The 195,989-nt window shown below is 44.3% G+C and carries 187 protein-coding genes, 1 tRNA gene and 1 riboswitch; of the genes, 70 read left to right on the top strand and 118 right to left on the bottom strand.

The window, feature by feature from the left end; translation table 11 throughout:
• Positions 1-149: 149 nt before the first annotated feature.
• The 6 genes from R7Q48_RS17510 to zapE all read right to left on the bottom strand — a co-directional run bounded on the left by R7Q48_RS17510 (position 150) and on the right by zapE (position 5,624).
• Positions 150-887 carry a cytochrome c1 gene (locus R7Q48_RS17510; protein WP_213877066.1) on the bottom strand — a complete coding sequence of 246 codons (738 nt, stop codon included), beginning with the start codon at positions 885-887 and terminating at the stop codon, positions 150-152.
• Entirely contained in the window at positions 884-2,149 is a 1,266-nt protein-coding gene (locus R7Q48_RS17505) for a cytochrome b (protein ID WP_005372880.1), read from the bottom strand. Before R7Q48_RS17505 ends, R7Q48_RS17510 begins: the two co-directional genes overlap by 4 nt.
• On the bottom strand, positions 2,149-2,739 hold the full coding sequence (petA, locus tag R7Q48_RS17500) for a ubiquinol-cytochrome c reductase iron-sulfur subunit (protein ID WP_005372877.1): 591 nt from the start codon (positions 2,737-2,739) through the stop codon (positions 2,149-2,151). The genes R7Q48_RS17505 and petA overlap by 1 nt, the downstream gene beginning before the upstream one ends.
• Before the next feature lie 693 nt (positions 2,740-3,432).
• A complete protein-coding gene (gene rpsI / locus R7Q48_RS17495) occupies positions 3,433-3,825 on the bottom strand; it encodes a 30S ribosomal protein S9 (RefSeq protein WP_005372876.1) in 393 nt (130 codons plus the stop codon).
• A gap of 15 nt (positions 3,826-3,840) precedes the next feature.
• Positions 3,841-4,269 (bottom strand): 50S ribosomal protein L13, encoded by a 429-nt coding sequence (gene rplM, locus R7Q48_RS17490; protein ID WP_005372872.1) that lies wholly within the window; start codon positions 4,267-4,269, stop codon positions 3,841-3,843.
• 251 nt (positions 4,270-4,520) lie between these two features.
• The gene (zapE, locus tag R7Q48_RS17485; RefSeq protein WP_151514440.1) at positions 4,521-5,624 is read right to left on the bottom strand and encodes a cell division protein ZapE; all 1,104 of its coding nucleotides are present in this window, start codon (positions 5,622-5,624) and stop codon (positions 4,521-4,523) included.
• 195 nt (positions 5,625-5,819) lie between these two features.
• Between zapE and zapG the strand changes: the two genes are divergently transcribed.
• The 3 genes from zapG (at position 5,820) to degS (ending at position 9,086) form a co-directional block, all read left to right on the top strand.
• Positions 5,820-6,263, top strand: coding sequence for a Z-ring associated protein ZapG (zapG, locus tag R7Q48_RS17480; protein ID WP_005379861.1), 444 nt, complete (start codon positions 5,820-5,822; stop codon positions 6,261-6,263).
• A 200-nt stretch (positions 6,264-6,463) separates the two neighbouring features.
• Positions 6,464-7,831, top strand: a complete 1,368-nt coding sequence (locus R7Q48_RS17475) for a Do family serine endopeptidase (RefSeq protein WP_025768400.1) — start codon at positions 6,464-6,466, stop codon at positions 7,829-7,831.
• A 190-nt stretch (positions 7,832-8,021) separates the two neighbouring features.
• Positions 8,022-9,086 carry an outer membrane-stress sensor serine endopeptidase DegS gene (gene degS, locus R7Q48_RS17470; RefSeq protein WP_017633606.1) on the top strand — a complete coding sequence of 355 codons (1,065 nt, stop codon included), beginning with the start codon at positions 8,022-8,024 and terminating at the stop codon, positions 9,084-9,086.
• A gap of 37 nt (positions 9,087-9,123) precedes the next feature.
• Here the strand turns inward: degS and parC are convergent, their stop codons facing one another.
• From parC to nudF, 6 genes are all read right to left on the bottom strand, one after another.
• A complete protein-coding gene (parC, locus tag R7Q48_RS17465; protein WP_017633605.1) occupies positions 9,124-11,409 on the bottom strand; it encodes a DNA topoisomerase IV subunit A in 2,286 nt (761 codons plus the stop codon).
• Between the two features lie 3 nt (positions 11,410-11,412).
• A complete protein-coding gene (gene parE, locus R7Q48_RS17460; RefSeq protein WP_005387417.1) occupies positions 11,413-13,293 on the bottom strand; it encodes a DNA topoisomerase IV subunit B in 1,881 nt (626 codons plus the stop codon).
• 249 nt (positions 13,294-13,542) lie between these two features.
• Complete coding sequence (gene yqiA / locus R7Q48_RS17455) at positions 13,543-14,127, bottom strand: esterase YqiA (RefSeq protein WP_005379875.1); 585 nt, start codon at positions 14,125-14,127, stop codon at positions 13,543-13,545.
• A 47-nt stretch (positions 14,128-14,174) separates the two neighbouring features.
• Positions 14,175-14,981 carry a 3',5'-cyclic-AMP phosphodiesterase gene (cpdA, locus tag R7Q48_RS17450; protein WP_005387419.1) on the bottom strand — a complete coding sequence of 269 codons (807 nt, stop codon included), beginning with the start codon at positions 14,979-14,981 and terminating at the stop codon, positions 14,175-14,177.
• Positions 14,982-15,042: 61 nt separating this feature from the next.
• A complete protein-coding gene (locus R7Q48_RS17445; protein ID WP_005379879.1) occupies positions 15,043-15,486 on the bottom strand; it encodes a DUF1249 family protein in 444 nt (147 codons plus the stop codon).
• Entirely contained in the window at positions 15,486-16,136 is a 651-nt protein-coding gene (gene nudF / locus R7Q48_RS17440) for an ADP-ribose diphosphatase (RefSeq protein WP_005379881.1), read from the bottom strand. Before nudF ends, R7Q48_RS17445 begins: the two co-directional genes overlap by 1 nt.
• Before the next feature lie 229 nt (positions 16,137-16,365).
• Here nudF and tolC point away from each other — a divergent pair, with 229 nt between their 5' ends.
• Complete coding sequence (tolC, locus tag R7Q48_RS17435) at positions 16,366-17,694, top strand: outer membrane channel protein TolC (RefSeq protein WP_005379884.1); 1,329 nt, start codon at positions 16,366-16,368, stop codon at positions 17,692-17,694.
• A 178-nt stretch (positions 17,695-17,872) separates the two neighbouring features.
• Here tolC and hldE read toward each other — a convergent pair whose 3' ends face one another.
• The 3 genes from hldE to R7Q48_RS17420 all read right to left on the bottom strand — a co-directional run bounded on the left by hldE (position 17,873) and on the right by R7Q48_RS17420 (position 23,584).
• On the bottom strand, positions 17,873-19,303 hold the full coding sequence (hldE, locus tag R7Q48_RS17430; protein WP_017633601.1) for a bifunctional D-glycero-beta-D-manno-heptose-7-phosphate kinase/D-glycero-beta-D-manno-heptose 1-phosphate adenylyltransferase HldE: 1,431 nt from the start codon (positions 19,301-19,303) through the stop codon (positions 17,873-17,875).
• 67 nt (positions 19,304-19,370) lie between these two features.
• The gene (glnE, locus tag R7Q48_RS17425; protein WP_213962860.1) at positions 19,371-22,214 is read right to left on the bottom strand and encodes a bifunctional [glutamate--ammonia ligase]-adenylyl-L-tyrosine phosphorylase/[glutamate--ammonia-ligase] adenylyltransferase; all 2,844 of its coding nucleotides are present in this window, start codon (positions 22,212-22,214) and stop codon (positions 19,371-19,373) included.
• 113 nt (positions 22,215-22,327) lie between these two features.
• Positions 22,328-23,584: a methyl-accepting chemotaxis protein gene (locus R7Q48_RS17420; RefSeq protein WP_005379890.1), complete on the bottom strand. Its 1,257-nt coding sequence runs from the start codon at positions 23,582-23,584 to the stop codon at positions 22,328-22,330.
• A 105-nt stretch (positions 23,585-23,689) separates the two neighbouring features.
• Here R7Q48_RS17420 and R7Q48_RS17415 point away from each other — a divergent pair, with 105 nt between their 5' ends.
• Entirely contained in the window at positions 23,690-24,463 is a 774-nt protein-coding gene (locus R7Q48_RS17415; protein WP_005387432.1) for a potassium channel family protein, read from the top strand.
• Between the two features lie 41 nt (positions 24,464-24,504).
• Here R7Q48_RS17415 and R7Q48_RS17410 read toward each other — a convergent pair whose 3' ends face one another.
• Entirely contained in the window at positions 24,505-26,037 is a 1,533-nt protein-coding gene (locus R7Q48_RS17410; protein ID WP_005379894.1) for an inorganic triphosphatase, read from the bottom strand.
• 212 nt (positions 26,038-26,249) lie between these two features.
• Between R7Q48_RS17410 and R7Q48_RS17405 the strand changes: the two genes are divergently transcribed.
• From R7Q48_RS17405 to R7Q48_RS17395, 3 genes are all read left to right on the top strand, one after another.
• Positions 26,250-26,930, top strand: coding sequence for a TIGR00153 family protein (locus R7Q48_RS17405; RefSeq protein ID WP_005379896.1), 681 nt, complete (start codon positions 26,250-26,252; stop codon positions 26,928-26,930).
• Between the two features lie 131 nt (positions 26,931-27,061).
• Positions 27,062-28,321: an inorganic phosphate transporter gene (locus tag R7Q48_RS17400; RefSeq protein ID WP_005379898.1), complete on the top strand. Its 1,260-nt coding sequence runs from the start codon at positions 27,062-27,064 to the stop codon at positions 28,319-28,321.
• A gap of 178 nt (positions 28,322-28,499) precedes the next feature.
• The gene (locus R7Q48_RS17395; RefSeq protein ID WP_005379900.1) at positions 28,500-29,111 is read left to right on the top strand and encodes a TIGR04211 family SH3 domain-containing protein; all 612 of its coding nucleotides are present in this window, start codon (positions 28,500-28,502) and stop codon (positions 29,109-29,111) included.
• 88 nt (positions 29,112-29,199) lie between these two features.
• Here R7Q48_RS17395 and ggt read toward each other — a convergent pair whose 3' ends face one another.
• The 3 genes from ggt to R7Q48_RS17380 form a co-directional block, all read right to left on the bottom strand.
• On the bottom strand, positions 29,200-30,930 hold the full coding sequence (gene ggt / locus R7Q48_RS17390) for a gamma-glutamyltransferase (RefSeq protein ID WP_025768393.1): 1,731 nt from the start codon (positions 30,928-30,930) through the stop codon (positions 29,200-29,202).
• 273 nt (positions 30,931-31,203) lie between these two features.
• A complete protein-coding gene (locus tag R7Q48_RS17385) occupies positions 31,204-31,890 on the bottom strand; it encodes a general secretion pathway protein GspB (RefSeq protein WP_318132392.1) in 687 nt (228 codons plus the stop codon).
• Positions 31,890-33,506: an ExeA family protein gene (locus R7Q48_RS17380; RefSeq protein ID WP_167415007.1), complete on the bottom strand. Its 1,617-nt coding sequence runs from the start codon at positions 33,504-33,506 to the stop codon at positions 31,890-31,892. The genes R7Q48_RS17385 and R7Q48_RS17380 overlap by 1 nt, the downstream gene beginning before the upstream one ends.
• A 138-nt stretch (positions 33,507-33,644) precedes the next feature.
• Here R7Q48_RS17380 and R7Q48_RS17375 point away from each other — a divergent pair, with 138 nt between their 5' ends.
• Entirely contained in the window at positions 33,645-34,865 is a 1,221-nt protein-coding gene (locus R7Q48_RS17375; protein ID WP_047101970.1) for a multifunctional CCA addition/repair protein, read from the top strand.
• 52 nt (positions 34,866-34,917) lie between these two features.
• Here R7Q48_RS17375 and R7Q48_RS17370 read toward each other — a convergent pair whose 3' ends face one another.
• The 3 genes from R7Q48_RS17370 to folB are packed head-to-tail and all read right to left on the bottom strand — an operon-like array spanning position 34,918 to position 36,574.
• Entirely contained in the window at positions 34,918-35,721 is an 804-nt protein-coding gene (locus tag R7Q48_RS17370; RefSeq protein WP_017820255.1) for an undecaprenyl-diphosphate phosphatase, read from the bottom strand.
• Positions 35,722-35,735: 14 nt separating this feature from the next.
• A complete protein-coding gene (gene folK / locus R7Q48_RS17365) occupies positions 35,736-36,218 on the bottom strand; it encodes a 2-amino-4-hydroxy-6-hydroxymethyldihydropteridine diphosphokinase (RefSeq protein WP_005387457.1) in 483 nt (160 codons plus the stop codon).
• A complete protein-coding gene (gene folB / locus R7Q48_RS17360; protein WP_213966847.1) occupies positions 36,215-36,574 on the bottom strand; it encodes a bifunctional dihydroneopterin aldolase/7,8-dihydroneopterin epimerase in 360 nt (119 codons plus the stop codon). The genes folK and folB overlap by 4 nt, the downstream gene beginning before the upstream one ends.
• 250 nt (positions 36,575-36,824) lie before the next feature.
• Between folB and plsY the strand changes: the two genes are divergently transcribed.
• A complete protein-coding gene (plsY, locus tag R7Q48_RS17355; RefSeq protein WP_005379857.1) occupies positions 36,825-37,436 on the top strand; it encodes a glycerol-3-phosphate 1-O-acyltransferase PlsY in 612 nt (203 codons plus the stop codon).
• Between the two features lie 34 nt (positions 37,437-37,470).
• On the opposite strand, the gene R7Q48_RS17350 is transcribed toward plsY, so the two are convergent.
• Both R7Q48_RS17350 and tsaD read right to left on the bottom strand, forming a co-directional pair.
• Entirely contained in the window at positions 37,471-38,286 is an 816-nt protein-coding gene (locus R7Q48_RS17350) for an alpha/beta fold hydrolase (protein ID WP_213886513.1), read from the bottom strand.
• Between the two features lie 176 nt (positions 38,287-38,462).
• Positions 38,463-39,479, bottom strand: coding sequence for a tRNA (adenosine(37)-N6)-threonylcarbamoyltransferase complex transferase subunit TsaD (tsaD, locus tag R7Q48_RS17345; protein ID WP_005379854.1), 1,017 nt, complete (start codon positions 39,477-39,479; stop codon positions 38,463-38,465).
• A 230-nt stretch (positions 39,480-39,709) separates the two neighbouring features.
• Between tsaD and rpsU the strand changes: the two genes are divergently transcribed.
• The 6 genes from rpsU (at position 39,710) to R7Q48_RS17315 (ending at position 45,565) form a co-directional block, all read left to right on the top strand.
• Positions 39,710-39,925 (top strand): 30S ribosomal protein S21, encoded by a 216-nt coding sequence (rpsU, locus tag R7Q48_RS17340; protein WP_001145625.1) that lies wholly within the window; start codon positions 39,710-39,712, stop codon positions 39,923-39,925.
• Positions 39,926-39,952: 27 nt separating this feature from the next.
• The gene (locus tag R7Q48_RS17335) at positions 39,953-40,396 is read left to right on the top strand and encodes a GatB/YqeY domain-containing protein (protein ID WP_054574265.1); all 444 of its coding nucleotides are present in this window, start codon (positions 39,953-39,955) and stop codon (positions 40,394-40,396) included.
• A 149-nt stretch (positions 40,397-40,545) separates the two neighbouring features.
• Complete coding sequence (dnaG, locus tag R7Q48_RS17330; protein WP_256903133.1) at positions 40,546-42,312, top strand: DNA primase; 1,767 nt, start codon at positions 40,546-40,548, stop codon at positions 42,310-42,312.
• Positions 42,313-42,411: 99 nt separating this feature from the next.
• Positions 42,412-44,274, top strand: a complete 1,863-nt coding sequence (gene rpoD / locus R7Q48_RS17325) for an RNA polymerase sigma factor RpoD (RefSeq protein WP_005395986.1) — start codon at positions 42,412-42,414, stop codon at positions 44,272-44,274.
• Between the two features lie 155 nt (positions 44,275-44,429).
• Positions 44,430-44,505 (top strand) — tRNA-Ile (locus R7Q48_RS17320).
• Between the two features lie 256 nt (positions 44,506-44,761).
• Positions 44,762-45,565, top strand: a complete 804-nt coding sequence (locus tag R7Q48_RS17315; RefSeq protein WP_017633488.1) for a MetQ/NlpA family ABC transporter substrate-binding protein — start codon at positions 44,762-44,764, stop codon at positions 45,563-45,565.
• A gap of 95 nt (positions 45,566-45,660) precedes the next feature.
• On the opposite strand, the gene R7Q48_RS17310 is transcribed toward R7Q48_RS17315, so the two are convergent.
• The gene (locus R7Q48_RS17310; RefSeq protein WP_005383040.1) at positions 45,661-45,936 is read right to left on the bottom strand and encodes a hypothetical protein; all 276 of its coding nucleotides are present in this window, start codon (positions 45,934-45,936) and stop codon (positions 45,661-45,663) included.
• 229 nt (positions 45,937-46,165) lie between these two features.
• On the opposite strand from R7Q48_RS17310, the gene R7Q48_RS17305 reads away from it, so the two are divergent.
• Entirely contained in the window at positions 46,166-47,215 is a 1,050-nt protein-coding gene (locus R7Q48_RS17305) for a DUF4382 domain-containing protein (protein ID WP_318132391.1), read from the top strand.
• 43 nt (positions 47,216-47,258) lie between these two features.
• Here the strand turns inward: R7Q48_RS17305 and R7Q48_RS17300 are convergent, their stop codons facing one another.
• Positions 47,259-47,978, bottom strand: coding sequence for an SIMPL domain-containing protein (locus R7Q48_RS17300; RefSeq protein ID WP_005379714.1), 720 nt, complete (start codon positions 47,976-47,978; stop codon positions 47,259-47,261).
• A gap of 233 nt (positions 47,979-48,211) precedes the next feature.
• On the opposite strand from R7Q48_RS17300, the gene R7Q48_RS17295 reads away from it, so the two are divergent.
• The 5 genes from R7Q48_RS17295 to dhaR all read left to right on the top strand — a co-directional run bounded on the left by R7Q48_RS17295 (position 48,212) and on the right by dhaR (position 56,472).
• Positions 48,212-49,963, top strand: a complete 1,752-nt coding sequence (locus tag R7Q48_RS17295) for a lysophospholipid acyltransferase family protein (protein WP_256903138.1) — start codon at positions 48,212-48,214, stop codon at positions 49,961-49,963.
• 608 nt (positions 49,964-50,571) lie between these two features.
• Positions 50,572-52,524 carry a PTS mannitol transporter subunit IICBA gene (locus R7Q48_RS17290; RefSeq protein WP_005379710.1) on the top strand — a complete coding sequence of 651 codons (1,953 nt, stop codon included), beginning with the start codon at positions 50,572-50,574 and terminating at the stop codon, positions 52,522-52,524.
• 111 nt (positions 52,525-52,635) lie between these two features.
• Positions 52,636-53,784, top strand: coding sequence for a mannitol-1-phosphate 5-dehydrogenase (locus R7Q48_RS17285; RefSeq protein ID WP_053306863.1), 1,149 nt, complete (start codon positions 52,636-52,638; stop codon positions 53,782-53,784).
• 86 nt (positions 53,785-53,870) lie between these two features.
• Positions 53,871-54,401 (top strand): MltR family transcriptional regulator, encoded by a 531-nt coding sequence (locus R7Q48_RS17280; RefSeq protein ID WP_005379708.1) that lies wholly within the window; start codon positions 53,871-53,873, stop codon positions 54,399-54,401.
• Positions 54,402-54,546: 145 nt separating this feature from the next.
• The gene (gene dhaR, locus R7Q48_RS17275; protein ID WP_213871832.1) at positions 54,547-56,472 is read left to right on the top strand and encodes a dihydroxyacetone kinase operon transcriptional regulator DhaR; all 1,926 of its coding nucleotides are present in this window, start codon (positions 54,547-54,549) and stop codon (positions 56,470-56,472) included.
• A gap of 80 nt (positions 56,473-56,552) precedes the next feature.
• Here the strand turns inward: dhaR and ptsP are convergent, their stop codons facing one another.
• From ptsP to dhaK, 3 genes are read right to left on the bottom strand one after another with little or no spacing between them, the layout of a single operon-like run.
• The gene (gene ptsP, locus R7Q48_RS17270; RefSeq protein WP_256903139.1) at positions 56,553-58,952 is read right to left on the bottom strand and encodes a phosphoenolpyruvate--protein phosphotransferase; all 2,400 of its coding nucleotides are present in this window, start codon (positions 58,950-58,952) and stop codon (positions 56,553-56,555) included.
• Position 58,953: 1 nt separating this feature from the next.
• Positions 58,954-59,589, bottom strand: a complete 636-nt coding sequence (dhaL, locus tag R7Q48_RS17265) for a dihydroxyacetone kinase subunit DhaL (protein ID WP_005379705.1) — start codon at positions 59,587-59,589, stop codon at positions 58,954-58,956.
• 15 nt (positions 59,590-59,604) lie between these two features.
• Positions 59,605-60,663, bottom strand: coding sequence for a dihydroxyacetone kinase subunit DhaK (gene dhaK, locus R7Q48_RS17260; RefSeq protein WP_213903652.1), 1,059 nt, complete (start codon positions 60,661-60,663; stop codon positions 59,605-59,607).
• 353 nt (positions 60,664-61,016) lie between these two features.
• Here dhaK and R7Q48_RS17255 point away from each other — a divergent pair, with 353 nt between their 5' ends.
• Entirely contained in the window at positions 61,017-62,099 is a 1,083-nt protein-coding gene (locus tag R7Q48_RS17255; RefSeq protein ID WP_318132390.1) for a glycerol dehydrogenase, read from the top strand.
• An 85-nt stretch (positions 62,100-62,184) separates the two neighbouring features.
• Here the strand turns inward: R7Q48_RS17255 and glmS are convergent, their stop codons facing one another.
• Together glmS and R7Q48_RS17245 are read right to left on the bottom strand one after the other, a co-directional pair.
• Positions 62,185-64,017, bottom strand: coding sequence for a glutamine--fructose-6-phosphate transaminase (isomerizing) (gene glmS, locus R7Q48_RS17250; protein ID WP_033906046.1), 1,833 nt, complete (start codon positions 64,015-64,017; stop codon positions 62,185-62,187).
• A 110-nt stretch (positions 64,018-64,127) separates the two neighbouring features.
• Positions 64,128-64,889, bottom strand: a complete 762-nt coding sequence (locus R7Q48_RS17245) for a DeoR/GlpR family DNA-binding transcription regulator (protein ID WP_005379701.1) — start codon at positions 64,887-64,889, stop codon at positions 64,128-64,130.
• 433 nt (positions 64,890-65,322) lie between these two features.
• Between R7Q48_RS17245 and pykF the strand changes: the two genes are divergently transcribed.
• Together pykF and R7Q48_RS17235 are read left to right on the top strand one after the other, a co-directional pair.
• Positions 65,323-66,735, top strand: a complete 1,413-nt coding sequence (gene pykF, locus R7Q48_RS17240; protein ID WP_005392243.1) for a pyruvate kinase PykF — start codon at positions 65,323-65,325, stop codon at positions 66,733-66,735.
• Between the two features lie 157 nt (positions 66,736-66,892).
• On the top strand, positions 66,893-67,579 hold the full coding sequence (locus R7Q48_RS17235) for a GntR family transcriptional regulator (RefSeq protein ID WP_256903140.1): 687 nt from the start codon (positions 66,893-66,895) through the stop codon (positions 67,577-67,579).
• Between the two features lie 54 nt (positions 67,580-67,633).
• Here R7Q48_RS17235 and R7Q48_RS17230 read toward each other — a convergent pair whose 3' ends face one another.
• The 8 genes from R7Q48_RS17230 to R7Q48_RS17195 form a co-directional block, all read right to left on the bottom strand.
• Positions 67,634-69,514, bottom strand: a complete 1,881-nt coding sequence (locus R7Q48_RS17230) for a diguanylate cyclase (RefSeq protein WP_318132389.1) — start codon at positions 69,512-69,514, stop codon at positions 67,634-67,636.
• 110 nt (positions 69,515-69,624) lie between these two features.
• A complete protein-coding gene (gene ilvN / locus R7Q48_RS17225; protein WP_005379697.1) occupies positions 69,625-70,119 on the bottom strand; it encodes an acetolactate synthase small subunit in 495 nt (164 codons plus the stop codon).
• Between the two features lies 1 nt (position 70,120).
• Positions 70,121-71,845, bottom strand: a complete 1,725-nt coding sequence (locus tag R7Q48_RS17220; protein ID WP_005379695.1) for an acetolactate synthase 3 large subunit — start codon at positions 71,843-71,845, stop codon at positions 70,121-70,123.
• Between the two features lie 449 nt (positions 71,846-72,294).
• On the bottom strand, positions 72,295-74,103 hold the full coding sequence (locus tag R7Q48_RS17215) for an AMP-dependent synthetase/ligase (RefSeq protein WP_256903142.1): 1,809 nt from the start codon (positions 74,101-74,103) through the stop codon (positions 72,295-72,297).
• A 293-nt stretch (positions 74,104-74,396) separates the two neighbouring features.
• A complete protein-coding gene (gene calR / locus R7Q48_RS17210; RefSeq protein WP_005379693.1) occupies positions 74,397-75,356 on the bottom strand; it encodes a LysR family transcriptional regulator CalR in 960 nt (319 codons plus the stop codon).
• A gap of 555 nt (positions 75,357-75,911) precedes the next feature.
• A complete protein-coding gene (locus R7Q48_RS17205) occupies positions 75,912-76,958 on the bottom strand; it encodes an MJ1255/VC2487 family glycosyltransferase (protein ID WP_005379691.1) in 1,047 nt (348 codons plus the stop codon).
• A gap of 3 nt (positions 76,959-76,961) precedes the next feature.
• The gene (locus R7Q48_RS17200; protein ID WP_256903143.1) at positions 76,962-77,510 is read right to left on the bottom strand and encodes a phosphatase PAP2 family protein; all 549 of its coding nucleotides are present in this window, start codon (positions 77,508-77,510) and stop codon (positions 76,962-76,964) included.
• 152 nt (positions 77,511-77,662) lie between these two features.
• Positions 77,663-78,460 carry an SH3 domain-containing protein gene (locus R7Q48_RS17195; RefSeq protein WP_158157193.1) on the bottom strand — a complete coding sequence of 266 codons (798 nt, stop codon included), beginning with the start codon at positions 78,458-78,460 and terminating at the stop codon, positions 77,663-77,665.
• 519 nt (positions 78,461-78,979) lie between these two features.
• Between R7Q48_RS17195 and leuA the strand changes: the two genes are divergently transcribed.
• The 5 genes from leuA (at position 78,980) to R7Q48_RS17170 (ending at position 84,944) form a co-directional block, all read left to right on the top strand.
• On the top strand, positions 78,980-80,527 hold the full coding sequence (leuA, locus tag R7Q48_RS17190) for a 2-isopropylmalate synthase (RefSeq protein ID WP_005379685.1): 1,548 nt from the start codon (positions 78,980-78,982) through the stop codon (positions 80,525-80,527).
• A gap of 82 nt (positions 80,528-80,609) precedes the next feature.
• Complete coding sequence (gene leuB / locus R7Q48_RS17185) at positions 80,610-81,701, top strand: 3-isopropylmalate dehydrogenase (protein WP_005379683.1); 1,092 nt, start codon at positions 80,610-80,612, stop codon at positions 81,699-81,701.
• 110 nt (positions 81,702-81,811) lie between these two features.
• The gene (leuC, locus tag R7Q48_RS17180) at positions 81,812-83,212 is read left to right on the top strand and encodes a 3-isopropylmalate dehydratase large subunit (RefSeq protein WP_005383069.1); all 1,401 of its coding nucleotides are present in this window, start codon (positions 81,812-81,814) and stop codon (positions 83,210-83,212) included.
• 11 nt (positions 83,213-83,223) lie between these two features.
• Positions 83,224-83,826 (top strand): 3-isopropylmalate dehydratase small subunit, encoded by a 603-nt coding sequence (gene leuD, locus R7Q48_RS17175; protein ID WP_005383071.1) that lies wholly within the window; start codon positions 83,224-83,226, stop codon positions 83,824-83,826.
• A gap of 335 nt (positions 83,827-84,161) precedes the next feature.
• Positions 84,162-84,944 (top strand): DUF547 domain-containing protein, encoded by a 783-nt coding sequence (locus R7Q48_RS17170; RefSeq protein WP_042522426.1) that lies wholly within the window; start codon positions 84,162-84,164, stop codon positions 84,942-84,944.
• 138 nt (positions 84,945-85,082) lie between these two features.
• On the opposite strand, the gene djlA is transcribed toward R7Q48_RS17170, so the two are convergent.
• Positions 85,083-85,937, bottom strand: coding sequence for a co-chaperone DjlA (djlA, locus tag R7Q48_RS17165; RefSeq protein WP_005383076.1), 855 nt, complete (start codon positions 85,935-85,937; stop codon positions 85,083-85,085).
• A gap of 266 nt (positions 85,938-86,203) precedes the next feature.
• Here djlA and lptD point away from each other — a divergent pair, with 266 nt between their 5' ends.
• The 6 genes from lptD (at position 86,204) to apaH (ending at position 92,964) form a co-directional block, all read left to right on the top strand.
• Entirely contained in the window at positions 86,204-88,549 is a 2,346-nt protein-coding gene (gene lptD / locus R7Q48_RS17160) for an LPS assembly protein LptD (protein ID WP_005379673.1), read from the top strand.
• A gap of 59 nt (positions 88,550-88,608) precedes the next feature.
• Positions 88,609-89,892 carry a peptidylprolyl isomerase SurA gene (gene surA, locus R7Q48_RS17155; RefSeq protein WP_005379672.1) on the top strand — a complete coding sequence of 428 codons (1,284 nt, stop codon included), beginning with the start codon at positions 88,609-88,611 and terminating at the stop codon, positions 89,890-89,892.
• Positions 89,882-90,880, top strand: a complete 999-nt coding sequence (pdxA, locus tag R7Q48_RS17150; RefSeq protein ID WP_005383085.1) for a 4-hydroxythreonine-4-phosphate dehydrogenase PdxA — start codon at positions 89,882-89,884, stop codon at positions 90,878-90,880. Before surA ends, pdxA begins: the two co-directional genes overlap by 11 nt.
• On the top strand, positions 90,877-91,686 hold the full coding sequence (rsmA, locus tag R7Q48_RS17145; RefSeq protein WP_005379669.1) for a 16S rRNA (adenine(1518)-N(6)/adenine(1519)-N(6))-dimethyltransferase RsmA: 810 nt from the start codon (positions 90,877-90,879) through the stop codon (positions 91,684-91,686). Before pdxA ends, rsmA begins: the two co-directional genes overlap by 4 nt.
• 75 nt (positions 91,687-91,761) lie before the next feature.
• Positions 91,762-92,142 carry a Co2+/Mg2+ efflux protein ApaG gene (apaG, locus tag R7Q48_RS17140; RefSeq protein ID WP_256903145.1) on the top strand — a complete coding sequence of 127 codons (381 nt, stop codon included), beginning with the start codon at positions 91,762-91,764 and terminating at the stop codon, positions 92,140-92,142.
• A gap of 15 nt (positions 92,143-92,157) precedes the next feature.
• Positions 92,158-92,964 carry a bis(5'-nucleosyl)-tetraphosphatase (symmetrical) ApaH gene (gene apaH / locus R7Q48_RS17135; protein WP_047101938.1) on the top strand — a complete coding sequence of 269 codons (807 nt, stop codon included), beginning with the start codon at positions 92,158-92,160 and terminating at the stop codon, positions 92,962-92,964.
• Positions 92,965-93,233: 269 nt separating this feature from the next.
• On the opposite strand, the gene folA is transcribed toward apaH, so the two are convergent.
• The 6 genes from folA to rplU all read right to left on the bottom strand — a co-directional run bounded on the left by folA (position 93,234) and on the right by rplU (position 97,170).
• Complete coding sequence (gene folA / locus R7Q48_RS17130; RefSeq protein ID WP_005379666.1) at positions 93,234-93,713, bottom strand: type 3 dihydrofolate reductase; 480 nt, start codon at positions 93,711-93,713, stop codon at positions 93,234-93,236.
• Between the two features lie 9 nt (positions 93,714-93,722).
• Entirely contained in the window at positions 93,723-94,196 is a 474-nt protein-coding gene (locus R7Q48_RS17125) for a threonine/serine exporter family protein (protein ID WP_005379665.1), read from the bottom strand.
• Positions 94,196-94,996, bottom strand: a complete 801-nt coding sequence (locus R7Q48_RS17120; protein ID WP_256903146.1) for a threonine/serine exporter family protein — start codon at positions 94,994-94,996, stop codon at positions 94,196-94,198. Before R7Q48_RS17120 ends, R7Q48_RS17125 begins: the two co-directional genes overlap by 1 nt.
• 196 nt (positions 94,997-95,192) lie before the next feature.
• Positions 95,193-96,368: an Obg family GTPase CgtA gene (gene cgtA / locus R7Q48_RS17115; RefSeq protein WP_005383091.1), complete on the bottom strand. Its 1,176-nt coding sequence runs from the start codon at positions 96,366-96,368 to the stop codon at positions 95,193-95,195.
• A 212-nt stretch (positions 96,369-96,580) separates the two neighbouring features.
• On the bottom strand, positions 96,581-96,838 hold the full coding sequence (rpmA, locus tag R7Q48_RS17110; RefSeq protein WP_005383095.1) for a 50S ribosomal protein L27: 258 nt from the start codon (positions 96,836-96,838) through the stop codon (positions 96,581-96,583).
• Between the two features lie 20 nt (positions 96,839-96,858).
• Positions 96,859-97,170 carry a 50S ribosomal protein L21 gene (rplU, locus tag R7Q48_RS17105; protein WP_005383096.1) on the bottom strand — a complete coding sequence of 104 codons (312 nt, stop codon included), beginning with the start codon at positions 97,168-97,170 and terminating at the stop codon, positions 96,859-96,861.
• A 256-nt stretch (positions 97,171-97,426) separates the two neighbouring features.
• Between rplU and ispB the strand changes: the two genes are divergently transcribed.
• On the top strand, positions 97,427-98,398 hold the full coding sequence (gene ispB, locus R7Q48_RS17100) for an octaprenyl diphosphate synthase (RefSeq protein ID WP_005383097.1): 972 nt from the start codon (positions 97,427-97,429) through the stop codon (positions 98,396-98,398).
• A gap of 93 nt (positions 98,399-98,491) precedes the next feature.
• Here the strand turns inward: ispB and R7Q48_RS17095 are convergent, their stop codons facing one another.
• A complete protein-coding gene (locus R7Q48_RS17095) occupies positions 98,492-98,683 on the bottom strand; it encodes a hypothetical protein (RefSeq protein ID WP_005379661.1) in 192 nt (63 codons plus the stop codon).
• A 113-nt stretch (positions 98,684-98,796) separates the two neighbouring features.
• Positions 98,797-99,732, bottom strand: a complete 936-nt coding sequence (mdh, locus tag R7Q48_RS17090; RefSeq protein ID WP_005379660.1) for a malate dehydrogenase — start codon at positions 99,730-99,732, stop codon at positions 98,797-98,799.
• Between the two features lie 359 nt (positions 99,733-100,091).
• On the opposite strand from mdh, the gene argR reads away from it, so the two are divergent.
• The 4 genes from argR to R7Q48_RS17070 all read left to right on the top strand — a co-directional run bounded on the left by argR (position 100,092) and on the right by R7Q48_RS17070 (position 105,290).
• A complete protein-coding gene (argR, locus tag R7Q48_RS17085; protein ID WP_005379659.1) occupies positions 100,092-100,562 on the top strand; it encodes a transcriptional regulator ArgR in 471 nt (156 codons plus the stop codon).
• Positions 100,563-100,967: 405 nt separating this feature from the next.
• Entirely contained in the window at positions 100,968-101,936 is a 969-nt protein-coding gene (locus R7Q48_RS17080; RefSeq protein ID WP_005379657.1) for a TAXI family TRAP transporter solute-binding subunit, read from the top strand.
• A gap of 291 nt (positions 101,937-102,227) precedes the next feature.
• Positions 102,228-104,807 (top strand): TRAP transporter permease, encoded by a 2,580-nt coding sequence (locus tag R7Q48_RS17075; RefSeq protein WP_017820274.1) that lies wholly within the window; start codon positions 102,228-102,230, stop codon positions 104,805-104,807.
• 45 nt (positions 104,808-104,852) lie between these two features.
• The gene (locus R7Q48_RS17070; RefSeq protein WP_005379654.1) at positions 104,853-105,290 is read left to right on the top strand and encodes a universal stress protein; all 438 of its coding nucleotides are present in this window, start codon (positions 104,853-104,855) and stop codon (positions 105,288-105,290) included.
• 63 nt (positions 105,291-105,353) lie between these two features.
• On the opposite strand, the gene R7Q48_RS17065 is transcribed toward R7Q48_RS17070, so the two are convergent.
• Positions 105,354-106,430, bottom strand: coding sequence for an alkene reductase (locus R7Q48_RS17065; protein WP_025768366.1), 1,077 nt, complete (start codon positions 106,428-106,430; stop codon positions 105,354-105,356).
• Between the two features lie 92 nt (positions 106,431-106,522).
• On the opposite strand from R7Q48_RS17065, the gene R7Q48_RS17060 reads away from it, so the two are divergent.
• Complete coding sequence (locus R7Q48_RS17060; RefSeq protein WP_005379650.1) at positions 106,523-107,470, top strand: LysR family transcriptional regulator; 948 nt, start codon at positions 106,523-106,525, stop codon at positions 107,468-107,470.
• Positions 107,471-107,488: 18 nt separating this feature from the next.
• Here R7Q48_RS17060 and thiQ read toward each other — a convergent pair whose 3' ends face one another.
• The 5 genes from thiQ to mpl all read right to left on the bottom strand — a co-directional run bounded on the left by thiQ (position 107,489) and on the right by mpl (position 113,062).
• Positions 107,489-108,193 carry a thiamine ABC transporter ATP-binding protein gene (gene thiQ, locus R7Q48_RS17055; protein ID WP_005379648.1) on the bottom strand — a complete coding sequence of 235 codons (705 nt, stop codon included), beginning with the start codon at positions 108,191-108,193 and terminating at the stop codon, positions 107,489-107,491.
• The gene (thiP, locus tag R7Q48_RS17050) at positions 108,193-109,779 is read right to left on the bottom strand and encodes a thiamine/thiamine pyrophosphate ABC transporter permease ThiP (RefSeq protein WP_256903147.1); all 1,587 of its coding nucleotides are present in this window, start codon (positions 109,777-109,779) and stop codon (positions 108,193-108,195) included. Before thiP ends, thiQ begins: the two co-directional genes overlap by 1 nt.
• Positions 109,780-109,820: 41 nt before the next feature.
• Positions 109,821-110,813, bottom strand: coding sequence for a thiamine ABC transporter substrate binding subunit (gene thiB / locus R7Q48_RS17045; RefSeq protein ID WP_130544794.1), 993 nt, complete (start codon positions 110,811-110,813; stop codon positions 109,821-109,823).
• Positions 110,814-110,885: 72 nt separating this feature from the next.
• A riboswitch (TPP riboswitch) is annotated at positions 110,886-111,022 on the bottom strand.
• Between the two features lie 37 nt (positions 111,023-111,059).
• Complete coding sequence (locus R7Q48_RS17040; RefSeq protein WP_025768362.1) at positions 111,060-111,698, bottom strand: flavin prenyltransferase UbiX; 639 nt, start codon at positions 111,696-111,698, stop codon at positions 111,060-111,062.
• 5 nt (positions 111,699-111,703) lie between these two features.
• Positions 111,704-113,062 (bottom strand): UDP-N-acetylmuramate:L-alanyl-gamma-D-glutamyl-meso-diaminopimelate ligase, encoded by a 1,359-nt coding sequence (gene mpl / locus R7Q48_RS17035; RefSeq protein ID WP_256903148.1) that lies wholly within the window; start codon positions 113,060-113,062, stop codon positions 111,704-111,706.
• Between the two features lie 312 nt (positions 113,063-113,374).
• On the opposite strand from mpl, the gene fbp reads away from it, so the two are divergent.
• Together fbp and ppa are read left to right on the top strand one after the other, a co-directional pair.
• The gene (fbp, locus tag R7Q48_RS17030; RefSeq protein WP_005383114.1) at positions 113,375-114,391 is read left to right on the top strand and encodes a class 1 fructose-bisphosphatase; all 1,017 of its coding nucleotides are present in this window, start codon (positions 113,375-113,377) and stop codon (positions 114,389-114,391) included.
• Positions 114,392-114,518: 127 nt separating this feature from the next.
• Positions 114,519-115,049, top strand: a complete 531-nt coding sequence (ppa, locus tag R7Q48_RS17025; protein ID WP_005379635.1) for an inorganic diphosphatase — start codon at positions 114,519-114,521, stop codon at positions 115,047-115,049.
• Positions 115,050-115,122: 73 nt separating this feature from the next.
• On the opposite strand, the gene R7Q48_RS17020 is transcribed toward ppa, so the two are convergent.
• Genes R7Q48_RS17020 through R7Q48_RS17005 form a run of 4 tightly spaced genes read right to left on the bottom strand, consistent with a single transcriptional unit; the run spans position 115,123 to position 121,399 of the window.
• A complete protein-coding gene (locus tag R7Q48_RS17020) occupies positions 115,123-115,485 on the bottom strand; it encodes a DUF2799 domain-containing protein (protein WP_025768360.1) in 363 nt (120 codons plus the stop codon).
• A 48-nt stretch (positions 115,486-115,533) separates the two neighbouring features.
• Complete coding sequence (locus R7Q48_RS17015) at positions 115,534-115,881, bottom strand: gamma-glutamylcyclotransferase (protein ID WP_206953619.1); 348 nt, start codon at positions 115,879-115,881, stop codon at positions 115,534-115,536.
• Between the two features lie 44 nt (positions 115,882-115,925).
• Positions 115,926-119,690, bottom strand: coding sequence for a translocation/assembly module TamB domain-containing protein (locus tag R7Q48_RS17010; RefSeq protein ID WP_256903149.1), 3,765 nt, complete (start codon positions 119,688-119,690; stop codon positions 115,926-115,928).
• The gene (locus R7Q48_RS17005) at positions 119,687-121,399 is read right to left on the bottom strand and encodes an autotransporter assembly complex protein TamA (RefSeq protein ID WP_005383121.1); all 1,713 of its coding nucleotides are present in this window, start codon (positions 121,397-121,399) and stop codon (positions 119,687-119,689) included. Before R7Q48_RS17005 ends, R7Q48_RS17010 begins: the two co-directional genes overlap by 4 nt.
• Positions 121,400-121,566: 167 nt before the next feature.
• Between R7Q48_RS17005 and msrA the strand changes: the two genes are divergently transcribed.
• The gene (gene msrA, locus R7Q48_RS17000) at positions 121,567-122,205 is read left to right on the top strand and encodes a peptide-methionine (S)-S-oxide reductase MsrA (RefSeq protein WP_206971388.1); all 639 of its coding nucleotides are present in this window, start codon (positions 121,567-121,569) and stop codon (positions 122,203-122,205) included.
• Between the two features lie 70 nt (positions 122,206-122,275).
• Here msrA and R7Q48_RS16995 read toward each other — a convergent pair whose 3' ends face one another.
• The gene (locus R7Q48_RS16995) at positions 122,276-122,476 is read right to left on the bottom strand and encodes a DUF1107 domain-containing protein (RefSeq protein WP_005379612.1); all 201 of its coding nucleotides are present in this window, start codon (positions 122,474-122,476) and stop codon (positions 122,276-122,278) included.
• A 215-nt stretch (positions 122,477-122,691) separates the two neighbouring features.
• Here R7Q48_RS16995 and R7Q48_RS16990 point away from each other — a divergent pair, with 215 nt between their 5' ends.
• From R7Q48_RS16990 to R7Q48_RS16960, 7 genes are all read left to right on the top strand, one after another.
• Positions 122,692-123,243: a YtfJ family protein gene (locus tag R7Q48_RS16990; RefSeq protein ID WP_256903150.1), complete on the top strand. Its 552-nt coding sequence runs from the start codon at positions 122,692-122,694 to the stop codon at positions 123,241-123,243.
• A gap of 227 nt (positions 123,244-123,470) precedes the next feature.
• Positions 123,471-123,770, top strand: coding sequence for a DUF2607 family protein (locus R7Q48_RS16985; RefSeq protein ID WP_080996158.1), 300 nt, complete (start codon positions 123,471-123,473; stop codon positions 123,768-123,770).
• Between the two features lie 133 nt (positions 123,771-123,903).
• A complete protein-coding gene (zrgA, locus tag R7Q48_RS16980; RefSeq protein WP_017820285.1) occupies positions 123,904-124,557 on the top strand; it encodes a zinc uptake protein ZrgA in 654 nt (217 codons plus the stop codon).
• Between the two features lie 52 nt (positions 124,558-124,609).
• Positions 124,610-125,338: an ABC transporter ATP-binding protein gene (locus R7Q48_RS16975; RefSeq protein WP_053303340.1), complete on the top strand. Its 729-nt coding sequence runs from the start codon at positions 124,610-124,612 to the stop codon at positions 125,336-125,338.
• Positions 125,335-126,594: an ABC transporter permease gene (locus R7Q48_RS16970; RefSeq protein WP_005379602.1), complete on the top strand. Its 1,260-nt coding sequence runs from the start codon at positions 125,335-125,337 to the stop codon at positions 126,592-126,594. The genes R7Q48_RS16975 and R7Q48_RS16970 overlap by 4 nt, the downstream gene beginning before the upstream one ends.
• 4 nt (positions 126,595-126,598) lie before the next feature.
• Positions 126,599-127,093, top strand: a complete 495-nt coding sequence (locus R7Q48_RS16965) for a DUF3299 domain-containing protein (RefSeq protein ID WP_005379600.1) — start codon at positions 126,599-126,601, stop codon at positions 127,091-127,093.
• A 322-nt stretch (positions 127,094-127,415) separates the two neighbouring features.
• Positions 127,416-128,321: a TIGR03899 family protein gene (locus tag R7Q48_RS16960; protein WP_064368954.1), complete on the top strand. Its 906-nt coding sequence runs from the start codon at positions 127,416-127,418 to the stop codon at positions 128,319-128,321.
• A gap of 89 nt (positions 128,322-128,410) precedes the next feature.
• Here R7Q48_RS16960 and cysC read toward each other — a convergent pair whose 3' ends face one another.
• From cysC to cobA, 5 genes are all read right to left on the bottom strand, one after another.
• Positions 128,411-129,028, bottom strand: coding sequence for an adenylyl-sulfate kinase (cysC, locus tag R7Q48_RS16955; protein WP_005379598.1), 618 nt, complete (start codon positions 129,026-129,028; stop codon positions 128,411-128,413).
• Between the two features lie 24 nt (positions 129,029-129,052).
• Positions 129,053-130,777 (bottom strand): SLC13 family permease, encoded by a 1,725-nt coding sequence (locus tag R7Q48_RS16950; protein ID WP_064368953.1) that lies wholly within the window; start codon positions 130,775-130,777, stop codon positions 129,053-129,055.
• Positions 130,778-131,028: 251 nt separating this feature from the next.
• Entirely contained in the window at positions 131,029-132,459 is a 1,431-nt protein-coding gene (cysN, locus tag R7Q48_RS16945) for a sulfate adenylyltransferase subunit CysN (protein WP_017633444.1), read from the bottom strand.
• An 18-nt stretch (positions 132,460-132,477) separates the two neighbouring features.
• Positions 132,478-133,386: a sulfate adenylyltransferase subunit CysD gene (gene cysD / locus R7Q48_RS16940; protein WP_005379592.1), complete on the bottom strand. Its 909-nt coding sequence runs from the start codon at positions 133,384-133,386 to the stop codon at positions 132,478-132,480.
• Positions 133,387-133,445: 59 nt separating this feature from the next.
• A complete protein-coding gene (cobA, locus tag R7Q48_RS16935) occupies positions 133,446-134,321 on the bottom strand; it encodes a uroporphyrinogen-III C-methyltransferase (protein WP_031780800.1) in 876 nt (291 codons plus the stop codon).
• A 275-nt stretch (positions 134,322-134,596) separates the two neighbouring features.
• On the opposite strand from cobA, the gene cpdB reads away from it, so the two are divergent.
• A complete protein-coding gene (gene cpdB, locus R7Q48_RS16930; RefSeq protein ID WP_256903152.1) occupies positions 134,597-136,558 on the top strand; it encodes a 2',3'-cyclic-nucleotide 2'-phosphodiesterase in 1,962 nt (653 codons plus the stop codon).
• Positions 136,559-136,655: 97 nt separating this feature from the next.
• Positions 136,656-137,234, top strand: a complete 579-nt coding sequence (locus R7Q48_RS16925) for a Crp/Fnr family transcriptional regulator (protein WP_017820293.1) — start codon at positions 136,656-136,658, stop codon at positions 137,232-137,234.
• A 54-nt stretch (positions 137,235-137,288) separates the two neighbouring features.
• Here the strand turns inward: R7Q48_RS16925 and dbpA are convergent, their stop codons facing one another.
• A complete protein-coding gene (gene dbpA / locus R7Q48_RS16920; RefSeq protein WP_256903153.1) occupies positions 137,289-138,668 on the bottom strand; it encodes an ATP-dependent RNA helicase DbpA in 1,380 nt (459 codons plus the stop codon).
• A gap of 142 nt (positions 138,669-138,810) precedes the next feature.
• Between dbpA and R7Q48_RS16915 the strand changes: the two genes are divergently transcribed.
• Positions 138,811-139,272: a GNAT family N-acetyltransferase gene (locus R7Q48_RS16915; protein ID WP_017820295.1), complete on the top strand. Its 462-nt coding sequence runs from the start codon at positions 138,811-138,813 to the stop codon at positions 139,270-139,272.
• A 91-nt stretch (positions 139,273-139,363) separates the two neighbouring features.
• Here the strand turns inward: R7Q48_RS16915 and R7Q48_RS16910 are convergent, their stop codons facing one another.
• On the bottom strand, positions 139,364-139,960 hold the full coding sequence (locus R7Q48_RS16910; protein ID WP_017820296.1) for a LysM-like peptidoglycan-binding domain-containing protein: 597 nt from the start codon (positions 139,958-139,960) through the stop codon (positions 139,364-139,366).
• 232 nt (positions 139,961-140,192) lie between these two features.
• On the opposite strand from R7Q48_RS16910, the gene R7Q48_RS16905 reads away from it, so the two are divergent.
• Complete coding sequence (locus R7Q48_RS16905) at positions 140,193-140,813, top strand: FKBP-type peptidyl-prolyl cis-trans isomerase (protein ID WP_005383137.1); 621 nt, start codon at positions 140,193-140,195, stop codon at positions 140,811-140,813.
• Positions 140,814-140,966: 153 nt separating this feature from the next.
• Entirely contained in the window at positions 140,967-141,446 is a 480-nt protein-coding gene (locus tag R7Q48_RS16900; protein WP_017820297.1) for a DUF2780 domain-containing protein, read from the top strand.
• Positions 141,447-141,581: 135 nt separating this feature from the next.
• Here R7Q48_RS16900 and rplQ read toward each other — a convergent pair whose 3' ends face one another.
• The 29 genes from rplQ to rpmE form a co-directional block, all read right to left on the bottom strand.
• Complete coding sequence (rplQ, locus tag R7Q48_RS16895; RefSeq protein WP_005383141.1) at positions 141,582-141,962, bottom strand: 50S ribosomal protein L17; 381 nt, start codon at positions 141,960-141,962, stop codon at positions 141,582-141,584.
• Positions 141,963-141,988: 26 nt separating this feature from the next.
• Positions 141,989-142,981 carry a DNA-directed RNA polymerase subunit alpha gene (locus R7Q48_RS16890; protein ID WP_005383143.1) on the bottom strand — a complete coding sequence of 331 codons (993 nt, stop codon included), beginning with the start codon at positions 142,979-142,981 and terminating at the stop codon, positions 141,989-141,991.
• 24 nt (positions 142,982-143,005) lie between these two features.
• On the bottom strand, positions 143,006-143,626 hold the full coding sequence (gene rpsD / locus R7Q48_RS16885) for a 30S ribosomal protein S4 (protein WP_005383146.1): 621 nt from the start codon (positions 143,624-143,626) through the stop codon (positions 143,006-143,008).
• Between the two features lie 27 nt (positions 143,627-143,653).
• Complete coding sequence (rpsK, locus tag R7Q48_RS16880; RefSeq protein WP_001118870.1) at positions 143,654-144,043, bottom strand: 30S ribosomal protein S11; 390 nt, start codon at positions 144,041-144,043, stop codon at positions 143,654-143,656.
• A gap of 18 nt (positions 144,044-144,061) precedes the next feature.
• Positions 144,062-144,418 carry a 30S ribosomal protein S13 gene (gene rpsM / locus R7Q48_RS16875; RefSeq protein ID WP_005383154.1) on the bottom strand — a complete coding sequence of 119 codons (357 nt, stop codon included), beginning with the start codon at positions 144,416-144,418 and terminating at the stop codon, positions 144,062-144,064.
• Positions 144,419-144,567: 149 nt separating this feature from the next.
• Positions 144,568-144,681: a 50S ribosomal protein L36 gene (gene rpmJ / locus R7Q48_RS16870; RefSeq protein WP_000868186.1), complete on the bottom strand. Its 114-nt coding sequence runs from the start codon at positions 144,679-144,681 to the stop codon at positions 144,568-144,570.
• Between the two features lie 38 nt (positions 144,682-144,719).
• Entirely contained in the window at positions 144,720-146,054 is a 1,335-nt protein-coding gene (secY, locus tag R7Q48_RS16865) for a preprotein translocase subunit SecY (RefSeq protein WP_005379562.1), read from the bottom strand.
• Positions 146,055-146,074: 20 nt separating this feature from the next.
• Positions 146,075-146,509 carry a 50S ribosomal protein L15 gene (gene rplO / locus R7Q48_RS16860; protein WP_005383155.1) on the bottom strand — a complete coding sequence of 145 codons (435 nt, stop codon included), beginning with the start codon at positions 146,507-146,509 and terminating at the stop codon, positions 146,075-146,077.
• Between the two features lie 5 nt (positions 146,510-146,514).
• Positions 146,515-146,691 (bottom strand): 50S ribosomal protein L30, encoded by a 177-nt coding sequence (gene rpmD, locus R7Q48_RS16855; protein ID WP_005379565.1) that lies wholly within the window; start codon positions 146,689-146,691, stop codon positions 146,515-146,517.
• A gap of 7 nt (positions 146,692-146,698) precedes the next feature.
• Positions 146,699-147,202, bottom strand: a complete 504-nt coding sequence (gene rpsE, locus R7Q48_RS16850) for a 30S ribosomal protein S5 (protein WP_004745894.1) — start codon at positions 147,200-147,202, stop codon at positions 146,699-146,701.
• A 14-nt stretch (positions 147,203-147,216) separates the two neighbouring features.
• Positions 147,217-147,570 carry a 50S ribosomal protein L18 gene (rplR, locus tag R7Q48_RS16845; RefSeq protein ID WP_005379568.1) on the bottom strand — a complete coding sequence of 118 codons (354 nt, stop codon included), beginning with the start codon at positions 147,568-147,570 and terminating at the stop codon, positions 147,217-147,219.
• 9 nt (positions 147,571-147,579) lie between these two features.
• Complete coding sequence (rplF, locus tag R7Q48_RS16840) at positions 147,580-148,113, bottom strand: 50S ribosomal protein L6 (protein WP_005379570.1); 534 nt, start codon at positions 148,111-148,113, stop codon at positions 147,580-147,582.
• A 13-nt stretch (positions 148,114-148,126) separates the two neighbouring features.
• Positions 148,127-148,519, bottom strand: coding sequence for a 30S ribosomal protein S8 (gene rpsH, locus R7Q48_RS16835; protein ID WP_005379572.1), 393 nt, complete (start codon positions 148,517-148,519; stop codon positions 148,127-148,129).
• Between the two features lie 29 nt (positions 148,520-148,548).
• Positions 148,549-148,854, bottom strand: coding sequence for a 30S ribosomal protein S14 (gene rpsN, locus R7Q48_RS16830; protein WP_004410442.1), 306 nt, complete (start codon positions 148,852-148,854; stop codon positions 148,549-148,551).
• 17 nt (positions 148,855-148,871) lie between these two features.
• Entirely contained in the window at positions 148,872-149,411 is a 540-nt protein-coding gene (rplE, locus tag R7Q48_RS16825) for a 50S ribosomal protein L5 (protein ID WP_005379573.1), read from the bottom strand.
• Positions 149,412-149,434: 23 nt separating this feature from the next.
• Positions 149,435-149,752 (bottom strand): 50S ribosomal protein L24, encoded by a 318-nt coding sequence (gene rplX, locus R7Q48_RS16820; RefSeq protein ID WP_005379574.1) that lies wholly within the window; start codon positions 149,750-149,752, stop codon positions 149,435-149,437.
• A 13-nt stretch (positions 149,753-149,765) separates the two neighbouring features.
• Positions 149,766-150,137, bottom strand: a complete 372-nt coding sequence (gene rplN, locus R7Q48_RS16815) for a 50S ribosomal protein L14 (protein ID WP_004410450.1) — start codon at positions 150,135-150,137, stop codon at positions 149,766-149,768.
• 162 nt (positions 150,138-150,299) lie between these two features.
• Positions 150,300-150,554: a 30S ribosomal protein S17 gene (gene rpsQ / locus R7Q48_RS16810; protein ID WP_005379575.1), complete on the bottom strand. Its 255-nt coding sequence runs from the start codon at positions 150,552-150,554 to the stop codon at positions 150,300-150,302.
• On the bottom strand, positions 150,554-150,745 hold the full coding sequence (rpmC, locus tag R7Q48_RS16805; protein ID WP_005379576.1) for a 50S ribosomal protein L29: 192 nt from the start codon (positions 150,743-150,745) through the stop codon (positions 150,554-150,556). Before rpmC ends, rpsQ begins: the two co-directional genes overlap by 1 nt.
• Positions 150,745-151,155 (bottom strand): 50S ribosomal protein L16, encoded by a 411-nt coding sequence (gene rplP / locus R7Q48_RS16800; RefSeq protein WP_005379577.1) that lies wholly within the window; start codon positions 151,153-151,155, stop codon positions 150,745-150,747. Before rplP ends, rpmC begins: the two co-directional genes overlap by 1 nt.
• An 11-nt stretch (positions 151,156-151,166) precedes the next feature.
• Complete coding sequence (gene rpsC, locus R7Q48_RS16795; RefSeq protein ID WP_005383161.1) at positions 151,167-151,865, bottom strand: 30S ribosomal protein S3; 699 nt, start codon at positions 151,863-151,865, stop codon at positions 151,167-151,169.
• A gap of 18 nt (positions 151,866-151,883) precedes the next feature.
• On the bottom strand, positions 151,884-152,216 hold the full coding sequence (gene rplV / locus R7Q48_RS16790; protein ID WP_005383164.1) for a 50S ribosomal protein L22: 333 nt from the start codon (positions 152,214-152,216) through the stop codon (positions 151,884-151,886).
• A gap of 10 nt (positions 152,217-152,226) precedes the next feature.
• Complete coding sequence (rpsS, locus tag R7Q48_RS16785; protein WP_004394525.1) at positions 152,227-152,505, bottom strand: 30S ribosomal protein S19; 279 nt, start codon at positions 152,503-152,505, stop codon at positions 152,227-152,229.
• A gap of 21 nt (positions 152,506-152,526) precedes the next feature.
• Positions 152,527-153,351: a 50S ribosomal protein L2 gene (gene rplB / locus R7Q48_RS16780; protein ID WP_005383168.1), complete on the bottom strand. Its 825-nt coding sequence runs from the start codon at positions 153,349-153,351 to the stop codon at positions 152,527-152,529.
• A gap of 15 nt (positions 153,352-153,366) precedes the next feature.
• A complete protein-coding gene (rplW, locus tag R7Q48_RS16775) occupies positions 153,367-153,669 on the bottom strand; it encodes a 50S ribosomal protein L23 (protein ID WP_004398471.1) in 303 nt (100 codons plus the stop codon).
• The gene (rplD, locus tag R7Q48_RS16770) at positions 153,666-154,268 is read right to left on the bottom strand and encodes a 50S ribosomal protein L4 (RefSeq protein WP_005379556.1); all 603 of its coding nucleotides are present in this window, start codon (positions 154,266-154,268) and stop codon (positions 153,666-153,668) included. The genes rplW and rplD overlap by 4 nt, the downstream gene beginning before the upstream one ends.
• A 17-nt stretch (positions 154,269-154,285) precedes the next feature.
• Positions 154,286-154,915 carry a 50S ribosomal protein L3 gene (rplC, locus tag R7Q48_RS16765; protein WP_005379555.1) on the bottom strand — a complete coding sequence of 210 codons (630 nt, stop codon included), beginning with the start codon at positions 154,913-154,915 and terminating at the stop codon, positions 154,286-154,288.
• A 14-nt stretch (positions 154,916-154,929) separates the two neighbouring features.
• A complete protein-coding gene (rpsJ, locus tag R7Q48_RS16760; protein ID WP_004410492.1) occupies positions 154,930-155,241 on the bottom strand; it encodes a 30S ribosomal protein S10 in 312 nt (103 codons plus the stop codon).
• A 456-nt stretch (positions 155,242-155,697) separates the two neighbouring features.
• Entirely contained in the window at positions 155,698-155,919 is a 222-nt protein-coding gene (rpmE, locus tag R7Q48_RS16755; protein WP_005379546.1) for a 50S ribosomal protein L31, read from the bottom strand.
• A gap of 296 nt (positions 155,920-156,215) precedes the next feature.
• On the opposite strand from rpmE, the gene priA reads away from it, so the two are divergent.
• From priA to rraA, 7 genes are all read left to right on the top strand, one after another.
• The gene (gene priA, locus R7Q48_RS16750; protein ID WP_053349704.1) at positions 156,216-158,420 is read left to right on the top strand and encodes a primosomal protein N'; all 2,205 of its coding nucleotides are present in this window, start codon (positions 156,216-156,218) and stop codon (positions 158,418-158,420) included.
• A 303-nt stretch (positions 158,421-158,723) separates the two neighbouring features.
• On the top strand, positions 158,724-159,752 hold the full coding sequence (gene cytR / locus R7Q48_RS16745; protein ID WP_254901949.1) for a DNA-binding transcriptional regulator CytR: 1,029 nt from the start codon (positions 158,724-158,726) through the stop codon (positions 159,750-159,752).
• Positions 159,753-159,977: 225 nt separating this feature from the next.
• Complete coding sequence (gene ftsN / locus R7Q48_RS16740; protein WP_017820300.1) at positions 159,978-160,526, top strand: cell division protein FtsN; 549 nt, start codon at positions 159,978-159,980, stop codon at positions 160,524-160,526.
• 115 nt (positions 160,527-160,641) lie between these two features.
• Positions 160,642-161,193 (top strand): ATP-dependent protease subunit HslV, encoded by a 552-nt coding sequence (gene hslV / locus R7Q48_RS16735; protein WP_005383176.1) that lies wholly within the window; start codon positions 160,642-160,644, stop codon positions 161,191-161,193.
• Between the two features lie 23 nt (positions 161,194-161,216).
• A complete protein-coding gene (gene hslU, locus R7Q48_RS16730) occupies positions 161,217-162,548 on the top strand; it encodes an HslU--HslV peptidase ATPase subunit (RefSeq protein ID WP_256903154.1) in 1,332 nt (443 codons plus the stop codon).
• Positions 162,549-162,839: 291 nt separating this feature from the next.
• Positions 162,840-163,757: a 1,4-dihydroxy-2-naphthoate polyprenyltransferase gene (locus R7Q48_RS16725; protein WP_005383178.1), complete on the top strand. Its 918-nt coding sequence runs from the start codon at positions 162,840-162,842 to the stop codon at positions 163,755-163,757.
• 76 nt (positions 163,758-163,833) lie between these two features.
• The gene (gene rraA / locus R7Q48_RS16720) at positions 163,834-164,340 is read left to right on the top strand and encodes a ribonuclease E activity regulator RraA (protein ID WP_005379537.1); all 507 of its coding nucleotides are present in this window, start codon (positions 163,834-163,836) and stop codon (positions 164,338-164,340) included.
• Between the two features lie 135 nt (positions 164,341-164,475).
• On the opposite strand, the gene zapB is transcribed toward rraA, so the two are convergent.
• A complete protein-coding gene (zapB, locus tag R7Q48_RS16715; RefSeq protein ID WP_005379536.1) occupies positions 164,476-164,718 on the bottom strand; it encodes a cell division protein ZapB in 243 nt (80 codons plus the stop codon).
• Positions 164,719-165,066: 348 nt separating this feature from the next.
• Here zapB and glpX point away from each other — a divergent pair, with 348 nt between their 5' ends.
• The 3 genes from glpX (at position 165,067) to R7Q48_RS16700 (ending at position 167,756) form a co-directional block, all read left to right on the top strand.
• Complete coding sequence (glpX, locus tag R7Q48_RS16710) at positions 165,067-166,074, top strand: class II fructose-bisphosphatase (RefSeq protein ID WP_005383180.1); 1,008 nt, start codon at positions 165,067-165,069, stop codon at positions 166,072-166,074.
• 550 nt (positions 166,075-166,624) lie between these two features.
• Complete coding sequence (locus tag R7Q48_RS16705; protein WP_213877136.1) at positions 166,625-167,245, top strand: helix-turn-helix transcriptional regulator; 621 nt, start codon at positions 166,625-166,627, stop codon at positions 167,243-167,245.
• Positions 167,246-167,405: 160 nt separating this feature from the next.
• Positions 167,406-167,756 (top strand): DUF3135 domain-containing protein, encoded by a 351-nt coding sequence (locus R7Q48_RS16700; protein ID WP_256903155.1) that lies wholly within the window; start codon positions 167,406-167,408, stop codon positions 167,754-167,756.
• On the opposite strand, the gene R7Q48_RS16695 is transcribed toward R7Q48_RS16700, so the two are convergent.
• From R7Q48_RS16695 to R7Q48_RS16685, 3 genes are all read right to left on the bottom strand, one after another.
• Positions 167,750-168,016 (bottom strand): GIY-YIG nuclease family protein, encoded by a 267-nt coding sequence (locus R7Q48_RS16695; protein ID WP_373417398.1) that lies wholly within the window; start codon positions 168,014-168,016, stop codon positions 167,750-167,752. The two genes, R7Q48_RS16700 and R7Q48_RS16695, sit on opposite strands and share 7 nt — an antisense overlap.
• A gap of 1,416 nt (positions 168,017-169,432) precedes the next feature.
• Complete coding sequence (locus tag R7Q48_RS16690; RefSeq protein WP_213899429.1) at positions 169,433-169,855, bottom strand: DUF805 domain-containing protein; 423 nt, start codon at positions 169,853-169,855, stop codon at positions 169,433-169,435.
• A gap of 161 nt (positions 169,856-170,016) precedes the next feature.
• Positions 170,017-170,364, bottom strand: a complete 348-nt coding sequence (locus R7Q48_RS16685) for a 5-carboxymethyl-2-hydroxymuconate Delta-isomerase (protein ID WP_017820736.1) — start codon at positions 170,362-170,364, stop codon at positions 170,017-170,019.
• Between the two features lie 269 nt (positions 170,365-170,633).
• Between R7Q48_RS16685 and tpiA the strand changes: the two genes are divergently transcribed.
• Positions 170,634-171,404 carry a triose-phosphate isomerase gene (tpiA, locus tag R7Q48_RS16680; protein WP_005384863.1) on the top strand — a complete coding sequence of 257 codons (771 nt, stop codon included), beginning with the start codon at positions 170,634-170,636 and terminating at the stop codon, positions 171,402-171,404.
• Between the two features lie 97 nt (positions 171,405-171,501).
• Here tpiA and galU read toward each other — a convergent pair whose 3' ends face one another.
• The 12 genes from galU to wecA form a co-directional block, all read right to left on the bottom strand.
• Complete coding sequence (gene galU / locus R7Q48_RS16675; RefSeq protein WP_021487153.1) at positions 171,502-172,380, bottom strand: UTP--glucose-1-phosphate uridylyltransferase GalU; 879 nt, start codon at positions 172,378-172,380, stop codon at positions 171,502-171,504.
• Positions 172,381-172,448: 68 nt separating this feature from the next.
• Complete coding sequence (locus R7Q48_RS16670; protein WP_256903156.1) at positions 172,449-173,615, bottom strand: nucleotide sugar dehydrogenase; 1,167 nt, start codon at positions 173,613-173,615, stop codon at positions 172,449-172,451.
• A gap of 97 nt (positions 173,616-173,712) precedes the next feature.
• Complete coding sequence (locus R7Q48_RS16665) at positions 173,713-175,818, bottom strand: YjbH domain-containing protein (RefSeq protein WP_256903157.1); 2,106 nt, start codon at positions 175,816-175,818, stop codon at positions 173,713-173,715.
• Between the two features lie 254 nt (positions 175,819-176,072).
• Entirely contained in the window at positions 176,073-177,287 is a 1,215-nt protein-coding gene (locus tag R7Q48_RS16660) for an O-antigen ligase family protein (RefSeq protein ID WP_017820733.1), read from the bottom strand.
• The gene (locus R7Q48_RS16655; protein ID WP_017820732.1) at positions 177,284-178,417 is read right to left on the bottom strand and encodes a hypothetical protein; all 1,134 of its coding nucleotides are present in this window, start codon (positions 178,415-178,417) and stop codon (positions 177,284-177,286) included. Before R7Q48_RS16655 ends, R7Q48_RS16660 begins: the two co-directional genes overlap by 4 nt.
• The gene (locus R7Q48_RS16650; RefSeq protein ID WP_256903158.1) at positions 178,411-179,376 is read right to left on the bottom strand and encodes a glycosyltransferase family 4 protein; all 966 of its coding nucleotides are present in this window, start codon (positions 179,374-179,376) and stop codon (positions 178,411-178,413) included. Before R7Q48_RS16650 ends, R7Q48_RS16655 begins: the two co-directional genes overlap by 7 nt.
• Positions 179,377-179,379: 3 nt before the next feature.
• Positions 179,380-179,847 (bottom strand): PssE/Cps14G family polysaccharide biosynthesis glycosyltransferase, encoded by a 468-nt coding sequence (gene pssE / locus R7Q48_RS16645; RefSeq protein ID WP_017820730.1) that lies wholly within the window; start codon positions 179,845-179,847, stop codon positions 179,380-179,382.
• Positions 179,834-180,319 (bottom strand): PssD/Cps14F family polysaccharide biosynthesis glycosyltransferase, encoded by a 486-nt coding sequence (gene pssD, locus R7Q48_RS16640; RefSeq protein WP_021707614.1) that lies wholly within the window; start codon positions 180,317-180,319, stop codon positions 179,834-179,836. The genes pssE and pssD overlap by 14 nt, the downstream gene beginning before the upstream one ends.
• A 30-nt stretch (positions 180,320-180,349) precedes the next feature.
• On the bottom strand, positions 180,350-181,615 hold the full coding sequence (locus R7Q48_RS16635) for an oligosaccharide flippase family protein (RefSeq protein ID WP_256903159.1): 1,266 nt from the start codon (positions 181,613-181,615) through the stop codon (positions 180,350-180,352).
• Positions 181,616-181,617: 2 nt separating this feature from the next.
• Positions 181,618-182,580: a UDP-N-acetylmuramate dehydrogenase gene (gene murB, locus R7Q48_RS16630; RefSeq protein ID WP_258639310.1), complete on the bottom strand. Its 963-nt coding sequence runs from the start codon at positions 182,578-182,580 to the stop codon at positions 181,618-181,620.
• Between the two features lie 101 nt (positions 182,581-182,681).
• Positions 182,682-183,965: a UDP-N-acetylglucosamine 1-carboxyvinyltransferase gene (locus tag R7Q48_RS16625; RefSeq protein ID WP_017820727.1), complete on the bottom strand. Its 1,284-nt coding sequence runs from the start codon at positions 183,963-183,965 to the stop codon at positions 182,682-182,684.
• Positions 183,966-184,026: 61 nt separating this feature from the next.
• A complete protein-coding gene (gene wecA / locus R7Q48_RS16620) occupies positions 184,027-185,109 on the bottom strand; it encodes a UDP-N-acetylglucosamine--undecaprenyl-phosphate N-acetylglucosaminephosphotransferase (RefSeq protein WP_017820726.1) in 1,083 nt (360 codons plus the stop codon).
• A gap of 1,147 nt (positions 185,110-186,256) precedes the next feature.
• Between wecA and R7Q48_RS16615 the strand changes: the two genes are divergently transcribed.
• Both R7Q48_RS16615 and R7Q48_RS16610 read left to right on the top strand, forming a co-directional pair.
• Complete coding sequence (locus R7Q48_RS16615) at positions 186,257-187,573, top strand: MBL fold metallo-hydrolase (RefSeq protein WP_256903160.1); 1,317 nt, start codon at positions 186,257-186,259, stop codon at positions 187,571-187,573.
• Between the two features lie 239 nt (positions 187,574-187,812).
• Positions 187,813-188,820 carry a sugar transferase gene (locus R7Q48_RS16610; protein WP_213867431.1) on the top strand — a complete coding sequence of 336 codons (1,008 nt, stop codon included), beginning with the start codon at positions 187,813-187,815 and terminating at the stop codon, positions 188,818-188,820.
• A 111-nt stretch (positions 188,821-188,931) separates the two neighbouring features.
• On the opposite strand, the gene R7Q48_RS16605 is transcribed toward R7Q48_RS16610, so the two are convergent.
• The 7 genes from R7Q48_RS16605 to R7Q48_RS16575 all read right to left on the bottom strand — a co-directional run bounded on the left by R7Q48_RS16605 (position 188,932) and on the right by R7Q48_RS16575 (position 195,827).
• Positions 188,932-189,663 (bottom strand): glycosyltransferase family 2 protein, encoded by a 732-nt coding sequence (locus R7Q48_RS16605; RefSeq protein WP_372434360.1) that lies wholly within the window; start codon positions 189,661-189,663, stop codon positions 188,932-188,934.
• A gap of 25 nt (positions 189,664-189,688) precedes the next feature.
• Complete coding sequence (locus R7Q48_RS16600) at positions 189,689-190,198, bottom strand: acyltransferase (protein WP_238844115.1); 510 nt, start codon at positions 190,196-190,198, stop codon at positions 189,689-189,691.
• Between the two features lie 9 nt (positions 190,199-190,207).
• Complete coding sequence (locus R7Q48_RS16595) at positions 190,208-191,362, bottom strand: glycosyltransferase (RefSeq protein WP_256903163.1); 1,155 nt, start codon at positions 191,360-191,362, stop codon at positions 190,208-190,210.
• Positions 191,363-191,377: 15 nt separating this feature from the next.
• Positions 191,378-192,409 carry a polysaccharide pyruvyl transferase family protein gene (locus R7Q48_RS16590; RefSeq protein ID WP_256903164.1) on the bottom strand — a complete coding sequence of 344 codons (1,032 nt, stop codon included), beginning with the start codon at positions 192,407-192,409 and terminating at the stop codon, positions 191,378-191,380.
• A 14-nt stretch (positions 192,410-192,423) separates the two neighbouring features.
• The gene (locus tag R7Q48_RS16585; protein WP_318132388.1) at positions 192,424-193,530 is read right to left on the bottom strand and encodes an EpsG family protein; all 1,107 of its coding nucleotides are present in this window, start codon (positions 193,528-193,530) and stop codon (positions 192,424-192,426) included.
• 146 nt (positions 193,531-193,676) lie between these two features.
• Positions 193,677-194,555 (bottom strand): glycosyltransferase family 2 protein, encoded by an 879-nt coding sequence (locus R7Q48_RS16580; RefSeq protein ID WP_318132387.1) that lies wholly within the window; start codon positions 194,553-194,555, stop codon positions 193,677-193,679.
• A gap of 15 nt (positions 194,556-194,570) precedes the next feature.
• A complete protein-coding gene (locus R7Q48_RS16575; RefSeq protein ID WP_238844110.1) occupies positions 194,571-195,827 on the bottom strand; it encodes an O-antigen translocase in 1,257 nt (418 codons plus the stop codon).
• Positions 195,828-195,989 lie beyond the last annotated feature (162 nt).

Raw genomic sequence — 195,989 nt, 5'->3', positions numbered from 1 at the left:
TAGCATGAGTAGTTTTACAGGCAAAGCCGAAACGGATGATAACCACCTACTGAAGTAGGTGGTTTAGGGCTGAAAAATAAAAACAATGGAGGCTAAGCCTCCATTGTACATCAATTAAAATTGGGAATTAGCACGGTATTTTAGCACAATTAATGCACATCGCGCCAATACTCTTTCTTGAGCATCACAACAACGATGGTTAGAAGCACTAAGAAGCCCATTACCCACCAGCCTAGAGCATGACGCTCAAGCTGCACTGGGTCACCTGAATAAACTAAGAAGTTAACGAGATCGCCAACCGCTTTGTCATATTCGCCTTCACTCAGCTCACCCGTGCCATCGGTTTCAGTACCAACAACAACTTGTACTTCTTCGCCATCTAAGATTTTCGTATCGTAAATCGGCGTCGGAATGCCCTGTAGCTCTTCAAGCACATGCGGCATACCAACACTCGGGAAGACGATGTTGTTCACGCCGAATGGACGAGATGGATCAACATAGAAAGAGCGTAAGTAAGTGTATAACCAATCAGCACCACGAACTCGTGCAACCAACGTAAGATCTGGTGGTGGAGCACCAAACCAGTTTGCCGCTTGCTTCGGTGGCATAGCATTGACCATTAGATCACCGATTTTCGCTTCAGGATTGAAAATCAGGTTTTCTTTCATTAAGTCTGTTGGAATTTCCAAGTCTGTTGCTACACGCTCGTAACGCTGGTATTGCGTAGAGTGACAAGCAAAACAGTAGTTCATGAACAACTTCGCGCCGTTTTGTAGCGAAGCTTTATCCGTAAGGTCAACATTCGCTTTATCCAGCGGAACATTGGCCCCAGCTGCCATCGCTAGTGATGGCAACATAGCAAATAGAATTACAATCCACTTCTTCATTTGAATGTCACCCTCTCTGGTAATGGTTTGGTTGCTTCATTTTTGCTGTAGAAGAACAGCAACACAAAGAACATGAAGTAACACAAGCTAAAGATCTGAGATAGTAGTGTGTACGTTGGTGTCGCAGGTAACGCACCTAAAATACCCAGAGCGATAAAGGCGATAGTGAACTGTACAATATTCAATAGATGAAGTTTGCTACGGTAACGGTATGAACGAACTTTACAACGATCCAACCAAGGTAGAACAAACAGCACTGCAATTGACGCGCCCATTAGGATAACACCTAATAGTTTGTCTGGAACCGCGCGTAAGATTGCGTAGAACGGCGTGAAGTACCATACCGGAGCAATATGCTCTGGTGTCTTCAGTGGGTTTGCAGCTTCAAAGTTAGGCGGCTCAAGGAAGTACCCACCCATCTCTGGGTTAAAGAACAGCACGTAACAGAAGAAGAACAAGAAACCAGCGACACCAACCAAGTCCTTAACCGTGCCGTACGGATGGAAAGGAATCGAATCAATGATGTCATATTTCTTCGTGTAGTAATCGTGGAACTTGAATTGCGTTTTGTAATCGTCGCCCATTGAGCCTTTTGGCAGCTTAGTTTCGATACCATCCGGGTTGTTTGAGCCTACTTCGTGCAGCGCCAATACGTGCAAAACAACAAGAAGAAGCAAAACGATAGGCAGGGCAATAACGTGTAGTGCGAAGAAACGGTTTAGCGTTGCACCAGAGATGATGTAGTCACCACGAATCCAAAGCGTTAGGTCATCACCGATAACAGGAATAGCACCAAACAGGGAAATGATTACCTGCGCACCCCAGTATGACATCTGACCCCATGGAAGTAGGTAACCCATGAACGCTTCAGCCATGAGAACAAGGAAGATCAACATACCGAAGATCCACAATAGTTCACGAGGTTTTTGGTATGAACCGTAGATCAAACCACGGAACATGTGAAGATACACAACAACGAAAAACGCTGACGCGCCAGTGGAATGCATGTAACGCAGAAGCCAACCGTACTCTACATCACGCATAATGTATTCGATAGACGCAAATGCACCGTCACCTGAAGGAACATAGTTCATCGTTAGCCAAATACCCGTTAGGATTTGGTTAACAAGAACCAGCATCGCCAGAGAACCGAAAAGGTACCAAAAGTTGAAGTTCTTAGGCATTGGGTATTCAGACAAATGCTTTTTATAAGCATTCATTGCAGGAATACGCTTTTCAACCCAATCTAACATTGCTTGCATTATGCATCTCCCTCATCAACACCCACAATGAGCTTGGTATCGCTCAAATACATGTGCTTAGGAACGACAAGGTTCAACGGAGCAGGTACTCCTTGGAACACTCGACCAGCCATGTCGAACTTAGAACCATGACAAGGACAGAAGAAGCCAGATCTTACGCCCTGCACCTGCTCTGAGAAAGAGTCAGGTAGATAGGTTGGTGAACAACCTAAGTGGGTACAGAAACCAACTGCGACGAAAAACTCTTCCTTAATCGAACGAAACTCATTCTGAGCGTACTCAGGCTGCTGCTCCATTTCAGATTGTGGATCGCGAAGCTTATCACCGATCGATTTTAAGTTATCCAGAACGCTTTGAGTGCGGCGAACAATCCATACAGGTTTTCCCTGCCACTCAACACGAACCAGCTGACCTGGTTCAATTTTACTTATATCCACTTCCACCGGTGCGCCCGCCGCTTTGGCTTTAGCACTCGGATTCCATGATTTGATAAAAGGCACGGCGACGGCGACTGCCCCTAACCCACCAACAACTGCCGTTGTAGCGGTTAGAAAACGCCTGCGACCGTTATTTAAAGGCGCGTTGCTCATCCAAACATTCTCCCATTTGCTCCCTTTGGATCGTTATTATTCCGCTTATAAGAGCATGGCTAACAAATAATGAATTTAGTTCTATTTATTGGAGGGAAATGATAAAGAAAACCCTACTTTTTGACAAGATAAAGCTACCTTTTTGTAACATTTGTGAGGCAAATCGCTCGCGTCGTCACAAAAGCGGCAGAATTATAAAAAATTGATGTGATTTGTAACAAGAAAGCACCACATAGAAGCCCCGCTGAAAGCGGATAAAACCTTTTATCTTGGTAGTTTTCAGTTAATTACACAGAGAAATATTTCGTATTACGCGTTCAGCTTACTGTGTTTATATTTTCAATTTTGTAGCACGCAGAATGCTCAAAAAGGAACGTAAGTCATTTTAAAACATGTTACAGGAAGAATAAGATACAAAGACATTCCTGCTGATGAATACATCTATGCTGCATCGCAAGAGAAAGCGTGGTGAGTCGCGATTAAATAAGGCACACATATAAAACGGCACTGACAACCTTTCGACGAAGAGGACGAATAAGAAGGCCTGCTCGGAGTGTGATGATAAGTGAAGGCTGTTCGTTGCTTGAAGACAAGTATGATGTCTTTAAATACAAAAAAGCCCGGCATAGAGCCGAGCTTTTGGTACACAGTTTCCAGAGTAACTCTGAAAGCATAATTCCCGATAAGAGGAAATTAACGCTTAGAGAACTGTGGACGACGACGTGCTTTACGTAGACCAACTTTCTTACGTTCAACGCAACGAGCGTCACGAGTAACGTAGCCAGCTGCGCGTAGAGCAGGACGTAGAGACTCATCGTATTCCATAAGCGCGCGAGTGATACCGTGACGGATAGCACCAGCTTGACCAGAAATACCGCCGCCTTTAACTGTTACGTAAAGGTCTAGCTTTTCAGTTAGTTCAACTAGCTCTAGAGGTTGTTGTACAACCATACGTGCTGTTGGACGACCGAAGTATTCGTCAAGGTTACGCTTGTTTACTACAATGTTACCGCTGCCTGGTTTAATGAAAACACGTGCAGCTGAGCTTTTGCGACGGCCAGTGCCGTAGTATTGATTCTCTGCCATTTTCGAAATCCCCAATTAGATGTCTAGTACTTGTGGTTGTTGAGCAACATGGTTGTGCTCAGCGCCCGCGTAAACTTTTAGCTTACGGTACATAGCACGGCCTAGAGGACCACGTGGAAGCATGCCTTTAACTGCAAGCTCAAGAGCCATCTCAGGTTTACGATCGATCAACTTTTCAAAAGTGATAGATTTTAGACCACCTGGGAATTCAGAGTGACGGTAGTACACTTTGTTCTTAGCTTTGTTACCAGTTACAGCAACTTTCTCAGCGTTGATAACGATGATGTAATCACCAGTGTCAACGTGAGGAGTGTATTCAGCTTTATGTTTGCCACGTAGGCGAGATGCAATTTCACTTGCTAGACGGCCAAGAGTTTTACCTTCAGCGTCTACAACGTACCAGTCGCGTTTTACAGTTTCTGGTTTAGCAACGAAAGTTTTCATGCTAACAATAACCCGTTAATTAAATTTTAAACTTTAAAGGAACACCCAATAGTGCTCCCACACTGTCTAAGAGCCCAGTCATCACCCCTTCGAGTCGTTGGTACTCTCGACCTTCAATTTCGAAATAACTTCGATAATCAGGTCTGCAGTAACGGTGGGTCGCAGGATTATAGAGAAGAGCGAAGAAAAAATCACCTTTTTTTGCGCCAAATCACTAATTTTTTCTTCACTTTTTTAAGAACCCATTGGATCTAGGCCAAATGTTCACGCGCGAGATACTCATGACTTTGCATCTCAGTAAGCCGAGACAAACAGCGCTTAAATTCGAACTCTAACTGCCCGTCAGTATATAAGTCGGCCATTGGCACTTCAGCAGAAATAATCAACTTAACATTGCGCTCGTAAAACTCATCGACTAGCGCGATAAAGCGTCTCGCCGCATCATCTATTTTTCGGTTCATTTGTTGAACATCTGCCAGTAATACAGTGTGGTAAATACGAGACAATTCAATGTAGTCATTTTGACTGCGAGCAGTTTGACACAACTGAGCAAACGACGCATGCAGCACCCCGTCGCTTGCTTCAATCACCGCTAGTTGACGGTGGTTAACTTCGATTTGATGAGCAACAAACTGACGCTCTCCAGTCAGCTGCTGATAATATTTGTTAAGGTTTATGCTAGCCTGCTCATCAAGCGGGTAATGGTATATTTCAGCCTGTTCTAACGTTCTTAAGCGATAATCAACGCCACTATCGACATTCAACACTTCACAACGTGTCAAAATCATATCGATCGCGGGCAAAAAGCGCGCTCTTTGCAAACCGTTACGATATAAGTTCTGCGGCTCGATGTTTGAAGTCGCGACTAGGATCATCTGCCGCTTGAACATTTCTTGAAGTAGCGTTGCAAGGATCATCGCATCAGTAATGTCGGAAACAAAAAATTCATCAAAGCAAACCACATCTGCTTCTTCTTTAAATTTATCCGCCACTTTTGATAGAGGATTTTCGACATCACCTAACAGCTTCAACTCATCATGTACTCGATACATAAATCGATGGAAGTGGACGCGCATTTTTCTTTGGGTCGGTAAAGCATCAAAAAATGCGTCCATAAGGTAGGTTTTACCGCGACCTACCCCACCCCAAAAGTAAAGGCCTTTTGGTGGTTCAGGCTTGTCGATTTTTTTCCCCATTAGCTTTTGCCATTTGGAAAGCTGAGGCACAGGCGCTGACTGAAATTCAACGATAGCATGGTAAAGCTTGTCTAATGCAACGACCGCTTGATACTGAGCTTCATCACGCTGAAACCCGTGTTCTGCTATGTCTTTTTGATATTGTTGTAGTGGTGTCATCGTATTAAGTCGTATAGAGGTATAGAGAAAAGGGTTACCTCGGGGTCAACTTTGAGAATAGAGAGAAGTAGTTATCAGTCCCCGAAGACATACTGCTATTTTTCTTTATCGGCTGTTCAAGCCATAGTAACATGGACGAGCACCGCGTGTAACTAAGTAGTAAAAGACTTGTTAAAACAACTATAAGGAGCAGTTATGCCTTGGATTTATGCCATTGTGGGTTTGCTGGTCGGTACAATCGTAGGCGTAGTCATTAGTAGACTAACCACCCCTGAATACAAGAAACAAAAGTCTGTGCAGAAAGAACTTGAAGCGGCCAAGTTTGAATTAGAGCAACAACGTCAAGAGCTCGTCGATCATTTTGCACAAACCGCAGAAATGTTGGACACCCTAGGTAAAGATTACACCAAGCTATACCAACATATGGCCAAGACCTCTTCTGAGCTTTTGCCAAACTTACCAGAACAAGACAACCCGTTTGATAAGAAAACGGCAATGTCATCTGAAACCATTGCAGAAGATCAACCAGAGTTTAACGAACAACCAAAAGACTACGCTAATGGCGCCACCGGTCTTTTGAAGGATCAAGAGAAAGAAATCATTAATGCTCCCGAAGCGGTAACCGCAAAAGCATCATAATCCTCTCTTACTTCTATCTAGGGCCGATACATTTGTATCGGCCCTTTTTTGAACTTTTTCACCTCACCTTCGCTCTAACTTGGATGTGCACTGCCTCCCCTTTTGATTATCCGAACTAGACCCTATATTAGTTATTAACAAAGTGAACGAAACGTTCGGATATTTCTTTTTGGCAGACATGTTTCAAGAGGAGTTATTGGATGAAAAAACCACTGCTTGCGCTCACCGTTCTATCTCTGAGTTTGGGTTCGATTATTGCCCCAGTTCAAGCCACTGCCGCATTACCTTTGAATGTGGATGGCCAACAGTTACCTAGCTTGGCACCAATGCTTGAGAAGGTGACCCCAGCTGTTGTGAGTATTGCTGTAGAAGGTAAACAAGTACAAACCAGCCGCATTCCCGAGCAATTTCAATTTTTCTTTGGCCCAGACTTTCCTATGGAACAAAGGCGAGAGCGCCCGTTCAGAGGTTTAGGGTCTGGTGTCATTATTGATGCGAAGAAAGGCCATATTGTCACTAACTACCATGTGATCAAGGGCGCAGATGAGATTCGAGTTCGCCTCTTTGACGGGCGCGAGTATGACGCTACGCTCGTTGGCGGTGATGAAATGGCCGATGTTGCGTTACTTAAATTAGAGAAAGCGAAAAACTTAACGCAGATTAAAGTCGCGGATTCCGACAAACTGCGTGTCGGTGACTTTACGGTTGCGATTGGTAACCCATTTGGGCTCGGTCAAACCGTAACTTCGGGTATTGTTTCAGCCCTTGGCCGTAGTGGCTTAAACGTTGAAAACTTCGAAAACTTCATCCAAACCGATGCCGCAATTAACAGCGGTAACTCTGGTGGTGCATTGGTCAACCTTAATGGTGAGCTGATCGGTATTAATACTGCGATTTTAGGCCCTAACGGCGGTAATGTGGGTATTGGCTTTGCGATTCCATCAAACATGATGAAAAACCTCACTGATCAAATTCTAGAGTTTGGTGAAGTCAAACGCGGCATGTTGGGTGTGCAAGGTGGCGAAGTAACCTCTGAGCTAGCTGATGCATTGGGTTACGAGTCGAGTAAAGGGGCCTTTATTGGTCAAGTCGTACCGGACAGCGCAGCCGATAAAGCAGGGTTAAAAGCCGGTGACGTAATTGTATCGGTGAACGGCAAAGCGATTAATACTTTCTCAGAGCTCCGCGCAAAAGTGGCAACACTGGGCGCAGGTAAAGAAATCACATTAGGTGTGGTTCGAGATGGTAAGAATAAAACCTTTGATGTAACGCTTGGCGAATCTACGAATATGAAAGCTAAAGCGGAGACATTACATGAGGGACTCAAAGGTGCGGAATTAAGCAATACAACACCAAGTGATGTAATCCAAGGTGTTAAAGTATCGAGCGTTGCAGATAACTCTCCGGCTGCTCAATATCAATTACAACAAGGTGACATTATTATCGGTGTGAACCGTCAACGAGTGAAAAACCTTGCCGAGCTTCGTACAATCGTAGAGAAACACAAAGGTGTACTGGCTCTTAATATTCAACGTGGTGAACGTACTATTTATCTTGTCATTCGTTAACCACTTTCAAAGTGATAGGAAATAAGGTTTTCGATGCATAGTACTGAGTGATAAGGCTCGATCACTTTTCCTTATCACTCAATAACTAATGAAAAGGGCAGCGCGATGACGTGCTGCCCTTTTGTTATTTTTCAATGTAATGCTATTCTTCATCTTCGATGCCATTTTGGCGCTCACGCATGGAGAGGATATGCTCAGCTTTTTATTACGTTCTGTCTTTTTAGGCTTGGCTACTGCCGCAGTGGTATTACTGGCGGTTCCATCTTTGCGCAACAACGTAATTCCTGCCGCGCTTGATCCTCAACCTGTTAATATCGCATCAGTCGAGTTGACGTTTAATCAAGCAGTCCGAAGAGCAGCGCCTGCCGTGGTAAACATCTACAGTCGTAAGTATGTTGAGAATGATCGCAGTAAACTCTCGACTCAAGGTCTGGGGTCAGGTGTCATTGTTAGTGAGAAAGGCTACATCATTACTAACTATCATGTGGTTGCTCAAGCTGATCAAATTGTTGTGGCATTACAAGACGGCAGAGCCGCAGCGGCTCAGCTCGTAGGGACAGATAAACGTACTGATATAGCCGTACTGCGTGTCGAAGGTTCGAATTTGCCCGTAATCCCTCTGAACTCTAATTACAAACCACAAGTGGGCGATGTAGTACTAGCCATCGGTAACCCATACAACCTTGGACAAACCACAACGTTCGGCATTATTTCTGCCACAGGTCGTTCATCTATTAGCGATGGTCGTCAAGCATTCATTCAAACCGATGCAGCCATCAATGAAGGTAACTCTGGTGGAGCCCTAGTGAACACACAAGGCGAGCTCGTCGGCATTAATACCGCCTCTTTTCAGCAAGCAACAGACTTAGAAACTTACGGTATTTCTTTTGCTATCCCTGCGCCGCTAGCCAGTAAGATCATGCAGAAAATCATCGCTGATGGCCGCGTGATTCGTGGTTATATTGGAATCGACGGCCAAGACATTAATGCGGTCACTGCTCGCCTACTTGGAAATGAACACATAGGTGGTATTGTCGTACTTGGTATTGATCCAAATGGTCCAGCCAATGCGGCTGGCTTTCAAAAACAAGATATCATTATCAGTATTGATGGCAATAAAGTTCAGGGACGTCAGAGCGTTATGGATATCGTCACCGATTTACGGCCTGGCACCACCGTGGACGTCGGTATCATTCGTAAAGGAAAAGAGATGACCTTGAAAGTCACCATTGCTGAAGACAAGCAAGAAGCATAAAAAATCCCAGCCATTGGCTGGGATTTTTATTTGTGCGTTACTCGCTATCGCTCGGTGTTTCCGTCGTATCGGAATCATCTAGCTCAACTTCAATGCGAGTGACTCGCTGCAAACCTCTCGGTAATAACCCACCTCGGCGACCACGTTCGCCACGGAAGTTATCAAGGTCAGACGGTTTAAGACCCAACTTTCGCTTACCCGCGTACAGCGTTAACGATGCACCTTTTGGTAAAGACATTAAGTGAGATAGTACTTCTTCTCGCTCTTTTGCTTTAGCAGCAGGAATGTTGATGATCTTATTCCCTTTACCTTTCGCCAGTTGTGGCAAGTCTTTGATTGGGAACAGCAGCATGCGACCTTGGTTAGTGATTGCTAAGATTTCATCAGAGTCTAAATCTTCAATCTCTTTTGGCGTCATGATCTCAGAGTTGGCAGGTAAAGTGACGAGCGCTTTACCACTGCGGTTTTTAGACAGCAAGTCCGCGCCTTTACATACAAAGCCGTAACCTGCATCTGAGCCCACCAGCCACAGCTGATCTTCTTCACTCATGATGACTTGGCGAATACTGCTACCAGCCGTAATATTCAAGCGACCGGTAATCGGCTCACCTTGACTACGAGCAGAAGGCAGTGAGTGCGATTCCAGAGAGTAACTTCGACCGTCACTACCTAGGAATACCGCAGGCTGATTACTCTTACCTCGAGCATGCGCTAAATACTTATCACCCGACTTATAGTTTAAGCCTTCGGCATCCACGTCATGGCCTTTCGCGTGACGAATCCAACCTTTCTCAGAAAGCACAACCGTGATTGGCTCACTTGGTACGAGGTCACGTTCAGTCAGCGCTTTTGCTTCTGCACGCTCAACCATTGGAGAGCGACGATCATCACCGTATTTCTCTGCGTCTGCTTTGATTTCTTTTTTCAGTAGTGTGTTCAGACGACGCTCAGAACCGAGTAGCTGTTCTAGCTTCTCACGCTCTTTCTCTAGCTCGTCTTGCTCACCACGGATCTTCATCTCTTCTAGTTTTGCTAGATGACGAAGTTTGGTATCTAAAATTGCATCCGCTTGGATATCGGTAATACCAAAGCGTTCCATCAGCACCGCTTTTGGATCGTCTTCAGTACGGATGATCTCAATCACTTCATCTAGGTTGAGGTAAGCAACCAACAAACCTTCCAAGATGTGTAGACGAGCCATTACTTTGTCTAGGCGATGTTGTAGACGACGACGCACAGTCGTACGACGGAACTCGATCCACTCAGACAGAATTTGCACCAGACCTTTAACTTGAGGACGGTTATCCAAACCAATCATGTTCAAGTTAACGCGGTAACTGCGCTCAAGATCCGTTGATGCGAACAAATGGTTCATCAACAAGTCACAATCGACGCGGTTTGACTTAGGCACCACAACAATACGCGTTGGGTTCTCGTGATCCGATTCGTCACGAAGATCGTCAACCATTGGCAGCTTCTTCGCACGCATCTGGTTAGCGATTTGCTCAAGCAGTTTGGCACCCGATACTTGGTGAGGCAAAGAAGTGATAACAATATCAGAACCTTCTTTATGCCAAACCGCGCGCATTTTGATGCTGCCACGACCGTTGCGGTAAATCTTCTCGATATCCGCTTGCGGCGAGATAATTTCTGCTTCTGTTGGGTAATCTGGACCTTTGACATACTGCATCACGTCCGGCAGTTCTGCTTTCGGGTTGTCGATCAAATGAATAGTCGCATCTGCGATTTCACGAACGTTGTGCGGTGGGATGTCTGTTGCCATACCAACGGCAATGCCGGTTACACCGTTGAGCAGGATGTGAGGCAGACGTGCTGGCAACATTTGTGGCTCTTTCATTGTGCCATCAAAGTTAGGTTGCCATTCAACCGTGCCCTGGCCAAGTTCGCCAAGCAATACTTCAGCAAACTTAGACAGTTTTGCTTCGGTATAACGCATTGCCGCAAATGATTTCGGATCATCTGGCGCACCCCAGTTACCTTGACCATCCACTAATGGATAGCGGTAAGAGAATGGCTGAGCCATCAATACCATCGCTTCGTAACACGCTGAATCACCGTGCGGATGGTATTTACCTAACACGTCACCAACGGTACGTGCAGATTTTTTGTATTTTGCTGATGCAGAGAGACCAAGCTCTGACATCGCATAAATGATGCGTCGTTGAACCGGCTTTAAGCCATCACCAATGTATGGCAAGGCGCGGTCCATGATTACGTACATCGAGTAGTTCAGATAAGCGTCTTCAGTGAACTTGCGCATTGGCAATTGTTCGACGCCATCGTAGGTAATTTCTGTAGACATCCGTTACACCTCTGCCAAGTCGCCGTTGTTTTGTAGCCAAGAACGACGGTCATCTGCACGCTTTTTACCTAGCAGCATGTCCATCATTTCCATGGTCGCCGTAGAGTCGTCAATGGTTAACTGCACTAAGCGACGCGTGTTCGGATCCATGGTGGTTTCACGCAACTGAAGTGGGTTCATCTCACCCAGACCTTTGAATCGTTGCACGTTGATTTTGGCTTTCTTCTTCGACAAGCGCTCTAAAATGCCATCTTTTTCATCATCATCGAGGGCGTAGAACACTTCTTTCCCGCAGTCGATTCGATACAGAGGCGGCATCGCCACATAGATATGACCCGCTTCCACTAGTGCGCGGAAGTGACGAGTAAATAGAGCACAAAGCAGCGTTGCGATGTGAAGACCATCCGAGTCCGCATCGGCAAGGATACAGATCTTACCGTAACGAAGACTCTCGAGGTTGTCGCTATCTGGGTCAATACCCAAAGCAACTGAGATATCGTGTACTTCTTGAGACGCAAGAACTTGATCGGCAGAGACTTCCCACGTGTTCAAGATCTTACCACGCAGTGGCATCACAGCTTGGAATTCACGGTCACGTGCCTGTTTTGCTGAGCCACCCGCAGAGTCACCCTCCACAAAGAAGATTTCAGTGCGACTTAAGTCCTGTGCTGAACAGTCGGTCAACTTGCCTGGCAGTGCCGGACCGGACGCCACTTTCTTACGTACGACTTTTTTCGCCGCTCGCATACGACGGTGCGCGTTAGCGATACAGACTTCTGCCAATTGCTCTGCGAGCTGAGGCTTTTCGTTCAACCAAAGACTGAACGCATCTTTTACAACGCCAGAGACAAATGCCGCGGTTTGACGAGAAGAGAGACGTTCCTTGGTCTGGCCTGCAAATTGTGGATCTTGAATTTTAACCGACAGCACGTAAGAACAGCGGTCGAAAACGTCATCACCCGTTAGCTTCACACCACGAGGTAATAGATTACGGAACTCACAGAATTCGCGCATCGCTTCCAACAAGCCTTGGCGTAAACCATTAACGTGCGTACCACCTTGAGCGGTTGGGATTAGGTTAACGTAGCTTTCGGTGATCATCTCACCGCCTTCTGGCTGCCAAATTACCGCCCAGTTTGCCGCTTCAGTATCCGCCAAGAACTCACCAGTAAATGGTTCTTCAGGAATAACTGGATAGCCTTTTACACCTTCCGCAAGATAGTCTTTCAAACCATCTTCGTAGTACCACTTATAGTCTTTGCCATTAACTTTGTCGGTTAATGTGATTTCTAAGCCCGGACACAAAACCGCTTTTGCGCGCAGGTTGTTGACTAGGCGCGTCACAGAGAAGTTAGCCGAATCGAAGTACTTCGCATCAGGCCAGAAATGCACGCTGGTACCGCGATTGCGACGACCACATGTGCCAGTTACGGTCAGATCAGACACTTTCTCGCCGTGTTCAAATGCAATTTCATACACTTGACCATCACGACGAACTGTTACTTCAACGCGTTTTGACAACGCGTTTACTACAGATATACCTACCCCGTGCAAACCACCAGAGAATTGGTAGTTTTTGTTAGAGAACTTACCACCCGCATGTAGCTTACATAGAATTAGCTCTACGCCTGATACTTTCTCTTCTGGGTGGATATCAACAGGCATGCCTCGACCATCATCGATCACTTCGAGTGATTGGTCAGCATGTAGGATGACTTGTACTTTTGAGGCATGTCCGGCTAGCGCTTCATCGACACTGTTGTCGATAACTTCTTGGCCCAAATGGTTTGGGCGCGCTGTATCCGTATACATCCCTGGTCGGCGACGTACTGGCTCTAAGCCATTCAGTACTTCAATGGCACCAGCATTATATTGTTCAGTCATAATACGGAATTATTCTCAAAGTTTACTTGTTGCCTGAGTATCACCAATGGGCGTACCCATACTCAGGAAACGAAAAAGCCACCCTGTTCACACCACTAAGAGTTTGTAAACATGATGCATAACAAAGTAGCCAGGGTCCTCGACCCTTAAGATCTTTTGGCAAAACATAGTCGGAAAGCATACCGCCCATGTCAAGAAACGGTTGGATATATCAATAAAAACTATGAGCCTTTTCCAATCGCTTTCGAATTACAGTTCTAGAAATTCGATAATCTGTGCAGGATAACGCTCAAAGCCTACAAAACTGTGATCACCGCCTTGTTCTACTGTTTGCTTAGCGTCTGCAAACTTATCTACCGCTTGTCGATAGTCTAAAACCTCATCTTCTGTTTGTTGCAATAACCAAAAAGAATGTGGCGACGCGATGCTTTGTACATCAAGAGCTTTTAACTCGTCAATATGACAAGCTTCAAGTGTATAGGTTTCATGCGTATATGGGTTAGTTTGCTTACCCAAATAATCTACTAGCAACTCATAAGGCTTGACTGCAGGGTTGACCACTACCGCTTTAAACCCAAACTTGTCATTTAGCCACGTTGACATAAAACCGCCTAATGAGCTGCCCACTAGACCAATTTTATAGTCGTCTTTATATTGCTCGATAATATCCAACAACATTTTCGCTGCTTGCTGAGGATAACAAGGTAACTGGGGAACAATCACCTTGATATCAGACCTATGTTGCTCGCAGTAGGCTCGCATCACATTCGCTTTCATGGAGAGTGGAGAGCTATTAAAGCCATGGATATAGAGAAGAAGTGAAGGTTTACTCATAGATATCTCGCACAAAAAAGCGAGCCCAAACAGAGAGCTCGGGCGCGTTAGTAGCCGTTAGAAGAGAAGTCTGGTTGGAACTGGCCATCAGGAAGCCGACCTACTTGGGTCGTAATATCGCCACAAGCGTGTAGTTGCAGCTCCCGCCAACCAGGCGAAGTGGTATCAAGGGCAAAATCATCCGAGTTAGGCTTAAACTGAACACAAGTTGAGGGTGTTGCCATCACTCGAATGCCCTTGTGAAGCACATTCATATCTTGATGAACATGACCACAGAGAATACCTTTCACGTTATCAAAACGCTCGACAACCTGCCAAAACGCTTCGGCATCTTTTAAAGTATGTTGATCAAGCCACGCGCTTCCGACCAGTAACGGGTGATGATGCAACAAAACAAGTGTGTGTCTTTCTGGGTGTTCGGCTAGCTTTTCTTCGAGTAGCGTTAATTGCTGATCGCTCAAGCGCCCATGAGGAACGCCAACCACTTGCGAGTCTAAAAGAATTAACTGCCAATGCTCGCCAAGCAACACATGCTCTGCGGCTTTGATTTGTGGCGAAGGCAAAACACTGCCCATATTAGGCTTGTAATCATGATTACCAGGTAGCCAAAAACAGTCTTTCTCTAGCGGTTCAATGCCGTTGGCAAAGCGCTGATAAGATTCTGCACTATGGTCTTGGGAAATATCGCCCGTCGCCAAGATGTAATCAAACGCCACGTTGCGGCGTAAAACATCAGCAACAACAGCATTGAAGCTATCGACTGTTTTTACGCTTAGCAAACTTCCCTCATCGGCAGCAAACAGATGAGTATCCGTAATTTGTAAAAGTTTGATGCTGTCACTAGATGATTGCAAAATGAAAACCTGATTCGTCCACTATATCGTTATTTGTTATTTTCCTTTAGTGACGTGACGATCAATTGAAGGCAAGTGGTGTTCTACTGATACCACTCCGTAAACAAAACGTCAGCCATTCACCGAGGAATGTGTTTAATTGATGCTTTTCATCTTTCTGCATCAGTTGGTCATTGGGATAATCATACTTAGCTTTTATGCGAGAGAACTCTCCGCTTGAGCATACTTCGGCTACTCTCGCATCATGATAAAGCCTGACAGACATCGTCGGTAAAGGAAACACTGGCGTTTCATCACTCTGACATATCTCAACAACTGTGGTGTATTTTGTGATTTCATTCACGGTCAATTGGTAAACCATGTTCGCCGCTTGGTAGCAACGTACATCCCCAACTTCAGCAGAAGCAGGCAATAAGGCATTCAATTTAGCGTAGTTGGTCTCATACGTTCTCATAAGACCAGCTAAATCAACATGATATCTCTGTTTTTCAGCCAATTGTGCCATTACTCACTCTCCACCGTTTGGGATAGTCCCCATTCTGACTTTAACTCTTGATGGTGTAATTGCAGCCATTGCAACGCAATAATCGACGCACCATTTTCAAATTTTCCGTCCTTCACCCATTGATACGCCGTTTCACGACTCATGACATGAACTCGGATATCTTCATTCTCATAGTCTAAACCATGAATGCCGTGCGCTTTAGACGCATCCACTTCACCAACAAAGACGTCTAGCTTTTCCGAGCAACCACCAGCCGAAGGATAATAAGAAGTGACAGGTATAACGCGCCCCACCTGAATCCCCGCTTCTTCGACAGCCTCTCGACGAATTACGGCTTCAGCAGATTCATCGCGGTCAATCATACCGGCGACAATTTCTAGCTGCCAAGGGTGTTCATGTTCCAACGCGCCAATACGAATCTGTTCAATGATTACGACCTGGTCCGTCTTTGGATCATAAGGAAGCATCGCTGCTGCGTGACCACGCTCGAACATTTCTCGTTCGACAACTCCACTCCAACCACCAGCAAATAGCCTATGCTGAAAGCGGTATTTCACCATTTTGAAAAAACCTTCAAATAAGGTTTCTTTCGAGATGACTTTTACATCTCGCGAAGTAAAATCTTGTTGTTGTTTGTCACGCTGTTGCATTCAACACCTCTCTGAGTGAATCCTGTAGTTTACTCATTGTTATTCGCTTGCTCAAAGGACTTGGCTCAACTTTTTGTATAATAGTTACAAATTAATTTAAGTCTTTGCTAAAAATTTATTGCACAAGTGGATAATTACGTGTAAAAAAGTGCAAACTTTAGAGTAAATATCGTGCAAATTGAGTTAAACTACTGAGAATTAACCAATCTATGGACCGCGGGAATAGAAAATGAAAAAATTGCTTCCACTATTTATCAGTGCAGCGCTAGGTAGCATGAGTACGTCTGCGTTCGCAGACTCTTTGGCTGAAATCTACGACTTGGCAAAACAAAATGATCCACAATTGCTCAGTGTAGCAGCACAACGTGACCAAGCTTTCGAAGCAATCACCTCAAGCCGTAGTGCTCTATTACCACAAATTAACCTTACTGCGGGTTACAATTTAACTCGTGGTGATACTGAATACGATTCAAATCTAATTAGCGACGTATCAAACGATGGCAACGCACTAACCGCTGGCGTTAGCTTTTCACAAGCACTTTACAACCGCGCATCTTGGATCTCTCTAGATACTGCTGAGAAAAGTGCTCGCCAAGCAGACGCAACTTACGCAGCGACGCAACAGGCACTGATTCTTCGCGTGTCACAAGCGTATTTTGAAGTTCTACGCGCACAAGATAATCTTGTTTTCGTACGTGCAGAAAAAGCCGCGGTTGGCCGTCAACTTGAGCAAACTAAACAGCGTTTTGAAGTAGGTTTGTCTGCAATCACTGACGTGCATGACGCACAAGCTCAGTACGACCAAGTGCTAGCGGACGAAGTGTTGGCAGAAAACGCGCTCACTAATAGCTACGAGTCACTGCGTGAAATTACAGGCCAAGAGCACAAAGATCTCAACATTTTGGACACTGGCCGCTTCACTGCTAGCCCATCGACCGTACCAGCTGAATCGCTCATTGATGAAGCAAAAACCAAAAACCTGACCTTGCTATCTTCACGTATTCTTCAAGACATTGCGCGTGACAATATTTCACTAGCAAGCTCTGGCCACCTACCAACGCTCTCTCTAGATGGTGGTTACAACTACGGTGATACTTCTCATAGCTCTCGTGATAACACGACAGACAACTTCAATATTGGTGTGAACCTTGCAGTACCGCTATACACAGGTGGTAACGTAACCTCTCAAACCAAACAGGCTGAATACGCGTACGTGGCAGCAAGCGAAGATCTTGAAGCACAGTACCGTAGCGTAGTAAAAGATGTTCGCGCACAAAACAACAACATTAACGCCTCTATCGGCGCATTACGTGCGTATGAGCAAGCGGTTATTTCTGCACGCTCTGCACTAGAAGCAACAGAAGCTGGCTTTGATGTAGGTACTCGTACTATCGTTGATGTACTGGACGCGACTCGTCGTCTATACGATGCGAACAAAAACCTATCGAACGCTCGTTACGACTACATTTTAAGTGTTCTTCAGCTACGCCAAGCCGTTGGTACGCTAAGCGAACAAGACATCTTGGATGTTGATGCAGGTTTGAAAGCGGCAAAATAACCGCGAACTGAATACTTCAGGCCTTAATAAATAAAAAACGCCAGTTGAGTTATCAGCTGGCGTTTTTTATTACTTATAGTTCAGAGCCTATAAGTGTCTCTGAGCATCAAGTATCAAAAAGGCCGCACTTAGCGACCTTTATGAGCAAATAGCATTTCAATGCTAACAAACAGCAGGCTTAGCCCTTACCGCCTTTGATTGCATTAATGATTTCACTGGTCGAGCAGCCATCTTCAAAGTTCAATACACGAACTTCACCACCCGCCGCAATGACTTCTTTACCACCAGCAATCTCTTCTGGTTTGTAGTCACCGCCTTTTACTAGCAAGCTTGGTAGAACTTCTGAGATCAAACGCTGCGGCGTATCTTCACTAAATGGTACAACCCAATCCACAGCGCCCAAACCTGCCAACACCGCCATGCGGCGATCGGTTGGGTTTACCGGACGACCAGGGCCTTTAAGGCGTTTTACTGACTCATCGGTATTTACCGCAACGATTAGGCGATCGCCCAGTTCAGCAGCATGGTTTAAGTAAGACACATGCCCAGCGTGCAGAATATCAAAGCAGCCATTTGTCATAACGACTTTCTCGCCACGAGCTCGTGCTTTTTTCACCGCTTCGATCAGTGCTTTTTCTGAAATCACACCGTAATCCGTGTCTTGGCTGCCATGTACCGCTTCTGCTAATTCAATCTCAGAAAGCGTTGACGTGCCTAGTTTACCAACTACAACACCTGCCGCTGCGTTTGCTAGTGCACACGCTTCTTCAAATGATTTGCCTGCGGCAACAGACGCTGCCAATACAGAGATAACCGTGTCGCCCGCACCTGTCACGTCGTACACTTCTTTCGCTTGAGTTGGAAGGTGGAACGGTTCCTGGCCACGACGAATCAAGGTCATTCCGTTTTCGCTGCGTGTCACTAAAAGCGCTTCAAATTCAAACTCTTCAACCAAAGCCAGTGCTTTCTCTACTAGCTCTTGGTCAGATTTCACTTTACCTACAACGTCTTCGAACTCTTTCATGTTTGGCGTAAGAAGTGTTGCGCCACGGTAGCGTTCAAAATCAGCACCTTTCGGGTCAATGAAAACCGGAATATTTGCTGCGCGCGCTTTTTGAATGTATGCCTGAACATGCTCTAACGAACCTTTTGCGTAGTCAGACATAATCACGGCTTTAACGTTTGGCAGTGCGGCATCCATTCGAGATAACACTGGCGCAGAATCTGTGTTTTCAAACTTGTCTTCGAAGTCGAGACGAATAAGCTGTTGTCCACGGCTCATTACACGAAGCTTCGTAATCGTTGGGTAATCAGGCAGCGCAACGAAATCGCACTTCACATTGAGCGAGCTCAGCGTCTCCGTCAGCACTTTTGCAGGCTCATCTTCCCCAGTTAGACCAACAATGTGAGCATGGCCACCTAATGATGCGATGTTCATCGCAACGTTCGCAGCACCACCAGGACGCTCTTCATTGTTTTCTACTTTTACAACAGGAACCGGCGCTTCAGGAGAAATGCGCCCGGTTGGGCCATACCAGTAACGATCTAGCATGACATCACCGATGATGAGCACACCAGCGCTGTTGTAATCAGGTAGAATTGGTTTCATTGTTGGTCTCCAAAAATTAAATCGAAGTGAGTTTATCACAGCCCTTATCGAGGCTAAATATATGGTCTTAACTGAACCACTGATTCCAAGCCTGTTTTACCCACTCCCTTTCGGCAACAAACTTATCTTCCACCACATCAGCGTCTAAATTGAGTAGATTTCGGCGGTGTATTTCGTTGCGCATTGTCGTGTAAGCACGTATCAACTGCATTGCTTGGTCTTCGTCCATAACATCTTGCGCAATGAGCGTTTCAAAGATGCGCACATTATCACACCAACGCGTCAATTTCGGCTTATCGTGACTATAGTTGAGCACTAGGTACTGAGCGAGAAATTCGATATCGGTAATCCCACCTACATCTTGCTTGAGCATAAAGCGGCCTGGCTTTTTCCCCCCAAGATGACCGCGCATTTTTTCTCTCATTTCGACAACGTCTTTTTTCAGTTCAGCTTGATCGCGTGCTTTGCACAGCACATCATGCCGCGTATTGTGAAATGCAATTGCCAGTGGTTCATCACCATAAATCATGCGCGCGCGGACAAGTGCTTGATGCTCCCATGTCCACGCGTCTTGATGTTGATAGTCGTCGAACGCGTCCGTTGGGCTAACCAACAAACCCGATGCACCGGACGGACGCAATCGGGTATCGACCTCGTATAAAATACCGGAAGCGGTGCGAGTGGAGAAAATATGAATGATACGCTGTGCTAAACGAAGGTAGAACTGACGACCATCAATCTCTTTCTTGCCGTCAGTGTAGACATTGACTGGGCAGTCATGCATGAAGACAATATCCAAATCGGAGTTATAGCCGAGCTCCCACCCTCCGACTTTACCATAACCAATTACAGCAAAGCCTTTACCTTCACGATCTTTCACATGCGTTGGCTCGCCGTACTTTTCAGACACTTGCAACCAAGCCTGACTGATCACCGCATCAACGATAGCTTCCGCTAAATAAGTTAAATGGTCACTCACTTTCATCACTGGCAATGCGCCAGCAATATCTGCCGCTGCAATACGCAAAATACAAATTTGCTTAAACTGACGCAACGCTTCCATTTGCTGTTCCATATCATCTTCAGGAATACGCGCCAAATAATCACGTAGCTCTGTACGGTAACTGTCTAATGGAATGGGATTGTACAGCTGCGCAGGGTCGATCAACTCATCAAGCAAGATAGGATAACGAGACAGCTGCTCTGAAATCATTGGGCTTGCGGTACACAAACGTACGAGCTGCACCAGAGCCGCTGGATGCTCATCCAATAATTCCAAGTAAGTCGTGCGAGTGCAGATGTTGTGTAGCAAGTGAAGTACACGAGATAAACCAAACTGTGCATCAGGATGGGCAAAGACCGCATCAAACACTTTCGGCATCAAACGATTGAGCACTTCGCGTCCACGTGGGCCTAACGTTTTTTTGGCCAGATCGGTTTTAAAGTTGATGATGGTTTTCGCGCATGAAGCAAAGTCTTCAATCTGAATATCCTGCTGCAAGATATGCTCAAGAACGTCTTGTTTGTCGGCCATATCCCATAGCTCATGAAAATGACGAGCAACAGTAGTCCCCTCGTCTTCTTCATCATCACCAATTAGTGATTCAAAAACTTGGTGAACATTTGCCATATGCTGCTGGGTTTGCTCAATTAATTGCTCCCAACAGCTCATTTTCATCGCAGTGGCGAGCTTTAAGCGTTCGGTTTCGCAATCAGGCAGCGTCTGGGTTTGCTTATCCGCCATTGCTTGCAACAAGTTTTCTAATTGACGCAAGTACTTGTATGCAGCTTCTAGATCGCTGATTTCTTTTGGAGTAAGCAATGCCAGTTCTTCAATGCCTTGCAGCGTTTCCAACAGCCCTCGATTACGCAAAGAAGGCTCTCGACCACCTCGAATCAATTGAAAAACTTGAGCGATAAATTCAATTTCTCGGATGCCACCCGCACCTAGCTTAATGTTGTTATTCAACCCTCGGCGGCGAACCTCGCTACTGATCATCGACTTCATTCGTCGCAAAGATTGAATCGCACTGAAATCAATATAACGACGAAAAACAAAAGGGCGCAGCATTTGGCGTAGCTCTTGATACTGCGGGTACATCTCACATCCCATCACCCGAGCTTTGATCATCGCGTAACGTTCCCAATCTCGCCCCTGTTCTTGGTAATAATCTTCAAGTGCGGCATAGCTCATTACCAAGGGGCCACTTTCTCCAAATGGGCGAAGTCGCATGTCGACGCGGTAGCAAAAACCATCGAAGGTTTGTTGGTCGAGCGCTTTGATGATGCGTTGACCAAGACGAGTAAAGAACTGGGCATTGGCAATGCTGCGGCGTGCGCCTTGGGTTTCGCCATTCTCTGGATACGTGAAAATTAGATCAATATCGGAAGAAAAGTTTAACTCGCCACCACCTAGTTTCCCCATGCCGATAATTAACATCGGCTGCACTTCACCGTCCTCACTTGTTGGCGTGCCCCACTCCTGACAACACACTTGATATTGCCATTGATAGGTTTCAAAAATCATCGCTTCTGCCAACTCAGATAAGTGGCTTAAAGACGTCTCTAGAGACCATGCATGCGTGAAATCCTTCCACGCAATGTACACCATTTCTCGGTTGCGAAACTGACGCAACACGCGATGACCAGACATCTCATCAGGACATTGTTCCAACAGTTCAGCAAGGCGTGAGCGGTAAGACTCCTGACGACTTGGCTGCGCTAACATACTTGGCAACTCACGGGCTAGGACTTCATCGCGATGAATGGCTTCGGTTATAAATTGGCTTAAGCCCGCCACATAACGAAATTGCTGCGCAACCTCATCGGGCCAAAGGGGAAAATAACCTGCGTCTTGGGCGTTCTGTACGGCAGATTCAGCGATAGAAATCAGTGGCGAAGGCAGCTGCATTTTTCTTCCTTGTTTGAAAAGCACGGTAACTCATTCTTTATACCAGACTGAAAGCAAATAAAAACGCCCACAAAAGGTTTGTGGGCGTTTTATCAAAAGTTCGGGATCGAATATTAAACTTGGAAAGATTTGATCTTCTTGTCTAGCTCACCTGCATTATTTTGCATCATTTCAGAGGTTTCTAGCAGCTCGGTAACAACAACAACTGAGGCTTCCACCAACTCACGTACATTGGTGAGGTTTTGGCTCATCTCTTCTGCAACACTGCTTTGCTGACCAGACGCCGTCGCGATCTGGAAGTTCATGTCATTGATTTGCGTCACTTGCCCAACAATACCATCAAGCTCAGATCCAGCATTAGAAACCAGCTCGTTTCCATCTGCCGCTTCCACAACGCTTTTTTCCATGAGTTCTACCGCAGATTCAGCACTGGTTTGCAGCTGTGCGATCATCTCTTGAATTTCTACCGTCGCTTGTTGTGTACGTTGGGCAAGGTTACGAACTTCATCTGCAACCACAGCAAAACCCCGCCCAGCCTCGCCAGCTCGCGCCGCTTCAATCGCCGCATTCAGTGCAAGCAGGTTGGTTTGCTCAGAAATGCCTTGAATCGTCCCTACAACGCTACCAATGGCTTCAACACGTTCTTCAACTTGGTTAACCGCTTGTGCCGATGAAGCGATATCCGACGAAAGTTCACTCATTTTCGCCATTGTACTTTGCAAGAACTGCTGACCAGAAATTGCTTGTGCGGAAGCTTGCTCTGTCAGAGAAGATGCCGTCTGGGCATGTTCCGCAACCGTTTGGACCGTCGACGACATTTCACTCATCGCCGTAGCAAGTTGATCAATTTCGTTAAACTCTTCTTGCGCCGATTCCTTCGTTTCCGACATGCTCAGTGTCATGACTTCGGTGAGCGTTGATAATTCATCAGACGCATTAATTTGCATTTGAATCACATCGTGCAATTGTCGACGTGTCTTTTCTAATTCACGTGCCACGTCTCCGTATTCATCTTTACAATCCATACCAAATGGAACAGAGAGGTTCTTGCTCGCCATCAGTTTGATCGCGTCGCTCAGATACTGTGTTTGACGCAACATCACTCTAGCCGCCGCTAATAAGAGCACGACAAAAACCACTATCAATAAGGCGGTTTGCCAAGCAACTTGCGTTAAGTATGCTTCATAATGCTGTTGGGCAACTTGCGCGTTTTGTGTCGCCGCTAAAAGTGAGTCGTAAAAAGTGTTTGCGTCCCACAGTTGTTTTGCCACGATCAGGACCGTACTGAAGACCATCAACATGACCATTTTAGGCACCAGTCGAATGTCGGATATGACCCTTTCCCATGGCTTAAATGCCAGCTTTTCCATTGTCAGTTCTCCACCGAGTCTTATATAGTCTTTATCTATAATCTTTATATTACTTATAGTTATGTTCGCGCTTTGCGTGGTTACGCGATTTATTTTGAGCTTCGTATGAAAAACAATGATATCAAAGACAGCACACGACCGATGGGCCTGTTGTCACTAATATTGTCTTTTATGGCACTATTTGTGATCTCTGGCTTGTTGTTTTTCCCGATCGATCACGAAACCCGTCAAGTTCTTATCGGTCTGGATTTCATAATCTGTAGTATTTTTCTACTACAGCTCACCATTGATTTGATCCGGTCCACAGATCGCTGGTTATTCCTTAAACGTCATTGGATAGATTTCGTGGCGAGCATCCCATTGATAGAGCCCCTGCGCTTTGCTCGTATTTTTCATATTATGCGAGTGGTATTAGTACTGCGTTCGTCAAAGTTCATTTTGCATCAGCTCAAAGAAAACCGCCGCGAAACCACGGTCGCCTCTATACTGCTATTGATGGTTATCCTCATAACACTCGGTTCTAGTGCAATGCTGTTTATCGAAGCGAAAAACCCAGAAGCGAATATTCGTACTGGCGCCGATGCTTTGTGGTGGGTATTTGTAACAATCTCAACGGTTGGTTACGGCGATCATTATCCAGTGACCTCCATAGGAAAGTTTTTGGCTGTCATCATCATTGTTTGCGGGGTGGGTATCTTTGGTATGATCTCGGGTCTTATCACCTCTATCCTTACTGCCCCAACGAAACAACAGACGCACAGTTCAATCAATAAAGAACGTATGCTCGAGCAGCTCCTAAGCCAACAAGCGCAAATACTAGAACGACTCGATTTCATGGAAAAAGAGCTACAACAACGTAAAACAGAGACAAAAAAATAGGACCATGCGGTCCTATTTTTTTGTTCTTATCACCAGAACGATCATTCACGCCAATAAGGCTGAACTTCCACACTGATCGCTCGGGTTTGATCCATTGCATGCAAAATTGAGCGCTCTTGACGGTGCAACCAGCGTTCTAACTGCTCTTTTTCTGCGTCTTCCAGCATATCAACCAACGGGAGTAAGTGGTTCAGCATTAGCAGATCATCGATACCATGCACTAGATCCGCCCATGGTAAACGGAAGCTGTTACGCTCATCCGAGTTATACAAACTCGCGAAACCAATACCAGTATAGAGGTTACGCAATAAGCGATAACGCTGATCAACGTACTCTTGCGCCGTCAAATCGCGCTCTGCTGGGAAAGCTTCCATTAGCTCAGCCCAAGTGCGATCGAGCTGAGTAACTGAAAACGGCATGATGTTACTTGCCATTTTTTCACGTGCTTTTTCATCAAGAAATGGCTGCCAACCGCGCGCTAAGATCCAGCGGCTTAGATCCAGCAGTAACCCTGTGTAACGCGCGGAATTGAGCAACCCTAGCACTTCTTCACGGCTTGGCAACTCTTGTAACTGCTGAGTCAACTCAGATACTAAGAACTTACGCGCATCCAACTTGCGCAGCACATTGCCTTTGTCATCTAAAAGCTCTTCAAGGTGTGCATGCTCATCCAACCAACTCAGTTCTTCTTCCAACCATTTAAGCTCTTGGCGCAGAATCGCGCTCGCGCGACGAGGAACAATCCCGCCAAAAATGGTCAATGTTTGACGAATGAAACGAATGGCATTACTGATTTCACGCAGTGCTTCCACGCTGTCACGCTCAGCATAAATTTGCTCGTGATAATGCCAATGAGACAAAGCGTGCTCTAAAGAGTTGATCAAGCAAAATTCAACGGTATCCGTCGGACTACTGTCCACAAGTGCCAATGATTTTACTTCATCACCCGCGTAACCGCTTGCAAGTCGATAACCTTTCGCCGCTTTGCTCAAGTTACCCAAGCGCATACCACCTTGCTCGCAAAAGCTGCGTGCCAGTGTGAATAAAGCTTCGGTTTGGCCAGACTTAAGTTCCAGTTCAACTTCGCAAATTGGCTCTTGCTTCTCTTCTTCGTCTTCACCTTTGGCTACAACTAAGCCTTGGTCAAAAGCAACTTCAATCTGACTGCCATCGGGCATGCCAATCAGCCATTGTTCACGTGTGAAGTTGGTCGAGAATAATGGCATAAGCTCGGATTGCAGCGTTTCTGCATCTTTACCTGGGGGCCAAATATCTAGAGGATGAAGCGACAGATTAGGCTCGTCGCTAGTGTGCTCAGCATTGTATTCTGGTCTTTGATGTAAGCCTGCGACGACGCGTCCTGCTGTCTTTACGGTTTGGACGAATACATCATCAAAACGGCGAATTCTTAAACCAATGTCGTGCTTTCGAAGCCATTTATCGGCAGTATCAAAATAGGTGTTACCCAAGTCACGACAACTATGCTGAAGTACTTTTGTCTCAGAAATTTTTTCTTTTAAAGTTTCTGAAAATTCAGGAGAAACAAAAAACTTCAGTTCTATTTCGGTTTCCATAGCTATACCTTTCAAAGCAGATAGAAACAGGATATTGCGTAATTTCTCACACGGCAAGAGAGAAATATCGCCGGATTGATGATCTAAAACAGTTTTAATGAGCGATTTAATGCGTTACCATGCGCGCCTTTATAGCCATCGTTCAACATTTCGCCAAGCACTCAGAAATGGTGTATGTTTTTTTAAGGTTATAGTTATTAGGTTGAATGACCATGCCAGTAAATACAATTATGGGGTTATTTGCAAAGTCCCCAATTAAGCCTTTGCAACGCCACGTTGTGTGTGTCAACGAATGTTGTTCACACTTGGTGAAATTCTTTGAAGTATCTTCAAAGGGTGATTGGGAAAAAGCAGCAGAAATCCGTGCACAAATTTCTCACCTAGAGAAAGAAGCGGATGTGCTGAAACGTGAAATCCGTCTAAAACTGCCTCGCGGTTTGTTCATGCCAGTCGACCGTACTGACATGCTTGAGCTTTTGACTCAACAGGACAAACTTGCAAACCTGGCAAAAGACATTGCTGGCCGTGTATATGGTCGTCAACTTGTCATCCCTGAGGCTCTCCAACCAAACTTCCTCGCTTACGTTCAACGTTGTCTTGATGCTGCCGATCAGGCGCAAAAGGTAATCAATGAACTTGATGAATTGCTAGAAACCGGCTTCAAAGGCCGTGAAGTGACGCTCGTCGCTGAAATGATTCATCAATTAGACGTTATCGAAGATGATACCGATGCCATGCAGATTGAACTTCGCCAACAGTTGATGGTGATTGAAGCTGACATGAACCCTATCGATGTCATGTTCCTGTACAAGATTCTTGAATGGGTAGGTGGTATTGCCGACCAAGCGCAGCGCGTAGGTGCTCGTTTGGAAGTCATGCTATCTCGATCTTAAAACATAAAGTTAACGACATAACGAAGAGCATAATTAACACGTGTCATAGGGACGATGACTATTTTCATCGTCTTATGGTTTGGCGCGCGTAAAATTTTGTTCCGCTTGTTATAAAACAACTAGGTATTACGATGGATATCCTTGCGAACTACGGCACTGTCCTGATTATTGTTGCAGCGATTTTTGGTTTCATGATGGCGATTGGTATTGGCGCGAACGACGTTGCTAATGCGATGGGTACATCTGTAGGTTCAAAAGCGCTAACTGTAAAACAAGCTATCATCATTGCGATGATCTTCGAATTTGCAGGTGCTTACCTTGCAGGCGGTGAAGTAACCGACACTATCCGTAAAGGTGTAATCGAGACTTCTTTATTTGCTAGTCAACCAGATGTTCTTGTCTACGGCATGATGTCTGCGCTTTTAGCAGCAGGTACATGGCTGCTTCTTGCTTCTTACATGGGCTGGCCAGTATCAACGACTCACTCAATCATCGGTGCAATCATTGGTTTTGCATGCGTATCAGTAGGTACTGAAGCGGTTGACTGGGGCAGCGTTCAAGGCATTGTTGGTAGCTGGATTATTACGCCAGTGATTTCAGGTTTCTTTGCTTACGTTATCTTTGTCAGCGCACAGCGCCTGATTTTTGATACAGAGAACCCTCTGTTTAACGCGAAACGTTTTGTACCCGTTTACATGTTCATCACAACAATGGTGATTGCACTTGTAACCATCAAAAAAGGTCTAAAACACGTTGGTCTTCACCTTACCAATGGTGAAGCCTGGATGTGGGCAGCAGCAGTTTCAGCACTTGTGATGATTGGCGGCTACGTATACATCCAGAAAAAATTCGCTAATCGCGAAGAAGACCGCAGCTTTTCTGGCGTGGAAGGTATCTTCAGCGTTCTGATGGTTATCACCGCTTGTGCGATGGCATTTGCACACGGTTCAAACGACGTTGCAAACGCCATTGGTCCACTGTCTGCTGTCGTATCGACTGTTGAACACATGGGCGAAATCAGCACGAAAAGCACCATCGCTTGGTGGATTCTACCTCTTGGTGGTATTGGTATCGTGGTCGGTCTTGCAACACTAGGTCACAAAGTAATGGCAACCGTTGGTACAGGCATCACTGAGCTAACGCCTAGCCGCGGTTTTGCAGCACAGCTAGCAACAGCATGTACGGTAGTTCTAGCGTCTGGTACAGGCCTGCCAATTTCAACCACTCAAACATTGGTTGGTGCGGTTCTCGGTGTTGGCTTTGCTCGTGGTATCGCAGCACTGAACCTAGGCGTAGTTCGTAACATCGTGGCATCATGGATCGTTACACTACCAGCGGGTGCGTTATTGGCCGTAGTATTCTTCTACGGACTTCAAGCGATGTTCGCTTAAGACACTCGTCAATAGAATGTAAGCGCTTTGTCATTATTGACTCAAACGCACAGAAAGGGAGGCTTTGCCTCCCTTCTTTGTTGCACCGAGGTTTGAAACTGCATACTATTCGTCTATTTCCGGCTCCAATCATTCGGTGCCAACGCTGTCTCCAAGAAAAATCGTTAAGGGATTTACTGTGAAAAAACTAATCATCACGGTTTTGTTTACTTTGCTAGCAGCGCCAGCGGCCCTAGCAGCAGACCGTTATATTTCTGATGACCTCTTCACTTTTATGCACTCAGGTCCAAATAACACCTACCGTATTATCGGTAGTGTTAACGCCGGTTCTAAAGTACAACTGATTAAAACCAACCGAGATACTGGCTATACGCAAGTTCGTGATGACCGTGGTCGCACTGGTTGGGTACAAAGCAAGTTTGTGACAAACCAAGAGAGCATGGCAATTCGCCTTCCTCGCATTGAGAAAGAGCTAGCCGAAGTAAAAGAGCAGCTTGCTAATGCTCGTCAAACTTCTGATGCAGAGAAAGCCGGTCTTGTTACCTCTCTCGAAACACGTAACCAACAAATTTCAGATCTAGAAAATAAATACTCTGAGATCAGCGATCAGCTTACTTCTGTTGAAACAGAAAACCGCGAGCTACGCGCAAAACTGGATACACAAAAAGATGACATGCTGCTTAAGTACTTCACTTATGGCGGCGGTGTTGCAGGTTTAGGTTTACTATTTGGTTTGATTCTTCCGCATGTCATGCCTCGTAGAAAGCGCTCTCCTGCGGGTTGGGCATAAACCCTTACGCTTTTATCTTTAAAAAGAACGCAAAAGCCAGTCGATATTGACTGGCTTTTTAGTTTGCTTCGTTTGATAGAAGTGAGTACTACTCCCCCATTGAACTAGAGGCTCGACGACGATCCGTTGCGCCATAAAGCTTGCCATCTTTTAGCTCAATTGCATTCAAACCGCTTACCACTGGAATAACGTGCACTGGGTAGCCAAGCTCCATAAACTCAGGCACCAACATTTCTGCGAACGTTTTCTTTTCCACCAGCAAACCAGTCGGGTCATAAGACTTGGTGCGGTCTATCTTAGTGCCATACTGGATGTTTGGTAAGTCAATAGCCTCTTGCGCTGATAAGTTCCAATCCAGCACCCCAACCACGGTTTTGAGTACATACCCCGGGATTTGTGAACTACCTGGTGACCCAACCACCAAACGCAAGTTATCATCACTGTCCATCACCATTAATGGCGTAATAGCCGAACGTGGACGCTTGCCCGCTTCAATTGAGTTTTGCGTAGGTTTGCCGTTAACCGTTGGCTGAGGTGAGAAATTAGCCATCTGCGCGTTCAAGATAACGCCATCGACCATCACACCCGAGCCCATACCCGTTCCTACGGTACTGGTCATCGCAATTGCATTTCCATCTCTATCGACGATAGAAATATGCCCTGTATCTTTGCTCTCGAAGCCTTGATATTGCGCATACTGAGTTTGCGTTATCTGTCCTGCTTTTGGATCCTCTTTTAAAGTGCCATTATCAGGGATTAAATCACGTCTCTGATCTAGATAGGCTTTAGACAACAACTGTTCAACTGGCGTTTCCACATAATCCGGATCTCCGGCATACGCAATACGATCGGCTTTTGCAATTCGCATCGCTTCAGTCATGAGACGCCAAGGTTCCACATCCGTTTTCGCCATATGGGCAATGTCATAGGGTGCGAGCAGTTCAAGACTCTGAGCGACCATCACACCGCCCGAAGCTGGGTAACCAAAAGAGACGATTTTATTCCCACGGTAGTCGCTCTCAATGATGTCACGCTGCTTCACTTGGTAATGTTTAAAATCTTCTAAAGACAACTTCTCGTGTTGGTCATCAATACGACTATTAACCGTCTCTACGATGTGCTGACCAAGCTCACCACCATAAAGGTAACGATCGCCTTGTTGCGCGATCTTCCTCAGCGTCTCAGCCATCTTAGGGTTCTTCATCAAGGTTCCCGTCGGCTTAATATCGTCCCCTTGCCAATACAAGGCTTTCACTTCCGGATCTTGCTCAAGTCGGCTTTGCTCTCTTACTACGATGTCGTAGGTGTAGCTGTTCATCGCGTACCCATTGCTCGCCAATGTAATCGCCGGCTTAATCAGCTCTGCCCATGGCAACTTGCCGTATTGTTCATGAGTGGTGTAAAGCAACCGCAATGTGCCCGGAACCGCAACAGAACGAGGGCCTAATATTTCGTTGCGACTGAGTACTTCCCCATTCTCAACAAACATTTCAGGGTTCGCGCTAGAGGGCGCTTCATCTCGACCATCAAGGGCCAGAAATTTTTTCTCGTCATGTTGATAAAACAGCGCGAAAGTCCCGCCGCCAATTCCGGTCATATCTGGCTCAACGACAGACATCACCATCTGCATCGCGACCATAGCATCAACAGCGTTACCGCCTTCTTTCAATATTGAGTAACCGGTACTGCTCACGTAAGGATTCGTCGCACTGACCATGAAATCTTGCCCGCGACTATCTGGTGTAACTGGGAATGGGTCTGGCTTTGCTGCATAGCTTGTCGATGCAACAATGCTTAAAGAAAAAATCAGAATACGCATGTGTCTCTGTTTAGACTCCTATTATGAGATGGGGTCTAACGTGGACCAAATCATTACTCCGAAGTTCGTGAAGATGGTGTCTTTTTACACAACGCTGACTGGAATCGCGCTATCAATAGATGAATGATATTGGTGCTATTTAAACGACTGAGGAAAGCTATATTTTGCTTGTTTGAGTATCTAGAAATCATCACCAGAATAGATGCAAAAGATGCTCTGAAAAATAAAAAGCCAGCGATATGATTTCGCTGGCTTGATGTGTTTCTACAAGAGTTACCCTTTCCACTCATACAACGCTGGTATACGAATTTGCTCACCTTGGAACTCAACAATCACAGCTTGCGGTTGTATTTCTCTTAGAGTGACCTGATCATCAACGACATCCCCCTGATGATACTCAACATTGTTAATTTTCACCCAACGGCGATTTTCATCACTAGCGTACATATGGGTTTGCAAATTAAGCGCAGGTAGACGCCCTTGCCACTGGTGAGCGTTGCGCTCTAAATCGTTCACGCGTGCCGTTTGTGATGACGAATTGTCATCATCTCGGGATAAGGCATTTTCGACCTTCCTAGCTAAATCAGGAGATAATGAGGATAAATCCAGATCATCCAAAGACAACCCGAGGTCCTCTTCAGCAGCAGAAGTCGTTTGGGTTGATGCTGAGTCGCGTGTTTCATCTCTGCTTGGTGTATGGCTCGTGTATTCATCGGGGGTGGTAAATGTACCAAAATCACGCGATAGATCTGCACTTGGCCACTCTCTTGGCAATTGGGCCAACTGGGTGTTCTCTGGATAGTCTAATACTTTGAAAGGTGATACCACTTCGACCTTTTCTATCGGGGACGTTGTATCTACTTCAACACTCGGTGCAAAGAGATCTAAGTACCAAGCGACTCCGATAGCAGAAGCAGTGATTGGCAGCAAGAACAGACCTATATGTTTCACAGCTGACATTATACGTCCTCCTTCTCTATTCTCGCCAGTTGAGGCGCATCTGGCTGAACATTTTGCTGAAGTCGGTCTAGCGTTCGCTTACCTGCAATACCATCGACACCAATTCCTTGCCAACGTTGAAATAACTCGACTCGCTCTTTCATCGCACCATCAAAAATAGACGTTTCAAGCAGTGGCTCACTCACCGCTTCTGCTAATAATCGGTCTAATACTTCAATCGCAGGGCCTTCCATGTCTAAACGTAATGTTTCGTTCAGCGGAGCATGCCACAGTTCGATAATATTGCCCTGCCACAACGGCTTTAGCCATGAAATTGGCAGACGGAGACGCTGCTTACCATTGAGCACTTCAGCTTGGTCATTACCGACGGCATATAGAATGACATACCCAACATCACCTTGATAATTCAACTCCAAGATCACAGGGCGATTTTGTTGCATCAACAGCGGCCAAGTCGCCATTTTACGCTCACAACGCATAGTCGACTGCGGTTCTGACAAACAAAGATTATCGCGAACCGATGCTTGATATCCCCACAAACGATACAAATCATTTACAGCGAGGTTCGACTGTTTTTGTGTTAACAATAAATCACGCTGCTCATCCGTTAACTGTTGGCTGACAACGGTTGGTGTTGGCTCTACTCTTGGCTCCGTCACTTGTGTCAACACTGACGTCGCTTGAGCTGGCATATAATTCACGACCGCCCACCCCGTACTTAATGCAGCAATAAGGCCTACCGTGACAGAGCCCCAAGCAGGCCAACGGAAAGTCCGGCGCTCTTTTTTATCTTGCTGATAAATATCTGCCTGAAACTGCATCACCTCTTCACAGGCCTGCTGAACGGTTTGCTTATCCACAACCACATTACCCTGGTGATAACTAATGTTGAGGGATTTGTCACAGATAAGGTTGATGAGCCGCGGTATACCGTGACTGTATTTGGCTATAAGTTTACAAGAAGCACGATTAAACAGTTGCTGGTCGCCACCTGCTGTATGTAGTCGAAATGCGATGTAATCTTCTGTCTCTTTTTCATCCAACGGCAACAGGTGATAACGCCCGGTAATACGCTGGGCAAGTTGGCGTAGTTGTGTTGTTTGTAATAACCGCTGCAATTCAGGCTGCCCGACCAACAACACTTTGAGCAGTTTTCTGGTATCGGTTTCCAAGTTGGTCAACAAGCGCAACTGCTCTAGAACGTCGGCAGCAAGGTGTTGAGCCTCATCAATGACCAGCAATGTCTGCCAGCCTGAACGATAATTACGCAGCAAATATTGATGGATAACCTGGTTTAGCTGTTTGAGGTTTGCGTCTGGCGGATAGGTGATTTTGAACTCATCACAAATGGCTTCGAGCAAGTCTCTACTCGAAAACGTGGGATTGAGGATAAGACCCGCTTTGGTGTTATCACCCAAATTCGCCAGCATCGCTTTTGCGACGGTCGTTTTGCCTGTACCTACTTCGCCAGTAAGCATAGCAAAGCCACCGCCATCGCCTAGCCCAGCTTGGAGATGTGTGATTGCCTCTTTGTGACGTTGGCTTAAATACAAATAACGTGAGTTTGGAACAATCGAAAATGGTTGTTCGACAAACCCAAAAAAGTCCTTATACATTAGGCTCTCCAGCTAAAAAACCACCTGAGAATAGTCAGATATAATATAAACATAGCCGCATCTACTCTCGGGAGTAAAGAAAAGTACCATTGCTTGCTACAATGTCCAACGGCATATCCATAAATTAAGAGGTAATTCGTGCAAGTTTATTTAGTAGGTGGCGCAGTTCGAGATAAATTGCTCGGAATTGATAGTTATGACAATGATTGGGTGGTCGTAGGCGCGACGCCTGAGATGATGTTGTCCCAAGGGTACACCGCCGTTGGTAAAGACTTTCCTGTATTTCTGCATCCCAAAAGTAAAGAAGAACATGCCCTTGCACGAACAGAGAGAAAGTCAGGTTCTGGTTACACTGGTTTTGAATGTTTCTTCGATCAAAACGTCACCTTAGAAGAAGATTTGATACGTCGTGATTTAACCATTAACGCGATGGCAATGGAGAGTGATGGCAGGATCCATGACCCATATGGTGGCCAGCAAGATCTCAACGATAAACTGCTACGCCATGTATCAGACGCCTTTATTGAAGACCCTCTACGCGTTTTACGTGTCGCTCGCTTCGCAGCGAAGCTTGCTGATCTAAACTTTACGATTGCCGACGAAACCATGCGGTTAATGCGTCACATGGCAGAGTCCGGAGAGCTGAGCACACTGACTCCCGAGCGTGTTTGGCAAGAATGGCATAAATCTCTCTCTACTCCTCGCCCTGATATCTTCTTATCGGTTCTACGAGACTGTGGGGCATTAACCGTGGTGTTACCTGAAATTGATGCACTATTTGGCGTACCTCAACCTGAGAAGTGGCATCCAGAAATCGATACTGGCATCCATACTTTGATGGTGGCAGAGCAAGCCGCAAAATTGAGTAACTCACTCCCCGTCAGGTTTGCCGCCCAAGTGCATGACTTGGGTAAGGGCGTGACGCCAGAGAGCGAATGGCCAAGCCACAAAATGCATTGCCATACAGGATTAAAACTGATCAAAAAGCTGTGCGAACGTGTCCGGGTACCAAATGAGTTTCGTGATTTAGCCTTGATGGTGTGTGAACAGCACTCCAATATTCATCGCGCGGCTGAACTTAAACCACAAACCATAATTAAAATACTCAATAAACTTGATGTGTGGCGTAAGTCCGAACGTCTGCAAGATATCTTGCTTTGCTGCCAAGCGGATCACGCTGGTCGTAAAGGACTGGAAACGCAACCATATCCACAGGCGGATATTTTTAGGCAAGCCTACCAAGCAGCAGCGGCAGTTGACGTTCAAACCATAATCAAAGAGGGCTTTAAAGGCCCTGCGATTCGTGACGAGCAAGAAAAACGACGTATTGAAGCAGTGAAAGCAGCACTTAAGAAGTAACGAACAAACAAAAACGCCCGCGGATTTCGCGGGCGTTTTTCGTTAACATCAATTATGCACTTAATAGAAAAGCGAACAAACCGACGCCCAAAATCAGACGGTAAATCACAAACGGTGTCATGCCCATGCGTGAAATCATCTTCAAGAAGAAGTGGATACAGATGTACGCACTGATAAACGATGTGATAATGCCAGTCATTAAGAAACCAACATGGACAGGTTCACCACTGGTCACTAACTTCATACCTAAGTAGCTACCAGCTAATGTAATGATTGGGATCGACATTAAAAACGAAAATCGGGCAGCCGCTTCTCGAGTAAAGCCAAGGTAAAGCGCTGCTGTGATGGTCGCCCCTGAACGTGAAGTTCCAGGAATCATCGCTAAGGCTTGAGCAATACCGATAAATACAGCTTTCTTCCAACCCGTTTGGTATTCATCGGCAACGAGTTTAGCGTTTTTGTCTACCCACCATAGCAACAGGCCAAATACGATCGTAGTAGTCGCGATGACGTAAGCGCTACGTAGATACACTTCAATGATGTCTTTCATCAATAAGCCGAACACACAAGCTGGAATCGTCGCAATCACGATCATCCAAGCCAATTTAGCTTCTTTACTGCGATCTCCTTTAAAGATCGAAGCAAATAACGCTTGAAACAAAGTGATTACTTCATGACGAAAATAGATCACGACAGCCATTAATGTACCGACGTGAACAGCAACATCAAAGGCTAGACCTTGATCTTCCCATCCTAAAATAGCGGAAGGCAGGATCAAATGGGCAGAGCTTGAGATAGGCAAAAACTCTGTCAGCCCCTGAATCAGAGCCAAAATAAAGGCTTCAAAATAACTCATGTAAACAACTCAAATTAAAAATGAAAGGAAACGGGTTTGAGCGAATCGACTGGCTGCATAGCATGCCAAATGTCTGCGACTGTGCGTCCATCACCTGGGATCACTAATTGCGGTTCGAGATCATACAGCGGCTTTGTGACAAAAGGATATTTGTAGATATCACTGCGAGGTAGCTCAGGTTTTTTCTTGGAGACGCGCTCACCGAACAACACTATATCGAGATCCAGTGTTCGATCCTGATACTTTTGCGCGTTTTCTTCGCGTCCCCACTTAAATTCAATCTCGCGTAATTGATGGCTCAACTCTTCTAATGACAACTCGGTACGCATTGCAACGACAAAGTTGTAGAAATTCTTGCTGCTAAAACCAATAGGTTCGCATTCATATATCGGTGATACGAGGAGATTTTCTCCAAGCCGTTGCAGCTCCTGATACGCAGCAAGCACATGTTGCTCTCTTTCTACGTTCGTCCCAACACCGATATAGGTGGTGATCATGCTCGGCCTCGCTCAATCACCACACCAACAGCACGTGCTTGCGGCACGGCGCCAGGCTTCGCTAGGCGGATTTTCACCCAAGGCACAGAGAAATGCTGCATGATAAGCTCTGCTACTTCTTCAGCCACGCGCTCGACCAGTAGGAAACGACCATTTTCAATGTGGTTAAGTACCGCCTCACTCACCTGCGAATAATCCAGTGCATCTTGCACATCATCACTTTTGCCCGCAGGTTTATTATCGTGTGCCATTTCAATATCTAGAACCAACTTTTGTTTGATTTGTTGTTCCCAGTCGTACACGCCAATGGTGGTGATTACTTCTAACTGTTCAATAAAAACTTTATCCAGAGCCATCTTATGTCCTTCTATTACAGAGGTCGGATACCCGTGAGGGGTAATTTGATCGTAGTATTCTATACCTAAGTAACATTTACTTTGGTCATCACAATGTTACTTAGGTATAAACTGCGAAAGCATCTTTATATACAAGAAATCACATAATGCAAGCTCTATCACAGTGAGGATTTCTGCATTATGTAAATTCGGGGTATGATAGCAACTACGCGGGAACCGAGCATTAAATTCCAATCCATCAAGGACTTCTATGGACGCACTGGCACTGATAATGACAATGGCCGCCTATTTATTAGGTTCGGTTTCCAGTGCGGTTTTGATCTGTCGACTCTTAAAACTGCCAGACCCACGCAGTGTGGGATCTAACAATCCTGGAGCAACGAACGTATTGCGTATTGGCGGACGAGGAGCCGCTGTTTCAGTCTTGTTGTGCGATATGCTCAAAGGCACTATCCCCGTGTGGGGCGGATACTTTCTTGGTATCGACCCTATCATTCTTGGCGTCATCGCCATTGCTGCCTGTCTTGGCCACATGTACCCCATCTTTTTCCACTTTAAAGGCGGAAAAGGTGTCGCAACCGCGCTTGGCGCTATCGCTCCGATTGGTTTGGACTTAACAGGATTGGTAATGTTAACTTGGCTGTCAGTAGCCGCGCTATTCCGCTATTCATCCTTAGCGGCTCTCGTCACGGTTTTGGTCACTCCGTTTTATACTTGGATGTTTAAACCGCAATACACGTTACCTGTTGCTATGCTGTGCTGCTTAATCGTATTTAAGCATCATCAAAATATTCGTCGGCTTTTGTCTGGCGACGAGCCAAAAATCGGCGAGAAAAAACTGACACAAAAAAACTCGGCTTAATGCCGAGTTTTTCGTTTAAAGAAGGATGTATTGGTTATGCATGAACTCGATTCAGGAAGTTCAACAACATCTGGTTGACGAACTCAGGTTGCTCTAAACAACTGATGTGTCCAGCTTGCGGAATTTCTACCAACTCACTGCCCGTGATACAGTCTTTCATTAAATACGATTCGAAAACCGGGCGAGGCTTATCTTCACAGCCCACCGCAATTAACGTCGGCAGAGCGAATTTTTCCGAATCTTCAATCACATCACGGCGACCAAACACCATGCGCCCCATGCGAGCTACTTCCACCGCACGCTCACCACTCAGGCTTTCTAAACTGCGTTTGAATGCAGCGACCAACTCAGGATTCACCTGCTCAGCGTTATCAGCAAAAAACAATGGCACAACGGCTTCAATAATTGGCGCAGGCACTGCTTGGACTTGGCTGATGGTATCAAGCATTGCAAAATACTTCTTATACGTAACTTCTGGCTCCCAGCCAATGAAGGTATCCATCAATACCAGTGACTTAACACGTTGCGGCGCTTGAGCCGTTAGCTCTGCTCCCCACATGCCGCCAACAGATAAGCCCACTATCGAGAACTCTTCGATATCTAAATGATCCATCAATGCCAACATATGTTGTGCATAGTCGGCCAATGACTGTGTCGATGCAGGTGCAGCGTCCGATTCACCATGTGCCCAAAGATCTGGCACAATACAACGGAATGACTGGCTTAAAACCTCAACTTGTGGCGCCCACATTTGGCTATCCCAAAGGTAACTATGACCAAATAGAAGCACAGGGCCCTCACCTTTATCTAGATAAGCAAGTTGCTGACCTTCAATTTCAAACTTATTCATTGTTATATCCATTTCTTATTCTTCCACGTCACCCTAGCACTGAAACAATCGCGAACTGATCGCATCAGTCAGAATGTAAAACGAGGCGGTTCATTGAATAATTAAAAATAAAGGCCTCTGAGGAGCAGAGACCTTTATTACACAGAACCGGTTTCAAACCTACCGCATAAATTTGATTAAGCGACAGGTGTTAGTTGATCAATTGGCCAACGTGGACGAGCCTCTACTGACATATCAGCCACTTCGCCATTCTTCAAGCGCTGCATGCCTGCGTAAGCGATCATCGCACCGTTATCTGTACAGAACTCAGTACGTGGGTAGTAAACTTCGCCGCCAACTTTCTTCGCTAACTTCTCTAACTCAGCTCGCAAACGACGGTTAGCACTCACACCACCAGCAATAACAATACGTTTCATGCCTGTTTGCTCAAGCGCGCGCTTACATTTAATAGCCAACGTAGCACACACAGCTTCTTCAAATGCTAATGCGATGTCCGCGCGAGTTTGCTCGTCATCACCGTTTGCAGCAATCGTGTTAGCCGTAAAGGTTTTTAGACCAGAGAAACTCATGTCCAAACCTGGCACATTCGTCATTGGGCGCGGGAACTTAAAGCGACCCGGTGTACCTTTTTCCGCCAGTTTAGATAATAGTGGACCGCCTGGGTAATCCAAACCCATTAGCTTCGCTGTTTTATCAAACGCTTCGCCCGCCGCATCATCAATCGACTCACCTAGAATTTTGTACTCACCGATGCCTCTCACTTCCACCATCATAGAGTGACCGCCCGATACTAATACCGCCACAAACGGGAACGGTGGAGGGTTATCTTCCAACATTGGGGCCAATAGGTGACCTTCCATATGATGAACAGGTACCGCTGGCACTCCCCAAGCATAAGCAATACTGCGACCGATAGTCGCACCCACTAATAGCGCCCCAACAAGACCAGGCCCTGCGGTATACGCGACACCATCGATGTCTTTTGAAGTTAAGTTCGCTTCTTTTAGTGCCTCTTTAATAAGAGGAATGGTTTTCTTTACGTGGTCACGTGAAGCCAACTCAGGCACCACACCGCCGTAATCTGCGTGCAGTTTTACTTGGCTGTATAGCTTGTGTGACAAGAGACCGTTTTCATCGTCATAAATTGCGATGCCAGTCTCGTCACAAGAGGTTTCAATACCAATAATGCGCATGGTTTTCTCAGTATGCTTTCTGTATAGAGGAAATTTGGGCGTCATATTACCTCGCCTTGGTGCTGCAAACAAATTTTGTACAGACAATAATCGACAAAAGGCTTTACAAAGTAGTTGTGATCGGATTAAAATTCCGCACCATTTTTGATCAAGCTGGTAAGAGACCTAACAATTGTGATTTGGTCTGTTGAATACCAGCGTTAACGAATAACCCCTGAGGTGAAAGGCATATGCCAGTAGTTAAAGTACGTGAAAACGAACCGTTCGACGTTGCTCTACGTCGTTTTAAGCGCTCTTGCGAAAAAGCAGGTATCCTTTCTGAAGTGCGTCGTCGTGAGCACTACGAAAAACCAACTACAGTTCGCAAACGCGCTAAAGCAGCAGCTCAAAAGCGTCACGCTAAGAAGCTAGCTCGTGAAAACGCTCGTCGCGTTCGCCTGTACTAATAACTGAGCTCCAAAAGGAATTTAGTTATGGCTCTGATTGATCAACTCAAAGAAGAGCAAAAATTAGCGATGAAAGCCAAGGACAAATTGCGCCTTGGTACTATTCGTTTAGCCCTATCAGCAATCAAGCAACGTGAAGTTGACGAACAGATTACTCTGAACGATGACGACATTCTTGCAGTATTGACCAAGATGGTTAAACAACGTCGCGACTCTGTAACGCAGTTTGAAGCAGCGGGTCGTCAAGATCTTGCTGATGCGGAACAAGCAGAAATTACCGTTCTTGAGGACTTTATGCCTCAACCACTGACAGACGAAGAAGTAGCGGCTCTCATCGAGAACGCGATTGCTGAATCTGGAGCAGCTGGCATGCAAGACATGGGCAAAGTAATGGGCGTTCTGAAACCGCAAATTCAAGGGCGTGCAGATATGGGTAAAGTAAGCGGTTTAGTTCGCGCTAAATTGGCTTAAGGTACCCCACCCAATTGCAGCAAGCCGTGCTATCCTTTGGAGCGCACGGCTTGTTTGTATCTGGATGGATGGAATGAAATCAATGGGCAATACGCTCATTCTTTTAAGGCATTCACTCCACTCATCATCTTCTTTTTTTGTTAGGTTTTATGGCTGGACACATCCCTCGCAGTTTTATCGATGACCTTCTAGCTCGACTTGATATTGTCGATATCATCGACGCACGTGTGAAACTTAAGAAAAAAGGCAAAAACTACGGCGCATGCTGCCCTTTCCACAACGAAAAGACACCCTCATTCAGTGTCAGTCAAGAAAAGCAGTTCTACCATTGTTTTGGTTGTGGCGCGCACGGAAATGCCATCGATTTTTTGATGGAATTCGACCGACTAGAATTCGTCGAAGCCATTGAAGAACTCGCTTCATACTTGGGTTTAGATGTTCCTCGAGAACAACGTGGCGGCGGTAATGGTTCGTTTCAGTCAGGCCCACAAGCAAGCAGCAGTGAAAAACGTAACCTATACGACTTAATGGGCAGCATTGCTCAATTTTATCGTAACCAACTCAAACAGCCAGCAAGTAAGGTGGCGATTGAGTATCTAAAAGATCGTGGCCTGTCTGGTGAAATCGTCCAGAAGTTTGGCATCGGCTATGTGGCTGATGAATGGGATTTAGTTCGTAAGAACTTTGGCCAGAATAAAGAAAACCAAGACATGCTCGTCACAGGCGGCATGTTGATTGAAAACGATAAAGGCAACCGCTACGACCGATTCCGTGGTCGAGTGATGTTTCCTATTCGAGACAGACGCGGCCGAGTAATAGGCTTTGGTGGTCGAGTATTAGGTGATGGGACACCAAAATATCTCAACTCACCCGAAACCCCGATATTTCATAAAGGTAAAGAGTTGTATGGCCTTTATGAAGTACTACAAGCGTACCGTGAGCCACCACAAATTTTAGTGGTTGAAGGCTATATGGATGTTGTCGCGCTTGCTCAATATGGCGTAGATTATTCCGTTGCCTCATTGGGAACCTCGACAACGGGCGATCACTTGCAAGTGTTATTCAGGCAAACAAGCACCGTCGTGTGTTGTTATGACGGTGACCGCGCAGGCCGTGAAGCAGCGTGGCGTGCCATGGAAAATGCATTGCCTTACCTAACTGATGGTCGCCAGTTAAAATTCATGTTTTTGCCGGATGGAGAAGATCCCGACTCTTATATCCGACAAAACGGAAAACAAGCATTTGAGCAGCAAGTGTCTAATGCGATGCCCTTGTCTGAATTCATGTTCAGCTCATTGACTCAGCAGGTCGATATGAGCACGAAAGAAGGCATGGCAAAACTGAGTACTCTTGCGGTTCCTCTCATTGATAAAGTCCCTGGCGGCACTTTAAGACTATACTTGAGAGAATTGCTTGGCCGCCGTTTGGGTTTAGTTGATGAACGCCAACTACAGCAGCTAATTTCAAAACAAGGTAAAGAGGATAAAAGGCCTCAACCTCATAAAGAAATCAAGCGAACGCCGATGCGAGAAGTGATCGCGTTACTGATTCAAAACCCACAATACGTAAGTATGGTGCCAGATCTAACTAGCGTTAGAGATTTGCCCATTCCTGGTCTAAGTTTATTTGTTGATGTACTTGATAAATGCCAAGCGCATCCCCATATCAACACAGGCCAATTATTAGAGTATTGGCGAAACAGCCAAAATGAGACCCTTCTGTCTCGTCTCGCGAGTTGGGACATTCCACTCGATGAGGACAACCAAGAAGAAATCTTTTTAGACTCACTGGATAAAATTATTGCCCAGTGCGTAGAAAAACAAATTGAAAACCTGCAGGCCAAAGCAAGAAGTGTCGGTTTATCAGCCGAAGAGAAAAGGGAGCTGCTAGCACTTATGCTAGATTTAAAAGCGTAACCCTGTTTAATTAGTCAGCAACGATTTAATTTGTTATAGTAAGTGGTTTGCATTTCGCATACTGATTCCTTCACCAGATTACGAAGTTGGATACCGTCTATGGATCACAATCCGCAGTCACAGCTAAAGTCACTTGTTATTAAAGGCAAGGAACAAGGCTATCTGACCTACGCCGAAGTAAATGACCACCTACCTGCTGAAATCGTAGATTCAGAACAGGTAGAAGACATCATTCAGATGATCAACGACATGGGCATTAAGGTAGTAGAAACTGCTCCTGATGCTGATGATTTAGCACTGAACGATGACACAAATATTACCGATGAAGATGCAGCCGAAGCTGCAGCCGCTGCACTTTCTAGCGTAGAGAGTGAGATTGGTCGTACAACAGACCCAGTACGTATGTACATGCGTGAGATGGGTACTGTCGAACTTCTAACTCGCGAAGGCGAAATCGACATCGCAAAACGTATTGAAGAAGGTATTAACCAAGTTCAATCGTCTGTTGCTGAATACCCAGGCACAATTCCGTACATTCTTGAGCAATTTGACAAAGTTCAAGCTGAAGAACTACGTCTTACAGACCTAATTTCAGGTTTTGTAGATCCAGATGCTGACGACACCGCAGCACCAACGGCAACACACATCGGTTCTGAACTGACTGAATCTCAGTTAGAAGAAGAAGACGATGAAGACGTTGATGACGACGAAGATAGCGATGACGATTCAGATGATTCTGAAGAAGATGTAGGTATCGATCCAGAATTAGCGCTAGAGAAATTCAACCAACTACGCAGCACCTATCAAAATCTTCAATTAGCAATCAACGAGTACGGCTATAACAGCCCGAAAGCAACCGTTGCTAATGAAATGATGCTAGACGTATTCCGCGAGTTTCGTCTAACGCCTAAACAGTTTGATCACCTAGTGAATGAACTGCGTACTGCTATGGATCGCGTTCGTACTCAAGAGCGTCTGATCATGAAGTCAGTGGTTGAATACGGCAAAATGCCGAAGAAATCATTCATCGCGCTGTTCACTGGTAATGAATCAAGTGAAGCTTGGCTGGATGAAGTTCTTGCTTCAGACAAGCCATACGCTGAAAAGATCAAACGTAACGAAGAAGAAATCCGTCGTTCAATCGCTAAGCTAAAAATGATTGAAGAAGAGACTTCTCTAAACGTACAAAACATTAAAGACATCAGCCGTCGTATGTCTATCGGTGAAGCAAAAGCTCGCCGTGCGAAGAAAGAGATGGTTGAAGCAAACTTGCGTCTTGTAATTTCTATCGCGAAGAAATACACCAACCGTGGCCTACAGTTCTTGGATCTGATCCAGGAAGGTAACATCGGTCTGATGAAAGCGGTAGATAAGTTCGAGTATCGTCGTGGTTACAAGTTCTCGACTTACGCAACGTGGTGGATCCGTCAGGCAATCACTCGTTCAATCGCGGACCAAGCACGTACGATTCGTATTCCGGTACACATGATCGAAACGATCAACAAGCTAAACCGTATCTCTCGTCAAATGTTGCAAGAGATGGGTCGCGAGCCACTACCGGAAGAACTGGCAGAGCGCATGCAAATGCCAGAAGACAAGATTCGTAAAGTTCTAAAAATCGCTAAAGAGCCTATCTCAATGGAGACACCAATCGGTGACGACGAAGATTCGCATCTAGGTGATTTTATCGAAGATACAACGCTAGAACTTCCGCTAGATTCTGCAACAGCAACTAGCCTTAAAGTGGCAACAAAAGACGTGCTTGCAGGTCTAACACCACGTGAAGCGAAAGTACTTCGTATGCGCTTTGGTATTGACATGAACACTGACCATACTCTAGAAGAAGTTGGTAAGCAGTTCGACGTTACTCGTGAGCGTATCCGTCAGATCGAAGCAAAAGCACTACGTAAACTTCGTCACCCAAGCCGCTCAGAGACTCTGCGCAGCTTCCTAGACGAATAATCGCAGCACATACAAGCTTTTAGAAATCAAAAAAGGTGACTTTAGGTCACCTTTTTTATTATCTACTGTTCTAAGTGGATAAAAACTAAGCGCAATTGCCCTAGTTGGTATCTAGACACCTTGCAACGCTTCCCCTATAATCGTTGTCCTATTAAGGCCCCTTAGCTCAGTGGTTAGAGCAGTCGACTCATAATCGATTGGTCCGCAGTTCAAGTCTGCGAGGGGCCACCATATTCCGAAAGGCGTAGCAGGTTAATACCTACTACGCTTTTTTTGTATCTTATATCTTTGGGTACAGTTGCGGTAACTCGTCACTAACCTCGTAATAGCTTTTCCTCTTCCCCTTTTCTTTAACTATTATCCGGCTTTCTATATGTAGCAATGAAACAAAATGTCCGCTCGTGATTTAAACCATTGACCCTCAGACAACTTCTGATAGGATGGACATATAAACGTATGGACGTCTAAAATAAAAAATGGAGCTACAATGAAAAGTATTGGTCACTTAAAGAAACTAGCTTTGATTCTCACGGCAGTAGTCGGCTTAAGCGCTTGTGGAGAAAAAGATGACTCTGTCATTAAAGTGGGCGCGACAGTTGGACCACATGCACAAGTAGTCGAGGCGGTAGCGAAGGAGGCAGCGAAGCAAGGTTTGAATGTCGAAGTCATTGAGTTTTCTGACTACGTGACACCTAATGCCGCTCTTAGCGATGGTAGCATCGATATTAATAGCTATCAGCACCAGCCATTTTTAGACAACTTCAACAGTAGCCATAACGCCCAATTAGTATCAATTGGTCAGTCCATTCTTATGCGTATGGGGCTTTATTCCAATAAGTATCGCTCACTGCAAGAGCTTCCAAACAATGCACGTATAGCGCTTCCAAATGACCCTACCAACGGTGGTCGTGGTCTGTTGCTACTCGCCGATGCAGGTTTAATTGAGCTGAAACAGGGTGTTGGCCATAAAGCCGCCCTAACTGATATCACAAAAAACGCAAAATCATTTGAATTTGTCGAGGTAGATGCCGCTCAGCTACCAAGAACATTAGATGATGTGGACGCGGCTGCGATTACAATGAACTACGTAATGTCTTCTGGTTTAGATCCGAAGAAACAAAGTATCTATCTTGAAGCAAAAGACGCCCCATTAGCAGTCATGGTCATCGCCACTCGTGACGCAGACAAAAATAATGAAGCGTATAAAAAGTTCGTTTCTATTTATCAATCTCAAGCGATTCGTGATTATCTCGATCGCACTTTCAAAGGCACAATCGAAGCAGCTTTTTAATCAATAAAGCAGCGAATACTTTGCCCCACGAATCAGATAGAAAAGAGGCTAATGTTTTCTCATAGCCTCTTCTTTTCATTACTCACTAAATCGACTCATTGTCGACTTTCAGCCTCTAACTTCATTGCCAAATAAGCTTGGTCAGCAGAAACCAATTCAGGACGGTTAATCAACTTCCAGAGGAAGTATGGTGGGATTAAAAATACGATGAAGTAGAGAGATTCATGGAAGAAAACATCGGCTATCGTTTGCTGATGCTCCCAAAGTGCCGTCAGTGCGAAGAGCTCTAACATCACGCCTAATACGCCAAAGACGACAGAGACAACAATCGCTAAACCCAGTAGTTCTCTAATAAAGTGCTTGTATGCCATGATACTAATTCCTTCTAGCAATAAGTCATACTAACTTACGCTCATAAGAAAGAAGCCAGCTTGACTATCATCAAACTCCCCTCATCACAGTTAAGAACTTAGTTTTATAAAAAAGGACTTGTATATAGCACCATTGAAGATTGACCTCTCTATCACAATACAATGACATCATTTCTCGACTTTGAGACTAGCCTTTTACATTTATCAGCAGTGTAAACAAGAGGTCATAATGAAAAAATATACCTATCCTTTACTTGCTATCTCAGGTGGTCTTTTATTGACGGGCTGCGGTAGCGACGACTCTTCATCCGATACAGAAGCAGCCACTTTTTCTCTCAGCGTTTCCGATGCTCCTGTCAACGATGCCAACAAAGTCGTTTTAGCGTTTCAAGATGTTGTCCTTGTACCATTTGACCCTGAAACTGGCGAGCAAACTGGAGAACACATTCTGTTAGATGCTAGTGACAATGGAGCACTACACCAAGTTGATCTAATGGAATATCAGGGAAGCAACGCTAAAACGATCATTCACGAACAGGACATCGCTCCTGGTGATTATGCTATGTGTGTGTACGCTAAAGACGGCAAACAATTAAACGATACAACACTGTCATACGTAGAGAAGACAGACGGCAACATCAAAGGCTTAGTTGTACCTAGCCGAGGCAGCTGTTTTGGTTTTAAACCAGATACGAGCGATCAAGGTCGCTTAAAGTTTTCGCAAAAAGGTCAGTATGTAAAAGTTCATACTGGTCATAATAGCTATGTTGTCGAGTTTGGCTTACGCAAAGGTCTGGCGGATCCAACAGGCAAAGATTACATGAACATGAACTCTAATGCGGTAAGCTTAGTAAACGCATCAGAATCAGGTCATATTAGTGGTGAAGTCAGTGAAATTCAGTATCAAGCATGTGAAGCAGACAGTGCCGCATCAAATGCAATAAATGACGTTCCTGCCGTTCACTCTGTTTATCTGTATACAGGTTCAATGGATCGCTCAACCATGGGCGATATGGGTGCGACAGATCCACTCAACGCGCCAGTTGCGGTAGCTAACGTGAATGAATCGCAAGACGAAGAAGGTAATACAACCTACAGCTACGAGTTTGGTTACATCGGCCCGGGTACTTACAGCATTGGCTACACATGTACTGCGTATATTGATACGCCAGACGCTCATGAAACTTCAGAAGACGGTTTCTTGATTTACCAGCACTACACGCCAGTTGATGTTGTCGAGGCAGAGCTGACAACTCAGGACATTAATCCAATTCTTTAAGTCACCACATTAAAAAAGCCGCTCGTACTGAGCGGCTTTTTACTTAGTCAGAAAGGTAATATTGAACCGTCGATACCACTCGTACTTTCTTAATGTAAGGCGTGTTGCTGTCTCGGTCATAAATCGAGAACTGCCCTTGAGTTGCACGTTTGATCTTACCCAGTGAACTCTGTGAGTCTTTCGCAAATTTCTCAGCCACTTCACGCGCATTCTTAGTCGCTTCTTCGATCATGTCTGGCTTCACATCATTCAGCTTAGTAAAGCTGTACTCAACACGATTTGCATAAGGATCTTGGTTAAGCAAAACGCCTTGTTTTCCTAGCTCACCTATTTCATTGATTGCCGCTCGAACAACATCAACACTCTGGCTGTAAACCGTAACGGTTCGCGAGGCCAAATAACGATACTCAATGTCTTGCTCGCTCCCATATTGCTGTGCTTTTCTGTCAATGACCGCTGGGGAAGAAAGGGAAACGCTGGTTTCAGGAAGCCCTTTGGCACTTAGAAAGTCCAAAATCAAACGGGTTTGCTGGTCAATTTCATCAAACATGGCCCCCATATCATTACTCGCTAGAGTAAATTGAATCGGCCAAATCACCGTATCAGCAGGATACTCACGCTCCGACAAACCTTTTACTGTAACGACTCTTTCATAGGCTCGGTATTTCACCGCCGTCTGCTGCATAAAATAGCCAAGGATGCCAAGACCAAGTATCAAACTTAGCCCAATCCAAAGTGCTGCTTTATTGGAAACTCGTTCCATTATTTCCCCCTGATAAATATCAACTTAGCTTAATCTTTGTTCTAGATAAGATAGCCTATCTATTGTTTTAAGAGGGAGACATAACGCGAGTTTTGATTCATAGCACAGTGATATACCGTTTTCTTTAGTCAATAAAGCTTCATTAGTTTGTCACCAAAGGCTCATGCTTTTGCCTCTGAACTGTCATCTGTAATTTCTACTATCCAATCAGCAACTTGTACGCTGAGGTAAATATGGATAGTTCAACCCCTTTTCGTCTCCCTCGTAAAACGCCGTTTGGCATTGGTGAAAACGTTGCTGAATGGGCAACCGGTTTAAACCAACTTGATAAGTTCTACGCTCAACGCCCCGTTAATTCCGATATCAAAACTTTTCTCCGCTTCACGCTGGATATCTTAGGTATCGATTATCGCATTGCTCATGGTTCACTCGACTCAGTACCTAAACAAGGTGCTACCGTCATTGTGGCGAACCATCCGCTTGGTTGTGTGGAAGGCGTCATCTTGGCCGAACTCTTGTTGATGGTACGAGACGATATCCAAATTCTAGCCAATCAATACCTGAAAACCGTGCCGGAGTTAGATCAGCTCTTCATTGGTGTCGATGTGTTTGAAGGCAAAGACGCCGTCAAATCGAATATGAAGGCCCTCAGAGCGGCTAATAAACACCTAGCAAGTGGCGGCTTATTGCTTGTCTTTCCTGCCGGTGAGGTTTCCCAGTTAGTCGATGCCAAACAGCAACGCTTGGAAGATAAAGCGTGGAGTCGAAGCGTAAGTAGCCTAATCCGCAAAAACAAAGCAACGACAGTTCCAGTATTCATCAGTGGTCAGAACTCGAAACGCTTCTATATGGCAGGGAAAATCCATCCACTTTTGCGCACCCTACTGCTTGGGCGAGAACTGCTGAACAAACAGGCGCAAACCATCAACTTATCCTTTGGCCAAGCGATAAAATTTAAAGAGCTGAACACACTTAGCGATGATCAAGTGGTGAACTATTTGCGGCTCAACACTTACTTACTCAATCGTGAAACCCAATCGGTGAAGCCCTCTTCCTCATCAGAACGGCTCTCACCAATAGCGGCAGGGTTACCCGTAGGCGAATTGCTTGAAGAACAGAACAACTTACCAAAAGAGTCCAAGCTGCTAACAAGTGGTGAGTTCGATGTTTACTGCACGGAGTCGCAGAATATCCCTTCCCTACTGCATGAAATTGGTCGCCTACGTGAGCTCAATTTTCGACAAGTTGGCGAAGGGACGGGACTAGCAATAGACATTGACCATTTCGATCATGATTACCTGCATCTGTTTGTGTGGGACAGAGAGAACCAATGCTTGGTGGGCGCGTATCGTTTAGGTCTGGTTGATCAACTGATTCAAAAGCGCGGCGTAGCAGGTCTGTATTCACGAACGTTGTTTAACTATGACCAACGCTTTATCGACCAAATGGGTAAATCCATTGAGATGGGGCGCTCTGTGATTGCACAGCAATATCAAAAGAGCATGAGCGCGCTACTGCTGCTGTGGAAAGGCATCGCAACGTTCGTTCATCAAAACCCAGATTACACTCACCTATTTGGTCCGGTAAGCATTAGCAACGACTATAGTGATACTGCACGCCAACTGCTGGCTCAATCAATGACGCTTCACCACTACGATAACAACTGCGCAGAGTATGTCACACCTTCTAACCCACTTCCTGAGCACCACCGTGACTGGAACACCAGCATGCTCACTGCTCTGGGTGATTTACAGCTATTGTCACGTGTCATTGCCAGAATCGATGAAGGGAAAGGAGTGCCCGTTTTGCTGCGTCAGTACTTAAGCCTCAATGGCAAGCTGGTATGCTTCAACGTCGACCCTGCATTCAATAACGCTCTAGATGGATTGATTATGGTGGATTTGCGCGATGTTCAAGAAAAGACGTTGGCAAGGTATATGGGACGCGAGCAAGCTCATGACTACCTCGTCTATCATACTAAATAGCAACGATGATTAAGAACAGTGATTAAATAGAGAGTTGGGAATCACAAGAAGAACCGTGTGGCGACTCTCTTTATTTACCCTTTCATTAACTAATTAGGCGTGCTCCGTGAAGTGCGCCGAAAAGACTCTTATAGATACAATCTATCGAAAGATCTAGATAGCATTTATCTCGCCAATTCCGTCACAAACTTTCACAAAAAACAAAAACAGATCCAAGTCACACTTTAAATTCACCACAACTCAACACAAAACGTGATATTGATCATCACAAGTATTTAATTCGAATTTCAAAAAAAATTAAAAGTGATCAAAGTCACAAGGTATTTTAATTTTAAATTTGTCAGAAGATCGGATTGATCACTAAGATTTTTATTGACAGATTTGAAAGTGGCTTTTTGTTATTAAGTTACAAGTTAATAAGTTGAACTTGGTCACTTAAAAACCGTTTCTCAGCCTAAGAAATGCGGGCGTAGATCACAAAAAACCCGTTGTCAGTTCCAATTGGAAAATGTGTGGTAAATTGATTGGGTACTAAGCAATCAAACAAACGGTTTTGGCGAACCGTTTACTACAACAAGATTCATCAGAACATCGAACGGGGAATTGTTATGATATCACCAGATGCCAAGATCAAGATACAAAATTTTGGTCGTTTTCTGTCAAACATGGTAATGCCAAACATCGGCGCGTTTATCGCGTGGGGCTTTATCACTGCTCTATTTATCCCAACAGGATGGCTACCAAACGAAACGTTAGCCTCTATGGTTGGCCCAATGATTACCTACTTGCTGCCACTACTTATCGGTTACACCGGTGGTAAATTAGTTGGTGGCGATCGTGGTGCGGTAGTCGGTGCAATCACAACAATGGGTGTGATTGTCGGCACAGACATCCCAATGTTTATGGGTGCAATGATGGTCGGCCCAATGGGCGGCTGGGCTATCAAGAAATTCGATAACTACATCGATGGTAAAGTAAAAAGTGGCTTCGAGATGTTGGTTAACAACTTCTCTGCGGGCATCATCGGCATGCTATGTGCGATCCTTGCTTTCATCTTTATCGGTCCATTCGTAAAAATTCTTTCTGGTGGCTTGGCGGCTGGCGTTAACTTCCTAGTTTCTGCTCACCTACTACCACTGACTTCAATCTTCGTTGAACCTGCGAAGATCCTGTTCCTAAACAATGCGATCAACCACGGTATTTTCTCTCCACTGGGTATCCAACAAGCGTCTGAAACAGGTCAATCGATCTTCTTCCTAATCGAAGCAAACCCAGGTCCTGGTCTAGGTATCCTGCTAGCTTACATGGTGTTTGGTAAAGGTACGGCTCGTCAAACTGCAGGTGGTGCATCAATCATCCACTTCTTCGGCGGTATCCACGAGATTTACTTCCCATACATCCTAATGAACCCTCGCCTAATCCTTGCGGCTATCGCAGGTGGTATGACTGGCGTATTCGTTCTAACTATCTTTAACGCAGGTATCGTTTCTCCAGCATCACCAGGTTCAATCTTTGCAATCTTGTTGATGACTCAGAAAGGCTCAATCGTTGGTGTTCTAGCGTCTATCGCAGCAGCAACAGGTGTGTCATTCGCGGTAGCAGCACTACTAATGAAGACACAAACGTCCACAGAAGAAGACGGTGATGAAGCAGCACTAGAAAAAGCAACATCACAAATGAAAGACATGAAATCTGCATCTAAAAACGATGCGGTGGTAAACAGCCAAAGCAAAGGTGACGTAGACCTAGCGACAGTACAAAGCATCATTGTCGCTTGTGATGCGGGCATGGGCTCGAGTGCAATGGGCGCGAGCATGCTACGCAAAAAGGTTCAAGACGCAGGTCTGAACATCCACGTAACCAACCTTGCCATTAACAGCTTACCAGAGAGTGCAGATATCGTGATTACTCATAAAGACTTAACGGATCGTGCACGTAAGCATGCTCCAAACGCACACCACATTTCATTGACTAACTTCCTAGACAGCGAGATGTACAACCAGCTAGTCACCAAACTACTAGCAGCGCAAAACCAATCCGCAGCCAATGACGACCAAATGGTAAAAGTTTCGCTCGTGGCAGCAAACGACGACAACTTCGAGCCACAGCAAACGTCGGTGTTCCAAATCCAGCGTGAAAACATTCACCTAGGTTTGAAAGCTGCCAACAAAGAAGAAGCGATTCGCTTCGCGGGTAACAAGTTGGTCGAACTTGGCTACGCAGAACCAGAATACGTAGACGCGATGTTTGAGCGTGAAGCATTGGTTCCAACTTACCTAGGCGAATCTATCGCAGTGCCTCACGGCACGGTAGAAGCGAAAGACCGCGTGAAGAAAACCGGCATTGTAATCTGCCAATACCCATCGGGTATCCAATTTACTGAAGACGACGATGATGTAGCGAAACTGGTTATCGGCATTGCCGCTAAGAACGATGAGCACATCCAGGTGATTACCACCATTACGAACGCGCTCGATGAGCCGGAGGCAATTGAGAAGCTAACCAGCACCAACGATGTGGAAGAGATTCTGAACATCCTTGGCGGTCAACAAGCGGCTTAATTACCCCTTTAATTTGCTCCTGAGGCAAATGAGGTCAGCTGTCACCCCCTATGCGGTTGGCCTCCCCCTAGTTTCGTAAGTCAACATTTTAGACATTGGTAGGTAAGAATTATGAAAAACGCAGTTCATTTTGGCGCAGGTAACATTGGTCGTGGCTTCATCGGAAAACTCTTAGCAGATGCAGAAGTCGAGGTCACATTTGCAGACGTTGACGCTCCACTCGTCGACCAACTGAGTCACAAGCAAGAATACAAAGTAAAAGTGGTCGGTACTGAGTGCCAAATCGACACAGTAACTCACGTCACCGCGGTAAACTCAGCCAGTGAAGATGTCATCGACCGCATTGTAAAAACCGACTTGGTAACAACAGCGGTTGGCCCTAACGTACTGGACATCATTGCAAAAACCATCGCTACCGGCATTGCTAAACGCTTTGCAGCAGGTAACGATAAACCATTGAACATCATCGCGTGCGAAAACATGGTTCGTGGCACGACTCACCTAAAAGGTGAAGTGTACAAACATTTGGATGAATCATTACACGCGAAAGCAGACGAGCTAGTTGGCTTCGTCGACTCCGCAGTGGACCGCATCGTACCACCAGCAGAAGCGGCGAACGATGACCCACTAGAAGTCACTGTAGAGAGTTTTAGCGAATGGATTGTGGATGAGCAGCAATTCAAGGGCGAAATCCCTGACATAGCTGGCATGGAAAGAACCAACAACCTAATGGCATTCGTAGAACGCAAGCTATTCACTCTCAATACAGGCCACTGCATTACCGCTTACCTAGGTTGCTTGAAAGGCCATCGCACCATTCGTGAAGCAATTGAAGACCCAAGCATTCACGCTGAAGTAAAACAGGCGATGCAAGAGAGTGGTGAAGTGCTGATCAAACGCTACGGCTTCGACCGTGACATGCACAACGCCTACATCGAGAAGATTTTAGGACGCTTTGCCAACCCATACTTAGTGGATGAGGTGGATCGCGTAGGTCGTCAACCAATTAGAAAATTGGGTGCAAACGATAGATTAGTGAAGCCTTTACTCGGTACAATTGAGTATGGCACTGAAAATAAAACACTTTTGAAAGGCATTGCCGCTGCGTTGAAGTACACTAACGACACCGACCCACAAGCAGTAGAACTGCAAACCTCATTAAAAGAAGTGGGTGTGAAGAAGACGCTAGCGACATACACAGGTCTTGCAGAAGACAGTGATGAAGTGGCTCAAATCGAGACACTTTACAACCAACTTTGATTTACCTAGGGGAGCTCGGCTCCCCTTCTATGTCCTTCTCTGCTTGAAGAGTTGGGATAGCTAATAATTAGAAATGTATTCAGTATATGGCAGATAACATCAACGAAACCGAGATCATTGAGCGATTAAACAGCGCACCATCGGTACGAGGCTTTTTCATTGCAGCAGTCGACGTTTTTAACGATTCGATCGACGGGTTGGTGCAAAGAATCTTTCGTAAAGATAACTTCGCTGTTCAATCGGTTGTCGGTCCGCTGTTACAAGACTCTGGACCGCTGGGCGATCTGTCTGTTCGTTTGAAGTTATTGTTTGGCTTGGGAGTGCTCCCCGATGACATTTACCACGACATCGAAGACATCATCAAACTCAAAAACCAACTCAATAGTGACGCTTCAGATTACGAATTCACTGACCCGAATATTCTAGAACCAATTAAGAAACTGCACTTGGTGAAGAAGATGGGTATGGTACAACTGGAAGTCAGCGAACCAGATGACGACATCGACCTTGAGTTTTATCAGCTACAACTGCAACGTCAACAACAAATCATTAAGTCAGGGCTCTCACTTGCCATTGTCGAGATTTGCAATGAGCTCGGCAAAGACAGCCCTTTTTAATCGAAAAACTGGCAAGGAAGCCTCCTCAACTCCCCCCTCTTTTTGCACATTCTTCTATACAACGTGCGTGAAAGCCATCACAGTCCATATTCCGATGTCTCTGTAACATCAGACCAATCTATCGCTAGTATTGAAACGGTATCGCATGCTTTCAATCGAAGACACTAAAACTAAGTGGGAGTTTTTCCAGAAACACCACTGGGTATCTCCAGAATTTTCCCGCACTCCCGTCCTCGAGTCGTGGGAGCGTTGCATAAAGCAATGCAGCCCTTACACCTGGTCAAAACCACATATTGCCTCTGGATTTACCTTCTCATCTCTAATGAAGCGCAACGAACATCTCATCGAATGCGCCACGACCGTACTTGAAGATACGTACGATATGCTTGGTGACGAAGACCTGGTATTGATGGTAACCGATGGCAACGGCTGTATTCTCTCCACCGTCGGGCACGACTCTATGCGACAAGAGATGCAAGCGCTCGGCATAAAACAAGGCTGTTTTCTCTCCGAAGGAAAGATAGGCACAAATGCAGTCAATCTCTGTATCAACACTCATATCCCGTGTGAAGTTTTTGCTGCCGAACATTTCAATCGCCACTTGCACTCTTATGCCTCTGTAGCGGCGCCTGTTTTCGACCAATTTGGCAAATTACGCGGTACAACATGCCTTTTCAGAAAAGCGGAAAGCTATAAGAAAGAAGACTTAGTCATCATCGCGTCGAGCGCGAAAGAAGTCAGCTTGCAAATCCACATTCAGTCGGAACAAGAAAACATGAACCGCCTCACTTGTGCGCATAACGCAACGTTAGAGTGCATGGATGACGGCCTTCTGGCCTGGGATGAAGAAAGCCGTATCACCATGGTAAATCACCAATCAGAGCGCTTGTTAAACATTGAAGCCAGTCAGGTCTTGGATACAGAAGTCTTTTCTGTTTTACGCTTCCCACCGAATGTCCTTACTAGTATTGAGTCAGGTGCGAGCATAAACCGTAAACTCACAACGGTAGAGGTTCGTGGCGAGTTTGTTGAGGCGATCATCACCTTGCGTCCACTCAATGACGGCACACACTTATTGTTCTTGCACCCTATCGATAAAATTCGCGAACTTGCTCAACAACAAATAGGTGGCAGTGCGCGCTATACGTTCAGCACTTTGCCCGTCATTTCACGAAAAATGAAGCATGTCATTACCGTGGCAAAACGGGCCATAAAGTCCAAATCACCGATTCTAATTACGGGTGAAGAAGGTGTAGGAAAAGCCACTCTCGCCATGGCGATTCATAACGAAAGCACCTACAAAGAAGGGCCGTTCATTACGCTCAACTGCCGCTCCATCAATACAGAGCAACTGGTCAAAGAAACTCTGGGGTATGACGAAGGGCAAGGCATGCCTTCAAAGTTTGAGCTCGCCCATGGCGGTACGCTCTTTTTAGAAAAGGTGGAATATCTGTCGCCCGATTTACAAGCCGTGCTACTTAAGTTGTTAAAAACTGGGCTCGTCAGCCGCAGCGACAGTTTGCGATTGATCCCCGTAGACTTTCAACTTATCACGAGCACCGCTTCAGAGATCAGCGAGTATGTCACTCAGCGCTCATTTGGTCGGCAACTTTATTATGAAATCTCCTCGAACGAGCTGCACATTCCACCACTACGAAAGCGTAAAGAAGACATTGAATTTCTCGTCCAGCAGCTTATCAGCCATTACGAACGCCGCCACAATGTGACTATCTCGATAGAGCCAGTCGCACTGGAAGCGTTGATGAATTTTCGTTGGTCAGGCAATAACTCCGAATTAAGAAACCGAACTGAGCGAATTTTGCTTAATCGCAGTTCGAACTTAATCAAGCTGAACGATATTCCTGAAGACATTAAACTGAATTCTCGCCATACCGCAGAAAATACGCCAGTAATCACGTTAGAAGAAGCCGAGAGAAGAGCTATCGTTCAAGCTTGGAATCAGTGTGATGGCAAAATGCATGATATGGCGAAAGCATTGCAAATTGGCCGCACGACCTTATGGAGAAAAATTAATAAGTTTGGGCTGCAGGAGCAAATGAAGCTGTATTAAGTCGTGAATTGGCGTTCCTAGAACAAAAGTAAAACCGGCGTAAGCACGCCGGTACAGATGTACTAACGATAAGGTATCGATTAAACATCGACAGACAACTGACGAATCTGCGCTTTTAGTCCCGGGAGCATACTCGAACTGGCGCTGAATTTTCGCAACCCCACGCGAAGCAATGTTTCTGTGGCATTTGGATCGCCAGCCATCTCACCACACATACTAACCGGTATGCCCGCGCGATCGCCTGCTGCACACGTGAGCTCAATGGCTTTTAGTACCGATGGTTCAAAGTAGTTCACCAATTCAGCAACAGCGGCGTTACCTCGATCGGCGGCCATAACATATTGAGTCAAATCATTGGTGCCGATAGAGAAAAAGTCGACTTCTTGGGCTAACGCATCAGCATTTAACACCGCGGCTGGTACCTCAATCATAATACCAACGGGCAAATGAGTCGCATCCAAGCCGAGTTGGTTTGCTTGATGCGCCAACAGCACTTTTACTTTTCTCACTTCTTCAACCTGAGCCACCATCGGTATCATCAATTGAATATTCGGTTGCTCGTGAAAGGCTCTCAGAATGGCTCGAAGTTGAGCGGTAAACAATGACTCATGTTGAAGGCACAACCGCACCCCTCTCAAACCTAAAAATGGATTATCTTCTGCTGGCATAGGATAAGCGGCTAAAGGCTTATCACCGCCAACATCTAGACTACGAATCGTAAGTGGCTTATCACCAAGTGCGGCAGCAATATCACGATACACTTGGTATTGCGCTTCCTCAGTCGGCAACTCATCACTGTTTTGAAATAGAAACTCAGTCCGGAATAGACCAACGCCCTCAGCTCCTGATGTTAGTGCATCATCAATATCTTTCGGTCCACCAATATTGGCGAATACTGGAATATGGACACCATCACAGGTGACTGCGGCTTGCTGAGCACTCGCTAGCGCACTTTGTCGGATGCTTTGCCACTCAATTTGTTGCGCTTCTAATTCCTGCTGTACGGAATCTGAAGGAGAAAACCATAAATGCCCTCGGAAGCCATCAATAGTCACCACTTGACTAGCGCGCACAGCATCAAGGCAGCCCTGAGCTTTAACGATGGCAGGAATCCCCATCGCACGAGCAAGAATCGCACTGTGAGAGGTTTTCCCTCCCTCACTCAAACAGATACCAAGCACTTTCGATTTATCAAGCCCGGCCACATCAGAAGGCATCAGGTCGCGGGCCAACAAAATACTCGGTTCCTGAATGTCGATGGCATTAGGCGTTACGCCTGTCATTTCGACCATAACTTGGCGTGCGATATCATGCACATCTGCTTCGCGTTCCCGCATGTACTGACTTTCTGCCTGGCGAAACTCTTCGGCCAACGTTTGCAGTGATTCTACCCAAGCTTGCTCGGCTATCATGCCCGTTTGAATTCGCGACTCGACCGATGCCCATAATTCTGGGTCACTGAGCATCATGCTATGAGCGGAAAATATTTCCCCTTTCGGCTGCTTCGCTTGCTCCTGCAAATGTTGAACAACCACGCCTATCGCACGCTTAACCCGTTCAATTTCATCTTGTTCACTTTGGAAATCACGTTCAGGCACTGCTGGCATTTCATGAGTAAAAAGGACAGCAGGAGCAGTAGCGATACCGTCATTGACTCGAATACCAACAACAGCACCTTCAATCTGATTTGAGGCCATGCCATCGAGCAGAGTATCTGAACTTTCTTCAGGTTCGATAATGCCTTGCTCAACCGCCTCTTTTTCTCCGAAGTGCTCATAAGCTAAGGCTTCAAATGCCTTGATTGCTTCACTGGATTGAGGTCCAAGTGCGCATAAGGTGATCGTATCTTGACTACGAACGCCAAGTTTCGCAATGCTGTTTAAGCTTTTCGCGTTCACACGGCGCTCGCCTTTTTTCAACCATAATTGGCAGTCAAAAGGCGCGAGTGCACCAACAATGGCCGCAGCGGGACGAGCATGTAATCCATACGGATTTTGCACTACCCAATCAAATGTCCGTTCTTGCTCAAAGTTCTCTGATACTGGCGCTATCTCAGCGGATGTTAGTGGCTGATCACCAAGGTGCTCTTGTTTTACGCTTAACGCATTCTGTGCCTCTTCGACTACCGTCGATAAAGGCAGTCCGGCGGCGGCAGCCACCGACGCCGCCATGGTTCCTTCAACAATAGGTGCCGAGATAAGGGTGACATTTTCCCTCACATGATCATCAATCAGATCCAGAGCCATTTCCGTGCTAAGCAACGCACTGCCAAGATCCATCAACACAACAACCCCTTGTTTATCTTGTACCTGCTCAATCGCTTCCATCACGGCAATGGCATCGGTTCCGATCGGGTTCTCTGGATCATCAATCCCAGCAGCAATCGCAAGCTTAGCTTTGCCTTGCGTCATTTGGGTGGCAAGTTCGGCCACCCCTTCTGCAAGGCGACGACTATGAGATACAACTACAATTCCCACCATCTTAATTACCTGCTATTGCCTGCTGTAGTGCTTTAATCATTAACAAAGAAGAGGTTGCACCGGGGTCTTGGTGGCCAATACTACGTTCACCTAAATAGCTTGCTCGCCCTTTTTTCGCCAACATTTCAATCGTGGCAACCGCGTTCGTTTCTGCTAGCTCAACCATTTCATTAAGTAAGTGATCGGCGCTCATGCCATTTTCTAACGACGCCTTCACGCTAACTAAAACGGGTAACCAAACATCACACATGGTTTTATCACCCAGCTCTGCTTTACCACGAGACACCACGCCATCCACACCGCTTTTTAGTGCATCGACCAACTCTTCAAACGTTAGTTGCTCTCGGGTTCCGACAGCGGCAGCCGTGCGAATAAACAGCGTGCCATACAGCGGGCCACTTGCCCCACCGACACTAGAAAGCAAGGTCATGCCCGTATTCTTGAGAATGCTGCCGATATTTTGGTCCGCAAATTGCGGCAGTTTTTCAGCAACTTTTTTAAAGCCACGGTTCATATTGAGACCGTGGTCGGCGTCACCAATATCACGATCAAGGTCGGTCAGAAAATCTTGATTCTCTTGATACGTTTTTGCACATAACTCTAGCCAGTGAACGATATGTTGTTTTTCAATTTGCATGTTTGCTCTCCCCTGTTACCACTTGATCGCGGCCGTATCGACAGGAGCATCAAACAGCTCCAACATCTCTTTGTCTGCCTTCAGCAACGTAATCGAAACGCCTTCCATATCGAGTGACGTACAGAAGTTACCAACCATATTACGCACGATATGGAACCCTGCTTGCTCGCAGTTATGAGCCAGACGGCGGTACACTCCGTAAAGCTCTGAAGTTGGCGTACCACCCATACCATTAACCATCACGATGTAGTCGTGTTCAGCGGCGAAAGGCTCAATGCTGGATTCCACTTCATCCCATTCACCTTCGTCACGATTCCAAATACGCAATGTGCGCTGATAAGGTGTGTTTTCAGCAACTTCAGCAAACATTTCATCCACTAACGTATCGACATCGGTGTATTTCACTCGCTTGATACCTGGTTCACCATGGATACCAACACCAAACTCCACTTCATCATCTTCCAGAACAAAAGATGGTTTACCTGCTGCGGGTACAACACAAGCATTAAGCGCCACGCCAAATGAACGACAGTGATTATTAACGCGACGAGCCAGCGCTTCACATTGCTCCAGCGAATAACCTTTGTTCGCGGCAGCCCCAACTAACTTTTCAACCAATACCGTTCCAGCAACGCCACGGCGACCAGCGGTGTATAGGCTGTCTTTGACTGCAACATCGTCATCCACCAACACCGACCCAACTTTGATACCATCGGTATGAAGGAGCTCCACGGCCGTTTCAAAGTTCAACACGTCTCCGGTGTAGTTTTTAATGATAAATAGCACGCCTTCACCAGTATTCACTTGGTTGCCACATTCGTACATTTGATCTGGCGTTGGTGAAGTAAACACCTCACCAGGACAGGCGCCTGTCAGCATGCCTTTACCAATAAAACCTGCGTGCAAAGGTTCATGACCACAGCCACCACCAGAAACCAGTGCCACTTGCCCCGGAGTTTCCTCATGCCACATGTAACGAGGTTCGTAGTTCGCTTTTAGCTCTGGGCGAGATAAAGCCAGACCTTCCATTTGCTGCAATACAACATCATCAACTTGGTTAATTAACTTTTTCATCGTTCTATCTCATTCCATTTATATTTTTATGTAGGGTATGAATTCATCTTAAACAGAGAAAAAGCGTGCTCAACAAAAATCAATCCGTTTCATATTGAAACAAAAACTTCGGCATTATTGTTTCAATATGAAACGAAAAACGACAAATTTTCTTGAATAGTGATCGTCGCCATAAAGCATGCTGATGCTTATTACTTCTGACAGTCGGTTTGACACAGAGGTCATAAAAGCATGGAACAAAACCAGAGATATCCTTCACCACTTACCACACCAAACCTAATATAAACCTTATCCCTACAATGGATATTCATTGCAGTCCAAAACACACATAAAAAAGGTTAAAGGTTTGAATTATGGACAAAATTATTATCAGCCCAAGCAAATACGTCCAAGGTGAACAAGTACTTACATCTATCGCTCACTATGCGAAAACATTGGGTGAACGTCCGTTAGTAATTGCCGATGAGTTCGTGACTAACCTGGTTGGTGATGACGTCAAACAAAGTTTTGCTGACGAAAAGCTTCCACTCACTATGAACATTTTTGGTGGCGAATGTTCGCGCGTTGAGATTGAACGCATCACGGACATTTGTGCCACTCAGAAACACGATGTCATTGTCGGTATTGGTGGTGGTAAAACGTTAGATACAGCAAAGGCTGTTGCGTTTTACACCAAAATTCCTGTCGTGGTGGTTCCTACGATTGCCTCGACTGATGCGCCAACCTCAGCGCTTGCGGTGATATACACACCTGAAGGTGAATTTGCAGAATATTTGATGATCCCTAAAAACCCAGGCATGGTCATCATGGATACGTCAGTCATCGCCAAAGCCCCAGTTCGCTTACTTGTATCTGGGATGGGCGACGCGCTTTCCACCTACTTTGAAGCTCGTGCCAACATGACTTCTGGTAAGGCAACAATGGCTGGTGGGTTAGCGACGCGTTCAGCACAAGCGCTTGCGAAACTTTGCTATGAAACCTTGCTTGAAGATGGTGTAAAAGCAAAAGCTGCGGTAGAAAATGGTGTGAGCACCAAAGCGGTAGAAAACATTATTGAAGCCAATACATACCTAAGCGGTATCGGTTTTGAAAGCAGTGGTCTAGCGGGTGCTCACGCTATTCATAACGGCCTAACTAAGCTTGAAGAGTGTCATCATCTCTATCATGGTGAGAAAGTCGCGTTCGGCACACTAGTTCAGCTGGTACTAGAAAACGCAGCGATGGAAGAGATTAATACGGTTCTTGCATTCTGCCGCTCTGTAGGTCTACCAACCAACTTATTTGATATGGGCGTTAAAGAGCTTAACCACGCTAAGTTGCGCGAGGTCGCCGAAGCCTCAACGGCCGAGGGAGAAACCATCCACAATATGCCATTCCCAGTGACGGCAGAAAATGTCTACTCTGCAATTCTAACCGCTCACCAGTTGGGTCAATAACTCACAAACCTTAAAGTGGGTTTAAATAAAAAAAGCGGCACATACTCTCGCATGTGCCGCTCAGGATTTTTGCTGTTAAGCGTAATTACTCAACCGTCACCGCTTTCGCTAGGTTACGTGGTTGGTCTACGTCCGTACCTTTGATCAGTGCTACGTAGTAAGACAGCAACTGCATAGGGATGGTGTAGTAGATCGCCGCCGTGATTTCACTAACGTGAGGCATTGTGATGATCTTCATTGTCTCATCGCCTTCGAAGCCTGCGTCTGCATCTGCGAATACGTATAGAAGGCCGCCACGCGCACGCACTTCTTCAACGTTTGATTTTAGCTTTTCAAGTAGGTCGTTGCTTGGTGCAACCACAACAACTGGCATGTCAGCATCAATTAGGGCCAGAGGACCGTGTTTCAGTTCACCCGCTGCGTACGCTTCTGCGTGGATGTACGAGATCTCTTTCAGTTTTAGAGACGCTTCCATCGCGATTGGGTAGAACTCGCCACGGCCTAGGAACAATGTGTGGTGCTTGTCTGCAAAATCCGTTGCTAGTGCTTCAATTTCTTTCTCGAAAGAAAGTGCCGCGTTGATTTGCTTAGGAAGTGCGTGTAGCGCTTCAACAATCTCTTTTTCTTTCTCTTTGCTGATGCGACCTTGCTCTTTACCCAGTGCTGTTACCAGCATAAGTAGTGCAGAAAGCTGAGTCGTGAACGCTTTGGTTGAAGCAACGCCGATTTCGACGCCAGCGCGAGTCATGAATGCAAAATCTGATTCACGAACCAAAGAGGAACCCGCTACGTTACAGATGGTCATCGCCGCCATGTAACCTTTCTCTTTTGCTAGGCGAAGTGCTGCTAGCGTATCAGCGGTTTCACCAGACTGAGACAACGTGATCAATAGGCTGTTTGGACGAGTCACAAACTTGCGGTAACGGAATTCAGACGCAATTTCTACATCACAGCTAACGCCTGCAATGTCTTCAAACCAGTAACGTGCCGTCATACCTGCGTTGTAAGACGTACCACACGCCACGATTTGTACGTGTTCTACTTTGCTTAGAATGTCTGCCGCGTGCACACCGATCGCGTCTGTCACAACAGAGTCTGCCGTGATACGACCTTCCATTGTGTTGATCAACGCTTTAGGTTGCTCATAGATTTCTTTTTGCATGAAGTGACGGTATTGACCTTTATCACCTGCATCATGCTCTGCATTAGATTCAACTATTTCACGCTCAACTGGCTCACCCGTTGCATCAAACACAGTGACTTCACGGCGAGTAATTTCTGCTACGTCACCTTCTTCTAAGTACATGAAACGGCGCGTAACGTTAAGTAATGCAAGTTGGTCAGACGCTAGGAAGTTTTCACCTACACCAAAACCGATCACGATCGGGCTGCCTGAACGTGCTACTACGATGCGAGATGGGTCTTTGCGATCCAACGCTACCGTGCCGTATGCGCCTTCAAGTTGTTTTGCTGTTTTTTGTACCGCTTCTAATAGCGTTTCTGAAGTACGAAGTTCCCACTCAACCATGTGTGCGATAACTTCTGTATCCGTTTGCGATTCAAACACGTAGCCACGAGATTGAAGCAACTCACGCAGCTCTTCATGGTTTTCGATGATGCCGTTATGGACCACTGCGATATCACCAGACATGTGTGGGTGAGCATTGATTTCAGAAGGTTCACCGTGCGTCGCCCAACGAGTGTGCGCAATACCAGTTCCGCCGATCACTTTTGCTTCTTCTACTGCATCAGCCAATTCTTGTACTTTACCCAAGCGACGAACGCGCGTTAGGTTTGATTCGCCATCAACAACCGCAACGCCAGCAGAGTCGTAACCGCGGTACTCTAAGCGGCGTAGACCTTCAACCAAAATTTCTGCAACATCTCGTTGTGCTACTGCACCTACGATTCCACACATGTGTTTATCTCCGTTTGTAGTTTTGTTCTTCCCTAGCCATGATTTCAAATAGAGGCAGCAAGCAAAGGCCTTTATCCAGAGGGAAGTAAAATATGAAACTGATTACATTATTAGGCGCAAATGACTTTCACGCCATGTTGTTCAATCTGTACTTTATGCTCTGCTTGGATATCTGCATCGGTCACCAACACATCAACTTGATGCCAAGCGAGCTCTAAGTTTGGGATCTTACGGCCGATTTTTTCGGACTCGATCATTACGATCACTTCACGTGACGCTTCTGCCATTACCTTACTTAAGCCAACCAACTCATTAAATGTCGTGGTTCCACGCTCGAGATCGATGCCATCCGCACCGATGAATAGTTGGTCAAAGTCGTAAGCTCGTAATACAGATTCGGCCACTTTGCCTTGAAAGGACTCTGAGTGCGTATCCCAAGTACCACCAGTCATCAGCAGTGTCGGTTCGCTCTCTAATTCATTTAGGGCGTTAGCAACATGCAACGAGTTGGTCATGACCACTAAGCCACGTTTGTCATTCAACTGTTGAATCAGCGCGGCAGTCGTGCTGCCACTGTCGATCACGATGCGATTATGATCGCGAATCAATGATGCAGCTGCTTTTGCTAAGCTTAACTTTCGAGTCGAAACATTAGCGCCCAATTCTTCGTGAATGACTTCCTTTGGGATAGCAATCGCACCGCCATAGCGGCGTAGAAGTTGGCCGTTTTTCTCTAAAGAAGCTAAATCCTTTCTAATCGTGACCTCTGAGGTTTCGAATTTCTGAGCAAGTTCATCAACGCTGACTTCTCCTAGTTCAGAAACCAAGTTAGAAATGGCGTGTCTTCTTAATTGAGTATTTCGTTTCGACATTTAAGTTTTGATTTTAAGTTTCGATGTGAAACTTATTATAGTCAAACCGAAACTTTTAAGTCCATTTATTTCGATCCAAAAAATTAATATTTCTCGATAAAACCTTGTCCTAAGACAATTCTTAAACAGTGATATTGGATTCATTCAGTGGTAGAATTCGCCACCGAAAAGAAAAAAAATTACAGAATTGAAGGCTATTTTTTTGCAACTTTCTGCATATAAAGTGGGATTAGTCACAAAAAGGTAACCAAAATCGCCGATCTTTTAGTCATAAAATGACTAAACTTGGTGAAAGACTTTCAGAATCTGAAGTTCTAATAATGAGACGAAAAATCGGTGGGTGACAGGTACTAAATGTCATCAAAAACGTCCTGACTTCAGAGTAAATAACCGACTTTCAAATTGTAACTATACTTACCGGAGAGTATCTTCCATGAAAAAGACCAAAATCGTATGTACGATTGGCCCTAAAACAGAATCTGTAGAGAAGCTAACTGAACTAGTTAACGCAGGCATGAACGTAATGCGCCTTAACTTCTCTCACGGTGACTACGAAGAACACGGCACTCGTATCGCGAACTTCCGTAAAGTAATGGAAGCTACTGGCAAACCACTAGCAATTCTTCTAGATACTAAAGGTCCAGAAATCCGCACTATCAAGCTAGAAGGCGGTAACGATGTTGATCTAGTAGCAGGTCAAGAATTCACTTTCACAACTGACACTTCAGTTGTAGGTAACAAAGATAAAGTTGCAGTAACTTACGCTGGTTTCGCAGCAGACCTAAACGTAGGTAACACTATCCTAGTAGACGACGGTCTAATCGAGATGGAAGTTATCTCTAAGACTGAAACTGAAGTTAAATGTAAAGTTCTTAACAACGGTGCACTAGGCGAAAACAAAGGTGTTAACCTTCCTGGCGTTTCTGTAAACCTACCTGCACTATCTGAAAAAGATAAGAACGACCTTAAATTTGGTTGTGAGCAAGGCGTTGACTTCGTAGCAGCTTCTTTCATCCGTAAAGCGTCTGACGTTCAAGAAATCCGTGAAGTACTTGCTGCAAACGGCGGCGAGAACATCCACATCATCTCTAAGATCGAAAACCAAGAAGGTGTTGATAACTTCGATGAGATCCTAGAACTTTCTGACGGCATCATGGTTGCTCGTGGCGACCTAGGTGTTGAAATCCCAGCTGAAGAAGTAATCTTCGCTCAGAAAATGATGATCGAGAAGTGTAACCGTGCACGTAAGATGGTTATCACAGCAACTCAAATGCTTGATTCTATGATCAACAACCCACGTCCTACTCGTGCGGAAGCAGGCGACGTTGCTAACGCGGTAATGGACGGTACTGACGCAGTAATGCTTTCTGGTGAAACGGCGAAAGGTAAATACCCTGTTGAAGCGGTAACTATCATGGCTCAAATCGCGAACCGTACTGACTCAGCGCTAAAAGCTGAACTAGGTTCTCGTCTAGACAGCCCACGTCTTCGCATCACTGAAGCAGTATGTAAAGGCGCTGTAGACACAGCTGAGAAACTAGCAGCTCCACTTATCGTTGTTGCAACTGAAGGCGGTAAGTCTGCACGTTCAGTACGTAAGTACTTCCCAACTGCAAACATCCTAGCGCTAACAACTAACAAGAAAACTGCTGCACAGCTAGTTCTAACTAAAGGTGTTACTCCTGTAGTTGTTGATTCAATCGAAAGCACTGACGCATTCTACGTAGCGGGTAAAGAACTTGCTCTAGAATCAGGTCTAGGTAACAAAGGCGATATCGTTGTTATGGTTTCTGGCGCTCTAGTTGCTTCAGGTACTACGAACACAGCTTCTGTACACGTGCTATAAGACTGAACTTTTAACACTTCAGTTTCTTGAGAAGGAGGGCTTATGCCCTCCTTTTTTATATGGCTTTCTTGCTCTCATAATAGGCTAATTGTATTATTTACCTCTATCAGAATTTCGTACTGTTTAATTTTATCGTCACGATTAAAGTTTCTATGAGGTGTATGTGTCTAGTCCCACTCTTACCGACAAAGTATTAAGAATGATCCGTCAGGATATTCTCGATGGCGAGCTTAAACCAGGTCAAAAACTCGTGGTTGCCGAACTCAAAGAGAAGTACAACGTAGGAGCGTCACCCATTCGAGAAGCATTGGTGCAATTATCTTGGAGCAAATACGTCAAACTCGAGCCGCAAAAAGGCTGCTGGGTTGCACCTGTATGTAAAGATGAGTTACATGACTTGTACGAAAGCCTGCAAATGGTCTCCGCATGCTTACTCAGTAAGGCAATTATGATTGGCGATGAAAAATGGGAACTGGATGTACTAACTGCTTATCACAAGTTATCCCGAGTAAAACCTGACGAAAGCTTTTGTTGGAGGGAATGGGAAGAGCGCCAAAATCAGTTTCTTACTGCGCTGTTTGAAGGTGTTGGCTCTGTCAATATGTTTGGGTTTTTCCGCGATCTACTCACGCAAATTAAACGCTACCAATACTTCGCGATGCAGATTTTAGGCACAGGGAACCCTGGGCACTGTAATCTCGATGAGCAAGAAATGCTGATGAAGGCATCGCTAGACAAAAAGAGTCAGGATGCTTTAGGTTATCTAGAGCGTTATTTGAGGCAGTCAATACAGTGTATCGAAGCCGCCATCGACAACCAATGTCGCATACTGGCTAGCGAATAACGCTGAGACTAAAAAGCGGGGGTCTATCCCCGTTTTTTCGTTTTTGTAAAAGCACTAAGCAATATCATCATAACTATGACATAGCGATACGCAGTTACGCCCTGCACTTTTTGACTCATACAAAGCAATATCAGCACATTTATACGTTCTTGTACGATCAGAGGTTAAATCACTATACCCAGCACTGACAGTAATGCCTCTATCACTACGCATTTGAACCGCGACACGTAGCCTGTTCAATACAATTTCAGCCTCTTCTAGTGTTGTATGCGGCATAATCACTGCAAATTCCTCACCACCGACACGAGATACAAAGTCTGTGCTGCGGACTTCTTCTAGGAGGGTTTCTGCGACACTACAAATCACCTTGTCTCCTTCGTCGTGGCCTAGCTCGTCATTAATACGCTTAAAATGGTCAATATCAAACAACGCCAAACAAGCAGGAGGGCTATCAGGATAGCGTTCAATAATCCCCGCATATTGCGCCAATTGCTCTTCAAATTTTCGGCGGTTCCACAACCCCGTCAAGCCATCTTTTTCGCTTAGGTTTCGTAATTTTTCTTCTAACTCTTTTTGCCCAGAGATATCCACCAGCGACGTAATGTAATAACTCACTTTACCTGATTTGGTTAAATTCGCCTGAATACGCATTATTGCAGTAAAGACTTGATTAAACTTAGTTCGACAACGAATCTCCCCTTCCCATACGTGTTCACTCTTCAGTGTTTTCCAGATACTCAGGTTTGCTTCGAGATCTTCAGGTAAGAGAATTAAATGATGTGCACTCCAACCTTGGGCATGCTTGGTTGAGTAACCCATCATGTTTTCAAACTCTTGATTAACCATGATGATTCTATGTGAAGCATCCGAGATCATCACCGCAGTCATACCATCAAGAGCAGCTCGAGCCAACTTCGATTCCATACTATGACGCCGATAATGCAGAGCAAGGGCTGCCGTCGGCAAAGTGAAGCCGAGCACCAAACTTAGAACAAAAAACGCTTCTTGGATTAAGTCATCAATATCCCTCTGAGCTCGGGATAATAACTGCTCATTGGTAAGATCAATAACCAGATGAAGAGGTTCGCTAGAAACAAACTGGATGGTGCGATACGCGACCAAATTCGAACCATTGTAAGCATAGCCCGAATCTTTTGAATTTAAACTACGCCAAATGTTTGGGTACATCCGGCCAAAATTAAATTGAGAGCGAGCGGGAATTATATGGCCATATAAACGAGCTGATTTAGGGCTATCAATGTAAAATCCGTCACTTTTAATCAGCTCAATATGGAAATCAAGCACTGACGAATAGTTGAGTCGAGAGGATAAATAGTCAATATCAACATTAAGCACAAGATACCCTTCGCGCTTTCCGTTAAGCGAAATAGGCATCAAAATACGCAGTGACGGGCTATAGGGATAGACTAACTCGCCATACTCTCGTTCTAAACCTATCCCCCACGAAGCGATTTCGCCATCGTCTAAGTTCTTAGCGAATTGAAAGTAATCTCGCTCTGACTTATTTTGCAATTTGCTCGCGGGCAACGCAGCGCCTGTTTCAATCTCATAATTAATCCTCACTTTTTCTCGACCAGAAACATCAAGAAAGCGAATTTGCTTATACAACTTTTGATTGATTGCGACCGAGATCCACATGTCTTCTAAGATGGAACGGTTCACCCGGTTAGGTTGGCGCAGATATTCATACAGACTTTGGCTGTGACCAAGTAGGTCACTGATCGTTTCGATTTGATCCTGAATATTGCTGTATTCACGGCCAGTATAGGCCAATTGATGTAACGCTTCTTGAGCGGTGTTCTCAACATTGTTTTCTAACAACGTCAGATATTTCTGATAGTAGTAAGCGGCAGTGAGTGCACTAAAAAATAGTGCTGTCGCCAATAAGGTGCCGACTCGCTTAGGTACTTTCACACGTCTAATGCCTATCATGCTTACTAAAACGACAATTATATCATTAATTGTTATTTTCTAAACAAAAAAGCCACTTAGATTAAGTGGCTTTTCTATATGCAATCAGAGAGTTAAGGTTTGAGGGCTCGCTCTCCTCGCGCAATGCCAACGACACCACTACGAGCAACTTCGACAACTTCGGTCACTTCGGATATCGCTTGAATGAAGGCATCTAGCTTTTCACTCGTACCCGCAAGTTGTACGGTGTATTGGGAAGCCGTGACATCCACGATCTGGCCACGAAAGATGTCTGCCGTCCGCTTCACTTCTGCTCGCGCAAAACCACTGGCTTTCACTTTCACCATCATCAGTTCACGCTCAATGTGCTCATACTCGGTGACTTCTTGTACTTTCAGCACATCGATCAATTTGTGTAACTGCTTCTGAATTTGTTCCAACTGCATCTCATCAGATGTCGTGGTAATGTTCATTCGCGACAAGGTTTCATCATCAGTCGGTGATACCGTCAAAGATTCAATGTTGTAACCACGTTGAGAGAACAAACCAACAACACGAGACAACGCACCCGGTTGGTTTTCCAATAGCAATGAAATAATGTGTCTCATATTAAGTTCTCTCCGTTTTGCTTAGCCACATTTTATCCATACCCTCACCTTTGATTTGCATCGGGTATACGTGTTCGGTTTCGTCTACGTTGATGTCCACAAACACCAGACGATCTTTCATATCCAACGCTTTTTGTAGCCCTTCTTCGAGCTGATCAGGCGTTTCGATACGAATACCGACGTGACCATAAGCTTCTGCAATCGCTGCAAAGTCAGGAACAGAACTCATGTAAGAATTAGAGTGACGGCCTTGATAAATAATGTCTTGCCACTGTTTTACCATGCCTAAGAATCGGTTGTTCAGGTTGATGATCTTCACTGGAATGTCGTATTGCATGGCTGTCGACAATTCTTGAATATTCATCTGAATACTGCCGTCACCAGTCACAACCACGACCTCTTCTTGTGGCATGGCAAACTTCACGCCCATGCCAGCCGGAAGACCAAATCCCATGGTGCCAAGACCACCAGAGTTTATCCAACGGCGCGGCTTATTGAATGGGTAGTACAGCGCCGCAAACATCTGATGCTGGCCCACATCAGACGCCACATATGCGTCGCCATTAGTTAGCTTGTGCAGCGTTTCAATTACTTGCTGTGGCTTGATTCGTTCTGGAGACGTTTCATAAGACAAGCAGTTGCGGTCACGCCATACTTGAATGTCATCCCACCATGCGGTGATAGCATCTTGATCATTTCCACTACCTTGCTCTGCAAGCAGCCCGAGCATGGTTGTCAGCACTTTTTCCGCAGAACCTACGATCGGCAAATCCACTTTCACGTTTTTCGAGATCGATGACGGATCGATATCAATATGCATCACTTTTGCGTTTGGGCAGTACTTTTCAAGGTTGTTGGTTGTACGGTCATCAAAACGCACACCGATACCAAAAATAAGATCCGCTTCATGCATTGCCATATTAGCTTCGTAAGTGCCGTGCATACCCAACATGCCCAGTGAGTTTTTATGTGTACCCGGGAATGCCCCCAAGCCCATCAAAGTACTCACTACTGGTAGGTTCAGTTTGTCGGAAAGCTCTAAAATATGTTCATGGGCGCCAGAAATCACCGCACCACCACCGATATAAAGCACTGGTTTTTTCGCTTCTAATAGCGATTTAAGCGCTTTTTTAATCTGGCCTTTATGGCCCGAAGTTGTCGGCTTGTAAGAGCGCATTGAAAGCGTTTCTGGATATTGATAAGGCAGTTTGATTTGCGGGTTCATTACATCTTTTGGCAAATCAATCACAACTGGACCAGGTCGACCTGTAGTCGCGATATAAAACGCTTTTTTGATTGTTTCAGGAATATCTTCCGCTTTTTTTACTAAAAAGCTGTGTTTGACCACTGGGCGGGAGACACCGACGATGTCACACTCTTGGAAAGCATCATTACCAATTAGGCTATTCGGTACGTTACCCGAGATAACGATCATTGGGATAGAGTCCATATACGCTGTTGCAATACCCGTAATGGTATTGGTCGCGCCCGGCCCCGAGCACACAAGTACGACACCCGGTTTACCGGTAGCTCGAGCGTAACCATCTGCCATATGAGTGGCGGCTTGCTCATGCCTTACAAGTACGTGTTTGATTTGATCGGTTTTGGCATGCAGTGCATCGTAGATATCCAAAACAGAGCCACCTGGGTAGCCAAAGATCTGCTCTACGTGCTCTTCTATCAGAGATTGAACCACCATCTCTGCGCCTGACAACATTGCTGTCATAATTGCTCTCCTTAGCCAGTTTCCTCACCGTAAGGTCAACGGATTGGTCTGGTTTTACATAGTCTAGGTCTTATTCGTAGCCTAATCGAAATACTTCCACGTTTTCGGCTATGTCTTGCGTTCGTCATAACATCCCGCAAGGTTACCCAACAAATGTAACGTTTTATTATCAAAGGGTCTAATGAGAGATTGGTCTACTTTTTAAACAAGATACTAGTAATTAGAATGTTAGTAGGAATAGCAGCCACACATCTCCTATTTCACAGTACAACCTAAAAAATTAACGCTTAAAAAAAGAACATTATTTCATAAGCTTTTAGCTACAGGGTGCTAAATAGCGTTATTTGACGAGCAGAACAGAAAAAATCAATACAAACAAAAATCCCCAGCAATGCGCGATCACATCACTGGGGATTTTTTCATCAATATAAAATCTAAGTCAGCTTAAGTTACTTTTTATCCGACTTTTCCTTATACATTTCTTCAATTTCATCTTGGTATTTGTCATTGATGACTTTACGACGAAGTTTTTGAGTTGGCGTTAACTCACCATCATCCATAGAGAAAGCTCTTGGTAACAATTTAAACTTCTTCACTTGTTCAAACTTTGCCAACTCTTTTTGAAGATCGTTCACACGCTTCTCAAGCATTTCGACCACCTGGTGGTGCTTAATCAACTCAACGCGATCGTGATATTTAATATTCAGCTCTTTCGCGTACTCTTCTAGCGAGTCATAACAAGGCACGATAAGCGCAGAAACAAACTTACGAGTATCCGCAATGACTGCGATTTGCTCGATGAAGTGGTCTTTACCAATAGCACCTTCAATCATTTGTGGAGCGATGTATTTACCACCTGAAGTTTTCATCAACTCTTTGATACGATCGGTGATGAACAAGTTGCCATTTTCATCAATGTAACCAGCGTCGCCCGTTTTTAGGAAACCGTGCTCATCAAAGGTCTTTTCCGTCTCTTCTGGCATTTTGTAATAGCCACGCATCACCATTGGACCACGAACCAGAATCTCGTTGTTTTCGCCGATCTTAACCTGTGCGCCAGGCATCGACATACCAATAGAGTCGGGGTTAAAACATTTATCATCCCAACACGATACTGTCGCCGTGGTTTCAGTCATGCCGTAGCCCAACTTAACGTTGATACCAATCGCATGGAAGAATCGACCGATGGTTTCATCCAGCTTTGCACCACCACAAGGCATAAAGTTGATTTGCCCGCCAAGTAGCGCACGCAGTTTGCTCAGAACCAACTTATCCGCCAAAGCGTATGACTTACGCAGCAAGAGCGATGGCTGACGTTTTTCTTGATGACAAGCGGCCATTTTTGCGCCCATGTTGACTGCCCAAGTAAACATGATCTTACGGTGAATCGGCGCGCGAGACACTTTCTCGTGAATCGCAGAGAAGATCTTCTCATAGAAACGCGGTACGGCACACATCACGGTAGGTCGCACCTGGCTCAGTGCATCACGTACTTGCATGGTGTCTTGCAAATAGCAGTTGGTCGCCCCTTTGTACAATACATAAAAGGTCCAAGCGCGCTCAAATACGTGTGACAACGGAAGGAAACATAATGACACGTCACTTTGAGAAAGGCTCAAGCGCTGATCGTGCCCTTCCAATTGCGCCGCAATGTTTGCGTAGTCCAACATAACGCCTTTTGGCTGGCCTGTTGTACCCGAGGTGTAGATCAGCGTGAGTAGATCATCTTCTTTTGCCTGATCTAAACGCGCGTCCAATTCAACTTGATATGTAGTGTCACCTTTGGCAACAAATGCTTGCCAAGAGATAACGAAATCATGATCGCCAAGTTCTATATCATCAGACATCGCAACAATGAGCTCTAACAGTTCGCACTGGTCGAAAATGCTCACGGCTGCATCAAATTGAGGCTGTTCACCAACAAACAGAACTTTGACGTCTGCATTGTTAATGATGTACGCCGACTGGGCGGCAGTATTGGTTGGGTAAATAGGTACTGTCACGCTGCGTAATTGCAGTGCTGCGATATCAGCGATCGTCCATTGCGGCATGTTGTTCGAGAAAATGCCGATCTTATCTTGGACTCCTAATCCCTGAGCCAAAAGTGCAAGTGATAAAGCATCAACTTGCTGACCAAATTGCGTCCACGTAATACCTTGCCACTCCTCACCCACTTTATGCTTGAGTGCAACGCGTGTACCACCGTTCGCAATTTGTTCACGAATACGTTTAACGATATGAAAATCTAACTTGGCCATTCTTTTACTTACCTTTTGGCTTACAGGCGTAAGCTAATTGAGCGAACAAGTGTACTCACGGCTTGCTAAAACGCAACTGACCAGTATCAAACTTATCACTAATAAGAGACAACTATCACTTATACGTCGCGAACGTACCTCAAATTGCTGAATGATTACTCTATTTAACTTACTGTTTCGATTGTTGATTACGAAAACAAAAAGCCCCGAGAGACAAAAATCGCTCGGGGACCAATGAATTGTAAAAATTGATGATTACCAATATGGTCTAATCGAGAAGACCAAACGTCATCTTATTTTGCGGCAACGACTTCACCACAAGTGATCATCAGTTGATCGCGTAGCCAAATGTGGCCTTTATCTTTTTCACTTGATTCATGCCAGCTTAAGAATCCGCTGATTTCTTTGTTCGCAAATGGGAAATCAAGAATTTGCAGTTGATCGCTGTTTACCGCATTTTCCGCCATCCAACGTGGTGCAATAGTCACAAGCTCAGATTGACCCACCACGTATAGTAGGTTGCTTAAACTAGAACCTTCATACGCCGCTTGGCAATCCAGTTCACGGTACGCTTGCTCTGAGAAACTACGTTGGCCATGCACTTTCGATAACTTCGCATGCTTTTCGTTAAGCAGTTGCTCAGCCGTCACACCACCTTGAATGCGTGGGTGTGTTTTTGATGCGATAACCACTAATTCATCTTTGAAGATTTCAGTACTTGAGAAACCTTGCTCATCAAAACGAGCGTAGTCGATCACGAAATCAATTTCTTGGTAGCGCATACGCTCAGACAACAAACGGTCAAATTCTGCATCTAGGTGAAGCTGAACGTTTGGTGCTTGTTGATTCACTTTTGCCATGATCTTCGGAGCAAAACGCATGTCACAAGGGCTGCAAATCGCAAGCTTGAATAAGCGAGTCGAAGATTCTGGTTGGAATACAGAGCTAGGAAGTTCATTGCGAATCAGCTGTAGTGCTTGGCGAATAGGGCCAAACAGTTGACGAGCTCGTTGCGTAGGCTGAATACCACGGCCTTGGCGCATGAATAGCTCGTCGTTAAACATCACTTTTAAGCGTGCCACGGCGTTACTTACCGCCGGTTGAGACATGCCTAGGTTATGTGCTGCACGAGTAATATTTTGCTCTTGCATTACAGCATCAAATACAGTCAGTAGGTTTAAATCTACACCACGCAAAGTGCTTTCCATACGGTAGCTAGCAATTGCGCTCATCGCGTCTTTCTTCTCTAACATTGAGTGCGCCTCTTTTGTAATCGTCAACTTTGTTCATTAAATTCATAACGAATAGAATCCCATCTCGCACAAAAGACGGCGGCTGGATTCGAATCATTTTACGAATAGATAACCTAACTTTTTATTATATTTATCGTCCGGATACTTCCGGCTCGAACTGTACTATCAACTAATCGATTGCGGTTTCGCAACTAGATTGATATTTAATCAGTAAATTTTAGCCAATTAGGTATTTATTTGTTAAATAACAAAGGCTTGATAAAAACATAAAAAACTATAAAACACGTAAAAATGCATTCTTTGAGGACGTATTTAGCAAATTGATAGGACAGGCGGTCAACACAAGCATGCATTTAGCTCAGTTATTAGTTGAAATAAGAACAACAGATGACAGCTATATCTCTGATTGAATTTTGCACTTATCAGTCAAATTATCAGCAAATACACACTGAATAGAAATGAGAGAGGAAGAATAAAAATGCAGCCTTCCAAACAGAAAGGCTGCAACAAAATCGTGTCAAAAATGGAAGGAACAATGTACTTAGAACAACGTACTTAAATGTTCGACACGTAACTTGGAAAATCAACCTGCTCCCACAGTTGTCTGGATAACTCTGCTTTTGAATCCCATGCACCTTGCAGTACCCAATGAACAATAGCCTGAGCAACATCTGGGTATTTCACACTTTCGGCTTGTTGCTCCTTTAGCCACTGGCGTACTGCGGAAATGTCTAAGCTCTCCATCGACATCGCAAGCCCTAAGTCTTCTAAGGTCGCAACATTGCTCTGCTGCTCGAATTGACCCGCGAGTGGCTTTAGTAACAATTTTTTCCCCAAAGACAAGGCTTCTGAAGGAAGCTCAAACCCACCATTAGCAATGACACCACTACAGCGATGCAAATGATGCTGGAAGTTGCTGTGGCATAAAGGGCGCAGTTCTATGTTTTCTACCTGCTCACATTCGATCACATCCGGGTGATAACAGATAAACGCTTGTTGATTAAAGTGGAACAATAAGTCTGAGATATCTTCAATCGATTCGAACGGTAGATACACCAACACGAAGTCGTCGTTTTCTGCTTGGCTATCGACGGTATGCACTATCGGTGGTAACAAAGGTTGATCAAAATGATGCCAATGCAAACCAAGGTGGTGTTGAGAAGGCGCAAAGTATTCAATGACGGATTTATCTAACCAACTTGCTCCCTTTAGTGGCACCGGATAACGGAAAGCATTTTGGTGGCTGATACCAATAGAAGGCTTATTTTGCTGTCTCGCTGCCCACGCAGTCACAGGTTCGAAGTCATTAATGATAAGATCGTAGGACGACAGATCGAGTTGCTTAACTTCTTTGAAAAACTGCACCAAATTGTTATTCAATGCTGTTTTCGCGTAGTTTACAGAGCCTTTTTCGGTAATAAAGGTGAAGCCTCGGCGAGTCTGGTAATCGCCAAATGCTTCCATTGAAAAGTATTTTTCCGGCGCTCGCCCAGAAAACAAAAAGTCGACCTCAACATCGTGCTCTTTAAACGCATGACTCATCGCCCTTGCGCGTGCAATATGTCCGTTTCCTGTCCCTTGAACACCGTACAAGATTTTCATCAATTAGCCTCCTAACATCGCAATCGCTAATCCACCACAGAGACTGCCAAGCAGTGCACCAATGATGACATCGGTAAAAAAGTGCACACCCAATAAGATTCGCGCGGTTCCGATTAAACTTGCCCAAAAGAATGCAGCAACGCCTAGGCTCGGATAGTAATGGTCAATCAGCGTCGCCATGACAAACGCAGCGGCAGTGTGTCCTGAAGGAAGACTATAGCGATCAGAGGGGGTAATAAAAGCAGGAAGGAGTGCACTAAGCTCTTCAGGGCGACGACGCTTAAAACTATTTTTCAGCGTCCAATAAATTGGTAGCTCGATAGCAAAAGCAAGTAAACCCGCCAGTAAAAACCAGACTCCTTGCTCCTTATCTAAATACCAAGCTAATAACCCCAACACCAAGTAAAGATGCCCGTCACCACTGTGGGAAACTCCTTTACTGATATTGGCGACTTGTTGATTAAAACGGTGCTTAAGACAAACACTAGAGAGCGCTAAATCAAACTTAGCAATGGTTGCAATTGGCTGTGTAATTGTCTCTATGGTTCGCATGTGACCTTTCCTTACTTTGACAACGCCTTTGTGTGAAAAGTAGGAGGTTTAGGTGACAACAGCATGACGGGAGTTTGGACAATTAATGACAAAGGCCAAATTAAGGTGTGCCCAACAATTTATCTATTGGGCATAACCATAAAAATAGAACATTAAGAACGGTTTGATGGTTGCGGTTGAGGGGTGTCTATATACCAGACTTTTCTCTTCTTGCGGCAGGCGCGCAAAGAGCCTGTCGTAATGTCGCCATCTTTTGTAAGCTCATAGCTCAGTGAGCGGCAAGTATAGTTTCCCGACAGTTCATGCTCTATACTCGTTTTCTCCGTTTTACTCGAGTTAGGCTCTAGTAGAGGGTTAGGCTGAGTAGATAAAATGTCACGATTTATCACATTGCTGCGCGCATAATCCTTATGGACATAACCTTTTATCACTCCTTTCTGTTCAACGAGAAACCAAGGTTGATCAACCACTTTTGCTAGCACATTAAAGACTTCCCCTTTCGATAATACGCCAAGCTTTGCCCCTTCAAGACTCGGTTTGGAGCGTAGGTTTAATGTGGTCTTAGAGCGGTAAGAAACATCCATAAACTCTACTGGGTTTGAGGTATCGACACCTTCAGTGGTTGGTCGGAAAACTTCCGCTTGCTGTTTCTCACTAGGTTGAACACGGATCTTCCACCAAGAATACGTTTCCGGATCTTTACCTTTAAACTTATTTCGGCTGTCAGACTCAAGGGCAACAAGCATCTGATTCAAGAAAGATTCGCGTCCCTCATAACTCAAAAATCGATCCATTTGATCATTGATAACCATGACGCTCTGTGAGTGATCATTCATAACAACGGGGGAAGCCACTTCCACATAGGTCTGCGATTGAAACAGCTGACAACCCGACAAGCTGACCAGAGTAAATACTATGGCTGAACGTCCAAATTGTTTTGTTAACCTCATTCTTTCCCTAACCCTTATATTTCTTTTACCTAGTGCAACTGCACTACTATAAATGGTCATTCAAAACTTTTGCCAAACAATTCGGACCTTTGTGTGACAAGTCGCAATCCCGATGCTTGTTTTGGTAATGAAACGTCGCAAACTTGATGAGAACTTACTTCTTCTAGCACGTTTCTATCGCATCATGTCGTTTCACTTAGTGCATCATTTTTTTCAAGCAAACGAAAAGACTCATCCGATATGAATAAAAAATCGACTTTAGGGTTGACGCGCTTCATGGAGTGCGGTACTAATTTGTTAACTTAATTATGTGGAAAGCTTAACAACTATGTCAGCTCATTTTTCTATCCTGCTTAGCCTCCTCCTGATCGTGACCAGTTCGCGCGGGTAGGCTGTGGAAGAAAAATAACCACACCAATTTCTAAGAACCCGCATGAGAATGCGGGTTTTTTTATATCTAAATACTGGAAGTAAACGATTCACTTGCGCGAAAGTGCAGAAATCAGGAAGGAAGCAAACATGAACGATCAGGTCATTATATTCGACACCACATTGCGTGATGGCGAGCAAGCGTTGTCAGCAAGCTTGACGGTTAAAGAAAAACTGCAGATTGCCTATGCGCTGGAAAGACTCGGCGTTGATGTTATCGAAGCCGGCTTCCCAATCTCTTCACCAGGTGATTTCGAGTCTGTACAAACCATCGCAAAAAACATAAAAAACAGTCGAGTTTGTGCCCTTTCGCGTGCCGTTGCGAAAGACATTGATGCTGCCGCTGAAGCCTTAAAAGTGGCCGACCAATTCCGTATCCACACGTTTTTAGCCACTTCCACCATTCACGTAGAAGACAAACTACGCCGCAGCTACGACGATGTACTAGAAATGGCAGTCAACGCCGTTAAACATGCGCGTAACTACACTGATGATGTCGAGTTTTCTTGTGAAGATGCAGGTCGTACTCCTATAGACAACCTATGTCGCATGGTAGAAGCCGCCATCAATGCAGGTGCGAGTACAATCAACATTCCAGATACCGTTGGCTACACCGTACCAAGTGAGTTTGGTGGGATTATTGAAACCCTATTTAACCGCGTTCCGAACATTGATAAAGCGATCATCTCCGTTCACTGTCACGACGATTTGGGGATGTCAGTTGCCAACTCTATTGCCGCAGTTCAAGCTGGCGCACGTCAGATAGAAGGCACGATCAATGGCATTGGAGAGCGAGCGGGTAACTGTTCACTTGAAGAGATCGCAATGATCATCAAGACGCGTCAAGAGTTTTTGGGCGTTCACACTGGCATTAAGCATGATGAAATTCACCGCACCAGTAAGTTGGTTAGCCAGCTATGCAATATGCCTATTCAAAGCAACAAAGCAATTGTGGGTGCAAATGCGTTTAGCCACTCTTCAGGCATCCACCAAGATGGCATGTTGAAGAATAAGAATACCTACGAAATCATGACCCCTGAGTCTATTGGCCTAAAAAACCAAGCTCTGAACCTAACCAGCCGCAGCGGTCGCGCTGCCGTGAAGAGCCATATGGACACCATGGGTTACAACGAAGATGAGTACAACCTAGACGCGCTGTATGCGGATTTCTTGAAACTTGCTGACCGCAAAGGCCAAGTGTTCGATTACGACCTAGAAGCCCTAATGCACTTCTCGAACTTACGTGAAGAAGATGACTTCTACAAATTGAGCTACCTAAGCGTGCAGTCTGGCAGCGTAATGGCTACCACCAGCATCAAAATGCAATGCGGTGATGAAGAAATGTGTGAAGCAGCGGTCGGTAATGGCCCAGTTGATGCGCTATACCAATGTATCTACCGCGTGACAGGCTACGACATCGTTCTGGATAAATTCGACCTAACCGCGAAAGGTGAAGGTGAAGATGGTTTGGGTCAAGCAGACATCATTGCCAACTACAAAGGTCGCAAATACCACGGTACGGGCGTTTCTACCGATATCGTTGAGGCTTCCGGCCAAGCATTATTGCACGTTATTAACAGCATTCATCGTGCAGATAAAATCGAAGAAATGAAGCAGAAAAAGATTGCGACTGTGTAATAACAACCGGGCTACACGGCTCAGGAAAGAACACGCTCGTTGAAATAATTAAGCTCAAAATTAGAAAACTTAAAGGATTAACATGACAGACAAATCGTACAAAATTGCCGTCCTACCCGGTGACGGCATTGGCCCGGAAGTAATGGCGCAGGCACATAAAGTATTGGATGCAATCGAAAAGAAACATGGTATTGCGTTTGAGCGTGACGAGCATGATGTCGGTGGTATCGCGATCGACAATCACGGTTGCCCACTTCCAGAGAGCACAATAAAAGCATGTGAAGAGTCTGATGCAGTCCTATTCGGCTCGGTTGGCGGCCCTAAGTGGGAGCACTTACCACCAAATGACCAACCTGAACGCGGTGCCCTACTGCCACTACGCAAACACTTCCAACTGTTCTGTAACTTACGTCCAGCGCAAATTCACTCAGGTCTTGAAGCTTTCTCACCGCTACGTGCAGACATCTCGGGTCGCGGCTTTGACATCGTGGTAGTCCGTGAACTGACGGGTGGTATCTACTTCGGCCAACCGAAAGGTCGTGAAGGTGAAGGCGCAACAGAAAAAGCATTTGATACTGAGGTGTACCACCGCTTTGAGATCGAACGTATTGCAAAAATCGCTTTTGAATCTGCTCGTCTACGTCGCAAGAAAGTGTGCTCTATCGACAAAGCGAACGTTCTACAAAGCTCTATCTTATGGCGTGAAGTAGTCGAAGAAATCGCAAAAGACTACCCAGATGTCGAGTTGTCACACATGTACATTGATAACGCGACTATGCAGCTTATCAAAGACCCTGCTCAGTTCGACGTAATGCTGTGTTCAAACATCTTCGGCGACATCATTTCTGATGAATGTGCGATGATCACAGGCTCTATGGGTATGTTGCCATCAGCAAGTCTAAACGAAAGCAAATTCGGTCTGTACGAGCCAGCAGGTGGCAGTGCACCAGATATCGCAGGTAAGAACATCGCTAACCCTGTGGCACAAATCCTGTCTGCGGCACTGATGCTACGTTATAGCCTAGGTGAGGAAACGGCGGCACAAGACATTGAAGCGGCAGTTTCAAAAGCACTATCAGCGGGTGAGCTTACGGGTGACCTTGCTGGTGACAACCCAGCACTTTCGACGTCTGAGATGGGCGATAAGATCGCTGAGTACATCTTAAACTCTTAATACAGAACAGATTCATAATAAATACTAAATCCTCTATCCACCAATGACTTACCTTTAAGTCATTGGTGCTAAAACAAAGCAACAAGGATAACGAGGAAAGGAAGCAAACAATGGGCAAAACATTATACGAAAAAGTCTACGACGCACACGTTGCCGTCGCAGCAGAAGGGGAAAACCCAATCTTGTACATCGACCGTCACTTGGTACATGAAGTGACGTCTCCGCAAGCATTTGACGGCTTGCGTGAAAAAGGTCGTAAAGTGCGTCAGGTCAGCAAAACTTTTGCCACCATGGACCACAACGTTTCAACAACCACCAAAGACATCAACGCATCCGGTGAGATGGCACGTATCCAGATGGAAACGCTATCGAAAAACTGTGAAGAGTTTGGTGTTACGCTTTACGACATTAACCACAAATACCAAGGTATTGTGCACGTTATGGGCCCAGAGCTTGGTATTACCCTACCGGGAATGACCATTGTTTGTGGTGACTCGCACACGGCTACACACGGTGCGTTCGGTTCTCTCGCTTTTGGTATTGGTACATCTGAAGTTGAGCACGTATTAGCAACTCAAACGCTAAAACAAGCGCGCGCTAAAACGATGAAGATCGAAGTAAAAGGCAAAGTGGCTCCGGGTATCACGGCTAAAGATATCGTGCTAGCCATCATCGGTGAAACCACAGCTGCTGGCGGTACAGGTTACGTAGTTGAATTCTGCGGTGAAGCGATCACAGACCTTTCAATGGAAGGCCGCATGACCGTATGTAACATGGCGATTGAGCTAGGAGCGAAAGCCGGTTTGATTGCACCAGATGAAACCACGTTCGAATACATCAAAGGCCGTAAATTCTCACCTCAAGGTGCGGATTTTGATGCAGCAGTAGAGTACTGGAAGACATTAAAAACGGACGATGATGCTCAGTTTGATGCAGTCGTGACACTAAACGCAGCGGATATCAGACCACAAGTCACTTGGGGAACTAACCCAGGCCAAGTGATCGCGGTAGATCAACCGATCCCAGCACCAGAAAGCTTTGCCGACCCAGTAGAAAAAGCATCGGCAGAAAAAGCATTGGCTTACATGGGCCTAGAGGCAGGCAAGTCATTGTCTGATTACAACGTCGATAAAGTCTTCGTTGGTTCTTGTACTAACTCACGTATCGAAGACATGCGCGCAGCCGCTGAAGTAGCGAAAGGTCGCAAAGTCGCGCCTCACGTTCAAGCGCTGATCGTTCCTGGCTCTGAGCAAGTAAAAGCGCAAGCAGAAGCGGAAGGCTTGGACGTTATCTTTAAAGAAGCGGGCTTTGAGTGGCGCCTACCAGGTTGCTCGATGTGTCTAGCAATGAACAATGACCGTTTGGGTCCACATGAACGTTGTGCGTCTACTTCAAACCGTAACTTTGAAGGCCGCCAAGGTCGTGATGGCCGTACCCACCTAGTGAGCCCTGCGATGGCAGCGGCAGCAGCAATTGCTGGTCACTTTGTAGATATTCGTGAACTAGACTAAGGAGCAAACCAATGTCAGGCTTTAAACAACACACAGGCTTAGTTGTTCCTCTAGATGCAGCGAACGTTGATACTGATGCCATCATTCCAAAGCAGTTCCTACAAAAGGTCTCCCGCCTAGGGTTTGGTAAGCACCTATTCCATGACTGGCGCTTCCTAGACGATGCTGGCGAACAGCCAAATCCAGAGTTCGTGATGAACGCACCTCGCTACCAAGGCGCGTCTATCTTGCTGGCTCGTGAAAACTTCGGCTGTGGCTCATCTCGTGAGCACGCACCGTGGGCACTAGCGGATTACGGCATCAAAGCGATGATCGCACCAAGCTTTGCCGATATTTTTTACGGCAACTCGATCAACAACCAAATGGTGCCAGTTCGTTTGACTGAACAAGAAGTGGATGAAATCTTCCAGTTTGTTGAGGCAAATGAAGGTGCAGAAGTCGAGGTCGACCTAGAAGCGAATGTCGTTCGTGCCAACGGCAAAGAATATGGTTTTGAAATCGATTCGTTCCGTCGTCATTGCTTGCTAAACGGTTTGGACAACATTGGTCTAACCCTTCAGCACGAAGATAAGATTGCCGAGTACGAAGCAAATATTCCAAGCTTCTTACGTTAAGACGCGTTAGTAAATACACAAATCAAGGGCTGGCAATTGTCGGCCCTTTTAATGTTTTGGGTAACCGTTCTCATATCGCTTTGCTTACAGAATACCGAACGCCTCTGTTGAAATTCGTCATCCTGAACAGCGGCGAAGGAGTGTAATTCAGGATCTACTGCCAGAGCGCACTGTGCAGATTCATACTGTCTTTACTCAAGAGTTTGTGGGTATTAGATTCCTGATATCGCTTATGCTCCTCAGAATGACGGCGAATAAAGGCCACTGATTACTGAAAGAAAACAAGCACTAAACTGGTCTACACTATCAACAATATCTCATTCAAAGGTATCTCTATGAAGCGTCTGTTATTGCTGTTGTGTGCTCTGGTTTCTTTCTCGACATTTTCCGCTCCAAAATCCGACTTATGGCCATATTGGAAACAATCGAATCAAGCCAACCAAACCCAAATTTCTCATCAAGAATGGCAACAACTACTCGATACTTATTTAGTTGAACAAGGCGAGAATACCTTGTTTCGTTACAGCCAAGTCTCCTCTGTCGATAAAACCAAGCTGAAACAATACATCCAGCGTTTGGCAAAACTAGACCCTCTACAATACAGCCAAGCAGAGCAGTATGCCTATTGGGTAAACCTTTACAACGCCATCACGGTAGATCTTATTTTGGATAACTATCCAGTCGAATCAATCACCAAGCTAGGTGGCTTATTTAGCTTTGGTCCTTGGGGAGACGATGTGGTCGTAGTCAACGGGAAGGATCTAACTTTAAACGATATTGAACATCGCATTTTACGTCCAATTTGGAATGACCCGAGAACACATTACGCGGTTAACTGTGCCAGCTTGGGATGCCCTAATCTGCAGTCTCAAGCATTCACTGCTGACAACACGCAAGTTCTACTGGATAGTGCCGCCAAAACATTTATTAACAGCAGCAAAGGCGTATCTATCCAAGGTAACACGGCACAGCTGTCTTCTATTTATGATTGGTTTGCAACGGACTTTGGTGGAGAAAAACAAGTCTTCAACCACATCGCAAAGTACGCACCGCAATACAAAAATTTCTCTGGTAAAGTGAAATACGAATACGATTGGGACTTGAATCAAGCCAACTAAACTGGAGAGATTTGAGGTCAATTAGCGTTAGGATCATGATAGGCCAAAAGCTAAAGACACCGGCAACTCAAAAACTAAGACATAAAAAAGGGCACTGAGTGCCCTTTTTAAATCCAATACTTGATAGAAAACGTCCGACTACTTGAAGCCTTTGACTTTCTTAATCAGATCGTAAGCGTTTTGAATCTCTTGAGATTTCTCTTTCGCGACGTTCATCATCTCTGGTGGTAAACCTTTAGCCATCAATTTGTCCGGGTGATGCTCGTTCATCAGTTTACGATAAGCACGCTTAACGGTTTTACTGTCGGCATCTGAAGACACATCCAGAATTTTGTACGCGTCGGCCAACTGATCCGCTTGTGAAGCTTGTTGCCAGCTACCACCAGAAGATTGGCCTTGATGCTGACCATGAAAACCACCCTGGCTTTGGAAACGGAATGCGGCTTCTTGCATTTGCAAGCGACGCTCTAGCTGCTCAGAAGAGAAACCCAAACCACGTGCTATTTTGTGTAACACATTTCGTTCACTAGGATGAATCGAGCCATCTGCAAAGGCCGCCGAGATTTGCAGCTCTAAGAAAAATTGCAACAAGTCAAAGCGACCAGCTGTCGAAATTTTCACACGAACAAGAACATCTTCTAACGGAAAGTCGCTGTCTTTACCTTCACGAAACGCGTCTTGCGCTGCGCGACGCTGTTCGCCATGCAAATTCATGCGGTCCATCATGGCAGAAGCCAGTTGGATTTCCTCTTTGGTGACTTGGCCTTTCGCTTTTGCCACATGTCCCATTACCGCAAACGCCGCTTTAAAAAACTCTTCTTGGCGCTGAGCTTGACTTGGCCCTTTTCCAAAGCCGCCAGTAGAGAACCCGGCTTGACTCAAGCGACGTGCTTTATCGAATTGATGGCCAATAAATAAGCCAAAGAGTAAACCTAGCGGACCGCCAAGTAACAAGCCAAAAAAGGCACCCAGAATTTTGCCAAAAATATGCATTATGTGTTCTCTATCAATGAATTTTTATCGACGACGGCGGTCTTATAGTGCCGGATGCAACGATTTCCTTTATGATAATGGAATTAGTTTTATTTCGGCTAGGCCATTTCGCCTGCTTATCTTTGCAGCTATTTTGTCGTCATTATGCCACAGTGAATCAATACGCTGGGATAAATGCGACTATAGTTGATTCATTTGGCTATTACGCTAGGGTACAACAAGCCCTATAGCCATCGAGTAGTAGTGACACAGGAAAGTTCAATTCAATGCAACATTTCTCCCGCACATTTTTAGCGGCCTCTATCAGCACCGCCTTGTTTGTACCCACCACTCAAGCTGAAGCGAATATCCATGATAGTGTGCAGGAAATGCCCGCCACAGATCAATGTTTGGTCGATACAAGTGGCGAGGAGGACGCTCTTAATACCCCAGTAGTGGTAGAAGCTGACACCCTGCAAGCCATCAATGGTGACAAAGCTCAGTACTCAGGTAATGTACAAGTCACCCAAGGCCAGAAGAAAATTACCGCAGATAGCGTAACGCTGCACCAACAAGACAACGTCGTGGTTGCCGAAGGCAACGTGACTTTCAATGACGGCCAAGTCAAAGCTCGATCTGATCGTGTTACTAACGACATTAATCAAGATACGTTTTCACTTGAGAACACCGATTATCAGTTCCTTTGCCAACAAGGCCGAGGCACTGCAGCCTATATCGCTCGCACAGGTCAGTCGGTTTATGAACTCGAAGACGGCTCTATCACATCGTGCCCTCAAGGCGATAATTCATGGCGATTGGTTGCGTCAGGCATCGATGTTGACCAAGATGAAGAGACAGCGACGCTGCACCACCCTCGATTTGAAGTGTTAGATGTGCCTGTTTTCTATGTGCCGTATCTAACCATGCCAATTGGAGATACGCGTAAAACGGGTTTCCTCTTCCCTTCTTTATCGTACGGTTCTAGTGATGGTATGGAAGTCGAGGTGCCATTCTATTGGAACATCGCGCCTCAATATGACATGACACTCACCACGCTCTATATGCAGCAACGTGGTACAAAACTCGATACTGATTTCCGCTACCTAACAGATGGTTGGGGAAATGGAGAAATCAAAGGCGAATACCTCAATAGTGATCGCAAATATCAGGACGAGTCTCGTTGGGGCTACCAAGTTAAACACGACGGTATCATCAATAAACAGTGGATAGTCAAAGTCGATTACTCAAAAGTGAGTGATATTGATTACTTCCTCGATCTCGACTCCGACATTGGTAACCGTGAAGATGGTCAACTGGTTCAAGAAGGACAAGTACAATATCGTTCTGACTTCTGGGATGCCTCGTTAACCGTTCGTGACTTCCAAATCTTATTGAAAGAAGAGAACCGCCCTTATCGCCTGCTTCCTCAGTTAGACTTGAACTACTACACGCCGTTGTGGGGAGACTACCTTAACTTTGACGTGAAGAGCCAAGTCAGCCGCTTCGATACGAGCGATGCTGCGCGACCAAATGCGACCCGTGTTCACATTGAACCAGGGCTTACATTACCACTCTCAAACTCATGGGCAACGTGGACAACAGAAGCTCGCGTGCTCTCTACGTATTACTCTCAAGACTTAACGGGTTTGACAGATGTAAACTTGCAAAACCAGTTGGATGATGAAGTTTCTCGTGTTATTCCTGAGTTCCGTACGCATGCACAACTTTACTTAGAGCGAGATACAAGCTGGATCAAGGGCTACACACAAACACTGGAGCCTCAGCTGCAGTACTTGTACGTACCTGAAGAAGATCAAACCAACATCTACAACTACGATACCACCTTGCTACAAACCGACTACTACGGGCTATTCCGCAGTCGTAAGTACAGTGGCATTGATAAAATCGCCTCGGCGAACCAGTTAAGCTACGGTGCGAGTACTCGCTTCTTTGATGATGACTATAAAGAGCGTCTTAACGTTTCATTTGGTCAGATTTACTACTTCGATAAAAAGACCAAACTGAGCAACAGCCCAAATCTTCCGGATGAGACCACCAATTACTCATCATGGGCGATTGAAGCTGATTTCAACTACAACGATTACTTGTTCTATCACGGTGGAATTCAATACGATATTGATTTGAGCTCCATGCAGTTGGCAAACAGTACCTTGGAATACCAATTCAACGGCGGCTTTATTCAGGGTAACTATCGCTACGTTACGCGTGAATACATCGAAGATACGATCATTCTCGAAAACCTAGACACAATTACTCGTAAAGGTATTTCTCAAGCAGGTATTGTAGCGGCCTACGAGTTCAACCCGAACTGGTCTGCGAGTGGTCAATACTACTACGACCTCAATGAAAATGCGGACCTAGAATGGTTAGCGAGCCTACGTTACCAATCTGACTGTTGGTACATTGGCGTCACTTACTCAAACCAATTGCTTGGTTGGGAAGACCAAGCTATCGGCAGCACCGGGGCATCACCTGAATACGAAAATAACTTCAGCGTTAACTTCGGTATTCAAGGCTTTGCGACCAACCAGCGTGAAGACACTGCTGTCAAAGAACTGGATGGTTCTGACAACGCGATTAAGTACGGCCGCCCATTCTATCTGAACAATTAATCAAAATAGGCGTCTTAAATGAATAAGACGCCTATTCAAAAATACTGACGGAATTTTAAATGAAAATTTGGAAATCAATCTTATTCACGACCCTACTCTCTTGCGGAGCGGTTGCAGCACCAGTAGAGATCGATAAGGTTGCGGTCATCGTGAATGACGGTGTAGTTCTACAAAGCGACATCGAAACAGCGATGAAAACGCTGCAAGCCAACGCTCGTCAAAGTGGAAAGAGCTTACCTTCTACCAGCGTGTTAAAAGAACAAGTCGTTGAAAAACTTATCATTGATACGTTGCAAGGCCAAGAAGCAGACCGTATTGGTGTGCGTATTGACGACAACCGTTTAAACCAAGCGATTGCAGAGATCGCACGTAATAATGAGCAATCGGTAGAACAACTCGCTGCTTCTGTAGAAAGTGAAGGTTTAAGTTACCCAGAATTCCGCGAACAAATTCGTAAGGAAATCGCCGCATCAGAAGCTCGCAATGCACTGGTTCGTCGCCGTATTAATATCCTTCCAGCAGAGGTCGATAGCCTTGCTGAGCAACTATCACAAGAAACCAATGCGACTGTTCAATACAAAATTGGACACATTCAACTGCGCTTCTCTGACGATAAAGAAAAGTCAGCTGTAGAAGCAGAAGCTAAAGCGCTCGCGAAAAAGCTAAACGAAGGTGCAGACTTTACGGAGATGGCCTACACCTACTCAAAAGGTCCTAAAGCTTTACAAGGTGGTGACTGGGGCTGGATGCGTAAAGAAGAGATGCCAACCATCTTTGCTGATCAGATCAAGATGCAAAACAAAGGCAGCATTATTGGTCCTTTCCGTAGTGGCGTTGGTTTCCACATCCTAAAAATAGAGGATGTAAAAGGCCTAGAAACGGTTGCGGTAACGGAAGTAAATGCGCGTCATATTTTGATTAAACCAACCGTGATTCTGAGCGACGAAGGGGCGAAGAAGCAACTGAATGAATTTGTACGCCGCATCAAAGCCGGTGAAGCAACGTTCGCTCAATTGGCAACACAATACAGTCAAGATCCTGGCTCGGCAGCACAAGACGGTGAACTAGGTTATCAAACACCAGATCTTTACGTGCCAGAATTTAAGCACCAAGTAGAAACTCTGCCAGTTGGCTCAATCAGCGAACCGTTCAAAACCGTTCACGGCTGGCATATCGTTGAAGTGTTGGATCGTCGCCAAGTTGACCGCACTGACTCAGCGATGAAGAACAAAGCTTACCGTATTCTATTTAATCGTAAATTTAATGAAGAAGCGGGCGCATGGATGCAAGAGCTACGCGCAAGTGCGTTTGTTGAAATCGTGGATGACAACAATGACAACTAATACAATTCGTAGAATTGTCGTAACCGCAGGGGAACCTGCGGGTATCGGCCCAGACTTAGTGCTTGCCCTATCGAAAGAAGATTGGGCGCACCAAATTGTCGTCTGTGCCGATAAGAATATGCTGACGGAGCGAGCCAAGCAGCTTGGCATCGAAGTCCAACTGTCTGATTACAATCCAGAAGAAGCACCTAAAGCACAAAAAGCGGGCACGCTTATCGTTGACCATATCCAAATATCAGAACCTGCGGTCGCAGGCGAGCTCAATGAAGCGAATGGCCACTATGTACTAAAAACGCTAGAAAGAGCGGCTTTAGGCTGTATGAATGATGAATTTGATGCTATTGTCACCGGCCCTGTTCATAAGGGGGTGATTAATCGCGCAGGTGTTGCATTCAGTGGTCATACTGAATTTTTCGCCGAGAAGTCACAAACGCCGCTAGTCGTAATGATGCTAGCAACGGAAGGACTACGCGTGGCGCTGGTTACAACACATATTCCTTTAGCTTATGTGTCCAAAGCTGTCACCGAAGAGCGATTAGAAAAAATCATCGATATTCTTCATAAAGACCTTGTAGAAAAGTTTGCTATCGCACAACCAAACATCTACGTTTGCGGGCTTAACCCTCATGCTGGCGAAGATGGCTGCTTAGGTCGTGAAGAGATCGAAACCATCACTCCGACACTGGAAAAAATTCGACAAGAAAAAGGTATCAACCTGATCGGCCCTCTGCCGGCTGATACCATTTTCAATGAAAAATATTTAAATGATGCTGATGCTGTTTTAGGCATGTACCATGATCAAGTGTTGCCAGTATTAAAATACAAAGGCTTTGGTCGTTCAGTAAACATTACTCTTGGTCTACCTTTTATTAGAACATCGGTGGACCACGGTACTGCATTAGATCTGGCAGGGACAGGTCAAGCGGATACAGGGAGTTTCCGAACAGCGCTCACGCATGCGATAGATTTGGTAGAGAAGAAACAATGAGAAATGATGTCCATTTAGGACACAAAGCGCGTAAACGTTTTGGTCAAAACTTCCTGAACGATCCATACATTATTGATGGAATCGTATCAGCGATTAACCCAAAACCAGGTCAAAACCTGGTTGAAATCGGTCCTGGTCTTGGTGCAATCACTGAGCCAGTAGGTCGTGAAGTAGATAAGTTCACAGTTATCGAATTAGACCGCGATCTGGCGGAACGCCTACGTACTCACCCTGAACTGGCAGATAAGTTGACCATCCATGAGGGTGACGCTATGCGTTTTGACTTCACTCAACTAGTGAAGCCAAACAACAAGCTGCGCATTTTTGGTAACTTGCCATACAACATCTCTACACCATTGATGTTCCACCTTTTTGAGTTCCATAAAGACATTCAAGACATGCACTTTATGCTGCAAAAAGAAGTGGTAAACCGCTTAGCCGCCGGCCCTGGCAGCAAAGCTTACGGCCGTTTGACGGTAATGGCTCAGTACTACTGTAAAGTGGTACCAGTACTGGAAGTACCGCCAACGGCATTCGTTCCACCACCGAAAGTGGATTCTGCCGTTGTTCGTTTAGTGCCTTACGAAGAGCTGCCATGCCCGGCGAAAGATCTGCGTTTGCTCGATCGCGTTTGTCGTGAAGGCTTTAACCAACGTCGTAAAACAGTTCGTAACTGCTACAAATCGTTGTTAAGCACAGAAGTACTAGAAGAGCTAGGTGTTAATCCAAGCATGCGTCCAGAGAACCTGACGCTAGAACAATTCGTCGCAATGGCGAACTGGCTTGCGGATAACCCGCAGCACTAAGAACTCAAACAATGAGCCAAACCCTTGTAGGTTTGGCTTATTATTATTGGGATATTACGTTTCTGAGGAGTGCACATGGACGTCATTCAACCTTGCATCAAAATTCAAGTTCACACCAAATACATCGAAGAACAGTCCAACCCAGAGCTACGACGCTACGTTTTCGCTTATATCATCACCATCAAAAACCTTAGCCAACAAACCGTACAGTTAGTGAGCCGCCGCTGGCTAATCACAGACTCGAATGGCAAGCAAATGACGGTTGAAGGTGACGGAGTGGTAGGCCAGCAGCCCTTTATTCCAAGCAATGATGAATACACGTACAGTAGCGGAACCGCGTTAGAAACCCCTGTCGGCGTTATGCAAGGACACTACAAAATGCTGGATGAGAAAGGGCAAGAGTTCATCACCGAAATTGAACCATTTCGCTTGGCTGTTCCAAATGTTTTAAATTAGTAAATTGGAGATTCAGTGGCTACCTATATTGTTGGTGACATCCAAGGCTGTTTTGATGAATTGCAGCGACTACTAGAAAAAGTATCTTTCTCTGCGAAAAAAGACCAACTTTGGCTTGCTGGTGATTTGGTCGCCAGAGGGCCTAAATCACTAGAAACGTTACGCTTTGTGAAGTCACTTGGCGCAAGCGCAATCGTGGTGCTTGGTAATCACGACCTCCATCTTCTCGCTGTGGCTCACGGGATAAAAAAGGTCAAAGACAAAGATAAAACCGCACCTATTTTCACGGCCCCCGACAAAGAGGAATTACTGACATGGCTAGCTCAGCAACCTCTATTGGCCGAGCATGACGAGTTCGTGATGTGTCACGCTGGCATATCACCGCAGTGGAATCTAAAAACAGCGAGAAAGTGTGCCCGTGAAGTTGAGCGCATCATCCAAAGTGAAGAGCTGCCTTGGCTATTAAAAAACATGTACAGCAATCAACCGGATTCCTGGGATGACTCTCTACAGGGTTTGGACCGATACCGCTATATTATCAATGCTTTTACGCGGATGCGCTTTTGTTTCCCTGATGGTCGTTTGGATATGGATTGTAAATTGCCACCGCAACAAGTTTCCGGTAACGAACTTATTCCATGGTTTGATGTGCCTAAACGTATTCACTTAAATAAAGCGGTGCTCTTTGGGCACTGGGCTGCACTACAAGGCTATATGAACAACGAAGTCATCGGGCTAGATACTGGCTGCGTTTGGGGCGGAAGCCTAACCATGATCCGTTGGGAAGATAAGAAAATTTTTACTCAGGATGCGTTAAGTTAAACACTGAATGACAGTCGATAATCCATAGTAGGAAGAATACTTGTCACTTAACACCTCCTGTAGGGTCATTCCAACGAGCCTTAACGAGACTAGGAATCTAATATCCTCGCGCTGCGAATAGATAGAAATACCTTTGACAACAAGGTACTCGTATAGAGGCTCCTGAATCTCGCTCTTTCGTCGCTTTTCAGGATGACGGTAGGTTGGGATGGCCACTCGCTGTTACACGAACGGCATTACCGTATTAACTACGCGGTGTTAATCTCGAATTACTTTTCTAACACAGTAAAGCGCATGTTGTAGGCGTTCTTCTCATCGGCTTGATACATTTCTGAGTAAGTTTCCTTAAACTCGTCTCCCCAATCTGGGAACTGAGTATCACCATCAATGGCCGCTTCAATGTGTGTTACATACAGTTTATTGGCCATAGGCAGACAAGTGGTGTAAATCGCACCACCACCAATGATCATCACTTCTTCCACATCACCTGCGACTTCCAGAGCCTGCTCAATCGATGTTACGGTAGTGACGCCTTCGATCTTTAGTGTCTCATCACGGCTAATAACAATATTCAAGCGACCTGGTAAAGGGCGACCAATAGACTCATAGGTTTTGCGTCCCATCACAACCGGTTTTCCCATGGTACAACGCTTAAACCAAGCGAAATCGGCGGGAAGATGCCAAGGCATTTGATTGTCTTTGCCAATGATGCGATTGTCGGCCATAGCGGCAATCATACTAATGATCATGTTAGGTCCTTATACAATTGGTCTGCGGCGATAGAATAACAGCCCTGGAACCGCAAGACCAACAGCTAAACCTGCAATAATAAACATGGCCTTAAGAAAGTTTTCCATACAGGTTGCGACAAGCTCGGGTGAGTAGCCAACATGATTGATTTCTACCATAGCGATCATTGCTTTGTACGCAAACACACCCGGCACCATCGGGATCAAAGCAGCCACAGTAAACACTTTTGGATGCGCGAGAAAACGGTGAGACCAGTACACACCAATCATCCCAACTAACGTCGCAGCAAAAAAGGTTGCCCACTCAATAGGAATGCCAAACTGCATCATCAAGTAGCGGCTACCATGACCAATCGCGCCACCAACAGCGCAATACACTAAAGCTCTTTGTGGTACGTTAAAAACCAATGCAAATCCTACAGCGGGAATCGCCGCAAAAAACATGTCATTCAAAAGGCCAAACATCAAATCAAATAAACTCATTAGATAGCCCACCCCCAAATTCCAGTTAAACTCATCGCAGCAACGATCCCCAAACATGTCGCCAACGTTAGTAAACTAGCCATCACAAATCGAGCAATCCCCATATTAATGTGGCCTTTCAACATATCTGCGACAGAGTTAATGAGTGGGAAACCAGGTACAAGCATTAATACTGACGATGCCATTGCTACGGTAGGTAGATTACCGATTTGGTAAATTTCCGCCTGTGCTGAAATTAAGGTGGTCACAAAAGCGGTCGCAGCAAAGTTCAATAGAGGGTTGAAATGACGATGACCAATTTCTTGGCGAACGATCATGCCACCAGCTGAAGCTAAAAAGGTCATAATGAATACTCCCCAATCACCACCAGCTAGATGACTGAATGCCGCACAAGACAAGCCAATCATAAACACCACCAACCAGCGGTTATAACGCTCTGGACTGATAGCGTTCAGCTTTTTCTGCGCCATGGTTGAATCGAGCAAACCACGTTCCATCATGATACAGATTCGTTGAATTTGCGTAATAACGCGCATATTGATGCCACGATCAGCGCAGCTTCGGGTGGTGGTGATGCAATGCCCATCCATTACCGTCGTCACAACCAATGCATTAGCTGATAGTGCTACCGCAACTTCATTCACCCCACAAGCAAGGCCAATACGACGCATAATATCGCTCACAAGAGTACTTTCAGCACCATGAGCAAGTAGCATTTGTCCGGCTTGGGCGACAAGACGAGAAATCGATCGTTGAGTAGATACCGCCAACTCTCTAGGCGGTATGGTTTCTAGAGTCATAAATAAGTCTAATTCCTTTTAGGGTGTTACTCATTCATACGCGCGAGGGCCAAACTAACCCTCAAAAAAACACGACGTATCAGTTATTGTGCCGTAAATCACATCACCTAAATATGATTTAGATACAAAAAAAGCCGCAATAAATAATTGCGGCTTAATGAATTATAGGCAAACAGGCATTGTTTGACCGTTCTGATTAGTCACGAACGTAGACAACGTGACCGTCATCTTCTTCATCGTCCCAGTCATCCCAATCGTCGTCGTCATCTTCAGTGATAACGTCTTTACCCGCCATCGCATCTTTATGGTAATCATCCCACATGAAGTTAACTTTATCTTCTTCAGCCACTTCTTCCTCTTCGCGAGGTAGGTTATCCATAAAGTCAGCCAGTTTGTAACAAAGCTCTTTAGTACCGTTACGATTGATCGCCGAGATCTTAAAGTACTCGTCTTCCCAACCTAGTGCGTCTAAGATTTCTTGGATCTTCTCATTCGCTTCTTCTTCAGGCATTAGATCAACTTTGTTGAACACTAACCAGCGCGGCTTACTTGCCAGTTTTTCGCTGTATTGTTCTAGTTCATCAATGATCGTCAATGCATTTTGCACCGGATCGGACTGATCAATTGGCATAATATCGATCATGTGCAGCAACACTCGACAACGCTCTAAGTGCTTCAAGAATCGAATACCAAGGCCAGCGCCATCTGCTGCACCCTCGATCAAACCAGGAATGTCTGCAACAACAAAACTTTTCTCTGGTACGACACTTACGACACCCAAGCTTGGGATCAACGTCGTGAATGGGTAATCAGCGACTTTCGGTTTTGCTGCTGATACTGCGCGGATAAAGGTTGATTTACCAGCATTAGGTAGACCAAGCATACCCACATCAGCAAGAAGCAATAGCTCAAGGCGAATTTCGCGTACTTCACCCTTTGTACCCAATGTTCTCTGACGAGGCGCGCGGTTTACTGAAGATTTGAAACGCGTGTTACCTAGACCGTGCCAACCGCCTTTTGCGATCATCACTTTCTTACCGTGTTCAGCAACTTCCGCCACGATTTCATTTGTGTGGATATCCACAGCGCGCGTACCCACAGGTACACGAAGAACGATGTCTTTACCACGCTTACCTGTACAGTTACCACCGCGACCGTTTTCACCACGCTCAGCTTCGTAGAAGCGCTGGAAACGGTAATCAATCAGGGTATTTAGGTTTTCATCGGCTTGGATATAAACATCACCACCGTCACCGCCATCACCGCCATCAGGGCCACCTTTAGTGATGAATTTTTCACGCCAGAAACTGACAACGCCACTACCGCCATCACCAGCCTGAACTTTTACTACCGCTTCATCTACGAACTTCATCTTTTACTCCGACTACTTCGTGCGTGGATTAAATCTTACTATGTCATCCGACAATTTTAGCAGATGACAGATCTAAGCTCCCAGATTCAAATCGCTTAGGATCTTAGCGAGAAACTTCGATATGTCGACTGCCACAAATAAAAAACCCCGCCGATTCGGCAGGGCTTTTGAATTCAGCTTAAAGCTATTAAGTAATTTGGTTAAAAACCTAATTACTCAGCTTCGATGCTTACAAACTTACGGTTCTTAGGACCTTTCACTTCGAACTTCACTTTACCTTCAGTAAGAGCGAATAGAGTGTGGTCTTTACCGATACCTACGTTGTTACCAGCGTGGAACTTAGTACCACGTTGACGAACGATGATGTTACCTGCAAGTACAGATTCACCACCGAAACGCTTAACACCTAGACGTTTGCTTTCTGAATCGCGGCCGTTACGAGTAGAACCACCAGCTTTTTTGTGTGCCATTGTTAAACTCTCCTAATAGATTAAGCGTTGATACCAGTGATCTTCACTTCAGTGAACCACTGACGGTGACCCTGTTGCTTACGAGAGTGCTTACGACGACGGAACTTAACGATTTTAACTTTATCGCCACGACCGTGTTGTACAACTTCAGCAACAATTTTGCCGCCCTCTACAAGAGGAGCACCAACTTTGATGTCTTCGCCGTTAGCAACAAGAAGAACTTTATCAAATTCTACAGTTGCACCAGTTTCAACGTCTAATTTCTCTAAACGAAGAGTTTGACCTTCGCTTACACGGTGTTGTTTACCACCAGATTGGAAAACAGCGTACATATTTTACTCCGCTTTTTCCGCACAGCCTTTCTTGAGGGTGTGCGCTAAACTAATCATCAATAGGGCGCAGATTCTACAGAATAGATGCTCCTATGACAAGCCATATTTTGAAAAAATTGGCGAAAAGCTAATCGCCAAAGAAAAGTGCGGCAATCATGCCCTTTAGTAATGTATTAATCAACGTTTTTTAGTGTATTATTCGACAATTATATAAATCGAATAAGCCTTGCAGGGTCTAACTTCAGCCGGATATACGATGGATTTTAAAACTATCCAAGCGCTTACTGCCGATGACATGGCAAAAGTGAATGAAACAATTCAAGCCCAACTTAATTCTGATGTCTCTTTAATCAACCAGCTCGGTTTTTATATCGTGAGTGGTGGAGGCAAACGTCTAAGACCGCTTTTAGCGATACTGTCAGCCCGTGCACTTGGTTACCAAGGCAATGGTCATACAATGGCAGCTGCGTTTATTGAGTTCATCCATACAGCGACTTTGCTGCATGATGACGTGGTAGATGAATCAGACATGCGCCGTGGTAAAGCCACTGCGAATGCAGCATTTGGCAATGCGGCTAGCGTATTAGTTGGGGACTTTATCTATACACGCTCATTTCAGATGATGACGGAACTAGGATCCATGAAGATCCTTAAACTAATGAGCAATGCCGTAAACGTGATCGCCGAAGGTGAAGTACAGCAGTTGATGAACTGTAACGACCCTGACACGACAGAAGAAAGCTACATGCAAGTCATCTACTCTAAGACTGCGCGCTTATTTGAATCCGCAACTCAAATCGGTGCAATCTTAAATGATGCTCCTGAGCATGTGGAAATCGCAATGCAAAATTACGGTAAGTATCTAGGCACTGCGTTTCAGCTCATTGATGACGTCATGGATTACACTTCTGATGGCGAAGACATGGGTAAAAATGTGGGTGATGACTTGGCCGAAGGCAAGCCAACTTTACCTCTGCTCCATGCTATGCGTAATACCACACCAGAAAACGCCATCATGATTCGTGAAGCGATTGAGAAAGCGAATGGCATGGATCGCTTAGAAGAAATTCTTGCGGTCATGAAAGAAGCAGGCTCTCTGGAATACACAACGCAAAAAGCTCTAGAAGAAGCAGACAAAGCAATCGCAGAACTATCAGTGTTGCCAGAGTCTGAATACAAACAAGCGCTTGTTACTCTGGCTCATGTCGCAGTACAACGCACGAAGTAATCAATAGCTACCCATAACGCAAGACTTATAGCAAAAAGGAAGAGCATGCTCTTCCTTTTTTACGTTTGATACCTAATGACGACGCCGGAGGCGCTAGTAATATCTGTCACTACCGCCATGCAGTTGTGGATCATCTTCTATTTCATCAAAGCTAACGGCGAGCTGCTGTTCAGTCCCTTGTTTGGACAACAATACTGTCTCTGCTTCATGATCGACCACTAATATCGTACCGACGCCTTGTTGGCACTCAACAACCATGCCTTTACGGATTCGACTCGCTTCCATCATCTTCTCCTTCACTACGTGGTTTTATTCGACCATTTTTACGAAGTTGAGAAATCAAGGATCAAAAAAGCCGATCAAAATGATCGGCTTTCTTCTTATATAGGCTTTCTAGATTACTTTGCGAATTCAACACCAATGTTGATGTCGCCATTTAGTGTTTCTAGCATACCGTCTAATGCAGACTTTTCGTAATCGCTGAGTTTGCCGTAGCTTAGTACTTCTTCAACGCCTTCTTTACCCAGTTTCACAGGTTGCGCGAAGTACGTCGCGTGTTCGCCGTCGCCTTCAACGTAAGCGCACTCAACTACGCCTTCTTCACCTTGAAGAGCACGAACCAGAGACAGACCAAAGCGACATGCAGCTTGGCCCATTGATAGTGTTGCACTACCACCACCCGCTTTCGCTTCTACAACTTCAGTACCTGCATTTTGAATACGTTTCGTTAATGCTTCTACTTCTTCAGCTGTAAACTCAACACCTTCCACTTGAGACAGTAGAGGTAAGATCGTTACGCCAGAGTGACCACCAATTACTGGCACGCGAACGTCACCTGGATCTTTGTCTTTTAGCTCAGCAACAAACGTTTCTGAACGGATAACATCCAACGTTGTTACACCAAATAGACGACGCTTATCATAAACACCCGCTTTTTTAAGAACTTCAGCAGCAATTGGCACTGTTGTATTTACAGGGTTTGTGATGATACCAACACAAGCTTTCGGACAAACAACCGCAATCTTCTCCGCTAGCGATTTAACGATACCAGCGTTTACATTAAATAGATCCGCACGATCCATACCTGGCTTACGCGCAACACCAGCAGAAATTAGCACAACATCCGCGCCTTCTAGTGCTGGAGTAGGATCTTCACCAGCGTAACCTTTGATAGAAACTGGCGTAGGGATGTGGCTAAGATCAGCGGCCACACCAGGAGTTACTGGAGCAATATCATATAGGGCTAGATCAGAACCAGCAGGAAGACGGTTCTTAAGTAGAAGGGCCAGGGCTTGACCGATGCCACCAGCGGCACCAATAACGGCTACTTTCATGTAGTTCTCCTTGAGAGTATTTCTCTTATAAACGTATTCGTAGGGTAGTTTGTAACCAACTTAAATAAAGCTATCGGAATCACAACTTGATTACAATCAATTAACGCTAGCTTTGCGACCTCGCGCAACTCGCTGTTACCGTGCTACAAATGGGGCTTGGATTATTCTTTTATTCTGTTGAAATGACAAGGAATTCAAGAAAACAGATACAGCCCTACTTCAGCGCGCTAAAGAATTCTATGTGGTATATAGTTTACAGTGACGCATCTAACATAATCCTGGGACTCTTTGGCACCGCCTGAATATATATGCGAGAATATGCAAAATTGCTGACCCGTAATAAGAGATTTGTAATGACTATGCGCAATTCAGAAAAACAAGACAACTTAGTTCGCGCCTTTAAAGCCCTGTTAAAAGAAGAAAGCTTTGGCTCACAGGGCGAGATTGTTGACGCACTCAAACAGCAAGGGTTCGAGAGTATCAACCAATCTAAAGTCTCACGTATGCTGACTAAATTTGGCGCCGTCCGTACGCGCAATGCAAAAATGGAAATGGTTTACTGTCTTCCTGCTGAGCTAGGTGTCCCAACAGTCAGCAGCTCTCTGCGTGAACTGGTACTAGACATCGATCGTAATGCAGCGTTAGTGGTAATTCACACCGGCCCAGGTGCAGCACAGTTGATTGCTCGCTTGCTTGATTCACTCGGTAAATCCGAAGGTATTCTTGGCGTTGTCGCGGGTGACGATACCATTTTCATTACGCCAACCATGGCAATTACGACTGAGCAACTCTTCAAATCAGTGTGCGAGCTGTTCGAATATACTGGTTAAGTTCTATAAAGCTTCAATCAGCTAACTCATTGTGGGTTATAAAAGAAGTCTCATTTTGTAGCCCATAATTTATGTAAATTTTTTGCTTACTCCGCTCGTTCTTTAACCACCCATTTTGTGATTAACATCACGCAATTGATTTTTTTCATTTCAGTCACTAAACGTTAATTAAGTAATTGTTATAAAAAGAATTAAATCACAAATTGAATCCTATCCCCTGATACAAAATTCAGACTTATCAACTATAACATTTAACAATTGGATAATTTTCTGCCAATTTTTTGTTATGATTCGCTCGCTTTTTCAAACGATTGGATTGAAAAAGGTGCCGTTTCCAAATAGGAAACTCCAGAAGTGATTTATGGTTATTTCCGGGTAAATAATGAATATAAGGAAGGGAAATTCATGGCATTTAACAAACTTCTCAAAGTAGGCGCTATCGCTGCAGCCGTAATGGGCGCAGGCGCAGTTAACGCTCAAGAGTTTATTACCATCGGTACTGGCTCTGTGACAGGTGTTTACTACCCAACTGGTGGTGCTATCTGTAAGTTGGTAAATAAAGGTCGTAAAGACCACAACATCCGTTGTTCAGTAGAATCGACTGGTGGCTCAATTTACAACGTTAACACTATCCGTGCAGGCGAATTAGATTTTGGTATCGTGCAATCGGATTGGCAGTACCACGGCTACAACGGTACGAGCAAGTTTGAAGAACAAGGCCCGTACAAGAAGCTACGCGCAATGTTCTCTCTTCATACAGAACCTTTCAACATCATTGCGCGTGCAGATTCAGGTATTGAAAACGTTGAAGACCTGAAAGGTAAGCGAGTAAACATCGGTAACCCAGGCTCTGGTGACCGTGCAACGATGGGCGTTGTCATGGAAGCGATGGGTTGGACAAACGACAGCTTCAAATTGGCGTCTGAGCTAAAAGGCTCTGAACGCTCTCAGGCACTTTGTGATAACAAAATTGACGCCTTCATTTACATGGTCGGCCACCCGAACGGTTCAATCAAAGAAGCAACCACATCATGTGATGCGAAGCTAGTTTCAGCAACAGGCCCTAAAATCGATAAAATTGTTGCCGACAACCCATACTACGCCTTTAGCTCAGTACCGGCTGGTATGTACCGCGGTACAGACAAAGACGTAAACAGCTTTGGTGTTGCAGCAACAATGGTAACGACCTCTGATGTTTCAGACGATGTCGCTTACAACGTGGCAAAAGCTGTGTTTGAAAACTTTGATACCTTCAAACGTCTACACCCTGCATTCGCAAACTTGAAGAAAGAAGACATGGTGAAAGCTGGTCTTTCTATTCCTCTTCACCCAGGTGCAGAAAAATACTACAAAGAAATGGGTCTAATTAAGTAATTACCTCAGACTCTACATACAGGCAGGAAAGAATATTTTCTGCCTGTTTGAGCATACAGGTTGTAGCACGTTCTAACTGTATGCTTCATTCGCCAGTTTTCTTCTGAAAACTGCGAGCTCATACCCAAGAAAACTTAAACGCCGCCTAACAGAGTATCCAACAATCAACACTTTGAGTTCAGGCAGCAAAATACTCGAAAGCAAACTTCGCTCCATTCACTACACTGATAGAGGCGAAGTGTGGTTCTCGATAAAAATCAGACAGGACCATCAATAATAAGGAAAAAGTACATGGCGACGAATCAAGCTCCGTCACAAGATGTGCAAGAAATGGTGGCTCAGGCAGACACAGGTGCACGTAGCCCTTCGGGAATGCAAGGACGAATCCTTTGGTTTGTTCCTCTGTGTTGGTCACTATTTCAATTATGGTACGCATCCCCGTTACCATTTATTTTCAATTTTGGCGTACTGAACGACACGGAAGCGCGATCTATCCACCTTACTTTCGCGATCTTTTTGGCTTTCACTGCTTATCCAGCGATGAAGAATTCTCCTCGCGATCATATCCCTCTTGTTGATTGGATACTCGCGTTGGCAGGCAGCTTTTCAGCAGCCTATATATACCTTTTTTATACTGAGCTAGCAGGACGCTCAGGCGCACCGACAACAGTAGATATCGTTGTTGCTGTTATCGGTATGCTCCTCCTTTTAGAAGCAACACGCCGAGCACTTGGTCCACCATTAATGGTCGTGGCTGCTGTTTTCCTTACTTACACCTTTGCAGGCCCTTACATGCCTGACGTTATCGCGCACAAAGGGGCAAGCTTGAACAAGGCCATGTCTCACTTGTGGCTAACAACTGAAGGCGTATTTGGAGTTGCGCTAGGTGTTTCTACCTCTTTTGTCTTCTTGTTTGTATTGTTTGGAGCAATGCTGGAACGCGCTGGTGCTGGTGCTTACTTCATTAAAGTTGCCTTCTCGTTGCTTGGCCATATGAAAGGTGGCCCAGCTAAAGCGGCCGTTGTTGCATCAGGTTTATCTGGTCTGGTTTCTGGTTCTTCAATCGCAAACGTAGTAACAACTGGCACCTTTACCATTCCACTGATGAAGCGTGTTGGCTTTCCCGGCACAAAAGCGGGTGCGGTAGAGGTAGCGGCTTCAACCAATGGTCAGTTAACACCGCCAATCATGGGTGCTGCAGCATTTTTGATGGTGGAATACGTCGGTATCTCCTACGTTGAGGTGATTAAAGCTGCCCTACTTCCAGCGCTAATCTCTTATATTGCTTTAATTTACATTGTTCACCTTGAAGCATGTAAAGCAGGCATGACAGGCCTTCCTCGTCGCCACAATCCAACACTAGTACAAAGTCTGCTGTCCTTTACTGGCACAATCTTAGGATTGTGTGTGATCAGCGCATTGGTTTACTACGGAGTGGGTTGGACAAAGGACGTCTTTGGTGATGCCGCGACACCAATTGTTACCGTCGCACTATTAATCGCGTACGTTGGGTTGGTGAAAGTCTCAGCAAATCACGTGCAAGATGGCGCAATTGAGATTGATGCAGAATTAACAGAAGTACCTGATCCTGGCCCAACCGTTAAGTCAGGCTTGCACTACCTACTCCCTATCGTCGTATTGGTTTGGTGTTTGACTGTCGAACGTTTCTCACCTGGTCTTTCGGCATTCTGGGCAACGGTGTTCATGATTTTCATTTTGCTTACTCAACGTCCGTTGATTGCACTGCTGTCAAAGCAAGGTGATATGCTTCAGCAAACCAAAGATGGCTTTGTCGATCTTGCCGAGAGCTTAGTTTCTGGTGCGCGTAATATGATTGGTATCGGCGTTGCAACCGCGGCAGCGGGCACCGTTGTTGGTGTTGTTACACTAACGGGTATCGGCCTAGTGATGACCGACTTCGTCGAGTTTATCTCTGGTGGCAGTATCATTCTTATGCTGCTGTTTACCGCCATCATTAGCTTGGTTCTGGGGATGGGTCTGCCAACAACGGCGAACTACATCGTGGTCTCTACGCTAATGGCGCCGGTTATTGTTACGCTCGGCGCGGCGCATGGCTTGATTATTCCGTTGATAGCGGTGCACTTGTTCGTTTTCTACTTTGGTATTTTGGCCGACGATACCCCACCTGTAGGTCTTGCAGCTTTTGCAGCAGCCGCAATTGCGAAATCAGATCCAATTCGTACCGGTATCCAAGGTTTTACTTACGATATTCGAACCGCTATTTTGCCGTTCATGTTTGTGTTCAATACCCAGTTATTGTTAATGGGGATCGACTCTTGGTGGCATTTGGCACTCACGGTCATCTCATCGATCATTGCAATGCTGATTTTCTCTGCGGCAACTCAAGGGTGGTGGTTCACGCGTAACAAGTGGTGGGAAACAGTCCTATTATTAGTACTGACGTTTTCGTTTTTCCGTCCAGGTTTTTGGTGGGACATGCTGTACCCAGCGAAAGTTCTTTCTCCTGGCGTTGAGGTAGCTCAAATCACGGAAACACTAAATGTAGGAGAATCATTGGAGTTACGTGTTGCCGGTGAAAACCTTGAGGGCGACTACATTGAGAAAACGGTTCGTCTTCCATTCGAAGACAGTGCGACAACTGCAGACGCACGTATTTCATCTATGGGTCTGATGCTGACCGAAAGTGACAACAAAATGATTGTCGATATGGTTGAATTTGGTAGTCCAGCAGAGTCCGCAGGTATCGACTTTGATTGGGAAATCAAGTGGGTTATCCAGGATGCAGACCGTCCGATGAAAGAGTGGGTGTTTGTACCATGCTTAATGATTTTGCTGGTGCTTGCAATGAACCAAAAACGTCGTGCTCGTAAGGAACAATTGAGCGCATAACCGATTTGGCCCCGAGGATAAAGGGGCCTTAATGAGAGACATTGAATGTACAAACAAATTCTTGTTCCGGTTGATCTAAATGACCAAGGCTTTTCAGACCGAGCGGTTGAACTAGCGGTTTGGCAGGCAAAGCAAGCAAATGCTCAAATCCATCTTCTGACTGTACTACCTGGTATTCACATGTCGATGGTTGCCACATACTTTCCGAAAGATGCTGCGGCCAAAATGAAGCAAGACGTGAAGCAGCAACTAAAAACTTTCGCTAATGAGCATATTGCTGAAGATGTGGTTTACCAAGTGCATGTTGCTGAAGGCAAGGCCTACGCGACCATTCTTGATTATGCAGAACGTTTAGGCGCTGATCTCATCATTATGCCAAGCCACAAGCGCTCTAAAATCAATAAAGTAATGCTTGGCTCTGTCGCGAGTAAGGTTGTGGAATATTCTCCAATCAATGTGATGGTCGTAAAACCGCAAGGCTAAGTAAATACAGAAACGAAAAAGGACGCTAACATTAGCGTCCTTTTTATATGAAACAAGTAAGGGTTATGCCATCACTGGGTAATCGGTATAACCTTCTGCTCCACCCAAATAAAAGTGTTCTGGTTTCGCCTCATTAAGAGGTGCATTTTTCTTAAATCGCTCAACTAAATCTGGGTTTGCGATAAAGGGAACGCCAAATGCGACCACATCAACTTTGTTTTCTGCAATTGCTGTTGCCGCTTCTTGTGCACTGTAGCCCACGTTCGCCATTAAGTGACCTTGATAGTTTTCGCGTGCTGGCTTGAGAACATCTGCTTTTTGTACGCCTTTCAGATCCGCACGCATCACGTGCCAATAAGCAAGATCGAAAGAATTAAGTTGCTCTGCTAAGTAACGCACCAAACCAACTGGATCACTGTCTTTCATGTCATTAAATCCATTTAGCGGAGATGTACGCAGACCGACTCTTCCGGGTCCCCACACCTCAACGACTTCTTTCACTATCTCAAGTAAAAATCGAGCACGATTTTCAACCGAGCCACCGTATTCATCGGTACGTAAATTTGAGCCGTCACGAAGGAAGTTATCAATAAGATAACCATTGGCGCCATGTATCTCGACCCCATCAAAGCCGGCTTTCTTGGCGTTTTCTGCACCTTGTTTAAACGCCGCAACAATGGAAGCTATCTCATCCACTTCGAGTGCTCGTGGTACCGTATATGCTTGCTTACCCGAAGGGGTATGGACTAATTCATCACGAATGGCCAATGCGCTCGCCGCTACAGGTGTTTTTCCTTCATTCAGATCAGGATGACAAGCTCGCCCCGCATGCCAAATTTGCAGTACAATCTTACCGCCTCTCTCATGAACCGCATCCGTTACCTTTTTCCAAGCTGCGATTTGCTCTTCGTTGTAAATGCCCGGCTCTGCCATGAAAGCAGACGTACCTTCCATCACCATGGTGCATTCAGCAATGATAAGTCCGGCACTCGCACGTTGAGCGTAGTATTCAACCATAAGGTCATTAGGAATATGGTCTGCGCCAGCACGAGCTCGCGTTAAAGGCGCCATAATGGCACGGTTATCTAATGCTAATTGACCGAGTTCGATAGGAGAAAATAAGTCTACAGAGTTGGACATGGTGTTTACCTCAAATGACAATAACTTGATGGCTAAGGATGAGGTGCCAGACTATAATCAGATTAATATTGAAACAATATGGATAATTGAAAGTGATTGTTCGCAATTTAGAAACAATTGACTTTAGAACGCTTTCTATCTTTGTCACAAGCTGTCGACTACTGAGCTTAACCAAGTGCGCGCTGGAGTTAAACCTACCAAAATCTACTGTTAGTAAAGCCATAACCAAACTCGAACAACACTTTGAAGCCAAACTGCTAGAGCGCACAACCCGAAAGTTAGTGATCACCGAAGCTGGCCAAATGGTTTTAGAGCGTGCTGCAAGCTTAGTTGAGGAATTCCACTCAATTGGCCATGACGTACAGGAGATGGAACAACAGATCCAAGGCCGGCTGCGTATTTCCGCGCCACCAGCGTTGGATGCGTATATGGCGGAACACATCTTTTTGCCATTTTTAAAACAATGGCCAAAAGTACAAATTGCGTTAGAAGCATCGAACGATTTTGTTGATCTGTTTTCACACGGCTTTGATATGGCAATTCGAGTCGGTCAGATAGTTGATGATCGATTGATCGCAAAAAAATTAGGCTATACCACTCGAGTCCTGGCTGCTAGCCCTGAGTATTTAGCTGAGTTCGGCGTACCTGAAACGCCAGAAGATCTGACAAAACACAACTGTTTGAGGTATCAATATGTTTCAGAAATAGGGCCTTGGACGCTGATCTCACACGATAATACCGTCAATGTTTCAATAACCAGTAACTTCTCAAGTACAACTGTAGAAGCAATATTGAAAGGCGCACTTAAAGGACTAGGCATCGCTAACTTACCTGTGCAGAACATGACGCAAGAGCTAGAAAGTGGCACCTTAGTCAGAGTGTTACCGCAATGGCACACGGTACCAATGCCTATTTATCTAGTCTATCGTCCTGGAGCAAACCGCCCACGGCGCGTACAAGCAATGATTGACCATATCATGAGCTTAAGATCTCAATTTGAATTTGGCCCTAGGCATGGTTTGTGTTGCGGAGAAGCATGACCTAGCAACTATCAGGCACTAGCATGCGGCTCGGATAAATGCCGCAAGCTTCTCACTAGCATGCTGTTCACTCAATGCAGACATATCACCCGCGGCTTCCACTTTACCATCCGCCACAAACACAAAGTGGCTGGCAATCGCTTTGGCATCGCTTAAATGGTGCGTGACCATCAATACGGTTATTCCCCGCTCTGCTGCCAGTTTTTTTACCAAGCTCAGCATCTCTTCACGCAACACCGGATCAAGCGCCGAGAACGGCTCATCCAATAGCCACATGGGATGAGGCTGAACAAAACAACGCGCTAAGGCAACACGTTGACGCTGGCCACCAGAAAGATGCTCTGGCAAACGGTCGAGGTACTCTGCAACACCAACTTGCTGCGCGGCTTGTTCAATCTGACGATTTTGGTCCACCGTGAGCTTTAGCCCCGGGTGTAAGCCCAAACCGATGTTGTCACGCACCGATAAATGAGCAAACAAATTGTGCTCTTGGAACAACATAGAGAACGGACGCAGATAAGGCTCTTTACGCACAATGGACTCACCATCAACACAAATATCACCACGGTCAGGATGGATGAATCCTGCCACCAACGCCAGCAAGGTTGACTTCCCTGCCCCACTTGGTCCCATCAGCGACACAATCTGTCCTTGCTCAATCGTTAAGTCAAAACGAAACAGTTCACGTTGGTAGGTGTACTGCACATCATCCAACACTAACATTACGCTCTCTCCTTCGTTTTCAATACTTTCTCAATCAAGGCAAAACAGCCCACACTCAACAACAATAGGGTCACCGATACCACCGCAGCTGCGTCCATCTGATAACTGCCAAGCAACTGGAACAAATACAGAGGTAAGGTACGAAACTCTTGTCCACCAAACAGTGCTATGGCACTTAAATCCCCTATTGCAAACATAAAGCTGATCGCAAACGCATGTGCAAACGGCTTGCGTAGCGCCTGCCACTCCACCACTTTAAACCGTTGCCAGCCACGCATGCCTAAGCTGGCACATACATACTGATACTGTTGTTCAATGTGCAGCATTGGCTGCGCTAGCGTTTTGATCACGTAAGGCAAAGCCATCAAACCGTTCACCCAAATCACGACAAAAAATGCCAAGCTAAAAACATCGGTAAATGCGCGCAGTAGTAAGAATAAACCGGTGCTAATCACCAGACCTGGAGTCACCAAAATAATGGTGCCGATTAACTCTATCTGATCGGCTCGCGTGTTTTTGTACTGCAACCGCCAACGGCGACTGGTCAATAGTATGGACACCCCTGCAGCGACCGCAAGCGCGCTAGCGACACAGGCGACTTTGAGGGAGTTCAATAGCGCAGACCAAAAACGCTCATCGGTTAATACTGTCCAAACTTGTTGGTTGATACCACTCAGTAACACCATCAATAACGGCGGTATTACCAGTAAAAAGACACCTATGATCCAAAAGCTATCCCAAGCTTTTGACCACCCATGATCCTTCGTTAAATATTGCTGTACTGATGTGCTTCCAGCACTGATAGAAACAGGCCTTGTTAACTTCTGCACTCCAATAGCAAGCAGTCCACATAACAGCATCTGCCACAGCGCCAATAACGCCCCAGCTTGTAAATCAAAATCAAACTTAATCGCTTGGTAAATGGCCAATTCAATGGTGGTGGATTTTGGCCCGCCCCCCAACGCCATTACAGTGGCAAAACTGGTAAAGCACAACATAAACACCAACCCACAAACGTGGGGAAGCTGCTGCCTTAAACGCGGCCATTCTACCCAGCGAAACTTATCCCAATGGCTCATCCCAAGATGCGCGCAAAGCTTATGCTGCTCGGCAGGAATAGACTCCAAGGCTTGCAGAAGCAATCGTGCCGCGTAAGGTAAATTAAAGAACACATGGGCGAGTAAAATGCCGTTCAAACCGTAAATAGAGAATGGCAGTTTAGTGTCGAAACTTTGCAACCACTGCGCCAACAAACCACTGTTGCCATAAATCGCTAACAGCCCAAAAACACCAACCAAAACCGGCAAAACCAGTGTCGATGCAAACAGCTTAAGCAGTAATGATTTACCAATAAATTGGCGACGCGAAAGTGCGTGCGCTACTGGAATGGCAAAGCCAACACTGAGCAATGTGGAAAGAAACGCTTGGTAGAAACTGAACTTGGTGACATGTTGATAGTACGGGTCGCCCCATACCACAGACACATCAAGTGAAGGGGCTTGAACAATCAAAGCACCTAGGGCAGAAATAACAAAGGTCGCGATGATCATCGCGACCCCTAAACCTATTTTTGGAACAGAATTCAAAGGTAAAACCTATCTCATTCAGATGAGGATGGAAACGTCAGCTAAAACGTCAATGCGCTTTGCCATTCGCGAATCCAAGACTTACGCATTTTTGCCACTTCATCAGCACTAAAGCTCAACGACTTGCTTGGAACACTCAAAGTTTCAAAACCTTTAGGTAACTCAACGTCAGTGACTGGGTACATCCAGTTACCCGTTGGCATCGCCGATTGGAACTCATCACTTAAAATGAAACTCATAAATTGATCAGCAAGTTCTGAATTTTTTGCCCCTTTCACTTTGGCGGCTACTTCAACTTGCATGTAGTGGCCTTCAGCAAAATTCGCCGTAGCAAACTTCGAATCGTTTTCCGCAATTAAGTGGTACGCAGGTGAAGTGGTGTAAGAAAGCACTAAATCGGACTCACCATTGAGGAACATAGAATACGCCTCAGACCAACCTTTCGTGACCGTTACGGTTTTGCTCGCTAGCTTCTGCCACGCTTGCGTCACATCGTCGCCATAAATAGATTTCATCCATAGCATTAAGCCTTGGCCCGGCGTTGAAGTCCGCGGATCTTGGTAAATCACTTTCAGATCGTCGCGCGTTTCCACCAGCTCTTTCATGCTTTTCGGCGGATTAGCGAGTTTCTCTTTGTTGTACACAAACGCGAAGTAGCCGTAATCGTACGGTACAAACGTCGTGTCACTCCAACCGTTTGGTAACACTGTGTTAGCCGTATCCACATTGTGCTCGGCAAGCAGACCGGTTTTCTTCGCTTCTGCCATCAGATTGTTATCCAAACCTAATACGATGTCCGCTTTGCTATTACCGCCTTCAAGACGAAGACGATTCAGAATCGACACGCCATCGTCCAACGCTACGAAGTTAACGTCACAGCCACATTTTGCTTCAAAAGCTTGCTCGATTTTAGGACCCGGCCCCCAATCTGCGGCAAAAGAGTCGTAGGTATAGATGGTTAATGTGTTTTCAGCGGCAAACGCTGAAGTAGAGGTGATTGCAGCTAAGGCAATCAGATTTAGAGTGGGTTTCACTGCTCGCTCTCCATGAGTATTTCAGAGAAATAAGTTGAGCGGCACAGGGTTTGAGGCGGCTATTAAGGACTTCCAATATCCAGACTCAATTCCTACGCCAGCATTATCTGGTTCAGGTAATACGGGTCCCTAGTTAAACACTTAGGTCTCAGCGCCCCAATGCATTGATTGACTCAATGCTAAATGGGTTTGCTCCCCGATGAGTTGGATGAATTGTAAAGGTATTTGAGTGGTTACACAATCAGCTCACGATCGCTGGTCATAACCCCAACGAGGCACCAAACCTTGCTCAATACCTAAGTGGTCAAGAATTCTCGCCACCATAAAATCCACTAAGTCTTCAATGCTCTTTGGCTGATGATAGAAGCCTGGAGCTGCTGGCATGATGGTGACGCCCATTTGCGACAGTTTGTGCATGTTCTCCAGATGCAGCGTTGAGAATGGTGTTTCGCGAACCACGAGCAACAGCTGCCCGCGCTCTTTCATTACTACATCAGCGGCCCGTTCGATCAAGTTGTCCGACATACCGTGTGCTATGGCCGCAACGCTTCCCGCAGAGCATGGGCAAACCACCATTTGCTTGGGTGCAGCAGAACCAGACGCAACCGGCGAGAACCAATCGTCTTTACCGCAAACGGTGATGTTATTTGGATTGCAGTTCAGATGCTCTACTAATGCTTGCTGTGCTGCTTCTGGGCCACTTGGTAGCTTAAGATTATGCTCGGTTGCCATCACGACACGAGCCGCCGAAGAAATCAGAACGTAGACATGATAATCCGCCGCAACCAAGCATTCTAAAAGACGAAGGCCATAGGGAGCACCAGAAGCCCCCGTTAATGCCAACGTGATGGCTTTTTTGTGAGAGGGTTGTGTTTTGTTTTGCATATCAATCAGGCTTTTTGTTTTAACTGCTCAAGAAGTTTTCCGTGAATACCACCAAAGCCACCGTTACTCATGACTAGAATTTGGTCACCTGGTCGCGCACGTTCGACGATCTTGGCTACAAAGTTATCTATATCCGCATCGACAAACGCTGGCTGTGTGCATTGGTCGGCAATGTCTTGCACAGACCACTCGATATTATCTGGCTGGAACAAGAAGACTTCATCTGCACTGTGTAGTGACTCTGCAAGTGTGTTTTTGTGTACGCCACGCTTCATGGTTGCAGAACGCGGCTCTAACACAGCTAGGATGCGTTTTTCACCTACCTTGTTACGCAAACCACCGACAGTAAGTTCAATTGCCGTTGGGTGATGCGCAAAATCATCGTAAACCGTCACACCTTGTTCTTCACCTTTCAGCTCTAAACGGCGCTTGGTATTGATGAAACGCCCTAATGCTTGGCAAGCAAGATCCGGAGTGACTCCAACATGTCGTGCAGCAGCGATTGCCATCAGCGCATTATCCACATTGTGGTCACCCACCAAATTCCATTCGACGGTACCAACCTTCTCGCCTTGCAACGCAACGTCAAATTTCGAGCCATCAAGCACTAATTTGTGCGCTTGCCAGTCACCATTCTCACCAGAGAACTGTTTTTCAGTCCAGCAGCCACGCTCTAATACATCCGCTAACGCCTGATCTTTTCTCGGCGCTAAGATCAATCCATTGCCCGGTACAGTTCGCACTAAATGATGGAATTGGCGCTTGATCGCTTCTAGATCATCGAAGATATCAGCATGATCAAACTCAAGATTGTTCATGATTAAAGTGCGAGGATGGTAATGCACAAACTTAGAACGCTTATCGAAAAAAGCACTGTCATATTCGTCCGCTTCAACGACAAAAAACATACTTTCACCCAAACGAGCAGACACTCCGAAGTTACCGAGTACCCCACCGACTAAGAAACCCGGTTGATAACCACAATCTTCAAGTATCCAAGCAAGCATGCTCGACGTGGTCGTTTTCCCATGTGTACCCGATACCGCCAATACCCAACGATCATGCAGCAAAAACTCGTTGAGCCACTGCGGGCCAGAGGTGTAACGCATGTTAGTGTTGAGCACATGCTCGACACAAGGGTTACCACGGCTCATCGCATTACCAATCACCACAAGATCTGGTTGAGGCTCGAGTTGAGACGGGTCAAAGCCTTCAATAATTTCAATACCTTGAGACTCAAGCAGTGTGCTCATTGGCGGATAAACGTTGGCATCAGAACCAGTGACTTTATGTCCTAATTGGCGCGCTAGAATCGCTGCGCCGCCCATAAATGTGCCACAGATACCCAAGATATGAATGTGCATAAACTAAACCTTGTAATGCGTTTTTTAATGCTTTCATTATCGCGATTACCGCCTGAAAAGCGAGTGACTTTAGCCTTCTTCTTGCAGTCCCTTTCACAAATATGACAAGGTTGAACACAGACTGTACAACCTCTTGCTTACTGATGAATCCCTCAAATAAGTCTACAAATAAATTGAGATCTCAAACAGTTACTTCATTACCATTAAAAAGATCTGCGACTTAAACTTACATCCAGCGCAATCGTTTAACATCCATAAAGAGATGCTCACTTGCGCACTACCCCCAATGAAATGAAAATGTAAGGATTAACCATGTCAGGACTGCGCACCCTAGGCGAGTTCATTGTCGAAAAACAAGCGGATTTCCCCCACGCTAGCGGTGATCTATCATCCCTTTTAGCCTCCATTCGTTTAGCTGCAAAAATCGTTAACCGCGAAATCAACGCAGCGGGTCTCGGTGATATCACTGGTGCTGTAGGCACGGAAAATGTCCAAGGTGAAGATCAGCAAAAGCTCGATGTTTACGCGAACGATAAGTTCAAAGCCGCGCTTGAAGCTCGTGATCAAGTGTGTGGCGTTGCCAGTGAAGAAGAAGACGAAGCAGTTGCGTTCAATAAAGAACTCAACCAAAACGCCAAATATGTAGTACTGATGGACCCACTTGATGGTTCTTCTAACATCGATGTGAACGTCTCTGTTGGTACTATCTTCTCGATTTACCGTCGTGTTTCTCCAATCGGTACTCCACCAACTGAAGAAGACTTCCTACAACCTGGTCACAAACAAGTGGCTGCGGGCTACGTAATTTACGGCTCCTCCACCATGTTGGTATACACAACTGGTAACGGCGTAAACGGCTTTACTTACGACCCATCTATCGGCAGCTTCTGTCTTTCTCATGAAAACATGATGATTCCTGATGATGGTAAGATCTACTCCATCAACGAAGGTAATTACATTCGTTTCCCTCAAGGGGTGAAGAAGTACATCAAGTACTGCCAAGAAAACGTGCCAGAAGACGGTCGCCCATACACTTCTCGCTACATTGGCTCGCTGGTTGCTGATTTCCACCGCAACCTACTGAAAGGTGGTATCTACCTTTACCCAAGCACACAAAGCCACCCACAAGGCAAGCTACGCCTGCTTTACGAATGTAACCCTATGGCATTCCTCATTGAGCAAGCTGGCGGCATTGCATCGGACGGCGTGAATCGCATTATGGACATCAAGCCTACTGAGTTGCACCAGCGTGTACCTTTCTTTGTGGGTTCGAAGAACATGGTTCGCAAAGTTGAAGAGTTCCTTGAACTGCACCGCGACGAAGAATAATTTCAGACCTTTGTCCAACGCGGCAGGTGTTTACCTGCCGCGTTTTTGTCGCTAAAGTGAAACGCGAATTTATCATCAGATGAAGCCGCTTTTGTGTGACTCATCGTTAATGAAAAGGAATATTCTAATGAGCTTAAACCATGTACCAGCAGGCAAGTCGCTGCCTGAAGATATCTATGTCGTTATCGAAATTCCTGCAAATGCAGATCCAATCAAGTACGAAGTAGATAAAGACTCTGGTGCTGTATTTGTCGACCGTTTCATGTCTGCACCAATGTTCTACCCATGCAACTATGGCTACGTGAACAATACCCTGTCTCTTGATGGCGACCCAGTCGACGTATTGGTACCAACACCATACCCACTCATGCCAGGTTCAGTCATTCGCTGCCGTCCTGTTGGCGTTTTGAAGATGACAGATGAATCGGGTGAAGATGCAAAAGTGTTTGCGGTTCCCCACTCAAAAATCTCGAAAGAGTACGAGCACATCCAAGATGTGGACGATATCCCAGAACTACTGAAAGCGCAGATCACGCAATTCTTTGAGCGTTACAAAGAGCTTGAAGCAGGCAAATGGGTGAAAGTGGATGGGTGGGCAGATGTTGCTGCCGCTAAAGCTGAAATCCTAGAATCTTACGAGCGAGCTCAGAAAAAATAAGCATCACTGCTGATACAAAATTAAAAAGAGCTGCTCTAGGGCAGCTCTTTTGCTTTCATCTTACCTGTGTCAACTAGATAGGTGCGCCTGCTGAAGACATTCGTCCAGCGTCGTAGTCATGTTGAAAGAAGGGGTCAACATCATCACAAATGCCAAAATACGGACGCCCGATAACACCGAGCATATAAGCACTTTGCTCACAATACTCTTGTTTGCCTTGCTGGTAACCCGCTTGATAAGCCATTATCAGTTCTGGCGTCGCATGGTTAACATCATCCAGCTTCGCAATTCGCTCCTCAGATAACTCCCGTAATCCATCTAAAGCTGACTGCTTACCAAACACTTGCCAATCGGTCACATTATTCGAAGTCGGTAGTGTTGTTTGTGCGCATGCAGCAAGAAGCAACGCCATTACTCCAATTACGAATGTTTTCATCGTGACTCCTTAGTGTTTAGCTCGTTGCTTTGATAATGTCAGTATAGCTCACACCTTTTGACACCAATCGCCGGAAGAGATTTCTTCGGTTAATTGCTCAGTATCTTGATATAAGTAGATCCAAGCTTGGCCAAACGGCGTGACGATGCTCTCTCGGCGATATTCCACTGGCACATCTTCCAACTTATCTAGCTCGGATAAGGTTTCATCATCAATCAGATACACTTCACCTTGAATCGAGCGTTGCCCAACAGACAACGCTGGATAAGGGCCTAAGTCATACATTGCAAATTGAGCATCCGTTTCATGTAAACCAAGAAACTGCGCCGAGCGCAAATACTGATGGTTGTACTCTCCCTTGCGTAACGTGCCGTAGACAAAAATCAAATGCTGCATAACCACTCCTTAGTCATGACTGTATATGCTTAGGTTAAAGCACTTTAATCGAACTCAAACTGATAGAGTAGGTCAACGGCGCTATCTACACCAGATACCGCTTCTAAATACAAGTCTTGCATCAATCGGTAACGCACAGTGAACTCACCTAGGGAGTTAAAGATGCCGACACCATATTTCACCTGCAAACCTGGCAGAATATAACCACTCACCGTCACTTGCGAATCATCGCCCGACCCAGCAGTGTCCAGCTGTAAATCCTGTACGCCAAAGGCTTCACCGATTTCACCAACCACACGACCACTCTTCGCCAAGCTTAAACCAATTAAGGTAGTCGTCATTGCATTACCACCGGCTTCACCATCAATATCTTGACCACGAAGTAGATAAGAAAGCGCATTGGCTTGGTTCATCGCTGGCTCTGAGAAAATTTCTATACTCGGATCAGATGCTGGGCCCGACACTTGTACCCCCGCAATGACATCATCTTGGGTATTGTCTGGATTACGAATCGCTTTGATAGACAAGTAAGGTTGATCTGGTGGACCATTCATCAGAATCTTACCTTCTTTAATCAATAAGTCCTGACCAAACGAACGATAGGAACCATCGACAACATTCACTTCACCAACGATGAACGGACCTTTGTCTTTTTGTGTCACGTTTAGGTTCCCTTTCAACCCACCTTTTAAACCAAAAGCGGCAAGTTGGAAGTCATCACCAATTTTAATGTTGATGTTCGTTTCCACATCAAACGGCATCGCAGCGACATCGTCCACTGGCTGCAAGTTTTTATCGAGAATAACGGTATCACTCGATACGCCTACCGCACTTGGTGGAAGCTCTTCGACGACAATTCTGCCCCATGGCAAATTAATATCACCCTCAATTTTCGCAAGCTGAGGAGTCACATCTATTGTCATGTCAGGCTCAACTTTGATTTTTACCATTGGGGGCAAATCAACATTGAGCTCTTTAGCAAATACACGCGCTTTAGTACGCCAGTTCTGTAAGTCCTGCCAGTCGGCATCACCGGTAACGTTCAACTCACCATCCGGGGTTAGAATCCCGGCATCCAAGTCCGCTTGATGGCCTTTAAAGTTGATGACGACCTGCCCTGAGTTTATATCTATCGGTGTGACTTCACCCTGTAGCTTCATTTGGTCAATCAAGAACTGACCATTCACCTTCGGATGCATGACGTCACCTGATATCGCTAGGTCAGTATTCATGTTTGCTTTAAACAAGCTGTACTCACCAATCAACGGTGCCAAGAAGTCCAAGTGGAACGTAGAGAGTGAAACCTTACCATCAATAGTGGGCTTTTCAGACGAGACATTCAGTAAAGAAACCTTACCAGACAAGTCACCGTTATCTTTCACATCAAATAGCCACTCGGCATCAAGCTTGTCTTTCGCTAATGCCGCTTTAAAGTTGAAGCTTTCCCAACCGACTTTAATTGGCTGCTCAAGCGCTTGTTCAACTTGGCCTTTTGGCATATTGACACTTAAGGTTACTTCAGGCTTTTTCTCTGGTGCCCATTTAGCAAAAGCCTGTGCATTAACCGAGCCTTGCAGCTTGGTTTCTGGCGGCAGGAATTGTTTGATTTGGTCAAAATCAAAATCATTGATAGCTAACTTCGCCTGGCCACTCTTACCGACACTAATGTCTTCGGTTAGACATACGCTCGACTCCGCTTGCAACCAACAATGCGCTTGAACGTTCGCGATCTGTTTGTCGATATTGACCTTCACCGCGGTCGATTTTTGCAACGCCCACGGGCCTTGTTGCGAGCTCAGCGTCAAGCGGCGCAGCGCCCCATCCCAAATCATTTCTGGTTTCTGCTGGAATGTCCCTTCAATTTCTAAACTGGTCGACACCAGGTCAGACACTACATCGAGCGTCAGTTGATGCAGTTTTTCATCCCCAGAGACTTCAAGGTCAGCACTATCAACTTTTATGTCGTCATAGGTAATGTTGTTCGCAATTAGGCTTATGTTCGCTTTTGGTGCTGGCAGAGGCTTCACATCACCCTTTAAGGTGATCGTTTCTACGTTCGCCTGTTGCTGCCAGTTTATCTGATTTAAAGCGAGATCAAGATTGATGTCTGGTTCTTTCAAGCTACCACGTAGTGCGACTTTACCTTGCATTTTACCTGCAAGGTCCGGAACACTTTTTGCAAAATCAGGGAAGTTAACCTCAACATCCATCAGAATTTGCTTATCGATCTTACCCTTTGCACTCAGTTGGTTCGGGCCATGAGAAAGCGCTAAACCCTGAGTGGTAAGTTGGATGTCTTCGCCTTTGCCGTTCTTATCAGACGCTTCAAGTTGCCCTTCAACATTCAGCGGATACCCTCGCAAAATGCCGTCAATGTCTAACTTAGGCAAACTGACTTGCCAACCGCCTTGTTCTGTTAACGACCCCGAAGTCGAAAGATTACCGCTGATATCCCCTTCGGCTTCTTTCCACTGCAATCCTGGTTGAATGTTCTTCAGGTTTAAGTCAGCTTGCCAGTTGATTGGCGCGGCCCAATTGGCCATGACTTTCCCAGAGAGTTCGCCCCCTAAGGTTTTCACTACAAGGCTTTCGAGGTCAATTTGCTCTAACGTACCTTTGCCGTTTAGTGCGACATCAACGGCGGGAATATCTTTGCCCGAAGCTTTGGTTTCTAATGCGACTTCGTAGCCATCAAGTGAGCCTTTTGCCGCCAAGCTTGGTACAGAAACCTGGTAATCGCTTTGTCCAAATAGCGGCCATTGCGCCTGTACATTTTTAATCGCGACATCAAACGGTAACTGCGTTTTAAGCGGTTGAATATCTCCTTTGATCTCCGCTTGTACAAGCTCAGAAAGCGTAGCATTTAGTGACAAATCACCAACCGAACCCGAGACCGAAAGCGACAGTTTTTGTCCCTTAGCATCCGCGTGCTTCACTAACGCGTCCAGTTGCGCTTTGATAGGGTAATCAGAAGAAAGCGTCACTTGTGTGCTCAACTTGCCTTCCACTTCTGGCATGTCGAGCTCTAATGTTTTGACATCAACACGTTCACCGCCTGCTCTTGCAACCAAACCAAGATGATTGACGATCACTGGCGTTTCACCCGCCAGTTTGAAATTGTGAATATCAAGACGACGCGCTTCCACCGTCAGCGGAATCCATACTTCGGGTAACACAATATCTTGCGGCGTAGCATCGGCTTCTTTCGGCTCTTCAACAACCGCTTCAGGTTCAGCTTCACTTGGTGCTAAAGCCACATTAATGTCTTTCAACGCGGTAGGTGCGATCACCAAACGATCGCCTTGCATCGACAAAGCGGTCGAGAATGTTTGCCAATCAATTTGATTGCCCAGCACATTGACATTGATATCATTAAAGCTGACTTTATTAACAAAAATTGGCACTGGCGTACTGATAGAACGCAGTGGTGGTGTTTCCTCTTGCTCCTCGCTTGCTGGCGGTAGCTCAGGCATCTTAAAGTCAAGCCCCTGCAGTCTTAACTCATCGACACAGACCTTAGGGTCAAAGAAACAGCGGAAGTTCACTGCCAAAGCTAAACGCTCGACTTTGGCGTCGATATTCAAAGACTCATCGACAAAACTGACGTTATGCAGTTCGAAGCGAGGAAACAATGAACCCTGCACTTTTTCAATCTGCAATTGTGGTAATGCTTTTTCAGCTCCCCACAAAGCAAATTTGAGGCCTGGGTGGGTAAACAAAACTGTCGCGACAATAATGATGAGCAACAGCAATAGACCAATCAAACTGAGCGACAGCCATTTGGTCCACTTAAACATCATTTTGATCATAGCTCAGGCCCCAATGAGAAGTGGATACGAAACTCTCGTTCTGGTTTTGCATCCAACCCCCATGCAAAATCAAAACTAACAGGGCCCACCGGAGACGCCCAGCGGATACCAACACCAGCACCTGATTTCCAATCTGGTGTTTCATTAAACGCATCACCAATATCGTAAAACGTTGCAGCCCACCAGTTTCCATAAACACGATATTGGTATTCTAATGTACTGCTAACAATGTATTTACCACCCGTCAAAGCACCACTCTCATCCACAGGTGAAATAGATTCATAGCCGTAACCACGAATATTATTGTCACCACCTGCGAAGAAACGCAGCGACGGTGATAGCTTTTCAAGTTCATCGGTAATATTCGCACCACCTTCTAAGCGGAACAAACCACGATGATTCTCTCCAATACCACGAATCCAAGAAGTCGAGCCAATTAAGCGGAGCACTCTAGTTTCAGAAAGCATAGCGGTATCACCATACTCAATAGTGATGCTTTGCTTGTCTCCCCACATTGGCATATTGCCCCCTCGAACCCTAGTCCGAGAAAATGTCGCACCTGGAAGTACGAAGTTGAATTCATCATCTTGTAAACCTTGCGTAAAGCTCTCGTACAAATGACGAACATAAACGGTATTATGCCAACCACCGTCTGCTAACCAATGACGTTCCACTGCAAGGTTAGACTCGATACTCTGCGTGTCACGGTTGTCTAGGTTTTTAAGCCCATATTGAACTTGATAATAATCGTTAGCGACATCTTCTAAAGGAATTTTGTAAGAAGCAGTCACAGTTTGCTCTGGCTTAGATAGGGATAAAGCAGTGTTGAAACTGTGTCCTCGGGAGCTCACCCAAGGTTTCTTCCACTTCAACGTTCCTCGAACGCCGACATCCGTTGAGTAACCAATACCCGTCTCGATCTGATTCTTCGAAGCAGGAGATAAAGACACTTTAATTGGCAAGTCTCGGCCATCATCAAGCCTATCCAATTCAGGCTCAACAAAAACTGAGGAAAACCACTCCGTATTTGATAGCTTCTGGTTAAACTCGCCCAGCTTCGAAACGTTGTATGGGTCCCCTTCTTTAAAAGGTTGTAGTGATGCGACACGGTCTTCCCAGATGTGGTTGCCAATAAAAGAAACGTCGCCAAAATTGAAACGTATTCCACTGCTGTAGTGCAAACGGACATTAGCTTCGTTCAGATCAGGGATAACCTCTAATCGACTTAGCGTAAACTCACCATTGAAGTAACCACGCTGAAGCGCCAAGTTACGAATGCCTGACTTAAGGCTGTCGTATTGGCCTTGATTCAAAACTTGACCAACTTTGAGCGGAGAGCGCTCAATAAGTTTTGCAAACTCTTCATCGTCCTTGGCCTCTCCAGTGATGACCACATCCATGACTTTCACTTTCACTGGCAAGCCCGGCTTGATGAGCACAATTAACTCATCATTCGCTTCAGGAATAGAGTATGAAATTTTTGCATGATAATACCCAAGCGCGTTAAGCGCTTCAGTGATACTTTGATCTAATCTCGCTTGAAAACGCAGAGAAGTGGAGTAATCCTTCTCTGGAATAGATGATAGATACGCACTGACATTCTCTTCTAAAGCGCCATCAATGCCTTTCAAAGTCAAAGAAACATCGGCATAGGCACCATGAGAAAAGGCAAACAGGCCAACAATGGTGGGGAGAGCTTTTTTTATCATGCTTTTATGGCTGAATGAGGTTAAGTAAACGTAAATAATGATAACGCCAATTAGATTCTAAGTCTGTAATATTAATAGGTTTAACGCGGTCTATGTCATCACAGCATCAGATACAGACGAAATGAAAAAGTTCGCAAATTTAAGACACGTATTGAAGGACAAATACCATGCTCAACAAACAAACATTGATCAGTATAGAAGATGCCTTGCCAGGTAGAGATCAACCAATGCAGATTGACGATCATCATTTTGTAAATAAATCTAACCTAAAGGCGCCACTGGCGTCACACCAACAGCAGATTTTGCTCGGAATGGGCTGTTTTTGGGGCGCTGAGCGCGTATTTTGGCAACTCGACGGCGTTGTATCTACTTCGGTCGGTTACGCTGGGGGGTACACACCCAATCCCACGTATGAAGAGGTCTGTACAGGTAAAACGGGTCATACAGAAGTCGTACGAGTCGTTTTCGATGAACGCCTCATCTCATTAGAAAAGCTACTGGCTGTTTTTTGGGAAAAACACGACCCAACTCAGGGAATGCGTCAAGGTAACGACTTAGGTACTCAATATCGTTCTGCAATTTACACTTATTCGACGGAGCAGCTCGAGAGCGCAGAGAAATCGAAACTCTTGTATCAGCAAGCACTGCAAGAAGAGCAGCGCGCGAACATCACCACCGAAATACAACCAGCAGGTCCGTATTACTTTGCGGAAACCTACCACCAGCAATATTTGGCGAAAAACCCTGATGGTTACTGTGGCATCGGAGGAACGGGAGTTTGCTTCCCACCAAGCCTCCAAGGATAAACCTAACCAACAACAAAAAGAGCGACCGATATGGTCGCTCTTTTCTAAATCTAAGTTGGTACCAAGCTAACTAAGCCGATAATGATGCTATCACTTGGTTGACTTCTTTAAAGATGGTGAGCCTTTTATGATCGTTGACATCAGGTAGTAACACTTTGCCATTGTCGAACTGAAAACAGCCAACCCCGACAATAAAAAACTGACCTTTGAACAACGTTTTAACAAAACGGGCCACTTGTAATGGTCGATACACAGCAAACTCACGTAGCATAACTCACCTCAATTCCTTTGAGAAAACACGGATTGCTTATTTTTCCTCTGCAATCTTAATGCGCAATTTGCGACGGGACTCATTTTAGCAAATTCTAAATATAACGCAAGATTACACCACTCCATACGTTAAATAAATGTTATCAACGGTCCTACAAATTTCTAGGATCTGGATATATACTGGAAGCTTCCAAACCTCGTACGGAATATAACAATATGAAAACTAAGACTCTCCTACCTCTGCTATTGGCCTTAACGCCAAGCTTGACCTTTGCACACAACTTGTCAGTGGGTAAAAGCGTTCCTCCTGTCAATGTTGCCGCTTACGGCGAGATTGTTTTACAAGGCGAAGGCGTTGCATACCAACCCTGGACAACTCAACATATGCAAGGCAAAGTTCGTGTTATTCAAGCCATCGCAGGCCGTAGCAGTTCAAAAGAAATGAATGCCCCTTTAATGTCAGCAATAACAGCGGAAAATTTTCCACAAGAAAGCTACCAGACGACGACTATCATCAACCAAGATGATGCAATTTGGGGGACAGGCTCTTTCGTGAAGTCTTCAGCTCAAGACAGCAAAAAAGAGTTTCCTTGGTCATCCATGGTTCTTGATGAAAATGGCGTAGTTGCTAATACTTGGGACCTGAAAGAAGAAAGCTCGGCTATTATTGTTCAAGACAAAACGGGCAAAGTTCTGTTTGTCAAAGAGGGCGCACTTGAGCAAGATGAGATAACAAAAGTTATTGAGCTTATTAAACAGAACATCTAGCTTCATTGAATGGCTCCTTGTTCTTGTTGTAAGGAGCTATATGAATTTGATTAGAAGCATGGGCAGTGACAACTCTGCTCTTTATAAGTGCGACACTTCCATCAGAGAGTATTACCAATATTTTTCGGCACGTATGTGTTGAGTTAAATTTTTCTGCTAACCAACAAAAGAGTGAACTTTTACTCATTATGGGTGTTATATTATAACAGTCGGTAAGAGGAGCTCAGATGTACCACCACCAGCAAAAAATACTAAGATATTGGTATCGCACTGCTTTATTTTTCAGTGTTGCGTTGCTGATCGCTTGGAACTTTGCGGTTGTACTTCATCAAGTCGATCTGACGCCCGACCATCATACCCATCATCATTGCCAATTATTTTCTGGTGTTCAGCACGGTATAGCAAAGGTACAACCTACCCTCTCTACACCGACTTTTACGCGCGCCCAGCATCATCATGTTTTTTTGCATCTCGTGTACGGCGAAGAAGTTCTTGGCGCTGCTCGTGCCCCTCCTTATTTTGCTTAATTTCCAAACTATTCCACACTCAAAATTATTGAGTTCATTTCCGCACCTAGTGTGTCAGGAATAATAACTTAGTGAAACTCGAATCTGAGCAATACCGCCTTTGGTTAATGCCAGTAAAATTAGGAAAAATACAATGTCATCAAAACACGTTTTAGCCCTTGCTATTGGCCTCACTTTATCAACAGCAGCGAATGCAAACGAATACCGCCAGCATGGTGCTCATGTGCATGGTCACGTCGAGTTTAATATCGCCCAAGATGGCAAAGATCTGTTAGTAGAGATCACAGCTCCTGGAGCTGATGTTGTGGGTTTCGAACATGCTCCAGAAAACGCGCAACAAGAGCAAGCGCTTAAACAAGCTGTCGCTACACTCGAAGACAGCAACGCATTGTTCGCTATTAACTCACAAGCTGATTGTAATGTTGAAGAAGCTTACGTGAGCCACAACCTAAGCGAAACTCATGAGGAACATGATCATAGTGAGCACGACCATGATGACCATGCACATCACGATCATGAAGGGCACGAACACCATGATCATAATGAACATCATGATAAACATGACCACCATGACGATCATGATGAGGCGCACGATCATGGCGGTCACGGTGAATTTTCGGTGCAATATCGCTTCAGTTGCGAACAAGTTAATCAGCTTAGCCAAATCCAAACCGATTGGTTTAACCAATTCCCAACTACAGAGTCCATCAGCGTCAATATATTCACTGATACCATGCAATCAGCAATTAAATTAAGCAAAGATAACACCCAAATCGTAATCAAATAACACGAGTGGCGTGTGAGTACCCACTTACACGCCACAGCTTTGGTGATTTAATATGACTGAAACCACACCAAATGTTGTCGAGCTAGAGGATGCCCAATTTTTCTGGCCCGGTTCAACCAACCCAACCATCCACATCCCCAAATTACACATTACACAAGGCGAGCATGTGTTTATCAAAGGTCCAAGTGGCTGCGGTAAATCGACCTTGCTCGCTTTGTTGACGGGGATTAACACATTAACTTCAGGCTCTCTATCTGTACTCGATACTGACCTTGCTAGTTTAAGTGCCAGTCAGAGAGACCGCTTTCGCGCCAATCATATTGGCTACATCTTTCAACAGTTCAATTTATTGCCGTACCTTAACGTACTTGAAAACGTATTATTGCCATGTCAGTTCAGTAAAACTCGACGTGACCGTGCCCATTTAGGTGCCTCATCTCAAACATTAAATGAACAGGCTCAGGCCCTACTAGAACGACTGCACTTGCCAAACGAGCTTCATACACGCCCTGTCTCTGAATTGAGTATTGGTCAACAACAACGTGTGGCTGCGGCTCGAGCTCTGATAGGACATCCAGAGTTAGTGATCGCTGACGAACCAACCTCAGCTTTAGACTATGACAATCGTAAGGCATTTATTGAGCTCCTCATGGAGCAAGCGAATCAAGCCAATGCCACACTGGTATTCGTTAGCCACGACCCAACACTCGAACCCTTATTCGATCGCACGCTCAATCTACCCGACATTAATCAAGTATCTAGCCTAGGAGCCATATCATGAGTGCTGTTGTAAAGCTCGCCTGGAAGAGCTTGATGAACCGCAAAGCGACGGCAATTCTAACCATCATGACCGTTGCGATTTCAGTGGTACTCCTCTTGGGCGTCGAGCGTATCCGAACTCAAGCCAAGGATAGCTTCGCCAATACAATTTCAGGCACAGACCTCATTATTGGTGGACGCTCTGGGCAAGTGAACCTATTGCTCTATTCTGTGTTTCGTATTGGTAATGCGACCAACAACATCGATTGGAAAAGCTACCAAGAGTTTGCCAATCATCGTTCAGTCGATTGGGCTATTCCAATCTCGCTTGGCGACTCGCATAAAGGCTTCCGAGTTATGGGAACCAATCACAGTTACTTTGAGCATTACAAGTTTGGAAGTAAGCAACCACTAACATTCAGCAAGGGTAGAGAATTCAATGGTTTATTTGAAACCGTACTAGGTTCTGATGTCGCTAAACAACTTGGTTATGATATCGGTAGCGAAATCATCATTGCCCACGGCATTAGCGACGTTGGCTTTAGCCGTCATGACAATCTGCCATTTAAAGTTGTCGGTATCCTTGCACCTACAGGAACACCAGTCGACAAAACTGTCCATGTATCATTGGAAGCCATCGAAGCCATTCACGTTGGGTGGGAAAGTGGTGCGCGTTTGGGCCCGACACCCAAGGCACAAGATCTCAAAAACAGAGACTTTCAGCCCAAACAAATTACCGCTATGCTCGTTGGTTTGAAATCTCGTATTCAAACTTTCGCCCTGCAAAGACAAATTAACACCTACCCCAAAGAGCCGCTTAGCGCCATTATGCCCGGCGTTGCGTTGCATGAGTTATGGGGAATGATGTCGGTTGCAGAGCAAGCCCTAATGGCAGTATCTGGTTTTGTCGTGATTGCAGGGTTGTTAGGTATGTTAAGCAGTCTATTAACTAGCCTACAGGAACGCCGCCGTGAAATGGCGATTTTGCGTGCCATGGGAGCAAGGCCTCGTCATGTTTTCTCACTCTTAATTAGTGAAGCTAGCTTGCTTACTGCTGCTGGTATTATTACTGGCGTTACTGGGCTGTATGCCATTCTTGCTATCGCGCAGCCGATCATCCAACAGCACTATGGAATACATCTCACCTTAAGCATCTTATCTACTTATGAGTGGATGCTATTAGGTTTCGTACAATGCGCTGGTATTGTGATTGGTTTCATTCCCGCACTCCGCGCCTACCGACAGTCACTGAGTGACGGAATGACAATAAGGATTTAATAAAATGTGGAAAAAAATACTCGCAAGTTGCTTGCTGGTCGTCGCATTCACAGCGCCTGTTATGGCCAGCGAAGAACCATTGAAGCTTGACTGGATTGACCTTGTTCCAGAAAAAGAGCGTAAATTGTTCGACAGTATAGGCATGCCTGCATCTGATCACAGTGGTGGCGCAGCGCAGCAGTCCAAGATTGGTAATGTTCGACCAGAACTGAACGGAAGCCAAGTTAAAATTCCAGGGTTTGTTATCCCACTTGAAGGTGATGCCGATACCGTCACCGAGTTTTTATTAGTGCCATACTTTGGAGCTTGTATTCACGTGCCACCACCGCCTCCAAACCAGATCATTTACGTGAAGTTTCCGAAAGGCGCGCCTGTTCAAGAGTTGTGGGATGTTATATATGTGGTTGGAACGTTGAAAACCGAGACGATAAACCACGAACTAGCAGAAACGGCTTACGTTATTGAGGGATCAGAAATAGAAGCCTACGACGATATGTAATTTAAGTCGTCGATAAGCCTCGCTACACCTAAGGCGTCACACTGGCGCCTTTTTTAGCTTTGTGCTACACGATATAACGAGATAAATACGCTAATACGCCCACATAAATAACCAAAAGAAACGCTATCGACAGGTGCTTTTTGAGTTTACCTGCTTCTGAGAACTTCATAGCCCCTCCAAAATAACGATAACAATTTTAACAACTCATTATCATTTTGAATAGCCCTATTCGTTCAAAAACTGAGAACTCCTGTCTGGTCGCTTGGTCAGATAAGGTGTAAATTTAAACGTGCGAACCGCGCAGTTCTTGGTAGGAAAACGAATGGCAGACCCGACAAAGCAACCTGTTGTCATCGAACATCAGTCAGACACAAAAAAAAATACGCAACAAGAAAAGAAACAAGGCTACATAAAAGACAGTGCTAGTAAGGTAAAAACCATTGCCCAAATACACGGTCTTGACGCCTTACTGCAAACCGGCCCGCCAGCCAAATCTGCGTTTGAAAGAGCCCAATTGCGAGAGCAAAGACGCCAAGAACAGCGACAAAAAAACTTAGAACAGATTTTAAAATTAGCGCACAGTTCATGCCGAGATGAGACAGCGGGAGAGCCAGACCAAGATTGGTTGCATCGATTTTTTGAGATGGCTCAAGACATCCATAACAGCGCGATGCAAAAGCTATGGGCTCAAGTGATGAAGCGTGAAGTGACCAATCCGGGTTCAACGTCCATGAAAGCGTTGAAAACCCTCAAGGATATGTCACCAAAGGAAGCACAAACTCTGCAAAGAGCCGCCTCTTTAGCGTGCAGTTTTGGAGGGGATCACAGCAGAAAACTGCTGATTGGTTACAAAGCGCAAGGAGGCATATTTAGCTTCGGCAAGCGAGACGTCGCTAACAGCCTAAATATGGGAAGTTTTCAACTGCCGTATTCAAGCTTGTTGCTCTTAATTGAATTAGGGCTGCTGCACAGTGCCGAACTTGAATCTGGCGAAATTAGTATCGAGACACCGTTGGTCCTCACCTACCAAGGTAAAAACTTGTCACTGAACGTAAACAGTAAAGGTGTCCGCCTTTTATATTACCGCTTCACACCCACAGGCAATGAGCTCTGTACCTTGCTCGGAAACAAACCACATGCCGAATACTACGATCAAATGCTTGCACTGTTAAATCATAGATTTAGTGTCCATAGTGAAGCTAAAAGTACGGTTCATCATACCGTCTAGCCAGCTTGAGAAGCATTTGGCTACCTATGATCCAAATACTTCTCCAGCTGCTCAAAGAGCTTTAGGTCACCTATGATCTAAATGCTTTTTTATCGGATCACACCGCGTTGTTTAAGATCGATTAAGCACAAATCCACCAGCTCATCGACACTCTTTTCTCCCGCGGGCAAATCGATTTCAGGGTTCTCTGGCGCTTGATATTCCGAATCAATACCAGTGAAATTAGGAATCTCTCCCGCACGGGCTTTACGGTATAAACCCTTAGGATCTCGACCTTCGCAAACCTCTAGAGATGCATTGACATACACTTCGATAAACTCGCCTTCTGGCAATAAATCGCGCACTAACTTCCGCTCTGCACGATGCGGTGAAATAAACGCCGACAGAACAATTAAACCCGCATCTGCCATCAACTTCGCCAGTTCACCAATACGACGAATGTTCTCGCGACGGTCCTGTTCAGAAAAACCTAAATCGCTACACAAACCATGTCGTACATTGTCACCATCCAATAAATAGGTGTGGTAACCCAATGCTGCAAGGCGATTTTCCAACGCCCCCGCTACGGTTGATTTACCCGCTCCAGATAAGCCAGTGAACCACAATACGGCAGGTTTTTGCTTCTTTAATTCAGCACGAAACTGTTTATCAACCGAATGCTGGTGCCAAACAATGTTTTCATCTTTTACCGTCGTTTCGGCAGTCATAACGTATCCTTGTAAATATCGGAATTAAAACGGGAAAAAGACCGGGATCAAAGTAAGTACTAATACAGAGTACACAATCGAAATTGGCACTCCAATTCTCACGTAGTCGGTCAATTTGTAATTTCCTATGCTGTACACCAGCAGGTTAGTTTGGTAACCGTAGGGAGAGATAAAGCTCGCACTCGCGCCGAACAAAACCGCCATGATGAATGGCATCGGATCCACGCCATAACCCACCGCCATGCTATAGCCGATAGGAAAAGAAAGCGCAGCCGCGGCATTGTTTGTCACCAATTCAGTGAGTACCAATGTCATGATATAAGTCGCCACCAAGGCACCAAATACTCCCCAGCCATTAAACGCTTCAATAAACATCACTCCCATTCTTTCTGACAATCCAGAAGAGATCATCAGTTGAGCAATAGACAAAGCGGAACCGACAATCACGACGATATCGATCGGAAAACGGCGGCGCAGTTCTGAAATCTGCACAATACCAAACGCAATAAGCGCGATAAGGTACGCAGCTAGACCTTTAATAATCGGTACTAACTCTAATAGAGCGCATCCAATTACGGCTGCAAAGCCCAGTAATACAATAGAAGACTTATTCGTATCAAGCCGAGCGCTAGAGTCCAAGTCATGCACTAAAACAAACTCTTTACGATGAGCTCGGCGTTCAGACTCAAAACGCTTTCCTGGAACCAGAACTAACGTGTCTCCTGGCGCTAAGGTAATACTACCCAAGCCACCTTCTAGGCGTTCGTGGCCTCGGCGAATCGCCACAACAACGGCATCGAATCGGTCGCGGAATCGGCTCTCTTTGAGGGTTTTGTAGCAAAATGTCGCCGACGAGCTCACCACAACTTCGATAAAGTTTTGCCCATTTAAGTGCTGCTGACCAAACAACTTGAGGCCCGGAATTTCTTGCAGGGTCGCGACGCTCTCAACATCGCCACAAAATAACAGGCGGTCTTTTGCGTTGAGCACAAAATCCGGTCCCACAGAAGAAACAGTAACACCATCGCGCACCACTTCTGCAAGAAACAGTTTGCGCAGCGCACGTAAATTATTCTCGCTGATCGTACGCCCAACTAGCGGTGAGCCAGGCTCAACGCGAGACTCAAGAAAGTAAGGTAAATCTTCTTGGTTTTGATCATCATAATTCGGTAGCAAGTAGCTCAGTGGAATAAGAATCAGCATCCCTCCCACCAGCACAGCCAAACCTATCATCGTAGGTGTAAAAAAGCTCAGGCTCGGTAAGCCTGCGTCTTCGACAAAGCTGTTGATGATTAAGTTAGTCGACGTACCAATCAAAGTTAATGTGCCACCAAAAATGGCGGCGTAAGACAAGGGGATAAGTAATTTCGAAGGTGCATGCTGCTGATTACGCTTAATCGCCCCAATCAATGAAACAACCACAGCGGTATTATTCGTAAATGAAGAGAGCAAGGCGGTCGATACACCGAGCTTAGCAATCACGCTGCCTAACTGGCCCTCAGAGATACTTCGGCTCACCCAACTGATCAGCAGTGTTTTTTCTAGAGCACAGGATGCAAGAATCAATAGAACCAGGGTTAACAATGAAGAGTTGGTAAAATTGGATGCGATAGTGGCTGAATCCATCATCCCAGCCATGAATGCAATAAAAGCGGCACCCGCAAAGACGTAACTAGGCTTAATTTTCGTGACAAGCAAGCAAGTGATAATGCCAAGCAAAATCGCTAACACAAACCCTTGTTCCCACATAGCCTTTCCTTACCAAATAGCCCCAAAGGGCACAACAACGACTCATTTATCCATGAAACACCGACAAACGAGTAAACAGACAAAAATCAGCGCAAGCGAAAAGAACATCAGAATGCTCGGTTTTCTTGGGCTCCACCGAAGCATTCTGGTATTAGGAGAATACCTAACGACATTTCGCAATTCAGTTAGGTAGCGACGCCCCAAGTACAACAGCAGACAGAGCCTGAAATTATCGTACTTGGGTAAGCCAGTTACTTTTTCAGAAACTGGCTGACGTCTTTTGCTTCCCAGTGTGGGAAGTGTTTACGGACAAGCGCATTAAGCTCAACTTCAAACGCAGAGATGTCCGTCAGATCGCGCTCAACCACGGCGAGGCTCTCTTTAACCATGCCGGCACCAACCGTCACGTTTGTCAGACGATCGATAATGATAAAGCCACCGGTATCTGCACAGTCTTGATAATTGTCCAGCGCAACTGACTCATTAAGAGACCATTCACACAAACCAATACCATTCAATGGCAGCTCTGCCGAGCTATGAGTCGAGAGATTATTAATGTCATATTGATGACGAATCGCTTCAACATGACCTACGGTTTTCTTACCTGCGATTTTGATGTCATAGTCACGACCCGGTTGCAGGGGTTGCTCTGTCATCCACACCACATCGGCAAGCAAATGGTTTGTGGTTTCCACTTGAGCATTATCTAGAACAATCAAATCGCCACGGCTAATATCGATCTCATCGCTTAGCGTCAGAGTGACAGCTAATCCGGCACGAGCTTCTTCGATATCACCATCAAAGGTCACAATACGTGCCACTGTTGACGTTTTACCCGATGGCAATGCTTTAATGGCATCACCGACTTTGATCGAACCAGAAGAAATGGTCCCCGCAAAACCACGGAAATCGAGGTTAGGACGATTAACGTATTGCACAGGGAAGCGGAATTCACCCGCGCCTTTTTCTTGATCCACATCGACCGTTTCAAGAAGCTCAAGCAATGATGGGCCTTTAAACCAAGTCAGGTTTTGGCCTTTATCCACCACATTGTCCCCTTCAAGCGCTGAGATCGGGATGATTTGAATATCAATATCCCCTGTCAGATTCTCAGAGAACTTCAAATACTCGTCGCGGATCTCTTCAAAGCGCTCTTGGGAGTAATCCACTAAGTCCATCTTGTTGATCGCCACAACAAAGTGCTTCAAACCCAACAGGTTGGAAATGAAAGAGTGACGACGAGTTTGATCGAGAATGCCCTTACGTGCATCAACCAGAATCACAGCTAAGTCACATGTCGATGCGCCTGTAGCCATGTTACGTGTGTACTGCTCGTGTCCAGGAGTATCTGCAATGATGAATTTACGTTTCTGCGTCGAGAAATAGCGGTAAGCCACATCAATCGTGATCCCCTGCTCTCGCTCAGCTTGTAAGCCATCGACCAACAACGCAAGGTCGGGCTTTTCACCCGTGGTACCCACACGTTGGCTGTCTGAATGCACTGCCGCTAGCTGATCTTCATAAATTTGTTTTGAGTCATGGAGTAAGCGACCGATTAATGTACTTTTACCGTCATCCACCGAGCCACAAGTCAAGAATCTAAGTAACGACTTGTACTGGTGTTGTGTTAAATAGCCTTCGATACCAAGCTCGGCTAATTGAGCTTCAACTGCACTGTTCATTATCTTTCCTTAGATCCTTTAGAAGTAACCTTGACGTTTCTTAAGCTCCATCGATCCTGACTGATCGTGGTCGATCGCTCGGCCTTGGCGCTCACTCGACGTTGCCACCAGCATCTCTTCGATAATGCCAGTTAAAGTGTTTGCTTCAGACTCGATGGCCCCGGTCAATGGATAACAACCAAGGGTACGGAAGCGCACGCTCTTCTCTTCAATCACTTCACCCGGTTGAAGCTCCATACGATCATCATCCACCATGATCAGCATGCCATCGCGTTCAACAACTGGGCGTTTGTCCGCGAGGTAAAGCGGCACGATCTCGATGTTTTCTAAATAGATGTATTGCCAGATATCAAGCTCAGTCCAGTTAGACAGTGGGAATACACGAATGCTCTCACCCTTATTAACCTGACCGTTGTACGTCTTCCATAGCTCAGGACGTTGGTTTTTAGGATCCCATGTATGGTTCTTATCGCGGAATGAATACACGCGCTCTTTCGCCCGTGATTTCTCTTCGTCGCGGCGCGCACCACCAAAGGCAGCATCAAAACCGTACTTGTTCAGCGCTTGTTTTAAGCCTTGAGTCTTCATGATGTCAGTGTGCTTAGAAGAACCATGAACAAACGGGCTACAGCCCATGGCTAGACCTTCTGGATTCTTATGTACCAAAAGCTCAAAACCGTATTTGGCCGCGGTGCGATCACGAAATTCAATCATCTCGCGGAACTTCCAATCGGTGTCAACATGCAGCAATGGAAATGGAATCTTACCTGGGTAAAAAGCTTTACGCGCAAGGTGCAGCATCACTGATGAGTCTTTACCAATCGAATACATCATGACTGGGTTATCAAACTCAGCCGCAACTTCACGGATGATGTGGATACTCTCCGCTTCGAGTTGTTTAAGGTGAGTTAAACGTTGTTGGTCCATGTTTTGTATTTCCTTTTTAAGCTTGAAGGCGCATTACGTCTCTAATCTTTGGTCTGAAATTATATGGAGTTGGCAATAGCACTTTTGTTGAATTCAGTACTAGACAAAAACCAGTCTAACTTTTGAGACAGTCGCACTACCTCTCCGACAACAATCAAAGATGGCGACTGTGCTTCCTTCGATAAATCAGAGAGTTGGGAGAGTTCTCCCGTAAATACTTTTTGTTGAATCTGCGTGCCACGCTCAATAATGGCAATCGGAGTCGACGCTGAACGACCATGCTTAATGAGTTGATTCTGAATATAGTGTGATTTCATCAGCCCCATGTAGATCACTAAAGTCTGATTCCCACGCGCCAACGTGGACCAATCCATCTCATCACTTTCTTCTTTCAAGTGGCCAGTCACAAAGATGGCCGATTGCGCATAATCACGATGAGTCAGTGGAATACCAGCATAAGCGGTTGCGCCAGCTGCTGCGGTAATGCCAGGGACAACTTGAAAACGAACGCCGGCATCAGCAAGCACTTCTAACTCTTCACCACCACGACCGAATACAAACGGATCCCCACCTTTAATGCGCACTACTTTGTAGCCCTGCTTGGCAAAATCCACCAAAAGCTGATTCGTCTTCTCCTGCGGCACACTGTGATGCCCAGCTCGCTTCCCAACGCACACCAAAATCGTATCGCTTGGAATCAATGCCATGATTTCTTCAGACACCAAGTAGTCGTACAAAACCACATCAGCTTGCTGCAAGCAGTTCAGTGCTTTCACCGTCAGAAGTTCAGGATCGCCTGGTCCTGCACCTACTAAGGCGACTTCACCAGGCTGTAGCGATTGCTTTGCAAAACGAGTAACACCAGCTACTGGGTTGTCAGAAACTAACCGGGGCTTTGGTTTAGGAAAAGAAGTGACTGAATCGTTCGTTGCCATGTGCTTGCTCATCGTCCATTGATATCGTTATGCAAGCATTATGGCGGGGCGTTTATATTACCTGAAATTCTAAAATTTCATTTTTTATTCAAAAATCTGCTAAGAAGTTTTTGTTTGGTCTCATTCAAAAGCGTGAAAAAGTCGGCGGTTAATATGAATAAGGTTCAGTAAACTGATTAATGTTCACAGTTTTCTGTATCTTTATCATCGAGTTGCACCTGTGTTTGATACATTACGCAGTACGATTTCCCCTTATCATTGAATTGGAGCACCAAATGAAAGTGGCAGTTCATCCTATTTCCCTCGCAGTATTAAGTGGCATGCTAACGCTTGCTGGCCCAGCAATGGCCGATACCATCAAGCTTCGTATTATCGAAACCACCGACATTCACACCAACGTGATGGATTACGATTACTACAAAGACCAACCATCACAGCAAATCGGTTTAAGTCGCGCTGCGACAATAGTGAAACAGGCTAAGTCTGAGGCAGAAAACACGGTACTAGTAGATAACGGCGATTTAATTCAGGGCAGCCCAATGGGCGATTACATGGCGGCAAAGGGGATTAATCCCGGCGACGTGCACCCAGTCTACAAAGCGATGAACAAGCTAGACTACGATGTGGGCAACATTGGCAATCATGAGTTCAACTATGGCTTAGATTTCCTACAAACGACGTTGAAGGGGGCAAACTTCCCTTACATCAATGCAAACGTATTTGATAAACAAACCGGTGAGCATTACTTCAAGCCTTACCTCATCAAAACTCACACATTTAAAGACACAAACGGCGAAGCGCATCAAATAAAAGTGGGTTACATCGGCTTTGTACCACCACAAATTATGGTGTGGGATAAGAAGAACTTAGAAGGCAAAGTCTTTGCTAAAGACATTAAGGAAACAGCAGAGAAACTGATTCCTCAAATGAAGAAAGAAGGCGCAGACGTGATTGTGGCGATTCCACACTCGGGCATTTCTACTGATCCATACAAGCTAGGCGCTGAAAACTCTGTTTACTACCTCACAGAAGTTGAAGGTATTGATGCAATTGCTTTTGGCCACTCTCACGCCGTCTTCCCAGGGAAAGACTTCGCAAACCTACCTGGTGTTGATATAGATAAAGGGACCATCAATGGTATAACGTCCGTGATGCCGGGTCGCTGGGGAAGTCACGTAGGTGTGATGGATTTGATGCTGAAAGAGAAAGACGGCAGATGGCAAGTCATCGAAGGCCAAGCAGAAGCACGCCCTATCTTCGATAAAGTAAATAAGAAGTCATTAGCTAAAGCCGATGAAGATATTGTGAAAGCGTTAGAAGATGATCACAAAGGCACTCGTGAATTTGTAAACCAACCAATCGGCAAAGCAAATGATGTCATGTACAGCTTCTTGGCATTAGTGCAGGACGACCCCACCATTCAAATCGTTAACCTTGCTCAGAAAGACTACGTAGAACGCTTTATTCAAGGCGACCCAGACCTTTCTGACATTCCAGTACTGAGTGCGGCAGCACCATTTAAAGTCGGCGGTCGTAAGAACGATCCGAATAACTTTACAGAAGTAGAATCCGGTCAGCTCACCTTCCGTAATGCGGCCGATCTTTACTTATACCCAAACACCTTGGTTGCGATGAAAGTGAAAGGTAAAGAAGTTCGCGAATGGCTAGAGTGCAGTGCGGGTCAATTCAACCACATCGACATCAACAATCCTAAACCGCAATCTTTGATTGATTGGGATAATTTCCGTACTTACAACTTCGATGTTATTGATGGGGTTAACTACCAAATCGACGTTACCCAACCGCCGAAGTACGATGCGGATTGTAAAGTGATTAATCCGGATTCTCAGCGTATTGTGAACCTGACGTTCAATGGTAAGCCTGTCAATCCGAAGCAAGATTTCATCATCGCAACCAATAACTACCGTGCTTATAGCAATACTTTCCCTGGTACAGGCCCAGATTTCATTGCATTTGACGCACCAGATGAAAACCGCTCTGTCGTCGCCACTTATATTTCTCGCGTGAGTGAAGAAAAAGGAGAAGTGACACCAAGCGCTGACAACAACTGGTCTTTCGCACCGATTAAGTCCGATAACAAGCTAGATATTCGTTTCGAAACCTCCCCTAGCGATAAAGCGGCGCAATTCATCAAAGAGAAAGGACAATACCCAATGAAGCGCGTGTCAACAGATGACATTGGTTTCGCGATTTATCAAATCGATTTGAATAAATAAGGTTGATTTGACAGCAACACTAAGCGGCTCTCATGAGCCGCTTTTTTGTTATCAATAAAACCCGTTAAAATAAAGAAAACCGTTTCTGAGTTATCACATGCACAGCGATCTTTTTTCAGACTTAGTCAAACATGGCTTTTTAGAGACAGAAGCAAACCAACTTATTGAAAATGGTGAGTTGCTCGAACTGCCTACACGCCACATTCTTAATCACCAAGGGGAGTTTAGCTCACACCTTTACTTCATCATTGAGGGGTTATGCCACGCAAGCTATCTTACTGAGCACGGCAAAGAATTCAGTAAAGAATTTTATTGGGAGAAGGACTGGGTTATCGGGTTTGAGAGCATAATAAAGGACCAACCTTCGCCTTACTTATTGGAAACGCTGAGCGCTTGTCAGCTATTTTGCTTGCCAATTGAAACGTTGCATCACTGGCGAGCAGAAAAGCACGCCATTTACTTAAAGCTACTCGAAAACCAACTGGTTAATAAAGAGAATAAAGAACGCTTTATGTTGCTCTACTCTCCAGAGGAACGATATCAATTATTTTGCGCTCATTACCCAGATTTAAAGCAACGTATTACCGATAGTCAAATTGCGGCCTACCTGGGCATTACACCAATCAGTTTGAGTCGAATCAAAGCACGCTTAACCAAAGATCACACTCTCAAATAAACTCAAAAAAGAAAAAAGCTCTTCAAACGAAGAGCTTTTTCTCTGCTATTTGAGCTATTTAAGAATTCGCGCCCGGAACTGGCGCCCTTTCATCTTGCCGTTACTAATGGTTTGTAGAGCCTTTTTAGCCACAGACTTTTCGACGGCAACATAAGCGCGCACAGGGAACAGATGGATCTTTCCGACTTGAGAGCCTGGAATACCATTTTTTCCTGTCAGACAACCTAAAATATCACCCGGTCGTACTTTCTGTTTCTTACCGCCATCAATGTTAATCGTCACCATCTTCGCTTGGTATGGCTGCTGATTTGATTTGGCAGGCAATGTTGCTGGTACCACGTCCATCTCTAGGTATTCTTCAATACGAGCTACACGTAAACCGTCTTTCTCACCAAAAAAGCTGAACGCTAAACCTTTACTACCCGCACGACCTGTACGACCAATACGGTGCACATGAACCTCAGGATCGCGCGATAGCTCAAAGTTAAAGACAGCATCAAGATTATCAACGTCCAAACCACGCGCTGCAACGTCTGTTGCAACAAGGATAGACACACTCTTGTTAGCAAACTGCACCAATGCTTGGTCGCGTTCACGCTGCTCTAAGTCCCCATGGATATCGATAACGCTGAATCCTTTGTGATGCAACTCATATGCGACACTTTGCACTTCTTTTTTGGTATTACAAAAAACCACCGCGGACTCTGGCTGGTGAGTCAGCAGCAAATTCGCCAATGCTTCATCACGTGCTTCCGAGCCTTCAACTTTATAGAAGTACTGCGCAATGCTTGAGGTATCATGCGTCGATTCCACCTTAATCACTTCCGGTGTCTGCATTATACGCTGCGCAATTTGCTCAATTTTTTCTGGAAAAGTAGCACTGAAAAGTAGAGTTTGACGCTGCTTTGGCGCTGCATCGATGATTGCATCTAATGCGTCTTGGAACCCCATGTCCAACATGCGATCAGCTTCATCTAGCACCAAGGTATTCAGTTCGCTAAGATCAATTCGGCCTTTTTCAAGGTGATCCAAAATACGACCAGGAGTACCAACTAGGATATGCGCACCATGCTCCAGCGAACCAATTTGTGGCCCCATAGGCATCCCACCGCAGAGAGTAAGCACTTTAATATTATGAATGCCGCGACCTAAAGTACGAATTTCCTTCGCTACTTGGTCTGCAAGCTCACGCGTTGGACACAATACTAATGACTGGACACGAAAGCGTTTGACGTTGAGGTTCGATAAAACCCCTAAACCAAATGCAGCGGTTTTACCTGAGCCCGTTTTACCCTGCCCGATGACATCACGATGTTTTAGGATTGCAGGCAAGCTCAAAGCTTGAATTGGCGTCATGTGGGTATAGTTCAGGGAATCAAGTGTGGCAAGTAACGCTGGGTTAAGCCCTACTTGATCGAATGTTTGTTTGCTCACGGGGATATCCTCAGGTGAGATGGAAAGAGGGCACATTATCACCAGATTTGGTGGGAAAACCAGTGCTAATTAACCTTTGTTAATGAGTATGAGCTCAAAACAAAGTAAAGTCAGTCACTCTATTCTCATTACGGATGACAACATGCTCACTTGGATTACTTTGCCCTTTGCTCAGCTAACAACCACACAGCTGTATGAAATGATGAAATTGCGTGTGGATGTATTCGTTGTTGAACAAACCTGCCCTTATCCTGAACTTGATGGTAAGGACACACTCGAAGGCGTTTATCATCTAATAGGCTATCACGGTGATGAACTGGTTGCTTGCGCACGATTACTGCCCGCAGGCACTACGTATGACAATGTGAGTATTGGTCGAGTGGTGACAAAGCAGACCGCGCGAGGCGGTGGCTTAGGTCATAAGTTATTGGACAAGGCATTGGCACAATGCGAAACATTATGGCCAGGGCAGACAATAGATATAGGTGCTCAAGAACACCTCATCCAGTTTTATGCAAGTCATGGATTCAAGGTTATCTCAGAGTGCTACCTTGAAGATGGTATCCCTCATGTGGATATGCGGAAAGAATCCGTAGCGCTATAAGTTTCAATTCGATTGGTTACTATGAAAACTAATCGAATTAAAAAACTAACTAAAAAGACGCGATATATTCGCGTCTTTTCATTTGAAGCGTTTACTTGTTACGCCCAAAGGTCCCATCCGACAAACGGAAAAACATAACGGACCGCCCGCTTTTTTCCAGCTGTAGCATATCTAACTCGCCTTCGTCACTAAGCTTAAAGCGAATCAACTGTCCCTGCTTTATTTGGCTTAGCGGCTTATCACTGCCTTCTATTTTGACCAGAGCGCTAAGATCCGCCATAGAGAGCTGATTACTTCTGAAAACCTGCGCTAATGTATCACCATTTTTAACCGTGTACTCTTTCCAGTCTTCAGATTTCGGTCCAGAGTTCTGAGAGGTTCTCTGCTGGCTTAAACTCTGCGCGTTCAGCTCAATCGCTACGCGTTGATGATCGACCTCAGTCTGCTCAACTGGTTGATCTGTTTTATTTGGCAAAGGAATAACAAGGAGTACCAGAATCAATGGCACTAAGACCATCAAAGCACGCTGATGAAATTTAGGCAGACGCAACCAAAACTGCTTAACAGGCTGTATACGCTCCAACCATTGCTCTTTGTTGAACGGCTGCTTCCAGTCGATAGCAGCGAATTTTTGTTTAACCAATTCGACATAGTCGACTTGCTGCTTTTTCTTTCTGCGACGATTCATTGTAATGAGTCCCTTAATACTTCTACGGTCAGTATAAAAATACCGACGCGGAGAGTATATGTTTTTCACCAAACTAAAATGGAATTGGGATTAAATTAGCAGAAATTTCACTTGGAGTAAGAGATAAGTCACAACCTGGCCGCCTCAATTAAGCATTCAGTCGCAATCATTTAAACCTAAGCTCGAAACTGATATCCTGTTACCTTTATCACTCCTAATAAGAGCGACATTCATGTCTGAAATTAAATTTGAAACTGCAGAACAAAAAGCAAGCTACGGCATTGGTCTGCAAATGGGTCAGCAACTTGCAGGCTCTGGTCTTGAAGGTCTTAGCGTTGATGCTATCGCAGCGGGTATTGCAACAGCACTAACTGGTGACATGCCATCAATCGAAATTGATGAAATCAACAAAGCACTACAAGAACTTCACACTCGTGCAGAAACAGCTCGCCAAGAAGCAGCAAAAATTGCGGCAGCAGAAGGCGAAGCGTTCCTAAAAGACAACGCTCTACGACCTGAAGTTAACGTTCTAGACTCTGGTCTTCAGTACGAAATCATTTCTGAAGGTACTGGTGCAGTTCCTACAGCAGAAAGCTCAGTTCGCGTTCACTACCACGGTGAGCTAACTGACGGTACTGTATTCGATAGCTCTGTATCTCGCGGTCAACCTGCTGAATTCCCTGTTACAGGTGTAATCAAAGGTTGGGTAGAGGCACTACAACTAATGCCTGTTGGCTCTAAGTGGAAGCTATACGTACCACAAGATCTTGCGTACGGTGAGCGTGGCGCTGGTGCGGCTATCCCTCCATTTGCAGCTTTAGTTTTCGAAGTAGAACTATTAGATATTATCTAATTGAAACCATTTTCAATTATGATTAAATAAAACGGCGCACTAGCGCCGTTTTTTTGTCTAAACTGAATAAACTTTCTCACCTCTGAACCTTTCACTCTGATAGCCTTTAAAAATAAAATCACTTTTAAAAAACGCTCAACCTTTGGAGGTACTATGCGTAAAACACTCCTAACTCTAGCACTCCTATCAATCAACATTGGTAGTGCGCACGCATTCTTAGATTCAGTCACTCAAAAAAGTAAAGAAAGTGGCCTGATGGACATGGTCGGCAGCAGCTTGAACACCGAGTCGTCTCCATTAACAGACATGCTAACTAGCCAATTACCAGTATCCACTGAGCAAGCAGCCGGAGGCAGTGGTGCACTACTCGCTTTGGCTCAAAGCCAGCTTTCGCAAGAAAATAGTAGTGAATTACAGTCTTTGATTCCTGGACTTTCAAACTTGCAAGGAGCACAAAGCTTACTAGGAAATATTGAGAATATCAGTGCAGTAAAAAGTGCATTCGATACGTTAGGTTTAGACCCATCTATGATCAGTCAGTTTGCTCCAGTAATCTTGGATTACTTGAACAAGCAAGGCGCTAGCGAAGGGCTTCTAAGTTCGTTGGGCGGGTTGTGGAATACTAGTAAATAAGCGTAAGTGATAATCACTTTTTAAATTGCCAGTCTGCATCGGTTGAAATAAATGCAGGCTGGATATAAAGGTTTACTGAATTACAGATACAAAAAAGCCGAGCTAATGCTCGGCTTTCTCGTTCTTACGAACTGATTACTCAGCAGCTTCTTCAGCAGCTGGGCGATCTACAAGCTCAATGTAAGCCATTGGAGCTTTATCACCAGCACGGAAGCCAGCTTTTAGGATACGAGTGTAACCGCCCTGACGAGCAGCAAAACGTGGACCTAGTTCGTTAAATAGTTTTGCAACTACTTCGTTGTCACGAGTACGTGCAAATGCTAGACGACGGTTAGCAACACTGTCAGTCTTAGCTAGTGTAATCAAAGGCTCAACTACGCGACGTAGCTCTTTTGCTTTTGGCAAAGTAGTCTTGATAACTTCATGACGTACTAGAGAGCTAGCCATGTTGCTGAACATCGCTTTGCGATGTGAGCTGTTGCGGTTGAGTTGACGACCACTCTTACGATGGCGCATGACCTAATCCTTCTAACTAGTATCGATTAATCTTCAGCGATTGATGCAGGTGGCCAGTTTTCTAGGCGCATGCCCAGAGACAGACCACGTGACGCAAGTACGTCTTTAATCTCAGTAAGAGATTTTTTACCAAGGTTAGGCGTTTTAAGTAGCTCAACCTCAGTACGTTGTACTAGATCACCGATGTAGTGAATCGCTTCTGCTTTCAGACAGTTAGCAGAGCGAACTGTTAGTTCAAGATCGTCTACAGGACGCAGTAGGATCGGATCGAATTCTGGCTTCTCTTCCTTCTCCTCAGGAACTCGTACATCACGAAGATCTACGAATGCATCCAATTGTTCAGCTAGGATTGTAGCTGCACGACGGATTGCTTCCTCAGGTTCTAGAGTACCGTTTGTTTCCATATCGATAACAAGCTTGTCTAGATCAGTACGCTGTTCTACACGAGCTGCTTCTACAGCGTAGGCAATTTTGTCTACTGGGCTGTAAGTAGCATCTACTAGTAGACGACCGATAGGACGCTCGTCTTCTTCGTTATGGATACGCGCAGAAGCTGGAACATAACCACGACCACGTTCAACTTTGATACGCATTGCGATCTCAGCGTTGTCATCCGTTAGGTGACAAATTACGTGTTCAGGGTTAGCGATCTCTACATCACCATCATGGGTGATGTCACCTGCAACCACAGGGCCCGAGCCTGATTTGTTCAAAGTAATGAACACTTCATCTTTGCCTTCGGCAACGCGCACAGCCAAACCTTTAAGGTTTAGAAGAATTTCAAGAATATCTTCTTGAACGCCTTCTTTCGTGCTGTACTCATGAAGTACGCCTTCAATTTCTACTTCTGTTACAGCACAACCTGGCATAGAAGATAGAAGGATGCGGCGAAGTGCATTACCCAGAGTATGACCAAAGCCACGCTCTAATGGCTCAAGAGTTACTTTTGCGTGAGTCGAGCTGATTTGTTCGATGTCAACTAGACGTGGCTTAAGAAATTCTGTTACAGAACCCTGCATTGTGTCCTCTCTTTAGTTTAAACCTTACTTAGAGTAAAGCTCGACGATCAATTGTTCGTTGATGTCAGCTGATAGATCAGAACGCTCAGGCATACGCTTGAATGTACCTTCCATCTTGCCACCATCTACTTCAATCCAAGTTGGTTTTTCACGTTGTTCAGCAACTTCTAGAGCTGCTTTGATACGAGCTTGCTGTTTAGCTTTCTCGCGAATAGAAACAACGTCATTAGCCGCTACTTTGAAAGAAGGAACGTTTACAACTTTACCGTTTACTAGGATAGCTTTGTGGCTAACTAGCTGACGTGCTTCTGCGCGAGTTGCGCCAAAGCCCATGCGGTAAACTACGTTATCAAGACGACCTTCAAGAAGCTGAAGTAGGTTTTCACCAGTGTTGCCTTTTAGGCGAGCAGCTTCTTTGTAGTAGTTACGGAATTGTTTTTCTAGAACGCCGTACATACGACGTACTTTTTGCTTCTCACGAAGCTGAACGCCATACTCAGATAGACGACCGCGACGAGCGCCGTGTACACCTGGTGCGTTATCAATTTTACACTTGGTATCGATCGCGCGAACACCAGACTTAAGGAATAAGTCAGTGCCTTCACGACGGCTAAGCTTCAGCTTAGGACCCAAATATCTTGCCATGATTCTTCTCCAATTGTCCTAGAAACGTTATACGCGACGTTTCTTAGGTGGACGACAACCGTTATGAGGGATTGGTGTAGCATCAACGATGTTTGTGATGCGGAAACCAGCGGCGTTTAGTGCACGAACAGTAGATTCGCGACCTGGACCAGGACCCTTAACCATAACTTCCAAGTTCTTTAGGCCGTATTCTTTAGCCATTTCAGCACAACGCTCAGCAGCAACCTGTGCAGCGAACGGAGTAGACTTACGAGAACCACGGAAACCAGAACCACCTGCAGTAGCCCATGCAAGAGCGTTACCTTGACGGTCAGTAATGGTTACGATTGTGTTATTGAAAGAAGCATGGATGTGCGCAACGCCATCTGCAACTTGCTTGCGTACGCGCTTACGAGCGCGAGTTGGTTGTTTAGCCATTGTACTCTACCTTCCCGATTATTTCTTGATCGGCTTACGCGGACCCTTACGGGTGCGAGCGTTGGTTTTAGTACGCTGTCCACGTAGTGGTAGACTGCGACGATGACGAAGACCACGGTAACAGCCAAGGTCCATAAGACGCTTGATGTTCATAGATACTTCACGACGTAGATCACCTTCTACAGTGTACTTAGCTACACCATCACGCAGTTGATCGATCTGCTCTTCAGTTAGTTCACTGATCTTAACATTTTCAGCAATACCCACTTCAGCTAGGATAGCTTGAGAGCGAGTTTTACCGATGCCGTAGATCGCTGTTAGAGCGATTACTGCATGTTTCTGATCAGGAATGTTAATGCCTGCTATACGGGCCATTATTCACTCCTAAGTGTTTCTATAAAAGAATTAGCCGCAGCAAAGCCCGTTATGGATACGCTGCGGAATACTACTTCTTTTGCACGCAAAAGGTAGGCCGAGGAATATACTCGACCCAACCTTCATTTTCAAGTAAAAATTTCTGCTAATTAGCCTTGGCGCTGTTTGTGCTTTGGCTCACTGCAAATCACGCGAACGACACCGTTACGCTTGATTACTTTACAGTTACGGCAGATTTTTTTAACGGAAGCACGAACTTTCATTGCTAAACTCCGTAAATGAAACTGAGTCTACCGCCGGATTAACGGCCGTAGCCTTTCAGATTCGCTTTCTTCAACACAGAATCATACTGTTGAGACATCAGATGAGTCTGTACCTGTGCCATAAAGTCCATAATTACAACAACTACGATTAGTAGCGATGTACCGCCGAAGTAGAAACGTACGTTCCACGCGACCATCATGAACTCGGGAATCAGACAGATAAAGGTAATGTACAGTGCACCAGCAAGGGTTAAACGTGTCATTACTTTATCAATGTATTTCGCTGTCTGCTCACCTGGGCGGATACCGGGTACGAATGCACCAGACTTCTTCAAGTTATCTGCTGTTTCACGCGGGTTGAAAACCAACGCCGTGTAGAAGAAACAGAAGAAGATAATTGCTGCTGCATAAAGCATTACATACAACGGTTGACCTGGGCTAAGAGCCAAAGACACGTCAGTTAACCAACCGAACGCGCTGCTCTCACCGTTTTGACCAAACCACTGAGCCAATGTTCCTGGGAACAAGATAATACTTGATGCAAAAATCGCTGGAATTACACCTGCCATGTTAATTTTAAGAGGCAAATGCGAGCTTTGCGCAGCAAATACTTTACGACCTTGTTGACGTTTCGCATAGTTAACGACGATTCGGCGTTGACCACGTTCCATGAAAACAACGAAGTAAATTACTGCAAAAGCTAATACCGCGATTAGCAACAGAAGAAGTACATGCAATTCACCTTGACGCGCTTGCTCGATTGTTTGACCGATTGCAGAAGGCAATCCAGCAACAATACCTGCAAAAATCAGTATCGAAATACCGTTACCAATTCCGCGCTCTGTAATTTGTTCACCTAACCACATCAAGAACATGGTACCGGTTACTAAACTTACGGTAGCAATTAGCGTAAACATGGTTTGGTTGATAACAACCAGATTGTCGACCATGTTTGGTAGGCCAGTTGCAATACCTATAGCTTGGAAGGTTGCAAGTACAAGCGTGCCGTAGCGTGTGTATTGGCTTATCTTACGACGGCCTGCTTCACCCTCTTTTTTGAGTTCAGCTAACGCTGGATGAACTACAGTTAGCAATTGGACAACAATAGATGCCGAAATATACGGCATGATGCCCAATGCTAATATAGATGCACGCTCAAGAGCACCACCGGAGAACATGTTAAACATTTCAACGATGGTACCTTTTTGCTGTTCGAACAAATCGGCAAGTACAGCAGCGTCAATACCAGGAATCGGCACAAAAGAGCCGGCTCGGAATACTAAAAGTGCACCAATTACGAATAACAAGCGCGACTTTAGTTCACTTAAGCCGCTCTGAGCACTACGAAAATCTTGTCCTGGTTTCTTAGCCATCTGTACCTCGTTCCTCGAGATTATTCCTCGATTTTACCGCCTGCAGCTTCGATTGCAGCTTTAGCGCCTTTAGTCACACGTAGACCTTTAACAGTCACTGCTTTGTTGATTTCACCAGAAAGAACAACTTTTACAAACTCGATGTTCTTAGTGATGATGTTAGCAGCTTTAAGACTGTTTAGATCAACTACGTCACCAGAAACTTTCGCTAGCTCAGCTAGACGAACTTCAGCAGACACTAGGCTCTTACGAGAAGTGAAACCGAATTTTGGTAGACGTTGTTTCAGAGGCATCTGACCGCCTTCGAAACCTGGACGAACACTGCCGCCAGAACGTGATTTTTGACCTTTGTGACCACGGCCACCAGTTTTACCTAGGCCTGAACCGATACCACGACCTACTCGCTTCGCAGAAGTTTTCGCGCCAGCAGCCGGTGCTAGAGTATTCAAACGCATTCTGATTACTCCTCAACTTTAACCATGTAGTAAACCTTGTTGATCATACCGCGAATACACGGAGTATCTTCAAGTTCTACTGTGTGGTTGATTTTACGAAGACCTAGACCGCGCAAAGTAGCTTTGTGCTTTGGCAGACGACCAATTGAGCTTTTAGTTTGAGTTACTTTAATAGTTGCCATGGTGTTCTTACTCCGAAATAGATTCAACAGTTAGACCACGTTTAGCAGCAACCATTTCTGGTGACTTCATGCTACCTAGTGCATCGATCGTTGCACGAACGATGTTGATAGGGTTCGTAGAACCGTACGCTTTAGATAGTACGTTGTGTACACCAGCAACTTCTAGTACTGCACGCATCGCACCACCTGCGATAACACCAGTACCTTCTGCAGCAGGCTGCATGTAAACTTTAGAGCCCGAATGGCGACCTTTCACTGGGTGGTGAAGAGTGCCTTCGTTTAGAGCGATCGTAGTCATGTTACGACGCGCTTTTTCCATTGCTTTTTGAATCGCTGCAGGTACTTCACGAGCTTTGCCGTAACCGAAACCTACACGACCGTTACCGTCACCAACTACTGTTAGTGCAGTGAAGCTCATGATTCGACCACCTTTAACCGTTTTAGAAACACGGTTAACTGCGATTAGCTTTTCTTGCAAATCATTCGCTTGAACTTGTTGTTCTTTAGCCATCTTCCAACCCTACCTTAGAATTTCAGACCAGCTTCGCGAGCAGATTCTGCTAGCGCCGCTACTCGACCGTGGTATTGGAAACCAGAACGATCAAATGCAACTGCAGTTACGCCCTTCTCTAGAGCGCGCTCAGCAATAGCTTTACCCACTGCTTTAGCTGCATCAACGTTACCAGTGTATTTCACTTGCTCACGGATCGCTTTTTCTACAGTAGAAGCTGCTGCGATAACCTCAGAGCCGTTAGCCGCGATAACCTGTGCGTACACGTGACGAGGAGTACGGTGTACAACTAGGCGAGTCGCACCCAGTTCTGCAATCTTACGACGTGCACGTGTAGCACGACGGATGCGAGATGCTTTCTTATCCATAGTGTTACCTTACTTCTTCTTAGCTTCTTTAGTACGCACATTTTCATCTGCGTAACGAACACCTTTGCCTTTGTATGGCTCAGGCTCACGGTAAGAACGAATGTCAGCCGCAACTTGACCAACTAGTTGCTTGTCAGCACCAGTGATCACGATTTCAGTTTGGCTTGGACATTCAGCTTTAATACCCGCTGGCAACTCGTGCTCAACTGGGTGTGAGAAGCCTAGTGTTAGACCTACAGCGTTGCCTTTGATAGCAGCACGGTAACCTACACCTTTAAGAGTTAGCTTCTTAGTAAAGCCTTCAGTAACACCAACAACCATGTTGTTAACTAGAGCGCGAGCAGTACCTGCTTGAGCCCATGCGTTAGCAACACCTTCTTTAGGACCGAAAGTCAGGTTATTTTCTTCCTGAGCGATTACAACTGCGTTGTTAAGAACGCGAGTTAGTTCGCCTTTCGCACCTTTTACAGTGATTTCTTGGCCGTTTAGTTTCACCTCTACGCCAGCTGGAATAGCGACAGGTGCTTTTGCAACACGAGACATAGTCTACTCCTTATTAAGCTACGTAAGCGATGATTTCACCACCAAGACCTGCTTTACGTGCAGCGCGGTCTGACATAAGACCCTTGGAAGTAGAAACGATAGCAATACCAAGACCACCCATTACAGAAGGAAGTTCATCTTTCTTCTTGTAAACACGTAGACCTGGACGAGAAACACGTTTAAGTTGCTCGATTACTGGTTTAGCTTGGAAGTACTTAAGTGTAACTTCTAGCTCAGGTTTTGCTTCGCCTTCAACAGCGAAGTCAACGATGTAACCTTCAGCTTTTAGTAGTGCAGCAATTGCAACTTTAAGCTTTGAAGAAGGCATTTTTACAGCAACTTTGTTTGCTGCCTGACCGTTACGAACACGGGTCAGCATATCCGAAATCGGATCTTGCATGCTCATATGATTTACTCCAAATGATTAAGTGGCAATTACCAGCTAGCCTTACGAAGACCCGGAATCTCGCCTTTCATGCAAGCTTCACGAACCTTAATACGGCTTAGACCGAACTTACGTAGGTAACCGTGTGGACGACCAGTTTGGTTGCAACGGTTGCGCTGACGTGATGCACTTGAATCACGTGGAAGAGATTGCAGTGTAAGAACCGCGTTCCAACGATCTTCTTCAGATGCGTTTACATCGCTGATGATAGCTTTTAGCGCTGCACGCTTTTCAGCGAACTTAGCTACTAGCTTCGCACGTTTTGCTTCACGTGCTTTCATTGAATTTTTAGCCATAACAGTAACCCTTCACCTTACTTACGGAATGGGAAGTTAAAGGCAGCCAGCAGAGCACGGCCTTCCTCATCAGTACCAGCAGACGTCGTAATAGTGATGTCTAGACCGCGTACTCGATCAACTTTATCAAAGTCGATTTCCGGGAAGATGATTTGCTCGCGAACGCCCATGCTGTAGTTACCGCGACCGTCAAAAGACTTAGCGCTAACACCACGGAAGTCACGTACACGTGGAAGAGCGATGTTAATTAAACGCTCAAGAAAATCCCACATACGTTCGCCACGCAAGGTTACTTTACAACCGATAGGGTAGCCTTCACGGATTTTGAAACCTGCAACAGATTTGCGCGCTTTTGTGATAAGTGGCTTTTGACCAGAGATCGTTGCCATATCAGACGCTGCATTTTCTAGCAGTTTCTTATCGTTGATTGCTTCACCAACACCCATGTTTAGGGTGATTTTCTCGATTCTAGGGACTTGCATGACGCTTGTGTAACCGAACTGTTTGGTCAGTTCAGCGACTACAGACGACTTGTAGTAATCATGCAGTTTCGCCATAGTAGAACTCCAAATTACTTCTATTAGTTAGAAACGGTTTCGCCGTTAGACTTGAAGAAACGAACTTTTTTGCCGTCTTCAAAACGGAAACCGATACGGTCAGCTTTACCAGTAGCTGCGTTAAAGATAGCCACGTTAGAAACGTCGATAGCTGCTTCTTGCTCTACGATACCGCCTTGGATACCCATAGCTGGAACAGGTTTCTGATGTTTCTTAACTAGGTTGATACCTTCAACGATAACTTTACCAGTTGCTAGAACCTTAGTTACTTTACCTTTCTTGCCTTTGTCTTTACCAGCAAGAACGATTACTTCGTCATTACGACGGATTTTAGCTGCCATTTCTACGTGCTCCTTACAGAACTTCTGGAGCCAGTGAAACGATCTTCATGAACTTATCGCCACGAAGTTCGCGTGTCACAGGACCAAAGATACGTGTACCGATTGGTTGCTCAGTATTGTCGTTTAGCAATACGCAAGCATTTCGGTCGAAGCGAATGACAGAACCGTCAGGACGACGTACGCCTTTACGGGTGCGCACTACCACCGCCTTCAGAACATCACCTTTTTTAACTTTACCGCGAGGGATTGCTTCCTTCACAGTAACTTTGATGACGTCACCGATATGTGCATAACGGCGGTGAGAGCCACCCAGAACCTTAATACACATTACGCTGCGTGCGCCTGAGTTATCAGCTGCGTCCAGCATACTTTGCATTTGGATCATGTTAGTGCTCCGCTAAATATTAATAACTAGACCCATCACGGGTCGGGCTGCCTCTTTAAAAGGGACGCGAATTGTACCACCCTTTTTTGTGATTGGGTAGTCAAAAAATAAACGGCTCCAAAAATATTTTGGAGCCGCTTTAGTTTCATAGAATTAACGAGATTAAATCTTCGCCTTTTCTAGAACTTTTACCAAAGTCCAAGACTTAGTCTTAGACAGTGGACGACACTCTGCGATTTCAACTGTGTCGCCTAGGCCACACTCGTTGTTCTCGTCATGTGCGTGTACTTTAGTCGTACGTTTTACGTATTTACCGTAGATTGGGTGTTTTACGAAACGTTCGATAGCAACAGTGATAGACTTGTCCATCTTGTCGCTAACAACACGACCTTGTTGAGTACGTTTTACTTCGCTCATTATGCGCCTGCCTTCTCAGTCAAAACAGTTTTCACACGTGCGATATCACGGCGTACAGCTTTCAGAGTATGAGTTTGCTGTAGTTGACCAGTCGCAGCTTGCATGCGCAAGTTGAACTGTTCGCGTAGCAAATTCATTAGCTCAGCGTTAAGCTCTTCAACGCTTTTCTCGCGTAGATCTTGTGCTTTCATCACATCACCTGCTTAGTTACAAATGTAGTTTTGAAAGGCAGTTTACGTGCCGCAAGACGGAACGCTTCACGTGCCAATTCTTCAGGTACACCACCCATTTCGTACATAACCTTACCAGGTTGGATTTGGGCTACCCAGTACTCAACGTTACCTTTACCCTTACCTTGACGAACTTCAAGTGGTTTTTCTGTGATTGGTTTGTCTGGGAACACACGGATCCAGATTTTACCTTGACGCTTAACGTGACGTGTCATTGCACGACGTGCCGCTTCGATTTGACGAGCAGTTAGACGACCACGGCCAACAGCTTTAAGACCGAATTCGCCGAAGCTTACATCAGTACCTTTAGCTAGACCACGGTTACGACCAGTCTGAACCTTACGGAACTTAGTACGTTTAGGTTGTAGCATCTGTCGACTCCTTACTTACGGCCTTTACGCTGCTTCTTAGGCTTGTCGCCTTTAGGCTCTACAGCGTTAGCTGCTGGCATACCACCTAGGATTTCACCTTTGAAGATCCAAGTTTTAATGCCGATCACACCGTATTGAGTGTGAGCCGAAGAAGTTGCGTAATCAATGTCAGCACGTAGAGTGTGTAGAGGCACACGGCCTTCACGGTACCACTCTGAACGTGCGATTTCAGCGCCGCCTAGACGACCGCTTACTTCCACTTTGATACCTTTAGCGCCTAGGCGCATTGCGTTTTGTACTGCGCGCTTCATAGCACGACGGAACATAACACGACGCTCTAGCTGAGACGCGATGCTGTCACCAACAAGTTGCGCATCTAGTTCAGGCTTACGTACTTCAGCGATGTTAATTTGCGCTGGTACACCTGCAATTTTAGCTACAGCTGCGCGTAGCTTCTCAACGTCTTCACCTTTCTTACCGATAACAACGCCTGGACGAGCAGTGTGAATAGTCACACGGATGCTCTTAGCAGGACGCTCGATAACGATACGTGATAGAGACGCTTTTTTCAGTTCACTTGTAAGGAACTGACGTACCTTGAAGTCGCCGTCTAGGTTGTCAGCGAAATCTTTGGTGTTAGCAAACCATGTAGCATTCCAAGGCTTAACGATGCCTAGACGAATACCATTTGGATGTACTTTTTGACCCATTGCTTACTCTCCTAGTCTCTAGCGATCTGCTACAACAACAGTGATGTGGCTTGAACGCTTCAAGATACGATCCGCACGACCTTTAGCACGAGGCATAATACGCTTCATGGTTGGGCCTTCATCTACAAAGATTTTTGCGACATTCAGATCGTCAATATCTGCACCTTCGTTGTGCTCCGCGTTAGCGATAGCAGACTCTAGAACTTTCTTAACTAGTGCAGCAGCTTTTTTGTTGCTGAACGTTAGGATTTCTAGAGCTTGGTCAACAGATTTACCACGGATTAGATCCGCAACTAAGCGAGCTTTCTGAGGCGAAATGCGAGCAAAGTTATGTTTAGCAATTGCTTCCATTATCTACTCCTTAGCGCTTCTTAGCTTTCTTATCCGCAGCGTGACCGCGGTAAGTGCGTGTTGGTGCGAATTCACCCAGTTTGTGACCGATCATTTCATCAGTTACAAATACTGGTACGTGCTGACGACCATTATGGACAGCGATGGTCAAACCGATCATCGTAGGGATGATCATTGAACGACGGGACCAAGTCTTAATAGGCTTTTTGTCTCCGCTTTCCACCGCTTTCTCTACCTTCTTCAGCAAGTGTAGGTCAATAAAAGGACCTTTCTTGAGAGAACGTGGCATGGCGATTCCTCTTTATATAGATTACTTGTTACGACGACGTACGATGTACTTGTCAGTGCGTTTGTTCTTACGAGTCTTGAAGCCTTTAGTAGGCATACCCCAAGGAGATACTGGGTGACGACCACCAGAAGTACGGCCTTCACCACCACCATGTGGGTGGTCAATCGGGTTCATTACAACACCACGAACCGTTGGACGGATACCGCGATGACGTGATGCACCTGCTTTACCAAGTTCACGTAGCATGTGCTCAGAGTTACCAACTTCACCGATTGTTGCACGGCCTTCAGAAAGAACTTTGCGCATCTCGCCAGAACGTAGACGGATAGTTACGTACGCACCGTCGCGAGCAACGATTTGAGCGTAAGCACCAGCCGAACGAGCTAGCTGACCACCTTTACCAGGCTTAAGTTCAACGTTATGTACTGTTGAACCTACTGGGATATTACGCATTGGTAGAGTGTTACCAGCTTTGATTGGTGCATCAACACCAGACTGAATAACATCACCAGCTACAACACCTTTAGGTGCTAGGATGTAGCGACGCTCACCGTCTTTGTAAAGAACTAGAGCAATGTTTGCGCTACGGTTTGGATCGTATTCAAGACGCTCAACTGTCGCTGGAATACCATCTTTAGTACGTTTGAAGTCAACTACACGGTAGTGGTGCTTGTGACCACCGCCGATGTGACGTACTGTGATACGACCCTTGTTGTTACGACCACCGTTCTTAGAGTTTTTCTCTAGAAGAGGTGCGTATGGCTTGCCCTTGTGTAGGTCAGCGTTAACAACTTTAACAACGTGACGACGACCAGGGGAAGTCGGCTTACATTTAACAATAGCCATTTTTAACTACTCCTGTTATTCCGCGCCGCCAACGAAGTCAAGATCTTGACCTTCTTTCAAAGTAACGTACGCTTTCTTAACGTCGCTGCGGCGACCTTGGCGTAGACCTTGACGTTTGGTCTTACCCTTAGTGATAAGAGTATTTACAGACTTAACTTCAACTTCAAATAGCTTTTCTACAGCTGCTTTGATCTCTTTTTTAGTCGCATCTTTAGCTACTTTGAAAACGATAGTGTTCGCTTTCTCAGCTGCCATAGTTGCTTTTTCAGAGATGTGCGGTGCACGTAGAACTTTTAGGATACGCTCTTCAGTGATCATGCTAGCATTTCCTCTACTTGCTTAACTGCTTCTGCAGTCATTACAACTTTGTCAAACGCGATTAGAGATACTGGATCGATACCAGCAACATCACGTGCGTCAACTTTGTATAGGTTACGAGCAGCTAGGAATAGATTCTCATCTACTTCGCTAGTCACGATTAGAGCGTCAGTTAGCTCAAGCTCTTTAAGCTTAGCAACTAGCTCTTTAGTCTTTGGTGCTTCAACTGAGAAGTTATCAACAACGATTAGACGCTCTTGACGAACAAGCTCAGAAAGAATGCTCTTCATAGCACCACGGTACATTTTTTTGTTTACTTTTTGGCTGTGATCTTGTGGTTTCGCAGCAAAAGTAACACCACCTGTACGCCAGATTGGGCTACGGATTGTACCAGCACGCGCACGGCCAGTACCTTTTTGACGCCATGGCTTAGCGCCACCGCCAGAAACTTCTGAACGTGTTTTTTGAGCACGAGTACCTTGACGAGCACCTGCTGCGTACGCAACAACTACTTGGTGTACAAGAGCTTCGTTAAACTCACGTCCGAAAGTAGTTTCGGAAACAGTTAGTGCATCGGCACCTTTAACCATTAGTTCCATTACTTACTCCTGAGACGTTATGCTTTAACAGCTGGTTTAACGATCACGTTGCCGCCAGTTGCGCCTGGGACTGCACCTTTAATAAGAAGCAGGTTGCGCTCAGCGTCAACACGTACGATCTCTAGGTTTTGAGTCGTTACACGCTCAGCACCCATGTGACCTGCCATTTTCTTGCCTTTAAATACGCGACCTGGAGTCTGACATTGACCGATAGAACCAGGAGCACGGTGAGACAATGAGTTACCGTGAGTCATATCTTGAGTACGGAAGTTCCAACGCTTAACAGCGCCTTGGAAACCTTTACCCTTAGATGTACCAGTAACGTCTACTTTCTTAGTTTCGTTGAATAGTTCAACAGTTAGTTCTGAACCAACTTCGAACTCTTCGCCGTTTTCTAAACGGAATTCCCAAAGACCGCGACCAGCTTCAACGCCAGCTTTAGCAAAGTGACCTGCTTCAGCTTTGTTTACACGGTTAGCTTTCTTAGAACCAGCTGTAACCTGGATTGCTGCGTAGCCGTCAGTTTCAAGAGTTTTCACTTGAGAAACACGGTTAGCTTCAACCTCAACAACTGTTACTGGGATAGAAACGCCTTCTTCAGTAAATACGCGGGTCATGCCCACTTTACGACCGATTAGACCAATCATACTTCTAATCTCCCTTAACCTAGGCTAATTTGAACGTCAACGCCCGCAGCAAGGTCTAGACGCATTAGAGCATCAACAGTCTTGTCTGTTGGCTCAACGATGTCGATTAGACGCTTGTGAGTACGGATTTCGTACTGGTCACGTGCTTTCTTGTTAACGTGTGGAGAGATAAGAACTGTGAAACGCTCTTTACGAGTTGGCAGTGGGATTGGACCACGAACCTGTGCGCCAGTGCGCTTAGCTGTTTCAACGATTTCCGCTGTAGAAGCATCGATTAGTTTGTAATCGAAAGCTTTTAGGCGGATACGGATACGTTGGTTCTGCATGAGACAGAGCTCCAAATTTAATAAATTACACAAACAATATCGCCACTCAAACTCGTCAAGACGAGAGAATGCCGATTGATTTATGTGAAACCGTAGCATCCAAGATTAGGACGCATTGTCAGTTAATTTTCGATTAACTATCCCTATATACCAAAGTCACCTTTGAGGATAGTTTTTCCGAAGAAAAGATAGCTAATTGTATTAACCGCGAACATAAGCTGAGTATACATTACCTCGCAAATCCTTAGATTTGCTCGCTCCTCACTGCTCATTGGTTCACAACTGGCTTAACCAGTGCGCTGCATTATACAGATCACACTTTAGGTTGCAAGCGCTGAGTGAAAAATAATCGGGAATATTCCAAACCCTATACGTTCCTCTTCGCTTGGTAGCCATTAAAACAAAAAGGACGCCGAAGCGTCCTTTTCTAAACTGTAATCGTAATAGCGGCTGCTATTATTTCTTACCGCTTGATAGTGCACCGAAACGCTTGTTGAAGCGATCAACACGGCCGCCTGTATCAACGATACGTTGCTTACCAGTGTAGAATGGGTGACACTTGTCACATACGTCTAGGTGGATAGACTCTTTACCTAGAGTAGAGTTGAACTCAAAAGAGTTGCCGCAAGAACAAGTCGCTTTTACTGCTTTGTATTCTGGGTGGATACCAGCTTTCATGGGATAACCTCAATAGTAGGCCGTGTCGCTATACGAATCTAAGCCGCACACCACACGCAATTAATAATAAAATGGGATACCGCATCAACTAATTGCCGAAGCCATATCTCAAGGCGCGATATAGTAAAGAATCACATTGCTCGGATCAACACATTTGGCAACTTTTTCGCCACTTTTTTAGCCAGACTAATCATAGAGGCACGATTCACGCTGAATCGCATTGCTTTACTCGAATTTCCATACCGATTTTAATAGACTCTCATTTCCTTTCCCTCTTTTTTAATAGCTAAGAATTTATGCGTCCAACCATTGCTAGAGTGGCATTACCCGTTCCGCTCGACAAACAATTTGATTACGCCATTCCGGGGCACCTGTTTCCGATCATTGGTGGACGTGTTTCCGTACCTTTTGGACGCCAAACGTTAGTTGGCATCGTCACCGCGATGGTTAATCACTCGGACTTTCCCAAAGATCAACTCAAGCCAATCAAAGCAGTTCTTGATTCTCAGCCGATATGGTCTGAAAAGCTTTATTCGTTGCTGACTTGGTGCAGCCAGTTCTACCAATACCCACTTGGAGATACGCTACACAATGCGATGCCAGCAGCTCTACGTAAAGGAAAGCCTGCAGATTTTGCGACGCTACAAGAGTGGCAAATTACCGAATCCGGTAAAGACAAGCTGATGCAAGGGCTTGATCGTCGAGCGGTCAAACAACAGAAGGTCTTGCAAATGTTGGTTAACGGCGCTTTGCCTCACCAGGAATTTGTCGACCAAGAGATAGCCTCAACAGTACTAAAGTCTTTAGAAGAGAAAGGCTGGATTGAACGTATCGAGAAGAAGCCTGTAATCACCCAGTGGGGACAGCACGTTGAATGCGACGTCGAAAAGCCAAAGCTCAACCACGAACAAGCGCTGGCTATTGCGAGTGTAAATAGCCAAACAGGTTTTGCCTCCTATTTATTAGAAGGCGTCACGGGCTCAGGTAAGACAGAAGTGTACCTCAACCTTATCAAGCCAGTTTTAGAGCAAGGGAAACAAGCCTTGGTTTTAGTACCAGAGATTGGCTTAACGCCCCAAACCATCAACCGCTTTAAACGCCGTTTTAATGTGCCAGTTGACGTCATCCACTCCGGGTTAAACGAGACGGAGCGTCTGAATGCGTGGCTTTCTGCACGCGACAAAGCGGCCGGAATCATTATCGGCACACGCTCTGCCCTACTCGCGCCTTTTGCTGATCTCGGGATTATCATTGTGGACGAGGAACATGACACCTCTTACAAACAGCAAGATAGCTTGCGTTATCATGCACGCGATGTTGCTGTAATGCGCGCTCATAAAGAACAAGTTCCGATTGTTCTGGGCTCAGCCACACCTGCACTGGAGACATTGCACAATGCCTTGTCAGGCAAATATCACCATTTAACACTAACCCAACGAGCTGGCTCTGCCGTGCCAACCACTAATAAAGTGTTAGATGTAAAAGGTCAGTATTTAGAAAGTGGCTTATCTGCCCAACTGATTGCCGAGATGCGCAAGCATTTAAAAGCTGGCAATCAAGTAATGTTGTTTCTTAACCGCCGAGGCTTTTCGCCCGCTTTGATGTGCCATGAATGCGGTTGGATTGCAGAATGTAAACGCTGTGATGCGTACTACACGTTCCACCATTACAGCAACGAAATACGCTGCCATCACTGCGGCTCACAACAACCGGTAATTCATCAGTGTCAGGGGTGTGGTTCAACTCAACTGGTTACCGTCGGCGTAGGAACGGAACAACTCGAACAACAATTGGCTCAGTTATTTCCAGAATACAACGCCATTCGCATCGACAGAGACAGCACACGCCGCAAAGGTAGTTTGGAAGATGCCCTTGAATCGATTCGTAAAGGTGAACATCAAATTCTGATTGGCACCCAAATGCTGGCTAAGGGGCACCATTTTCCAAATGTAACGCTCGTTGCTCTTTTGGATGTTGATGGCTCTCTCTATAGTAGTGACTTCCGCGCTTCCGAGCGACTAGCGCAGTTGTTTATTCAAGTCGCAGGTCGTGCCGGCCGCGCAAGTAAACCTGGCGAGGTTATCCTACAAACCCACCATCCTGAGCACAGCTTGCTGCAGGCCCTACTTCAAAAAGACTATCGCCACTTTGCTATGACTGCTCTGGAAGAACGCAAACTGGCTCAGCTTCCGCCTTATAGTTTCTTGACTCTGTTTAAAGCAGAGGCGAACCAAAGTGAGGTAGTTGAAGACTTCCTGCGTCAGGTTCGCTTTACGTTAGAGTCACACCCTCTGTTCGATGATTCCTGCATGGTGTTAGGCCCTACTCCTTCACCTTTGGCCAAGCGGGCTGGTAAATACCGTTGGCAACTATTACTGCAAACTCAGCATCGTTCATTGATGCAAAAGTTATTAACCAGTGCCAAACCTGCTATTGAGTTGTTGCCAAATGCTAAGAAAGTGCGCTGGAATTTAGACATAGAACCACAAGATCTCAGCTAGCAAACGTTTAACTATGTAATGAATTACCATTTAATGTGACCAGAATCACACCAAGATTACAATTTTTGTTAAACAGACCGTAACTTTCACTTTAGAAATGAATAGACTATCCAAATTAGAAAAGTCTAAAGTGACTTGTTTGCACAGGCTTAGATTAAAACAATGACTATTCCCACAAATTGATATCGCGGTGAAGAATCCATTTTCCCACTCGTTAACACGAACTGAGCGAAGAGCAAACACAGCTCTAACTCGGTTTGATTACTCTGATTTCAAACCGGAATAACGTCATCTTGGCAAAAAATAAATGAGAGGTTAAAAACTATGGCGACAATGAAGGATGTTGCCCAGCTTGCGGGAGTGTCTACGGCTACGGTATCTCGAGCCTTAATGAATCCAGAGAAAGTCTCTTCTTCTACAAGAAAGAGAGTAGAAGATGCCGTACTTGAAGCGGGTTATTCTCCAAACTCATTAGCACGTAACTTACGTAGAAACGAATCAAAAACCATTGTTACTATCGTTCCCGACATCTGTGATCCTTATTTTTCTGAAATTATTCGCGGTATTGAAGATGCAGCCATGGAACATGGCTATCTAGTCCTGTTGGGTGATAGCGGACAACAGAAGAAACGCGAAAGCTCTTTCGTTAACCTCGTATTTACTAAGCAGGCAGATGGAATGCTACTGCTTGGTACAGATCTACCATTCGATGTCAGTAAGCCAGAGCAAAAGAACTTACCTCCGATGGTAATGGCGTGTGAATTTGCGCCAGAGCTCGAGCTTCCGACAGTACATATTGATAACCTGACCTCAGCATTTGAAGCGGTGAATTACCTGACTCAATTAGGTCATAAACGCATTGCTCAAATCTCTGGACCAGACACAGCAATATTGTGTCAGTTCCGCCAGCAAGGCTACCAACAAGCCCTGCGCCGTGCCGGCATCAATAAAGATCCACAATATAGTGTCATTACTGAGTTCTCTTTTGATGGCGGAGCAAAAGCCGTTCGTAAACTGCTCGAATTGCCAGAACCACCAACGGCTATTTTCTGTCACTGTGACACAATGGCCATCGGCGCAATTCAAGAAGCGAAAAAGCTTGGCTTACGAGTACCGCAAGATCTCTCTGTTGTGGGCTTTGATGACATTAACTTCGCTCAGTACTGCGATCCACCGTTGACCACCATCTCTCAACCTCGCTATGAGATTGGTCGACAAGCGATGCTAATGATGCTCGAGATGTTAAAAGGCCACGACGTGCATTCAGGCTCGCGTCTGCTTGAAACTAATCTCGTCATTCGTGGAAGTGCAGCGCCACCACAGCGCCCTTAACCTAAAGATTAGGTATTCATCCCCAAAGCGGTGCTAAGGCGCCGCTTTTTTATTTACCCCTCCTGCTTTTTGTGTATCCCTGAATAAATGTAAGCGAGAACGGAAACACACTCCTACACTCGGGCGTTGTCGCGCTTTAGCTATCAAGATTCTATCAATAGGGTGTTTTCTCAACTCGTTCTGGATTAACATATTTGCAAGAATCCTTGATGACCAGAAATAACCGTGGCAAATAGAGATTATGTAAGACGGGGGCGAGGCGCCCCAAAAAAGTCGACAAAAAAACAGCCGCCGAGAAGAAAAAAACCTTGGCGCAGTGGCCTGCTCGCTATCTTGCTCGTGGGCGGTTTTGGCTATGGTCTTTACCTTTTGAGTAGCGACCCAGAACCTAAACAACCAGTTGTGAAGCAGCCAACAACCACTGTAAGCAAACCAAAGCCGAAAAAAGACTTGCCGCCACCACCAGAAGAAAAATGGGAATATGTTGAGTCACTACCGAAACGTGAAGTTGAAGTTGTGGCCAAAGAAATTGAAGTTTCTAAAATTCCTTACATCATGCAGTGTGGCGCGTACAAAACTCAGGCACAAGCCGAAGAGCGCAAGCTTGCAATCGCGTTCCAAGGGATGTCGAGCAAGATTCGTAAGAAAGAAGGCAGTTCATGGTATCGCGTGGTGCTAGGTCCGTATAAGTTCAAACGTGATGCAGAACGTGACCGTCATAAACTGCAACGCGCGAAAATCGAGCCGTGTGCGATTTGGAAAGAAAATCTTTAAACTCAGGCCCTAGGAGCTAAGATCCTAGGGCCTTTCTTTTTGCCCCCTTGAATCCCCATTTCTCCTCCCCCATATACTGAATTAAATCCAAAGAGAAATAATCAAGAGGTCGACTGTGACTACCATTGTATCTGTACGTCGAAATAATAAAGTCGTCATCGCGGGTGATGGCCAAGTATCTCTAGGCAATACCGTAATGAAAGGTAATGCGCGCAAAGTTCGCCGCCTATACAACAACCAAGTACTAGCGGGCTTTGCCGGCGGTACTGCGGATGCCTTCACCCTTTTTGAGCGCTTCGAAAGCAAACTGCAAATGCACCAAGGTCACCTAACCAAAGCGGCAGTTGAGCTAGCCAAAGACTGGCGTAGCGATCGTGCTTTGCGCAAGCTCGAAGCCTTACTTGCCGTTGCCGACGAAACCGCATCGTTAATCATTACCGGTAATGGTGATGTCGTACAGCCAGAACACGACCTGATTGCGATTGGCTCTGGTGGTGCTTACGCACAAGCTGCCGCAACCGCCCTACTAGAAAACACAGATCTAGATGCTCGTGAGATCGCGGAAAAAGCTCTCAATATCGCGGGTGATATTTGTGTCTTCACTAACCATCACCACACGGTAGAAGAGCTAGACTCAACAGTAGAGCCTGAAAAACCAACCGCGTAATCGTAACGAAGTAAGGAAAGAATATGTCTGAAATGACGCCTCGCGAAATCGTTCATGAATTGAACCGCCACATTATCGGTCAAGAAAAAGCCAAGCGTTCGGTTGCGATTGCACTTCGTAACCGCTGGCGCCGCATGCAGCTTGAAGAAAGCTTGCGTGCCGAAGTGACGCCAAAAAACATCTTGATGATTGGCCCTACTGGTGTTGGTAAGACTGAAATCGCACGACGCCTCGCAAAACTGGCAAATGCCCCTTTCATCAAAGTTGAAGCGACAAAATTCACCGAAGTGGGTTACGTTGGTAAAGAAGTTGAAACCATCATCCGTGACCTAACCGATGTCGCTGTGAAAATGACGCATCAACAAGCGATGGAGAAAGTGAAATTCCGCGCAGAAGAGCAAGCGGAAGAACGCATTCTTGATGCGCTACTGCCACCAGCACGTGATAGCTGGGGTCAAGCAGAGCAAACGGAAGAGTCTTCTCACACTCGCCAGATCTTCCGTAAGAAACTGCGTGAAGGCCAACTAGACGATAAAGAAATTGAAATCGACGTAGCCGCACCACAAATGGGCGTAGAGATCATGGCGCCTCCTGGTATGGAAGAGATGACTAACCAGCTGCAAGGCATGTTCCAAAACCTGGCAGGCGACACTAAGAAAAAACGTAAGCTGAAAATCAAAGACGCAATGAAAGCGTTAGCGGAAGAAGAAGCGGCGAAACTGGTTAACCAAGAAGAGCTGAAAGAAGCAGCGATTTTCAACGTTGAAAACAACGGCATCGTATTTATCGATGAGATCGACAAGATCTGTAAACGCGGCGAGAGCTCAGGCCCAGACGTTTCACGCGAAGGTGTTCAGCGCGACCTACTTCCATTGATTGAAGGCAGCACGGTATCAACCAAGCACGGCATGGTAAAAACAGACCATATTCTGTTTGTTGCATCTGGTGCATTCCAAGTGGCAAAACCATCTGACTTGATCCCAGAATTGCAAGGCCGTCTACCAATTCGTGTTGAGCTAGAAGCACTAGGCAGCAACGACTTCAAACGCATTCTGACAGAACCAAAAGCCTCTCTAACAGAGCAGTACGTTGCGTTGATGAAAACGGAAGATGTGGACATCGAATTCACAGAAGACGGCATCACGCAAATCGCGGAAGCGGCATGGACGGTCAACGAAAGCACAGAAAACATCGGTGCTCGTCGCTTACACACCGTAATGGAACGCTTGATGGATGAAATCTCTTACGACGCAGCGGAGCAATCTGGCGCTAAATTCGTTATTGATTCCGCTTACGTGAAAGCGCGCCTAGGCGACACAATTGAAGATGAAGATCTAAGCCGCTTTATTCTTTAACCGCAATCTATCCCACCAAAGCCCAGAACCTTGTTTCTGGGCTTTTTGTATAGAATGACGACCACTGTGACAACACCTAAATCAAAAGATCTCGTCATTCTAGCGAGCTTAAGCGAGACTAAGAATCTGCTAACAGCAAACGCCTATTCTTTCTCTCTCACCGTAACACTTCACAATCGGATGATCGATTCTGAATCGCCCTTTGACTTCTAGTTGAGTTGTTTTAGGTCAATAGCGTATCTGCCTCTTTGTGCTTATACTGGGCACATTGGTTACTAGCACGAAATTTCCATGAAACAATCTCTACAGATCTGGCTTGAAGCCGCTCGTCCAAAAACATTACCTCTGGCATTGGTCTCTATCTTAACAGGTAGCGTGCTCGCGTACTCGGCGGGTCATTTCTCACTGACGATTGCCATCATGGCTTTCGTAACCGCGACATTGCTGCAAATTCTGTCCAACCTGGCAAACGACTATGGCGATGCCGTTCAAGGTACAGATAACGACAAACGCCTCGGCCCATTACGAGCGATGCAGTCAGGCGCGGTAAGTGCTAAACAGATGAAACAAGCGATTATCTTTAACATCGTTCTGACCGCCATTTCAGGCTTGGTGTTGGTTTTCTATTCACTAAGTTCACTGGAAAGCATTGTCACATTTATCGGGCTGGGAATTCTGGCCATTCTCGCCGCCATTGCTTATACCATGGGTAGCAAACCATACGGTTACGTGGGGCTTGGCGATATATCAGTGTTCTTGTTTTTTGGTCTACTCGGTGTATCCGGTACCTACTTCTTGCATACTGGTCACGTAGACACCACGCTATTCTTACCTGCTTTAGGCTGCGGTTTACTCGCCGTTGCAGTACTCAACATCAACAATATGCGTGATATAGAGAACGACCGAGAGTGTGGTAAACGCACGGTGGCGGTACGCTTAGGTCAACGTAAAGCCAAACAGTACCACTTTATTTTACTTGGTGGTGCTATCCTTGCCTTTGCAGCTTACTTGTTAATTCAAGACAAACCCGTTTGGATTAGCTTGCCATTTTTACTTAGTATTTATTTCGTGGCCGATCATGGTAAAGCAGTTTGGCATACACAAAAGCCCGCTCAGATAGCACCCATGATGCCAGTCATCGTGAAATGTTCTCTAGTCACCAACGTTTTGTTTGCAACAATTGTGGTAGCTCAAACTCTAGTAAGTTAAAAAAGGATTGTCATTGCATTGACTTAATGCCTAGATATACTCAAAGACAACCAATTTCTGTTTAGAAAGGTACGCTATGGAATACAATACCTCAGCACTCTGTGATATCTACCTCGATCAGGTAGATGTGGTTGAACCAATGTTCAGTAACTTTGGCGGTCGCGCTTCATTTGCCGGGCAAATCACCACCATCAAGTGTTTTGAAGATAATTCGTTGATCCGCGAGACATTAGAGCAAGATGGACTTGGTCGCGTTTTGTTAATTGACGGTGGCGGTTCCCTACGTAAAGCCCTTATCGATGCAGAAATCGCAACCATTGCGGAAGAAAACGAGTGGGAAGGCATTGTCGTTTACGGTTGTGTTCGTGAAGTCGATGAACTTGAAGATATGAATTTAGGCATTCAAGCCCTCGCTTCTATTCCTGTTGGAGCGACCAGCCAGGGTATTGGTGAATTGGATGTACCAGTCAACTTTGGCGGAGTCAGCTTCTTACCTGAAGATTATATTTATGCTGATAGCACCGGAATTATCCTGTCGCCTGAACCATTGAATATTGATTTAGAGTTGGATGAAGAAGCATAACGAGTCTTAGGCGCCTAAGTTATAGGGTCTTCTCTTGGCTCTTAGCGCCTAGCCTTGTCTTAACATTTTCTACTTCCCTAAAACACAAACACCCGCTTAACGCGGGTGTTTTTAATTTGGAATGAAGAAGCCGAATTATTCCACTTCGTCCATTTTGCCAAGTAGTGCACGAATGCGCTCTTGCCATTGTGCGTGCTCTTGCTGTGCTTGTTGTGCTTTTTGCTCTAGCTCTTCACGTTGAGAGCGAAGCTCGTTCGCTTCTTCCGCAAGTTTAGCTTTATCTTCTTTCAGCTCTTCGACTTCCATCTGAAGAAGAGTGATTGTGTCAACTGCAGTTTGAATTTTAGATTCTAGTTGTTCTAGTACTTCAAAAGACATCTTGGCCTACCTATGTTATTCCGTTGGGACGATGTGCGAGATTGATGCACACCTAACCTATATAAGGTTCATTCTACTCAGCGTCGCGATGAGAAACACTCACTATATTCGATATTTTGCATCATTCGGTCAAAAAATCAGCGCAATCTCACTAAACGCTGACTTTTCTTGTCGCCGAAGCATTTTTGAGCAAGGATTTTGCGTCTCGCTACGCTGAAAATCGCCCTAAGTATTGATCAAATTCAAGTTAGATAAAGTAAAAGCCTCGCAAAAAGGCAAACGTTTACTCGACCTTGTGATAGAATCGCCGCGCAAATTCTTCTTCCCTCTTGCTTACTTGGAGACATCATGAAACGCGATTTAGCAATGGCATTTTCCCGTGTGACTGAAGGTGCAGCTCTGGCTGGTTACAAATGGCTTGGCCGTGGCGATAAAAACGCAGCCGATGGCGCAGCTGTTGAAGTTATGCGCACGCTACTGAACAAAACAGATATCAGTGGTGAAATTGTCATTGGTGAGGGTGAAATCGATGATGCGCCAATGCTGTACATTGGTGAGCAAGTGGGTATTGGTGGTGATGAAGTAGATATTGCAGTCGACCCGATTGAAGGAACGCGTATGACGGCAATGGGACAATCGAACGCACTAGCCGTACTTGCCGCAGGTGAGAAAGGCAGCTTTCTTAAAGCGCCAGATATGTACATGGAAAAACTGGTTGTTGGCCCTGGTGCAAAAGGCGTAATTGACTTAGAAAAGCCGTTAAAAGAAAACCTAGAGAACGTAGCAAAGGCCCTGAACAAGCCACTTGATACCCTAGTCGTTATTACCCTTGCGAAACCTCGCCACGATGACGTTATTGCAGAAATGCAAGCAATGGGCGTACGTGTTTTTGCGGTGCCTGATGGTGACGTGGCTGCCTCTATTCTAACTTGTATGCCAGACAGTGAAGTGGACATGATGTACTGTATTGGCGGTGCGCCAGAAGGGGTTGTATCAGCAGCGGTAATTCGAGCGCTAGACGGTGACATGCACGGTCGCCTGCTTCCTCGTCATGAGGTAAAAGGCGATACTGAAGAAAACCGCATTTACGGTGCAGATGAACTAAAACGCTGCGATGAAATGGGCGTAAAAGCGAATGTTGTCCTCAAAATGGAAGACATGGCTCGTAGCGACAATGTGGTATTTTCAGCTACAGGCATCACTAAAGGTGACTTGCTGGAAGGTATCTCTCGTCAAGGCAATATAGCGACCACAGAAACGCTGCTCGTGCGCGGTCGATGCCGAACTATTCGCCGCATCAAATCGACTCACTACTTAGATCGTAAAGATCCAGAAGTACGCGATATTATTCTTTAAGCATTTCTCGAGGCTCTCGCTCAGTCTGAGCTTGAGCCTTTCTTTCCGCACAACCGGGCAATAGATTCTGAATCACCTCGTTCCTCGTTGTTCAGAATGACGGTGACTTTAATACGCTCTAAATCGAAAGAACTCGTCATTCTAGCGAGCCCCAGCGAGACTAAGAATCTAGTAGTAACAAGCTCCTATTCTTTCCTGAACACCTCAACCACTACTCAACCGGACGATAGATTCTGAATCACCTCGTTCCTCGCTGTTCAGAATGACGGCTACCATAGCAAGCTCTAAATCGAAAAAACTCGTCATTCTAGCGAGCTCCAGCGAGACTAAGAATCTGGTAACAGCAAACTCCGCTTCTTTCCCGCTCAACTTAGCCACTGCACAGCCGGACAGTAGATTCTGAATCACCTCGTCCCTCGCTGTTCAGAATGACGACATATATTGGCTCATATGAACATAGCCCCTACAAATCCACACTCAAATTAAGTCAACACTTTTCTTTACTAACCCTATCGCGCATAATATGTACTGACGTATAAATGGTGGGTATATGAAGACCGTAGATAGGATATTGCAAATCGTTAAGCGTGATGGCTCCGTCACTGCAAAACAACTCTCTTCTGAGCTAGGTATGACAACCATGGGGGCTCGTCAGCACCTGCAAAGTTTAGAAGATGATGGCATTCTTTCTATCCATGACGTAAAAGTAAAAGTTGGTCGCCCTGCTCGTCATTGGTCTCTCACTCAAAAAGGTCATGAGCAATTTGCTGACCGTCACGGTGAGTTGACCATTCAGTTTATAGAAGCTGTCGAACATATCTTTGGCAAAGATGGACTGGACAAAGTCACATCGGAAAGAGAAAAACTCACGTTACAAAGTTATCGTCAGCATCTTGAGCAATGCGACTCTCTGCAAAGCAAACTAGAAACACTTGTCACATTAAGAGAGCAAGAAGGCTATATGGCCGAGCTCGAGAAAGATGAGAACGGATTTATCTTGATCGAAAATCACTGTCCGATTTGTAAAGCCGCAACTCGCTGCCCAAGCTTGTGCCAATCAGAATTGAGTGTCTTTCAGTCTTTACTTGGACGTGACACCAAAGTAGAGCGTACCGAACACATCATTAGCGGCCAAAGACGCTGCGTTTACCGCATCCAACAACTGCAGTAACCACCACAACCAAACATCGACATGCCGCACTTATTCAATCTAAAGCTTGAAAGCTTCTCTTATAAGTGAGACGGCTAAAGAATTCATCCTCTCTCCTCTTTCTAGTGGTATAGGCTTTTAGTAACTAAAGGCAACTTCCATAAGGATTTGGAGAGCATCGATGTCTAATCTACGTCATATCCCATCCCAAACGCTTCCTCCATTCGATGAAATGGTTCGAATGGCAGAGCGAGATCCAGAAGCTTTTGAGCAATTTCGTCATGAGATGGCGAAAGAGATGATCGAGAGCGCATCAGAAAATATGAAAGAAAGATTGTGGGCTCAACAAAGCCACATCGATAGAGTCATCAGCACGTGTAAAAACCCTCATCACACCAATGTGGTATTGATGAACGAGTTGCAAAAACAGGTCGTGAAGTTCAAAGCAGCGCTACAAGGGGAAGCCGCACCGACTCAAAAAGCGAATGTGGTTCGCTTAAATGCGTTTAAAGATAGGGATGATTTTTACTGATACTCAGTAGATAGATCGAGAAAGTTAGGGTTCGTTTCTCTTACCAAGGCTAACTTCCACTCACGCTTCCACTGCTTGAGCTGCTTTTCTCGGTTTATAGCATTAGCCATATCGTCGAATAACTCAAAGTAAACGAGCTTATGAACGTTGTATTTCTTAGTAAATCCTTCCACCACTCCATTTTTATGTTGCCATATTCTTTGGGGCAGCTGACTGGTAACACCTATGTAGAGAACGGCGTTGTTATTTGACGTTAGGATATAAACGCAAGGTGTCTTATCGATGATTCATTCTCCTTCATTATTCGCTGTTACTTTTCCATTGTAATTAGCGAGCTCAGTCAGTTTATTTCAAACTCGGAGCACTCTGCGCCTAGATTCTGAATCACACTCGTTCCTCGCTGTTCAGAATGACAGTGGCTTTAACAGCCTCCAAACCAAAAAGGATCGTCATTCTAGCGAGCCTTAGCAAGGCTAAGGATCTGGTAACAGCAAGCCCCTATTCTTTCCCGCTCACCTTGGCCACTGTTCAATCGGACGATAGATTCTGAATCACCTCGTTCCTCGCTGTTCAGAATGACAGTGGCTTTCCAGACTCTAAATCAAAGGAGCTCGTCACTCAATCGAGCCTTAGCGAGACTAAGAATCTCGTAACAGTAAGCTCCTATTCTTTCCCGCTCACCTTAGCCACTGCTTAACCGGATGATAGACTCTGAATCACCTCGTTCTTCGCTGTTCAGAATAACGATGGCTTTCACAGTCTCTAAATCAAAAGAGTTCGTCATTCTAGCGAGCCTTAGCGAGACTAAGGATCTGGTAACAGCAAACTCCTACTCTTTCACACAGCTTAACCAGGGCCCAAGCGGACGATAGATTCTGAATCACGCTCATTCTTCGCTGTTCAGAATGACAGTGGCTTTAACAGCCTCTAAATCAAAAGAGTCCGTCATTCTAGCGAGCCGCAGCGAAACTAAGAATCTGGTATCAGCAAGCTCCTATTCTTTCCCGCTCAGCTTCACCACTGCTCAACCGGACGATAGATTCTGAATCACACTCGTCCCTCGTTGTTCAGAATGATGATGACTTTAACAGCCTCCAAACCAAAAAGGATCGTCATTCTAGCGAGCCTTAGCGAGACTAAGGATCTGGTAACAGCAAACTCCTACTCTTTCACACACAGCTTAACCAGGGCTCAAGCGGACGATAGATTCTGAATCACACTCGTCCCTCGTTGTTCAGAATGACGATGACTTTAAGAGCCTCTAAATAAAAAGAGCTCGTCATTCTAGCGAACCTTAGCGAGACTAAGAGTCTCATAACAGCAAACTCCTATTCTTTCCCGCTCAGCTTCACCACTGCTCAACCGGACGATAGATTCTGGATCACGCTCATTCCTCGCTGCTCAGAATGATGATGGCTTTAACAGTCTCTATATCAAAAGAGTTCGTCACTCAATCGAGCTGTAGCGAAACTAAGAATCTGGTATCAGCAAGCTCCTACTCTTTCACACTCAGCTTAACCACTGCTCAACCGGACGATAGATTCTGAATCACGCTCGTCCCTCGCAGTTCAGAATGACGGTGAGTTTAACAGCCTCTAAATCAAAAGAATTCGTCATTCTAGCGAGCCTTAGCGAGACTAAGAATCTACTTTCAGCACGCTCGATACTTGAAGTAATTACTCCGGCTCAGGGCCATATTGGTTTGGTCCTGATGTTCCTTTTAAGAGACCACATTCAATTAGAATCCATAAACCACAAATCAGAGAAATGGAAGCGACGAACATCTGTGGGGTCGACGGCTCTTGCGCGGCAGGGCTGGTCATTGGCGTGGCAATTCGTCCGATAATCAACGGAATATTCAGTGCTAGCCAATAGATCGATTTGTTGCGGTCGTGCCAACGCTTGGTGGTGATCGCCAAATCAGGGATCAACAGAACCACCAAGAAAATAGGAAGAAGCACATAGGAGAGAGTAGGAAGCAGCTGGCTGATACCGGCACCAAAGCCTAGAATGGACACATAGTAAATGACGTTCCAAATCCAGTAGGTTTTACGGTCTATACGTCCTTGAAAAGAAAACAGTAACTCTTTAGTCGACATCAAATTTTACCCCAAAATAGAAAGGTTATAGATTAGCCGAGTCAATATAGTTTGGAAAGGACACCGATAGCTGGGTGCCCACAACGCCCATATAACAAGCAGAGCCAGGCTGAGAATTCGTAACAATAACCTCTCGCTATTCTCGGGCAATCCAGCACCACCTAGTTCACTACCTTTTGGAAGCTATCTATATCCATGTCTCGGATATTGACCGTTAAACTGTGCACGTGACTAGCTTGCTCTTGAAGAGTCGCCATCAAGGCTCGTGACAGTTCTCGCTTTTGTTCTTGGGAGCGACCAGATAACAAATCAAAGTTGATATGGATAAAATCGAGGCTATCTCCCTCCTCTCCTATTAACCAATTGTGGCACCGGAGCGTTCTAGATTTCACTGACGCGAGTTCAAAAAGGCCACTTTCTAACGCCGTTTTATGTAAATCCTCCAGCAACCCCTGAACATTGACGCGTTCTTCCACCGAGTTTGAATACTCTAAAACGAGATTTGGCATTTTGATTCCTTTCTACAACAATTAATTCCAGCGCGTAGTAATACCAATCTCAGCAGCAATTTCCGAGGAATGAACTATCATTCTGTCTACGCGATCACCAATCGGTTGCTTTTGACAAAAATAACAGGATCGATGCTTGGTCGAATCAACAAAGAAAGCCGGACAAGACATGACGCCAATCATGATCTGTTCACATTATTCTGTTATATTCCTACGTAGATTTTTTACATTAATTGACTATTTACATTAAAGATAAGGGAGATATTCCTATGCGTCGTCCTGTAGTGATGGGTAACTGGAAACTAAACGGCAGCAAAGCAATGGTAACTGAGCTGCTAACTGGTCTTAACGCTGAACTTGAAGGCGTAGAAGGTGTTGACGTAGCAGTCGCTCCACCAGCACTTTACATCGACCTAGCAGAGCGCGTAATCGCTGAAGGCGGTAACAAGATCATCCTAGGTGCTCAAAACACTGACCTAAACAACAGCGGTGCGTTCACTGGCGATATGTCTCCAGAAATGCTGAAAGATTTCGGTGCTACTCACATCATCATCGGTCACTCAGAGCGTCGTGAATACCACAACGAATCTGACGAGTTCATCGCTAAGAAATTCAACTTCTTAAAAGAAAACGGTCTAACACCTGTTTTCTGTATCGGTGAATCTGAAGCGCAAAACGAAGCTGGCGAAACTGAAGCAGTATGTGCACGTCAAATCAACGCAGTTATCGACACTTACGGTGTTGAAGCTCTAAACGGCGCAATCATCGCTTACGAACCAATCTGGGCTATCGGTACTGGTAAAGCAGCAACAGCTGAAGACGCACAACGCATCCACGCTTCTATCCGCGCACTAATCGCAGCGAAAGACGAAGCAGTTGCAGCACAAGTAATCATCCAATACGGCGGTTCTGTTAAGCCAGAAAACGCTGAAGCTTACTTCTCACAACCAGACATCGACGGCGCTCTCGTTGGCGGTGCTTCTCTAGACGCGAAAAGCTTCGCAGCAATCGCTAAAGCAGCGGCTAAAGCAAAAGCTTAATCTCGTTTTTACTGAGAGTAAAAATAACAAAGGGATGCATCATGCATCCCTTTTTGTTTGTGTTGTACCGTCGGAGTACCTAATAGGAAGTTCCGACTTACGCTGGCTCGGCAATTTTCACGGTTGGCTTTTTCGCTAGCTCCGCACTGGAATCTTTCTTATAAAGGTTCTCGTAGCAGTAATTTGTAGCTTCAATGTAGCCTTCTACACTACCGCAATCAAAGCGTTGACCTTTAAATTTGTATGCCAAAACACAACCAGATTGAGCTTGTTGCATCAACGCATCGGTGATTTGAATCTCACCACCTTTACCCGGCTCTGTATTTTCAATCAGTTCAAAGATATCAGGTGTTAGAATGTAGCGACCAATAATCGCTAGATTGCTAGGTGCAGTGCCTGGTTCTGGCTTTTCCACCATGTTATCAATGCGGAAGATATCATCTTTGATCATCTCGCCAGCAATCACACCGTATTTATGCGTTTCTGATTCCGGCACTTCTTGTACCGCAACGATTGAACAGCGGAACTGTTTGTACAGCTCAACCATTTGAGCTAGAACGCCTTGGTCCTCATTCACACAAAGGTCATCCGCGAGCACAACAGCAAACGGTTCATCACCGACCAGTTCACGTCCCGTAAGAATAGCGTGACCTAAGCCTTTCATTTCACGCTGACGGATGTAAGTGTAACTCGCAGAATCAATCAAAGAACGAATATCATCAAGCAGCGCTTCTTTACTTGTACCGCTAATTTGATGCTCTAGCTCGTAGTTTTTATCAAAGTGATCCATTAACGAGTGCTTACCACGACCAGTGACGATGCACATACCGTCCATACCGGCTTCAATCGCCTCTTCAACACCGTATTCAATCAATGGCTTGTTCACCACTGGCATCATTTCTTTCGGCATCGACTTAGTTGCAGGAAGGAAACGTGTACCGTAACCCGCTGCAGGAAATAAACATTTTTTAATCATAACCATTACCAACTAAAAGAAAGGCTCCCTAAAGGGAGCCTATTATATTATTTGAATATAAAGACTAATTAATCGCTACCAAATAGGTCACGGGTGTAAACTTTATCAGCCACATCAGCAAGTTCTTCCACCATGCGGTTAGAAACAATAACATCAGACATCTGTTTGAATTCTTCAATATCGCGGATAACGGCAGAGTGGAAGAACTCATCATCCTGAAGTACTGGCTCATACACCACGACTTCGATGCCTTTTGCCTTAATACGCTTCATAATGCCTTGAATAGACGAAGCTCGGAAGTTATCTGAGCCAGCTTTCATAATTAAGCGGTAAATGCCCACAATTTTTGGTTCTCGCTTGAGAATAGACTCTGCGACAAAATCTTTACGCGTGCGGTTTGCATCAACAATAGCGCCGATAATGTTATTTGGAACATCCTGGTAGTTTGCTAACAATTGCTTTGTATCTTTCGGTAAGCAGTATCCACCGTAACCGAATGATGGGTTGTTGTAGTGATTGCCAATGCGAGGGTCTAAGCCAACACCTTCAATAATTTGGCGAGCATCAAGGTTGTGTGCTTCAGCATACGAATCTAACTCATTGAAATAAGCTACGCGCATCGCTAGGTATGTGTTTGAGAACAACTTAACCGCTTCGGCTTCTGTAGAGTCAGTAAACAAAACCGAGATGTCTTCTTTTACCGCACCTTCAACTAAAAGATTGGCGAACTTCTCTGCACGTTCGCTACGCTCACCAACGATAATGCGAGACGGGTGTAGGTTATCGTAAAGTGCTTTGCCTTCGCGAAGAAACTCCGGAGAGAACATAACATTCTGACAACCGAGCTCCTCTTTAATGCGCGCAGTATAACCCACAGGTACAGTCGACTTAATCACCATAACCGCACCTGGGTTAATCGCCATCACATCTTTAATCACTGCTTCAACTGAAGAGGTGTTAAAGTAGTTCGTTTGAGGGTCGTAATCCGTTGGTGTGGCAATGACAACGAACTCTGCGTCTTTGTAAGCCAGCTCTTTATCTAGCGTCGCGACAAAGTTGAGTTCTTTGTTTGCAAGAAAATGTTCGATTTCCGAATCAACAATTGGAGACTTCTTATCGTTCAACAAGTCCACTTTTTCTTGGATAATATCAACCGCCACAACCTCATGGCTTTGTGACAATAACATGGCATTGGACAAACCGACGTAGCCCGTGCCTGCTACAGCAATTTTCATTTTTATTTCCTATTATTTAACTGACGCTAGCATATCAAAACACCTACACTCTCGGTAGAGTACAGTGATTAACTAAAAGCCTAACTAGCAACACAACTTAATTCAATTGAGTACCCAAGTAACGCAAATAAGCGTTGCGAATGCGCAGCTTGTTCTGCTCAAAGTACTCTTGGCCATAACGGCCTCGGTTAAAGTAGCGACGAAGCATGCTATTATCCATCACAAGTTCATCCCCTTGGCCTGCCGCTAAGTAATTATAATCATTGCCAACTCGCGTCGTAACGTTGAAATCATAAGCCTCGTTACCACGAACTTGTATCACTCCCGGAGACATATCACGCCATGGCGTTAATGGCAGCTTTACCGACACAGTGACAAACTGCTCTTCGTCTGTATCGTTAAACTTTGTCACCTGATAACTTGCAGATACTTCTATGTCTTCAAACCAATGTGAGGTCGTGAATTTTGCGCCAACATCCCCTTTCCAAAACTCGCCAGCAGTTGCGTTAAACTGCCAATCCCACTCTGGCATAGAGAATGTGTAACGAGTTAAAAAGGTTTGGCGATCTGGATTCGCATAACCATTTTTGTCTTTTTCGTCTTGATGTTGGAAGTAGCTCATCTCTAGTCCCAACTCATGGTTGCCCGATTGAGAGAACCAAGCTGATTCGCTACGCGCACCGATATAATCCGACTTAACCAAGCCTAGAGAGACCTGGTTAGCAATATCGACATATGGTAAACGGAAGAACTGATGCACCATTGCACGATCAATCTCGCTCTCATACGCGCTGTCTTCGAAATACCCACCCTCTTCAAAATCATCACTTTCTGCTAAAGGTAAAATATGACGAACATCTATTGCCGCGCCAGACCATAGGTAGGTGTATAAGTTGCTGGACATGGCAAAAGAGTAATCATACACACCGTACTCGGTTGCTACGCCATGCCTTACCATAGGGGAAAGTACTATCTGCGAATCTAAAGTGCCTGAATTAACTCGCTCCGTTTTCCAATCAACCATGTCTAATCTTTCCGACAAATCGCGCGTGATAAACTGAATGTCATCACAAGCTGCGCTACCATTGACAAAACTTTGGTAACAGTTAGAGTTAGACAAAACGCTGACCACTGGTTTTTGGTTGGCAAGCATCACAAGTTCAAATTGATCCGATGCAGCGCCAATATCTTGCGCTGCATTTTGACCAAAATGACTCGATACAATCCCCAGAGCTACACCTAATCCATCTGCTTGATTATGGTTGTATCGACGGTTCTCTAAAGCCACCACGACTCTACCATTGACTAACCCCACTTGAACATTAACGAAACCTTCGTTTTTTAACGCACTCACCAAAGTTGAGATCGAAGCATCTTGAAACTTCTTCTGTTCTACAAAAAGCTTATCTCTCAAAGACATATCGTTTTGAGAAAAGCTAACTGAGCGTGTGTAATCAGATATCAGAGGGATTGAAAAAGCGGCATTCCATACATTTTTAGTATCAGTGTCATGGCCTAAATAGACCTGATAACTAAGAGAAGCTGTTATATCATACGGGAGCAGCTCTTTTGGCGTAAAAATTTTTACTGAAGAATTAAACTCTTCTGAGTCGTACTCACCTACCAACTGAATAAAATTGAATGGTTGGTACTCAACACCACCAAATGGGCCATCCATAACACCAAGCGGAATATCTGACTGACCATACCCCAACGACATTCGAACTGGAGCAAAATCGAAAGAGTAGTCAGCAACTATATAATTCGTATTAAAGTAGTTTAACTCTCCTCCAAGATCTTGCACGCCAACTGCCAACTTGAGTTTATTAAAATCTTTAAAAAAAGGAAGTTGATACTTAAAAGAGGCTGATAGGTCTCTAACACTCCCCACAACAAACCCATTAGAACTATAGTCTTCAGTCACGATTCGGCCTTGTGCCTCTAACCCTTCGATTAGTCCGAGAGAGAACGTTAAAGACTCTATATCAGAGACGTTATTCCTAAGCGGTAACCCATGTGCAAAGTCAAAGCCAAAGCTCCCGTAGTTTTGAACTTGGGCATTGGGTATAAAAGTCAAACCAGTAAAACTTTGGTTAGAAGGTAATTCTTTTACTAATATAGCTGGAGTTTCTGCATATGCACATTGAGAGAAAGAAAATAAAGTCCCACTTACCAATGTAGCTGCTATAATTTTATTTATCATTGTTTCATTCAAATATTTCACGTTTTCACTTAAGTAAAGTTACGATTTCAATAGCTCATCTTACTTTTAGCATGTGATACTTCCAAATCACTTTAATAAAATACCGAGTAGAGCACTAAGCAAGTTCATCGTCCATAATGAGTATCTTTATAAGTTTTAGTTAATAGCAATATCTAAGCACTTATAATTTTGGTTAAATCATTAGCCATATATAAACACTGGCATCACCATATGATATGCTTTAATGATACATCTTAGTTGGAATTGTCTTCGTTATTAGTTAACCCCTTATAATAACTAAAACCTAATAAAGCCCAAAAATAATAAAATATAGGTAAACTATATACCACATTAGCAGAGAGCATGGCGATTAGACTAGCACACAATGAGTAAAAAACACCCTTCGATAGAGGATCTTTATTAGAAAGATAAAATGTAAACTGTAGTAATCTCCATAAGAAATAAATAAAAAATAGAAAACCCAAAAAGCCGAACTCCAACAAAAATTTAATCCAATCATTATGAGGATCAAAAGTAATACCAGATTGAGTTGTTAAAGCATCCAAAACCACATAATGCCCTAAACCAGTTCCAAACCAGAAATGTTCATTAAACCAGTCAGACAATAGCAACCGCCAATGCATCAACCTCCAGTTAAAAGAGTTCCCTACTTTTTCTCCTTGTTCAATATTAATACTTATTCCTGTTTCCACAAATTCAGACACTCTAGCGGAGATAGAAGTATGTTGAAATATATATATACCGATAGGGACAATAATAATAAAAAACAAAGGAATGATAATGATTTTTCGATTAGACTTTACCAAAGACAAGTAACTTATAAATAATATAAGAATAATAGCATTCTTTACTGTTCCTGTAACGAACACAACAAAAACAGACAATAAGAATGCTAACAGGGTCAAATTACTTTTTGATGAATCATAATAAACATAAAATAAAACAGCAAAAAATAGAGCAAAATTGGCCAAAATATTTATTTTCCCAGCCAACCCGGAATACCTTACCACACCATCAATTTCTTCTGCTCCTAGAGCAAGTACAGGCCCAAGAGCACCAGCAATTAAGTGTATAAATACTGATAAAAAAACGACTACAAAAAACCATTTTCTAACTCTGGGAATAGAGTATGATAGGCAACCGAATATAAATATACATTGACAAGTAACAAGCCTAATATAAGTAGAAACAGACGTAAGTAAAGAATATCCTTGAATAACACCAATAGCAGTAGAAAAAATCAAAAAAATGTTTACATAAATTAAAACCTTAAAAATCCCACCTTTATTTAACGTGTTTCTAAAATGGTCACCTCCAACCAAAAACAATATCACAAGAATATCAATTATTAATGGAACAATAATACCAATCGCAACAGAATCATATGATACTAATATAGTTTTTAATAACCATAAAAGAGAGAGCAAACCCCATAAAACTGTTGTCATTTTAACTTCTGCCTTTCTATATACTTAAGGTAAATGAAGTTACAAAACACATCAACAATCCCAGAAAAACTCTGCCGCTGAGCTTTTGAATATATTTCATCATATTTTTTTGGTGCCGACAATATATCAAAATATTCATTAAATATATTTTGATAGAAAAATCTCTCTCTATTAAAATCAGACTTCGTAAATAAATTAGATATCTTGGTCAATGCTTCTGACTCAGAGAGGGTTGAAACAGATCTTTCAGAGAAATTCTTTTCAAATAAAGAACCAAAAGTATTGTCATCAACAAAAATTGGTATATCCAAGTTGGAGACTGGAGCTAGTGTGAGAACACCTAAGCACATGGCTTCCATAGCACCTCGCCCTGTACCAATTGAAAAGTCAAAATCAGGTAACCAGCGTACAGCATCCGTCGTAACTTTTTTATCAGTATGGAAAAATATTCGATCTTGTATAGATAAATAATTACACAAGTCTTTTAATTCACTTAAGACATGCCCATCCTCCAATACACCAACAACATCTACACTAAGATCATGTCCTAATTTTTTTAGTTTATAACTTAGATTAATTGCCGATAATATTTTTTTACGATACTTTCTTCCAACTCGGGCAATGCATATTGCTCTTCTTTCAAAGGAACGCTCGAAAAACAAATTATCCTTCGTTCTTTCATTTACAAGAGCCATAATTTCGTTTCTATTGATTCTATTAGGTATCAAATAACTTGAAACGTTCTTATTATGAAAATGCTCTTGGTCTTCTTTTGAAAACACTGATATAGAATAGCACCTTGGATAGTAACGTAAAGGTTTACCTCCACACTTAGTAAGGACTAAAGGATTATTTTTAAAGATAGATACGACTCTAGCAAAGCTAAATGAATGCTCATCAAAACAATGTAATGTATCGTTTACATTTATTATTTTATATAATAAACTAAAGGCACCACAATATCCATTATCTCTTATTGATATAAAAGTAAGATTATCATATTTCACCCTTGGTTTTGTATGACCAATAATTACTACCTTTGAGTCAACATACTGTTCAGAAAGAGCTTTTAAACTATAATAGTGTCCTCCAATTCCCTGGTCCATAGTGAAAGCTAAAAATGTCAACATTGTTTATATAACTCCATTATTTTTCCAGATATTATCTTATTTGAATAAGTGTTTAAAAATACACTTTCTGTCTCATCACTTTTCATGCCTTCCAATTCATAAGCTTTTAATACTTCGCCAACCTTAATTATCATTTCTTCTTTTGAATTAACCACATAAACTCCTGTACAAATATGGCTTAACCTCTCGACATCACCTACATTTCGGCTAATTACAGGCAATCCGGATGCATAGGCCTCCTTAACAACTTGTGGTGAGCCTTCTCTATCCGATGTGAGAAGCATTAAAGATGAAATACTATACAATTCCTTGACTTCTTTCCTCGACAAGTTTTCAAGTGCTCTATATTTAACATTGTGGGATTTTGATATATTAGTAAATACATCTAGAAAATAGTCAAAGTTCTTCTCAGGCCTATCAGGGCTACTGGGAAATATAATAATTTTTTCGTTAGTTTGTATGTTCCTGTTATTAGGATTGAAAAAATCAGTATCTATACCACATGGTATAACAGAAAGCTTATCTGAGCTTTCTGTTAGCTTATTAGTTAGAACACCGTTTAATTCATCGCTAACTGCAATTGATTTATTAGAAAGATAAAACGCTAACTGGCTGATTAGCTTTACTAAGCTTGAACCACCTAAAACATCTGAGCCATGAAATGTAACAATTACTTTAATACCTTTAAGTTTAATAATTGGCAGTAGAAGTAAAACAGGGAAAAATGATAGTCCATAGTGTATATGAATAATGTTAGGATTATATTTAAATATTTTTTTGGCAAGAGGAAAAATATTACATATATACTTTCTAAAAAAACCAAATTTAGGTTTATCCAAGTTGAATACATCAACGTTTAAACCATGAAACCTTATTAAGCTTTCAACTTGTTCCTTTACAAATATACCTTTATTTCCTCTTGAGTCTGGATACATGTTAGTTATTACTAATGTTTTCATTTACTATACCAGTTTAGAAATAATTTCATCTGTAGAGAAAAACTCTTCTTTATTATATTTGCTAGGATTCCAAGAATTGGATATAGTCTTATTAATAGCACTTTTAAGTTCTAGCAAGTCATAACAAACCACAGCATAATTTTTCTTATCAAAATATCCAGCCAAATCTAATTGATGTTTATCTGAACGCTCTAAGTTAGGTACAACAATAAATCTTTTTCCTAATTCGGCCAACTTATAACATGTGCCAGCCCCAGCATGACAAATCACTAAGTCCGCAGTATTATATAGTTCATTAATATCACTAACGAAAGAATTAAACTCTATAGATTGAACATTATTATTGGCATCATATCCCGGCGCCTGGATAACAGCCTTCCAATTATTTCTAACAATTATATCCTTACAATGTTCGACCAAAGATGGAAATGGAGTTGTACCTACCGTAACAAATATGTTAAAGCCTTCCACAATATTTAGCCCTCGGGTATAATTCAGATAATGATTCATTCTGAATATAAAAGTCTGTTGATAAATAGTACATCAAGGCACCTGCCATTGACTTAGTTGTAAACCTAGACCATGTTTCTATATGAATAACTTTTTTCCCAAATAGCCTAAAGACTAAAGCTGGGATAACAGCGATACCTGGACCACATGATATTATCCCTGTTGTATTATTTTTTCTAACAAGATACCAAGAAATTTTAATATTTTTTATAGATGCATTAATCATATTCATTAATTTCGCATCATACTTATCTCGAACTTCAGTAGCTAAATAACATTTATCAAAAATATCAACACTAATATTTTCCGAATCAGTAAAGGCAAAAAATTTTAGTCTATCATCTCGTTCTTTTAATTTTTTTACGAGGCGTAGTGCTTGAGCTTCATGTCCACCTTTACCAAAACAAACTATCACTCGACCTTTCTTTTCCAAAACAAAACCTCAAAGAATAAAAATCACTGATTATCTATAAGTTTTATATCCCAACCGACCAATAAGAGTAAGTATGCATATAGATTGTATAATATAATATAATGCTACTGATATAGATAAGAAAACCAGTGTATCTATCTCAGACAAAGAAAATAAAGATGAAAAAAACAATGAAGTAGCTACAAGTATCAGTTTAAAGAGATTAAAATAGAAATAATACCTTACCTTACCTATAACATTAAATGCATCTACAATTGGACCAGCGACAAAGTTGGCTGCGACTTGAATTGATAAAACCTTAGAATAAAGCCCAGCCTCAATCCAATTATCACCAAATAATACGGAAAATGCTTGCTCCGCAAACAAAAATAAAATCAATGAAAAAACTATAGCTAAACCTAGCATTTTCATTATTATACTCAATGTCAAAGACATAATTCTTTGTGATTCAGACAATCCTATCTTAGATATTTCCCCGTAATAAACTTTTCTTACATTGCCTATAATCATAGTAGCAGGGATAGATATCATTGACATTGCCAACCCTAAAAAACCTACTGATTCATTACCATATTCCTTCGTAAAGTATATTATTGGTAATGCTTGAGATATAGCAAGAACAGTTCTAGATGGTAACCTAAAACGAGGATACTCTTTATACTTCCTAAATATTGCATAATTTAACAGCAGTCTTTTTCGACAAAACACATCTAAACTACTATTAAATAATTTATATTTTTTTAGCATATATGCTATGCCAAAGCCTTGTTGAAACGCAGAGCCGAAAATAAGGCCAATACTGCCAGCTCCAATCAAGCCACCTAGTACTTTAACTCCTCCACCAGCAACTGACTGTTGCAGCTGAGTTATGGAAATGACTTTATACTCAGCCTTTCTAACGGAGTAAAAGGTTAGAGTTTCATATACAGAAATCAATATAGCACCAAATATGATAATTGATATTTCCATATATTTAAACGTGACTTCACTTGAATTATAGAAAGGTGAAACAAAAAAATATGAAACTGGAGCCAAAAAAAAACTAATTAAAATAGATAGCTCTGTAATTCCTCTTGCTTGTCTTTTGGACTTTGCAATAGGTATAGCATCACAAAGCCGAAGTGATATTAATCCTCCACATACTGTCATGATTGACATCGCTGCTGTATAAACTCCAAAATCTTCTGGTTCGTACAGTCTGGTTAATATTGGAGTTAAAGATATTGATATCACTTTTGCAAGGAACGAACTACCGATCAATCTAGCTATACTTTTCCTAAAAGTATCGGTGCCCATAACTATAGCTCCACAAATCTCTTTAGATTATTAGCAACTATATCTGCTCTATATTGCTCTCCACTTCTAGTTATATAGATAGCTTCTGACTTAAGTCTAAATCCGGTCTTCTGATAAACTTCATTATATGCTAACTTAATTAAGGTTAGAACATCTATTGCACTAGCTTTTCCTCGGTTAACTATGAAGTTTGCGTGCATGGCCGAAATCTGAGCTCCACCAAACTTATATCCTTTTAGACCAACATCTTCTATAACTTTTCCTGGAGGACCAATAGTTTCATACATTTTCGGATTACTAACAAATACGGAACCACAACTAGGCTCTTTACGAGGGAACTTCATTCGCCTTTCTTTAAGAATTTCGAGACATTTCCTTCTCAACTCGATTTTGCATCCAGGCTGTAACTTCAATTTACAACTTAATATAATTTCATTCAATGACTGATAACAGCTTTCTCTATAATCAAAAGCACATTTATCTACTCTTCTCTCTATAATATTTCCACTTTCATCAATAGATAATACCGAGAGTATATTACTCGAAATAGACTTTCTTTGGCTACCAGCATTCATATAGATCACTCCACCAAATGAGGCAGGTATGCCAATTAAGTGTTCCAATCCAGAAAAACCTTTAGCAATTAATTTCCTTACAGTAGTTGGGGTAAAGCATGCAGATCCAATGTTTACAACCCCATCGTTGGAAAGACTTATATCTTTAAACTTTCCATCTAGTTTAATTAAGACACCATCAAATCCAGAATCCGAAAACAATAAATTTGATGTATTTCCAACAACTAACCAAGGTAAATTTCTCACCTTAGCAAACTCTATCGCTTCTAAAATTTCTTTTTCATTGTTTACTATTGATAAATACTTTGCTTTACCACCAATTTTCCAATGAGAAAAAGAACTAAGACTAACATTTTCTTTTATATTCATTTTTAAGGAGAAAATTCTCAACACCTAATCCATGTGAAAGATAATTTATTAAGTTCCCCCTTAATAGTTAAAGTCCGTCAAGGGAAAACTTATATTTACTTTTAATAACTAAGAACAAGAAATCATTTAGAATATTTCACTTTCACACCCAAACCATCTAATTTAATAATGAGATCATTATATCCACGTAGTGCCATTGAAACTCCTGTAATTCTGGAGACTCCAGAAGGAGCACATAATGCAGCTAAAACCGCAGCCATAGTACCGCGTAAGTCAGTTGCTGAAGCATCGGATGCATTAAATATCACAGGGCCATTCGTTGTTATCTGTCCAACAGATGCCTCTAGTTCTAAGTTTATAAATTTCTGTAACTCAGACAAGTAGCTAATTCTCTCTGGATATCTATAATCATGAATTCTAGATTTACCTACAGACATTAACCCTAACATCACGTAAAAAGGCTGCATATCCGAAATAATTCCAGGGTGGGTGCCACATGCGACTTCGAATGAATGAGCATGCCCATCCACCATACAAGAAGGACCAATATAAATACTATCGCTATTTTGAAAAAAATCGACCCCAGCATTCTTAAGGTACATTAATGGAATTTCCATAGAGGAAAAAGGAACATTTTTTATTAAAATATCCCCTCCGGATATTGCACCATATACTAGCCATGTTAATGCTTCTATCCTATCCGGTAATACGTGATAAGTATGCCCTTTTAATACATTGCAGCCTGTGACTTTAATATAACTTTGTCCAATTACATTTATTTCCACACCACTTCTTCTTAAAAACTCTATTAGATCTTCTATTTCCGGAGTTATATAGGCATTAGATAATACAGAGGTGCCCTTGGCTATAGAGGCCATTAAGAGAGCGTTTTCTGTTCCTCCAACAGTCGAGATAGGAAACTCGAATTGACAACACTCTATCGTTTCAGGAGCAGTTACAACTATACAATTTTCCTTTTCCTCGACATTACAACCGAACTCTTCCCAAATAGATATATGTACATCATATTTTCTCGCGCCTATATTACACCCTCCAGGATACGGTATGTAAGCTTTTCTAGATCGCTTGAGTTGTCCTGCAACTAACAGATATGTTGTTCGAATTGGGTAGAAATAATCATCGAGTTTACGTGGCTCATAAGCTTCAGAATTAATATATAGAGAGTCTCCATCAATTTTAGTCTTTACGCCATTATTATTAAGGAATCTTTCTTTATGCTTTGAGTCAACTAAGTTTGTCGGATACCCGGTTAAAGTCACAGGTTCGTCACAAATAGTGGCAGCAGCTAAAAGACGTGTGGCAGAATTTTTAGCTCCAGATACAGTTACAATACCTTTAGGGACCTGTCCACCCTCAACTTCAAGTATATCTTTATATAAAGTCATCTCAATTTTTCCAAAAAATTAAATTATAAAATAATAATAACGCTAGCCTAAAATCAAACCGTTACTTTAGTTCCGTTCTTATATGGAGGTTTTTATTAAACACTTTATTAAAATATGTTAAGAACTTCCAAATATGAGAGATTAAAAAGAAATAGCAGCCAAATAGAACCAAAAAAGTAATAAACATTATTGATTCACTTACATTAGTAAAATCAGCCCATAAGCCTACCGCAGCACAAATCGATGCCATCGAACAGATGAAAATTAACGTTGCACCTGGTGAAAGCCCAATACGCTGACAAATATGGTGTAGATGTTCTCTGTCTGGTTGGAATGGTGACTGACCTTTACGAATACGACGGATCATAATGGTTGCCATGTCCATCAACGGTAAAGCTATTAACCACAGTGCTGTGACTGGCTTGAAGGCTACCGCTCCTGGTTCTTGCGTGCCGCGAATCAGCATCCAGACCACTGTAAAGCCGATAAACATACTGCCAGCATCACCCATAAAGATTTTAAAGCGACGACCAAGTGGGAAACCTAAGTTCATGAAGATGTAAGGAAGCATCGCAGTCACGATCATTAAACAGATCGTGGCTAAATATTCGTTTCCGTTGTAGGCAAACACAATACCTAATGCTGTAAAGGTGACCGAGGCTAACCCGCCCAGCAAGCCGTCTATGCCATCAACCATATTAAATGCGTTAATTGCGCCTATTACCGCAATAACGGTGATCACTGCGCCAGCGACTTCATTAAGGGCAATGGTTTCGCTCCCCATTAAGTAGCCTAAATCGTGTAAGCTGTGGCCTCCGATGTAAATCATCGCAAGGGATATTCCAGCTTGGATAATAAGACGAATTTTGAAACTTACATCGTAGTAGTCATCTAATGCGCCGAGCACTATAAGCACAGCCGAACAAGATAAGTAGAGTGATAGGTTGTCATTCATTGGTAGGAACAGAAGGAACCCGACCAGTATAGTAGAGAAAATGGAGATGCCTCCTACAAGGGGTACTACTCCTTGGTGGAGCTTTCTTGCATTGGGTTTATCTACTAGACCTACGCGCTTAGCAACTTTGCGCATAACAAAAAGTAGAACGAACGACAAAATAAATACAAATAAATATGCATTATTCATGGTAGCCAACTGTGTTATTAAATAAGTTTGAGGTAAATCTATAACGCATCCGACTGATTCCCTTTACGGATTCCATTGCATCACAGGTCCGATACTGCTGATTCTTGCTTCGCTCGTATCTAGACACGCCGAACTCTAAGAATGAGCAGGTGATTTTTTGGCGTGACAAAACCACATTAGCCAACGTGGGTTGTAACGCATTGCAAACGCTAATTTCTAATATTGAATATGTAAGTAACTGAGTTCCACCGACACTAGCTCGTGACGGTCATCGGTTCTCAGCCTTTTATAGGCAGGCCAAATACAAAGCTGAATACACTAACTAACGGTTTGGGCCGGTAGTTATGTACTTCTATAAACCTAGTATTTGGTTTTGATAGGTATGAGAAATGGAGATTTAAATTGTAACCTATGCCTAACCAACATTTGCTCGCCACTTTGTTAGCTTTGAGCGTCCCTCTGACAAAAGGGAATTACATAAATTTGTAATAGTTCTCGTTTTTTATAAATCAATCTTGCCAGAAATGCACTTAGGTGCTTATTATTATTAAAAATTATCTTGCTTGGTCTCTCTTCTGTTAGGAAAGAGACTAACAGATGATTTGGGCACGCTACCGCCCCTAGGTCTGGCTCCTAGAAGCAAGTTTTATACGTAGTGTTTAATGGTTGCGTTTCCAAACAGGAGACGAATTGTATAGTAAACACGTTGCAACTAAAAGTAGAACGTGCAAAAAGCTTGCAAAAAAATGTCTTTTTTCTGACACTTAACTCGCCATAAACGTGACGCTTTTTTTGTTGGCTTACTAATTATTAAACTCCTTCCGGCATAGCTGATGTTTGTATAGCTAGCGCGTTAATCTCAGAAGTCTAAGTGAAAATAGTTGCAATAATATGAATTGCATCACAACAGGTTGCAATGCTACACAGTCAAATTTATGACGAATATCTAAGTCTCTCTAAACTTTCGGTTTTGCTGTTTTCTTACTCTCATTATCCTTGCCTACAATACGCTCACTTATTCACCACTTTCTGCTTACCTTGTTCATTGCGCGATTGACTGAGCCGTTTTTACGTCGCGACGTGTCGCTATATATGAAAGCAAATACTCGTAAGCGTGGGTTAACAAAGGAAAAGGCGTCGTTTCGTTATGAAAGTACTGCACCACGGTGGGAAAAATACGGTTACTGGCTCTTGTCACGAGCTCGTATTACAAAATGGAAGTGTGCTGATCGACTGTGGTTTGCTACAAGGTCAAGATAATGCTCAGCAGGAGAGTTTGAATATCGACTTTTCTATCTCTGATCTCAAAGCGGTTGTTCTAACCCATTCTCATATCGATCATGTTGGTCGGCTACCTTGGCTATTGGCTGCAGGTTATAAGGGACCTATCTACTGTACGGAAGCCACCGCTGAGCTCGTACCGCTTATGTTAGAAGATGGATTAAAGCTCCAGTTAGGCATGAGGCGCCATCAAAGGGAAAGCTTGCTCGATTTTATTCGAACGCTTATTCGCCCTTGCTCTTATTCCCAATGGATAGAGATAGAAGAACATACCTATCTTCGCTTTCAACCAGCAGGACACATTTTAGGGTCTGCATATGTTGAGTTTCATTTATCAAACAATGAAGTTGTTGTGTTCTCAGGGGATTTGGGACCTCGTAACACGCCTCTCCTACCTGACCCGGTATCGCCTGAAAAAGCTGACTATTTGTTTATCGAATCAACATACGGCAATAAAGTTCACGAAGATGTTGAGTCTCGCAGTAGGCGATTGCTTTCTATTATTGAGCATGCACTTCAGGATGGTGGCGTAATTGTTATACCTGCTTTTAGCGTCGGGAGAACTCAAGAGTTACTGTTTGATATAGAACAGCTTATTCATGAGCACGCCTTGCAAGATTCTCTGCCTATTATTCTCGATTCTCCTTTGGCTAAAAAGGTAACTACTACCTATCGGCAATTTAAAAAGCTTTGGGGAGCTGAAGCGAAAGAGCGAATCGAGCATCACCGACACCCTCTTGCGTTTGATCAATGTATTACCGTCGAAAGCCACACTGACCATTTAAAGCTCGTCAATCGACTCGCAAGCACGGCAGAAGCTGCTATCGTGGTTGCGGCCTCTGGTATGTGTGAAGGTGGACGTGTCGTCAATTATTTAGAAGCATTGCTGCCAGATAAAAGAAATGATGTGCTATTTGCAGGCTATCAAGCAGAAGGGACGTTAGGTCGGCGAATTCAGGATGGAGAAGAGAACATATTGATTGAAGGAAGGCGCGTTAGAGTGGAGGCTCAAGTACATACCATGTCAGGTTACTCTGCACATGCGGATAGGGACGATTTAATACAGTTTGTTTCTGGTATTCCTACTCCTCCGAAAGAAGTTCACCTTATTCATGGTGAACAAGCGTCGAAAAGATCGCTTTATCAACAACTGATAACCCTCGGATATAATTGCGTTATATAGTGAAATGAACAATCATTTAATTTCGAGGCAATATAATATATCGCAAACATAGTTTTTCGAATTCATTGATATAATTTCGTTAAGATTCAAAAACAAGTCATAGACAAGGACTCAGGTTCAAGAAAATTAACAAAGTTATGAGCATGTTCTGGATTAAGGGATATAATTTCTATACGAAATAAATTATAATCGCCGACTTGTAAGCAATTGGCTAGTCGATAACAACTTATTCCATTCCTATGACAGACAGTATGAGCGACACGCTTCAAGAACGAGAAGCTTCTGAATTAACTAAGCATAATTCTATCAGCATAACATCAGCATTGGACGAGTTATCCGCAAGTGAATCAAATGCTTGCCTTTATATCTACTGTCCAAAAGAAGACGAAGCAAAAATTGCTCAAGTGCTTAAGAGGCATCCTGAGATTAACGCTCAGGTTAATAACTATGCTCTTAGAGACTTCAAGAGCAAAACGCTTTGCCACTTCAAAAGCTCGCATCTAGATCCTGAACAGCAAGCATTTCTTGTCGCGGCGACAGAGCTAGGTGCTTGGGTTGAGCCATTAGTGAGCTATTTTGACCGTTCACTCGGATATACTGAAACAGAGCTTTTGCACAGCGGCTACTTCTTACACCAAAAAGCTTTTTCTATCCTTTCTAATCGTAAGAACAGCTGGCAAAAACGCTTCATCGATCTGTTGTTTGTTTTCATGCTGTCATGGGTTGCTATTCCTGTAGGGCTCATTACGGCACTGCTCATTAAGCTTGAATCGCCAGGTCCGGTATTCTTTAAACAGCGTCGTACCGGCCAGTATAATGAAGAGTTTGAAGTGATTAAGTTTCGCTCGATGCGAAACGATGCAGAAAAGAACGGAGCCCAATGGGCAACCAAAAATGACGCGCGCGTAACGAAAGTCGGCTGTTTTATTCGTAAAACTCGCATTGATGAGCTCCCTCAGTTAATCAACGTACTAAAGGGAGAGATGTCGATGGTTGGCCCTCGCCCAGAACGTGAAGTGTTCATCTCTGAGTTGGAAAAAGCCATTCCTTACTATCGCTTCCGTCACGCCGTTAAACCTGGGGTAACTGGCCTAGCTCAAGTAAAATACCCTTACGGCGCATCGGTAGAAGATGCTATTTGGAAACATAAATACGATGTCTATTACATCAAACACCAAAACTGGATAATGGAAGTGAAAATTCTTTTCCTTACAGTCAAAACGGTGTTATTTGGGATGGGTCGCTAAAACACGGCGAATTTAATCGAACGGATCATAGATATGAAAAAAGAGCAGCGCCTTACGGTCGCTGCTCTTTTTGTGTGCATATTTGGTCGGCTCTATCTAGGGTTAACGAAACTAAGATTTGCGCTTAGTTCGGTGTTTCATCGTACCTTTAACGGCATAGACAGAAAATGTAAATAGGCTTCTTGGCAAGCTCAAGCCTACTACGTCTCTATAGAACTTCCATTGATATGACAAAACGCTAAATTTGTTAGCTGTCATACCACTATCCATCCTATACTTTGCTAACGGCTTAGGTAAACAGTAAGCTTTTGGGGTCTCTTTCAATATATCTAACCACAATCCCATATCCTGACGTTTACGAATTAGAGGCATATATCGCTTACCTAGTTTCTGTGTATCGTAAACGGCAGTTAGGCATCCTATAACGTTACTGTACATGAGTTTTTTGTACGTTGTATATTCTGGCGCAGTTACAACGCTTAGCTCTTCTTCACTATTAAAACGGCTATAGTGGGTGTATGTGAGTGGATAGTTATTCTCTAGCATGAATGGAATCTGCTCTGCTAGTTTGTTTTCCAGCCATAAGTCATCAGAATCTAAAAATGCAATGAAGCGACCTTTTGCTTGTTCTATAGCGAAGTTACGACTTGCACCAGCCCCTTGGTTTTCTTTGTTCTGATATACACGAATATTGTCGTACTTATCAGCGTATGTTTGAATGACTTGCCAAGTGTTATCGACAGAAAGGTCATCTACTATTATAAGTTCCCAGTTTTTGTACGTTTGGGATAGTACACTTTGAATACTTTCTACAACTGTTTGCTCAGAGTTGTAAGTTGGCATGATTATAGAAACCATAGAAGTCAATTTAGAGTTCCTCTTTGATCAATCTAACCGGACTACCTGCGTAGAGGCCTACTGAAGTAAGCTTCTTGTTAACGTATGAGTTTGCTCCAATCAAGCTACTATGGGGAATATTCGCACCTGCGCCGACAACAACATTACCAGCAACCCAAGTTCCTTGGCCGATAATAATCGGGGAACCTGTCGGTTTTCCAAACCTGTAAGATCCGTTCTTCTTAGTGTGGTTTGACGAAACAAGCAAAGTATTAATACCTATTAGCACTTCATCATGCAAAGTTATTCTTTCGCGAGCATTTATAACAACGCCTGTTGCTAGAAAGACATTCTCTCCAACACTTAAATTCGCCAAGCCTAATATTCTGACGCTAGAAGCAACCTGAAAGTTCTTACCACAACTAGGCATGAACAAAGAGTATAACCACCCTCTGAACCTCATTATAATAGGAGCATCAGGAAAGAAAAAAGTCCCCCCCCAAACAAACCAACTATACAAAAAGTTTAGTCTTTTCTTCATACTTAACCCTTAGCCTTTCTTGAGAACATTACTAATAAATGAGTCCAATGTGTAACCTTCAATCAAGTTTCGTCTATTAATACTATTGATATCAGATAGGTCGAAGTTTTGGACCACTGACTTCAATGAAGCCTCCAGCGCTTTTTTACAATTAGGCTCGACTAAAACCCCTAACGAATCATTTCCATCGATCACATCACGGACATAACCAACATCAGTAGATATACAATATAAATTGTTATATAGAGCTTCAATTAATGTTCTAGGTCCAGTTTCAGAAATGGATGGATTTACAAAAATGTTATGCTCCTGATACACCTGATTGAGTTCAGGACCATTTGGAATAAAACCTAGAAACTTAACATCATCTTCAATATGCAATTTTTTAGTTAAACATACTAATGATTCTAAAGTTGGACCATTGCCAACAATAGACAAAGAAAAAGACTGGCTTGCATTTTCTTTTTTTAATTCGGAGAAAGCCTCAATCAATAACTCTAAACCTTTACCTTCTTGAAGACGAGAAACACAAATAAAGTTAAAGCTTTCATTTGGCAATAGATTAGGTGAAGAAAATTCATCAGTAGATAAAATACTACTTTCTACCAAAACATCAATTTTATCTCTGATAAAAAAAGGAACATTTTTTAGTACAGAACTACCATTAGCAGAGCAGGAGTTAAAATAAGCACTAAGTGAAATAAGAAAATACTCTGGATAAAAAATTAATATTTTAAATAGATTTTTAAGGAAATCATCTTTCATTCTACCCCTAAGCACCTCTAAAGGATTTGAAGTAAAATGATAATTTAGAACTTGATCTTTTTTGAGTATAGCTGCAAACCAGCTAAATGGTTCTGGTGTTCTTAAGTAAACAAAGTCTGAAACAGAAAGGAGTTCTTTCATCCCATTCCAAATTGAATGGCTTTTTTTTAAGGCCCCTAAATAGGAATTAAAATCAGGTAACTGTATGAGTTTTACATCTTGAGTAGAAACAAATTCAAAGTTTTTTGGAATATCATGATTCCTAGATGAGGAACATAGTAATGTAACCTGTGCTGTTTTTTCAACGAACTGATCAAGATACTTTTTATGTATTCCTTCGACATAAAAGCCATCTTCAGCTAGAAATATATTCCAGTTGGCATAAACACCTAATTTCACATCAACCTCACAAAATTACAAATGACTATTAATGAATTTTCTAGTTTCTTTTCTAGTTCGTTCTCTAAATTCAACAAGATCTTCGGAGTTAATAATATCATCAAAAGAATTAAGTTTATTAGAAATAGGAAATGTAATGACTCTACAGCCACTATTTATAGCCAAAATCAAACCATGCATACGCCCAGAAACGACAAGAGACACTGCCTCTAAATTACTCTTATAATCATCCAAAGTTTTATTATAGAGAATATCAAGATCAACATTATACACTCTCTTTATATATTCTTTGAAAAGCTCACATTCGACGCTATCTTCTTGAGTAGTATAGGTCAATACGACATTGGAGATTGATATGTTGTTCTTCCTTAAAAGCTCCAACCATAAATTGTAATATTCATCCCGTTCAAGTTTGGAGTTATACATATTATATACAGAGTGCGCAGTAATGCCCAAAGCGATAAGAGTCTGTTTTTCAGGACAAAATGTTAAGACTTTTTCAGTAAATACGACATCTCCAGAAACAACTGATTTCACACTATATAAATCATCTATCATCTTAGATGACCTGTTATCTCTGACGTTTATACCATCTGCATTATTTACAGCCCAACAAATAAGTTTATCTTCTAACCAAGAATAACTTCCTCCATAGCCCACATTAGAAAAAACTATTTTCCTATTGAGTTTCTTTGCAAGATAGACCCAAGTGAAAGCAGCAATACTAAATCTGCCATGAAGCAGTAACTGTCCCCCACCAACGACTATTAAGTCAGGCAAGTTCTTATCGATACATTTCTTGACTCGACTATAGTTTCTAAAAAACCAAATTAGGTTCAGAGGAAGAATTTTTTTAAGCAACCCTTTTAAAGGACTTACATCTTGACCAGCGTTAATGGTATTCACATTTTGAGACTTAGAAGTATAGTCTTCAAACACAACATCACAGCCAATTTCATTATTAAGAAACTTTTCAAAAGCAACATTAATAGCTTGGTCTCCCAAATTATTGCAAGTCCCCCTGTTAACTAATAATATTTTTTTCATTATTGTCTCTTGTTTTATAATTTGTTTTCATTTTCTTTATTTGAAACCTTAGGTAACGAAAACCTATCGACCTTAAAAGCTCTGTCTTCAAATAGTGATGGAATAAAATAGAACGGTTGCGTATCAAACATTGTGTATCTTTCATAGTTTAACTTTGAGAAATATGTCGAGTTAAATAGACTGAAGACGAGTATAGGGAAAACTAACCCCAAACATAGCTTAGTTCTACCCAAATAGTTAAAGTATAAAAAACCAGTTAATAATGCATAGATAGGCATTGTAACGCGAAAAGACAGGCTTGGCAGGTAGGATGTACTCATAACAAAGACTGTCATAGCTAAAAATGGGTAAAAGGTCTTATCTAACTTTCTTCGAACAAACAACACTACAAATGGCACCAAAAAGAACAGAAGACCTTTAATGTTTGTTATTATCGATTGAAACATCATTCCAGAGTCAAGCATTCCTGATAAAGCATATGTAAGCTTTGTCAGAATCACATTATTAAAGTTAATAGATGTGAGTATTTTTACGTTTACCAAAATAAAAGCACTCACAAGCACACTAGTCAGAATGAACAATTTTAATTTTTTAGAGCTTTTATTTTTAATTACAAAGATAGAAAGTGGATATATTACTATGCTAGACAGATGAAATGTACATGCAATGGCCAGAAATAAATACCTAAACTTCCCTAAAGAGAATATTGCCAATGCTATGAATAAGCTTGCATAGCCCTGCCTCATTATCAAAAACACATAGTTAAGTTTGAAAAGTATTAAAGAAAGACCAAGTATAAAGAAAAAATCGCGAGCCTTAAGATTATAATACTTAACAATTTTAAGGCAAACAAAAACCAGTAGAGAAAGAATAAAACCAACATGAAACAGCTTAAACATGTAGGGAAGTGGCTCCCCCACTATACTATAAATGAGTAAATTTAGTAATGGGACACCAACTTCGATACCCCCAGAAAATTGAAATATTGCATCACTGTAGTGACCATTATAAATTTCCAAGTAGTTATTATAATACGTAGTGAAGTCATCGCCTCGTACAGCAAAGTGTTCATTACTCATCGCTGTTACAATGATTCCTAGAAACGCAAAGGCACTACTCACTAGCATTGACCGAAATTCAGCATTAAAGCTATAACTCTGAATAAGAAGAAGAGTAACGGACAAATAAAATAAAAAGAATGGCGAGAATGCAAAAACTGCAACTAGTAGTAAGCAATAGAATAGGAATAGTAACTTATTTGTCATTTTTACTGAAATAATTTGTTTAAGAAAACTCGATTCGTTATCAGCTTAAAGTATATGGCTATTTTTTTTATTCCTTTACTTGCAGCTTTATCCTTTACTAAACTGATATAATCAATCCATTCATTCACTAACTTTGTGTCTATATCTGATATAAGGCCTAACTTTATCGCTTTCTCCATATCTTGAAGATATTGTTTTTTTATTCTTTCATGCTTCATTTTAACTAAATTTGCAGGAGCAGATAATGAACTATCATGAATTCGATAGTAAATGCCAGGATAATTGATAATCATCCCCTCTCCCAAATATAAGCCTCTAAGCAGGAAGGGGGTATCTTCCGTAGGGCATGTTGGCTCTAATGCATCAAATGAGTCTATAATGTTTCGTCTAAACACTCTTGACGCACCACTAGTAACGATTTTTTTTCCTGAAGTGTAGTCTGCAAGCGTAAAACGCTGATCACTCTCTAAATCACTCAAGCGCCCAATTTTTTCTCCGCTCTCATCAATCTTCTCATCATTAAAAGATAAAAACGAAACTTGTTCATTTCTAACAAAGCACTCTACGGCTTGGCTGACTCTTGATGGTAAAGACAAATCATCACCCGCAGCGATGGCAATTATTTCTCCTGTAGCCTTGCTCAAAGCAATATTTACATGTTGAGAAATGCCTGAATTTTTTTCATTTCTATTTAAAATGATGTTTTTATGTGGATATTGAGCACAAACTCTCTCAATAATTTCGAATGTATCATCATTCGAACAATCGTCGGAAAAAACATATTCAATATTTTCATAATCTTGTTCAAGTGCAGCTCTTATAGCCGACTCAATAAAATCTGATTGGTTGTAAGCAAGTAAAACAAAAGAAACCTTTTTCATATTTTATACCTAGTTCTATTTATATTTTTTTCTGATAATCCGACTCATCCAAAACATCATTATAAAGAAATAAATCAAGTAGTTTAGGAAGTAAGCAAAGCTTAGCCCCTCCATTCCCATATTGTTAACAAAATAGAAGCACAAGAATGTATATGATGCAGAGAATGCTATTTCGGAGATAACAAACTCTTTCGTCATTGATTTAGAAAGCATCAAATATGAAATGAGCCATGAAGACATTTTTAATACGTTGCCTATTAACTGCCACTTAAATAGCACTAACATAGGATAAAAGTCTTTTGTAAAAAGAACCCATATAATAAAGTCTTTCAATAGATAAACAAAAATTGAAATAATAGACACAAGTGGGACTATTACTAGAAAGCCTATCTGTAACTCTTTTCTCAACTCACTTTCTAATTTTATTTCAGACAACCTTGGAAGATAATAAGTAGCAAGAGCTGTAGTAATCACTAATAAGTAAGTTGAAGAAATATAGTTCATTGCTTGCCAATACCCTGCGGCATCCCAAGATATATTTTCACCTACATAATTTCGAATAACTATCATAGACATTGGAACTGCCAATGTCGATGCAAGCGTCATCAATGTATAGTTTAATAACCTTCTACTACTTTTCTTGTCAAACTTTGATGTGAAGTTTTTTATTATAATTTTGTTGTGCTTTCTTAACTTAATTAATAAGACAAAGCTTACTAAAGATTGATTTGTCACCAATGCAATGAGAGCACCATCCAACCCATAAAGATATACCAGAACCAGCGTTAAAATTAAGCCAAAGATACTTTGTGTAATATTTATGGAAATATAAGTTCTAATTTCCTTCAAACCATTTAGTATGGATAGTACCAATTGATTTAGCGAAAACAATGTTATTGTGATAGCAAACAAAGAAAAAACATAACTATATTCTTCTGTATCAAAAACATACTTCGACATTTCACTAGAGAATGTCATCATTAGAATGCTAGTTATAATTGAACAAAGTAATGTAATTTTAAGAGCAGTGCTCCAAATCACCTTTGTATTGTCTGTATCGTCTGCATATTCAGCAGTATATTTAGTTACTCCTGAATTGATCCCCCCTTGCGAAAAAGCGCGGATCAAGCCTTGACTATTCTGCAATTGGCCAATTAATGCAAGACCGGAAGGCCCGATTAATACAGAAACAGCTTTGTTGATAACTAGGCCGGAGAGCATTTTTATGCCAGTAGCAAGAAAGCTAAGCATAGACGTTTTGAGTAAGTTCACTTAAAACCTAATTTTTTGTTTTTCTTAACTCAAAAACCAGCCCCCCCCTTAGGTTGGCCTGGTTTTATAATTAATTTAAAGAGAGAAAGAGTTCACTGCATCGACCACAACACTTCTCTCTTGCTCACTCAAGTAAGGCGACATCGGTAATGACAGCACTTC

The organism is Vibrio sp. 378, assembly GCF_033339435.1.
The sequence above is the reverse complement of the archived record's forward strand: the minus strand, read 5'-3'. Positions and strand labels throughout refer to the sequence as shown.

What these genes read in the sequence shown, in the direction of transcription:
- R7Q48_RS17510 (WP_213877066.1), bottom strand. Translation starts at nt 887, where the DNA reads ATGAAGAAGTGGATTGTAATTCTATTTGCTATGTTGCCATCACTAGCG.
- R7Q48_RS17505 (WP_005372880.1), bottom strand. Translation starts at nt 2,149, where the DNA reads ATGCAAGCAATGTTAGATTGGGTTGAAAAGCGTATTCCTGCAATGAAT.
- petA (WP_005372877.1), bottom strand. Translation starts at nt 2,739, where the DNA reads ATGAGCAACGCGCCTTTAAATAACGGTCGCAGGCGTTTTCTAACCGCT.
- rpsI (WP_005372876.1), bottom strand. Translation starts at nt 3,825, where the DNA reads ATGGCAGAGAATCAATACTACGGCACTGGCCGTCGCAAAAGCTCAGCT.
- rplM (WP_005372872.1), bottom strand. Translation starts at nt 4,269, where the DNA reads ATGAAAACTTTCGTTGCTAAACCAGAAACTGTAAAACGCGACTGGTAC.
- zapE (WP_151514440.1), bottom strand. Translation starts at nt 5,624, where the DNA reads ATGACACCACTACAACAATATCAAAAAGACATAGCAGAACACGGGTTT.
- zapG (WP_005379861.1), top strand. Translation starts at nt 5,820, where the DNA reads ATGCCTTGGATTTATGCCATTGTGGGTTTGCTGGTCGGTACAATCGTA.
- R7Q48_RS17475 (WP_025768400.1), top strand. Translation starts at nt 6,464, where the DNA reads ATGAAAAAACCACTGCTTGCGCTCACCGTTCTATCTCTGAGTTTGGGT.
- degS (WP_017633606.1), top strand. Translation starts at nt 8,022, where the DNA reads ATGCTCAGCTTTTTATTACGTTCTGTCTTTTTAGGCTTGGCTACTGCC.
- parC (WP_017633605.1), bottom strand. Translation starts at nt 11,409, where the DNA reads ATGTCTACAGAAATTACCTACGATGGCGTCGAACAATTGCCAATGCGC.
- parE (WP_005387417.1), bottom strand. Translation starts at nt 13,293, where the DNA reads ATGACTGAACAATATAATGCTGGTGCCATTGAAGTACTGAATGGCTTA.
- yqiA (WP_005379875.1), bottom strand. Translation starts at nt 14,127, where the DNA reads ATGAGTAAACCTTCACTTCTTCTCTATATCCATGGCTTTAATAGCTCT.
- R7Q48_RS17445 (WP_005379879.1), bottom strand. Translation starts at nt 15,486, where the DNA reads ATGGCACAATTGGCTGAAAAACAGAGATATCATGTTGATTTAGCTGGT.
- nudF (WP_005379881.1), bottom strand. Translation starts at nt 16,136, where the DNA reads ATGCAACAGCGTGACAAACAACAACAAGATTTTACTTCGCGAGATGTA.
- tolC (WP_005379884.1), top strand. Translation starts at nt 16,366, where the DNA reads ATGAAAAAATTGCTTCCACTATTTATCAGTGCAGCGCTAGGTAGCATG.
- hldE (WP_017633601.1), bottom strand. Translation starts at nt 19,303, where the DNA reads ATGAAACCAATTCTACCTGATTACAACAGCGCTGGTGTGCTCATCATC.
- glnE (WP_213962860.1), bottom strand. Translation starts at nt 22,214, where the DNA reads ATGCAGCTGCCTTCGCCACTGATTTCTATCGCTGAATCTGCCGTACAG.
- R7Q48_RS17420 (WP_005379890.1), bottom strand. Translation starts at nt 23,584, where the DNA reads ATGGAAAAGCTGGCATTTAAGCCATGGGAAAGGGTCATATCCGACATT.
- R7Q48_RS17415 (WP_005387432.1), top strand. Translation starts at nt 23,690, where the DNA reads ATGAAAAACAATGATATCAAAGACAGCACACGACCGATGGGCCTGTTG.
- R7Q48_RS17410 (WP_005379894.1), bottom strand. Translation starts at nt 26,037, where the DNA reads ATGGAAACCGAAATAGAACTGAAGTTTTTTGTTTCTCCTGAATTTTCA.
- R7Q48_RS17405 (WP_005379896.1), top strand. Translation starts at nt 26,250, where the DNA reads ATGCCAGTAAATACAATTATGGGGTTATTTGCAAAGTCCCCAATTAAG.
- R7Q48_RS17400 (WP_005379898.1), top strand. Translation starts at nt 27,062, where the DNA reads ATGGATATCCTTGCGAACTACGGCACTGTCCTGATTATTGTTGCAGCG.
- ggt (WP_025768393.1), bottom strand. Translation starts at nt 30,930, where the DNA reads ATGCGTATTCTGATTTTTTCTTTAAGCATTGTTGCATCGACAAGCTAT.
- R7Q48_RS17385 (WP_318132392.1), bottom strand. Translation starts at nt 31,890, where the DNA reads ATGTCAGCTGTGAAACATATAGGTCTGTTCTTGCTGCCAATCACTGCT.
- R7Q48_RS17380 (WP_167415007.1), bottom strand. Translation starts at nt 33,506, where the DNA reads ATGTATAAGGACTTTTTTGGGTTTGTCGAACAACCATTTTCGATTGTT.
- R7Q48_RS17370 (WP_017820255.1), bottom strand. Translation starts at nt 35,721, where the DNA reads ATGAGTTATTTTGAAGCCTTTATTTTGGCTCTGATTCAGGGGCTGACA.
- folK (WP_005387457.1), bottom strand. Translation starts at nt 36,218, where the DNA reads ATGATCACCACCTATATCGGTGTTGGGACGAACGTAGAAAGAGAGCAA.
- folB (WP_213966847.1), bottom strand. Translation starts at nt 36,574, where the DNA reads ATGGCTCTGGATAAAGTTTTTATTGAACAGTTAGAAGTAATCACCACC.
- plsY (WP_005379857.1), top strand. Translation starts at nt 36,825, where the DNA reads ATGGACGCACTGGCACTGATAATGACAATGGCCGCCTATTTATTAGGT.
- R7Q48_RS17350 (WP_213886513.1), bottom strand. Translation starts at nt 38,286, where the DNA reads ATGAATAAGTTTGAAATTGAAGGTCAGCAACTTGCTTATCTAGATAAA.
- tsaD (WP_005379854.1), bottom strand. Translation starts at nt 39,479, where the DNA reads ATGCGCATTATTGGTATTGAAACCTCTTGTGACGAGACTGGCATCGCA.
- rpsU (WP_001145625.1), top strand. Translation starts at nt 39,710, where the DNA reads ATGCCAGTAGTTAAAGTACGTGAAAACGAACCGTTCGACGTTGCTCTA.
- R7Q48_RS17335 (WP_054574265.1), top strand. Translation starts at nt 39,953, where the DNA reads ATGGCTCTGATTGATCAACTCAAAGAAGAGCAAAAATTAGCGATGAAA.
- dnaG (WP_256903133.1), top strand. Translation starts at nt 40,546, where the DNA reads ATGGCTGGACACATCCCTCGCAGTTTTATCGATGACCTTCTAGCTCGA.
- rpoD (WP_005395986.1), top strand. Translation starts at nt 42,412, where the DNA reads ATGGATCACAATCCGCAGTCACAGCTAAAGTCACTTGTTATTAAAGGC.
- R7Q48_RS17315 (WP_017633488.1), top strand. Translation starts at nt 44,762, where the DNA reads ATGAAAAGTATTGGTCACTTAAAGAAACTAGCTTTGATTCTCACGGCA.
- R7Q48_RS17310 (WP_005383040.1), bottom strand. Translation starts at nt 45,936, where the DNA reads ATGGCATACAAGCACTTTATTAGAGAACTACTGGGTTTAGCGATTGTT.
- R7Q48_RS17305 (WP_318132391.1), top strand. Translation starts at nt 46,166, where the DNA reads ATGAAAAAATATACCTATCCTTTACTTGCTATCTCAGGTGGTCTTTTA.
- R7Q48_RS17300 (WP_005379714.1), bottom strand. Translation starts at nt 47,978, where the DNA reads ATGGAACGAGTTTCCAATAAAGCAGCACTTTGGATTGGGCTAAGTTTG.
- R7Q48_RS17295 (WP_256903138.1), top strand. Translation starts at nt 48,212, where the DNA reads ATGGATAGTTCAACCCCTTTTCGTCTCCCTCGTAAAACGCCGTTTGGC.
- R7Q48_RS17290 (WP_005379710.1), top strand. Translation starts at nt 50,572, where the DNA reads ATGATATCACCAGATGCCAAGATCAAGATACAAAATTTTGGTCGTTTT.
- R7Q48_RS17285 (WP_053306863.1), top strand. Translation starts at nt 52,636, where the DNA reads ATGAAAAACGCAGTTCATTTTGGCGCAGGTAACATTGGTCGTGGCTTC.
- R7Q48_RS17280 (WP_005379708.1), top strand. Translation starts at nt 53,871, where the DNA reads ATGGCAGATAACATCAACGAAACCGAGATCATTGAGCGATTAAACAGC.
- dhaR (WP_213871832.1), top strand. Translation starts at nt 54,547, where the DNA reads ATGCTTTCAATCGAAGACACTAAAACTAAGTGGGAGTTTTTCCAGAAA.
- ptsP (WP_256903139.1), bottom strand. Translation starts at nt 58,952, where the DNA reads ATGGTGGGAATTGTAGTTGTATCTCATAGTCGTCGCCTTGCAGAAGGG.
- dhaL (WP_005379705.1), bottom strand. Translation starts at nt 59,589, where the DNA reads ATGCAAATTGAAAAACAACATATCGTTCACTGGCTAGAGTTATGTGCA.
- dhaK (WP_213903652.1), bottom strand. Translation starts at nt 60,663, where the DNA reads ATGAAAAAGTTAATTAACCAAGTTGATGATGTTGTATTGCAGCAAATG.
- R7Q48_RS17255 (WP_318132390.1), top strand. Translation starts at nt 61,017, where the DNA reads ATGGACAAAATTATTATCAGCCCAAGCAAATACGTCCAAGGTGAACAA.
- glmS (WP_033906046.1), bottom strand. Translation starts at nt 64,017, where the DNA reads ATGTGTGGAATCGTAGGTGCAGTAGCACAACGAGATGTTGCAGAAATT.
- R7Q48_RS17245 (WP_005379701.1), bottom strand. Translation starts at nt 64,889, where the DNA reads ATGTCGAAACGAAATACTCAATTAAGAAGACACGCCATTTCTAACTTG.
- pykF (WP_005392243.1), top strand. Translation starts at nt 65,323, where the DNA reads ATGAAAAAGACCAAAATCGTATGTACGATTGGCCCTAAAACAGAATCT.
- ilvN (WP_005379697.1), bottom strand. Translation starts at nt 70,119, where the DNA reads ATGAGACACATTATTTCATTGCTATTGGAAAACCAACCGGGTGCGTTG.
- R7Q48_RS17220 (WP_005379695.1), bottom strand. Translation starts at nt 71,845, where the DNA reads ATGACAGCAATGTTGTCAGGCGCAGAGATGGTGGTTCAATCTCTGATA.
- R7Q48_RS17215 (WP_256903142.1), bottom strand. Translation starts at nt 74,103, where the DNA reads ATGGCCAAGTTAGATTTTCATATCGTTAAACGTATTCGTGAACAAATT.
- calR (WP_005379693.1), bottom strand. Translation starts at nt 75,356, where the DNA reads ATGTTAGAGAAGAAAGACGCGATGAGCGCAATTGCTAGCTACCGTATG.
- R7Q48_RS17205 (WP_005379691.1), bottom strand. Translation starts at nt 76,958, where the DNA reads ATGAAAATCTTGTACGGTGTTCAAGGGACAGGAAACGGACATATTGCA.
- R7Q48_RS17200 (WP_256903143.1), bottom strand. Translation starts at nt 77,510, where the DNA reads ATGCGAACCATAGAGACAATTACACAGCCAATTGCAACCATTGCTAAG.
- R7Q48_RS17195 (WP_158157193.1), bottom strand. Translation starts at nt 78,460, where the DNA reads ATGAGGTTAACAAAACAATTTGGACGTTCAGCCATAGTATTTACTCTG.
- leuA (WP_005379685.1), top strand. Translation starts at nt 78,980, where the DNA reads ATGAACGATCAGGTCATTATATTCGACACCACATTGCGTGATGGCGAG.
- leuB (WP_005379683.1), top strand. Translation starts at nt 80,610, where the DNA reads ATGACAGACAAATCGTACAAAATTGCCGTCCTACCCGGTGACGGCATT.
- leuC (WP_005383069.1), top strand. Translation starts at nt 81,812, where the DNA reads ATGGGCAAAACATTATACGAAAAAGTCTACGACGCACACGTTGCCGTC.
- leuD (WP_005383071.1), top strand. Translation starts at nt 83,224, where the DNA reads ATGTCAGGCTTTAAACAACACACAGGCTTAGTTGTTCCTCTAGATGCA.
- R7Q48_RS17170 (WP_042522426.1), top strand. Translation starts at nt 84,162, where the DNA reads ATGAAGCGTCTGTTATTGCTGTTGTGTGCTCTGGTTTCTTTCTCGACA.
- djlA (WP_005383076.1), bottom strand. Translation starts at nt 85,937, where the DNA reads ATGCATATTTTTGGCAAAATTCTGGGTGCCTTTTTTGGCTTGTTACTT.
- lptD (WP_005379673.1), top strand. Translation starts at nt 86,204, where the DNA reads ATGCAACATTTCTCCCGCACATTTTTAGCGGCCTCTATCAGCACCGCC.
- surA (WP_005379672.1), top strand. Translation starts at nt 88,609, where the DNA reads ATGAAAATTTGGAAATCAATCTTATTCACGACCCTACTCTCTTGCGGA.
- pdxA (WP_005383085.1), top strand. Translation starts at nt 89,882, where the DNA reads ATGACAACTAATACAATTCGTAGAATTGTCGTAACCGCAGGGGAACCT.
- rsmA (WP_005379669.1), top strand. Translation starts at nt 90,877, where the DNA reads ATGAGAAATGATGTCCATTTAGGACACAAAGCGCGTAAACGTTTTGGT.
- apaG (WP_256903145.1), top strand. Translation starts at nt 91,762, where the DNA reads ATGGACGTCATTCAACCTTGCATCAAAATTCAAGTTCACACCAAATAC.
- folA (WP_005379666.1), bottom strand. Translation starts at nt 93,713, where the DNA reads ATGATCATTAGTATGATTGCCGCTATGGCCGACAATCGCATCATTGGC.
- R7Q48_RS17125 (WP_005379665.1), bottom strand. Translation starts at nt 94,196, where the DNA reads ATGAGTTTATTTGATTTGATGTTTGGCCTTTTGAATGACATGTTTTTT.
- R7Q48_RS17120 (WP_256903146.1), bottom strand. Translation starts at nt 94,996, where the DNA reads ATGACTCTAGAAACCATACCGCCTAGAGAGTTGGCGGTATCTACTCAA.
- cgtA (WP_005383091.1), bottom strand. Translation starts at nt 96,368, where the DNA reads ATGAAGTTCGTAGATGAAGCGGTAGTAAAAGTTCAGGCTGGTGATGGC.
- rpmA (WP_005383095.1), bottom strand. Translation starts at nt 96,838, where the DNA reads ATGGCACACAAAAAAGCTGGTGGTTCTACTCGTAACGGCCGCGATTCA.
- rplU (WP_005383096.1), bottom strand. Translation starts at nt 97,170, where the DNA reads ATGTACGCTGTTTTCCAATCTGGTGGTAAACAACACCGTGTAAGCGAA.
- ispB (WP_005383097.1), top strand. Translation starts at nt 97,427, where the DNA reads ATGGATTTTAAAACTATCCAAGCGCTTACTGCCGATGACATGGCAAAA.
- R7Q48_RS17095 (WP_005379661.1), bottom strand. Translation starts at nt 98,683, where the DNA reads ATGGAAGCGAGTCGAATCCGTAAAGGCATGGTTGTTGAGTGCCAACAA.
- mdh (WP_005379660.1), bottom strand. Translation starts at nt 99,732, where the DNA reads ATGAAAGTAGCCGTTATTGGTGCCGCTGGTGGCATCGGTCAAGCCCTG.
- argR (WP_005379659.1), top strand. Translation starts at nt 100,092, where the DNA reads ATGCGCAATTCAGAAAAACAAGACAACTTAGTTCGCGCCTTTAAAGCC.
- R7Q48_RS17080 (WP_005379657.1), top strand. Translation starts at nt 100,968, where the DNA reads ATGGCATTTAACAAACTTCTCAAAGTAGGCGCTATCGCTGCAGCCGTA.
- R7Q48_RS17075 (WP_017820274.1), top strand. Translation starts at nt 102,228, where the DNA reads ATGGCGACGAATCAAGCTCCGTCACAAGATGTGCAAGAAATGGTGGCT.
- R7Q48_RS17070 (WP_005379654.1), top strand. Translation starts at nt 104,853, where the DNA reads ATGTACAAACAAATTCTTGTTCCGGTTGATCTAAATGACCAAGGCTTT.
- R7Q48_RS17065 (WP_025768366.1), bottom strand. Translation starts at nt 106,430, where the DNA reads ATGTCCAACTCTGTAGACTTATTTTCTCCTATCGAACTCGGTCAATTA.
- thiQ (WP_005379648.1), bottom strand. Translation starts at nt 108,193, where the DNA reads ATGTTAGTGTTGGATGATGTGCAGTACACCTACCAACGTGAACTGTTT.
- R7Q48_RS17040 (WP_025768362.1), bottom strand. Translation starts at nt 111,698, where the DNA reads ATGCAAAACAAAACACAACCCTCTCACAAAAAAGCCATCACGTTGGCA.
- mpl (WP_256903148.1), bottom strand. Translation starts at nt 113,062, where the DNA reads ATGCACATTCATATCTTGGGTATCTGTGGCACATTTATGGGCGGCGCA.
- fbp (WP_005383114.1), top strand. Translation starts at nt 113,375, where the DNA reads ATGTCAGGACTGCGCACCCTAGGCGAGTTCATTGTCGAAAAACAAGCG.
- ppa (WP_005379635.1), top strand. Translation starts at nt 114,519, where the DNA reads ATGAGCTTAAACCATGTACCAGCAGGCAAGTCGCTGCCTGAAGATATC.
- R7Q48_RS17020 (WP_025768360.1), bottom strand. Translation starts at nt 115,485, where the DNA reads ATGAAAACATTCGTAATTGGAGTAATGGCGTTGCTTCTTGCTGCATGC.
- R7Q48_RS17015 (WP_206953619.1), bottom strand. Translation starts at nt 115,881, where the DNA reads ATGCAGCATTTGATTTTTGTCTACGGCACGTTACGCAAGGGAGAGTAC.
- R7Q48_RS17010 (WP_256903149.1), bottom strand. Translation starts at nt 119,690, where the DNA reads ATGATCAAAATGATGTTTAAGTGGACCAAATGGCTGTCGCTCAGTTTG.
- R7Q48_RS17005 (WP_005383121.1), bottom strand. Translation starts at nt 121,399, where the DNA reads ATGATAAAAAAAGCTCTCCCCACCATTGTTGGCCTGTTTGCCTTTTCT.
- msrA (WP_206971388.1), top strand. Translation starts at nt 121,567, where the DNA reads ATGCTCAACAAACAAACATTGATCAGTATAGAAGATGCCTTGCCAGGT.
- R7Q48_RS16995 (WP_005379612.1), bottom strand. Translation starts at nt 122,476, where the DNA reads ATGCTACGTGAGTTTGCTGTGTATCGACCATTACAAGTGGCCCGTTTT.
- R7Q48_RS16990 (WP_256903150.1), top strand. Translation starts at nt 122,692, where the DNA reads ATGAAAACTAAGACTCTCCTACCTCTGCTATTGGCCTTAACGCCAAGC.
- R7Q48_RS16985 (WP_080996158.1), top strand. Translation starts at nt 123,471, where the DNA reads ATGTACCACCACCAGCAAAAAATACTAAGATATTGGTATCGCACTGCT.
- zrgA (WP_017820285.1), top strand. Translation starts at nt 123,904, where the DNA reads ATGTCATCAAAACACGTTTTAGCCCTTGCTATTGGCCTCACTTTATCA.
- R7Q48_RS16975 (WP_053303340.1), top strand. Translation starts at nt 124,610, where the DNA reads ATGACTGAAACCACACCAAATGTTGTCGAGCTAGAGGATGCCCAATTT.
- R7Q48_RS16970 (WP_005379602.1), top strand. Translation starts at nt 125,335, where the DNA reads ATGAGTGCTGTTGTAAAGCTCGCCTGGAAGAGCTTGATGAACCGCAAA.
- R7Q48_RS16965 (WP_005379600.1), top strand. Translation starts at nt 126,599, where the DNA reads ATGTGGAAAAAAATACTCGCAAGTTGCTTGCTGGTCGTCGCATTCACA.
- R7Q48_RS16960 (WP_064368954.1), top strand. Translation starts at nt 127,416, where the DNA reads ATGGCAGACCCGACAAAGCAACCTGTTGTCATCGAACATCAGTCAGAC.
- cysC (WP_005379598.1), bottom strand. Translation starts at nt 129,028, where the DNA reads ATGACTGCCGAAACGACGGTAAAAGATGAAAACATTGTTTGGCACCAG.
- R7Q48_RS16950 (WP_064368953.1), bottom strand. Translation starts at nt 130,777, where the DNA reads ATGTGGGAACAAGGGTTTGTGTTAGCGATTTTGCTTGGCATTATCACT.
- cysN (WP_017633444.1), bottom strand. Translation starts at nt 132,459, where the DNA reads ATGAACAGTGCAGTTGAAGCTCAATTAGCCGAGCTTGGTATCGAAGGC.
- cysD (WP_005379592.1), bottom strand. Translation starts at nt 133,386, where the DNA reads ATGGACCAACAACGTTTAACTCACCTTAAACAACTCGAAGCGGAGAGT.
- cobA (WP_031780800.1), bottom strand. Translation starts at nt 134,321, where the DNA reads ATGGCAACGAACGATTCAGTCACTTCTTTTCCTAAACCAAAGCCCCGG.
- cpdB (WP_256903152.1), top strand. Translation starts at nt 134,597, where the DNA reads ATGAAAGTGGCAGTTCATCCTATTTCCCTCGCAGTATTAAGTGGCATG.
- R7Q48_RS16925 (WP_017820293.1), top strand. Translation starts at nt 136,656, where the DNA reads ATGCACAGCGATCTTTTTTCAGACTTAGTCAAACATGGCTTTTTAGAG.
- R7Q48_RS16915 (WP_017820295.1), top strand. Translation starts at nt 138,811, where the DNA reads ATGCTCACTTGGATTACTTTGCCCTTTGCTCAGCTAACAACCACACAG.
- R7Q48_RS16910 (WP_017820296.1), bottom strand. Translation starts at nt 139,960, where the DNA reads ATGAATCGTCGCAGAAAGAAAAAGCAGCAAGTCGACTATGTCGAATTG.
- R7Q48_RS16905 (WP_005383137.1), top strand. Translation starts at nt 140,193, where the DNA reads ATGTCTGAAATTAAATTTGAAACTGCAGAACAAAAAGCAAGCTACGGC.
- R7Q48_RS16900 (WP_017820297.1), top strand. Translation starts at nt 140,967, where the DNA reads ATGCGTAAAACACTCCTAACTCTAGCACTCCTATCAATCAACATTGGT.
- rplQ (WP_005383141.1), bottom strand. Translation starts at nt 141,962, where the DNA reads ATGCGCCATCGTAAGAGTGGTCGTCAACTCAACCGCAACAGCTCACAT.
- R7Q48_RS16890 (WP_005383143.1), bottom strand. Translation starts at nt 142,981, where the DNA reads ATGCAGGGTTCTGTAACAGAATTTCTTAAGCCACGTCTAGTTGACATC.
- rpsD (WP_005383146.1), bottom strand. Translation starts at nt 143,626, where the DNA reads ATGGCAAGATATTTGGGTCCTAAGCTGAAGCTTAGCCGTCGTGAAGGC.
- rpsK (WP_001118870.1), bottom strand. Translation starts at nt 144,043, where the DNA reads ATGGCTAAACAACCAACTCGCGCTCGTAAGCGCGTACGCAAGCAAGTT.
- rpsM (WP_005383154.1), bottom strand. Translation starts at nt 144,418, where the DNA reads ATGGCCCGTATAGCAGGCATTAACATTCCTGATCAGAAACATGCAGTA.
- rpmJ (WP_000868186.1), bottom strand. Translation starts at nt 144,681, where the DNA reads ATGAAAGTTCGTGCTTCCGTTAAAAAAATCTGCCGTAACTGTAAAGTA.
- secY (WP_005379562.1), bottom strand. Translation starts at nt 146,054, where the DNA reads ATGGCTAAGAAACCAGGACAAGATTTTCGTAGTGCTCAGAGCGGCTTA.
- rplO (WP_005383155.1), bottom strand. Translation starts at nt 146,509, where the DNA reads ATGCGTTTGAATACTCTAGCACCGGCTGCTGGCGCGAAAACTTCTGCG.
- rpmD (WP_005379565.1), bottom strand. Translation starts at nt 146,691, where the DNA reads ATGGCAACTATTAAAGTAACTCAAACTAAAAGCTCAATTGGTCGTCTG.
- rpsE (WP_004745894.1), bottom strand. Translation starts at nt 147,202, where the DNA reads ATGGCTAAAGAACAACAAGTTCAAGCGAATGATTTGCAAGAAAAGCTA.
- rplR (WP_005379568.1), bottom strand. Translation starts at nt 147,570, where the DNA reads ATGGATAAGAAAGCATCTCGCATCCGTCGTGCTACACGTGCACGTCGT.
- rplF (WP_005379570.1), bottom strand. Translation starts at nt 148,113, where the DNA reads ATGTCTCGTGTTGCAAAAGCACCTGTCGCTATTCCAGCTGGCGTAGAG.
- rpsH (WP_005379572.1), bottom strand. Translation starts at nt 148,519, where the DNA reads ATGAGCATGCAAGATCCGATTTCGGATATGCTGACCCGTGTTCGTAAC.
- rpsN (WP_004410442.1), bottom strand. Translation starts at nt 148,854, where the DNA reads ATGGCTAAAAATTCAATGAAAGCACGTGAAGCAAAACGTGCGAAGCTA.
- rplE (WP_005379573.1), bottom strand. Translation starts at nt 149,411, where the DNA reads ATGGCGAAACTGCATGATTACTACAAGTCGTCTGTAGTCGCTGAACTG.
- rplX (WP_005379574.1), bottom strand. Translation starts at nt 149,752, where the DNA reads ATGGCAGCTAAAATCCGTCGTAATGACGAAGTAATCGTTCTTGCTGGT.
- rplN (WP_004410450.1), bottom strand. Translation starts at nt 150,137, where the DNA reads ATGATCCAAATGCAAAGTATGCTGGACGCAGCTGATAACTCAGGCGCA.
- rpsQ (WP_005379575.1), bottom strand. Translation starts at nt 150,554, where the DNA reads ATGAGCGAAGTAAAACGTACTCAACAAGGTCGTGTTGTTAGCGACAAG.
- rpmC (WP_005379576.1), bottom strand. Translation starts at nt 150,745, where the DNA reads ATGAAAGCACAAGATCTACGCGAGAAAAGCGTTGAAGAGCTTAACGCT.
- rplP (WP_005379577.1), bottom strand. Translation starts at nt 151,155, where the DNA reads ATGCTACAACCTAAACGTACTAAGTTCCGTAAGGTTCAGACTGGTCGT.
- rpsC (WP_005383161.1), bottom strand. Translation starts at nt 151,865, where the DNA reads ATGGGTCAAAAAGTACATCCAAATGGTATTCGTCTAGGCATCGTTAAG.
- rplV (WP_005383164.1), bottom strand. Translation starts at nt 152,216, where the DNA reads ATGGAAGCAATTGCTAAACATAACTTTGCTCGCATTTCGCCTCAGAAA.
- rpsS (WP_004394525.1), bottom strand. Translation starts at nt 152,505, where the DNA reads ATGCCACGTTCTCTCAAGAAAGGTCCTTTTATTGACCTACACTTGCTG.
- rplB (WP_005383168.1), bottom strand. Translation starts at nt 153,351, where the DNA reads ATGGCTATTGTTAAATGTAAGCCGACTTCCCCTGGTCGTCGTCACGTT.
- rplW (WP_004398471.1), bottom strand. Translation starts at nt 153,669, where the DNA reads ATGATCACTGAAGAGCGTATCCTAAAAGTTCTACGTGCACCGCACATC.
- rplD (WP_005379556.1), bottom strand. Translation starts at nt 154,268, where the DNA reads ATGGAACTAATGGTTAAAGGTGCCGATGCACTAACTGTTTCCGAAACT.
- rplC (WP_005379555.1), bottom strand. Translation starts at nt 154,915, where the DNA reads ATGATTGGTCTAATCGGTCGTAAAGTGGGCATGACCCGCGTATTTACT.
- rpsJ (WP_004410492.1), bottom strand. Translation starts at nt 155,241, where the DNA reads ATGCAGAACCAACGTATCCGTATCCGCCTAAAAGCTTTCGATTACAAA.
- rpmE (WP_005379546.1), bottom strand. Translation starts at nt 155,919, where the DNA reads ATGAAAGCTGGTATCCACCCAGAATACAAAGCAGTAAAAGCGACTTGT.
- priA (WP_053349704.1), top strand. Translation starts at nt 156,216, where the DNA reads ATGCGTCCAACCATTGCTAGAGTGGCATTACCCGTTCCGCTCGACAAA.
- hslU (WP_256903154.1), top strand. Translation starts at nt 161,217, where the DNA reads ATGTCTGAAATGACGCCTCGCGAAATCGTTCATGAATTGAACCGCCAC.
- R7Q48_RS16725 (WP_005383178.1), top strand. Translation starts at nt 162,840, where the DNA reads ATGAAACAATCTCTACAGATCTGGCTTGAAGCCGCTCGTCCAAAAACA.
- rraA (WP_005379537.1), top strand. Translation starts at nt 163,834, where the DNA reads ATGGAATACAATACCTCAGCACTCTGTGATATCTACCTCGATCAGGTA.
- zapB (WP_005379536.1), bottom strand. Translation starts at nt 164,718, where the DNA reads ATGTCTTTTGAAGTACTAGAACAACTAGAATCTAAAATTCAAACTGCA.
- glpX (WP_005383180.1), top strand. Translation starts at nt 165,067, where the DNA reads ATGAAACGCGATTTAGCAATGGCATTTTCCCGTGTGACTGAAGGTGCA.
- R7Q48_RS16705 (WP_213877136.1), top strand. Translation starts at nt 166,625, where the DNA reads ATGAAGACCGTAGATAGGATATTGCAAATCGTTAAGCGTGATGGCTCC.
- R7Q48_RS16700 (WP_256903155.1), top strand. Translation starts at nt 167,406, where the DNA reads ATGTCTAATCTACGTCATATCCCATCCCAAACGCTTCCTCCATTCGAT.
- R7Q48_RS16690 (WP_213899429.1), bottom strand. Translation starts at nt 169,855, where the DNA reads ATGTCGACTAAAGAGTTACTGTTTTCTTTTCAAGGACGTATAGACCGT.
- R7Q48_RS16685 (WP_017820736.1), bottom strand. Translation starts at nt 170,364, where the DNA reads ATGCCAAATCTCGTTTTAGAGTATTCAAACTCGGTGGAAGAACGCGTC.
- tpiA (WP_005384863.1), top strand. Translation starts at nt 170,634, where the DNA reads ATGCGTCGTCCTGTAGTGATGGGTAACTGGAAACTAAACGGCAGCAAA.
- galU (WP_021487153.1), bottom strand. Translation starts at nt 172,380, where the DNA reads ATGATTAAAAAATGTTTATTTCCTGCAGCGGGTTACGGTACACGTTTC.
- R7Q48_RS16670 (WP_256903156.1), bottom strand. Translation starts at nt 173,615, where the DNA reads ATGAAAATTGCTGTAGCAGGCACGGGCTACGTCGGTTTGTCCAATGCC.
- R7Q48_RS16665 (WP_256903157.1), bottom strand. Translation starts at nt 175,818, where the DNA reads ATGATAAATAAAATTATAGCAGCTACATTGGTAAGTGGGACTTTATTT.
- R7Q48_RS16660 (WP_017820733.1), bottom strand. Translation starts at nt 177,287, where the DNA reads ATGACAACAGTTTTATGGGGTTTGCTCTCTCTTTTATGGTTATTAAAA.
- R7Q48_RS16655 (WP_017820732.1), bottom strand. Translation starts at nt 178,417, where the DNA reads ATGTTGACATTTTTAGCTTTCACTATGGACCAGGGAATTGGAGGACAC.
- R7Q48_RS16650 (WP_256903158.1), bottom strand. Translation starts at nt 179,376, where the DNA reads ATGAAAACATTAGTAATAACTAACATGTATCCAGACTCAAGAGGAAAT.
- R7Q48_RS16635 (WP_256903159.1), bottom strand. Translation starts at nt 181,615, where the DNA reads ATGGGCACCGATACTTTTAGGAAAAGTATAGCTAGATTGATCGGTAGT.
- R7Q48_RS16625 (WP_017820727.1), bottom strand. Translation starts at nt 183,965, where the DNA reads ATGACTTTATATAAAGATATACTTGAAGTTGAGGGTGGACAGGTCCCT.
- wecA (WP_017820726.1), bottom strand. Translation starts at nt 185,109, where the DNA reads ATGAATAATGCATATTTATTTGTATTTATTTTGTCGTTCGTTCTACTT.
- R7Q48_RS16615 (WP_256903160.1), top strand. Translation starts at nt 186,257, where the DNA reads ATGAAAGTACTGCACCACGGTGGGAAAAATACGGTTACTGGCTCTTGT.
- R7Q48_RS16610 (WP_213867431.1), top strand. Translation starts at nt 187,813, where the DNA reads ATGACAGACAGTATGAGCGACACGCTTCAAGAACGAGAAGCTTCTGAA.
- R7Q48_RS16605 (WP_372434360.1), bottom strand. Translation starts at nt 189,663, where the DNA reads ATGCCAACTTACAACTCTGAGCAAACAGTTGTAGAAAGTATTCAAAGT.
- R7Q48_RS16600 (WP_238844115.1), bottom strand. Translation starts at nt 190,198, where the DNA reads ATGAAGAAAAGACTAAACTTTTTGTATAGTTGGTTTGTTTGGGGGGGG.
- R7Q48_RS16590 (WP_256903164.1), bottom strand. Translation starts at nt 192,409, where the DNA reads ATGAAAAAAATATTATTAGTTAACAGGGGGACTTGCAATAATTTGGGA.
- R7Q48_RS16580 (WP_318132387.1), bottom strand. Translation starts at nt 194,555, where the DNA reads ATGAAAAAGGTTTCTTTTGTTTTACTTGCTTACAACCAATCAGATTTT.